Genomic DNA, 167,285 nt, shown 5'->3' with positions numbered 1-167,285 from the left:
CCGCACGGACACGGTTGCCGTCGGCGAGCACGCTGATGTCGGTCACTTCCACCAGCGGCAGAAACGAGCCGAGACGCTCCCAGTTGCTGCCGCTGTCCAGCGAGCGGTACGCGCCGAGGTGCGTTGCCGCGTAGAGCGTCGTGCGCACCGTCGGATCGACCACGATCTGGTTCACCGGAATGCCGACAGGGAAGCCTGTCCCGTCGATCGCCGCCCAGCTCGCACCGAAGTCGGTGCTGCGCCACAGGTGGGTGCGATCGGGTGACGCGGCCACCGAAGAGACGTAGAGGATGTTCCGATCCACCGGGTCGAAGGCGATCGAGCTGAGCGACTGGCCGTTGTTGGGCAGCACGCCGGCCTGCCGTGCCCAGGTCGCGCCGCCATCGGTCGTGAGATAGATGCGCCCGGCGCTGGCGACGATGCCAACGACGCTGTCGTTGTTGGGCGTGGTGCCGCTGGTCTTCGCGATGCCGAGGCCGCGGATGACGAGATCCGAGGGCAGACCGGCGGTGCCCAGTGCGGCCCAGGAGGTCGCGTAGTTCGTGCTGCGATAGACCTTGCTGTCCGAGTGGGTGTAGACGACGTCGCCAACGCTGTCCCCGGCCCAGGGCACGATCGCGGTGAAAAAGGGCGCGGTGTCGCTGTTGTTGCATTCGGCGATGCCGGCGCATGATGCGAAGACATTGGCGCCGCCATTCACGCTCTTGTGAATGCCCAGATACTGAAAGCTCATCAGCATCCTGCTGGCATTGGAGCGATTCACGTTGCAGCCGAAACCGTCGCCGCCAAGGATCTGGTTGAAGATGCCGGTGTTGGTTTCGCGCAGGCGACTGCCGTTGTCCTGCAGGCCCATCAGGATACGGTCGCTGACCGCGGGCGATGAGCAGACGGTGAAGACCAGATGCGCCGCGATGCCTTCATTGAGCGTATCGGTGAAGGTCGTACCGCCGTTGCTCGACGCGAAAATGCCGCCATCGGTGCCGAAGTAAAGCGTGCCGTTCGAAGCGATGTGGCCCGAGTGCGCATCGGCATGCACGTAGGGCAGACCGAAATCGGCAAGCCAGTCGGTCATGATCGAATAGGTCTGCCCACCGTCGGTCGTCCTGGCGATATGCAGCGCACCGCCGAAATAGGCGATGTCCGGGTTGGTGCGATCGACCACGACGGCGTGGTTGTACCAGCCCTGGCCGTTCAACAACTGTTCGATCGAAGAGGCATCCGCGTTCGGATTGGTGTAGCTCTTGTAGGCGCCGAGCGCGTCGGTCGCCATCGAAGTCCAATTCTGACCGCCATCGACCGATTTGAAGATGGTGCCGAGATCGCGGTCCGGATCGCCCGAAGGACGCGGTTTGGAGGCCAGCGCATACATGATCGAACGGTTGGACGGCGCGGAGGCCAGCGTGATCCGGTTGACGCCCTGCGGGATCGTCACGCCGCTGCTCAGCGTCCAGGTCGCACCGTTGTCGGTCGAACGCCAGATCTGGCCGTTGCGGCGGCCGGGATCGGTGAGCGAGGCCGTCGGCGTCGCCTCGAGCGACATCACGATGGTGTTGCCGCCGCCGTAGGCCAGCGACCAGGCTCCGGGAATGTCGGTCACGCCGGTATTCACCGAGACCGGCACATAGGTCTTGCCGGCGTTGGTGGAGCGGTACAAGCCCTGGTTGGTGGCGACCAGCACGATGTTGGAATTCGAAGGGGCGACCAGGATCTTGCGGATCGAGGTCGAAGAACCCAGGAACACGGGCTCTTCCCAGGCATCGCCGCCCTGGGTCATCTTCACGATGCCCAGGCCGGTACCGTCGAAGGGATCGCCCAGACCGAGGTACATCGTCTGCGGGTTGTTGGGGTCGAGCGCGAAGCTGCCCACCGACAGCGAGCCCAGCGTCTCGGTCTTGGCCTGCCAGCTCGCGCCGCCGTCGGTGGTCTTCCAGAGGCCGCCGCCGGAAAAGGCGAGATAGATCGTGTTCGGATTGGCAGGATCGGTCTCGATGGCGTTGATCCGGCCGGTGTCGGTGACGTTGAGCACCGTTCCGCCGTTGCGCAGGAAGTTGGCCTTCGTCGGCCCCAGGTTGGTCCAGCGCAGATCGCGGCTCAGCGAATCGGCCGGAGCACGCGCCGTCGGTGGTGCCGACGGGTCCAACACCGCCTTGGACGTCCCCGAAACCGGCATCTTCGCCGCGTAACGCAGGCGTTCGCGCTTGGCTGCGGCCATCATGAAGCGCTGGTAGCTCTGCGACCACACCCCACCGTGCTGTGGACCACTGCTCGACTTGCCGCCCGAGCGCGCATAGCTCTCGTTGTAACGCTCATCCATCCAGCGCGCCCGTCCGCCGGGATTGTCGGCATCCTTGATCTTCTTGACCGGGCGACCTTCGGGGCGCTCCGGCAGAGCGCCGTTCTGGGGTTTGCCCGCTGCGGACAGCGAACCCGCGATGGCCAGCGTCAGTGCGAAGCCGGCGATTGCGGTCTTGTGGATGAGGGTGTTCATGGATCGATGCCTGAATGAGTGACGTTCGAGCCGAACCGGCGGCCAGCGAGATCCTTCGCGCAAGGGATGCCGTCGATGAGGCCATGGATCGGGCGCATGTTTCCGGCCTGCGCCCCCTCAGCGGGATCGCGCGCGACTGGCGTCCGGATCGGAATCGGGCGGCACAGAGGAGACCCATTCGCCGATCGTGGACTTGCACACCGTATCGGCAGCCCCCGCCCATCCCCACCCCACGGCGGAAGGCAATGCCGGTCGGCCAAGATTAACGCGATCTGGGCGCGCTGACGTGTGCCCCTCGATGGGCCTGCGGGACGACCCGCCGGAAAAGGGATCCCGGGGCGCCCCCACAACGAAAACGCCCCCTCCGAAGAGGGGGCGTTTGGTCTTGCGATTCCGGTGCCCGGCACCGGAGCAGGCCCTGGCTTACCAGGTCAGGACGGTCCAGCCCGTGGCCGGCGTGCCGACCTCGCTCGCCTGCACACCGCCGCCCTGAGGCAACGCCCAGCGCCACATGTTCCGGCTCGGGTTCTCGTAGATCACTTCCGCGCGGCCATCGCCGTCGAAGTCGCCCGTCCGCGCAGGCACGTACGTCCCGCCCGCACCGCCCACCACCACACCGCTGGTCACCGTCGAACCGTCCATCAGCCAGTACGCCAGCAGCGTCCCGTTCCGAAGCACGTAGTCCGTCCGGCCATCGCCGTTGATGTCGTCCACCGCGAACACCGACCAACCGCTCGCCGGCGTCCCCACTTCGCTCACCGTCACGCTGCTGCCGTCCGCGCCGATCTGCCAGCGCCACATGTTCCCCGCAGCGTTCTGGTAGATCACTTCCGTCCGGCCGTCGCCGTTGAAGTCGCCCGCCCACGTCGGCTGGTAGCCCGCGATCGAACCGCCCACCACCACACCGTTCGTCACCGTCGCGCCATTCATCAGCCAATACGCCAGCAGCGTCCCGTTCCGCAGCAGCAGGTCCGTGCGGCCATCGCCGTTCACGTCCGCCGTCGCGAACACCGACCACCCACTCGGCGGCGTCCCGATCTCCGACGCCGTCACCGTCGTCCCGTTCGCCGCCAGGAACCACACCCACATGTTCCCCGTCGCGTTCTGGTACACCGCTTCCCAGCGACCGTCGCCGTTGAAGTCGCCCGTGTAGCGGATCTCGTAACCGCTCACCGAACCGCCCACCACCACGCCGTTCGTCACCGTCGAGCCGTTCATCAGCCAATACGCGAACAGGTTGCTGTTCTTCAGCACGAAGTCCGTGCGCCCGTCGCCGTTGATGTCGTTGCGGACGCTGCCGGCCAACGGCACGACGAGATTGCGGAACTGCACCACCAGCGGCATCGAGAGGTTGAGGCTGGCGGCATTGTTGGCGTTGGCCGTGCCGGTCACGCGGCCGGTGTCGGCGTAGGTGACGTTGGGGTTGCCGAAGTTGGTGATCGAGAACTGGCTCGCGTTGTCGATCTCGTACGCCATCACCGTGAAGAAACCGGTGGTGGACGTTTCGCGGTAACCGTAGGAATAAGGATGCGTGCCGGTATCGCCGCCGCTGTCTTCGACGTTGTGCTGCTGGCCCATGTTGTGGCCCAGTTCGTGCGCCAGGGTCACGTCGTAGCAGAAATAGCTGCGGCCATCGGATTCGCTGACGTCGGTGCCGTCGCTGACCACCGAATAGCCGAACGGCGCATCGGTATTGTCGATGGTGAAACCGCCACCGCCGAGCAGCCAGGCGATACCGCAGCCGCTCTGTTCCGGCGCCTTGAACTGACGGACCAGCGACACGAGATCGCCGCCGTACTGGTCGCGCGCATCGCGCAGCGGCTGCAGTTCCGCCGGCACGGTCTGGTTGGAGCAGCCGGACGTCGAGCAGCTGACGCCGGTCATCGCTTCCAGCGCGACTTCGTTGTCGTTGGTATCGGTGTAGTTGACCTGCACCGTCCGCACCAGACGCACGCGCGGCGTCACCTGGCTGTTCTGATAGGCCTGGTTGGTGATCGCGATCAGGTTGGTCAGGCGGGTGTTGGTCGCCGAAACGCTGCCGATGCGGGCGACAAGACCGTTGGTATACCCCAGCACCACGTCCACCGTGTTGGCGGCACTGGCCTTGGTGCCGATGTCGCCGGCCTTGGGGGCGTCGGCCACGGCGGCCGCCTGCTTGCGGGCCGCCGCCGAGACGGCGAGCGTCGAGGGGATCAGCACATCGGACCGTTCGTCGCCGCGGAGCAGATTGCCGTCGAACATGCGGTTGCGATCGGCCTGAACCAGCCAGGGCTGACCGGCCGACATCGTGATCTGCAGGGCCTGGTCGCCGCGCTGTTCGATCCGACCGAAGACGGCGTCTTCGCCGAAGGTGATGATGGCTTCGAGGCCGTCGCCGGTGCGGCCGATCCAGCTCCAGTTGCCGTCGAGGCCCTCTTCCATCCGCTGGTACGCGAAGCTGAGGTTTTCGCCCGACGGCGTCTGCAGCGCGATGCTGCGGCCGGGAGCGGAGGCATTGAGTGCGTGCGCCTCGCTCAACTGGACAGGATGGTAGGTCTCGGCACCGCGATTGACGGTGGCCCGGGCGCGATCGTAGGCGAGCAGCGCGCCGCGATCGGGCAGCGAGGCGAACGCGGCGCGGTCGGTCGGCCGGGCCAACGCCCAGGCGGGCATGGTCCGGGCGGTCGACGCAGCATTCTGTGAAGAAACGGTGACGTCTTCCTGTTCGGAAGCGCAGCCGGCGATGAGCACGGCAACGGTGAAACAGAGGATGAGCTTGCGCATGGGCTGATCTCGACGACGGAGCCCCGGAGGAGGAGGGGGTCCGGCTAGGATACGCCCAAGGCCGGACATGAACATCCGTCGAAGGGCAATTCGGGTGGGCAGGGTTGAGAAGGCGCCCTCACCCCGAGCGGGATGAAGCGCACACTTCGCGAATGTCCGTGTCGCCCGGTCGATTCTAGCCCTGTTCCATGGCGGGGTTCCACCACCGGCAGGCCTCGTATTTCATGCCCTCCGGAACGACGGAAGCCGGCAGATGCCGGCTTCCGGTGACGCGTGTGTTGGACCGATGGATCAGGACATCATGGATCCGGGCATCAACGCCCCGGCACCCGGCAACAGGTCCGCGAAGCACGCAGCGTGGCACTGGCGCCGGAATTGTTCTGGGCCGAGCAGGTGCCGCTCTGGAAATACACGAACGGCATCTGCCAGGTCGACGACTCGCAGTTGGTCGAGGTCTGGGTATAGCCGGTCGCGCACGCCGGTGCGACCGCGTTGCCGGTGCCGCCCGCCGGAATGGCAAGATCGGTGTTGGCGGTTTCCACGCAGTCCAGCGCCGTGGCCTGCGGCGGCATGTAATAGCCCACCACGTCGATGACGTAATGCACGGCAGTGCTGGAATAGATCGACAGCTCGATCGCGCAGCTCTGGCACGACTTGACGACCACGTCATTGGACGAACTGACCGTCGGTTCGTAGAACAGCGTGCTGCCGGCGGTGAAGGGCTGGCTGTTGTCGAAGATCTTGAAGAAGCCCTGGTTGCCCACCGTGAGCACGGTGACGCTCACCGCCAGCGCAGTCGCGAAACTGGGGATGCCGCAGATGGTCGAGCCATCGCCGGCACTGGAGCCGTTGCCACCCTGGGAGGCATAGCTGGAGATATCTTCGGTATCGATGCCGCGGGTGACGCCACCCGGCAGCGGAGACGAGATCACGCGGGAATCGGCGACGCGGCAGCGGCCATTCGCGAGCGGCGTGTAGGTGGTGTCACCGACGGTGCTGCCCAGCGCCTTGGGCGACGCGATCGACTTGAGCACGCTGTCGCTGGTGGCCGGCTGTCCCTGCAGAACGCCCATCATCGCGGGGAAGGTCGGCATCGTCGCGGCCTGCTGGACATTGCGGGCATCCGCCGTGCCGATGAAACGGCCGAGCTTGATCGCCCATTCGCCGACATTGCGACCTTCGCTTTGTACGTGCGGCGCCCATTTGCGGACGAGGTTGCGGGCGATCTCCGCACGCTGGCCCGGGGTGAGGGTCGTGGTCTGTCCCTGAGCCGAAACGCCACCCGGAATATCCCTGGGGCCGGCCACTGCGAGGCCGGTCGTCGTCGTGGTGAGAAAAATGGCGGCAGCCGCCAGGAAGCGCTTCATAAGGTGGATCCTCCGGGAAATGGATCGTGGCGCCATCGACATGACGGCGTACACATGTGAAGAACGAAGCCGGGCGTCATTTCAGGACAAGGCGTCGAACGCCGCCTTTGCGCATCGGCCCGGGCAGGATACATGGTCGAGCCCGGGCGATGGCTCATTCGGTGAGGACCAGTCGGCGGCCGAACCCGCAGACGCGTTCGCCTTCGGGCGTCGCGAACGCGAGATAGATGGCGTATTCGCCCGCGGGAATCGCCGCGACCGAGAGATCCGCATTGAAGCCGGACGCGAGGAATTCGTTGCCCTTGGCGGTCGCGATGTCGGAACGATCGCCCCACTGCGTGACCGCCTGCTCCCAGGCCTGCGCGCCATCGGCGGATTGCAGCCGCAGCTTCACTTCCGTCGGCACGATCCTCGCCGGCTCGTCGATCAGCCAGCCGACGATCGACACGGGCTCGGCCCGCGAGACCGACGGGGTGTCGCCTTCGAACATCGTGCCGTTCACGGTTTCAAGATTGCAGGTGGTCACGCTCGCCGCATCGTCGGCGACGCGGACATCGGTCGCGGACATCGAAGTCGTCGCCTCGGGCATCGCGGCGGGCGCCGCCGCGTCCGTGGACGCCACCGGAGGAGCCGCCGCGGGCGCCGACTGCTCGCCGCAGGCCGAGAGGAACAACGCCGGCATCAAGACGGCGATCGCGCAGAGTTTCGTTTTCATCCTGGTCTCCTGTGAATCAAGCATCGTGGATGTGTCCGACATCGCCGGACGAGTCGTAGTAAACGATCGAGCCGCGGGCGAAGTTGTGGGTCACCACCGAACGCCGCGAGAGCGATTTGTCGCGGCGCAGACTGCCGGCATGCATCAGGTTTTCGTGCCAGATCAGGATCTGGCCGCGGCGCGCCAGATAGGGCACCGGCTGCATGCCGTGCTCCTGCAGCAGCGATGACCAGCGACCGACGACCTTTTCGCCGAATTCGCGCCAGTCGCCGCGCACCTTCGCGCAATCGACATCGTGCATGTACACCCGCGGCAGGCGATGACTGCCCGGATAGACCGCCAGCTCTCCCGAACCTTCGCGCACGTCTTCCAGCGCGATCCAGACGCCGCACATCATCCCGGCCGGGAACGGCGTGAGGTGCACGGTATCCTGATGGGCATCCTGCTGGCTGCCGAACACGTAGACCAGCGACTGGCACGGCTGCGACTTGGCGCCGAACACCAGCGACAGGAAACGATGCACCGGCGCGTACAACCAGATATCGCGGATCGCCGGGAAATGCACGTGCATCTGTTCGAGACGCGTGCTGTCGCCGTACGTGTAGCCCTGGTATTTCTCCTCCACCGCGCGATCCAGCGCCGCGTTGGCGCGGTCGATCATGTCGTCCGGCAGCGGTTCGTCGAAGATCACGAAACCGTCGTTCAGGAAACGCCGCAGCATGCCGGCCTCGGCATCGCTGATCTCGCCGCTGGCGAGCATCGCGTCGACGCGGGCCGGGGCGTCAGGGCGATCGACCCAGGTCACGGTGTCGTTGTATGCGGGCGCGTAATGGCCGGCATCGCAATTGCCGAAGAACGCGAGCGGCAGGCGGTGGGCGATCAATGCATCGCGGGCGACGCGTCCCACTTCGCCGTCGTTGCCGACCTCGTAATGCGCGACGGCACGGTAGATCTCGCCGCCACGGGTGGCGACTACGCCGATATCGTGCGCGCCGTTCTCCACGAGATGGGTGTGGATGTTCAGGTGCACGCGCCCGTCGTCATGGGTCTGCGCCGCGCCGCGCCAGACTTCTCGGCCGTCGACCTCGAGTGCGACCTCGTCGAATGCCCCACCCTCCGGCGGCGCGAAAATCGCGCGCAGCAGACCGAAGGCGGTTCCCGTCCGGGTCCACTCGATCGGCAAATGTTTCGTCATGGTTTCAATCTCCGAATCTATCTGATGAATACATCGAGGACGCCGCGCCAGCCGGACCGGCGATGCACGTCGCGAAGATAGCGCACGCGCTCGCGGCGGCGTTCCGCGTCGAACAGGCTGAGCGTTACGGTCCTCGCGAGCCGGACGGCCCTTCGGACCATGGCACTCAGCCCGCCGCTTTTTTTGCGCCGAAGATCTCCGGGTACTCGATCGGCCCCTGCTGCTCCATCCAGGTCTTGAGGCTGCGCGGAGCCGCTTCGAACGGATCGGGATAGGCATCCTGCAGGTCGGGACGCGCGCGGTACAGCCGGCGGTGTTCCAGCGGAATGCGACTGCCGTCGGAATATGCGCCGTACTTCCAGGGCAGCTTCGAGACCGGCTCGCTTTCGTCGAAACGCGCTTCCTGCGCGTACCACTCGATCAGCGACCACACCGACGGCGACGCCGTGGCGTACTTGTCCGCCATCACCCGGTGCGCGCCGGAATCGAAACCGGTGAAGTGATAGAAGCCCAGAGGTTCGCCATCGACGCGGAAACCGTTCTGCATGTCGCCGGTGACCGAGCGCGTGGGCAGATTCCAGGTCGCGACGTTGAAACGCGGACTCTTGAGGATGCCGACGCCGTCGAAGAACGCGGGCGCCAGATCGATCCAGCGCTGGTCGGTGAACAGCCCGTTGGGAATATCGGCGACGCAGAAATGGTAGATGCGGTCCGCCCACCAGCGCGCGAAACGGCGGCCTTCGTCGGTGCGGTTCACGCCGACGAACCCGAGGTTGTAGACCCCGTGCTTCAGCGCCGAGATCTCGTTGTCGCGAATGCCTTCGAGCCCGGTCTCGGGTTTGGTGAGATGCGGCGTGAGCACCAGATTCGCGCCTTCCAGCGACGCCAGCAGATCGTCGAGACGCGAGAACAGCACCATGTCCGGATCGAAGTACAGCACCCGGTCGACCTCGGGATCGTCCAGCAGTTCCACCAGCACGAACGGCTTGATCGCGGTCGCCAGCTCCACGATCGCGTGGAAGTAGGTCCAGCGACGGCGATCGGGGATGTCGAGATCGTCGACCGCGAGCACACGATCGATCGGCTCGTCGGCGAAATCGACCGTGGACGAACGCTCGTCGGCCAGCGCCAGCACGATCTCCCACTCGGGATGGTGGGTGCGGATCGAAGCGCAGAGCTTGCGCACTTTCGGCAGATAGTTCAGTGCCGCCGACGTGAATGCGATGGTCTTTCCCATGCTGGAGCCTCTTGGATTATGCGGCGCCCGCCGCGCGGGGGCGGCCGGCGAATTCGAGAATTTCGCGCACCGCGGTCGCGGCGTCGATGCGGCTGATCACCAGGCCGTCGGCGTAGCCGGCGACCCGTTCGGAAGGCGCGCCGATCGGGAAGACCGCGACCGGCATGCGCATCGCCATGTATTCGTCGGTGACGAAGGAGAAGGTTTCCGGGCAGATCGACGGCAGCAGGCAGATCGACGCCCCGCAGGCTTCGAGCAGACCCGGCAATGCCGACGGTTCGAACCGGCCGCGCACCTCGATGCCGCTGTCGTCGCAATGACCTTCGAGCGTCCCGAAGACGACGATCCGCGCCGGCAGCGCGCCGCGCCGGATCACCTCGGCCATTTCCAGCAGCATCTCCGCACCTTTCGGCCGGCTGATGTGCCCGGCGACCGCGATCACGACCGGCCATCCGCGATTCGGCGTCACCGGGCGCAGCGCGGCGTTGTCGACGCGATGCGGGCGAATCGTGACACGCGCCGCATCCAGCGCGGGATGCCCCTTGCGCAGGATCTCCACCGATGCGTTCGAGAACGCGACGATCTCGTCGCAGGCGCCGAGGAAAGCCGACCAGCGCGCTCGCCACTGCGCGACATCGGCACCGATCGAGAATCCCAGCGTATGCGCGAGATTGTCGGGGAGACAGGCGCGGCAACGATCGAGCGACGGCACGCCGCAATAGCGACCGTCGCTGCCGATCAGCGTCCACGCCGGACACACCGCGTGATAGTCGTGCAGATGGAACACGAGCCTTTTCGCGGCGGATGCGCGCGTCGCCATGCACCAATCGAGGACGGCCAGGGGATCGTGGAAAGACACCAGTTCGTTGACGCGGATCTCCAGATCGCGACAGCGTCCGATCGCCGCGAGCGCCGCCAAAGGATCCGCGACGCGCCCCTCCTCCACCTTCGCGTCGCCCGGCGCGTGGATCGCGATGCGATAGTCGAGCGTATCCATTCGCGGCACGATCAACACCACGTGCCTGCCGTCGCGCAGAAGGTCCGCCATCGACTCGTTGCGATAGCGGTTGGCCCCGCCGCCCATGTCGTGATCGAGCACCAGGGCAACGCGCTCGCCCTCCAGCGATGACAGCCGCGCGAGGATCCTTGTCGGCACGGCGGCATCCGCAACCATCAGACGACGCCAGGCGTGCGCGATGGCCGGAAACACGCCGATCTCCGCCGCTTTCCTGCGGAAGGCCGCGAGCGCGCCGCGCACACCGGCGCGGCTGGCCGGCGGCGGTGCGACCGCCGTACCGAGCACCGACGCGGGCACTTCGCAACGCTCGCGTCGGCCATCGCGCAGCAGCACGTCGAGATGACCCGGCGCATCCGGCATCGGCGCGCCGTTCAGCGTCCCGTGGATCATGAATCCGGCGGACGCCGCGTGACCGACCGCCGGATAGGCATCGCGCAGATCTTCGCGCATGCCCGAAAACAGGCACGGCACGCGCCATTCGCCGCCGTCACGCAGCGGCACCACCAGCGCGCAGCGTTCGACCGCGCTGTCCTCGTCCAGGAACCAGCCCCAGCCGAAACAGCGGCCGTTGCGGGTCGCGAACGCATCGATGGCGTAGTGCCGGCTCATGTTCGCGCCTGCCGGTCGAGGCCGAGCCATTGGCGCAGCGCGCGTCGCACCCGGAACAGACGGGATTGCCGCAGCGCCTGCAGCTCCGCCTCGTGCTTCCGCAAATCCACGATCTCGGCCTCGCGGGACGCAAGCGCGGCACGCAACGTTCCGATCTCCGTGTCGCGGGACGCAAGCGCGGCACGCAACGTTTCGATCTCGGCGAGACAATCGCGAGACTGGCGTTCGACCTCGGTCAGGGTGGCCTGCGCGCGCTCGGACTGCGCATGCAGGCGCTGCATCTCGGCCAGGCGCTCCAGCGAGAGCGCTTCGAGCGCGACTTTCTCCGCCTCGCGGCGCTCGATCTCCGCCAATCGTTCGCGCGACAGCGCCTCCACCGCCGCGAGCGCGGTGTCCGTTTCCATCAACCGCGCATGCAGCGTCTGCAGTTCGCCCTGTCGCTCCAGCGACAGGCGCTCCGCCAACGCGAGCGCCGATTCGGTCGCATCCAGCTGACCTCGCAGGGCCTGCGCTTCCGCCATGCGCTGCAGCGACTGCGCTTCGACCGTTTCCAGTGCGGCCTGGGTACGGCCCAGGCGCAGATCCTGTTCGCCCAGCAACGCCATGCGCTCGATCGAGAGCGCTTCCGCGGCCTCCAGCGCAGCCTGGGTGTCGGCCAGTCGTCGGTCGTGGGCCTGCAGCGCTTCCAGCCGCTGCAGGGACTGCGCGGAGACTTCGTCGAACAGTGTCTGCAGCGCATCGGCGCGCGCGTGCGCGTCCAGCGCACGCGCCTGCAGGCCGCGGCGTCGCACGTCGGCGATCCGCATCGCGCTTCCCAGGGTTTCGATCCAGGTCGCATCGCGAGCGGCAAGCCGCTCGAATTCGTCTTCGATCTTTTCGATCGCGGTCGATGCGTCGCCGGCATCGACCGCTGCGCGGTATGCCGCGATGGCAAGGCGCATGAACGGCGATGCGGGCAACGCGTCGCTCCCGGCCGCTTCCACCCGGTGGTGACGATCGCGCGCATCCACGAAGGCGCGCACGTCGGCATCGCCGATCTCGAAACCGAGCCGCGCGCAGGCAGCGCCGAGCGCGGCCTGCGGGTCGCGCATCAACGCGTCGTAGGTCAAGAGCGTACGCGGTCGCGCGGCGGATGCACGCAGCGATTCCAGCACGTGCCGCAGCCAGAGCATGGCCGCGGTTTCCTCGCCCATGCCGTCGCGCGCGCGCAGCGAGGCCGCGACTTCGACCGGATGCCGCAGCACCAGCAGACAATGCGTCTCCAGGCCGCGTCCCGCCGCCGCTTCGAGCCACAGCGGCAGCGTCCGGCAGAGCCGCGGGTCCTTGAGCGCCCAGCGCGAACGCCCGTCGAATCCGTCGAAGACCGCAGCGATGGCCGGCACGACGGCGCGCGCAACGTCCGAGCGTGTCCAGTCGCCGGGCAGCGCGCGCACGTCGTCCCAACTGCGATCGAGCGCATCCAGCAACGCCTCGTTCGCGGCGACGGCGGCCGCATGCTCGAAATAGCCTTTCGGATTGTCCGGCGCCGCTTCGATCAATGTCTCGCCGAGATCGAATCCCAGGCGCTGCAGCGCCCCGGCGGTCGCGGACGTTCCGCTGCGATGCATGCCGAGCACGAACAGACCCGCGGAAGACCGCTCGCGCGACGCCGGCAGCGACGATTCATGCGGCATCGGAAGACTCCGGGCGCGAGCGCACGCAGCTCATGCGCGGGCGCTCGCGCCCGGAAGGACACCGATCGGAAGATCCGAAGTCAGCGGGACTCACGCCATCACCTCCGATGGAAGACCATCATCGGCAAGCCACGGGGATGGCCCCAGTCGCCCATCCATTCGAGGTCGAGCGGGAGACCTTCGACCGCATGCGCGAAATCTGCGAGGCGATAGTGGTAGGGATCGGCGATATCGAACGTGCGGATCGGTTGGCCATCGATGGTGCCTGCCCAGTCGTGCGGCTGGGCGACCGGCCACGCGTCGTCGACGATCCACGCGGTCGCATACAGGCGGCCGCCGGGCACGAGCCTGCCGGCCACCGCGTCCAGACATCGGCGGATGTGGTTGAACGGCAGATGGGTGAACACGGACTGCGCCAGCGCCATGTCGATCCCGGCATCGAGGAAGGACAGATCGAAGTTTGCGGTCGCATGCAGATTGCGCCGCGGCAGCCGCACGCGTTGCGCGTCGTCCAGTTCGCGCTCGTAGCCGGCCGCGATCAGGCTCTCGCTGATGTCGATGCCGTAGTAATGACCGGCATCGAGATAGTCGACCGCCTTCACGCCGAAACGCAGCGCGCCGCAGCCGACATCCAGCAGGCGATGAGCCGGCGACAGGCCCTGCGCCAGCAGGAATTCGATCTGCAGTTGGCCCATTTCCTCCCACAGGCCGCCGATCGCTTCGCGATGTCCGCCGCGGGAAACCGTGGAGCGCAGTTGCTTCTCGTCAAAATACGGGCTGACTCTCATCTCAGTGCTCCAGTGGACGGATGGCGGCGTCGAACCGCAGATCGACGATGCCGTGAGGTTCCACGGCGCGCACCCCGTATCCCGCCGATTCGATGACCGTGAATTCGAACGCATCCAGCCAGCGGTGCAGGAATTCCTCGCGGCCGTCCTTCACGCCCATCGCGCCGCACGACAGGAAATACACGCCCGGCGCCAGCAGACAGTCGAATTCGAAGACGATGCGCATGCGCTCGCCGCCTGCGAAGGTCCGCGCCAGCCCCGTCTGGGGCCGGACCAGCGCACCGGAGATCTCGATTCCGGTGCGGTTGCGCAGCATCATGCCGGCCCGCAGGTCGTCGACGATCGACTCGATGTGCAGCGAATACCCGAACCGGTAGCGGCGCCCGCGTTCGAGATAGGGCGCATGCGCGCCATGCTCGTCGACCAGCGTGGCGCCGCCGATGAACGCACCGTTGCGCGGAAATTCGACCGCCGCCGCACAGGGTTCGAGCGCGACCTCAATATCCTCGGCCGTGGTCGCCGCGGCAGGCTGCGGTGCGCCCTCGACCGGATCGGAGGCGCCGCCGAGCGTCGCGCGGTGGTACAGGGCGACCACCTCCCTCGGTACGCCATCGGCGCGGATCTCACCGTTTTCCAGCCAGATGGCGCGATGGCACAACTGCACGATCGACTGCGAGGAGTGCGACACGAACAGCACGGTCGTCCCGCGTTCGCGCAGCTGTTCGATGCGCGCGAAGCATTTGCGCTGGAACGCCTCGTCGCCGACCGACAGCGCTTCGTCGACGATCAGCACGTCGGGATCGACGCTGATCGCCACCGCGAACGCCAATCGGACATACATGCCGCTGGAATAGGTCCGTACCGGCTGTTCGATGAAATCGCCGATGTCGGCGAACGCGAGGATGTCTTCGAACCTAGCCTCGATCTCGGCCCGGGTCAGGCCGAGGACCGTCCCGTTCAGGAAGACGTTCTCGCGTCCGGTAAATTCGGGATTGAAGCCGGCGCCCAGTTCGAGCAGCGCGGCGACGCGCCCGCGGACCACGGCCTCGCCGCCGGATGGCGTCAGGGTGCCGCACAGCAATTGCAGCAGGGTCGATTTGCCCGAACCGTTGCGGCCGACGATGCCGACCGTTTCTCCGGCGGCCACATCGAAGCCGACATCGTTCAGGGCGACGTGCTCGCGCCGCCAGCGCCCCCCGCGTTCGCCGAAAAGCAGTTCCAGCAGCCGGTGGTGCGGGCGCGCATACATCGGATAGGCCTTGGTCAGCCCGCGCACGCGGATGACGGGTTCAGAGGACATCGGCGAACCCCCGGCGGAGACGGGAGAAGAGGCCGCGCGCGCCCACGCACAGCAGCAGGGATACGCCGAAATAGATCGCGAGCCCGCGCCAATCCGGCCATTCGCCCCAGACCATCACCGCACGCGCCTGATCCATGATGAACGACAGCGGATTCAGTTCGAACAGCGCCCGGTAACCTTCCGGCACAGCGGATGCGGGCAACATCGCGGTGGACAGGAACAGCATCGCCAGGGACAGCATCGGCGTGATCTGCGAGATGTCGCGCAGATACACGCCCAGGGCGGACAACAGCCAGACCAGTGCGAGGCAGGCCACGAACAACGGCAGCAGCACCAGCGGGAACAGCACCGCGGTCGCCGGGACGGACCCGTCCATCGCCCATTGCAGCAATGCGAACACCAGCAGGTTCGCCAGCGCGTGGAAGCCTGCGGACAGCAGCAGCGGCCACGGCAGAATCTCGAGCGGAAACACCACGCGCTTGACGAAATTGGGCGTTCCGACGATCAGATAAGGCGCCTTCGTCAGGCATTCCGAAAAAAAGCCGTGCACGATCAAGCCCGAGAACAGGATGATCGAGAAGCTCGCCGACCCCTGCTGCACGGCCGGCCATTTGCTGCCCATCACCGTGCCGAAGGCGAAGGTATAGATCATCAGCATCAGGAACGGGCTGATCAGCGACCACAGCAATCCGAAGCTGGCTCCGCGATAGCGGCCCAGCACATCGCGCTTGGTCAGTTCCCAGGTCAGGGAACGGTGATCCAGCAGGGCCGCGAACGGCGCCCTGAACCAGCCCAGCAGACGTCCTCGCGTCATGCCAGGGCCGTTTCCAGATCCCGCCGCAGATCCTCCAGCGTCTCCACGCCGACGCTGAGGCGCACGAGATCGTCGTGGATGCCGAGCGCGGCGCGGCGCCCCACCGGCACCGAGGCGTGCGTCATCACGGCCGGATGATTGACCAGGCTTTCGACGCCGCCCAGCGATTCGGCGAGGGTGAACAGGTGGGTGCGCTCGCAGAAACGCTTCGCGCCTTCGTAGCCGCCCTTCACCCGGATCGACACGATGCCGCCGAAGCCGTCCATCTGGCGCGCGGCCAGCGCGTGCTGCGGATGGTCCTTGAGACCGGGGTAGATCACCTGCTCGATCGCCGGATGGGTCTGCAGCCATTCGGCCAGCGCCAGCGCGTTCTCGCAGTGCGCCTTCATCCGCAGATGCAGGGTCTTCAGCCCGCGCAGGGCGAGGAAGCTGTCGAACGGACCCTGCACCGCGCCGACCGAGTTCTGCAGGAACGCCATCTTCTCGGCGAGTTCGGCGTTGTCGCCCACCACCGCCATGCCGCCGACCATGTCGGAATGGCCGTTGAGGTACTTGGTGGCCGAGTGCATGACGATGTCGGCGCCGTGTTCCAGCGGACGCTGCAGGATCGGCGAGGCGAAGGTGTTGTCGGCCACCATCAGCAGGCCGTGGCGTTTCGCGACCGCGCTCACCGCCTGCAGGTCGACGATCTTCAACATCGGGTTGGTCGGGGTTTCGACCCAGACCATGCGGGTCTCCGGCCGGATCGCGGCTTCGAACGCGGCCGGGTCGGTCAGGTCGACGAAACTGAAATCCAGGCCGGCGCTGCGCCGGCGCACGCGTTCGAACAGACGGAAGGTGCCGCCGTAGACATCGTCCATGCAGACGACGTGGCTGCCGCTGTCCAGCAGTTCGAGGATCGTCGAGGTGGCCGCCAGGCCGGAGGCGAAGGCGAAACCGCGGCTGCCGCCTTCGAGACCGGCGATGCAGCGCTCGTAGGCGAACCGGGTGGGATTGTGGGTGCGCGAGTACTCGAAGCCCTGATGCACGCCCGGGCTGCTCTGGGCATAGGTCGAGGTGGCGTAGATCGGCGGCATGACCGCCCCGGTGGTCGGATCCGGGAACTGGCCGGCGTGGATGGCCTGGGTGCCGAGGCCCCATTCGCCGGCGGCGTCTGCGTGGTCGGGACGGTCGGACTGGCGCATCGGGGACGGCTCCTTGAAAAGACCGCGGATTTTATCACCCGCCCCCGGCGCGCCGGCGGCTCCCGCCGGGCTTTACTGAACGCGCCGGCGCAGCCAGTTCAGCAAATCGATGCGGGTGATCAGGCCGAGGAAACGGTCGCCGTCCATCACGATGACCACATGGCCGCGGTCGAACACCGGCAGCAGGGCCTCGACCGGGGAGCGGACGTCCAGGATGTCGAGCTTGCTGACCATGGCCGTCGAGACCGGATCGCGGAACCGGGATTCGTCGCCGTAGACGTGCAGCAGCACGTCGCTCTCGTCGAGGATGCCGACGATGCGTTCGCCGTCCATCACCGGCAACTGCGAGATCTCGTACAGCTTCATGCGCTGGTACGCGGTGATCAGCAGGTCGTTCCGGCCCACCACCACGGTATCGCGGCGGGTGTAGGGCCGCAGGATGAGGTCGCGCAGGTCGCCATGCTGCTCGCGCTCGATGAAGCCGTTGTCGAGCATCCAGTAGTCGTTGTACTGCTTCGAGAGGTACTTGTTGCCGGTATCGCAGACGAACACCAGCACGTTCTTCGGCTCGGTCTGCTCGCGGCAATATTTCAGCGCGGTCGCCAGCAGCGTGCCGCTGGAGGAACCGCCGAGAATGCCTTCGGCGCGCAGCAGTTCGCGCGCGGCGAGGAAGCTTTCCTTGTCGGTGATGGCGTACGCCTTCTTCACCCGGGTGAAGTCGGAAATGTCGGGCAGGAAATCCTCGCCGATGCCTTCCACCATCCAACTGCCGGACTTCTCGCTGAGCGTGCCCTCGTTGATGTACTGGGTGAGGATCGAGCCCACCGGATCGGCCAATACCAGTTCGGTGTGCGGCGAATGCTCGGCGAAGCAGCGCGACAGGCCGGTCATGGTGCCCGAGCTGCCGCAGCCGAAGACGATCGCGTCGACGCCGCCGACCTCGGCCATCTGGCGCAGGATCTCCGGACCGGTGCCGAACTCGTGGGCGGCCGGATTGTCGGGATTGCCGAACTGGTTGATGAAGTAGGCGCCGGGCGTTTCGTCGGCGATGCGCCTGGCCATGTCCTGGTAGTAATCCGGATGTCCCTTGGCCACGTCGGACCGGGTCAGCACGACCTCGGCGCCCATGGCCTTGAGATTGAAGATCTTCTCGCGGCTCATCTTGTCCGGGACCACGAGGATGAGTTTGTAGCCCTTCTGCTGGGCGACCAGCGCCAGGCCGATGCCGGTGTTGCCGGCGGTGCCTTCGACGAGGGTGGCGCCGGGCCGGATGTCGCCGCGCTGTTCGGCGGCCTCGATCATGCGCAGGCCGATGCGGTCCTTGATCGACCCCCCCGGGTTCTGGCTTTCGAGCTTCAGGAACAACCGGCACACGCCGGCATCGAGACGCTGGGCGCGAACGATGGGCGTATCGGCGATCAGGTCGAGGACGGAGTCGTGGACCGAGGGGGAGTTCGACGGGGAGTTCGACATGCCGGCGCCAGCGCGAAGAGTGGAAAGGCCGGATTATCGCACTGCCGTCGCGGCGGGCGGGTACACCCTGCCCCGTGTTCGGACGTGGGTCGCGCGCCTTGCGGACGGCGGCGGGCCGGTCAGGACGCCGCCGCCGTCCGTGGACGCATTCGGAACGATGGGACCGGAAGGGTCAGTGATGCAGTTCGTCGTACATCCGGGTGAGGCGATCCTTCGCCGCCAGCTTTTCGCGCTTCATCTGGGTCAGGCGGGTGTCGTCCACCGGCAGGACGCCGAGTTCGGCATCGAGGACTTGCTTGTCCAGTTCCTTGTGGCGGTGATACAGCTGACGGAATTCGGTATTCGCCTTCAACAGCGCTTCGACTTCGGTCGGGGATTGCCCTTCGAACATGGATTCCTCCTCACAGCACGATGATCGGCCCGGCCGGGACGGACGGGCCTCGGGTTGAGACGCAGGGGGTATCACGCAACGGGAATGCGACGTGGGGATGCGACGCGGGGGTCGCGGAGCGTCGGCGATACGAACGAAAACGCCCCGGCCTGACACGGCACGGGGCGTTGCGGAGTTGGACTGCGGAACCACTGCCCTGCGGACGCCCCAGACCCGGGCGCCCGCAAGCGCTTCGCTTGCAGCGGCGTTCTCCAGGACGGAATCGTGCGACAGGGTCATCGGTTCGGCTCATCCTCCGGACGGCGAACGGGCCCTCCGGAAGTTCGACCCTACTCCTCCTCCCGGCGCTCGGCAAGGCGTCCGGTCACGATTCCGGCGAGAAAGCGGCGGGCGGCGCCGGCGGCGCACGACGCCCTTCGCCATCGCGAATCAAATCCAATATTTTCAAAGACTTGAAGAAAGCAATCAGGCGCCGGCCGGTTTGGGCTTCGACTTGGGGCGGGGTTTGGGCTTCGGTTTCGGCTTGGGTGGCGCCGAGGTGCCGCCGGCGCTCAGTTCGGCTTCCTGGCGGGCCAGCTCGGCCTCGCGCTCGCGCGCCAGTCGCAGCTTTTCGGCCTCGCCCGCGGCCATGGTGTCGAGCAGGCCCTCGGCCTCCTGGCGATTGCGGGCCTCGTCTTCGACCGCCGCGCGCAGGCGGGCGGCCTCTTCGGTCTGGATCTGGGCTTCGACCCGCAACCGCTCCGCTTCGGCGCGGGCACGTTCGGCGTCGCGCCGGCTGGCTTCCACCAGCAGTTCCCCGCGTTCGATCTCGAGCCGCCGCAATTCGGCGCCGGTGGATTCGGTGCGTGCGGCCAGTTCCGCGGTTTCGACGCGGATCCTGGCGATCTGCAGGGCCAGCGGGCGCTGCTTGCGCTTGGCGGCGAACAGGTTCTGCACTGCCTGCCGGGCCTGCAGCCGTTCGTAGGCGGCGAACGTGTTGCGCTCCGGATCGGTGTCGATGGCCTGCAGGCGCTGGGCGAAGCGGGTGGCGTCGGGATCGGGTTCCGCGGCCTGCGCAGCGACCAGCGGCATGGCCAGCGACAGCGCGAGGGCGAGCAGCGGCAAAGGCCGACGCGTCATGGCGCGGTCTCCATGCCGAGGCGCTTGCGCAGATCGTTGATCTCCGCGCGACGCTTCGACACCTGGCTGCGCTGCATGGCCTCGCGGCTGCGGGCATGCGCGTAGTCGGCTTCGGCGGCGGAGAGCTGGGCCAGGCCGAGGGCATCGGCGGTCTTGCGTGCCGCCACGGCGGCCTGGGCCTGGGTCAACGCATTCTTCGCGCGCAGAAGGGCATCGGGCGCGTACTGGTCGGCATCGGCGCTCTCCGCCCGCAGGATGGCGGCCTGCGCCGCGTCGATCTCGTGGGTCGGCGGCGGCGTGCGGGCGGCGGCGAACAAGGGAAACGTGAGCGCGATCACAAGCAACAGGTGCGCTGCGCCGGGAGACCGTCGGCGCGGGTGCTGCGGGACGCGCGGCATTTGTGCGAAGCTTGGGGGCATGGGGAGCGTGTCGGTGATTGAATCGATGGCGGGAGTATCGATCGATCCGCGCGCAGCCATTGTCATCACCCTTCGCGGCGGTTGCAACGCCGCGGCCCTATCGCCTCTCGGGGAGGTTCATCGATGGACATCGGCTATTTCCTGAAGCTGATGACGGACAAAAACGCCTCCGACATGTTCCTGACCACCGGGGCGCCGGTGCATATCAAGGTCGAAGGCAAACTGTATCCGCTCGGCAATACCGGCCTGCCCCCGGGCATGGTCAAGAAGATCGCCTATTCGCTGATGGATGAAGGCCAGGTACCGGAGTTCGAGCGCGACCTGGAGTTGAACATGGCGCTGTCGCTGGCCGATGCCGGCCGCTTCCGCGTGAACGTCTTCAAGCAGCGCGGCGAGGTCGGCATGGTGATCCGCGCGATCCGCAGCGTGATCCCCAGCATCGAGGAACTGCAACTGCCGCAGGTGCTGAAGAACGTGATCATGGCCCCGCGCGGGCTGGTGTTGATCGTGGGCTCCACCGGCTCGGGCAAGTCGACCACGCTGGCGTCGATGATCGACTTCCGCAACACCACCGCGGCCGGCCACATCCTGACCATCGAAGATCCGATCGAGTACCTGCACAAGCACAAGAAGTCGATCGTGAACCAGCGCGAGGTCGGCCTGGACACCCACGCCTTCCACAACGCGCTGAAGAACGCGATGCGCGAAGCGCCGGACGTGATCCTGATCGGCGAAATCCTGGATGCCACCACGATGGAGGCCGCCATCGCCTTCGCCGAAACCGGCCATCTGTGCCTGGCGACGCTGCATTCGAACAATGCCGACCAGACCATCGAGCGCATCCTCAACTTCTTCCCGGAAAGCGCGCACAAGAACGTGCTGATGAACCTCGCCCTGAACCTCAAGGCGGTGATCAGCCAGCGGCTCGTGGTCGGCACCGACGGCCGCCGCATTCCGGCGGTGGAAGTGCTGATCAACACGCCGATGATCCGCGACCTGCTGCGCCGCGGCCAGGTGCACGAGATCAAGGCGGCGATGGAAGAGACGCTGGAAGAAGGCATGGAGTCGTTCGACCAGTGCCTGTTCCGCCTGTGCAAGGAAGGCAAGATCGACATGGAACAGGCGCTGCGCGCCGCGGACTCCCGCGACGGCCTGGCGCTGAAATTCCGCCTCTCCGAGGGCGGCAGCAGCGAGCACGACCCCTATGCGGTGGCGTTCGAGGGCGGGGACGGCAGTTCGTCCTTCTCGCACTGACCGGCACGTCGGTCGCACCGATCAAGCGCCCCGGCATCGACCGGGGCGTTTTCGTTGCGAAGCCCGCGCGGCGCGCGTCTAGCCGGGCGCATCCGGCTGACGCTCGGGGCGCGCGGCGTCGAAGGCGGGCAGCGCGAGGCATTCGGCCTCGATCCGCCGGATCGTCGGGAAGGGTTCGAGATCGACGCCGAACCGGCGCGCGTTGTAGACCTGCGGAACCAGGCAGCAGTCGGCGATGCCAGGACTGTCGCCTTCGCAGAACGCGCCACGCGACAGATCTTCGACCAGCATCGCCTCGAAGGCCCGGAAGCCCTCGGCGATCCAGTGCCGCACCCATTCGTCGCGCTCCGGCTGCGGCGCATTCCATTCGCGTTCCAGATACTGCAGCACGCGCAGGTTGTTCAACGGATGGATGTCGCAGGCGATCAGCAGCGCCAAAGCGCGTATCCGCGCACGGTCGCGCGCCGCGAGCGGCAACAGCGGCGGGTCGGGCCAGAGTTCTTCGAGGTATTCCATGATCGCCAGCGACTGCCGCACCTTGCGCTCGCCGTGCTGCAGCACCGGCACCAGCTTCTGCGGATGGGTCGACGCGTAGTCCGGCGCGTGCTGCTCGCCGCCGTCGCGGATCAGGTGCACGGGCACCTGTTCGTAGTGCAGACCCTTCAGATTCAGGGCGATCCGCACCCGGTAGGCCGCGCTGGAGCGCCAGTAGCCATAGAGCTTGAGGTGTTCGCTCATGCCGCTTCTCCGAGAGTCTCGCGCACCAGCATCAACGCGAACCCCAACAGGTTCAGACCCAGCCAACGAGCCGGATCTTGCGCGCGCGGATCGTCCGCCGCAAGTCCGATACCCCAGATCGCATCCACGGGACTGGCTTCGACCAGCACCCGATCGCCTGTGCCCATCAGGAAAGCGCGCAACGCTGGATGCTGCGCGAACTTTGCCCGATTGCCACGGACGACGATCTCGAAGCGGTGTCGCCGCCACGTCGCTTCATCGAAACCGAGAACCCCGCGACCCGCCGCCTTGGCCGCAGCGGGGTCGTCCTTCGCCAGCACCCGTGCGAGTGCGGCCTCATCGCCGAACAGACGGGCCTTCTCCGCCATCATCCAGTGTTCGGCCGTCGCGTAGCGCAGGCCACCCAGGTAAAAAGGGGCGTCATACCACTGGCTGAAACAGGCAGCGGAGGCGACACCATCCGCGCGCGGCCGGTGCCCCCAGAAGTACAGATAGCGCAAGCGTTCGCCCGCGCTCAGGCGTTCGAGCAGGGATTCGACCGATCGCGGCGTCTCTGCCATCAGCCCGCAGGACGATCGATCCGCTGTTCGATCGCGCCGAAGATGTCGGCGCCGTCGCGGCTGCGCATTTCGATCCGGACCACATCGCCGTAGCGCATGAACGGCGTGATCGGCTTGCCGGTTTCCAGGGTTTCGACCGTGCGCTTCTCGGCGAAACAGGAGGCACCGAGCGAGGTGTCCTGGTTCGCCACCGTGCCGGACCCGACGATCGTGCCGGCCGACAGCGGCCGGGTCCTGGCCGCATGCGCGACCAGTTGGGCGAAATCGAACTGCATGTCGACGCCGGCTTCCGGCGCGCCGAACCAGGCACCGTTGATGTGCGTGACCAGCGGCAGATGCACCTTGTTGTCGCGCCAGGCATCGCCCAGTTCGTCCGGCGTGACGAACACCGGCGACAGCGCCGAACGCGGCTTGGACTGCAGGAAGCCGAAGCCCTTGGCGAGTTCGTTCGGAATCAGATTGCGCAGCGAGACGTCGTTGACCAGACCGATCAGCTGGATGTGGCCGGCGGCCTGCTCGGGACTCACGGCCATCGGCACGTCGTCGGTCACGATCACGACCTCGGCCTCCAGATCGATGCCGTAGTCCTCGCTCGGCACCCGCACCGGGTCGCGGGGGCCGTAGAAACCGGCGCTGACCGCCTGGTACATCAGCGCATCGACGTAGAAGCTCTCGGGCACCTCGGCGCCGCGGGCGCGACGGACGCGCTCGACATGCGGGAGGTAGGCGCTGCCGTCGACGAATTCGTAGGCCCGCGGCAGCGGCGACGCCAGCGCCTGCATGTCGAGCGCGAAGGCGCCTTCGGCTTCGCCGGCGTTCAACGCGTCCGAAAGCGCGTTCAGGCGCGGCGCGGCGTTCGACCAGTCTTCCAGCGCGCGCTGCAGGGTCGGCGCGATGCCGTCTGCGCGTACGGCTCGGGTCAGGTCGTGGGACACCACGATCAGCGTGCCGTCGCGGCCGCCTTCCTTGAGAGAACCCAGTTTCATCGGAACCTCGGCATTCGGATTGCGGATGGAATTGGTTTCAATTGTAACTGATCGGCCGGCACAGCCGGTCAGGCTTCCGACTGGAAGCCGCCGGCACGGTAGGTCAACACGAGCGTGTCGCGATACCCGTCCCCGGCACCCGGCTGCGGCTGGATCGGCGTGGTCTCGTGGATCACCCGGGTGTCGTCCAGCAGCAGCAGGCTCCAGGGCGCAGAGAGGGTGAATCGCTGACCGTCGGGGCCGTTGGCGTCGAACACCCGGGTCTCGCCACCGCGGATCGCATGCCGGCCGACGAGGAACACCGCGACGAAGTCGACGCCGTCGCGATGCGCGCCCTCGGGCGTGGGCCGGCCGATGCCGTCGGTGGTGTCGATCCGGAACTGGTGCGCCTCGACGTACCAGCGGTCGACCGGCCGCACCTGACGCAGGCATGCGCCGATCGCCGCCAATACTTTTCCCCAGGCCGGCGCGGCGGCGGTGTCCGGTGCGATCGGCGCGAACCAGCGCTGCAGGCCGCCGTGCAGGGCGTTGTAGTCGAGCGGCTGGTAATGCGCGCGATGCGCGACCTGCTCGATGGCATCCGGCCCGACCACGAAGCAGCCATGCCGCCGCCGCCGGTACCGCCCACCGTCGCGCAGATAGTCGTCGGGCGGCAACTGCTCCCAGGCGGATGCGAGCGCACCGAGCGCGTCCAGGCTGGCGCCGCAGAGCGTGGCGACATCCGCAGGCGCGAGTACCGCATAGCCCCGGCTTCGCAGGGTATCGGCCAGCGCCTCGCGAGTGGTGCAGGGCGCTTGGAAAGTGACGACCATGTGCGAAGTCCGGTAAGGCGGAGGCCGCTGCTCCGCAGGTTGGTTTCAATTGTAACTTCCTGCACCGCACCGTATCGTGCGTGGGCTCCACGACGCGGGGCAAGCCTGCTACTTTAGCGCTCTGACCGGGCATGACGGGGACACGCTGGCGGTCCGTCGCTGCATCGCCGCCCCCTCGTCGCGGCCCGCCTCCGCGCTCCTTCGTTCCAACCAATGGGCGGCACTGCAGGGACAGCCATGGCTAGCAGGATGCTGATCGACATCGACAGATTGCGAGCCTTCGCGGATGCGCCCAGCACCGAAGCCTTGACCGCACGCATCGAACGCATGGTCCAACCGCTCGGCGTCGACTACTGGTTCTACGCGGTGGACCTGCCGCTGGTGAACGAGCACCCGAACCAGTTGCGCATGGGCACCTATCCCGAAGCCTGGGTGGTCCATTACTTCGACATGGACTACATCAGCATCGATCCGGTGATCAGCCACTGCCACGATCATGCGATCCCGGTGTCCTGGGAAGAAGCGCAGCACCATCACCGCAGGATCGTCGATCCGCATCTGCAGAAAATCCGGCATCTGTTCGGCGAGGCCCGCGAATTCGGGCTCTGCAACGGCGTCAGCGTGCCGCTGCACGGGCCCGGCGTGTCCTGGGGACTGATGTCGTTCGCCTCGCGCAACCTCAGCGCCAGCGACTTCGAGGAATGCCTGCCGGATCTGCATCTGCTCTCGCATTTCGTGCATGAAGCCGCACGCCAGTTCCTGCGTTCCAAGACACCGACCCGGCTGCCGGCGCTGACCAAGCGCGAACGCGAATGCCTGTCCTGGGCCGCGGAAGGCAAGACCAGTTGGGAGATCGGCCAGTTGCTGAACATCAGCGAGCGCACTTCGATCTTCCATCTCCAGAACGCCACCCACAAACTCGGCGTCAGCGGCCGCCAGGCCGCCATCGCACGCGCGATCTCGCTCGGCCTGATCGTTTCCCTGCGCAACTGATTCCGCGTCTCCAAGCCCCGCTGCACGCCCGCGTCCGGCGGTCGCTTCGCGCAATGCGTTCATGCAATCAGGTTTTGCTTGTCTACGACGCTCATTTTTTCGCGTGAAAAGATACCGAAACGATGCCGAAACGAGCGTTTTCGCCCGTGATTCGTGGCGCGCACGACATCGGAATCGGTATTCGATCAACCTGTAAGGTCGGTCAGCTGCAACGACTGACAGGTGTTCTGCTCACTGATGTCTCCCACTCAACACACGAGGAGACACCATGGCTTCGATCATCATCGGACGCGCCGGCGAACACGGGCTCGGCGCCGCGCTACTGGACAGCATGTATCGACTGCGCTGCGAAGTGTTCCACGACCGTCTCCGCTGGGACGTTCGTGTCGAACACGGTCGCGAACACGACTGGTTCGATCTGATCGGTCCGCATTACCTGGTCGCACACGAAGATCATGCGACCGCGCTGGGCTGTTGCCGGCTGCTGCCGACGCTCGGGCCGAACATGCTGCGCGATATTTTCCCGTTCCTGCTGGACGGGGCCGCAATGCCTGCCGGTGCGGACGTGTGGGAGGTCAGTCGTTTCGCGATCAGTCAACGATGCGCGGGCGACGGTTTCGGATTCGGACCGGTCCCGGCATCGATGTTGGCCGACATGTTCCGCTTCGCGGATGCCTGCGGCGTGGACGAACTCGTCGGCGTGACGAGCGCACCGGTCGAGCGGATGCTGCGACACCTCGGACTGACGGTGCAGAGACTGGGAAGATTGAAGCGGATCGGCGAAGTGATGAGTCTCGCCTTCAGCCTGCCAGTGAAGGACAACCTGCGCGTGGTCGGCCCAGCGCCGGCGATCGAGGTCTCGCGCGCGGCCTGAACGCAAGGCAGGAGCGCATCCGCGCGGATCTCGCCGGGCATAGGGACAATGCCTTGGGACGACTGCAACGGCCGATCGCTGTCGGACGCTACCGCACCGCTGCGCAACTCGGCTCGAGTCCTGGGTTGCGCAGCGGCGAACCTCTGCCTGTCGGCAGGCCGGTCGATCTTCGGGCGACGATCAGACCGGTTGTTCGAACCCCATTGTCACGGGAAGCGATCAGGCGGCGACCGGAGCGAGCCGGCGCGCCGGCATCGACTGGCCGGGCGCATGACGCTCACGCAGCAGCGCGGCCGCACCGTCCCACAGCGCGCGGCGCGCCTGCAGAGCGCCGCGCGCGGCGTCGCGGGCTTCCTGAAGCGCATCCTCGCGCCGTTCGAGTTCGGCCTCGATCATGCGGCTGGCCGCAGGCCCGTGGCTGTCGCCGTCGAGCTCGATGTGACGTTGCAGGTAATACACGAACCCCGGCGCCTGCGCCTCGCTGAGCCCCCAGTGGTCGAGCAGACTCTGGAACATGTCGGGAATCACGTTCTCGCGGCCGTAGAAGAAGCTGGCCATGGTTTCGAGCGTGGTGCCGTGCAGGCATGTATGCAACGTGTGTTCGACGAAGTCGCGCACGAACTGCGGGACTTCCGCGGCCGCCAGGGCGGCGCTGAGCCCGGCACCCCCGCGCAACTCACGCATGAAGTGATCGAACTGATCGGTCGACGCACCGACATCGCGCATGGCCTTCAGGTACAGATCCAGATGGCTGGCGGGATGACCGTCGGCGTCGACATCGCTTTCCTCGGCGAGGACGATGTCGTTGATCAGCCGTGCCGCGACAGGGTTCGCCGGAGGCATCCAGGGCAGTTCCACGCAGGTGAGATCGCGTTGCAGGCGCTTGGCGAGCGACATGAAATCCCAGACTGCGAACACATGGACCTGCATGAAACTGCGCAGGGCCTCCACGTGAACGATTTCCGCGAAAACAGGGTGCGTTTCCAGCTCATGGCGCAATCGGCGCATCGCCTGGGTCAGAACGACGTCATTCTGTCGCGGGGCGTGCGTCTTGCCACCGGATTGTTGTGCGTCCGCTTCCTTTTTCATACGTTCTCCTTGATCGAGCACTCTGGTTGGGGAAAAACGGGAACGCCCGAACCAAACCGTCCCTGGCCAGTCCGGGCCTCGCGGAACCGGCGTGCGCCGGAACCGGATCCCTGCGGGCGACCGCCTAAACGGCCGCCCTGAAGCGAAACATCCTTGTGTCGCCAAACCTGTGCGTCTTCATGCGTATGCGTTGGAACCCGGGAAGCGACCCCCCAGCCGTCAGTGCGGGAGATACAGCGGGTAGAGGCTGCTTTCCTCGCGCTCGATGCGCTGCGCAAGCAACCCGTAGACCGTCTGGTAGTCGGCCATGAATTCCTCGCGCGCCTGCTGGTCGAAAGCGCTGAGCTGATATTTCTTCACGAAATCGACGACGCCGCGTGCGATCGCGTTCATCTCGCGCCGGAAGCTGCGCACCAGCGCCGTGCTTTCGGCGTCGCCCTGCATCGAGCTTTCCACGTAATTGTAGAAACGAACGTTCTCGGCGATCAGATGCCCTTCGAGATGGACCTTGAAGGCATTGAGCATCTGCGGGATCTGCTGGAAATCCCCTTGCCGGGCCAGATCGCCGATCGCGCCGTAGAGCTGCACCAGATCGGCATGGTCCCGCTTCAGCGAGGGGACCAGATTCGCGTCATAGGCGATGCCGACGCCGGCACGCCGCTGTTCCAGTGTCGGAACGCCCTGCGGCAACGCCTGCGATCTCGGTCCCTGCCCGCCCCCCAACCACTTCCTGAGAAAATCGAACACAACATCCCCTGTTGAATGATCCGTCGGCAAACGCCGACCTGATGAACATAGCCGCAGGCCCTTGGGCTCGTGTACCTGTCAGAACTGACAGGAATGACGGATGTCCGGCCACAAGCGCGAACAGGTCATGTTGCGGTTGAGGATTCGCCAAACCCGTCTCAATCGCCGATCGCGCGCCGTGCAATGCCTGCAGTCTCCGACAGGCGCAAAATCCGCTCCCGCCGGCCGCGCTGCACACCGAAACCGCCGGTGCGCGCGACAGCGCGCGCACGAGAACATACGACCCCCGAAAAGCCTACCTGCGGCCCAAGAAAAAGCCCACCTTGCGGTGGGCCATGCGCCTGTGCAGACGCTCCAATGAGAAAGCCCGCCTGACGGCGGGCTTTCGTTTGGAACTGGCAGCCCCGGATGGATTCGAACCACCGAATGCCTGAGTCAGAGTCAGGTGCCTTACCGCTTGGCGACGGGGCTGTGGAACTGCGACGCTGCAATTGTAACGCCAAAATGGCGTCGCCAGTACAGCGTCCGGAACCGGGAGCCGTGGGCTCCCGGTCCGTTCGAAGCGATCAGCGCTTCGAGAACTGGGTGGCGCGACGGGCCTTGTGCAGACCGATCTTCTTGCGCTCGACTTCGCGGGCGTCGCGGGTCATAAAACCGGCCTTGCGCAGCTCGGACTTCAGCGACTCGTCGTATTCCACCAGCGCGCGGGCGATGCCGAGACGGATGGCGCCGGCCTGGCCGGTGGTGCCGCCGCCGGTGGCGGTGACGACCACGTCGAACTTGTCGGTGGTCTTGGTCAGTTCGAGCGGCTGACGGACGATCATGCGGGCGGTTTCGCGACCGAAGAACTCGTCGAGCGGACGCTCGTTGACGGTGATGGTGCCGGTGCCCTTGCGCAGGAACACGCGGGCGACGGAGGACTTGCGACGGCCGGTGCCGTAATTCTGCTGAGTAGCCATCGTTTAGATATCCAGGACTTGCGGCTGCTGGGCGGCGTGCGGGTGTTCGGAACCCTTGTACACCTTCAGTTTCTTGTACATGGCGCGGCCGAGCGGATTCTTCGGCAGCATGCCCTTCACGGCGATCTCGATCACGCGCTCCGGGTGGCGCTCCAGCGCCTGGGCCAGGGTCTCGGTCTTCAGGTTGCCGACGTAACCGGTGAAGCGGTGATACTTCTTGTCCTGCAGCTTGTTGCCGGTCACCGCGATCTTCTCGGCGTTGATCACCACGAGGTAATCGCCGGTGTCGACGTGCGGGGTATAGACGGGCTTGTGCTTGCCGCGGAGGCGGCGGGCAAGCTCAGCGGCCAGACGGCCGAGGGTCTTGCCGGAAGCGTCGACGAGATACCAGTCGCGCTGGACGGTCTCGGACTTGGCGGTGAAAGTCTTCATAGGGAACTCTTGAGAGGGGTACCTGGTCGGGCTGGTTGCGGACGGGACCTTCGAGGAATTCCTCGAGAGAAACCGCCGGAACGTCGCCTCGCGTTGTCGTCGTGAACCCGGGGCCGGGGTCACAAAGAAGCGGAATCATAGCCTCGCGGCACCTCGATCGCAAGCCGACCCTTCCGAAGCACCTCCCATGCGGCCGGCTCGCGCATTGCTCCGCCTTGCCGGAAGATGATGCGGTGACTCCGCCCTGCCCCGCCCCCGACACCCCGTCGCTCACCGCTCTGGCCGACCAGTGCGTGCAATGCGGCCTGTGCCTGCCGGTCTGCCCGACGTACGGCATGGAAGCGCTGGAGGCCGAATCGCCGCGAGGCCGGATCGCGCTGATCAAGGCGTGGGAGACCGGAACGGCCGCCCCGACGCCGTCCGGCGAAGCTCATCTCGATGCCTGCCTGGGCTGCCGTCATTGCGAAACCGTCTGCCCGGCCGGCGTGCGCTACGGCGACCTGCTGGCCGGCGCCAGGGTCCGGCAACGCGCCAGGCGCCCGGCTTCGGCCGGCCAGCGCATGACGGAATGGCTCACGGCGCATCCCCGCGCCATGACCGCGCTTCTGACCACCTACCGGATTGTCTGGCCACTGCTCCCCGCGCGCGCGCGGCCGCTCCCGCGGCCGCCTGCCCCGCCGGAAACGCCCTGCCCTCGCGCGACAGAGGCGGACGCCACGGCCACCCTGTTCACGGGTTGCGTCGCCCGCGGCTACGACGCATCGCTCCATGCCGCATTGCATCGCCTGGGTGGGGCGATCGGGCTGCGGATCGTCGTTCCCGACGATCAGGGCTGCTGCGGCAGTCTGCATGCGCATGCCGGCGACGCGGGGCGCGCCGAGAAATTGACTGCGCGCAATCGCGCGGCGTTCGCCGGTCAGCGCACGGTGCTGAGCCTCGCCAGCGGCTGCCACGAAGCGCTCGCCGACGGCCTGCGCGGCCAGTGCGAGGTCCGGGACGCGCTCGATGTCGTCGCCGAACGCGCGGCCCGGCTCCGCTTCGCGAACCGGGCCGAACGCGTCGCGCTGCACTTGCCCTGCACCCAGCGCAACCTGGTCCGCAGCGTCGGCGCGCTGCACGCCCTGCTCGCCCGTGTGCCCGGACTCGAGATCGTGCCGCTGGACGCGGGCTTCGGCTGCTGCGGCGCCGCCGGCACGCAGATGCTGAGCGATCCCGGCCGCGCCGCACGCTTCCGCCAGCCGCTGCTCGACCAGCTCGCCGCCAGCGGCGCGACTCGTCTGCTCAGCGCCAACACCGGTTGCCGGTTGCATCTGGCCAACGGTACGGCGCTGCCGGTGCAGCACCCGCTCGAATTTCTTGCAGAATGTCTGGCATGACCCGATCCCGTCCGCTGTCGCCGCTCGACCGTCTGCTCGCCGACGCGCAGAACGCGCTGGAAACCGTGGCCGGCGCACCGCGTGCCGCGCGCCCGAACCCCGCGGCGCAGGAAGCCGACGTCGTGCTTGACGACGCCGAACGCCGGCATGCCGCCGGGCTGATGCGCATCAATCATGTCGGCGAGGTCTGCGCGCAGGCGCTGTACGTGGGGCAGGCATCGGTGGCGCGCGATCCGCAGACGCGGGCGCAGCTGCTGGACGCCGCGCAGGAGGAAACCGATCACCTCGCCTGGTGCGCCGACCGGCTGCGCGAACTGGACAGCCGTCCGAGCCTGCTTAACCCGGTCTGGTACGCCGGCAGCTATGCCATCGGTGTCCTCGCCGGCCTGCGCGGAGACGGCTGGAATCTCGGCTTCGTGGTCGAGACCGAACGCCAGGTCGAGGCGCATCTCGAAGAACATCTGCAGACGCTGCCGCCCGCCGACGGACGCAGTCGCGCGATCTTGGAAACCATGAAGGAGGATGAAGCGCGCCACGCCGATCACGCCCAGGCGGCCGGCGCGCGCGCCCTGCCGCAGCCGGTGCCCACGCTCATGGCCGCCGCGTCGAAACTCATGAAAGCCGTCGCCTACCGGGTATGAGCCGCGGACGACGGGGCCAACATCCGAAACGAAAAAAGCCGGCAAACGCCGGCTTTTTTGCTGCCCACTGCGAGAATCACTCCGCCAGGTTGCGTCCCTGGTACAGCTCTTCGATCTCGCGGCGAAGACGGGCCTCGATCTTCATGCGTTCCTTGAACGAAAGATTCTTGGCCTTCTCCTCGAACAGATAGTTGTCGAGATCGAATTCCTTGAGATGCATCTTCGTGTGGAACAGGTTTTCCTGGTACACGTTCACGTCGAGCATCTCGTAGCGCGACTTGATGTTCTTCGCCAGATAGTCCTGGATCGAATTGATCTTGTGGTCGATGTAATGCTTCCTGCCCTTGATGTCGCGGGTGAAGCCGCGCACCCGGTAGTCCATGACCACGATGTCGGACTCCAGGCTTTCGATCAGGTAATTCAGCGCCTTCAGCGGCGAGATCACGCCGCAGGTGGCGACATCGATGTCGGCGCGGAAGGTCGCGATGCCGTTGTCCGGATGGGTCTCCGGATAGGTGTGCACCGTGATGTGCGACTTGTCCATGTGGGCGACGACGGCGTCGGAGATGATCTCCTTGCCGGCGTCCTTCTTGTCGATCACCGGCTCCTCGGAAATGAGGATGGTGACCGAGGCGCCCTGCGGGTCGTAGTCCTGGCGGGCGATGTTGAGGATGTTCGCACCGATGATCTCCGCCACGTCGGTCAGGATCTGGGTCAGGCGGTCGGCGTTGTATTCCTCGTCGATGTACGCGATGTAGCGCTGGCGCTCCTCTTCCGAGACGGCGTAGCACACGTCGTAGATGTTGAAGGACAGCGCTTTGGTCAGGTTGTTGAAGCCTTGCAGCTTCAGACGCGGCAGCGGCTTGACCACGGCATCGATTCCTTGGGGGTACGGAGGTTGGGGCGCGATTATGCGGCATAGCGCCCCCGGGGGGGAGTCGGTGCCGCACCGCAGCATCGGCGACGGGCCGCCTGGGATCGGGCGTCCGCGATACGGTGCAGTTTGCCCGAATCGTGACAAAGGCCTACTCTTGCCAATTCTTCCGTTCTGGCTCGCATGAAACCATCCCCCGTGGCCACGCTGACCCCCCTCCGCCGCAACGCCAATCCGCTCGCCCCGACGGTCGCGACCATCGAGCGCTTCCTGTCGCACTGCCATCGCCGCCGCTACCCGCCACGCACCGAGGTGTTCCGCCCTGGCGACCCGGCCGGCACGCTCTATTACGTGATCTCGGGCTCGGTCAGCATCATCACGGAGGAAGAAGACGGGCGCGAACTCGTGCTGGGCTACTTCGGGCCGGGCGAATTCGTCGGCGAGATGGGCCTGTTCGTCGAAAGCGACCGCCGCGAGGTGATCCTGCGCACCCGCACCCAGTGCGAGCTGGCCGAAATCGGCTACGAGCGCCTGTACCAGTTGCTGGAAGGTCCGCTGGCCGGCGACGCCGCCCAGTTGATCTACGCGATCGGCGCCCAGCTGTCGCGCCGTCTGCTCGACACCAGCCGCAAGGCCGGTCGTCTGGCCTTCCTCGACGTCACCGACCGCATCATCCGCGCGCTGCACGATCTGACCCGCGAACCGGAAGCCATGAGCCACCCGCAGGGCACGCAGTTGCGCGTCTCCCGTCAGGAGCTGGCCCGTCTGGTCGGTTGTTCCCGGGAGATGGCCGGGCGCGTGCTGAAGAAGCTGCAGGCCGACGGCAAGCTGCACGCCCGCGGCAAGACCGTGGTGGTGTACGGCACCCGCTGAACGATGACGACGGCGCACGGCGCATCCGGGCCGCACCCGGACGGGGACGACCTCGACCTGCGCGGGGCGGTCCCGGCCGACGCCGACGATGTCGCAGCCCTGCTCGGCGCCTTGGGCTATCCCTGCGAAGCGGCCGATGCCGCCGAACGCATCGCCACGGTCCTGCACAACGACCGCCAGGCGCTGGTGGTGGCGCGGCATCGCGGCGGCGTCTGCGGGCTGCTGTCGCTCGACTTCATGTATTACCTGCCATTGGGCACCACCACCTGCCGGGTGACCGCGCTGGTGGTCCTGCCCGAGGCCCGTGGGCTCGGTCTGGGCCGCCTGTTGCTGCGAGATGCCGAGCGCCGCGCCAGGCTCGGCGGCGCCGCGCGCCTGGAAGTCACTAGCGCCGGCCACCGCACCGAAGCCCACGCGTTCTACCGCGCCTGCGGTTTCTCCGAGGGCGCGGTGCGTTTCGTCAAACTGCTCGGCGACTGAGCCGGATCGCTGCGGCAGAATAGGCGGCCACCCACCCACACACCGGTCCGCCCGCCATGCAATGTCCCAAGTGCCAAGCCACGATGCACCTGCTGCCCGACCTGCAGGAGCCCGTCCATCGCTGCGAGGGCTGCCAAGGGATGTGGTTCGAGATCATGGCCCACGAACAACTGCGCGACGAAGCCGAGCGCATCGATCCGGCCGAGCCGAAGGCGCCGGCCGCGGACGAGTATTTCGACCCGACCGCGCCGGCATCCGCGACCCTGCTCTGCCCGGCCTGCGATCACTATCCGCTGATCCACATGGTCGACCCGCACCAGCCGCACATCCGCTTCGAGAGCTGCAAGTTCTGCTACGGCCGCTTCTACGACGCCGGCGAGTTCCGCGACTTCGCGGACGACGAGGACGATTCGGGCCTGGGCGGCTTCCTCAAGCGTTTCACCGGCGAGCCGCGGGCCTGAGCGGCGCCGTCAGCGCTTCGCGCAACGCGCGCGTCTCGGGCGAGACCGAAAGCACGATCGCATCGCCCTCGCGCGCGATCCCGAGCGCTCGATAGCTCTCATCCAGCGACGGAAACGTCGTGATCTCGGCGTAGTCGCGATATCGCCGTGCGAATAGATCGATACCGGCGGAGCGATCGAGTGCGGCCACGAAGTCTTCCGGTGCGACCTGCGCAACGCCGTCAAGGCAGCAGCGGGCATGGCGGTCCAAAACTTCCTGCAAGGTCGTGCCGTGGTCCCGCCGCAACGCCAGGTCCATCTCCAGCCAATACGCCGCGCCGCCCCAGTACACGCGCATCGTGCCGTCGCGGCGGCGACCGATCGCGTCCAGGGCCGGCCCCGGTCCCGCGGCCTCGCCGCGGCGGAAACCGGCATCGAGGCGTCGCCACGCCTCATCGGGCGCCAGCAGGCCCGCGCGGGCGCGCAGCAGATTCTGGTGATAACTCGCGAGGCCTTCGGCGAGCCAGCGCCCGCGCTCGCCGAGATACGGATGGGCCAGGTGCGAAAACTCGTGCACCGCGGTCCAGTCCGCGCGCAGTGCTTCGTCGGCGGCATCTCGACGCACGTACAACAGCACCGACACCGTATCGTCGCGCGAGATCTGTCCCCACGGCACCGGACTGTCGTCGCGGCTGTCGATCTCGAGGATGCGCACGTACGCCTCTTCCAGCGGGAATCGACCCGACGGCGGCAGCGTCGCGCGAGCAGCCTCTTCGGCCCAGCGTTGCAGCATGGCGACTCGTGCCGGATCTTCGATGCCGACGACTTCGATCGTGAGCGTAGTCTCGCCGGCGCGGACGATATGCAGCTGCCGGTGATCGGGCCCGATCCAAGCCGACACGACGCCGGCGTGCGCGAGACCGGCCACGAACAGTAGAGCGCGCAGTCTCATGATGCGTTCGAGCCCGGATGGCACGTGAAGTTCCGCTCGGCCGCTCAGCGCTGCTCCAGCATCGGCGGCAACGGGCAATGCAACACACCGCAGACGGTGCGCAGCAGTTCGGCCTCGGCCACGCGCAGGCGACCGTCGTGGCTCACCGCGGCGGTCAAGGCCTCCACCAGCGCCTGTTTCGCGTCCGGCGCGAGCGCATCGAGCACCGGCCAGACCGTTTCCAGCGCGAGCACGCCCTCGGCGGGCGGCGCGTAATCGATGTGCGCGTGCGGGAGCACGCGCTGCAGACCGGCGAGATACGCCCGCAGCGCGTCTTGATCGTTGTCGTGGCTGGCCTGCGCCACCAGCGCAAGCAATGCGGCGATCGCGGATCCGGCCTGCGCGGCGCGACCGCGACCGAAAGGTCGGTGCAGCGAAGGATCCAGCGATTCGCGCACCTGCGCCTGCAACAGCGAACCGAGCGCGTAGTCGAAGAGCGATATCCGACCATCGGTGTTCACCATCGCATGCACGGTGTCGAGCACGATATTGAGATCGGGACGCGGCCGCAGGCGCAGGACCGGAAACCCGAGCGCCACCAGCGGCAGCCGCAGCATCGGATGCAGGCCGCCGAGTTGTTCGCTGCGCAGCGCGTCGGTCAGCACCGCGGTCTGTCTTCCCAGCCGCGCACCGATCTCGGCATGCTGCTTCGCCCGCACCGCTGGATCTTCGTCGAGCAGCAGCGCAAGCAGCAGCGGTACGACGTCGTCGCGACTCGCGACCAGGGTTCGCAGGGCCGCTGGAATCTCCGAGAGGAGGATGTCGGCGTATCGGTAATCGCCGCCCGACGGATGCCCGACCCGGGCCACGATCATCGGCGGACTGACGGCGAAGGTGCTCGCGAGCCCGGGCAATCGCGCACCGAGGTCGCTCCGGCCGAGACGGGCATCCTCCTCCAGACCGTTGGGCGGCTCGCTCATCCACCGCCGCTGCAGGTTCGCCAGCTGGTCGGCACGAAAGTCCGGCTCGATCGCCTGAATGCGCTGCAGCAGTGGCGGATGGGTCGCGAACAGGCCCTTGAAGCCAACGGAATCGCCGAACAGCATGTGGCTCACCTCTTCGGCATCGCCACCACGCGCCAGCGTCGCGCCCTCGCCCACGCCGCCGATCTTCTTGAGCGCGCCGGCAAGGCCCGTGGCCTGGCCAGCGGACTGCACCGCCGAAGCATTGGTCAACCGCTCGCGCGAACGGTTGACCCCGGCCTTGATCAAGCGTCCGAAGAACAGGCCGAGACAACCCGCGGCCATCGTCACCAGCGCCGCGACCAACATCGCGGCGGCGCCCTTGTCGCGTCCGCCGAAGCGGCCGTGTTCGAGCATCCTGCGGCCCGCGACCCCCAGCATCAGAATTCCGAACAGCACACCGATCATGCGGATGTTCAGCCGCATGTCTCCACTCAGGACATGGCTGAATTCATGCGCGATCACGCCCCGCAACTCGTCGCGGTTGAGTCGCTCCAGCGCGCCGCGGGTGACCGCCACCGCCGCGTCCGTGGGCGCATGGCCGGCGGTGAAGGCATCGATGCAGGCCTCGTGTTCCAGCACGTAGAGCTTCGGCATCGGCACGCCGGACGCGATCGCGATCTCCTCGACCACGTTGCGCAGGCGCCGCAGTTGCGGATCGCGGGTCTGTTCGGGCACCGGTACGCCGCCCATCTGTCGCGCGACGGTCTCTCCACCGTCGCGCAGCGTGGCGATGCGGTAGAGCGAGCCGAGCCCGATCGTCGCGATCAGGACCAGCGAGACCGCGCCGAGAATGGCCAGCGTCTGTGCCGGCGTGGCCTCGTCCCGGGCGACGATCGCGATCCAGACGCAGAAATCGACCGCCAGCACGATGCCGAGCACGGCCAGTGCGAACAGCAACAGCAAGCGGAAGGAGGCCTTGCGCGCGGCGGCCTGGCGTTCGAAGACATTCATGCGCGATGTCTGGGGTCGATGGCGGGCGACGGACGAAGCGCGCCGGCATCGCCCACGGGAGTCGGCCGCGAGATCAGAACTGCACCTTCGGCGCTTCGCGCATCCCGGCGCGGTCGCCGGGACTTGGCGTGGCCGCGGCCAGATCCGGAACCGGGTCGAATCGGCGCCGCAATCGCACATCGATCGGGGCGAGGGCATCCCGGCAACCGTTCCGCGAAATGATCAGACCGCCGTGGCCGGCCACGCCCCAGAGCAGGAACATCGTGAGAATTGCGAGCAGTATCAACAAAATACCCATCGAATCTCCCCTTGTTCATGCAAATGGCGAAACAGGCGCTATGATCGGCTGGAAATCACCGGGTCTTGCCAGTCACGTCCCGGATGCGGAGGCGGTCATGCGCGTCAACGACCGCAGCGGACACCACACCGATACTGACCTGCTGGCGAAGCATACGCAGGGGGGACTCGCGATGAAAGACAAGACGCGGCGCCATCGCTCATCGACATCCGCGCACGCCCAGGCGCGCTCCGCCACAGCGCTCGCACGACGCACCGGCCTGGTGGCGATGCTGTTGCCGCTGGCCGCAGGATTGTCCGCACAGACGCCGTTGCGCTGGGAGAATGCAGCCAGCAGCCACGGCGCGACGATCGGCAATGCCGGCCTCTACTCCAGCCGCGCGACGATGGCCCGCGTCTACCCCGGCGAAGACCTGCGCATGGCTCCGCTGGCCAGCGGATTCGAGGTGGCGGAATTCGAGGCGCTCGCGCAGAACCTCGTGAACGGGCAGAACGTTCCCGGGTTGGCGATGGCGATCGTGCAGGGCGGCCGCGTGCTCAGCGCGCGCGGCTACGGCATCACCGACGTGAATCGACCCGAGACCGTCGACGAGCACACCGTCTTCCGACTGGCATCGCTGTCCAAGTCCTTCGCCGCCACCGCGACCGGCATGCTGATCAACGAAGGTCGCCTGCGCTGGGACAGCCGCGTAATCGACTATTACCCGACCCTGCAATTCTCGGATCCGCGCGCATCGCTGCAACTGACCGTGGCCGACGTACTCAGCCATCGGGTGGGCATCGGCCACAATGCCTTCGACCGCGACCTCGAACGCAACGCGGAGTATCCCGCGCTCGTGCGCAAGATTGCCTACACCCCGATGCAGTGCGCCCCGGGCGAGTGCTACGCCTACCAGAACATCGCCTACAGCCTGATCGGTGATGTGGTGCAGGGCGCCAGCGGACAGCCCTTCGAACAATGGGTCGCGCAGCGACTGTTCAAACCGCTCGGCATGGATGACGCCAGCTACGGTCTGGAGGGCATCGCCGCGAGCGCGCGCTGGGCCAAACCGCACGTGCGTGCCGGCCGCGGATGGACCGCCGTGCAGCCGAAGCCGACCTACTACCGTGTCGCCCCGGCCGCTGGCGTCAACGCCAGCGCCAGCGACATGGCGCAGTGGTTGCTGGCGCAGGGCGGCCACCGTCCCGATGTGTTGTCCGGTGCGCTCCTCGCGACGCTGCACGCGCCGCTGATCGATACGCCATCGGAAACGCGTGGCTCGCAGTGGCGGCGCGATCGTCTCAATGCCGCCGGTTATGGCCTGGGCTGGCGCGTTTACGACTACGTCGGCCACCGCGTGGTCTTCCACGGCGGTGCAGTCCAGGGCTACCGCGGCGTGATCGCGCTGATGCCCGAACGCGACCTCGGCGTCGCCATTCTCTGGAACGCGAACAGCAGCGCCCCCTCCGGACTCCTGCCGACGATCCTGGACCGTGCGATCGGCGCGACGCCGCAGCGCTGGCTCGAGAGCGAGCCCGAACCGCTGGAGGAAGGGCTCTACGCCCAGGGCCTGCCGAAGCTGCCCGACACGCCGGCGGCGAGCGGCGGCGCCGAAGCATCGGTCTCCAACGCAAAGCCGGAGTGATATCCATGCGCCGGTATGCGGCGCTGTTCGCTCGATCCCGATCGACCTGATACGCCGGCGTCAATCAGAAACCGCGCCTGATGCGATCAATCAGGCGAATATGCTGCCTGCCGCAGTTTGCGCACGTTCCCAAAAACGCATCACTTCTCCATGCGTCGGATCCTGACCCGGTGGGCATCCCTTGACTGGTGACCGCGAGCGCGCGCCCCGCACTTCGGGACAGACATAAAAAAACTCCCTCTCCGCCTGGGCACGCGGAGAGGGAGTTTCGGATACCGCTAATCGGGATGTCGCTTACATCATCGGCGCGGGTGCTGCCGGCACGGCGGCCGGCGCAGCCTTCTTGGCGCGCTTGGCTACTTTAGCCTTTTTTTTTGCAGCTTTTTTGGCCGGCTTCTTGGCGGCCTTCTTCGTGGCCTTTTTCGCGGTCTTCTTGGCTGCCTTCTTCGCGGTCTTCTTGGCAGCCTTCTTCACGGTCTTCTTGGCCGCCTTCTTGGCGACCTTCTTGGTGGCTTTCTTGGCAGCCTTCTTCGCGGTCTTGCGGACAGCCTTCTTGGCGGCCTTCTTCACGGTTTTCTTGGTCGCCTTCTTGGCGGCCTTCTTCGCAGCTTTCTTCACAGCCATGATATGGCTCTCCTCGTCAGTGGACTTGCGTTGGGTATTACGGCCCAGACAACAACAGGATCGCGGGAGTCGGACCCGCCATCCACCGCCGGCGCACTAGGCAAGCCGGTACGGATTCTGTCGAACGCCGCAACCGCGACGCCCGGGTGATGCGCTTGTGATCGCCTTCGTTGCCTGCTCGACCGTCGCGCGCCAGCGCCGGGCAACAGAAAACCCGGGGCCGGATGGGCCGCGGGTCGAGACGATGCGAGCGATCCTGCTCGCGGACGACTTGGATTTTGGCAGAGGAGACGAAGCCTGTTTCCACCGGAACGCGGGTCCGGACGGAAGATCGGATTGGGCTTCGCGTTTTTGTCTTGAAAGGACTCACTCGCTTCTGCTGATGCAACACTTGGGGCGAAACCTAATCACGGTTTTTTCCACTGTCAACACCCCGCATGAAAAAAGTTCCCGCGACGCGCGGTCATCCACATGCGCGGAGCTCGGCACTCGCCTTGCGCATGCGACGGCGATGGCGCCTCGCCGACTGCGACCGGCACGGTTTGCCCGAAACGAAACATCTTTTTTTAAGTGCTTTTTTTCGCGGACTCCGACAGCGATCCGGTTTCCAGATCCACTTGCGACTCGACGCGCATCGACGCACCGCGTCGAGTGAACGGAAGAAATCCGACCTTCGTCGGAGTCGTCGGATTTTCGCGCCGCACAAGCCGGTTTGCGCGAAAGTGCGCGAACTTCTACCGGCCATCCGACGCCTAGATGCGGTGCGCGCGACATCCTCGTCGCGCAGTCGAAGCGCGTTCGGATCGCGGTTCGACGCGGCTGGATGGGCAGGCGAATCGCAACGCGGGCCCAATGAAAAAGCCGTCCGCAGGATGCGAACGGCTTCTTCGGGAGGCAGGACCCGGCGCGCGGCGCGCGCGCGACATCAGTGCTCGTCGTCTTCCAACAACTCGGCATAGTCGTCGGGACCGAGCAGTTCGTTGAGCTGGTCGGGCTCTTCGACCTCGACCACGAACAGCCAACCTTCGCCGTAGGCGTCCTCGTTGATGGTCTCCGGCTTGTCCGCGAGCGGCGCATTGACCGCGACGACCGTACCGCTGACCGGCGCATACACGTCGGAGGCCGCCTTCACCGATTCGACGACGGCGCAGGCGTTGCCCGCTTCGACGCGATCGCCGATGTTCGGCAGTTCGACGTACACGAGGTCGCCGAGCAGGCCCTGCGCGTGATCGGAGATGCCCACGGTGACCTTGCCGTCTCCTTCGACGCGGGCCCATTCGTGGGACTTCATGAACTTCAGGTCGCCGGGAATCTCGCTCATCTTGGGCTCCGCAGGGGTGTGGTGGCGGTGGAAGGGGCTGGGTGCGGCTAGTGTAGAAGCGCGGCGGCGGCGGTCAAATACCCGCACGCGAAATTTCGGTGCTCGACGATCCGGTCAAGACCGCATGCGGACGAGGTCGTGCCGCCGGCCGCGGTTTTCTGCGCACCGCCCGCAGTCGTGGACGAGACCGGAATCATTTTTCGGGCACCAGACTGGCGCCGTCGCGCACGAAGGGAAATTTGACGACGCGCACAGGCACCGACCTGCCGCGGATGTCGACGCGCACCTCGCCGACGAGGTCGCCGGCGGGCACGCGTGCGAATGCGATCGCCTTGCCCAGGGTCGGCGAGAAGGTGCCGGAGAGGATCTCGCCGTCGCCGGCGGCGGTGAGCACGGTCTGGCCATGTCGCAGCACGCCCTTCTCGTCCATCACCAGGCCGACCATGCACCGCGGCACGCCCGTCGCCTGCTGCGCTTCGAGCGCGGCGCGGCCGATGAAGTCGCGCGGCCCGCCATCGCCCAGGGCATCGAGGGCGACGGTCCAGGCCAGACCGGCTTCGTAGGGCGTGACGGCCTCGTCCATATCCTGCCCGTAGAGATTCATGCCGGCCTCCAGCCGCAGCGTGTCGCGCGCGCCGAGACCGGCCGGCTTCACGCCCGCGGCGAGCAGCGCCTCCCACAGCGCGACCGCCTTGTCTTCCGGCACGACGATCTCGAAACCGTCCTCGCCGGTATAGCCGGTGCGGGCGATGAACAGCGGCGTGCCATCGCGCGTGACCGCCTCGGTCGCGACGAACTTGCCGATCTTGCCGGCGGCGACGGCGGTATCGGCGGACAGCAGGCCGATCACCTTGGCGCGCGCGTTCGGGCCCTGCACCGCGATCATCGCCAGCTCGGGACGCTCGGCGACGCTCACATCGAACGCGGCGGCCTGTGCGGTGATCCATGCCAGATCCTTGTCGCGGGTGGCGGCATTGACCACGAGGCGGAAGAAATCCTCGGCGAGGAAATAGACGATCAGATCGTCGATCACGCCGCCCTGTTCGTTGAGCATGCAGGTGTACAGCGCCTTGCCGGGCTTCTGCAGCTTGTCGACGGAATTGGCGACGAGACGGCGGAGGAAGCCGCGGGTGTTCGCGCCGCGAAGATCGACCACGGTCATGTGCGAAACGTCGAACATGCCGGCGTCGCGACGGACCTGGTGGTGCTCGTCGATCTGCGAGCCGTAGCTGATCGGCATGTCCCAGCCGCCGAAGTCGACCATCTTCGCGCCGAGGGCGCGGTGGGCGTCGTTGAGGATGGTCTTCTGCGTCATCGAGGCGGCCTGCGGGGAAAGGCGCGCATTATCCCAGAGCGGCGCGCGGCCTGCGCGCCTGCGGTCATGACGTTTTCTTACCGCACGCCGGCGCATGGTGCGCCGGCGGCGGCGCGGATCAGACGCCTGCCCCGGGATTGATGCAGACCACGCGCGCGGCCTCGACCTCGACGAGCTTGCCCGCGGCCGCATCGAAACGGCGCGCCCAGCGCACATCCGCGGAACGTTCGCCGTCGCCATGACGCACGACCGCGATCAGACCGGGATCGTCGCGATCGTGCAGACGACACGCCCCCAACTGCAATTCGTAGCGCGGCTCGACCGTCGGCGCATCGATCGCGTCCAGCACTTTCCAGGCCGGCTTGTCGGCATCAGGATTCTCCCTGCGCGATGCGAGCAGATAGCGGACCATCGCCGCGCCGCCATCGGCGGCGGGCGTGCCGACCATCGCGAGGCTGTAGTCGCAGATGCGCACCGAGCCGTCGCCGGCGGGGACGCAACTGCCGGCGATCTCGTCGAGACCGTCCGGGTACGGCGGCACGGTGGTGCCGATGAGCGCGGCGGCGCCTGCATCCGTGGAAGCGGCCTGCGGAACGCCGGATGCGGCGGGCGATGTCGCGGGCGCCGATGCCGCAGGCGCGGATGCGACAGGCTCGGCGGCCGGCGTCGTCACGGTCGCAGCGTCGTCGCTGCAGGCCGACAGGGCGGCGAGGGCGACGAGAACAGCGGCGATGGGTGCGCGACGCAGCGCGGACCGTTCGGCCAGGAAAACGCGGGCGGTATCGGACATCGGTTCGTTCCCGTGGTGGAGGTTCATGGCGTCGACGGCAGTCCGCGCAGGAGCGCGCTCATTCCACCGCTTCGACGTTCAGGGTCATGCCGTCGGCACCGACGATGCGCACGCTGGCGCCAGTCGGTAGATCGGGGCCGCGGACTTCCCAGTAGGCATCGGCGATCTGCACGCGCCCCGTGCCGCGCTCGATCGCGCGCTCCAGCGGGACCACGCGGCCGATCAACTGCGCGGCGCGCCGGTTGAGCGCGGGCTGATCGGTGACCACGTCGTCGTTGCCGCGGAACCATTTGCGATAGATCAGGATCGAGACGAAGCCGAGCCCGACGAACAACACCGCCTGGAGCAGGAACGACAGACCCGGCACCAGCCAGACGATCACCATCACCGCACTCGCCGCGAAGGCCAGCCAGAGCATGAAGGCGCCCGGCGCGAGCACCTCCATCCCGAACAGCAGCAGGGCGACGATCGCCCACGCGGAGACGTCCCAGCGCAGCTCGAAGTCCATGACTCAGTCCTTGCGCGGCATGACCGGCGGCTTGCCGGCCTGCTGATGGCTCAGCGCTTCCTTCGCCAGTTCGGTGATGCCGGCGAGCGAGCCGAGGATGCCGCTGGATTCCATCGGCATCATGATGAATTTCTGGTTCGGCGCTTCGGCCAGGGCCTTGAAGGCCTCGATGTACTTCTGCGCGATGAAGTAGTTGATGGCGTTGACGTTGCCGTTGGCGATCGCGTCGGACACCATCTGCGTCGCCTTGGCCTCGGCCTCGGCCAGGCGCTCGCGCGCCTCGGCGTCGCGGAACGAGGCTTCGCGCCGACCCTCGGCTTCCAGCACCGAGGCCTGCTTCTCGCCCTCGGCGCGCAGGATCGCGGACTGGCGTACGCCCTCGGCTTCCAGCACCGCGGCGCGCTTGTTCTGCTCGGCCATCTTCTGCTGCTGCATCGAGGCGATCAGGTCGCGCGGCGGCTGGATGTCCTTCAATTCGATGCGGTTGACCTTCAGGCCCCAGGGATGGGTCGCATGGTCCACCGCGGCCAGCACGCGGCTGTTGATCTCGTCGCGCTTGGACAGCGACTCGTCGAGGTCCATCGAACCGATGGCGGTTCGGATGTTGGTCATCACCAGGTTGAGGATGGCCACTTCGAGCTGGGCGACCTCATAGGCGGCCTTCGCGGCGTCGAGCACCTGGAAGTAGACCACGCCGTCGACCTTGACCACCGCGTTGTCCTTGGTGATCACGTCCTGGCTGGGGACGTCCATCACCTGTTCCATCATGTTGATCTTGCGGCCCACGCCGTAAAAGATCGGAATCAGGAAGTGCAGACCCGGCGAGAGGGTGCGGGTGTACTTGCCGAACCGTTCGACGGTCCATTCGTAGCCCTGCGGCACCATGCGCACGGCCTTGAAGAAGATGATGACGCCGACGACGACAAGCACGAAACCGATGAACGGACCGGCCATCTGGAACCCTCCCTGTGGAATGGGGTCAGTATAGGCCGCGGGCGTCGGCGCGCGCATGCCATCCCCGATCTCCGGGCGGGACGCGCAACCGCCAGGGCCTGCGACGCTTTCGCGCCCTGGCGCATCCAGACCATGAGATGACCCCGCCGGCCTCCAGCTTCGCCATCGATGTGCCCGACGCGCTGCTCGTGCGGCTGCGCGCGGGCGAACGCACGGCGTTCGAGCAGGTGTACCGCTGGTTCGAGCGCCCGGTGTTCACCCTGGCACTGCGGATCTGCGGCGAGCGCGAGCAGGCCGCGGACGTGCTGCAGGACACCATGCTCAAGGTGTTCGACCGGATCGGCGAATTCCGCGGCGGGCGCATCGACGGCGCCGCCAGTCCGTTCTGGGGCTGGCTGCGGCAGATCGCGGTGAACGAGGCGCTGATGGCGCTGCGCCGTCGTCGCCGTGCCGACGAGGACGGCGACGGCCTCGACGATCTCGACCCGGTCGACGACCGCACCCCACCGCCGCCCGCCGCCGCCGATGCGGCGCGCCTGCAGCGGGCGCTGGAGGCGTTGCCGGCGAACACCCGCACCGTGCTCTGGCTGTACCACGCCGAAGGCTATACCCACGAAGAGATCGCGGCGCTGATGCAGCGCACGCCGAGCTTCTCGAAATCCCAGCTCGCACGCGGCGGCCGTCGCCTGCGCGAGTTGCTCGATCCCACGCCCATCGCCGTTCGCGAGGCCGTCCATGGCTGACGCATCCCGTCCACCCCCGTCGCCACCGCCCGCATGGGGCGAATGGCTCGCCGCATTGCCGCAGGAAGCGCCGCCGACATCGCGCTGGCCGCAGATCGAAGCGCAGCTCGATGCACGCGCCATCGCGCGTCCGCACACCGGCGCACCCGGTACGCAGCGCTGGCCGACACGCACCTGGCTGGCGATCGCCGCCGGACTGTGCGCGCTCGCCGTCCTGCCGTTCGCCTGGCGGACACTGGATCGCTCGGCTGAACTGCCCGCACCCGCCACTGCCGCCGCGTCGTCCACCACACATCCCACCGTCGATGCGACCACGATTGCGCCGCTGCCGACCGTCGACACCGCTTCGCCACCCTCGCCTTCCGCGGCGCGTGTCGCGATCGCCGCATCGGTCGCGCCCCCGCCGCGAGCCCGCAGCGCGCGTCCGCGGACGACGAAGGTCGCCATCGCTGCCGCCGCTGCCGTCCCGGCCGCCACGCAGGCGCCTGCCGACGAAGAGACGCTGGAATCGCTCTATTCAGCTTCCGCGCAGCTCGAAACCCTGCTGTCGATGACCCGCGACACCCGCGTGGAAAGCGGCCCCGCGGCGGCGCTGGCGGGCGGTTTCGATGCCGAACTCGCGCTGATCGACGCGCGCCTCGCCGAACCGGGTCTGGATCCGGCCGAACAGCGGACGCTGTGGCGCGCGCGGGTCGACACGCTGCAGGACGCCAGCAGTTTCGAAGCGCACCAGCGCCTGCTCTCGGCCGAAGGCCGACGTTACGAAGGCGCGCTGGTCAGCGTCGATTGAGGTTCCGTCGATGTTCCGTTTCCACGATTCCCAGACGATGAGGTCCACCATGCGATCCATTTCCCGCTCCACCGCCCGCACCGCGCTGTTCCTCGCGCTGTGCGCCTCCTGCGCGTCCGCGCAGGATCCTTCCGTCGACACGCGCAACGGCCGCGGCTCGGTCACCGATGGCCAGCGGGCCCTGGACGATGCGCGTCGCCCCGTCGACCCGAAGTTCCAGCCCGGCTGGGAGCGCTTCTGCGCCGACAACATCGACCGCGGCGGCTGCGAAGTGATCATGCAGCGCATCGGCCGCAAACCGGTGATCGGCGTGGTACTCGCGCCGGATCCGCAGGGCGGCGTGCGCATCGCGGGCGTCACCCCCGACGGCGCGGCCGCGGGTGCAGGCATCCGGACCGGCGACCGGCTGGTGCGCATCGGCGGCAAGACCATCCACGGCGCCACCCCGGAAGCGCGCGTCGATGCGGCGCGCGAACTGCTGCAGGCCGGCGACGACAAGACCGCGGTGAAACTGGTGTACGCCCGCGACGGGCTCGAAAGCGAAGTCTCGATCACGCCGAAACTCGACAACCGGATCATGGTCTTCGCCGGCGACGGGCAGATGATGCGGCCGGGCGGCAATGTGGTCGTGCGCCGCATCGGCGACCGCACCGAAATCACCGCCGACGGTGTCGACGTCGGCGATGTCGCGCCCGGCGCGCGGCAGGGCGCCGTTGGCGATGTGCGCGTCTTCGCGTTCGACGACGACGCGGCGGATGGTCAGGGGCAGATCGAACGCCGCATCGTGCGCATCGAATGCGGGCAGGGCGACGAGGCGTGCATGAAGCGCGTCGAAGCGCACGGCCCGCATGCAGGCGGCGTCCCGCGCGTGGAGGTCTTCCGCTTCGACTGCAAGCCGGGCGAAGCCTGCGCGGGACAACAGCGACTCGCCGAAGCGTTCCGCTGGAACGGGCTGAATCTGGCCTCGGTGGATGCGCAGCTCGGCCGCTATTTCGGCACCGACAAGGGCGTGCTGGTGCTCAGCGCCGGGCCCGCGCTGGGGACGCTGCAGCCGGGGGACGTGATCCAGCGCGTCGACGGCAAGGCGGTCGACACGCCGCGTGCGGTGATGGACGCGCTGCGCGACAAGCCGGCCGACAGCGCGATCGCGGTGGACTATCTGCGCGATCGCAAATCAGGCACCACGCAGGTCAAGGTACCGAAGGCGATGCCTTTCCCGCCGATGCCGCCCGCACCGCCGATGCCGCCCGGCGCGCCGAAGGCCGGCGCCGGCGCGCAGGCGCCGGCCGCAGCGGTGGTCACCCGCCGCAGCGTGGTGATGGTAGACAAGGACGGTCAGGTCAGTCGCTGGGAAGACGACGGCAACGGTCCGGCGATGCTGCCGCCCATGCCGCCGATGCCGCCCGCGCCGCCGCTGCCGCCGCCACCGCCACCGCGCGTCGACTGATCAACACAGCGACCTGCCGGTCGCATGCCAGGCGCCCCGCTCCGGCGGGGCGTTCGCGTTTCGCGCACGCCTGTCGGCGCCGACGACGCGATCAACCGTGCGACACCCCTGCCGCATGGAGATCGATCTCGCCATCGAAGCCTTCCATGCGCGCCACCCGACGGACGACCTCCATACCCAGCGAAGACGCCACCGCGGCGCTGGCCGCGAGCAGCATCGGCCCGTTCGTCTTCAACGCATGCAACCGCAGCACGCTGCACTGCCAGCGCTCGCCGGCCATGCGCGCCGAAAGCCGGCGCCACAGACGCTGCGCGATGCAGTCCCGCACCGGCTCGATCAACGGCACCCGCTGGCGCAGGCGTTCCCAGGCGAGAAAATCGCTGTCCGGCAGCAGGTACAGACGCCAGCAGCACTGGCCGGCGTGATCGCGGAACCACAGGGCTTCGCAGCAGCCATCGCTGTCGATGCCGACGCGGAATTCGACACTCATCGCCTGCGTCCAGCCGGCGAGTTCGCCGCCACCGTGCGGACGATGCACGCACAGCACCTTGCCGAGTGCCGCGAGTTGCGCGGCCGGCGGCAAGGTGCACGGGAACCGGGAGGTGGATGCGGCGATGGCGGCATCGGTGGTGTTCGGAGGCATGGCGGTCTCGTGTCGGAACAACACAAGGCGGCTGGCGTCCGGTGCACCGGTGGCTCGCGTGCCTGGGACGCGCGGCCTCTGGCCGCGCGGCGGAAGCGTTACTTGGTGAGGATGAGCTTGTCGTTGCGGGTGTGGCGCAGGCGATAGCACTCGTCGCCATGACGGATCAGGACTTCGCGCCCACCCTGCAGCAGGCGCGCACTGTCGAACACGGGCATCGCGGCCTCGGTCGCGGTCTGCGGCGGATCGGCGCGATCGACAGCGGGAGACACGGCGGCGGTGCTGGGCGTCATGGTCGGCATCCTGTGAAACGCATGCCTAGATGATAATCATTCTTATTTGCATGTCAACCGCGACGATGCCTTCCGCCTCGCTCAGGCCGTCGCCGCTTCAACCCTGCGCCAGGCCGCATCTTCGACCGACTGCGCGAGGTCCAGCGCGTCGAGGTTCTGCAGCAGTTGTTCGACCCGGCTGGCGCCGAGGATCACCGTCGACACGTGCGGATTGCGCAGGCACCAGGCGATGGCCAGCGGCGCCGGCGGCAGGCCGAGTTCGGCGGCGAGCGCGGCGAACCGGCGCGCGCGTTCGAGCCGGCGCGTGCTGTCGTCGCCCAGCACCATCCGCTGCAGCCAACCCTGCCCTTCCAGGCCGAGGCGCGCATCGTCGGGCACGCCGGCGTTGTATTTGCCGGTCAGCAGGCCCGAACCCAACGGCGACCACGTGGTGGTGCCCAGCCCGAGTTCGCCGTACAGCGGCGCGTATTCGAGTTCGACCCGCTGGCGATGCAGCAGGTTGTACTGCGGCTGTTCCATCGACGGCGCATGCAGGCCGTGATGTTTCGCGATCTTCGCCGCCTCGCGGATCTGCGCGGCCGACCATTCCGACGTGCCCCAGTACAGCACCTTGCCCTGTCGGATCAGGCCATCCATCGCCCACACGGTTTCCTCGATCGGGGTGTCCGGATCCGGGCGATGGCAGAAGTACAGATCGAGATAATCGACCCGCAGGCGCTTCAGCGCAGCGTCGCAGGCGTCGCGGACGTGCTTGCGCGACAGCCCCTTCTGCATCGGTCGCGGATCGGCGGCCGAGCCGAACATCACCTTGCTCGACACCGCGAAGCCGTCGCGCGGCAGGCGCAGATCGGCGATCACGTCGCCCATCACCCGCTCGGCCTCGCCGTTGGCGTAGCCCTCGGCGTTGTCGAAGAAATTGATGCCGTGGTCCCACGCCGCGGCGATCAGATCGCGCGCCGCGCCGCGGCCGATCTGTTGTCCGAACGTGATCCAGGCGCCGAACGACAGCGCGGAAACCTGCAGGCCGGTGGAACCGAGACGTCGATACTGCATGGGGCGATCCGGAAAGGGCGTCGGGAGTCGGTCAGTGTAGCGGCGGCTCGCTCATCGGGGTGGGCGCGGCTACAATGCGCGCACTCTTCCTCCGGGGAGTAGCCCATCGGCGCCGCCAGCGGCCGCGCCGGGTCCCGCGTCAACACACTTGGTCGGCAGACCATGGCGCGCGAGGTCCACGAACGCTTCGACGTTCCGGATCGGGCAAGACCGAAGGCAGGCGTCGCGTCACCCGGGCCGGGCTGCGCGGCGTTTGCCTTCGCGACATCCGCGAAGCCCGGCCCCGGAGTTCCAGATGGATGTATCCCTGCTTTCCACCCTCGGCGTGTCCACGCTCGCGGTCGCCATCGCCGAAATCGGCGACAAGACCCAGCTGTTGGCCCTGCTCCTCGCGGCGCGTTTCCGTCGGCCGTGGCCGATCATCGCCGGCATCTTCGTCGCCACCGTGCTCAATCACGCGCTCGCCGGCTGGCTCGGCGCGCTGATCGCAAGCCATCTGACGCCCAATGTGCTGCGCTGGATCGTCGCCGGCAGTTTCCTCGCCATCGGTCTGTGGACGCTGAAGCCCGACACGATCGACGAGGATGGCGAATCGCTGCCCGCGCGCGGCGCCTTCATCGCCACCACCATCGCGTTTTTCCTCGCCGAGATCGGCGACAAGACCCAGATCGCCACCGTGGTGCTGGCGGCGAAATCGCCGGTGCTGTGGCCGGTGGTGCTGGGTACCACCGTGGGCATGCTGCTGGCGAACGTACCGGTGGTGCTGCTGGGCAGCCGGTTCGCGGCGAAGCTGCCGCTGAAGGCCGCGCGGATGACCGCCGCCGCATTGTTCATCGCGCTCGCACTGTGGGTCGCGGTGCGCGGCATGCCGGCCGACACGGCACTCCCGCCGGCGGACACCGCGCACAACGCGGCGCAACAGGCACGGGACTGAGCCCGGACATGCGGGGCCATCCGGCCCCGCATGCCGCCGGCATCGGGTGATACGCGTCAGAACGAGGTCTGCGCCCAGTCCGGCACCGGCATCAACTCGAACCGCTGCGAGAGCGACGTGCCACAGAGTTCCGTCCGCAGCTGCAGTCCGGTCGACAGGCTGCCGCCGGGCACGGTCGCGCAGTAGGCGGTGTTGTGCCGACTGCGCAGGCGACCATCGGGCGTGAGGAACCATTTCTCCGAATCGCCGCCGTCGCAGTCCCACAGATGCATGGCCTTGCCGCTGCCGGCACTGCCGCCGGAAATGTCCATGCAACGGGTGTTGTTGCCGCGCGGGCGCAACTGGCCCTCGGCGGTGTACACGAACTGCTGGTCGCTGCCGCCGGTGCACAGTTCCTGATCGAGCTGCGAGCCGTCGGAGAAGCCGTTGTTGCGGGTGCCGACGCAACGGGTCCCTGAGGCACTCATCGGCTTCAGCGTGAAGTAGCCGGGCAGGCCGCGGCGCACGCCGACCAGCGGAATGGTCGACGTCCACGACGGCAGGAACACGCCCGGGTCGGACAGCGACTGGGTCACGTCCATGCCGACCGCGGTGACGCCGTGCGCCATCGCGATGTAGACCGCTTCGAAACCGGTGCTGTTGAAGTCGCCGGCCGCGCCCCAGAGATGCATCAACTGCCGGTATTCGGCCGAGCGGTTGGCGACGATCTGGTAGTGATCGCCGGCCTGCACATTCGCGCACAGCATCTGCCCGGACGCAGCGGCGGACATGCCGTCGACGGTGCCGGAGATCTCGCCGGGATCCGGCGCATCGACATCCGGGCACAGGAAGGCGCGGGTGGCGGCGCCGCGCAGCGCGATCATGTCGGCCATGCCCTGATTCACCGCGGCGATGCGGCCACCGGTGAAGCCGACGATGATCCGGCCGCGCAGGCCATCGGCCGCCGGCCAGCCGACCGCCCGGAGTTTTTCGCGCGCCGTGGCGCCGGGCGCGCCGGCGATCGCGTTGCGCAGATCGCTGTAGCGATACTGGCGCGCACCGAGATAAGAGGACACGAAGCTGTCGAGCGCATCGATCTTCGACACGTCCCATGCGCTCAGCGCGTTGTCCCAGCGCGTCTTCATGTCGACGAAGACCACGATGGGCAATTCGCCGGGATGCGCGTTCTGCCAGGCGATGATGTCGTCGAGACAGTCGGCCAGGCGGTCGGCGGTACCGCGGCAATTGCTGTTGGTGGGACCTCCGTCGTGGGCCACGTAGGGTCCGCGCGGATTTGTCCACCAGGCATCCTGATCCTGCACGTCGAGTTCGAGCGTGCGATAGCCGGCGTTGAGCCAGTTCGTCAGCTGGATGCTGTGTTCGTAGCTGTTGTGGGGCTGCAGCATGTACAGCTGGTCCATGCGCAGACCGGTCTGGGCGAAGACGGGGGTGGCACAGGCGACCAGGGCGCCGAACAACGCGAGCGCGGCGCCGAAGCGGCGCTTCCGATCCTTCCGGGCATGCATAGAGACTCTCCATGAATCGACAGAACGGACCCGCATCATACGGCGATGTTGCGGTGCAGGACGCGCCGCGGCCGGCGACGTTATCCTGTCGGTCCATCGACGAAGGCGGACACGGGCGGCATGAGCATCACCGGCGACTGGAAACGCGATCTGCTGCGGACGCTGTTCTCGCGCCCCGACGAAGTCATGCTCGATCTCGGGGCCGGCGGCGAACTGCTGGTCGCGCGGGTGCGCGCGGCGCTGTCCGCGCTGAGCCTGCTGCTGCCGCTGCTGGCGCTGCTCGTCAGCGGCGGCGCCGGCAGCGCGACCGAACTGGTGATCGGCCTGGGCGCCTCGATCTTCATCAACATCTGCGCGCAGATCTGGCTGGCCCTGGCCAATCAGCGCCGCCGCCACGGCTGGCTGCCCTTCGCCACCACCACCTATGACGTCACCACCACCACCCTCGTGGTCGGGCTGCTGCATTTCAGCGACCCGGTGGCGCCGTTCAACAGCATCGTGGTGTGGTGTTTCTATCTGTTCTCGATCGGCATGACCGCGTTGCGCAACGACGGTCGCCTCACCTTCTACGCCGGCGGCATGGCGATGCTGCAATACGGGCTGCTGACGGCGGCGCTGCTGGCGCAGGCCGGTTCGGCCGAGCAACTGGTCTCGGTGGATTACGGCACGGTCTCGGTCGCCGCCCAGGTGGAACGGCTGGTGCTGATGCTGCTGATGACCCTGCTCACGGCCACCATGGTCTACCGCATGCAGCGGCTGATCGAATCCTCCGGCAGCGACGGCCTGACCGGCCTGCCCAACCGCGCCTGGCTGGTGCAGCGGATGCCGCGGATCCTGGAGACGGTGCGCGAGGAGGGCGAGTCGCTGACCCTGGCCCTGCTCGACCTGGACGATTTCAAGCGGATCAACGTCGACTACGGCCATCTGGCCGGCGACCGCGCCATCCGCCACGTCGCCGGATCGATGCGCGAGATCCTGCGCCAGAAGGAGCGTCTGGTGCGGATCGGCGGCCAGGAATTCGTGCTGCTGCTGCGCTGCCCGATCGGCAACGCCTGGGAGCGCCTGGACCGCCTGCGCCATCTGATGGCGGAACGGCCGTTCGTGCCGGAACGCGGCGGCGACCCGCTGCAGATCACGTTCAGCGGCGGGCTGGCGGCCTATCCCAGCGACGGCGGCGACGTGTCGTCCCTGCTGCGCAGCGCCGACCGCCGGCTGCAGGCGGCCAAGCAGGAGGGCTGCAACCGGGTGGTCGCGCGGGACGTGTGAACCCCCGACCCGGTCGCGCGACCGGCTCCCGGACAGTTGCCCCGTCCCGCCCCGCTGGCCTACCCTGCCGGGGTTTGGCCTGTGGCCGTAGGGGAAGAAATGATGGATGCGTTGATGCGGATCGGCTTCGGCCTGTTCGGTCTGGCGGTGCTGATCGGCATCGCGTGGGCCTTCTCGAACAACAAGAAAGCGGTGGACTGGAAGCTGGTCGCCACCGGCGTCGGCCTGCAGATCGCGTTCGCGGCCTTCGTGCTGATGACCGGCTGGGGCAGCGCGATCTTCGAAGGCCTGGGCTCGGTGTTCGTCAAGCTGATCAGCTTCACCAACGAAGGCTCGAAGATGATCCTCGGCGGCTTCGCCGACCAGGACAAGTACGGCTTCATCTTCATCTTCCACGCGCTCCCGACGGTGATCTTCTTCGCCTCGTTCATGGCCGTGCTCTATCACCTCGGCGTGATGCAGTGGATCGTCAAGATGATGGCGCTGGCCATCACCAAGGTGATGAAGGTGTCCGGCGCCGAAACCACCAGCGTCTGCGCCAGCGTGTTCATCGGCCAGACCGAGGCGCCGCTGACCGTGCGCCCGTACATCAACCGCATGACCGAATCCGAACTGCTGACGATGATGATCGGCGGCATGGCGCACATCGCCGGCGGCGTGATGGCGGTCTACATCGGCATGCTTGCCGGCACCGACGTGCTGCAGCAGCAGATGTACGCCAAGCACTTCCTGGCCGCGTCGATCATGGCCGCGCCGGCCACCCTGCTGATCGCCAAGATCCTGATCCCCGAGACCGGCACGCCGCTCACCGGCGGCAAGGTCGCGCTGCACGTGGAAAAGGAAAGCAAGAACATCATCGACGCCGCGGCCGCCGGCGCCTCCGACGGCATGAAGCTGGCGATCAACATCGCCGCGATGCTGCTGGCGTTCGTCGCCCTGATCGCGATGATCAACTTCATCATCGGCTGGGTCGGCGACTGGCACATCCCGGGCTACCAGAGCCTCAACATGATGCTCAACGACGGCGCCATGGGCGAGGCGCAGACGGTCAAGCTCAACCTGGGCCTGATCCTCGGCTACGTGCTGGCGCCGATCGCCTGGGTGATCGGCATCGAATGGAACGACGCGGTCATCGCCGGCGGCCTGATCGGCCAGAAGGTGGTGCTGAACGAGTTCATCGCCTACCTGCAGCTGTCGCAGACCCCGGTCGGCACCGGCCCGGGCGCGATCAGCGAGAACTCGCGCCTGATCCTGACCTATGCGCTGTGCGGCTTCGCCAACTTCGCCTCGATCGCGATCCAGATCGGCGGCATCGGTGGCCTGGCCCCGGAACGCCGCGGCGATCTGGCCCGGTTCGGCATGCGCGCGGTGCTCGGCGGCTCCATCGCCACCCTGATGACCGCGACCATTGCCGGTGTGCTGATCCATCTGCGTTGACAGGGATGGGGCCGGCCCCCGCCGGCGCCCGTCGACAGGAAAGCCCCTGTTCCATACCTGCCCGCTCCATTCCTGCCTGCTCCATACCTGCTTGTTCCATACCTGAAGCACCTGCACCTCACGACACCTCCGGAGCGATCCGGAGGTGTCTTTTTCAGAGTCCCCCGAACATGTCCAAGCCTTCCGCCTCGCCCGACGTCGTCGTCGTCGGTTCCTTCAACGTCGACCACGTCTGGCGCAGCGACGCGCTGCCGCCGCCCGGCGCCACCCACAGCGGCGAATACGCCAGCGGGCCCGGCGGCAAGGGTTTCAACCAGGCCACCGCCTGCGCCCGCAGCGGCGCGGCCACCGCCTTCGTCTGCGCGCTGGGCGACGACCTCGGCGGCCATCACGCGCGCAGCCTCGCGACCGCGGACGGCATCGATCTGCGCGACCAGCCGGCCCCGGTACCGACCGGCAGCGCCGGCATCTTCGTCGACGCCCAAGGCCGCAACAGCATTGTCGTGGGCCCCGGCGCCAATGCCGTGCTGTCGGCGGACTTCGTCGAAGGTCATGCGGCCGCGATCGCCGGCGCCACCGCGACCCTGGTGCAGCTGGAATCGCCGCTGGAGGCGATCGCCGCCGCCCTGCGTCTGGCGCGCGAATCCGGGCGGATCGCGATGCTCAACCCGGCCCCGGCGAACGTCGCCGTGCCGCGCGAACTGCTGGCGCTGGCCGACATCCTCACCCCGAACGAAACCGAATGCGCCGCGCTGTTCGCCCGCCATCTCGGCGAACGCATCGACGGCGAGGCCATCGCCAGCCTCGATTCGCCGCGCCTGCACGCGCTGTGCCGCGACCTGCTGCCCGGCGGCACCGTGGTGGTGACGCTGGGCGCCGCCGGCTGTTTCGTCTCGCACGCCGACGGCAGCCTGCGCGGCGACGACACCGCGTGGTATCGGCTTCCGGCCGAACCGGCGACCGCGGTGGACACCACCGGCGCCGGCGACGCCTTCAACGGTGCGCTGGCCGCGGCCCTGGCGCTGCGTCCGGGCGCACCCTTCGCCACCCATCTGCGCGAGGCGCATCGTTACGCCGCGCTCTCCACCGAGCGCCCCGGCGCCGCCGCGAGCATGCCGACCCGCGAACAACTGGCGGTGCGGTTTCCGGCCTGACCGCTGATCGGAAGGCCGGTCCGGCCGCTGTTTTCGCCGCCGGCCGTTGTTAATCTCGATCCACCATCCACCAAGGAGGTTCGCATGGCCGGCAAGTTCGAGATCAGCAAGCGCAAGAACGGCGAATTCCAGTTCAACCTCAAAGCCGGCAACGGCCAGGTGATCCTGACCAGCGAGGGCTACAGCTCCCTGGACGGCTGCGAGAACGGCATCGAGTCGGTCCGCCGGCATTCGGCGTCCGAAGCGAATTTCGACAGGAAGATCGCGAAGGACGGCAGTCCGTATTTCTCGCTGATGGCGAAGAACGGCGAATCCATCGGCAAAAGCGAGATGTACAAGAGCGCAGCCTCGCGCGACAAGGGCATCCGTTCGGTGATGACCAACGCACCGTCCGCCAAGGTCCAGCCGCTGCCTGCAAAATAACCGGCCGCATCGCGAAGCCCGGCCTCCACCGGCTTCGCGCGCCGGGCCTCGCATCGACCTTACAATGCGCCGATGCAGATCGGCCCGCACACCATCGCTCCGCGCGTGATCCTGGCCCCGATGGCCGGGGTCACCGACAAACCGTTCCGGCAGCTGTGCAAGCGGCTGGGCGCGGGCCTGGCGGTGTCGGAAATGACCATCTCCGATCCGCGCTTCTGGCGCACGCGCAAATCCCTGCAGCGCATGGACCACGACGGCGAACCCGCGCCGATCAGCGTGCAGATCGCCGGGACCGAGCCGGGCGTCATGGCCGAGGCCGCGCGCTACAACGTCGACCATGGCGCGCAGATCGTCGACATCAACATGGGCTGCCCGGCGAAGAAGGTCTGCAACGCTTGGGCCGGTTCGGCGCTGATGCGCGACGAAGCGCTGGTGGCCCGGATCCTCACCGCGATGGTGCAGGCCGTCGACGTGCCGGTCACGCTGAAGATCCGCACCGGCTGGGCCGCCGACGCGCGCAACGCGCCGGCCATCGCCCGCATCGCCGAGGACTGCGGCATCGCCGCGCTCACCATCCACGGCCGCACCCGCGACCAGCAGTACACCGGCGTGGCGGAGTACGAGACCATCGCCGACATCAAGTCGCGGCTGAAGATTCCGGTGATCGCCAACGGCGACATCGATTCGCCGCGGAAGGCGAAGCACGTGCTCGACGTCACCGGCTGCGACGCGGTGATGATCGGCCGCGCCGCGCAGGGCCGGCCGTGGATCTTCCGCGAAGTCGCGCATTTCCTCGCCACCGGCGACACCCTGCCGCCGCCGACGCTGACCGAAGTGCGCGACCTCCTGCTCGGCCACCTCGACCATCTCCACAATTTCTACGGCGAACCGCAGGGCGTGCGCATCGCGCGCAAGCACCTGGGCTGGTACGCGAAGGATCGGCCGGAGAACGAAACCTTCCGCGCCGTGGTCAACCGCGCCGCAACCGCAGAGGAACAACGGCGACTCACCGGCGATTATTTCGATGCGCTGATCGCCGGCGTGGCGCCTGATCTATGCGCAGCGGCGTGAAACTTGGGGATTGAATAACACCCACATGGACCTCACGGAATTCAAGCGTCGACTTGATCTGCATCGCGTATTTTCGCAAGAGATATGCGCAGGATTCTCTCACCTGTGGGACAGGCCACTTCACGACGATGAGCGCAACCTCATCCGCGATAGCGTCTGCTTTCTGACGTTCGTGAGACTGGAAATCGTGCTGGATCGCCTCCACTCCCTGCAGAACGCCGAAGAAGCGGATATCGAATATGCCGAACTCGTCGCAATGCTCAAGGATTGCGATTTAGACAGATCGACTGGCGGCAGATTTCCAGTGGGTTTTCCGGATCCCGGCCGCTACCCGAATCTGCTTGATTGGGAAGAGGCTTGTTACGAAATCGCGGAGCGCACTTCATGAACGAACCATCGACTGGAACTTACCTCCACGGCTTCTCCAGCACCGAACAGGCGCGGCTGGTGAAGCAGGCGCGGATCGCCGAATCGACGATCTTCCGCAACATCGATTACACCGGCGCGAAGCGATTGCTGGAAGTCGGCAGCGGGGTCGGCGCGCAGACCGAGATCCTGCTGCGGCGCTTTCCGGAGCTGCACGCGACCTGCGTCGATCTCAACGAGGCGCAGCTGGCGGCGGCGAAGGAGAATCTCGGCGGCATGCCATGGCTCAAAGGCCGCTACACCCTGCAGCAGGCCGACGCCACCGATCTGCCGTTCGAGGCCCGCAGCTTCGACGCCGCGTTCCTGTGCTGGGTGCTGGAACACGTGCCTTCGCCGGCGCGGGTGCTCAACGAGGTGCGCCGCGTGCTGTCGCCCGGCGCGCCGGTCTACATCACCGAGGTGATGAACGCCTCGTTCCTGCTCGATCCGTATTCGCCGAACGTGTGGAAATACTGGATGGCGTTCAACGATTTCCAGCACGAAAGCGGCGGCGATCCGTTCGTCGGCGCCAAGCTCGGCAACCTGCTGCTGGCGGGCGGTTTCCGCGACGTCACCACCGAGATCAAGACCTTCCACTTCGACAACCGCGAGCCGGCGCGGCGCAAGACCATGATCGCATTCTGGGAGGAACTGCTGCTGTCGGCCGCCGATCAGTTGATCGCCGCCGGCTGCGTCACCACCGAAGTCGTCGACGGCATGCGCCGCGAAATGCGCGATGTGCAGAACGATCCGGACGCGGTGTTCTTCTATTCGTTCGTGCAGGCGCGGGCGGTGGTGTATTGATCCCCGGTAGAGCGGGCTGACCAGTCATTCGACTGTTGAAAACCAGACCGCTGCATCCAACGGTAGAGCGGCCTTCAGGCCGCTGCCTTTCCGTGCGGCAAGTGCAGCGGGCAGAAGCCCGCTCTACAGCCCGCTCTAGCGCGCGGGGTCGGGGGGATCGACCCAGATCCGCTCCCACATCGCGCCCTGTCGTTCCGCCGCGTTCCACGGCCAGTCGAGCTGTTCCACCGGAATCTCGCGCCACGTGGGGCTGTTGCGGCGGGCGACGACGAAATTGAAGATGTAGTCGGGCTCCGCGCCCATGCGCAGATCGCTGAGGACCAGCCGTCCGTCGCGTTCCTGGGCCTTCATGAAGCCGTGATTGAACCAGCGCAGGCGCTCGACCTTCGCGAAGCCCGACACGGCCTGCAGCGCGGCGATGTCCGACGGGTGGCGACGGAACCGCATCGGCCCGCGGTCGGCGACCAGCGAGCGCTCGCCCTCGGCGTAGCCCTCCGGGGTCATCGCCACCACGCGCCACAGCAGCGTGTTGAACGGCATCGGCACGCTGAAGCGCGGTGCGTCCTGCAGGCCCATCGCCGCCAGCGCTTCGTCGGCGGCGCGATCGACCATGGATTTGGCCGCCAGCGACCAGCCCAGATACGCCGTGCTCAGGACCAGCCCCGCGACCAGCGCGCGCTGCGCGACGATCCGTTCGCGCGCGACCCACGCGACGATGCACGCGGCCAGCAGCCACAGCGTGTACAGCGGGTCGATGATGAAGACGCTGGACCACATCGTCGGCGGCGGCGCCAGCGGCCACCACAACTGGGTGCCGTACACGGTGAAGGCGTCGAGCAGCGGATGCGTGATCAGCGCCAGTTGCATCGCCCAGAACCAGCGCACCGGCGACTGCGCCACCCGCCCGCCGCGACGGCGGAACCACCACCAGAGCAATGCGCCGATCCACGGCAGCACGAACAGCGAATGGCTGAGACTGCGATGCAGGGTCATCTGGTCGACGGCGTCGCCGCCGAGCAGCGGGATGACCAGGGCATCGAGATCCGGCAGCGTGCCGAGGGCCGCGCCCGCGAGCAGCGCGGCGCGGCGATGGCCGGGCGGTGCGATGGCGGCGGCGAGCGCGCCGCCGAGAACGATCTGGCTGAGGGAATCCATCGGCGGATGCTACGCAAGCCGATACCGCGCGCACGGTGCCGGAAGCCATGCCCCGGCGCGCGCTTCGACGCGACGTTCAGCCCTGACCCAGCACCGCCTTCGTCGCGGCGACCAGGCCCGCGGTGAAATCGGCCTGCGACTGGGTGACGCTGATGACCAGTTCCGGCGAGGCTTCGGTGGGATCGCCGGCATGCACCGGCGGCGCCGGGGCGTACTGCACGAACAACTGGCTGGTGTTCGCGGTCTCGGTGCCGGCGATCGTCTGCACCAGTTCCAAAGCGAGATCGATCGACGAGGAAATGCCGCCGCCGCTGAAGCGCTTGTTGTCGTCGTCGATGTGCCAGCGCGGATAGCCCGGCACCACTTCCAGCCGCGGGAACATCGCCAGCACCGGACGCGCGCTCCAGTAGGTGGTGACGCTGCAGCCGTCGAACAGGCCGGCCGCAGCGAGGATGAAGGCGCCGGTGCAGACCGAGCCCACCCACTGCGCATCGGCGGCGACGGCGTTCAGCCAGGTGATCAGGTCCTTGTCCTGCATCGCGGCGCCGACGCCATCGCTGCCGCCGCCGGGCACGAACACGATGTCCAAAGGCGGGTGATCGGCATACGTGGCGCTGGCGTTGACGGTGACGCTTTCGGTGGTCGGGATCGGCGTCTTCAGATCCTGTCCGATCCAGACCACCTGGAAGCCCGGGGTGTAGGCGAAGATCTGGGTGGCGCCGGCGAAGTCGAGCAGGGTGCAGCCGGGGTAAAGCACGAAGCCGACGGTGAGGGTGCGGGTGCTGGACATGAGGTGTGGTTCCGGGAATGTCCGCCGCACGGATGCGCGGCGGCGATGCGTGCGCGCCGGCGCGGTCAGTGGCGTGGATTCACCGGCTGATATTCGAAACTCGGGCCGGTGTTGGGTGCGGACGGATTCGGGATGCCGGCCATCATCGCCTTCGCCTGTCCCTTCAGCGACATCATCAGCGCGATGGCGTTGTTCATCTGGTCCTGGGTGTTCTGGCCGTTGAACAGACCGTGCAGCGTCTTCAGCAGGCTGGTGTAGGTGTAGTTGAAATTGTCGTTGGCGAAGGCCTGCGCCGAACCCGGCGGATAGTCCGAGGACTTCGGATCGTTCGGCAGCGGATACACGCCGCCGACATCGAACGCGACCGCGGGGCCGCTGAAGGACCAGGGCGGGGTCTTGCCCGGCGCGGATGCCAGCAGCGCGCCGGCGAGGATCTGCATGAAGCGGTAGTAATGCGCGGGTTCGGCGCTCTGCGCCGCTTCCTCGGGCGACGTGCTGCTGCCTTCGCCCTGCTCGATGATGGTCGCGATCGCCGCCTGCGCGCTGGCGACATCGGTGACGACGATGGCGCCCGGCATCAGATCGGGGCCGACCTGATTGCGCGGCGGATCGACGAACGCGCCGTCGCCCAGGGTCGCGATGGCGTCGGAGATCGCGGTGTAGAACTCGCCGATGGTGATGCCGTCGTCGGTCGGCGGCGGGTCGCCAGGAATCGGCAGCGGGTTCTGCGGCTGTTCGATCTGCAGATAGGTCATCAGCTGGTCCTGCGAGAACGGCAGCAGATGCACGATCAGGCTGCTTTCCACCGCGCCGGGCAACGGGCCCGGGTACGTCGGAATGAACCCGGGCGTATCGATGACCGGCGCGCCGCCGAGCGCGTTCAGCACGTTCGACGACAGCGTCATGTGCAGCATTTCCTCGACCACCACCGAACGCAGGATCGCGACGATGTCGGGATTTCGCGCCGGGTCCAGCGAGTACAGCCCGTAGAGGTACACCGGAATGGTCGCGTGTTCGAGGACGACCGCGTTCTGCAGGGCGTCGATCACCGATTGCGGGGTCGGCTGCTTGAGGCCTTCGGCCAGACTGCGCTTGAGTTGGATCATGGTCGCTCTCCTCAGTGGGCCTGCAGGATCTGGCGGCGCGCGGCGGCCATCGCCTTGCCGCCGCGCTGCGCGGGCACCGGCACGGCGGTCGCCGGCGGCGTGGGCGATGGCGTCGGCGATGTCGTCGGCGTGCGCGCGATCGCCGCCTTCGCCGGCGGCGTGCCCAACGGCATGCCGTTCTGCAGCCACTGCAGGACGGCCTGGCGTTTCGCGGGCGACAGATCGCGGGTGACCGGCATCGAATTCGGGTTGGACGGATCGAGCCCGAACGCGAGCGTGAGCAGGCGGCTATGGGTCGCGACCGAATCGTAGTTCGACAGATCCAGGAAGCGGTTCATCACCGGATAGAGATTCGCGTACTGCTGGAAGATCGGCTGCAGGTCGTCGTACCACGTCGGTTGTCCCGGCGTCTTCGGCGCGAAGCCGCTGAACACCAGCACGCTGATGAAATCCCACTGATTGATCGGCGCATCGCCGAAGGTCTGCGTGTCGACGAAGCCCGGACGCAGGCCGTAGACCTGACCGTCGATGCCGTAGTCGCCGGTCGGATTGCTCGGACCAATGTTGAAATTGCGCGGCGTCTTCGGGTCGCCGGCGGTGAGCGAGAGCAGCGCGCAGCCGTTGGCGTCGGTGGGCACGCTGGCCGCATACCCGAGCACGCCGTCGGGCGTCGCCACCGGCGGACTGGTGGTGACGAAGGGGAAACCGGACCCGACCTGCGTCTGCAGCTGCGAGGCATCGGCGACGATGCCGATCTGCGTGCCCGCGTGCACCGGCACGCCGAACCGCATCGCGTAGATCGCGATGTTCTCCGCGGGCTGGCCCGGGCTCATGCGATACACGAAGGTGTCGGCGCGGACGTAGGCGCCGCTGCTCCACTCCGAAATGGACACGCCGGCATTGCCGGTGATGAGCAGCGCCGAAGTCCGCACCATCGACAGCAGCGTCGACGGAATGGGCAGCACCACCACGCCCGCGGTGCGCGCGTACCAGTCCGGATCGGAGGCGTAACCGCCGCTGCCGCCCGCGGGCACGGTGCCGATGGCGACCGTGGTTCCGGCGGGATTGCCCGGCGTCGCCAGCGGGTCGTAGACGCCGACGGTGAGGTCGCCGAGATCCACCATCGCGCCGCCGGCGCCGGTGGGCAGCGCGTTGCCGAGGTCGAGATAGAGATGACCGCCGGCGGCATCGACCGTCGCGACGCAGTAATTCAGCTGGCCAGGCGGCATGTAGAAATTGCCGCCGGTGCTGGGGCCGGCCATGAAATGGCGGCCGAAGACCATGTGCTTCGGGTCCGTGGCCGCGGCCGGGCCGATGGTGCCGGCGATGCGCCCGGTCATGAACTGCGGCGAGGTGTAATCGAGGTTGAAGGCGTCGACGTTGAACTTGATCGACAGCACGCCGTCGGCGGCCGCGGCCTGCAGCGCGAGCAGGAACGGCGACGCCGAGACGTCGCCCCACTGCAGATTGGTGAGGATCGACTGATACATCGCGCCGGCGTCGGCGTCGCCGCCGGCCGACACCGTCGCGCGATCCCAGATGTCGATGAACGCCGCCGGGTCGTAGTCGCCGCGCAGCAGCGTATTGCCGTCGGCGTCGGCGATGCGCACCTGCAGGCCCCAGATTTCCGAGACCAGCTGCTGCTCGGGATCGAGATCCACCAGCTTGGCCGGCGCCTTCGCATCCGAATCGGCGATGAGACAGGCGAGCACCGGATCGCCGGCCGGCACCGCCGCCGAAGGCGACGTGGCGGTGGGCATCCACGCGCTGGTGATGCCGCAGCCGAGGAAGCGCCAGTCGGCGTCGCCTTCGGGATTGAACCAGCCGTTCGGCGGATTCATGTTGATGCCTTCCATCGTCTGCCACGCGGGCTGGAAGATCGCGTTGTCGAAATGCCCCGGGTCGTTGTTGACCGTGGAGACGTTGGCCTGGAAGCGTCCGGCGAAATGCAGCCGGAGCGGGTCGAGATAACTCATTGCGATCACTCCATTGAAGTCGTGCGGCTCAGGCCGCGAAGGGTTCGATCAGCCCGATCGGATTGCCCTCGGGGTCGCGGATCATCGCGAAGCGGTAGCCGTCGATCGCCACCGGCGGCACGAACCGGTGTCCGCCCGCGGCGACCGCGGCATCGATCGTGGCTTCGAGCGATTCGACCCGAAGGTAGAAGTTGTGCCCGGGCTCGAAGCCGGGCACGTCCTTCCGCGCCTGGCCGATGCCGCCGAGCAGCGGCGTCGCGTCCTCCGGAAAATGCACGTAGGCGAAGCCGCCGGTGCCGCTGTCGTAGGTCCAGCCGAAGACCTCGGCGTAGAACGCCTTGGCCTTCTCCTGGTCCTTCGCGATGATCTCGAACATCACCCCGGGATGACGGTTGCGCCGCGCGCTCATGACATCCCGCCCTGCACGCGCACGTACTCGTAGCTCGGACCGACGGTCTGTCCGGTCCCCGGATCGGCCACGATCTGCATCATCGCCACCGCCAGCACACGCAGGTCGTACATCAGTCCGATCGCGGCATCCAGCCGCTCCGGCTCGCCGTTGAAGGCCAGATGCAGCGAATTCAGCAGCGACGAATAGTTGTAGGCGAACTGCTCGATGCGGGTACGCGCCAGGGTGCCCGGCGCGAAGTCGGCGATCCGGCAGTTCGGACGCAGCGGCCACACACCGTCGGGATCGAACGGGATCGGCGCGCCGCCATAGGCGTAGCCGGTCGGGGTCGCGATCAGTTCGCGGCCGGCGACGATCGAACCGAACTTGTAGAAATGCGCGGGATCGTCGGGCGACTGGAACGGCGTGGTCGAGGTGCCCTCGCCTTCGATCTTGATCAGATCGATGGCGCGGCAGGCGGAATCGACATCGACGATCGGGTACAGCTTGTCCGGCGGAAACCAGTGCGGCGCGACCAGCTGCGGCGGTGCGGTCGGCACCACGAAGATGTCGTTGCCCAGCGCGCGGATCTGCGCCTGGATGGCATCGTAGAACTGGCCGATGGTGGCGAACTCGGGCTCCGCGCCCTCCTGCGCGGCCATCAGGCGCACCGGGATTTCGTCTTCCGGCTGCTCGATCGCCATGAACACGTTCTTCACCACCGGCATCGAGAACGCTTCGATGCCGACGATCAGGCCGTCGCCGACCTGCATCGGCAGCGGGCCCGGGTATTTCGGCACGAAACCGGGCGTGTTGATCTGCGGCCGCCCGCCGATCGCGATCAGGATGTTGGCGGCGATGCTCATGTGCAGCATCTCCTGGATCACGATGCTGCGGATCAGCTCGCCGATGCGGCGATTGACGCCCGGGCGCAGCGAGAACATCGCCGTGAGATACGGCGGGATCGTGCTGTGCTCCAGCTCGATCGCGTTCTGCAGATAGCGATGCAGCTCGGCCGGCGTATCGGCCTGGCGGATGCCTTCGATGACGGATGCGTGCAGGCGGATCATGGGGCGTCTCCCGACGGCGTCGCGCCGCGGCGGCGACGTTCGAATTGCAGAAGGAAGGCGGTCTTGCCGCCGCCCTGTTCCGGCAGCAGGCCGAGATCGGGCTGCGCGGGCGCGGACGCTGCCGGCATCTGCGGCGCAGCTTCGGACGCGCCTGCGGACGCCACGGCGGCCGATGCCATCACCGGGCGACCGAGGCGCGGCAGACCGTCGACATCGGGCGTGGACAGCCATTTCAGGATGGTGTCGCGATCGCCGCGGCCGAGATCGCGGGTCACCGGCATGTGGTTCGAATCGCGCCGCGGCAGCGAGAACGCGAGATGCAGCGCCTTCGCCCGCGTGCACACCGAGGCGTAATCGTTCAGATCGACCACGTAGCGGCTCATGATCGGATAGAGATTGCCGTACTGCGCGAACACCGGCTGGATATCGTCGTACCAGGTCGGCGAATCGGGCACGGTCTTGCCGCTGAAGGCCAGCACGCTGACGTAATTCAGCGGATTCGACAGATAGCCCGGCGGCTGGCGGTCGAGGCGATAGGCGACGCCGTACAGCTGTCCGGCGATGTAACCACGCGGCGTGCCCGGGCCGTCGTCGCGCATGCGCAGCGTCGCCGCGGCGTAACCGTCGCCGTCGGTGCGGAGGCGGCAGGGAAACGCGAACGCATCGGCCGGCGTTGCGATATCGGGGATCGCCGCGTCCGGCCGCGTCGGCGGCGACATCGTCGCGCCGCCGCCGGAACCGCCCATCAGGCCCTGGGTCGGCGTGAGCGCGATGTCGGCCTCGACCAGTGCCTGGCCGAAGCGGCTGGCGCGCAGTTCGAGCATCGCGGTTTCGCCCGGATCCAGCCGGAACACGAACTGGTCCGCGCGCAGATACAGGCCGTCGACGGTTTCCTGCAGCAAGACCTTGTACGTGCTCGACGCCGGCACCGGCGACAGCAGCACCAGCGGATGTTCCGGCAGCAGCGCCATCGCTTCGCGCTGGCCGTGCAGATCGAAGTCCTGCACGCCCGCGGTCTGTCCGTACCAGTCCGGATTGCGATACGGCACTTCGCCGACGATCGCCACCTGCGACGCGTGCACCGACGCCAGGGTCGCCTGCGGGTTGTCGCGCAGCACGCCCACCAGCACCTGGCCGATGTCCATCAGTCCGCTGTTGGCGTCCTCGATCGGGAAGGTGTTGCCGAGATCGAGCGTGAGCCGGCACGCCTCGGCATCGAAGCGCCCCTGCACGTTGTAGACGCCGCCCGCGGGCACCATCAGCGACGCGGTTGTATCGGCGACCATCTGCCGGCCGAACACGTAATGCTTGGGCTCGCCGCGGCGGTACGGACCGATGCTGCCGACCAGATGCCCCATGGTGTAGCGCGGAATGGTGGAATCGCGGCCGTAACCGTAGACGTTGAAGCAGATCGAGAGCATGCCGTCGTCGCTGCGGTCGCGCAGCGCGCGCAGCAGCGGCGAATCCAGTTCGTCGGCCCAGGCGGTCGCATCGAGTACCGACTGGTAGTTCGCCGCGAGCTGCTGGTCGCGCGGCACGCCGGTCTGCTGCCGCTTCCACAGATTGCAGAATGGGCCGGGGACGTATTCCCCGCACAGCGCCTCGCGTCGCGCCGCATCCAGCAGCCGCACCTGCATGCCCCAGATTTCCGAGACCATCTGCTGCTGCGGGTCGAGATCCACCAGCTTGCCCGGCGCGCGCCGGTCGGCGTTCTCCACCGACATGCCGATCGCCGGGTCTTGGCTGGGATCGACCAGCATCAGGCCGTCGAGCACGCCGCCGGTGACCACGCAGTCGAGGAAGCGATAGACGCCGGTGCCCTCCGGATTCCAGCTGCCGTTCTGGTTGAGCTGCTGGTACTCCGGCACGAAAGAGGCGTTCTGGAACGTGCGCACATCGTTGTTGATGGTCGAGACATCGGCCTGGAACCAGCCCGAGAAATGCAGCCTCGGTACGTCGAGATAGCTCATCGGAAACCTCCTGTTGCCTGTTTTCGTGCCTGCGTCGCGCTGCCGTGCGGCTCAGCGACGCACGTCGGGGTTCATGTCCGACCAGCTCGCGCCCGGGGGCGTGTCCGTCAGACCCTTCGCGCCGCGCTGTTTGTCGGGGCAATCGCCTTCGAACAGGCAGCACCACTCGGGCTCGGCCGGGCACATCTGCGCGACCTGATCCCAGGTGTGGCGCGGATCCGGGCGCTGCGCGCGGAAGCTGTCGTAGTTCTGGCTGACGATCGGCGCATTCGGCGGATCGGTCGGCGAGCCGGAGAAATAGAACGACTGCGGATGGCGATACGGCACCGAGGCGGGATCGACCGGATCGTCGGACGTCGGCGTACGCCAGAAGGCGTAACCGAAGAGGATCTTCTGCGGACCGACCTCACGCGCGTAGGCCTGGATCGCGCCGCCCAGATGCGCGCTGCGCGCGGCGTCGTAGGGCAGATGCTTGATGAAATCGCGCCGCGGCGGATGATTCCTCGGCGAGAACTTGCAGCACGCCGGCGTGCCCGCCGGGCGGTCGGCGTAGCGCAGGAAGTAGGCCTTGTTGCCCAGCGAGACGAAGGCGCAGCTGAAGTTGTTCGCCGACGGGAAGATCGGCAGGCAGTACTTGTCGTAGTACTCCATCATCGCGCCTTCGCCGTCGCGATCCTTCGGCACGTAGGTCGAATCGTAATAGCTCGCGCCGTACGACACCTGATAGTCCGCGGGCGTCAGCCCCGCCGGCGGCGACGCGTACGGCGGCGGATAGGTGTCGTAGTTCGCGAACACCCGATACATCGTCCAGGTGCTGACCCACCACTGCGGATACAGCGGATCGGTCGGTTCGCCGGGTTTGCGCGTGTAGATGCAGCGCTCCGGCGGCAGGCATCCGAGATCGTTGTGGACACCGCCGGTGTAATAGACGTGGCGTTCGGCGGGCGTTTCGCGCACGCCTTCCGCGGCGCTGGCGCAGCCGCAGGCCCAGACGACGAGCGACGCGACGGCGATGCGGACGAACGCATGGAACGACGACGAGCGATGCGGGATGGTCATGGCGCCTCCTGATCGGTGGAAAGAGGTGTCTCGGGCCGCGTCGACAACAGCCGGCGCACGACGATGCGATGCAGCCACCAGGTCACCGCCGGCAACAGCAGCAGGACGAGGACGGTTGCGGCGATGTGCGGGGCGTCGCGGCCGATCCAGACACTGGCGCCGTAGAGCGCGCCGAGCACGCCGGCCGCGGCGGCGGCATGGGCGAACGCACGCAGCGGCGGCACCCGCCATACGCCGGCGAGCAGCGCGCTGATTTCGGCCAGCACCGGCAGCGGCCGCGCGACCGCGATCCACCACAGCGCGCGATCCGACGCGCGATCGCGCAGTCGGTCCCACAGCAGGGGGCCGACCCAACGCCGCAGCCGCGATTCAGGCACCAGCCGGCCCAGGCCATAGCCGACGACGAACGAGAGCCAGGCACCCGCGGCCACGCACACGCCGCCCCACAGCGGACCCAGCGCGACGCAGAGCATCACCGCGACCAGACTGCTGGGCACCGGCAGCAGGACATCCACCACCAGCAGCGCGACGCCGAACGCCGCCAGCCAGGCGCGCGCATCCTGCGCGCGCAGCCACAGCGGCGCGGCGCGCTCCAGCGCATCGCCCCACAGCGCGAACGGCACCAGCACGCACACCAGCAACACGACCAGCACCACCGTCATCCGCGCCCACTCCGCACGACCGGTCGGCGGCAGCGGCGCGGAACGATTCACGGCATGCCGCCCGACGGCATGCCGCCTGATTGCATGTCCCACTGCAGCGAAAGCCGGACGCGGCGTCCGGGGGTGTCGATGCCGATCACCTCTTCGCCGCGCGCATCGGCCAAGTTGTCGACCGACAGCAGCCACTGCACCGGGCCCCAGCGCTGGCGCAGGCCGAGATCCAGCGTGGTCGTCGCGCGCAGCCAGCGGTCGCCGGTGGGAATCGAGGAATCGAAGCGGCGACCGAGATGGCGCAACATCAGCGACAGTTCGCGGCGTTCGCCCAGCGGCACGGCCAGCTGTGCGCCGAACTGCACGCGCGGACGATGGCGCAGTTCGACGCCGCCATCGGGATCGCGCACCCGCATCCAGGTGCCGTCGAGCTGCAGCCGCCAGTCGTTGCCGAAACGATGCCCGCCGCGCCACTCCAGCCCGTCGGCCTCGATCCGCGCGCGATTCACCAGCTGCGGCGGCGGGCCGGCATCGAAATCGACCAGATCGCGATAGCGCGCGCTGAACAGGGTGATGCGCGTCGGCCAGGCCGAGCCCGCATCGTTCGCGTAGTAGATCTCGCGATGCAGCGCGCGCTCGGCGCGCAGGCCCGCATTGCCCACCAGCGGATGACCCAGTGCGTAGAAACTCGGCGCCTTGGACGAACGCGCCACCGACACGCCCCACTGCCCGCGCCCTTCGCCCAGCGCATGCTGCAGCGAGAGCATCGGATGGGTGGCGCCGCGCGCGTCGTCGCGGCCGTCGTCGTACGTGCGCTCGTGACGCAGCCCGCCCTGCACGGTCCAGTCGCCGCGCTGCCAGCGCAACTCCGCGAACGCGCTGTCGGTGCGGCGGCGCAGTTCGAATTCCGCCGGCAGCGCGAAGAAGCCGAAGTCGATCAGGCTGTCGAAACGTCCACGTTCGCGCTGTTGCTGCACGCCGGCGCCGAGCAGCCACGCCTCGCCCAGCGGCATCCGCCAGGCCGCATGCAGTTCGTCGCGGCTGTAATCGGTGCGCGCGGTCAGCGCCGGCAGGCCGAAGGGATCGCGCAGCCCCGGCGCGACGCCCGGCGTGGTCTCGTCGCCATCGCGCGACAGCGTCGCCAGTTGCACTTCGAACACACTTCCCTCAAGCCGACCCGCCGCGGGCCGGAACTCGCCGCGCAGCGACAGTTGCCGGGTTTCGCTGCGGCGCACGTCCAGCGCCCGCAGCACGGCATACCGCGCGCCGCCGCTGTCGTCGGCGAAACCGCGGTTCTCGCTGTCGCTGGCGCGCAGCGCGGCGCGCAGGGTCGTGGTCTCGCCGAAGTCGTGTTCCCAGCCGGCGTTCGCGGCGCGGCTGCGATGGAAGCCTTCGCTGCCGTCGCCGTCCTCGCGTTGCGTCGCGCCGATCCGCCAACCGTCGCCGGACCATGCGGCCTGGCCACCGCGCAGGCCGTCGCCGCCGATGCTGGCGCCCGCGCCGGCACCGGCCGCCGCGCGCCGGGTGAAGATATGGATCAGCCCGGCCATCGCCTCGACATTCGCGACGCTGGCGTTGCCGCGCACGATCTCGATCCGCTCGATGTCGTCGGTCGACAGGGTGTTGAGGTCCACCGCGCTGCCGCGCGAGGACAGCGGATCGTTCTGGCGCACGTGATCGATCAGCACCACCACATGACTGGGATCGGCGCCGCGCAGATACAGCGCGCCGTAACCGCCGCTGCGCGGGCCACGGTCGATCACCACGCCGGCCTGCCGCGACAGGATTTCCGACAGGCTCTGCCCGCGCATCGCGTCGAGTTCGGCGCGGCGCAACACGGTCACGTGCTGGGTGGCCGCGGCGGCCGTCGTCGGCAGTGCGCTGGCCGTGATGCGTTCTTCGTCGAGCAGTTGCACCGGACGCGTCCGCCCGGGTGCGTCCACGGCGTCATCGGCGATGGCGGCCGCAAGCGGGGCAAGGCCCACGCTCAGCGCGAGCGGCCAAGCGAACGACGCGAGCCGTCCCGCGCACGACGCCGCAACCCCGCGCGCCGACGGCGCACGCATCCCCTGTCCCCGTCCACGCATTCCCTGTGCCTCGCTGATCCATGCAACGGACCCGCGCCCCGCACCTGCCGGGCACGCCGGTCATCCAGTCGAGAATGTAACCCACTCCAGCGCTCCGCGCGCAAACGGCGGATGCGCGGTATCCGTCATGCTGCGATGCCGCACGCATCGGGGTCGCCGCACGCGACATCGCGCCGCTGCGAATCGTGCCGCTGCGGATCGCGCGGCTGCAGATAGCGTTGGCGCTTCTTCGGCAGGATCGTCTGCAGATCGACCTCGATCAGACCGTCGATGCTGTCGCTGAAGGCCGGATCGACGCCGAAGGCGAGGAACCGCGCGCCGCCGGGTTCGCACAGTTCGGTGTATTGCTTGTAGAGCACCGGCACCGTCGCGCCGTGCGCGGCGAGATTGGCCCTGAGCACGTCGAACGCGGTCGCGGCGCTCATGTCGCCGTAGCTCGGCGGCGCGGCGAAATAGCGGAACGGCCGCAGCGATTCGGCGACGACATCTCCGCAGCCGTAATAGCGCTGGTAGTACGCGACCAGATGCTCGCGCGCCGGCTGCGGCAGCGCAGCGCTGATCGAGACCGCGCCGAACAGATAGCGGATCTGCGGATACCGGCGCAGATAAGCACCGATGCCCTGCCACAGATAGTCGAGGCTGCGGCTGCCCCAGTACGCCTGGGCCACGAAGCTGCGGCCGAGTTCCAGGCCCTGCGCCAACCGCGGCAGGGCCTCGTCGGCATAACGGAACAACGACGCGGTATAGAGCCCGGCGAGGCCGCGACGCGCGAGCATCGACGCGCCGCGCGCGACCCGATAGGCGCCGGCGATGTGCCCGGCCGCCGCGTCCCACACCAGGATGTGCTGATAGTGCGGATCGTAGTCGTCGAGATCGCGGCTGCGGCCGCTGCCCTCGCCCACCGCGCGGAACGTCTCCTCGCGCAGCCGCCCGATCTCCAGCAGCAGCGGCGCCTCGGGATCGAGGCGGTCCGCGAGCCGGATCTCCTTGCCGTCCCCGGTGCGGCCCAGCAGTTCGGTCCGCGCCATCGCCCGCGCCAGCGCGGCGCGGTCGACCGGCGGCGCCACCGGCTCCGGTCCGCGCGCAGGCGCGCGACGGCCCAGCGCACGGCCCAGCGAATACAGCGCGCGGCGCACCTCGCGCAGGCTCTGCAGCGGCGGCCGCGACGGATCGATCCGGATCGGCTGGCCCACGTGCAGGCGCAGCGGCCGGCCGCGACGGGCGAACATCTCGCGCGCCAGCAGCGCGGTGCCGGCCGGTTTGTACAGTGCCGACGCGCCGTAGAACAGCATCGAATTGCGCGCTTCGATCCGCACCGGCAGCACCGGCGCCGCGCAGCGGCGGGCGAACCGCAGGAAGCCGTGGCGCCAGCGCCGGTCGCGCACGCCGCCGAACCCGAGTCGCGACACCTCGCCGGCCGGGAACACCACCACGCACTGGTCCGCCTCCAGCGCGTCCTCGATCGCGCGCAGGCTGTCGGCGTCCGGCCGCCCGCCCAGGATCCGCACCGGCAGCAGCAGGCCCGACAGCGGTTCCAGCGCCGTCAGCACGTCGTTGGCGACGATCTTCACGTCGCGCCGCACCCGACCGAGCGCCGCCAGCAGCGCCAGCGCGTCCAGCGCCCCGGACGGGTGGTTGGCCACCACCAGCAGGCGGCCGCTGGCGGGGATCGCCGCCAGATCCGCGGCGTCCATCCGGCAGTCGGCCTGCAGGAAATCCAGCGCGGCGTCGACGAAGGCGAAGTCCCGGGCGTCCGGGATCCGGGCCAGGAACGCGGTGATCTCGTCGAACCGCGACCAGCGGCCCAAGCCGCGCAGGACGGTCCGGGTCAATCCGGCCCGGCGGCCGGAAAACCAGTGCGGGTAACGGGTCTGTAACTGTCGTTCGAGAGGCTGCATGGCGTGGGGGGCGTCGGCCGCGATGGCCGCCAGCCTGCCCCGGCCCGGCGACAGCCGGATGGCGCCCGTACGTCGATTGCGTGACACTGCCCCGGCCCGACCCGCGGTCATGCAGCGGTCGGGCGGGGGGTGTATGATGCGCGCCCATCTTTTCATCCCGATCAAGGGATGAATCCACTCAACATCTTCAAAGGAAGCCCTGTCGATGTCCAGTTACCTCTTCACTTCCGAATCGGTGTCCGAAGGCCATCCGGACAAGATCGCGGACCAGATTTCCGACGCCGTGCTCGACGCCATCCTGGCCCAGGACAAGCGCGCGCGCGTCGCCTGCGAAACCCTGGTGAAGACGGGCGCCGCGATCGTCGCCGGCGAAGTCACCACCAGCGCCTGGGTCGACATCGAGTCGCTGGCGCGCAAGGTCATCAACGACATCGGTTACGACAACTCCAACGTCGGCTTCGACGGCCACACCTGCGCCATCATCAACATGCTCGGCAAGCAGTCGCCGGACATCGCCGCCGGCGTGGACGGCACCAGCAAGAAGGCGAAGAAGCCTGAAGAACAGGGCGCGGGCGACCAGGGCCTGATGTTCGGCTACGCCTGCAACGAAGCCCCGGAATACATGCCGGCGCCGATCTACTACTCGCACCGCCTGGTCGAGCAGCAGGCCAAGGTGCGCAAGAACGGCAAGCTCAAGTGGCTGCGCCCGGACGCCAAGTCGCAGGTCACCCTGCGCTACGACGGCAACGCCATCGCCGGCCTCGACGCCGTGGTGCTGTCCACCCAGCACGACCCGGGCATCAAGCACAAGGATCTGGTCGAAGGCGTGTACGAGGCCATCCTGAAGCCGGTGCTGCCGAAGAAGTGGCTCGAGAAGCTGCCGAAGAACAAGGTCCACATCAACCCGACCGGCATCTTCGTGATCGGCGGCCCGGTGGGCGACTGCGGCCTGACCGGCCGCAAGATCATCGTCGACAGCTACGGCGGCATGGCCCGCCACGGCGGCGGCGCGTTCTCGGGCAAGGATCCGTCGAAGGTCGACCGTTCCGCCGCCTACGCCGCGCGCTACGTGGCCAAGAACATCGTCGCCGCCGGCCTGGCCGACAAGTGCGAAGTGCAGGTCAGCTACGCCATCGGCGTGGCCGAACCCACCAGCATCTCGGTCACCACCTTCGGCACCGGCAAGATTCCGGACGAGAAGATCGAGAAGCTGATCCGCGCGCACTTCGACCTGCGTCCGTACGGCATCGTGAAGATGCTCGACCTGATCCACCCGGTGTACCAGGCCACCGCCGCCTACGGCCACTTCGGCCGCAAGCCGAAGGAAGTCTCCTACGTCGACGGCGAAGGCAAGACCGTGAAGGCCACCGCCTTCTCGTGGGAAAAGACCGACAAGGCCGACGACCTGCGCAAGGCCTCGGGCCTGAAGTAAGTCGACGTCGTTCGAAGTCCCAGCGAAAGAAGGGCGCCGCGAGGCGCCCTTCTTCGTTGTGTCCGCCTCAGCGCTGCCGCCACCGGCCAGGCGGCGTGTCCGGCCTGGGCAGCGTGTCGAGGATGTCATGCAACCCCTTGCGTTCCGCCAGCCGGCGCAGCGCCGCGTACGAGACACGTGCCGACGCCTTGTCGCCACACGCGATTTGCGTGTCGTAGATGTAGTCGAGCAGCAGGAAGTCGTTGAAATCGCGCTCTTCCTCTTGCATCAGCTCCGACGAAAGCACATCCAGAAGCCTCTGCGCATCCTCGCAACGCCCCTGCGCCACCCTCACCTGCAGCAGCGACGCCCGGGCGGTCCCCAGCAACTGGCTCTTCGCGCCATAAACCCGCTCGGCCTCGGCAACGGCAGCCAGCGCATTCTTTTGCGCAGCCTCGATCTGCCCGAAATACAACTGCGCCGCAGCGTGTTTATCGCGGAAGAAAGTGGTCGTCTGCCTCTTGCGTTCGGATTCCCGGATGATCCGCGACAGCAGTGCGTCAGCCTCGCGGTAATAGGCCGCCTTCCTCTGTTCGCCGGCGCTGTAACGCCCGAGCATGATCAGCATGTTGGCGTTGTCGCCGAAACGCCGCAGCGTCTCCTGGTGGCCGGGCCCGAACACATGCTCGTAGATCGCAGTCGCCTCACGGGACTTCGCCAACGCCGCGGTCAGATCGCCCGCCAGGAAATCCAGCCCCGACTCGAACAGCATGCTCTGGCCAAGGTCGGGATGAAAACGTCCAACGCTGCTGCGGATGATCGCGGCGGAAAGACGCAGCGCGATCCTGGCCCGACGCGCATCTCCGCGGTAATACCAGGTCAGGCCGATCGTGTTCCATGCGCGTCCGGTTTCCGGATGATGCGGCCCGAAGACATCGAGACTGGTGATCAACGCCTCCGACGCATAACGATGGGCGTCCTCGGGATAACCGGAGTACTGCAATACCGTGACATATTGCCGGCCGATCCGATTGCGGATCACATGGTCTTCTTTTCCGATCAGCGAAAGCGCGCGCTCGAAATCGCGCTTTACCGCCTCGATCGGCTCCGAACCGTGATTCACGCTCCCGCGCTTGGCCAGCAATTCTGCCAGAGGAATCGCCCCCGAGACGCCAAGGGATTCGGCGTTCTTCACCGCCTCGTCGAGGATGGCGACGGCGTCCTTCGAGTCTCCGGCGGCATAACGGGCGATGGCGAGCTGCAACTGCAGATCGAGCCGGGCACGCACCACCTCCGGTCCGCCCCGCTTCGGCAAGCGTCGCAGCCCGGCGCGCGCCACTGCCTCCGATTTCCGGGTGTTGGCCCGTGCATTGAGCAGTTGCGCGAGCACGGCATCGTTGCGGGCGCGCTGCAGCGGATTGTCGGGGTCCAGCGCGCCGGACTCGGCCAGCAGGTACTGGACCTTGGCGTAATCGGCCCGCACCAGATAGGAGCGCGCCAGGACCGACAACCCTCGCGCAAGGAATTGCGGGCGACGCTCGCCTGCGGCGCGACGCAACTGCCGCTCGACATCCTCCAGCAACGCCTTCGAACTCAAGGGCGTACTGCCCAACGACGACAGCGTCGCCGCACCCAGCGACTTCTCGAACAACTGACTGAGAATCTCGGTGTTGTCCGCTTCCAGGTGCGCGCGCTGGCGCTGCTGCAGCGCCATCCCGCCACCGACGACCGCTCCGAACGCGAGCAGGGCCAGCGCGGCGACCGGTACCGCATTGCGACGCACGTAACGGACGGCGCGATAGGCCCAGCCGCCACGACTCGCGGCCACCGGCCTGCGTTCGAGCCACGCGCGCAGATCGGCGCACAGATCCGCGATCGAGGCGTAGCGCTCGACCGGATCGCGATGCACGCAGCGCAGCGCGATCGCATCCAGATCGGGACGCAGCGCGCGCGACAGCGCCTGCGTATCGCGCATGCCGCGGGCGCGGGCGATCCCGACTGAAGCATCGCGCGCCAGACGGCTGGGGCTTTGCGGCATGTCGTCGGCGCCCGGCGGCATCGCGGCCAACGATCGCGGCTTGCGCGGCCACCCATCGCACAGCATCCGGTAGAGCACCACGCCGAGCGCGTACACATCGATGGCGACGCTGGGCGGCGCGCCCTCGAAGACTTCCGGTGCGGCATAGGCGGAACTCACCCCGATCCGCACGAATCCCGCTTCGCCCTGCGGCCCCAGCAGCGCCGACAGACCGAAATCGAGCAACTTCACCTTGCCGTCGGCGGTCACCAGCAGGTTCGACGGTTTGATGTCCTGATGCAGTACGCCGTGGGCGTGGGCATGGGCGATGGCCTCGCAGGCTTCGGCCAGCATCCGCACGCGGACTTGCAGGTCGGCGCGATGCGCATCGCACCAGCGATCGATGGCTTCGCCGTAAACGCGCGGCATCGCCAGCCAGGGTTGACCGTCGTCGGCGATGCCGGCGTCGTACAGCGTCACGATCGAAGGATGGTCCAGCTTCGCGAGATGGCGGCGCTCCTTCGCGAAGGCTTCCTGCATCGCCGGCGACATCAACTCCGCGCGGATGGTCTTCAGCGCGACCTCTCGCTCGTACAGCCCGTCCGCGCGCTGCGCCGCATAGACCACGCCCATCCCGCCGAGCCCGACGATGCCCTCGACGCGCCAGGGACCGAGCCGGGTACCGTCCGGCCAGATGGTGTCGCGCCGCTCGGCGGCCTGTGGGTCGAAGCGGCCGGCAGTCGCATCGTCGGACGCAGTGAACCAACGCAACGGCCACGGAAAGGTGTAGGTCTGCTCGTCCGCAGCGAGCAGTCGCATCAATTCGGTGCAGACGCCTGGCTCCTCGATCTGCAGTCGCATCAGCGCTTCGGACAATTCCGCATGCGCCATCTCGGCGTAGCCATCGAACAACGCCAAGGCCCTTGCGACCGTTTCCTTCGTGGCCATGGCCACCTCCCTCCTGCCGACGTCGAGCGTCAGCGACGCTCACTTCCAGGATGACGGTTGTGTCGGCGATCGCATCCTGCATTTCCTGAAAAACATGTCCATGTCATCGATATGCCGCTTCGCGATCCGCTTCGGATCGAATCGAGCCGTCGACCAGCGGGCCGGAACAGCCGCCGCCGAGCTGGACCATCAGGAACGCACGCGCCTTGCGCCAATCGCGACGAATCGTGCGGTCGGTCACACCGAGCGCATCGGCGATCTCGTTTTCGTCGAGACCGCCGAAATAACGCATCTCCACCAGACGCGCCAGACGTTCGTCGATGCCCGACAACCGCGTCAGCGCCGCATCCAGCGCGACCATGTCTTCCAGCGTGTCGTCGCAGCAGCGGTCGATATCCTCGTCGAGCGAGAACACGGACTGGCCGTCCCCGCGCTTCTCCGCGAGATCGCGACGGACTTCATCCATCAGCACGAAACGCATGGCGCGCGCGACCAGCGACGTGAAATGCCTCCGGTTCTCGACGCTGAAATGCGCACCGCTCAAACGCAGCCAGCTTTCGCTGACCAGCGAGGTGGCGGACATCCTGCCGAATGCGCGTTGTCGGATCTGCCCGCGCGCGATCCGATGGAGATCCGCATACACCAGTGCGTAGATCCTGTTCCAGGCCGCCTCTTCGCCGGCCTGCGCATCCACCAACAGGCGGGTGATCGCACCCTCGGGGTCGCCAGGTCCGATGTCGACCGGCGCACCTCCGACCGGCGCGCCCGCGACAAGCCGGGTCCCGGTTGCTTTCGTGGTCATCGCACGCTCCATGTCCGGAAACCGGCTCTTCTTACGAATAACGGCCCAAGTAAACCATAGGCGATACCGCAGCGCACCCACCTCATCCCATGCCGACGGCATGGGCCGGGACGTTTCGGCCAACGAAAAGGACGTCGTGAAGGCAATGCACTCTTCCGCCGATCGCAGACCATCGAACGTCCCGGGGCGAGTCCCGTGCGTATCACGCCGGAGACATGCGGATCGGCGCACAGCGCGTGTGCGGCGCGGATGAGCCGGACGCCGCTTTATCGTCCCGAAGTGCTCGAAGCCAGGCGCAACCGCTGGCTGGGTCGACTCGTCCTGCGCCAGCCGATCTCGCACTGGGCCATGACCTGGATCGCCATCGGCACCGCCGCATTGGCGGTCGCATTCCTGTGCACCGGCGAGTACGCGCGAAAAGTCCGCATCGAAGGACGGCTGGTCGATGCCATGCCCATCGACAGCGTGGGTGGCGATGCCGCGTCGTCTTCGCCGCGCGGCGAAGACGACGGCCCCACGCTCGAAGCACAGTTGGCGGTCCCGGAAGACCTGCTGGCCTCGACCACCGTCGGCGCCGAAGTGCTGCTGCGCTATCCCGCGTTCCCGCATCAGCACTATGGCCAGTACTACGGGCGGATCGTGCGGATCGCGCGCCAACCCATCACGAACGCTGCAGCGGCCCGCGACAACGCGGATGCCGTCGCGCGGCCTGCCACCTACCGCGTCACCGTCGCGCTCGAACGCCAGCGCGTCCGCGACGACCAAGGCAAGGAACGCGACCTGCAGCCCGGCCTCGGCGTGCAGGCCGAGGTCGTCGTCGAAAAACGCCGCCTCTACGAATGGCTGTTCGAGCCTTTCGCACGGCTTCGCCAACGCTTCCAGGCATGACCGAACCCCGAACGCCCACGCCCGACCGAATTCAAGGAGAACCGCATGTCGAGCCCGCAGAAAACCGTCTTCATCCACACCATGCCCGACGACTGGCACGCGATGCTGGCGGAAAAGGCGCTGAAACGCCGCGGCCATCGCGTGCTGCGCTATTTCGGATCCGATTTTCCGGAACGCGCGGAGATCGAGTTCTCCTACAACAGGAACGGCGACGCGTGGGGAGACGACCTCCGCCTGCACACCATCGACGGCAGCTTCGCGATCGCCGATTTCGACGTGGTCTGGAACCGCCGCATGCTCGGCCCGAAAGTCCCGCCGGGCGTGGATCCACGCGATCGCGAGTACGTCGCGCAGCAGATCCGCTTCGCCGATGCATCGCTGCGCAGCCTGTTGCGCGATGCGTTCTGGATCAATCCCTACGATGCCGCGCGCAACGCCGACCACAAGCCGAAGCAGTTGCAGCTCGCGCTGAAGAACGGCCTGCGGATTCCGGAAACCCTGGTCAGCAATCGACCGGAAGCGATCCGAGCGTTCATCGACCGCCATCCGAGCGTGATCCACAAGCCGCTGATCGGCGCAGCCTGGGAAGAAAACGACAAGACCCTGTCCACCTATACCGCGCGCGTCCGCAGCGAAGACCTGCCCGGCGACGCGCTGCTGCGCGCCGCCCCCGGCATTTTCCAGGCACAGGTCAAAAAGCAGTTCGAAGTCAGGGCGCAGTTCTTCGGCGCCAGTTGCTTCGCGCTCAAGATCGACTCGTCGCGGATCGAATACGGCGAGATGGACTGGCGCCTGCACCAGAACGGCAGCATGACCGACGGCAGCGTGCAGTTGCCGGATGCGGTCTACCAGGCATGCCTGAAACAGTTGTCCAGTCTCGGCCTGGTCGCCGGCGCCTTCGATTTCATCGTCACGCCCGACGACGAATGGATCTACCTCGAAGTCAACGAAGCCGGGCAGTTCATTTTCGTCGAGCAGTGGTGCGAAGAGCTGACGCTGTTCGACGCGCTCTGCGGCTTCATCGAAAGCGGCGATCCGGGCTTCGTGTACGAACGCCCGGCCGACCCGCAGCGGCTGACCGAACTCATCGAAGCGACCGCTCCGCAGACCGTCGGCGAAGACGATCGACGTCGTCGCGGCGAATCCTGCGAACGGGACGCCGTTGCGGCGTGATCGCGGCGTCGCTTCCACGCATGCGCACCCGCAGACGTGCGGGCGGCGGTCGCTTCATCGCACATCGTCGACGGCCGCGATGAAGACCGGCCCGGATCGCGGGCACCACAGGACAGTCGACGTCAACGGAGCATCCCTCATGAAAGACAAGGAAACACGCGTACTGGGCCGGATTCTGGCGGTCGAAGAGCTGGACGACGTCGCCGGCGCGAGGCCGCCGCTGACCCTCGCGGCATTCCCGGAAACGCTGCCCACCGCCGACAGCAACACCGTGTCGGACAGCGGCACCACCGCCGATAGCGGCACGGTCTCGGACAGCGGGACCACCGCCGACAGCGGCACCACCGCGGACAGCGGGACCACCGCCGACAGCGGCACCTCGGCGGACAGCGGCGCGCTGACCGACACCAGCCCGGCGCGTCGTCCGGACATCCAGATCTGATCCGCAAGCGTTCCATCGCCACCGGATGCGCGACTTAGGTCGCGCATCCTCGATCACGCCCTCCATGCAGGACATCAAGATGAAGAACGAACAAGATCGCGTCCTCGGCCGAACGCTCGCCGTCGAGGAAACCGCCGCGGTTTGCGGGGCCGAACGCCAGGCACCCACAACGACGATGTACGACTCGGCGACGAAATCCGACAACACCGTCCCGGTCGTCGACACCACCAGTCCGATCACCGATTGAAGCAGCGCCGCGAGGGTCTGCATACCGTCCGCTGCGCACGCGCCGCCGATGCCATCGGCGGCATTGGCGACAGGAGACGACGGACGATACGGCCGAGACAGCCGAACCGCGCAGTCCGCGCTCTGCCATGAAGATCGCTTCGCGCCGGCCGGCGGTGCCGTCGACGAAACCTGATGTCACCGAAACACCGCCATGTCACACCCGACGCGATTGCGCGTCGCCATCACCCATACAAGGAACGCAAATGGACAAGATCGAAAACCGCGTGCTCGGCCGCGTACTCGCCGTCGAAGAACTGAACGACGTCTCCGGCGGCTGGACCCTCGCCAGCGCCGGCGATACCAACAAATCGCAGGACACCGGCGCCTACACCGTCGATACCAACATCCTCATCGACGTCATCATCAGCCCCGCCTCCAGCGGCTCGGGTCGCTGATCGCATCGCACTGAACCCGAGCGGTTCGTCGCCCGGTGCGGCGAACCGCCCGCATGCCATCACCCACGCCAAGGAAGCAAGACATGAACGATCACAGCAACCGCAACACCGGCCGCGTCCTCGGCCGGACGCTCGCCGTCGAAGAAACCCTCGCGGTCTCCGGCGCCAGACCTACGTCGCCCAGCGCGGACAACGGTTCGTTCCCGCCGACGGACACCGGGTATGTCTACGACATCATTCCCGCCGAAGACGCCCGGATCGAGCCGTCGCTGCATGGTGTGCAGCGCTGACCTTCCGCAATGCATTCGAACGGCTCGCCCTGCAATGCGGCGAACCGCTCGAACGCCATCACCATCGCTAAGGAATCACCACATGAACGACGAAAAGAACCGCATCCTGGGCCGCATCCTCGCCGTCGAGGAAACCCGCTCGGTGCACGGCGCGCAGGGGCGCGACATCTTCACCGGCGATCCGGAAGGCGTGCCGGAAACCGCACCGCTGAACGACACCACCGCCATCAACGACGACACCAGCAATCCGCCGGTCAACGAGACCTACCCCGAAAGCGACAGCGGCACCGTGGCGGACACCGGCGTGCAGGCCGACTGTCCGACCTCCGGAACGCGCCGCGACGTGTCTATCGCGCCGCCGGATTGCCCCTGATCCACTCGCACGACGCTGCGGCAGATCCACGCCGCAGCGCCGTGCGTCGATCGAAGCCGCAAGAACACCCGGGCCATGCGGCCCGGACGGATTTTCACCGCCACGAACCCGACCGATGCCCTCACTCAAGAGCCTGCTGCAAGCCGAAGCCGCACAATGCGGACATGCCTGTCTGGCCATGGTCCTCGATTACCACGGCTACGGCATGGACGCGATCGCGCTGCAGCGCGAATTCCCGTCCTCGATCCGCGGCACCACGCTCGCCGCGCTGATCGAGGACGCGCATGCCTACGGCCTGGAATGCCGCGCGCTGCGCATCGAACTGGAAGAAATGCCCCAGCTCGAAACGCCCTGCATCCTGCACTGGAACATGGACCATTTCGTCGTGCTCGCGAAGGCGTCCGCGAACGGCATCGTCATCCACGACCCCGCCACCGGCACGCGACGGATGTCGCTCGCGGAAGCCTCGCAACACTTCACCGGCGTCGCGCTGGAACTGTCGCCGACCACCGCGTTCGCCAAGCGCAGGACCGACGACAGCATTTCCCTGCGCCATCTCGTCGGCCAGATCACCGGCCTGAAGCGTTCCGCGGTGCAGATCCTGTCGCTGTCGCTGATCCTGCAGTTGTTCGGCCTGCTCACGCCCTTCTACATGCAGTGGATCCTCGACGATGTCGTGGTCACCCGCGACCAGGATCTGCTGTGGCTGATCAGCGTCGGCTTTCTGCTGTCAATGCTGGTGACCTCGATGATCGGCTGGCTGCGCAGCTGGTGTCTGGCGTATCTGTCCACCCGGATCGGCCTGCAGTGGTTCGGCAGCATCCTGACCCATCTTCTGAAGCTGCCGATGGACTACTTCCAGAAGCGCCATCTCGGCGATGTCGTCTCGCGCATGGAATCCGTGCATGCGATCCAGAACACGCTCAGCTCCAGCTTCATCGAGGCGCTTCTCGACGGGGTGATGGTGGTGATCGCAGCGGCGGTAATGGCGTCCTACAGCTGGAAACTGCTGCTGCTCAGCACGATCGCGGTCGGCCTCTACCTGCTGTTCCGGTGGGCGACCTTCCCCACCCTGAAGCGTCTCTCCGAACAGCAGCTGGCGGCGGCCGCCAAACAGAACACCCATCTGCTCGAATCGATCCGCGGCATCCAGGCGCTGAAGCTCAACGCCGCCGAATCCATGCGCCGGACCACCTTCAGCGCGCTGATGGCCGACACCGCGAACGTCAGCCTCGACATCCAGCGCTTCATGCTCCGCTTCGGCTTCGCCAACCAGATGCTGTTCGGCGTCGAGCGCTTGCTGGTGGTCGGCATCGCCGCATCGCTGGTGATCCACGGCCAGATGACCGCGGGCATGCTCGTCGCCTATCTGTCGTACAAGGACATGTTCACCGGCGGCATCAGCCGGCTCATCGACACCTGGATGTCGTTCCGCACCCTGCGCGTGCAGGCGGAGCGTCTGGCCGACATCGTGCTGAGCGAGCCGGAAGAAGCCGATCCTCCGCATGCGATGCCGCTGCCGCAGGATCGTCCGCTGGGCCTGGAAGTCCGCGGGCTCGTCTATCGCTTCGGCGAGTCCGATCCGCTGGTCATCGACGACTGCGCCTTCAGCGTCGCGCCCGGCGAGACCATCGCCCTGGTCGGCCCGTCCGGCTGCGGCAAGACGACGCTGATGAAACTGATGCTCGGGCTGTTCAAGCCGCAGTCCGGCTGCGTCCTCGTCGAAGGCCGCGATCTCGCCTGCATCGGACTGCGTCAATATCGCCAGGTCGTCGGCGCGGTGATGCAGGACGATCAGCTGTTCGCCGGCTCGATCGCCGACAACATCGCCTTCGGCAGCGAAGACCTCGACCTCGCGCGGATCGAGGCCGCGGCGCAATCCGCGTCCGTGCACGACGACATCATGCGCATGCCCATGGGCTACCAGACCCTGATCGGCGACATGGGCGCCGCGCTGTCCGGCGGCCAGAAGCAACGGATCATCCTCGCCCGTGCGCTCTACAAACAGCCCAGCATCCTGTTTCTGGACGAAGCCACGAGCCACCTCGATGTCGACTCCGAGCGCGCCGTGAACGACGCCGTGCGCCGGCTGAAGCTGACCAAGATCCTCATCGCGCACCGCCCCGAGACCATCGTGAGCGCCGAACGCGTGCTGGTCATGTCGAACGGGCGGATCGAGCGCGAGTACCGCCCCGGCGAACCCGCGCTGCGGCTGGTCGCCGGCGCCGAGGCAGAACCCGCGGAACCGCGTCCGCTGCGCTGCGATCTCACGGCCTGATTCGCGCGGAAGCGAGTCGAAATCGCATCCGACACGGCAACGAACGCAAGGGCGCCGCGAGGTGCCGTGCGTGATTTCCGCTCAATCGATGGCAAGCGACATCATGGCACGCGTGTGATCGAACGCGACCGATCGACGGAATCTCCTGTCCCGTCGCGAGCGGTCCCGTCGCCGTGCGCCGTCCTCCCGCCGACGAGGTCGATACGTCCCTGCAGACGGGATTCGAATCCGTATCGCTCCGCGATGTTCCGCAACCGCTGCCGTTGCGCGCGCACGGCCACCGGATCGCCACGGGACATGTCGATCTCCAGCCGCAATACCTGCCAGCGGAAATGTCTGTCGGGATCCCGTCGCTGCGGCGGGAGTCGCTCGCGCAGCGATTCGAGAAGCGCGACGGCATCCTCATGACGCTTCTGCGCGAGGCGCACGCGCAGCATGGCTTCGATGGCCTCGTCCATGTCCGCACGCGCCGTTCCCGCATCCTCGTCCTCCGCACCGGAAGCGGCCTGCAGCGCCATCCACGCCTGCCGCTCCGCTTCGGCGACATCGCCATCGAACAACAGGGGCGCCACCCGCGCGGCATGCGCGAATCCCACGCGAACGCCATGACGTTCGCCGTCCTGCAGGACCTTCGCAAGCACGTCTGCGGCGTCGGAATAGGCGGCGTCGCGCGCGGGGCCCCGGCGGCTGCGTGCCGAGGCGATCAGCGCCTGCGCCAATGCATGCCTGCGCCGCAATGTGCCCTCCACGCAACACCCGTAGCCGCGCGTCGAGATCGCCACCGCACGGCGCATCAACGCCACGCCCGCCTCGTCCGCACCGTTCTCCATCGCGAGAGATGCGCGCAAGCTGATCACTTCGTCCAGCATCGGGTGATCGGCGCCGAAGCGGCGCACGAAAATCGTTTCCGCCTGACGCAGCGCGATATCCGCCCGACGCGGATCGCGCCGGCCGCTCCGCCAGGACTTGGCGATCGTCAGCCAGGCACGCCCGGTCTCGGCATGCATCGGCCCGAACACCCGCAGACTGCTCTGCAGCGCCAATGCGGCCAGTCGATGCCCGCCGCTCGCATCGCCTCCGGCGATCGACAGAAGCGCCAGCGTCTGTCGCACCTGATTCAGCACCGTCGGGCTGCCATCATCGAGGTACGACAACGCTTCCCGCAGATCCTGTTCGGCGTCGCGTCCATGCCCCATGAAGTTCCGGATGGTCGCGCGTTGGCGCAACAGCGAAGCGAGCTTGACCTTCGCCAGCGGACCGATGCGCCGCGCCGAAACGATCGCCCGATCCAGAATCGGAAGCGCGCCGGCCGCGTCCTCGCGCAACCAGCGCGCACGCGCCAGCTGGAATTGCAGCTCGATCTTCAACAGGTCGTCGTCGATGCCATCGCGCTCGGGCAATACGTCGAGCCCTTCGCTCGCCAGACGTTCGGCTTCAGCGAGTCGCGCGCCCTTGTTGAGCAGATTGGCCAGCGCCGCATTGCAGGTCGCCGTCTGCATCGGATCGTTTTCGCCGATCCGTCTGGATTCCAGCAGCAGGCGCTCCGCCGCCACAAAGTCCGCTCGCACCGTATAGCCGTGGGCCAGCGCCACGAGTCCCCGTGCGAGGAGGCGCGGGCGCGCGTCGCCGGCCATCGATCGCAGGCGGCGCTCCGCGTCTTCGAGCAGCCCGGCGGATTCGGCCGGACCGCTGCCGAGCGAGTTCAGCGTGGCCGCGCCCAGCGACTCCGCGAAGAGCCGGCTCAGCATCTCGGTGTTCTCTTCCTCCAGCCGCGTGCGCTCCTGCTGTCGCCACGCCGACACGCCACCGGCAGTCGTCGCAACGACCAACACTGCGGCAGCGCCGACCGCCATCGCGTTCCGGCGAACGAAACGCGAGCCGCGATAGAGCCATCCGCCATCGCTCGCCGCCACCGGCCTCCGCTGCAGCCACGCCAACAGATCCGCGCGCAGATCCACGACCGATGGATAACGCGCCACCGGATCGTCCTGGACGCAGCGCCGCGCGATCGCATCGAGGTCGCCGCGCAGCGCGCGCGACAGCGCCGTGGCGTTCCGCCGGTTCCGCGCCTGCGCCACGTCGTCCGTCGTCTCCAGCGCCAACGCGCTGGGCGCCTGCTCGACATCGCCGCAGGAGACCGAAAGCGGCAGCAACGAACGTCGGGGGCGCGGCCATCGATCGCACAGCAACCGATACAACACCACGCCCAGCGCGTGCACGTCGATCGCCACGCTCGGCGGCGCGCCATCGAACACCTCTCGTGCGGCGAAGGCCGAACTGACGCCGATCCGCGTGAAACCGCCGTCGCCATACGGCGTAAGCATCGCCGACAGGCCGAAATCCAGAAGTTTGACCCGGCCCGCGTCGGTCACCAGCAGATTCGACGGCTTGATGTCCTGATGCAGAACGCCATGCGCATGCGCATAACCGATGGCGTCGCAGACATCCACCAACAGACGCACGCGCGTGCGCAGGTCCGCACGCTGCAGGTCGCACCATCGATCGATCGCCTCGCCGTGCACCCGCTGCATCGCCAACCAGGGTTGGCCGCTGTCGCTGACGCCCGCATCGTGCAGCGTCACGATCGATGGATGTTCCAGTTTCGCCAGGTGAGTGCGCTCCTTGCCGAACGCCTGCTGCAATGCGGGCGACATGACATCCGTGCGGATCGTTTTCAGCGCGACATCGCGTTCGTACAGACCATCGGCACGATGCGCGGCGTAGACGATGCCCATGCCGCCGAGACCGATGATGCCATCGATGCACCAGGGACCGAGGCGGGTGCCGTCCGGCCAGATCCGGTCCGTCGACACGCCGTCGGCTCCGGACGAATCCTGCCGGGCGAACCAGCGCAGCGGCGAGAAGAACACATGCGTCTGCTCGTCGGCAGCGAGCATGCGCATCAGCGCGGCGCAGACCGCCGCGTCTTCCGACTGCAGCGAAGCGAGCGCTTTCGACAACGTCGCATGCGGCATCTCGGCGTATTCGTCGAACAAGGCCAGGGCCCGAGCGTTCGGATCGATTCTGGCCATGGATTCGTCGGTCATGCGGGTGCTCGATCAAACGGCCGGGGGGGTGCCGCATCCCGCGGTCGGGTCTCCCGGATGTCCATATCGTCGAGGCATTCTGCCCGCCATCGCGGCGGTCGGCACTACATCTCCTGCAATCCGGCAGACGCACCGGCGTCCAACTGGGCCAGCAGAAACGCGCGCGCTTTGCGCCAGTCGCGTCGGATCGTGCGGTCCGTGACGCCCAGCACGGCAGCGATTTCCGCCTCGTCCATGCCGCCGAAATAGCGCATCTCGACCAGCCTGCCCAGGCGCGCATCGAGCTGCTCCAGGCGCGTCAGCGCCGCGTCCATCGCGATGACCTCGACCAGATCTTCCTCGCGCGCGGCGTCGACGCTCTCGTCGAGCGACACCGCGCGCGCGCCATCCGCGCGTTTGCCCGCCATGTCGCGACGGGTGGCATCGACCAGCACGAACCGCATCGCACGCGCGACCAGCGAGACGAAGTGCCGGCGGCTCTCCACATTGAACCGGCCATCCGCCAGTCGCAGCCAGCTCTCGCAGACCAGCGACGTCGCCGACATCCGATCCTCCGGACGCAGCCGGATCTGCGCCCGCGCGATGCGATGCAGATCGTCGTACAGCGCCGCATAGATCCGGTCCCAGGCATCGCTGCGCCCGGACTGCACATGGGCCAGAAGCTGGGTCACGGATTCCGGCGAATGCATCGACCTCTCCCGCATCGGCCGCCCGTCGAATTGTTCATGCTCGGTCTTCACCCGCTGCCACGCGTTCCGCCAATGCCATTCGATGCCCGGCATGCGGCCCATCGCGTCGCGGTCCCGCGTGCCGGAGCATTGCCGGCGGGCAGTATGCCATCCCCGTGCGGTTGGCGGCCGCAGGATCAGTTTCCGGCCGATCGGCGATCTCGGCACCGTGCCTCGACGCTTGCGATCCGCCCCGCACCCGGTAAAGATCAATGCATTCCCCCCGCGGTCGGCGCCATGTTCTCTCCCAGACCGGATTGGCGTCATGCACTGGCGCACGCACTGCATTCCACCGCGCGCATCGATATCGCACCGGACGATGCGCCGTATGTCCTGGACACTCTCTCCGCGCAGCGGCTACTCGCGCTCGACTCCTCGTTGCGGTCTCTCGACTGGACGGCGACGCTGCCCGGTCCGGTCTGGCCAGTCATTCCTGCGACGACCGAGGGCGAGCGCGATGCGCAGTTGTTCTGCCTCGGCACCCATGGCGACGGCCGCCTGCGCGAACGCGCGCTGCGGCTCGCGCGCGAGCGTGATAGCGGGCTGACGTTTGCGCTGGCGCTGATCCGCTGCGACGATTGGGTCGCCCCGGTTCGCGACACCGCGCTGGAGACCCTGCGCATGCGTGTTCGCGATGCGCCCGAGACGGTCTTCGCGCACGTCGACCTGATCCTGGCACTTCGCGGGCGGCAGCGCTTCGATGCCGGCGCATGGCGCGACCCGATCGAACCGGCGCTACTGCACCCCGCCCATCGCGCGCTGCGTTGGGCGCTGCTCGAACGCTGCCACGGCAGGTCCCGGCTGTTCGCGTGCAGGCTGGCGCTGCAGGCGGACACCGATCGCGCTACCGAACTCGCCCGGCGCGCCGTGCGTGACCGCGACCCGGTCATCGCGCGCTGGGCGCTGGAGGCACTGCCAGCGTCCACCGCACAGGACGGCGATGCGGTCGACAGCGACGTATTGTCGTACGCATACCTACATGCCAGCGCATCGGTCCGAGCACAGGCACTGCGCCTGCACGTTCAACGCCCCGATGCCGCATACGCCACGCGCGTCCGCGAAACGCTGCTCGATGCGTCCGCCTCGGTCCGCAGCGTTGCCCGCCACGCCGCGCGCGGGCTCGGCATCGATGCGCACGCCATCTTTCGCGATGCGCTCGACCGTGGCGAAGCGCCCGCCGACCGCCACGCCGTACTCGCTCTTGCCGAGTGCGCCGATGCGGACGATCTCGACCGTTTACGGCCGTGGCTGCATCACGTCAACGGCGAGGTGCGCTGCGCCGCCGTACGCGGTGCGCTGCGCGCAGGCATCGAAAACCCGATCGGCTTGCTGCGCGAGGCGTTGGCCGCGCCATCGGGCAAGGTCGTGAAGCTCGCGCTGGCACTGGGCACCACCCTGCCGGGCTTCATGACTCGCGAAACGCTCGCCGCCGGCTTCGCGGCGGCCACCACCGATGGCAATCGCTTGCGTCTGCTCGAAGCAACCCGGCGCATCGACCGCTGGTCCGCGCTCGAATGCTTCATGGACTGTCTCGACAGTACGCCGCACCAGGACATCGTGCTGCACGCGCTGCGCGCCTGGACAGGCGAAGTCGGCGCTCGCTTCACGCCTTTACCCGATCTCCGTCGAAACAGCCTGCTGGCGCGCGTAGATGCCATCCGGAAAACACATCCGCAGGGGCCATGGGCAGCGGTGCGGCATCTACTGGAAACGGGCTGATCTTCAACCTGGCGTTACGGCGACTCCGCACGGGTTCCGATCGCGCTAGCGAAGGCTGCTCCAGTCCCGTAGGCATCGGCCACATTGCCGTCGCGCATCGCACTGTCGCCCCGGCGAAGGCCGGGGCCCAGTTTTATGGCGCAGATTGCGGCTTCATGGCAGGCACCCACGCTGACGCTGTCTCTTTCCCTCAGCATGTGGGAGAAGATCGCCGAAGGCAGGGGGAGAGGCCGGGCGGGTCTGGTGATGATTCCGGGGGGGTGCTGGGCCGTCATTACTCGACTGATCGCGCATCGCATGAAGACCATGGCTTGAATCCCGCATTCCACTTCCCGATCTCAGCTTACACGCACCCCGAATCCCGCCTTCTGGCGCCTCCACATGAATCTGTGCTCGATGGACATTGATTGTCGATTGATTTCACGAATGGAACGCCGGGCGCGGGTGTATGCCCACTTCACCGAAACGCTTACCTGTTTCTACACAGACAGACAATAGCGGGGTCCCGACCTTCGCCGGGACGACGGGAGGATGAGAGCACGGAGCGACGGGATGCGGCTGCAACGACCAGCGAAAGCGATCTCTGCATTCCCGACATGCGTCAGGACGACGATCGTCCGCTACACCACCACCCGCGTTTCGCCCTCGAACACGCCGCCGGGGCCGAAGCGGCGTTCGACGATCAGTGCGTGGTCGTCGGCGATCAGCACGACGGAGCTGGCGCGGGTGCCGTAGTTTTCGTGGCGGATGAAGGCCGGGGACAGGAAGCGTTCGAGGTCCAGGCCGATGCCGGTGTCGGGCAGGCGCGCGTCCTGGGCGGGGGTGGTGTCGGCGAGCGCCGCGAACAGCGGTTCGAAATCGGGCTTTGCGTCCGTGGAGGCGGGCGATGCGAGCCAGTCGTCGAGACGTGCGATCAGCGTTTCGGTCTTCGGCCATGGCGCATCGAGCGCGCCGTTGGAGATGCCGTGCAGGCCGGGCGCGAGCGGGCGCATCGCGAAATCGCGGCCGTCCTCGCCGTCGGCGGGGATCGTCGGCAGATTGGTGGCGAAGCCGAGCGTGTCGCCATCGTGCGCCAGCAGATTGAAGGGACGATAACGCGGCGCTTCGGCCGCGAGCGCGGCGAGCGCTTCATGGGTGCCCGCATCGGCGCGGACGAAATCGGCGACCAGCGCGCCGCGCGAATGTCCTTCGCGCTCCGGCGGGCGGCGCACGTTGGTCACCGCCGCGAGCCGCCGGCCACGCAGCGCCAGCCAACTGCCGCCGTGCTGGCCGTCGCGACCGCCGACGACCTCGGGCGCGTCGTGCCAGGCCGCCAGCGGCAGCGTCGGACGCGCGTGGAATTCGTCGCGATTGGTGGCGAGCGCGAGGCGATAGCGCGGGTGCATCCGCCAGGCGAGCGCGATCAGGCACATCGCGGATGCGCCGACGGCGGAACGTGCGGAACCGCGTGGACCAGCAGCATCGGGGGAATCGTCATGGGCGTCGCGCGTGGCCGGGCGCGACAGCATACCCGCACGCATGCGGCGTGCGGGCATGCGTCCGCGGCGATCACGGCGGCAGGCATTCGATCAGCAGTTTCCGGTTGCCGTCGAGCCGCGCGCGCAGGTTGCGCGAGCGGTTCTTGCAGCGCGATCGCTCGGGCGTCCAGCCGTTCCACGCCGACGAACCGAGCTTGAGATCGACATCGGGCCCGCAGTCCGTGGTCGAACCGTCGGCATAGAGTTTGCATTTGCTGCCGATGTAGATTTCCTCGATCCGCCAGGTGCCGGCATCGAACTGGTTGCCGGTGGTCGAATGGCACCACCAGCGGATGAAACCGTCCTCGCTCGTGCGCACCCGGAACGGCGCGGTCCAGTTCGTCTTGCCGTTCGAGCGCTTGAGCAGGATCGCGTCGTTCGATCCGGGCTTGTCGCCGTAGGCGGAAACGATCGAGACTTCGTGGCTGCAGCGATCCACCATGATCTCGTTGCCGGCCCGGGCCGCCAGCGGCATCGCGGCGAGGCACAGCACGGTACAGGCAAGGCGGATCGCACGGGGCATGGCATGGGACATGGCATCGGTCATGACTCGGGTCACGGCACACACTCCTTCGCGTCATCGGATCCCACCCCTTCCATGCAACGCGGCGATCGCGGCGTTGCGGCCAACGGCCGCACACCCGTCGTCGACCCGACCGTGACTTTCGGCCTTGCCGGCCATGCGCCACGGGTCTACGTTGCGCAGGCTCGCCAGCCGGCGCAGGAGGACGTTCGATGTTGATTCGATTGATCTTGATGGCCGGCCTCGCCGGCCTGTCGCTGCCGACCGCCGCGATCGCGGCCGGCCCCACCTACACCGCGGACGAACTCGTCGCCAGGAATCTGGAAGCGCGCGGCGGCGCCGACAAACTGCGCGCGGTACGCAGCATGCGCGCCAGCGGGAAAATGCGCTTCGGCGGCGGCATGGAAGCGCAGGTGCGCAGTGTGACGATGGCACCCGACAAGGCGCGCTTCGAATTCTCGCTGCAGGGACTGACCGCGGTGAACGCGTGGGACGGCAGCGAAGGCTGGGCGATCGAGCCCTTCCAGGGTCGCCGCGATCCGCAGAAGACCAGCCGCGACGATTCCAAGGGCCTCATCCGCGCCGCCGACATCGGCGGACCGCTGCTGGACTGGAAAGCGAAGGGCAGCCGCCTCGAATATCTCGGCACCGAGGACATCGACGGCACCGCGGCGCACAAGCTGCGCGTGACCTTCAAGGATGGCGACAGCCAGGTGCTGTTCCTCGACCCCGACCATTTCCTCGAGATCCGGGTGGAAGATCACGTCTTCGTGCGCGGCCAGGAGCAGGTGAGCGCCACCGACCTCGGCGAATACGCGCAGGTGGACGGCGTGTACTTCCCGTTCGAACAGGGCCAGATGCAGGTGGACGCGATCGAGCTGAACACGCCGGTCGACGCCGCGATCTTCGCCTTCCCCGCCGCCAAGCCCACCGCCAACCCGTAGTCAGGAGACGACCATGCATGTTTCGATCCAACGGCCGCCTTTGGTGGCGGCCCTCCTGCTGGCCACCGGGCTCCTGACCACATCCGCGATCGCGCAGCAGGCGCCGGTGCCCGACCAGGGCGTGATCTCGGGCCTCGGCATCCGCAACATCGGTTCGGCCACCATGAGCGGCCGCATCTCCGCGCTCACCGCGGTGCGCCGCAAGGACGGCGCGCTGACCATCTGGGTCGGCGCGGCCAGCGGCGGCGTGTGGAAATCCACCGACGGCGGCACGACCTATCGCCCGAAATTCGACAAACAACCGGTGCAGTCGATCGGTGCGATCGCGCTGAATCCCAACGACCAGAACGATGTCTGGGTGGGCACCGGCGAGGCCTGGACCCGCAATTCGGTGTCGATCGGCGACGGCGTCTATCGCTCCACCGACGGCGGCGAATCGTGGAAGCACGTCGGTCTTCCGCAGTCCGAGCGCATCGTCGAACTGAGCGTGGACCCGCGCAACGGCGAGACCGTGCTGGCCTGCGTCACCGGCAAGCTGTGGAGCGATTCCGCCGAGCGCGGCGTGTATCGCACCACCGATGGCGGCAAGACCTGGGCGCAGGTGCTCAAGGGCGGCAACCTGTCGACCGGCTGCGGCGGCATGAGCGTGGATGCGAAGAATCCCGACGTGGTCTACGCATCGCTGTGGGACTTCCGCCGCAAGGGCTGGACCTTCCGCTCCGGCGGCGAAGGCCCGGATGCGCCATCCGGCAGCGGGCTGTACCGCTCCGCCGACGGCGGCCGCACCTGGAAGGAAGTCACCGGCGGCGGCCTGCCCGCGAAACCCTACGGCCGCATCGCGGTGGCGGTGGCGCCTTCCGATTCGAAGGTGGTCTACGCCTTCGTGGAAGGCGTGAAGAGCGCGCTGTACCGCTCGGCCGACGGCGGCGGCACGTGGGAGCGTCGCGACGACAGCCAGATGATGGTCTGGCGCCCGTTCTATTTCGCCAATCTCATCGTCGACCCCAACAATGCCGATCGCCTGTTCAAGACCAATCTCAACCTGATCCAGAGCACCGACGGCGGCAAGACCTTCTCCGGCACCGGCAGCACGCATGCCGACTTCCACGATGTGTGGATCGATCCGAACGACCCGAAGAACGTGATCGCCGGCGACGACGGCGGCATCTGGTACTCGAAGGACGGCGCCGAGAGCTGGTGGAAAGGCCACAACCTGCCGATCTCGCAGTTCTATCACGTCAGCATCGACGACCAGGATCCGTATCAGGTCTACGGCGGCCTGCAGGACAACAGTTCGTGGGTGGGCGATTCGTCCTATCCCGGCGGCATCACCAATGCGCGCTGGGAAAACCTCTACGGCGGCGACGGTTTCTGGGTGTTCTCCGATCCCACCGATCGCAACTACGTGTACGCCGAATACCAGGGCGGCAATCTGGCGCGGATCAATCGGCGGACGCTGGATTCGCGCGACATCCAGCCGCGCGCCAACGACGGCGAGAAGCTGCGCTGGAACTGGAACACGCCGCTGCATCTGTCGCCCAACGAAAAAGGCACGCTGTACATGGGCGCGCAGTTCCTGTTCCGCACCCGCAACCAGGGCCAGACCTGGGAGCGCATCTCGCCCGACCTGACCACCAACGATCCGAAGAAGCAGCAGCAGGAGCTGTCGGGCGGCATCACCGTGGACAATTCCGCGGCCGAGATGCACACCACCATCTACACCATCAGCGAATCGCCGAAGGACGGCCGGGTGATCTGGGTGGGCACCGACGACGGCAACGTGCAGGTCACCCGCGACGGCGGCAAGTCGTGGCGGAACGTGGTCGCCGGCGCGAAGGTGCCCGCGGGCTCCTGGGTGGCGTACATCGACGCCAGCCCGCACGAGGCCGGCACCGCCTACGTCGCGTTCGACCGCCACACCTACGGCGAGATGGACCCGCTGCTGTACAAGGTGAGCGATTACGGCGCGACCTGGACCGCCCTGGCCACGCCGAAGGACCCGAAGAGCGTGCGCGGTTACGCCCACGTGCTGCGCGAGGACCCGGTGAAGCGCGGCCTGCTGTACGCGGGCACCGAGCTGGGCCTGTGGATCTCGCTGGACGACGGCGCGCACTGGGCGCAGTTCAAGGGCGGCGACTTCCCGGCGGTGGCGGTGCGCGATCTGGTGGTGCAGCCGCGCGACCACGACCTGGTGCTGGCCACCCACGGTCGCGGCATCTGGATCGTCGATGATGTCACCCCGCTGCGCACGCTGGACGGCGCCGTGCTCACCCGCGACGCGGCGTTCCTGCCCGGACGTCCGCAGCAGCAGCGCACGCGCGCGTTCGGCGGCTGGTCCGAAGGCGACGCCGGTTACGTCGGCCAGAGCGCATCGAACGACGTGGTCATCACCTACTACCAGAAGACCCGTCACCTGTTCGGCAAGCTCAAGCTCGAAGTGCTCGATGCCGACGGCAATCTCATCGACACCCTGCCCACCAGCAAACGCCGCGGCATCAACCGCGTGTACTGGTCGATGAGCCGCAAACCGCCGACGGTGCCGCCGGCCGCATCGGTCGCCGGCAACAGCCTGCAGGGTCCGCGCGTGCCGCCCGGCACCTACACCCTGCGTCTGACCAAGGGCGATCAGGTGTTGGAGGACCGCATCACCGTTGGACTGGACCGACGCGCGCAGTTCAGCGTCGCCGATCGCCAGGCCAATTACGACGCCAGCATGCAAGTGCACGCGATGTTCGGCCGCATGAGCGATCTCGTGGCGAAGATCCAGGCCGTGCGCGGCGGCGCCGAGGGCGTCGGCGGCAAACTGCCCGCCGACGACGCCCTGCGCGCCTCGCTGACCGCGCTGTCCGCGCGCGTGGAAACCCTGCGCAAGGAGATCGTGGCGACGAAGGAAGGCGGCGCGATCACCGGCGAGGAGCGTCTGCGCGAGCACGTGGACAGCCTCTACGGCGGCCTGATCGGTTATGAAGGCAAACCGGCCGACACGCTGGTCGCCTACATCGGCGTGCTCGATCGCCGGCTCAAGGCGCTCGAAACCGACTTCGCGGCCATCTGCGACAACGATCTGGCGAAGGCCAATGCCGCGCTCAAGGCCCGCGGGCTGCCGGAAATCCAATTGCCCGAGAAGGCGCCGCTCGCCTGGCAGTCCTCCGGCACGCCGGATGCGCTGACCCAACAGGGTCGCCGCCGCCCGGGCAAACCGAAAAAGTGATGCTCGCGCCTGCGTTGCACACGGACGTGCAACGCATGGCGCCAGGCGATGCCCGGGTCAGGTTTCGACGTCGATCAACGTCCACTCGCTGCCGTTGCAGAGATACACATAGACGATCTGACTGGGTCGATCGCCGACGGCATAGCGGATGACGAAGCCGTCGAACTCCGGCGTGCATTCGTAGAAGAGATCCCGCGGCGGATCGGCGGCAGGCGCAGGACCGGGGCCGGCGACGAATGCGGCAAAGATGAACACAAGCGCTGATTTCATGGCATTTCGCATACGTTGAACTCCGAGCGTATCGTTTCGAGGAACCGGATTGCCCCCTGCACTGCGGCGAGGCCCACGTCCACCGCACATGTGCGCATCGCAATCATCGTCTGCGACGCCGCGATCACAGCATGGGTATGCGCCCTGCATTCTTCAGTGATCCTGCTGCATTTCCGCGGATGTTTTTTTCGATCGAATCCGTGCGCATCATCGACTCTCGCGATGCGCGATCGACATGATGTGATCGATGCCGCAGAACACGACGTCGCTTGCGCGAGACGACGGCACGATGACTGCCTGCAGCGGCAAGCGCATCGTCGCGACTTGCCGATGCCCGCATCGATCGAATCGGATCGCATCATCGACACGCACGATCCGCGAGCGGAACGCTGTGACCGGCGACGCAATGCGAACGGACGCATGCACGCATCGCGCGTTCGACGTCCTGTCGCCGCGATCCGCATGCCGTCGTTGTCGTGCGCCTCCGGATGATTTTTCGAATGGAGTCCGGACGCATGATCGACGTGCGCGATCGCGGCCCGGCTCGGCGACCGAAACGCCGCGACCGCGGCGATCCATCCGACCGCCTGCCCGGCTCCCCGCATCCGTCCGCTGCGGCGTCCGGCGCGGCATGCGGCCCGGGCAACATTGATGCACCGCAACATCTAGGCAAGCCGCCCGGCCCGTGCTATTGATCGGGTGAATGATCCGCACGGGGCGCTGGGACTGGATGACGGCTGACGGAACCATGGGGAAGGAAGACACCGCGAAGACCGGCGCGACGACCACCGCGGACACCGCGGCGCGCTTCGACGAAATGCACGACGGCAGCGGCGCCGCGCGCCCGCACTACCACGCGTTCGAGGACTGGCTGCACAGCGTTCCCGATCAGGCCCTGCAGGCGAAGCGCCGCGAGGCCGAAATCGCCTTCCACCGCGTGGGCATCACCTTCTCGGTCTACGGCGAAGCCGCCGGCAACGAACGCCTGATCCCCTTCGACATGGTGCCGCGCATCGTGCCCGCCGCCGAGTGGCGGATGCTCGAAGCCGGGCTGCGGCAGCGGGTGCATGCGCTCAATCTGTTCCTCGGCGACGTCTACGGCGAACAGCGCATCCTCCACGACGGCCGCGTGCCCGCCGACCTGGTGCTGGACAACCACGAATTCCGCGGGGAGATGCGCGACCTGCGCGTGCCCGGCGACATCTATTCGCACATCTCCGGCATCGACCTGGTGCGCGCGGGCGACGGCGAGTACTACGTGCTGGAAGACAATCTGCGGGTGCCGTCGGGCGTGTCCTACATGCTCGAAAACCGGCGGATGATGGCGCGATTGATGCCGGAGCTGTTCGCGCGCCAGCAGATCGCGCCGGTCGAACACTATCCCGACGCCCTGCTGCGCGCGCTGCGCGAGGCCGCGCCCGAAGGCATCGACGACCCCGTGGTCGCGGTGCTGACGCCAGGCTCGGCGAATTCGGCGTATTTCGAACATGCCTTCCTCGCCCAGCAGATGGGCGTGGAACTGGTGGAAGGCGCCGATCTGTTCGTGCGCGACGACACCGTCTACGCGCGCACCACCCGCGGGCCGCAGCGGGTGCACGTGATCTACCGCCGGATCAACGACGATTACCTGGATCCGAACGTGTTCCGCCCGGAATCGGTGCTGGGCGTGCCCGGGCTGTTCTCCGCGTATCGCGCGGGCCGGGTGACGCTGGCCAATGCGCCGGGCACCGGCGTCGCCGACGACAAGTCGGTCTACCCGTACGTGCCGGACATGATCCGCTTCTATCTCAGCGAAGAACCGATCCTGCACAACGTCCCGACCTACCAGCTGCGGCGCCAGGACGATCTGCGCTACACGCTCGATCATCTGCACGAACTGGTGGTGAAGGAAGTCCACGGCGCCGGCGGCTACGGCATGCTGGTCGGCCCGGCCTCGACGAAGGCCGAGATCGAGGATTTCCGCCAACGCATCCTCGCCGCACCCGCGAACTACATCGCACAGCCGACGCTGTCGCTGTCCACCTGCCCCACCTTCGTCGACAGCGGCCTCGCGCCGCGTCACATCGATCTGCGCCCGTACGTGCTGTCGGGCAAGCGCATCGTCGCGATGCCCGGCGGGCTGACCCGGGTGGCGCTGCGCGAAGGCTCGCTGGTGGTGAACTCGTCGCAGGGCGGCGGCACCAAGGACACCTGGGTATTGGAGGCCTGATGCTCTGCCGCACCGCCGACGATCTCTACTGGGCCTCGCGTCACATGGAACGCGCGGAGAACACCGCGCGCCTGATCGACGTGACCACGCGCATCGCCATGCTTCCCGAACGCCTGGACCGCGGCAAGGCGCAGGCCGCGCCGTGGCGGCGCGCGCTCGACGCATTGGGTGCGGCCGACACCTGCCTGCAGCGCTACGGCGCGATCGACGCCGGCACCGTGATCGATCATCTGCTGCTGTCGCCGGAGAATTCGTCGTCGATCTACAGCTGCCTGCGCGCCGCGCGCGAAGCCGCGCGCGCGCAGCGCGTCGCGATCACCTCGGAGATGTACGAAGACCTCAACACCTCGTGGCTGGAAATGCGCGGTCTCGACCGCGGCAGCATCGATCGCGACGGCCTCAGCAGCATACTCGAACGGGTCAAGAGCCGCTCGGCCTCGTTCCGCGGCGTCACCATCGGCACCCTGGGCCGCGGCGAGGGCTATCAGTTCATGCAGCTCGGCGTGTTCATCGAGCGCGCCGACTGGGCGGTCAGGCTGCTCGATGTGGTCGGCAGCGACGCCGAACCGCGCGAGGGCGGCGCCGCGCGCGACGCCGCCGATTATTTCCAGTGGAGCGCGCTGCTGCAGTCGCTGTCCGCCTTCGAGACCTACCGGCGCCTGCACCGCCAGGCGGTCAGCCCCGCCGGCGTCGCCGAACTGATGCTGCTGCACGACGCCAACCCGCGGTCGCTGCAGACCTGCGCCCACAACCTGCATCAGGTGCTGACCGCGCTGGCCGGCGGGCAGACGCTGGAAGTGGTGCGCCAGGCCGGCGCGCTCTCCGCGCACACCCGCTATGCGCGCATCGACGAAATTCTGGCCGAAGGCCTGGAGCCCTGGCTGCAGAACGCGATGGCGCGTCTTGATCGCCTGGGCAACGCCATCCATCAGGAATTCATGACCGCCGCCGATGCCACGGACACACGCCCGCAGCTCAAGGCGCCGTCCCACTCGCCGTCGCAACTCCAATTCCAGGCGCAGACACCCGCCTGATCCGCTTCACACCGCAGCGCCGTTACGGGCAAAATCGACGCTGCATTTCTGCGGGCACCGCTTCACCATGACTTACTGCATCGGGTTGAATCTCGAACACGGCCTGATCCTGGCCTCCGACTCGCGTACCAATGCCGGCGTCGACGATATCCGCCGCACCGGCAAGATGCGGCTGTTCGTCTCCGAAGGCGAATACGTGGTCGCGGCGCTCTCGGCCGGAAACCTGTCCCTGACCCAGAACGCGCTGAACCTCATCGATCAGCGCTCCACGCTGGACGGCGGGCGGCCCGGCATCGGCAAGGCCACTTCGATGTTCGACGTGGCGCAGATGGTCGGCGACGCCCTGCGCGAGATCCGCAAGCGCGACGAAGCCTATCTGCGCGACAGCGGCATCGACCCCACCGGCAGCTTCATCGTCGGCGGCCAGATCCGCGGCGAAGCGCCGCGGCTGTTCCTGGTCTACTCGGAAGGCAACTTCATCGAAAGCTCGCCGGAAATGCCGTATTTCCAGACCGGCGAAAGCAAGTTCGGCAAGCCCATCCTCGATCGCGTCATCACCCCGCAGACCTCGATGACCGAAGCCTGCAAGTGCGTGCTGGTGTCGTTCGACTCGACCATGCGCTCCAACCTCTCGGTCGGCCCGCCGCTGGACCTGCTGCTGTACCGCCGCGACAGCTTCTCGGTCGCGCTGCGCCAGCGCCTGGTCGAAGACGATCCGTACCTGCAGACGATCCGTCGCGAATGGAACGAAACCCTGCGCCGCGGCGTGCGCGAACTGCCCGGCCCGGAGTGGCTGCGCGACGCGGCCGACTGACCAAACCGACAGACCAGGCCGACTCAGCGCAGCCGGCAGGACCTGTCGAACCAGGCGGAAGCCGCGCGGATCGCGCGGCGTCCGATTCCGATACCCGCACCATCTCCCTGGCGATCGCTCACGGCGCGCAGGTGCCCGTGCTCGCCACCACCAGGCCATTGCTCATCTTCAGCGCGATGTCGTAACTGTACGCGGGCACGACGTACGAACGGCGCACGCCATCGGCGGGCACGACGAACGTGGCGCCGATGCGCGCGCCCGTCGCCGGGTTGATCCATTCGCCGGTGTAATTCACCGCCGCCGCGGCGGGCTGCAGGTCCAGCGTGGTCAGCCGGGTGATGCTGGCCGGTTTCGCATAGGCCTTGAACGCATCCGCCGACGGATTGCTGTGATGGAGATAGAGCGCATAGGTACTGCCGTTCTGCTGCATCGCGCCCCAGTAGACATTGCTGCCGCCGCGCGGCGTGCCGAACGCCGGCAGGTTCGGCGCCCAGGTCGGCGGATCGTTCGTGGCGCGGCTCATCTGACGCAGGTAGGGCCCCAGTCCGGCGAGAAAATCCGCCAGTCGGCCCAACTGCACGCGGGTCTGCTGCGGCTCGCTGCCGCCGGACGCGCTCCAGTCGGTGGTGTAGTGGTTGTAGATGCCGCCTTCGCCGAGCATGAATTCCCAGGCCTCCGCGCGCGCCTCGTCCGGCGTGATGTAGTCGAACGAACCGGAGGAGCGATACGACGGCGTCGGCCGGCCTTCGTTGAAGCCGTAGACCCGCGGAATGCCCTGCAGGCCGGGAATCAGATACGTTTTCTGCTTCTCGGTGGCGGACAGGCGCCCGGCATCGCGCACCTGGATGTAATGCCCGGTGAGGATCTTCACGTCCGGCGCATAGGTCGGGCTGACGATGCTGCGGAACGGCGCCAGTGCGGCCTGGGTGTGGTAGTTCGCGGCGATGAGATGACGCTTGGGCGAAGCCGCCGTCCCCTCGGCGTTGCGCACGATGTCGGTCATGCATTCGTGCCACTTCACGATCCGCGGCACGCTGACCGAATCGGCGACGACGGCGCCGCTGGAATTGTATCCGGCCTTGACGATCGACAGATCCGGCTCGTTCGCCAGTTCCCAGTAGAGATTGTCGTAGGCGTTCAATTCGGCGACGAGCTTTTCGACGAACGCCTTCTGGCGGCTGTAGATGTTGGTCGCGGTGTTGAACGGCGCACAGGTCGCGCCGGGCGCCGCGGTCAGCGTCCACTCGTCGGCGAGCCCCAGGTAACCGTTGCTGTTCTTGCCGGAATACCACGGGCTGGTGCGGAAATCGCCGCTGAACGCATCGAAGAGCGTCACCTCGACGATCACGCCTTTGCCCTGCGCGTACGCCACCACCTCTTCCAGCCGATCGAAGTAGGTCTGGTTCCAGCTGTAGAGATCCCAGGTGCCGTTGCCCGCGTTGTAGACGAACGGCTGCTCGTTCGGCAGCGGCCCCGCCGCACCGCCGGGGCTGTGACCGAGACCGGCCCAGACGCGCAGCACGTTGAGGTGGCGCAGCGCCAGCTCATCGATCACCCGCTGGAAATTCCGTTTGCCGCTCCCAGCATCGAGGTTGTAATTGCACAGCTGGGTCACTTCTGGCGTCCCGGAACGCTGCTCCAGATGGCAGATGTATTCGGGGCTGTAGCCGACCAGCGGCGTGGTCTTGCCGCCGTAATGGAAATACTGCGGATTGACCGCGTCGATGCACAGCGGCGCGGCCTGCGCGAGCGTGTTGGACAGCATTCCGGCGAGCGCGACCGCGGCGATGCCGCGCGCGCGACCTGTGGCGATGTTCATGAGACCTCCGATGCTTCGGCGAGCGATGACACCCTCGAACGGGGCCGATGCGCTCGCCGTCGAACGGACGACGCGCAGGTCCCGGCCATGCCGATGCGCGCGATGACGGCCGTGGATTCATCGTCGTCATCGTCGGAAGATCGCTTCGACGACGCTTTCGCGACACGCCTGCGATCGTGCATCGGCGTCATCATCGGACCATCGCAGGCCTCCGTCGCACAATGATCGACATTGGCTGCAGGTCCTGCTGGAAGTCATGCATGACCTGCCTGCGCGCGCCGCCACGGACGCGTGCGGCGACACGCATCGTCGCGGCGGGATCAGTCCATCTGCATCAGTCGATCTTCACCCGCACCTGATTGCCTTTCACGCTGGTCTTGTAGGTTTTCAGCGCCTTCTGGGCGCGCACGGCATTGAGCAACTGGATGCCCGGCGGGAAATTCGCCCAGTCGATCACCTCGCCGGTCCGGATGTCGAACCGCGCGCGATGCAAGGGACACTGCACCTTGCACCCGTCCACGATCTTGCCCTTCGCCAGCGGCCCGAACAGATGCGTGCACGACGCCTGCGTCGCGAAGAACCCGTCGTCCAGGTGATAGACCACCAGCGTCTCGCCCGCCACCGTGAAGGCCTTCATCTTGCCGACCGGCAACTCGTCCACCTCGCACACCACATGCTGTGTCATGACGCATCTCTCCCGACCGATTGAGGTCGGAGTATAGGCCTCGAACCGGCATCGCGACCGCGTCACGCATCGAACGAAACCCATGCGATTCGTAGCCCGGGTCGAGCGCAGCGATACCCGGGGCTTTTCGCGCATGGCATCCGTCGCGTTGATCTGATGCCTGCGAGCGGAAATCGATCTTGAGCTTACAATCTTGTCGCCCTGGCAAGGCCGCACCCGGGGACCGGCTGTCTGTTGTCCCGGGTGCGCTTCGCTTGCCCGGGCTACTTGCTATCGAAGAAGGGCAAACGGTCAGAGCGGTCGTCAGTCAAGGCGATAGTCCACCGGCCATTTGCGATAGCCGGTAAGGTCTTCGAAACGCTGATCTTCGAACCCGATCACGTCAATCACTTCAGAGGGGTTTAAGTCGCGCGGGATCTTCCAATCAAATGACGGCGACGGCTCAGGGTATGCGATCAGCGGAAGTATAGCGTTTGACAGCAACTGTGCCGCGCGGCATCCGTACAAATCGTCGACAGGCAGAGGAACGGCACATTTGACGATCGCTGGCAGGCCTATGCTCCTGAGCACACCCGCGACAGCCGCGTCGTCTTCGAAGCCCGCATACAACGCTTCGCCACCCCAGGAGCGAAAGAGGCGGTAGATCGCCGAGGCGTAGCGCAAGCTCGACCGATTTGGGCACAGCCACACATAGCCGGTTCGGTGGCCATGGCAATTGGCCAAGTGCGCCTGGACCATGGGGCTGTTTCGGAAAAACTGCTGCTGCGCAGGGGTCATGAGCCCAGCCTGCACAGCAGCTTCCAATCTCACATGCATCAGGCTAGGTGACAACGCACGCAATCCGTGGGTGCAGATTTCAAGCGCTTCCGAGGGTGTCAGGCGCGTGCAGTGATAGCCTATCAGTCGATGGCCGTGGAGCAACTCCTCGGTGCGCTCGACCAAGTCGTCGTACGCCGGCCGGTATGCATTTATGGGCGGGTTAACGCGCACCCGAACGTCATTCCAACTGAGGCGATCGATGCGTTGACGTTCATGATGGTAAGCCAGCAGCACGTCGCGGCCATCTTCGACCACACGACGTACACCCTCTGGCCACGACTCCGGCAATTCCAGTTCGAAGTCTTTACAATCCAACGCCTAATGCCCTCATCGAAAAGCACATCGCCAGATTATCTCCGGAATCATCTTCGAAGGCACGCGGTTCGACCCCGCTGCCCTCTCTGCCCTTAAATCAGCCAGTATTTAGGTATCCGCGGACTTCGGTGCCGGCTTCTGCGCCACTTAAACGGTGGACGAAGGCCAGTTAACACGCATGATGTCGCGACTGCATAGATCACGAATAAAGATGTGATCTTTCACCTATCGAAGCCAAAAAATGGCTTGCCCTAATTTCTACCAGCATGAAAACGATTCAGGCCCATCTCTGCAATGTCCATCCCGACTCGCATCCGGCCACTCATTCGATTTTACTGACATCACCCCCTGTCGCGGTTTCCACCGTTACCACAGGGTTTTGCGGCGATCTCTGCCTGCTCGTGTAATGCAACCTCGCGCAACGGCTCGGAGCCTGTCGCGCCTTCCGGCGCTCCTACAAAAGTCATTGCTGCATTCGTGATTTCAACCCGTGGGATTGAACTACGGCAGCGAATTGCGCTATGAGCCGCTGACGGACGATGGGTTTTCGACAGCGCAGTTGATCGTTACCTGCGGTCGTTACGGCCTGCAATGGTTGAGCGTTCGCAGCTTCGTCCGTCGCGACTTGCGTCGCTCCTACAGGGGGCTTGCGGCAGGGACTGCCTGCCGGTGAATGCGGCCCCGCAACAGCGCGGGGCCTGTCGCGCCTTCCGGCGCTCCTACAGGAAAACCGCTGCAGTCGCAGTTCCGGCGCGACTGCGAGCTGATGCTGTACGGGCGATGTCAGCGTGCGACGCCTTCACCGCCAAGCACCGCGTCCAGCGGGCCTGGACGGCCGAGGTAATAGCCCTGGCCGTATTCGATGCCGAGGCCGATGAGCGTGGCGAGTTCGTTCTCGTTTTCGACGCCTTCCACGACGATGGTCGCATTGGTGCCGCTGGCGAAGGTCTGGATCGCCGCGACCATGGTCTGGCGCCGGGCGTCGATGTCGATGCCGCGCGTCAGCGAGATGTCGAGCTTGATGATGTCGGGCGCCAGTTGCAGGATGTGGCGCAGCGACGCGAAGCCGGCGCCGGTGTCGTCGATGGCCACCAGCACGCCGCGCGACTGCATTCCGCGCAGGCTGGTGCGCAAGCGGTCGTAATCGGGCACGGTGGTGTGCTCGGTGATTTCCACGATCACGCGCGCCATGTCGTGCGCGGACAACAGCGCTTCGAAGGCACCGGTGACGATCGTCTCCGGCGAGACGTTGATCGACAGCCGGTACGGTTGCGGTACGTCGGCAAGGCGGCCGAGCGCGAGGCGCGCCGCTTCCAGTTCCAGCATCAGGCCGAGGCCGACTTCCGCGGCCTGCGCGAACCAGACATCGGGCGACGGCGTGCCTTCCGGGAAGCGCGACAGTGCTTCGAGCGCGAACATCTTGCCGTCGCTCAGCGAGACCATCGGCTGGAACACGATGTTCAGTTGGCGGCCGCGGATCAGGGATTCGATGCCGCCGACGAGATCGTCGCGGTGGCGTTCGATCCTGCGATCGATTTCGATCCGCCCGCGATAGTCGCTGAGCAGGTCCGAATATTCGATCGCGTGCCCGAGCACGGCGCCGACCAGCGTCGCCATCATGCCCATGACCTGGATGTCGGACTCGCGGTAGGCGCCGGGATACGGCGACAACACTTTCAGCACCGCGAACGGCCTGCCCTCGTACAACAGCGGCGTGACCAGCATCGAGCGCAGGCCCACGCGCCTGCAGGCGACGCGGTTCACGCGCGGATCCTCTTCGGAATCGTCGCAGCGCAGCACCTGATTGCGGGCGAGGCACAGGCCGGACAGGCTGCCGGCCGAGGGCATCCGCAGACCGGTCTGGGCATGCGCGGTGCCGCTCGCCGCCCAATACACGAATTCTTCGCCATCGAGGATCTCGACGACGGCGCCGGTGGAACGGGTGAGTTCCTGCGCGCGGCGGATGACCGCGTCGACGACCTTGTTCGGGTCGTGCGCGAGCAGGACGATTTCGTTCTGCGCCGCGATGATGCGCGCATACAGACCGGCGCTGTTGCCCGCAGGCAACGCGACGACCGTCCCGCTGCGCGAGGTCGGCATCTCGCCTTCGCGCGGAGATTCCTTGGCCATGTTCTGCCCACCCTGTCCGCTACGACCGCGCCGGCTTCGGCATCCGTGTTCGAGTGATACGCCTTGCCTGTGTCGACGTCAAGGCATCACCGGGCCGGCGTGTCCGGAGTGCGTCATCGCAGAGATATCCGCATGAAACAAGCCAAAAACGTCGTGCGCATCGGTCGAAATGAATATGTGATCGATGGGATTCCGCGTCGTCATCGATGGCACCGATGACATGTCGGTCTCGATGTGGTCTCAGTGCGATCTCAGCGCGGCCGTTGCGCGGGAATATCGATCTCGGCGCGATCGCGCACTTCGACCCGCACGCTGCGGCGGGCCTGCGCGGGATCGAGCGACCACGGCAGCGGCAGGTTGTCGGCGAGGACTTCCAGGGTGTGCGTGCCGACCGCGACGCGATCGAAGGCGAAGCGGCCCTGGTCGTCGGTGCGAAGCGTGTAGCGGCCGTCGAGCACGAGGGTGATGCCGGCGACGGGACGTTCGGCGGCGTTGCGCACGCCGTCGTCGTTGTCGTCGAGGAACACGCTGCCGGCGACGCGGCCGGTGGCGGCATCGGGCGCGCCGCCCAGCACCTGCGCGGCGCGGCCGGCGGCGTGGTCGTAGCGCAGACTGAGCTGAAGACTGCGGTCGTGCGGCAGGGTTTCGAACACCGGCTGGTTGGTCAGCGGATCGAGCGCGAACGGCGAACGCCGCGAACCACGGTTCTCGGTGAGATTGCCGAGCAGCGACCAGCGCGGCGCGATCCGCCAGCGCCAGCCGAGGCTCAGATCGAGACCGTGCGCGCCGGCATCGCCGTCGCTGCGGGTCCAGCGCGCGGTGCCGTCGATGGTGAGATCGGTGCCGATATCGAACCCGCCGTAGGCCGCGAGCGTGGTGGTGCGCGCGGGACGGAATCCGCCGTTGGCGAGCTCGCCGACGCCGGCCGACAGCGACAGCCGCCAGCCTTCGCGCAGGCGCAGCGCGTGATCGGCCAGCACCTGCCAACTGTCGCCGCCCGCGGCGTCCTGCGCCGTATCGAACTGCAGCCGGGTGTCGCCGGCGTGTGTGCGCAGATCGACGAAGGCCTGCAGCGCCTCGGCATCGGCGTCGCCGCGGCCGCGGCGCGCGGAGAGGTTGCCGCCGTAACTCAGGCGCGGGCTGGACTGATACCGCGCATGGGCGCTGCCGTACCAGCCGTCGAAACCGTCGCCGGTGATCGAGCCGATGCGATCGACGCCCGCGTTCCAGGTCCAGCGTGCGCGCTGGTAATCGACGCGGTAATAGCCGCCGCGGGCATCGTTGGCGATGGGCCACGCGCCCCAGGCCAGATCGGGCTGGAGATTGAACAGGCCGTAGCGATGGACGTACGCGCCGCGCGCGCTGCGGCCGTCGAGCCATGCGCCCGTGGCGCCGTCGATGTCGCCATCGCCGTCGCTGGCCTGCAGATTCAGGGTGATCTGATCGCGTGCGCCCTGCCAGCGCTGACCGATCAACAGCGCGCGCGTGGCGGCATTCTGGAACGCGGGCAGGCCCTGGCTGTCGGGCACGATGCGGCCGTCGGTGGCGAGCAGCGTGGCCGCACCGGTCCATTGCGGATTCCAGCGCCATTCGGCGCCGACGGTGCCGACCGCGCCATCGCCGGATTCGAAACCGCTGAGCCGAGCGCCGCTGTAGACGCCGCCGCGACCGACGGCACCGCGCAGCGAAAGACCGCGCGCGCGCTGGCGCCATTCGCTGGACACGCCGAGCATCGGCACGCTGGGCAAGAGGAAGCGGTACTGGTCGCGCAGCAGCGCGGGCATCGGCGTGTTGAGCACGCCCAGACCGTTGTCGACGCGCCAGCCGCCGGGCAGATCGAGGCCGCGCTGCCACAGCGTCGCGGTGCCGCGCCAGCGGGCGCCGTCGTCGCGCCCGTAGGTTGCGCGGTCGCGGTCGACGCGGAACGCCAGCGCGTCCAGCGACAGCGTGCCGAGATCCGCGGTGTCCCAATAGCCGCCGAACGCGGCGCCGAATTCGAGCGTGTCCTCGCCGCCGAAACGGCTGCGGTGGGCGATGGCTTCGACATGCAGCGCGCGGCGCGGGCCGTCGGCGCTGTCGTCGTCCTTATCGTCCGGCAGCGGTTCCAGCGACTCCGGCGCGATGATGCGATCGCGATAGACCTCCGCACCCGAAGTCGGCGGCGGCGGATCGAACGCGGCGAACGGGTCGTACGCGTCCTCGGCGTCCGCGGGCGATGCCGCATTCACGTGCATCGAGGCGACGCACGCCGCCAGCGCCAGCGTCAGCGCGCGCCGGGCGAAGCGTGGGGAACGTCGAACCATGGGACGGCGCGGACTCATCGCTCCAGCGCGGTGTCGATGTCCAACCGCTGCCGCTCGGCGTCGAGTCGGCCGCGGATGCGCACGGGATAGTCGATCGTCGGGGCCGTCGCGGTGCGATCGTCGGCCTGCGGATACAGCGCGATCGTGCGGGTGGCGCCGGGCAGGATCGGGCTGTTCTCGGGCACCAGCACGATGCGTTTGCCGGCGGCGTCGATCGCACCGAGATAGCCTTCGAGACGGGCATGCATGTCGCCGTCGTTGCGCACGCGCAGCGCCGGCACGCGCTGCCCCTGGACCTCGACGCCGACGGTCTCCAGCAGCGTCAGTGCAGGCGTCGCGTCGCCGATGGCGAGATAGACGATCACGCCGATGCGGCCGCTGACCGGCAGCGGCACGTTGCCGCGCGCGATCTGCGGCTCGCCTTCGATCATGATCGCGAAGCGGCATTCGCCGCGGTGCGCGTCGGCCGGCACCTTCACTTCGAAGCGGAAGCGGCGCTTGCCGCTGCCTTCGACCTGGATCGCGGCGGCTTCGATGCCGACCCACGGCCGGCAGCTGCCGGGCGCGAGCGCCTGCGTGAAGACGGGCGCGCCATGCGCGTCCAGCGTCCAGTCGGCGGTTTCGACGGTGTAGCGGCCGGGCTTCGTCGATGCGTTGGCGATCTCGATGACGTTGCGGTAGGTCGCGCCGGGCCTGGCGCGATCCTCGAACCGCGGCGGCGAGACCACCGCGGAGAATTCCTGCGCCTGCGCGACGGTCGCCGCGGCGAGTGCGGTCAGCGCGAACAGAACAGCGGCAGTGGCGTGGCGCATGCGCGAAGGCGTGTTCATCGTGCGGGCTCCAGTTCGATCTCGAATCCGAAGGCCAGCGACTGCGGCCGCAGCACGCGGTCGCCATCGGCCTGGAGCGTGAGGCGGAAGGTGTCGACCAGACGGTCGCTGTCGATCGGGCCGGTGTAGACCAACGCGCGTTCGCCGTCGCGCAGCACGCCGGACGACAGCGGACCGTCCGCGGTCCAGCGCACCGTCACCGGCCCGGTCGGACTGGGCGGCAGCGTGTGGTAGATGCGGCCGCGACGGCCGCGCCAGGGCGAGACGTCGAGCACCACGCGCACCGCGACCTGACCGGTGATCGTGGACGGCTGGCCCGGACGCGGCACCAGCGACTCCCAGCGCATCTTCACTTCGCCCGGCGACAACACCTGGCTGGCGCTGTCGTCGATGCGGAAGGTCTGCGCGACCGCGGACGCGCACGACAGCAGGCCGGCGCAGAACAGCGCGATCGCGATCGCGCGACGGCTGCGGGCGACGTTCATGGCGTGGCCAGCGTGTAGGTCACGCGGGCGTTGTAGGTGCCTGCGGCCACGATGGCATCGTTGCCATAGGAAAAGGTGTGGCAGCTTTCGGCCCAGGTATTGCGCAGCAGCGTGGCCAGCGTCTGGGTGCCGCCGGCGAACGCACCGGCCGGGAAAGGTTGTGCGCCGGCATCGCCGTTGCCGCTGCTGGTCCAGGTGATCTGGGTGATCGGAATCGTGTCGCCGCCGGCGCTGGTGAGCGCGGTGGGCGCGGTCGCGCGCAGGGTCGCGCTCTGATTGGGATTGGTCGGCAGGCGGAAAAACGCGCCGATGTAAACCTGTCCGGCGTTGCAGAACGCGAAGCCGTCCCAGTCGCTCGTGGTTCGCCCGGTGCCGGTCATCGCCTGATCGACGGTGTTGCCGACGACGTTCGCCGGCACGGTGACGCTGACGAGATTCACCGTGGTGTTGGCCGCCGGCGTGCCGCCCGCGTTGTAGTTGCCGCCGGTGATGCTGCCGTCGCCGACGCGCAGGTAAGCGGCCTTGGGGCCGGTGCCGATGGTGACGGTATAGGCGGACGCCTGTGCGGCCGCGAACAGCGACAGCAGCAGGATCGTCATTGATATCGCGATCGATGTCGGCCGCGCCATTCGGCGATGCGCCGTGAACGATGACGCGAACGATGAATGGATGGCCATGCGCAACCTCTCGGGATTGGAGCCGACATGATTCGGCTCCCGCATTCTGCCCGGGGCGGACGCGTGCGTGCGACAGCGCCCCGAAGTCCAGACCGCCGCACGGCAGGTGCCGGCGGCGGTATCGTCAAATCACTTTACGGCAACGCGGCGGTGTAGGTGACGCGGCCGTTGTTCACGTTGACGCCGCCGTAGCTGCCGGCGCCGACGAAGTTGGTGTTGCTGTACGCGAACGACCAGTTGGCGGTGCGATTGACCACGCGCGTACCGACGTTCGGCGTGACCGTGATCGCGGCGCTGGTGCCGCCGTCGATGAGGGTCGGCACGTTCAGGTTCGGATCGGAACTGGTCGAGAGGATTTCGGCGAACGAGATGTTCTCGCCGGCGCCGTTGTTCAGCTGGCCGAGCGTGGTGGCGGTGAGCGACACGTTGCCGTTGTTGCTCTGCAGCAGCACCGGAACCGCGCCGCCGTTGGTGCGGGCGATGTCGGTGCCGTCGCCGACGTTGGCCGCCGGAACCGCGAATTCGACCAGATCGACGGTGGCGCCGGCGCTGCCGACCTGGAAGCGGATGAACTTCGGAATCACCACGCGGAAGTCCAGACGCGCATTGGCGTTCAACGCACCCGCGCCGGTCTGGAAGTCGGATTCGGCGGCAGCCGGCAATGCGGCGGCCAGGCCGAGGGCGAGCGTACCGACGGAGACGAGAATGCGGGCCTTGATAGAGTCCTTCATATGTTCGATTTCCCCTGGTTGATGTTGTCGATGGAGTACTGCGACGACAGGTCAAGCAGGAAACATGCCATTTCAGAACATGAAACCCGGGGAAAACCGAGATTTTTTGTGAGAACCCCATCGCGGATCGCAACGTTTTTTCGGGAGCTTGCGCTGGACCGTCGCGAGAGTGGACGCGCAGCGTCAATGCCCGCCCGAACGACACCAACTGTGCCGTTGAAAGAATCGATCGCCGATCGATAATCGATAGCTGTCGACGATGATCGTTGTCATCGTCGTCGCACGCGCGTGCGACGACGATGCGATCGAACGCAGGGCGATCAGCGCGCCGGCGCCGCCGCCGGGGCCGCGGGCCTGGCGTTCTTCACGAACTCGTCGAGCCATGCGTCGGTTTCCGCCAGCATGTGCAGGATCGATTCGCGGGCGCGGTAACCGTGGCTCTCCTTCGGCAGCATCACCAGACGCGAGGTGCCGCCAAGACCCTTGACCGCGGCGAACATGCGCTCGCTCTGGATCGGGAAGGTGCCCGAGTTGTTGTCTTCCTCGCCATGGATCATCAGCAGCGCGTCCTTGATCTTGTCGGCGTAGTTGAACGGCGACATGGTCTGGTAGGTCTCGGGCGCGGCCCAGAAGTTGCGCTCCTCGGCCTGGAATCCGAACGGCGTGAGCGTGCGGTTGTAGGCGCCGCTGCGGGCGATGCCGGCCTTGAACAGACGCGTGTGCGCGAGCAGGTTGGCGGTCATGAACGCACCGTAGGAATGGCCGCCGATGGCGATGCGGTCGCGGTCGGCCACGCCGCGGCGGACCACTTCATCGATCGCGGCCTCGGCGCTGCTGATGAGCTGCGGCAGATAGGTGTCGTTCGGTTCCTTGTCGCCTTCGCCGATGATCGGCATCGACGGATCGTCCAGCACCGCATAGCCGCGGGCGAGGAACGGATGCGGGCCCCAATAGCTGATGGCGTTGAAACGGTACGGGGAGTCGGTGACCTGCGACGCGGCGCTGGCGGATTTGAACTCGGCCGGATAGGCCCACATCAGCAGCGGCAGCGGCTTGTCGCGGCCCGGCTCGAAGCCCGGCGGCAGATACAGCGTCGCGGTGAGTTCCACACCGTCCTTGCGCTTGTAGCGGATCTGCTCCTTCTTCACGTCCTTCAGCTGCGGCGTCGGGTGTTCGAACGCCGTCAGCGCGACCGGCGCGCCCTTGCCGGCGAGATCGAGACGGTAGAAGTTGACCGGCTCGGTCGGCGATTCGCGGGTGATCAGGACCTTCGACGCATCGCGATCGAGCACCGCGGCCACCGTCGCATAGGTCGGCGCCTCGGAGCGGAACAGGCGCTGCTTGCTGAGGTCGTCGAGATTCCAGCGGTCGAGGAACGGACGGTCGCCTTCGGACGACGCGCCGTCGCCGACCAGGTACACGCTCTTGCCGTCGGCGCTGAACATCAGTCGCGAAAAACCGTTCGCGTCGCGCTCGGTGACCGGATTGCCCGGATCGTTGTAGCGGTCTTCGCTGGAGCCGTCGAACACCAGCTTCGGCGCATTGGCCGGTGCATCGGGCGCGACCTTCCAGGTCTTCACCTTGCGCGTCTTCCACCAGTATTCGCTGAGCAGCGCGACATCGCCGCGACCCCACTCGGCACCGGCGTAGCGGGTCGCGAGTTTCGCCAGCACCACCGGCGACTGGTCGAACGGCGCCGCCTGCATGAACACGTGATCGCGGAATTCGACCTGCTTCGACGGATCGCCGCCGTCCTGCGCCTCGGCCCAGACCAGCGTGGCGGGGGCGTCGCTGCGCCAGCCGATCGAACGCACGCCGGTGGTGGTGGCGTCGTTGCCGCTGGGCAACCCTTCGAACAGCGGCAGCTTCGCGACCTCATGCAGCACCTTGCCGTCGAGATCGCGCACTTCGATGCGGCGCGGGAAGAAGTTCATCGGCACCACGTACGAGAACGGGCGCTCGATGCGCTGCGACAGCAGGTGCCTACCGTCGGGCGACGGCGCCAGGCCGACGTAGAGATCCGGCTTGCCGACGTTGCGGACCTTGCCGTCCACGCCGACCAGCGCGGGCTGCACGCGCAGATAGTGTTCGAACGTGCGCTCGTCGCCGGGGCTGCGCAGCATGTCCGGATAAGTGCGCAGCTGGCGCACGGTGCCGCCGCCGCGGACTTCCTGGGTGTTCGGCCCGCTGGGCACGATGTCGGCCTGCGGCGCGCCGCCCTGGCCCACGCGCAGGTTCACCAGCAGATGTTTGCTGTCGGGCATCCAGCGCAGGCCGCCGCTCACCGTGTTCAAGGGCTGATCCAGCAGTCTGCGCGCCTTGCGCGCGCCCACGTCCACCAGCCACAGCGCATTGCCGCCGGTGTAGGGATCCTGCTGGTTCAGCGCGAGGTATTTCTGGTCCGGCGACCACGACACCGCCGCCAGCGACAGCGGCTGCGGCAGGCCGTCGATGCGCATCTCCTTGCCGGTGGCCACGTCCATCAGCCACAGATCGGTGGCGAAGGAGAAGCGGCTGGGGGAATAGCTGCGCGGATTGAGGCGCAGGCCGGCGAGCTTCAACTCGGGCTGCGCGACCAGCGCGATCGACGGCAGCGGCGGCACCTGCTGCAACGCGATCAGATCGCGGCGCGGACTGAGCATGACCTGCGGCGCACGCGGCGCATCGACGATGGCTTTCAGCTCGGGCACGGGCTCGCGATAACCGCCGGCCGGCTGGGCCTGCGCCGGCGCGGCGGCCGGTTGCTGCGCGAACACGACGGGCGGCGTCGCCAGCGCGAGGGCCAGCAGCGCCGGCAACAGCAGCGGACGGAGAACGGGACGGCGGAGAGGCATGACGACGGTGCTCCTGCGAGGACAACCCCCATCTTCACCCCCGCCCCGCCGGCCGCCATGCGCCACAGGTCATGGGCCGGGTGGCGCGCCTGCCCGGCGCGGGCCGGCCGCATTCATCGTTCCATCGCGAGAAAGCGATATACTGCGCGCCCTCCCCGCCGAGGGGCGCTGCAAGTCCGGCGAAGGTCCGGAATCAGGCTCGGCAGGGGTTGCATCTTCACCTGCAACGGCGCTCGTTCACTGCCCCCATCGCGCGGGGCACTCAACGGAAGATCATCGCCATGAACGCACAAGTCAAAACCCACCCCGATTACAAAGTCTCCGACATGCAGCTCGGCGAAGCCGAGTGGGGCCGCAAGGAAATCGACATCGCCGAGCAGGAAATGCCGGGCCTGATGTCGATCCGCAAGAAGCACGCCGCCGCCAAGCCGCTGAAGGGCGTGCGCGTGACCGGTTCGCTGCACATGACCATCCAGACCGCGGTCCTGATCGAAACCCTCAAGGACATCGGCGCCGACGTGCGCTGGGCCTCGTGCAACATCTTCTCGACCCAGAACCACGCCGCGCAGGCGATCGCCGCCACCGGCACCCCGGTGTTCGCGTGGAAGGGCGAGACGCTGGAAGAGTATTGGGACTGCACCCTCGACGCCGTGACCTTCCCGGGCGGCAAGGGCCCGGAACTGGTCGTCGACGACGGCGGCGACGTGACCTTGCTGATCCACAAGGGCTACGAGCTGGAACAGGGCTCGAACTGGGTCAACGAGCCGGCCTCCTCGCACGAGGAAGGCGTCATCAAGAACCTGCTCAAGCGCGTCGCCAGGGAGCGTCCCGGCTTCTGGACCAACGTGGTCAAGGACTGGAAGGGCGTCTCCGAGGAAACCACCACCGGCGTGCACCGCCTGTACCAGATCGCGGAAGCGGGCAAGCTGCTGGTCCCGGCGATCAACGTCAACGACTCGGTCACCAAGTCCAAGTTCGACAATCTCTACGGCTGCCGCGAATCGCTGGCCGACGGCCTGAAGCGCGCGATGGACGTGATGCTGGCCGGCAAGGTCGCCGTGGTCTGCGGTTACGGCGATGTCGGCAAGGGTTCGGCGCACTCGCTGCGTGCCTACGGCGCCCGCGTCGTGGTCACCGAGATCGATCCGATCAACGCCCTGCAGGCGTCGATGGAAGGCTTCGAGGTCAACACCGTCGAATCCACCCTCGGCCGCGGCGACATCTACGTCACCACCACCGGCAACAAGGACGTGCTGACGCTCGAGCACATGGCGGCGATGAAGGATCAGGCCATCGTCTGCAACATCGGCCACTTCGACAACGAGATCCAGGTCGACAGGCTCAACGCGTCCGATGCCGTGCGCCTGAACATCAAGCCGCAGGTCGACAAGTACACGTTCAAGTCGGGCAACAGCATCTACCTGCTGGCCGAAGGCCGCCTGGTGAACCTGGGCTGCGCCACCGGCCACCCGAGCTTCGTGATGTCGAACTCCTTCGCCAACCAGACGCTCGCGCAGATCGACCTCTGGACCAACAAGGACAAGTACGAGGCCAAGGTCTACATCCTGCCGAAGAAGCTGGACGAGGAAGTCGCCCGCCTGCATCTGGAAAAGATCGGCGTGGTGCTGACCGAGCTGACCACCGAGCAGGCCGAGTATCTCGGCGTCTCGAAGGACGGCCCGTACAAGCCGGAGCATTACCGCTACTGATCGTCGCGGCGATGCGGGAACACGAAAACGGGCGCCTCGGCGCCCGTTTTTGCTTTTCGTAGCCCGGGTGCGCAACGCGCACCCGGGATGACGAGATGCATTCCTGTCCGAAGATTCATGGAAACAGTACTTACGAGCTGGAAAAGTTGGCGCCCAATTCGGCGCTCCCTTCAAAAGTTTTTTTATGACTGGAGCCATATTGTTAGCAACACCTCGCGACCAAACATCTAGCGAAGATGGAATTCCTCCTAGAAAATCAGGATCTGCGATGCTGCGAAGCTCGGAAAAAATAAAGTTTGAAGCGACCAACGCTGGACCATAATCAGGATATTTCGTCACGGAGGCATTGAGATCGTGATGCGCCACCATCTGATTCCGGAAGTCAACAATGGTTTTTTGATATGCCTCCCACCCGCTCTGTGTAAATCCAATTTCATTTAGCATTCTTTTGCGCACATCGTCATGCCGATTTTTCGGGACCACATTTTTCCAATGTGTGTCTTCGCAGAAGGAGCCAAAAACCTTGCACCATTCAACAGCGGCCGTGTCGAAAAGCAAATTTAAGGTCATTACCCAGAATGTTTGCTTTGGCTCGGTTGCAATTTCTCTAATTTTTCGAGACACAAGAACCGACTGAGAAAATTTCATCAGTCCATACAATGACGCTGCCACCTGATCTTGCGATTGCATTCGCCACCTCCGTTCGAATCAATCTGTAGCAGAGCCATGGACCCAGCGGCTTAAACAATCGACCACCAGGCTGAGTCGATGACCCAGCCTATGCATTACACCTCACCCCCGCCACCCCGCATGCCGTTCCCAGAACGCCACGCTGCGCAGATACGCGTCGCGATCGATCGGCACGCCGGAGCCGCCCTCCTCCACGCCCAGCGCATTGCGCAGGATCGTGATCGGCGCGAGCGGAGTTTCCTCGGGCGTCATCGTGTACAGGCAACCGACCACGCCCCAGTCCGCGTCGATGGGCGTGCCTTCCTTCGCCATCTGCTCGCGGCTGTAGAGGATCGGGATCAGATACTGCGCGACCGGCGGTTCGACGCCTTCGAACCAGCGCACCAGCACCGGCAGTTCCGCCTTCGTGCGCGCTTCGTAGCCCGAGCGCAGTTTGTGGCGGTTGTCGTCGTCGATCGCGATGGCCATGCAGCGCGTCGAAGTCCAGTTGCGATGCACGTGCAGTTTGCAGAACGGCGCGTAGCCGTCGAGTACGGCCAGCGGCGGCGTCGCATTGAGATGCCGCTCGAAGGCTTCGGGCGTGCAGTCCTGGATGGTGTTGCCGCGCGGTTCGGCGGGAAACAGGCGCGGGCGGGCGAATTCGGTGAGGACGATGGACATCGGGTGGGATCGGATCGGAACCGGCGCACAGGGTACCGTCCCGGCGGCGGACGGGAGCGCAGCGGCCAACCTATACGCATCCATCGCGATAAAGAGATATCATGCCCCGGACGCCCTGGGACGCCGGCCATGACCCACCTTTCCTTCGAGTTCTATCCGCCCAAGACCGACGAGCAACGGACGCTGCTCGATCGGACCGCCGCCAGACTGAAAGCCCATGCGCCGGATTACGTCTCCTGCACGTTCGGCGCCGGCGGCTCCACGCTGAGCTACACCTCCGAGACCGTGCGCCATCTCAAGCAGACGCATGGGCTGGACGCCGCGCCGCACATCTCCTGCATGGGCGGCAGCCGCGAGGAGATCCGCGAACTGCTGTTGCTGTATCGCGCGCTGGGCTGCAAACGCCTGGTTGCGCTGCGCGGCGATCTGCCGTCGGGCATGGCGCGCATGGGCGACCTGCGCTACGCCTCCGATCTCATCGCCTTCATCCGCGCCGAGCACGGCGACCACTTCCACATCGAAGTCGGCGCCTATCCCGAGACGCATCCGCAGGCCGACGACGCTTTCGCAGACCTGCGCAATTTCAGGACCAAGGTCGAGGCCGGGGCCAACGCCGCGATCACCCAGTATTTCTACAATCCGGACGCGTATTTCCGCTTCGTCGACGATGTACGCCGGCTCGGGGTGCAGATTCCGATCGTGCCGGGCATCATGCCGATCTCGAATTTCAGCCAGCTGAAGCGCTTCTCGGACGCCTGCGGCGCCGAGATCCCGCGCTGGATCGGCAAGCGCATGCAGGCTCTGGGCGACGATGCCGACGGCATCCGCGAATTCGCCGCGGACGTGGTCGCCGACATGTGCCGCAAACTGGTCGCCGGCGGCGCGCCGTCGCTGCACTTCTACACGCTGAATCTGGCGAAGCCGACGCAGGCGGTGCTGTCGCGGTTGTGAGACACAGGAGCCAAGAGCCCGCGAGCTTTTCGTAGGAGGGCCTTCAGGCCCGAGTTTTTTGAGGTTACGCACCGAAAAGTTCGGGCCTGAAGGCCCTCCTACAGGGCGATGCATGGCGCGTCCGCGCATCCGGCCCGGCGCAGCGCGCCGGGCGTTCGCTGAGGCCGCACGGCAGTGCCGTGCAAGCGGCCTCAGCTCACCCAACCCGCGACGACGAAGAGGGCGACGATCGCGAGCCACAGCAGCAGAATGCGCCAGACCAGACTCATCGCATCGCGCAGTTCCGGCAGTTCCCCGAGTTGCACCCAGGCGTTGCCGGGCGTCGCGCCCTCTTCGATGAATTCCTGCGTTTCCTCGGCGATTTCGCAGCGCACGCTGGCGCGGGCCGCAGCGCCGAGATAACCCTGATCCAGGCGCAGCGAGAACCCGCCGTTCTCGCGCCAGACACCCAGCACCGTGTCGAAATTGCCGACGAGCGCGAGCGAGAGCGTCATCGCCTGCGCCACCGGCCAGTTCATCGCACCGAACAGGCGGCGCGCGCCGTCGCGGGTGCCTTCGGGCAACTTGTCGGCGTATTCGCCTTCCGCCGCCAACGCCGACAGTCGGTAGAACACCGCACCGAACGCGCCCAGCGCGAGAAACCACAGCAGCACGCCGAACCAGCGACGCAGCGCGCTCGCGAACACGCCCTCGACCATCGCCGCGGATTCGCCGAGCGCATCCGACGAGGTCGGTCCCAGTCGATCGGCGGCGATACGGCGCGCGTCGGCATCCCCCGCGGCGACGACTTCGGACACGTCGGCATCGAGATCGCGCGGGCCCCAGGCCCAGAACAACGCCACGACCGCGAAGACCAGACCCAACGCACCGGCCAGCGGCGTGTGCAGCACGTACTGCAGCAGGCCGACCACCAGAAGCGGCGGCAGCAACGCGAGCACAAGGCCGTAACGGCCGCGCCAGAATCGCGAACCCGCGTTGGCGCGGGTATTCAACCACTGCAGCCAGAGATCGAAGCCGTCGTGACGGCGCACTGCCGCGGCGAAACCCGGCGCGAGGTGGCCCAGCGCCAGGGCGAAGATCACGGCGATGAGGGTCGCGGACATGACTGGAGTTTAGCAGCCCCTCCCACGGCATGCCCTGCCAGCACGCATCAGGGCCTGTCGGTTCAGGCGCTGCAGGTGACGTCCCGAGAAACGTCGTCGGCGCATGCCGAACAATAGGTCGAGCCCAGTCGGAGGTGGTAGCGCACAGTCTCGCCGCGATGGATTTCCCCGGCGCATCCGTCGCAAACCGAACCAACGTCGATCACCATCGTGCCGAAGCCTTCGAGCGGCAAGGCCACGCCGTCCATCATCCTCGGCCACGGCTCGGATTTGACGATCTCGGAGCGATAACGCTCCTGCATCGCACGCCAGCGCGCGATCATCGGCTCGGGCACGCCATGCCTGCTCACCACTGCGAAGAACATGTCTTCGCGGTAGTCGAACAGGCGGTTGGAAATCGTCATCCAGTGATGCGCGTTGCGCGGTCGATCGCCGAAATACACTTTCTTTCCCGATATCGTCTGATGCAGGAAGGAATACACCTTCTCGACGGCGCGCTGCCGGGTACTGCCGTGGAAAAACGGCGACAGCAACGGGTCGGCGAAGACCTCTGCATAGAACTCCTCCAGGATCGGCATCAGGCGCGCGCCTTCGTCCAGCGCGGCCCACAACGCCGGATCGGGTGGCGGCGACGCCATCTCCTGCGCCGGCGGCGAGGCGCGCTCGGGCAGGTGCGTGGCGATCGTCGTAGTGTCCTGACGATCGATCGGCGCGTTGAACGGATCGACGACGAGATCGGCGCCGGAAACCCCACTGGCGAGAAACAGCGCGGAGGCAGCCGCCACCATCGCCGGAGGACCGGCGACATGCACGCGCCAACCGGCGAGATCGGAGTGCCGGCTCGCGGCGACCTCGTGCGCGCGCCCCGCAAGGACGCGGTCGCGGTCGACTTCGAGCGAGGAAAGACAGGGGTGATAGTGCAGCAGCCCTGGATGCGCGGCGGACAGCGCACGCAACTCGCCGTGCAGATACAGCCCATCGGCATGACGACTACCGTGATACAGATGGATCGGACCGCAATGACCGCGTTCCAGCGCGTCGCGCACGACACCCAGCACGGGGGCCAGACCGGTGCCCGAGGCGACGAACAGCAACGGCTGCGCAGGATCGGCGGCATAGACGAAATGACCATGCGGGCCGCGGATATCGAGTTCGTCGCCGACGGCGAGTTCATCGCACAACCAAGGACTCACCGCCCCGCCCGGAATGCGCCTGACGTGCAATTCCAGCCACGCGCCGTGATCCGGATGACTGGCGATGGAAAAACTGCGCACGCGATCCGCATCGCGGCAAACTTCGAGCGATTGCCCGGGCCGGCTCTCGAAATTCGTGAACGGTTCGATCGCGATGCGGCAGACGTCGGCCGACAACCATTCGCGCGATTGCAGCACCGCGCGGACGCTGAGATCCTCGGCGCGCGGGCGCTCGAAGCGCAGATCGCCTTCGGGAATGCACACGCAGGGCAGGAAGTAGCGTTTCTCCGCCAGCTCCGGACGGATGCCGCGCTGCGCGCGTTCCGGCACCGCGCCGTCGACGCTGCGGCACAGGCAGTTGTGGCACGCACCGCCGCGACACGAAAAATGCAGGTCGACGCCCTGCCTCAGGCAGGCATCGAGCACGGTTTCGCCTGGGCGCGATTCGATACGACGGCCCTGGTATTCGAGTACAGGCATGGACGGCGCTCCGGCGTCGACGATGGAGGTACGACGGCTCAGACGCCGGCTGCACTGCCCGGTGAAGGCAGGCTGGCAGCGGTCTTGCGCGTCTGGTTGAAGATCATGCCGAGGTTGGCCCTGGGGCTGGCGGCGACCGCCAGCACCTGATCGTCCGGCGCACGCACCAGCAGCATCGCGCCCTGATCGCCCTGCACCAGCACCATCTGCAATTCTCCGCGCTGTGCCTCTTTCGATGCGCGTTCGGAAAGCGCAAGCAGGGCCGCGCACATCGCGGCGTAGCGGTCGCCATCGGTGCCGGGCCCGAGCACAGAAGCGACGATGAGACCGTCGCTGGAGATCACCGCCGAAGCCTCGATGTCGGGCTGGGCGACGTGCAGGCCGCGCAGCACGCTGCGCAGCCGACTGGCGTGGGCGGCGCCGATGTGCGGGGGAGTGTTCGGAACGGTCATGAAGACATGCAGCCTCTTGACGTGAAGGGATTCGCGGCACGGCGACGCGACCGACGCCGTGCCGCGATGCGGATCAGACCAGCGTTTCGAGCTCGGGCATCGCGGCGCGCACCTTGGTGAGCGCCATGCCTAGATTGGTGGAGCGACGACAGACAAAACAGACCACGTAATCCTGATGGACCTTGCCGCGCACGAACACGTGCACCAGGTTGTCGCTGTTGACGATGATTTCCTGGAAATAGTGATGATCGTCGGCCTTGAGGCCGCGCGCCTTCTTGAAGATCTGTTCGATCATGGTCACGTTGGTACCCTGGAATAGATCGGATGTCGCCGCCGCCAGCAGGTCCATGACCTCGGACGGATGCGAATCGACGGTTTTCACGCCCAGCAGCATGCCGGACGCCAGATCGATGAAGCCGGCGGCGATGCATTCCGGAACGCTGGTCATGGCTTTCTGAAGACCTTGATCGAGTGACATTGTGGAACTCTCCTGTGGTTGTGGTTTCGATTGGAAGGGATGGGGGAATGGACTCAGCCGGGCGACTGCCCGGTCTCGTTCGCGCGCGGGCGAATGCCCGCACGGAGATGTCTCGCGGCTTCACGCTCGCGTATGCAGACGGCACGAAACTGTTCGAGCGCTTCGATCTGCATTTCGGACTGCACCCAGCGCGGTTCGATCCGACGTACAGCCTCCAGCGCCTCCAGGCCATTGCGACCGGACCAGATCAGATGCATCGCCAGGACCGTGCCGGTACGGCCGAGTCCCGCGCGACAGTGCACGGCCACCGGTTCGCCGGCAGCGATCAGGCGATCGATCAGGATGCAGATCGCTGCTGCCTGCGTCATCGAAGGCGGCGTCATATCGATCACCGGAAACCAGTGGCTGACGATTCCGAAACGGGCAGGCCCTTCGGCTTCCATTTCGTGCTCGGTGAGATTGATCAGGTGGCGGATGCCGACGCGTTTGAGCGCGGCGAGGTCGTACTCGCGGTCGTAGAAAACGCCCGGCAGCGGCGTTCCCGCCAGTTCGCCTGGGCGCAACCACAGAAATCCGCGCGGCCCGCAGGCGCCACTCATCGCGGTACGCGCGGCGGCCGGCAACGGCGGCGGCGGCGGCACGCTCTCGTCGAGATCTTCGGGCGCGGCATCGGGCGCCGGCAGCAGGCAGGTGCCGCTGCGCACGAACTCGCGACCGGCCTGCGTCCCCGGCATTGCGAAGAAATCAGCGGTCGGCGCGCATTCCTGCACCCGCCCACCGGCCAACAGCGCCAGTCGTCCGCCAAGTTGGCGCGCATGTCCCTGGTGATGGGTGGAGACGATCAGGGCGCGCAGTTGCGCTTCGCGACGCAGATGCGCGATCAGCCGTACGGCCGCTTCGTCGCCGACATTCGCCGTCGGTTCGTCCAGGCACAACAGGCGCGGGTCAGAAGCGACCGCACGGACGATCGCGATATGGCGCTGCAGCGCGAGATCGAGCGTCACCACAGGTTCGTCGAGCCGCGACGACAGCTCGCCGAGATCGTTTTCCCACAGCCAGCGATCAATCAGTTCGCGCTGCTGCGCGCGCGTAAGCCGATCCCGCCCCGGCAGATTGCAGGCCAGATTCTCGAACACACTGGACATCATCAGCCGCGCGCTCTGCCCAACCAGTGCGGGCGGTTCGACGCCGGTGCCGAGCGCGTGCCCGAGGTAATCCGCGCGCCCCCACGTACGAAGCGACGGATTCGCCGCCGCCTGTCCACTGAGCGTGCGCAGCAGCGTCGATTTTCCGGTGCCGCACGGGCCCATCAGCACGAAGATTCCGGTAGCGGGCACGCTCAGGTCGATTTCGGCGAGTATCACCTTCTGCGCATAGGCGACGCCGAAACCGTCCAGTTCGAGCACGTTGTCAGGCATCGCGCCCATCGCAAGCGGCTCCACGCGCAGAACTCTCGATACGGACGTCACCGGAAGCGCCTCACGGCGGGATCGAGCAGGCTGAGCAACGCGAGCAGCAGTTGGCGGACGTCTTCGCGTTCGCGCGCATCGACCTCGAATACCGGCACGTTGAGACCTTTCTCGATCAGTCGTTCGCGGATCGGCTTCACCGTGGCGTCCGGCCGCAGATCCATGCGACTGACGCCCACTACCATCGCGCCGCCGGTGCGGTCGACGAAACCGCCGAACGCCTTCATGTAGTGCTCAAGATCGGCGACCGGATCCGGCCGCGCCTGATCGAGCATCAGCACCAGACCGATGCCGCCGACGGTTAGGATGTCCCACATGAAGTCGAAGCGATCCTGTCCCGGTGCACCGTAGAGATGCACCTTGCCGCCGTCGGCCAGGTGCAGCACACCGTAGTCCATCGCGACCGTGGTCCTGGCCTTGCGCAGCGCGACATCGTCGGTCGCGGCGCCCTCGGTGCCAACCACGGGGATGTCGCTGATTGCACCGATGGCCGTGGTTTTTCCGGCGCCCACCGGGCCGGCGAAAATGATCTTCCGCTCCATCCTCAGCGCCCCGTCATCTTGTTCCACAGCTGTTTGAGCATCGATCCCAGCGACGTTTCCGAGGGCGGCAGCGCATCGGCGGCCGGCTCCTCGTCGTCGTTCGCGGAAGAGATGCCGTGCGTGCGGGTCACCATCTCGATCGCGCCAGCGGCATGCGCGGCGCTGAAGAAGCGGAAGGCCTGCACCTCGTTGACGCCGAGCAGCTTGCCGGCGAGATGGATGCTGCTCGGCCGGCGCGCCAGCAGCGCGCAGAGGCGATACATGTCGGGCGTGCGCGGCAACCGCGAGAGATTCGGCCAATGCGCGAGCTTGATCACGGCATGGCGATTGGCATCTGCGGGCAGACGACCTGCGGACGCGTGGTAGCCGGCGATCCACAGCAGTTCGGACAGATCGCGCCAAGGCTCACTGGAGGGCGCTCGCACGCTCTGATGGGTGACGCGCAACCGGCCGATCGGTGCGGTACAGAAGTCCTCCCAATCACTCAGTTGCGCCGAAAACCTGCTCTCGGCGGCATCGATCGTGACTTCGCCAACGCCGTCGAGCACCGCACGGACGACGCCTCGACCGGCGTGTGCGGCCTGCAACGCCACGCCGAGGAATGTCTCGTCGACGAAAAAGGCACCGTCTTCGGCAAGCTGGCGCGCATGCGGCGTGCGCGGCGGGTTCTCGATGTCATGGCTCATGCGAACCTCTCCTTTCTTTCGCCCGGCACCGATCGGGTGCCGGACGCGTTACCCCGGATTGCATCGCCCCTCCATGGCGAAAACACGTTGAAAATCATAATCGATCGCATCGCTCCTCGAATAATCCATCACGCGGCGTCCGCTTCGGATACGACGCGAGCGACAGATGGCATCGATGCCGTCGCAAGCGTCATGCCAGGACGGAAATCACCTCCTGCCGCGGACTTCAATGAGAATCACTCGCATCGAATGGTGCGTTTGTCGCATGCTTCATTGCATTTTCGAGCGGCGTCGCTGCAGCGACAGTGTCAGCCTAGCGAGGCCTGCGCCCTGAAGAATTGATGCGGATCAGTCGCATTGCGTGTCGCATCGATTGATGGATTCAATGCGCACTCCGGGATACCGGAGCAAGGGCCGGGGCGGCGGTGTTGATTATTCGCAACGACAATCGGGCCGGGCCGGCCTGCAATCGGTTGCAGACGAAATCGACGCAGGTGTGACTGACTGCGTCAGTTAGTGTCGGGGTCAGGTCTACGACTTTGGTCGCAGTACCAGCATTCGATCAGCCAGCGCGAGATCGAGACCGACGGCGAGAGCAGCAGGCCGGCCTCCCGGGTTTCGCCGCGCAGCGCGGCCCCGACCTCGTCGCGGGAAAACCAGCGCGCGTCTTCCAGTTCCTCGTTCGCCTGCGGCGCATCGGGCTCGGCGTCGGCGATGAAACCGAGCATCAACGACGAGGGAAACGGCCACGGCTGCGAGGCGAGATAGCGGCTGGCGCGCACGCGCACGCCGGATTCCTCCATCACCTCGCGGGCGACGGTCTGTTCGAGGGTTTCGCCGGGTTCGACGAAACCGGCGAGGGTCGAATAACGGCGCGGCGGCCAGCTGGCCTGCCGGCCGAGCAGCAGACGTTCGCCATCGGTGACGGCGACGATCACGGCGGGATCGGTACGCGGGTAATGATCGAGGCCGCAGGCATCGCAATGCCCCTGCCAGCCGCCGCGCTGGAACACCAGCGCGCCGCCGCAGGCGCCGCAGTGACGATGCCGCTGGCGCCAATGCACGACCGCGCGCGCCTGGGCGAAGACGGTCGATTCCAACGCCGACCACTGTGCGGCGGCGGTGCGCAGATCGACCCGTCCGGCGACCGCGCCCGCGGTGCCGAAGGCGACTTCGACGCCGACCACGGCCTCGACCCCGGCTTCGGTGCAGGCGAACCACGCGTCGTCGCCCTGCATGCCGAGGAAGATCGCATCGCCGGGCGAAGGCGAGAGTTCGGCGCCGCGGATCATCGCCATCCTGCCCTCGGCGTCCGCGCGGGTGCGTCCGTCGGCATCGATCAGGACCACCCATGCGTTCGGCCAATACGCCTGCAACGCATCGCGGTTGTCGCGCAGCGCATCGGCGCGGTCCAGTGCGCCATCGACAAAGGCGAAGCGCGATGCGGGCAACGTCATGCGCGGAAACTCAGGCCGAGAAACTGCTGCCGCAGCCGCAGGTCGTCTTCGCGTTCGGGTTGCGGATCACGAACTGCGCACCGTGCAGGCTTTCGGTGTAATCGACCTGGGCACCGACGAGGTATTGCAGACTCAACGGGTCGACCAGCAGGGTGACATCGTCGGTGGCGACCGCGAAGTCGTCATCGTTCTGCTGTTCGTCGAATTCGAACCCGTACTGGAAGCCCGAACAACCGCCGCCCTGGATGTAGACCCGCAGCTTCAGCGCGGGATTGCCTTCCTCGCGGATCAGTTCGCGGACCTTGGCCGCGGCGGCGGGCGTGAAGTCGAGCAGCGATGCGGGCGCATCGGCCGCGGGCGCGGACGGCGTGGAGGCTTGGGTATCCATGCGTACAGGATGGGGCGCCGGCGTCGGGGGTTCAAGCGCGGCGTTCAACCGCCGGCGCTGCGCATGGTCTCGGGCCAGGGAAAGGACTGTTCCACCGCGCTGCCGCCTTCCGGTACCAGCCGCACCGTGACCCGCAGCGGCTTGAACCCCGCCGGCAGCATCACCTCGCCTTCCACCTGCTGGAAGTACTTGAACGAGTAGCCGAGCCCCGGGGCATTGGTCTGTTTGCGCAGCGTCGACCACGACAGGCGTTCGAGCTTGTCGTTGCGGGTGCCTTCCAGCGCCAGCGTGATCCGCCCGCTGTTCACCGCACCGCGGTTCACGTTCTGGGTGAGGGTGGCGACGAAATGCCAGGCATCGCCGCCCTGCAGGCGCATTTCGAGGTCGTGCACGCTGAGGCCCCGGCGCTGTCCGGTGGCGCCGACGAAGCGTTCGTAGAAGGCGATGTCCGCACGCAGGCCGGCGATTTCCTCGTCGCGCTCGGCCAGGGTGCGTTCCAGATCGCGGTTGGCATCGCGGCTGATCTGGTCGGAACGGCGGAGGGTCGACACTTCCTGGCTGAGCTTCTCTCCGCGCGCGCGCAATGCGGCGGCACTGCGGTCGTCGAGGTCCGCGCCGGCGAAGAACGCCGTCCACACGCCCCACAGCCCGAAACCGATGGCGAGCAGGAACACCGCGACCGCGAGATAAACCCAGCGATGACCGGCTGGATGCACCGCGGTGCCGTGGGTTCCGCCACCGGGAGGAGGCGGCCCCCGGCCGTCGCGCGGGTCGCCGGGCGCATCGTCCGGAGCGTGTGCGTCATGGACATCGTGCGGGCCCCAACCTTCACCCTGCGGGTTGCCGCCGGACGCCTGACCGACGACTCGCCAGCGGTCGTAGATGGACGGACCGGGTGACGGCTCCCCGGATTCGCCCTGCGATCGCGTTTCGGCGACGGGTACGTCCGCAGCGGGCACCTCGGCGGCGGGCATGTCGGGCACGGGGGGCGACGATTCCTCGGCCGTTGCCGCGGCAACGGAGGCAGTCGGGTGCGCGGCTTCACGGGCGCGGCGGCGTTTGCGATTGCGTTTGCCGGCGGTGGACGCGTTCGCAGGCGAATCACCCGTCGCGTGGTCTTCGGCGATGACGCTATCCACCGGCGCGGCCTCCGGATGCAGCGCCTGTTCGATCAGCGCCCGCACCGCGGGCTCGGAGGGCGCGCGCGCATCCTTCGCGCCCTTGCGGCCGGCGCGACGACGTCCGCGCAGAATCTCGGGGGTGTCGTTCATGACCCACATCCTAACCGGGCAGAAGCAACGCGGAAGTGACGCCCGCCGGCGGTTCGGCGACACGGCCCCGGGAGCCCGAGCTTAAGCATGCATCCAGCCGGCTTGCTGATACTCTGCGGCCGTGCGGCCCGACCGGCCGCGTCGGCGTCCGGCCTTCCGGGCGCTCCGCCGGGGAAATGTCATGTCCGAAGCCCATGTGTTCGCCATCGGCATCCTGCTGGCCTGGCTGGCCGGGGTGCGCGCGTATCTCACCGTGTTCGGGGTCGGCATCGCCGGCTATTTCGGCTGGCTGGACCTGCCGCCCGCGCTGGAAGCCACCACCTCGCCGTGGGTGCTGGGCGTCTCCGGCGCGCTGGCCGCAGCGGAGTTCTTCGCCGACAAGATTCCCGGCGTCGATTCGGGCTGGGATCTGCTGCAGACCCTGCTGCGCGTGCCCGCCGGCGCCTTCCTCGCCGCTGCGGCGATGTCGCCGGACGGCGACCTCGGCGCCGGCATGATGGCCGCCGGCGCCGGTGCCGCACTGACCAGCCATGTGCTGAAATCCGGCACCCGCGCACTGCTCAACACCTCTCCCGAACCGGTGAGCAACTGGACGGCGTCGGTCGCCGAGGACACCGCCGTCATCGGCGGACTCGCGCTGGTCTGGTCGCATCCGTGGATCGCGCTGACGGTGGTCGTCGGTACCGGCCTCAGCATCGCCCTGATCGTGTGGTGGCTGTGGCGGAAAGTCTTCCGCGGCGTGTCGCGGCTGCTGTCCAGCGGTTCGAATATCGGCGGCCCCGGCGCCGCCGCCTGACCGCGTCTTCCGGACGCGGGCCGGGTTCCGCGTCCCGCACCGCCGCCGGACGCTTCCCAACGTGAAACGAACCCGCATAATGCGGGTTCGAGTCGGGAGCCGCGATGTCCTTCGTTCCGCACGAACGCAATTCCTCCGCATCCCCCATCCGTCCGGGCGGCCCGGGCGCAGCCGTGCGCGCCGAATCCCCACCCGCCGGCTACTGGCGGCGCTGGTGCGCGGACGCGGCGCCGCCGGAAGCGCCGCCGGCCGGCGATCCGGCGACCACGGAGACCGTCGAAGCCGAAGCCACGCCGCAGGTGGTCCCGGTCGAGCAGGGCGAGCCGGCCTATCGCGTGATCATCGTCGAGGACGACCGCAGCCAGGCGCTGTTCGCGCAGGGCGTGCTCAAGGGCGCGGGCATGGACGCCGAAGTGGTGGCCGTGGCCAGCGAAACGATGGCCGCCATGGATCGCTTCCAGCCCGATCTGATGCTGATGGACCTGCACATGCCCGGCATGAGCGGGACCGAGCTCACCGCGCAGATCCGCAGCAATCCCGCCCATGCGCACATTCCGGTGGTGTTCCTCACCGGCGACACCGATCCCGAGCGCCACCTCGAAGTGCTCGACAGCGGCGCCGACGATTACCTGAGCAAACCGGTACGGCCGCGGCACCTCATCGCCGCGGTGCAGAATCGCGTCCGTCGCGCCCGCGCGCTGAAACTGCAGCGCGAACAGGAAGTGCGCCGGCATCCGGCCACCGGCCTGCTCACCCGCAATTACATGCTGCAGCAGCTGTCGCTGGCGTTCCCGCAACAGACGCTCGGCGCGGTGCATTTCGTGGTGATCGAAGGCACCTCGGCGCTGCGCGACCATTACGGGTATGCCGCGCTCGACGCCATCCTCACCGACGCGGGCAAACTGATCGCGAGCGTCGCCGGCGACCGCCCGGCATCGCGGCTCAACGACAACACCTTCATCGTCTACTGGCCTGGCCTGCCGCCGGATCGGCATGCCGTGTGGGCGCGGCAGCTGCGCGACGTTTTCATCGGCCACGCGCTGCAGGCCAACGGCGACAGCCTCCGCCTGCGCGCCTGCGTCGGCTACGTCGACCTGGCCCATGGGTTCCGGGATGCGGGCGCGGCCCTCGCCGCCGCCGAGGAAGCCCTGCGCCTGGCGCGCGCCGAACCGACGGCCATCGCCGCGTATCGCCCGCAGGCGGATGCGGTGTCGGAACAGGCCGCCCAACTGTTGGCGCAGTTGCAGGACGCATTGGCCAACGAACGCCTCGAACTGGCGTTCCAGCCGATCGTTTCGGTGGTCGGCGGCGACCAGGAGCAGTACCAGACCCTGGTCCGCCTGCGCGATGCCGCCGGCCTGCTGCATACCGCCGCCGAGGTCGTGCCGGTGGCGGAGCGCGCGGGACTCATGCACGAGATCGACCGCCGGGTGATGAGCCGCGCCCTGGCGATCCTGGGCGACCAGTTGCGGGGCAGCAAGCGCGCCCGCCTGTTCGTACCGCAGGCCGCACGCACGCTCGGCCAGGACAGCTACGGCCAATGGCTGCTGGAATCGCTGACCGATCTCGGCGTCGAGGGCAAACTGCTGGTGGTGGACGTGCGTCTCGGCGACGCGCTGGTGCATTCGGTGCTGCTGCGCGAGTTCTGCCAGCGGATGATGACCGCCGGCGTGCGCCTGTGCCTGAGCCAGTTCCAGACCAATCCGGAAGCCGATGCTCTGCTCGCGCAGTTGCCGCTGAGCTACGTGCGCCTGTCGCCGCACTACGCCGGCAAGATCGACCAGCAGGCCGTGCACGACGAGATGCGCCTGGTGATCGAACGCGCCCATCTGCTGGGCCTGCAGGTCATCGGCCAGCACGTCGAAGACCCGCAGACCGCCGCGAAGCTGTGGCTCAGCGGCATCGACTACATCCAGGGCGATCTGGTCCAGAGCGCCGCCGGCGCGATGGATTTCGACTTCCAGCACGCGCTGCTCTGACGGCGCCATACCGACGCGGCCCTGTCGCCGCGCTGGTCAAGCCGGCTCGGGCTGGGGCATCATCGGCATCAGACCCGCGGCCGGGCGGGCGCACCGTCGTCCGGCAATGGACGCGATGCGGGTCGACGTCGCCAATGCAGGTATCCCGATTTGAACGATCCCAAGCCCTCGCTCCTGACATTCCGCTGGTTGGCGCTGGCCACCGCGATCGGGGCCACCCTGGCCGCGATTCTGGAGACCGTGACCGACTCCGGCCCGTGGACCCTGATCGGCCTCGCGCTGGCCGCGATCACCGCGGCGATCGTCGCCTATCTCACCTACGCCTCGCGCAACTACGAACGCCACATGCAGGAAGCGGCCGAGATCGCCGCTCGCAGCGAGGCCGAGCGCAGCGAACTGCAGCGCGAGCTGCAGCGCCGCAGCCAACTGGAGCAGCAGTTGCGGCAGGCCAAGCAGGACGCCGAATCGGCGGTCATGGCCAAGGGCGAATTCCTGGCCACGATGAGTCACGAGATCCGCACGCCGCTCAACGGCATCGTGCCGATGCTCGACCTGCTGATGCACAACAAGCTGCCGGCCGACCAGGCGGAGATGGTGCATACCGCCTTTTTGTCCTCGCAGCAGATGCTGCGGATCGTCGACGACATCCTCGACTACTCGAAGCTGGAAGCCTCCAAGCTGCAGCTGGAATCCACCACCTTCAACCTGCGCGAAACGCTGGAATCGGTGATCCAGCTGATGGAGCGCCCCGCGCAGAGCAAGGGCCTGCGCCTGGGCCTGCAGATCGACCCGTCGGTGCGTCTGCCGGTACGCGGCGATCCGGTGCGGCTGCGCCAGGTCCTCAGCAACCTGATCAGCAACGCGGTGAAGTTCACCGAGCGCGGCAACATCGCCGTCAGCGTGCGCCGCATCGGCGAGACCAGCGCCCAGCATCAATTGCGCTTCGAAGTGCGCGATACCGGCATCGGCATTCCGCCGGCGGCGCAGGAGCGCCTGTTCCAGGCCTTCAGCCAGGCCGACGCCTCCACCACCCGGCTCTACGGCGGCACCGGTCTGGGTCTTGCGATTTCCAAGCGCATCATCGACCTGATGGGCGGCCGCATCGGGGTGGACTCCGAAACCGGCCAGGGCTCGACCTTCTGGTTCGAAATTCCGCTGCTCAAGGTGCAGGGCGACATCGTCGCCGCCAAGACCGTCGAACCCAGCAATGGCCGGGTGCTGCTGCTCACCGGCGACCAGCGGCTGCGCCTGCGGCTCAGCATGCTGCTGCCGAACTGGGGTCTGCGCATCACCGCCGTCGAAACCACGCAGGAAGCGCTGGATCGCATCCGCGGCGCGCTCAACCAGGGCGAGGGCTGGGCCTACACCACCGTGCTCGCGGACCTCGCGAGCGTGCGCAGCACCTCGGTGGCGCTGCAGCGCAATCTCGAGCGCCAGAACACCTACGGTCAGGTGCGCCTGATCTGCCTTCAGGGAGACGAAGCGGTGCCGGATGAACTCATGCAGACGGCGACCGTATTGCCGCGCCAGGCGCCGGACGCCGATCTGCGCGCGACCCTGCTCGGCGTGAGCGAAACGCCTGCCGCCCTCGGCGACTATCCGTCGTACGACAGCGACTCGCAGGCATCCCGTACCGACGGCCAGCCTGCGGCCATCGACGCCGCCGGCCCGCCGGCCGAACAGGAACCCGCGCGGCCAATGCGCGTCCTGCTGGTGGAAGACAACCCGGTCAATCTGATGGTGGGCCAGCGTCTGCTCAGCGTGCTCGGCACCCACTGCGACAGCGCCACCAACGGCGAAGCCGCGCTGCTGCGCATGTCCGCATCGCGCTACGATCTGGTGCTGATGGATTGCCAGATGCCGGTCATGGACGGCTACACCGCCACCCGCCGCTGGCGCGAACACGAGGCCGCCAGCGGCGGCCGACGCCTGCCGATCGTGGCGATGACCGCGAACGCGATGGCGGGCGACCGCCAGAAGTGCCTCGACGCCGGCATGGACGACTATCTCGCCAAACCCGTCACCCGCGGCGAACTCGAACGCTGCCTGTTCCACTGGCACCAGATTTCCTCGCAGCACCCCGGCGCCGAGCCGGCCACCACGACCGCATCGGCACCGGCCGCGCCCCGGCCCGCGAGCGCACCGCAGTCGCCCGATGCCACGCTCGAGGCCGCCGCCAACCGCCCCGCCATCACCGCCAACCCGTTCGTGCCGCAGCCACCGGGCGCCGCGAAACCCGCGCCGCCCCCCGCACCGCCGCCGGCGCCGGTCGAACCGCCACCGCCGGTGCTGGACGCTTCGGTGCTGGAGGAGTTGCGCAGCATCCTCGGCAACGAAGTCGACCGCCTGATCGAAGTCTTCCTCGACGACACGCCGCGACTGGTCGCCGCACTCGAAACCGCGGCAGTCGGCCCCGACTACGAGATGCTGCGCAACGCCTCGCACACGCTGAAATCCTCCAGCGCCAACCTCGGCGCGATGTCGCTGTCGAACGCGGCGAAGAAGGTCGAACTCGGCGCACGCACGCAGACGCTGGAACGCCCGGCCGTGGCGGTCGCGCTGATCGCCAACGAGTTCGCGCGCGCGCGGCAGGCACTGCGCGCGAACATGACCCAGGGCGCATCGCAGGCGGGTTGACGCTGTTCCCGGAACAGTACGTCAGCCGCCCGCGCCCGACGCTCCGCCAGAACGGAAAACGCCCGGGGGCTTCCGCCTCCGGGCGTTCGTTGGTGAGGGCGACGCGGATTCAGCTTTCGAGCTTGGTCAGCAGATAGTTCTGCTCGCCCAGGCGCGCGATCAGCGAAAGCTGGGTCTCGATCCAGTCGATATGCTCTTCCTCGGAATCGAGGATGTCCGCGAACAACTGCCGGCTGATGTAATCCGCGACTTTCTCGCAGTGCGCGATCGCCTCGCGCAGCAGCGGCACCGCTTCGAGTTCCAGCGCCAGATCGCATTCCAGCAACTCTTTCGGGTTCTCGCCGATGCGCAGTTTGCCCAGCGCCTGGAAGTTCGGCAGACCGTCGAGGAAGAGAATGCGCTCCGCCAGCTTGTCGGCGTGCTTCATCTCGTCGATGGACTCGTGGTACTCGTGCTCGGCCAGTTCCTTCAGCCCCCAGTTCTTCAGCATCTTGGCGTGCAGGAAATACTGGTTGATCGCGGTCAGCTCGTTGTAGAGCGCGCGATTGAGGAATTCGATGGTCTTGGGGTCGCCCTTCATGGCCGGCTCCTGCGTTGCGGTGGCGACACTCTATCCGCAGTCGCGCGATCGGGAAAGAAAACCGTCTGCAGCCCGGATGCTTGCGGGATGAATGCGGGCCTGATGCCTAGGCCCGACGCGCGCGGATCAGGCCGCGTGCGCGATCCCGTCGTCGTTGCGGTGCACGTCCTCGATGATCTCGGTGGCCATGCAGACGCAACTGCCGCAGCCGGCGCCGCACCCCGTGCGCATCGTCAGTTCGGCCATGGTCCGGCAGCCAGCGGCCGCGGTCTGGCGGATTTCGCGCTCGGTGACTCCATTGCAGAGGCAGACGTACATGGCGGCGGACAGGAGTTGGGAACCGTTCTCATTGGGCCACGGGTGAGAATGATTGTCAATTCCAACCCGAGCCCGCGAACGCCGCGGGCACGGGCCCGGCGCTAACCGGGTTCGGACCCGTCGGCCCCCTGCCCGCCATACGGTGCCGGCGGACGCCGGCGGGTCCGCGGCCGCGACCATCGCCGCGGCTCGAAGTTGGGCGCGGGGATCGCCTGAACGCCCGCCACCTGCCGCGCGAACGGCGCCAGATGGTGCAGCGCATGGGTGTAGACCATGCGCTTGAAGTTGACCACATGCTCCAGCGGATACCAGAAATCGACCCAGCGCCAATGGTCGAATTCCGGGGAATCGGTCAGATCCAGCTTGAGGTCGGTTTCGTCGCCGGTGAAGCGGAGCAGGAACCAGACCTGCTTCTGGCCGATGCAGACCAGCCGGTCGTGCCGACGGATCGCGCGCGGCGGCAACCGGTAGCGCAGCCAGCCCGGGGTACTGCCGAGCACGTCGACATGTTCGGGCAACAGCCCGGTCTCTTCCCTCAGCTCGCGGTACATCGCCTCGGTGGGCGTCTCGTCGCTGTTCATCCCGCCCTGCGGGAACTGCCAGCCGTCCCTGCGGACGCGCCGGGCCCAGAACACCCGGCCATCCGGGTGCATCAGGACAATCGCGACATTCGGTCGGTAACCGTCCGGATCGATCACGATGCGGACTCCTGAAATCTTTGGCCCATTGGCCGCTGTAACCGACTCTGCCATGGGCGGACGGCGACGACAAGCCGCCCCGCCACCGCCTCCGTGCCGTTCAGCTGTCGAGCGCGTCCGCCGGCACCCGCACCGCGCCGTCCATCAGCACGCGGGCGCTGCGGCTCATCACCGCCTTGCGCACCACCCACTGGCCGTCGACCTGCGCCGCTTCGGCGCCGACCCGCAGCGTGCCGGACGGATGGCCGAAACGCACCGCGGTCCTGGCACCACCGCCGGCGGCATCGCTGACCAGGGTGCCTGGGATCGCCGCCGCCGTGCCGATGGCGACCGCGGCGGTGCCCATCATCGCGTGATGCAGTTTGCCCATCGACAGCGCGCGCACCAGCAGGTCGATGTCGCCGGCGGTAATGCGTTTCCCGCTGGACGCGGTGTAATCGGTCGCCGGCGCAACGAACGCCACCTTCGGCGTGTGCTGCCGCTTCGCCGCGCCCGACACGTCCGCGATCAGTCCCATGCGCAGCGCGCCGTGGGCGCGGATGGTTTCGAACATCGCAAGGGCCTTCGGATCGCCATTGATCGCATCCTGCAGTTCGGCGCCGGTGTAGCCGATGTCGGCCGCACGCACGAACACGGTTGGAATGCCGGCGTTGATCATCGTCGCCTTCAGCGTGCCGACACCCGGCACGTCGAGATCGTCGACGAGGTTGCCGGTTGGAAACATGCTGCCGCCGCCCTCGCCTTCGCCCTCATCCGCGGGATCGATGAATTCCAGCACGATCTCCGCCGCAGGAAAGGTGACGCCGTCCAGCTCGAAATCGCCGGTTTCCTGCACCTCGCCGTTCGCGATCGGCACATGGACGACGATGGTCTTGCCGATGTTCGCCTGCCATACCCGCACCGCGAACACGCCGTCGCGCGGCAGCCATGCGGGATCGATGAAACCGTTGGCGATCGCGAACGGACCGACCGCCGTCGACAGATTGCCGCAGTTGCCGCTCCAGTCGACGAACGCGGTGTCGATCGACACTTGGCCGTATAGATAGTCCACATCGTGGTCCGGTCGCGAACTCTTCGCGATGATCACGCACTTGCTGGTGCTGGACGTCGCTCCGCCCATGCCGTCGGTGTGCTTGGCGTACGGGTCGGGACTGCCGATGACGCGCATCAGCAGCGCATCGCGCACCGGCCCCGGCACCTGCGCCGCAGGCGGCAGATCGTCCAGTCGGAAGAACACGCCTTTCGACGTGCCGCCGCGCATGTAGGTGGCGGGGATGCGGAGCTGTGGCTGTGCGGTCATGGCGGGCGTGTTCCGTGGATCAGGGGTTGTCCGGAATCTCCGGATCGACGAGGTGGGCCAACAGGATCAGCGACTCCTGCCAGCCGAGGAAGCAGAATTCGGGAGGAATCGCCGCGGGAATGCCTGCCTGCACGATGCTCAGGTCGGTGCCGCACAGGACCGGCGTCAGCACGATCTCGACCCGCATTTCGCCGGGCAGATTGGGGTCGTCGAAACGGTCGGTGTGGACGATGCGCGCGTTCGGCACCAGTTCGACGTAAGTCGCGGAGAAACCGTGGCTGGCGCCGGTGCCGAAGTTGGTGAACGACATGCGATAGCCACCGCCCACCCGTGCGTCCATCGCATGGACCCTGCCGGTGAAACCGTGCGGCGGCAGCCATTTTTCGAGCGCTGCCGCATCCAGGAAGGCGCGATAGACGCGCTCGGGCGGGGCGCGCAGGACGCGGTGCAGGCGAACGGTGCCGGTGCCGGGGTCGGACATGATCGATCTCCTTTCTTGTCGGATGGACACAGGAACGACGAATGGCTTACGCGGTTTTCGACATCTCCAGGAAATCCTGCGCGAAACGCTGCAGCACCCCACCGGCGTCGTAGATCGAGACTTCCTCGGCGGTATCGAGTCGGCAGGTCACAGGTACCTCGACGCGTTCGCCATTGCGACGGTGGACGACGAGGGTGAGATCCGCGCGCGGTGTGCGCGCACCGGTCACGTCGTAGGTTTCGGTGCCGTCGAGGCCCAGGGTCAGGCGTGTGGTGCCCGGTTTGAACTCCAGCGGCAACACGCCCATGCCGATCAGATTCGTGCGATGGATGCGCTCGAAACCTTCGGCGACGATGACTTCGACACCGGCGAGACGAACGCCCTTGGCCGCCCAGTCGCGCGAGCTGCCCTGGCCGTAGTCGGCACCGGCGACGATGATCAGCGGTTGGGCGCGTTCCATGTAGGTCTCGATCGCTTCCCACATGCGCATCACCTGTCCTTCTGGCTCCACGCGCGCCAGCGAGCCCTTCTTCACCGTGCCGTCGGCATTGCGCACCATTTCGTTGAGCAGGGTCGGGTTGGCGAAGGTCGCGCGCTGCGCGGTGAGGTGGTCGCCGCGATGCGTGGCATAGGAATTGAAATCCTCTTCCGGCAGGCCCATCTTCGCGAGGTAGGCACCGGCCGCGCTGTCGAGCAGGATCGCGTTCGACGGCGACAGATGATCGGTGGTGATGTTGTCGCCCAGCACCGCCAGCGGCCGCAGCCCATGCAGGGTCCGCGGCCTGGCCAGCGCACCTTCCCAGTACGGCGGACGGCGGATGTAGGTGCTCATCGGGCGCCAGTCGTACAGCGGACTGACGCGCTCGCCGTGTTCCACCGTCACCTTGAACATCGGCTCGTAAACCTTGCGGAACTGTTCCGGCTTGACGCTCGCCTTCACGATCGCATCGATCTCGGCGTCGCTCGGCCACAGGTCCTTCAGCGTGATCGGATTGCCCGCGGCATCGTGGCCCAGCGCGTCCTTCTCGATATCGAAACGAATCGTACCGGCGATGGCGTAGGCCACCACCAGCGGCGGCGAGGCGAGAAACGCCTGCTTCGCGTAGGGATGGATGCGTCCGTCGAAATTGCGGTTGCCGGAGAGCACCGCGGTCGCGTAGAGATCGCGATCGATGATTTCCTGCTGGATCTTCGGATCGAGCGCGCCGCTCATGCCATTGCAGGTGGTGCAGGCGAAGGCGACGATGCCGAAGCCGAGCGCTTCGAGATCGTCCTTCAGCCCGGCTTCTTCCAGATAAAGCGCGACCGCCTTCGAGCCGGGCGCCAGCGAGCTCTTCACCCACGGCTTGCGCACCAGGCCCGCGCGATTGGCATTGCGCGCCAGCAGACCGGCGGCGATGACGTTGCGCGGGTTCGACGTGTTGGTACAGCTGGTGATCGCGGCGATGATCACCGCGCCATCCGGCATCAGGCCTTCGGCTTCCTGCGCGCGCGCGGCGTCGAGGTTGCCGGCGATGCCCTTCGCGGCGAGATCGCTCACCGCAACGCGGGCATGCGGGTTCGACGGTCCGGCCATGTTGCGCACGACCGTGGACAGATCGAAATGCAGCGTGCGCTCGTATTCGGCGGTGACGAGCGCATCGGCCCACAGGCCGGCCGACTTCGCATAGGTCTCGACCAGCGCCACCTGTTCGTCGCTGCGACCGGTGAGGCGCAGATAATCGATGGTATTGCCGTCGATGAAGAACATCGCCGCGGTCGCGCCGTATTCCGGCGCCATGTTCGAGATCGTCGCGCGATCGCCCAGGGTGAGCGCAGCAGCGCCCTCGCCGCGGAATTCGAGGTAGGCACCGACCACCTTCTGCTTGCGCAGGAATTCGGTCAGCGCAAGCACGATGTCGGTCGCGGTGATGCCGGGCTGCGGCCTGCCGCCCAGTTCGACGCCGATGATGTCGGGGAGTCGCATCCACGAGGCCCGGCCGAGCATCACGTTTTCCGCTTCCAGACCGCCGACGCCGATGGCGATCACGCCCAGCGCGTCGACGTGCGGCGTGTGACTGTCGGTGCCGACGCAGGTGTCGGGATAGGCGATACCGTCCTGCACACCGATCACCGGCGACATCCGCTCCAGGTTGATCTGATGCATGATGCCGTTGCCCGGCGGAATCACGTCGACGTTGCGGAACGCGCGCTTCGTCCAGTCGATGAAATGGAAACGGTCTTCGTTGCGGCGATCCTCGATCGCCCGGTTCTTCGCGAACGCATCCGGGTCGTAGCCGCCGCATTCGACGGCGAGCGAGTGATCGACGATCAATTGCACCGGGACGACCGGATTGACCTGCGCCGGATCGCCGCCCTGGTCGGCGATGGCGTCGCGCAGGCCCGCCAGATCCACCAGCGCGGTCTGACCGAGGATGTCGTGACACACGACGCGCGCCGGGAACCACGGGAAGTCGAGGTCCCGCCTGCGCCCGATCAGCTGGCCGAGAAAGTCTTCGAGGCGGGCCGGATCGGCGCGGCGCACCAGATTCTCGGCGAGCACGCGCGAGGTATAGGGCAGGCGCGCCCACGCGCCGGGCTGGAGCGCATCGACGGCCTCGCGGGCATCGAACCAGTCGAGGCGGGTGCCGGGCAGCGGCTTGCGGTGTGCGGTATTCATGCGGGTCGTCCGGGGCGGAGCGATCGCGCAACCGGCCCTGTGACGGGCGAAGGAATGACGCCGGCAGGCGCAGCGCGATCAGGCGAAGGAGCCGCCATTATCCGGGAGCGGCCGCCGCAGCGTCATCCTCGGCGGCATCGTCCATTGGCCGCGGTTGACGGCGGGCGGCGCGGCGTGGACAATTCCCGCCCCTTGTGGCTATGTAGCTCAGCCGGTTAGAGCACAGCACTCATAATGCTGGGGTCGGTGGTTCGAGTCCACCCATAGCCACCATCCTTCCGACCACGGCCGTACGCAGGGCGCAAGCGCAGCCCGGCGCGATCCGGAACCCGTCGTCCCCGGAACTTCTTCCCCATGGATATCTTCAAGGTCTTCACCCTCGAAGCCGCCCACCGGCTGCCCAACGTGCCGCCGGGCCACAAATGCGCGCGCCTCCATGGCCACTCGTTCCGCATCGAGATCCATGTCTCCGGCGACCTCGACCCGCAGACCGGCTGGGTCATGGATTTCGCCGACATCAAGGCCGCGTTCAAGCCGCTGTACGACCAGTTGGATCACCACTACCTCAACGACATCGAAGGTCTGGAGAATCCGACCAGCGAGCGGCTGGCGGCCTGGATCTGGGACCGGCTGAAGCCGGCCCTGCCCCTGTTGAGCGAGATCGTGGTCCACGAGACCTGCACTTCCGGCTGCCGCCATCGGGGCTGAGCCCCGCTAAGCCCAACAAGCGATTGATTCTGGACGGGCTCGTTCCCGTGGGTGCCGTTCGTCGGCTCCATGTTGCAGTGCAACAAAAATCGAATTATGTTGCACCGCACAAACCGGCATTCCCTGCCGGCACCCCAGCCTCAGGAGTCCGCCATGTACCAGCAGTTCAACGACCAGTTCGCCAAGTCGACCCGCCAGTTCGCCGATACCACCGCGCAGGTCGGCCGCCTGACCCTCGAGAACACCGAAGCCGTCTTCGGCCTGCAGCTCGCCGCCATCGAAGAAAGCATGAACGCCACCTTCGCCTTCTGGGGCGAGCTGGCGGACGTCCGTGATTTCGACGGCCTCAAGGCCGTTTGGCCGAAGGGCGTGCAGATCGCCCGCGAGAACGTCGAGCGCAGCATCGGCACCGGTCAGGAAGTCTTCGGCCGCACGCTGAAGACCAACGAAGCCATCGCCCAGATCGCCAAGGGCCAGTTCGAAACCGTCGCCGCCACCGTGCAGGCCGACGCCGAGAAGGTGGTCAAGGCTGCCGGTCGCAAGACCGCCCGCTGAAACAGGCAAGACACCGGTCGCGCCGTCCCTCCCCGGCGCGCTCCGGCGCTCTCTCCCACCCGGCAGCCCAGCTGCCGGGTTTTTTTTGCCTGCCTCAAGGGCGATCGAGGCACGATCGCCGCCAAACGAGACATGCAATCCAACAAGAATCATTCTTGCTCAAATTTTGAATCTGGTTCAAAATTGTCTCCCGCACCCACGCCGGCCATGCGCCATGAGTACCAAGGATCGCCGCCAGCGCGAACGCGCCGAGCGCGAACAGCGCTTCCTCGACAAGGCCCAGGCGCTGATCCAGCGCGACGGGCTGCTGTCGTTGCAGATGTCGCGGATCGCCGAAGAATGCGACTACGCCATCGGTACCCTCTATCAGCACTTCGCCAGCAAGGAGGATCTGCTGGTCGCCCTCGCCACCCGCAATTGCCTGAGCCGGGTGGATCTGTTCGAACGCGCCGCGCACTGGCACGGCCCCACCCGGGAGCGGATGGTGGCGATCGCGCTGGCGGATCTGATGGTGATCCGGGCCCGTCCCGAGCACTTCAGGCTCGAGCAGTTCGTCTGGACCGACGTGATCTGGGGCGCGGCTTCGGCCGCCAGCCGGCAGCGTTCCCTGGACGCGAGCGCGCCGCTCGCCGCGCTCATCGACGGCATCTCGCAGGCGGCCATGGCCGCAGGCGATCTCCCCTCCGACCTCGGCCTGTCGGCCAAGGCCCTGACCATCGGCCCTTGGACCCTGACACTCGGCATGCATACCCTGAGCCACACCGAAGGATTGTTCGAAGCGCATGCGCTGGGCGATCCGTATCGGCTGCTGATGAAACATCTGCATTACCTGCTCAACGGCTACGGATGGCGGCCACTGTTCGACCCCTCCGACGATGAAGCTCTCGACGCGTTGAACGCGCGGCTTTGCCGCGACATCTTCGGAAGCGTTTGTCCGCAACTCGAATCTCCCCTGCCCACGTCCCGCATCGCGCGCCCTGCCCAGGTATCCGCCCATGAATGACCCCAGACCGAGCCCTGCCGTCGAGGCGCCGAAACCGATCGCACGCAAACCCTCCACCGTGCGACGCATGGTGTTCATGCTGATCGCCGCCGGCGTCGTTTTCGGCGGGGTGTTCGCGGTGAAAGCGATGATGGACAAGGGCATGAACGATTTCTTCGACAACCAGTCGCAGCCTGTGGCCGCGGTGTCGGCCTACGTGGCGAAGGCCGAACGCTGGCGCGACGACGCGGAAGCGGTCGGTACGTTCGTCGCGGTGAACGGCACCGATGTGACCACGGAGGCCGGCGGCGTGATCCGCGAGATCCTGTTCAAACCGGGTCAGCAGGTGCGCGCCGGCACCGTCCTGGTCCGCCTCAACACCACCAACGAAGAAGCCACGCTGCGCGCACTTGAAGCCGCGGCCAAGCTGGCGGTGGCGCAGCGCGATCGCTGGCGCACGCTCGGCGCGCAGAAGCTGGTCTCGCAGGATGAAGTCGAGCAGCGCGCGGCCGATGCCGCCGCGAAGCTCGCGCAGGTCGAGGCGCAACGTGCGGTGATCGCCCTGAAGACCATCCGGGCACCGTTCGACGGCGTGCTCGGCATCCGCAAGATCAACCTCGGCCAGTTCGTGAATCCGGGCGACCCGCTGGTGAACCTGCAGTCGCTCAATCCCATCCTGCTCGATTTCACACTGCCGCAGCAGCGCATGGGCGATGTGCAGGAAGGCACGGCGATCCGCGCGACCCTCGATTCGCTGTCGGGACAGGTCTTCGACGGTCGGATCACCGCGATCGAACCGCAGGTCGACGCGCAGACCCGCAACTTCACCGTCCAGGCCAGCTTCGTGAACGACGACGGCGCCCTGCGGCCGGGCGTGTTCGCCAAGGTCGCCTTCGCGCTCGGCGGCGAACGCTCGGTGGTCGTGGTGCCGCAGACCGCGGTCAGCTTCAACCCCTACGGCAACGCGGTGTACGTGATCGAGGAAGTCGAGCGTGCGGAGGGCGAGAAGGATGCCGAGGGCAAGCCGCTCACCGGCAAGAAGCTGGTCGTGCGGCAACGCTTCGTGAAGACCGGCGCCACCCGCGGCGACCTCGTCGCGGTGACCGAAGGGCTCAAGCCGGGCGAGCGCGTGGTGACCAGCGGTCTGTTGAAACTGCGCAACGATGCCGAGATCACCATCAACAACAAGGTGCAGCCGGCCGCCGAGGCCGCGCCGAAACCCGGCAACAGCTGACGCACGGACGACATCCGACCGGGATCCGGACGACATCAGGCCGATGTCCGCCGCTCCGCCCGCCCCCACCCACCCTGCGCCGTCCGCGACGCACGGGAGAACGCGATGAAATTCACCGACATCTTCATCAACAAGCCCGTGCTCGCGGTCGTCGTCAGCCTGTTCATCATGCTGTTCGGCCTGCGCGCGTTCGACTCGCTCAACGTGCGCGAGTATCCGGAACTGCAGAACGCGGTCATCAACGTCAGCACCACGTACTTCGGCGCCGACGCGGACCTGATCCAGGGCTTCATCACCACGCCGCTGGAACGCGAGATCGCGAGCGCCGAGGGCATCGAGTACCTGACCTCGTCCAGCGCGGCCGGGGTCAGCACGATCCAGGCCTACATCCGCCTGGACCAGGATCCGAACGAAGCGCTGACCCAGATCTCCGCGAAGATCAACAAACTCCGCGGCCAGCTGCCGCAGGAGTCCGAGGATCCGGTCATCGATCTGCAGCAGGGCCAGCAGATCGCGGCGATGTACGTGTCCTTCGCCAGCGAACGGCTGGACAACAACCAGATCACCGACTATCTCACCCGGGCGATCCAGCCCAAGCTGGTCACCGTGCCCGGCGTGCAGCGCGCCGACATCCTCGGCGCCGGCTCGTTCGCGATGCGGGTGTGGCTGAAGCCGGACCGGATGACCGCGCTGCAGGTCACCGCCAGCGACGTCGACGCCGCGCTGCGCAACAACAACGTGCTGTCGGCGCTGGGTTCGACCAAGGGCCAGATGGTGTCGATCGACCTCACCGCGCGCACCGATCTGCGCACGGCTGAGGAATTCCGCAAGCTCGTCATCCGCGAGCAGGACGGCGCCATCGTCCGCCTGGGCGATGTGGCCGACGTGGCGCTGGGGTCGGAGAACTACGGCACCTCGGTGCGGATCAACGGCCAGGCGGCGACGTTCATGGCCATCTACGTCTCGCCGGACGCCAACGCGCTCGACGTGATCACCGCGGTGCGCAAGGTGTGGGATGCGGAGATCATCCCGCAGTTGCCCGAAGGCATGGTCGGCACGATTCCCTACGACAGCACCGAGGCGATCCAGGACGCCATCCAGGAAGTGATCTCGACGATCATCGAAGCGGTGATCATCGTGATCGTGGTGATCTACCTGTTCCTGGGCTCGTTCCGCAGCGTGCTGATCCCGGCGGTGACCGTGCCGCTGTCGCTCGTCGGCACGCTGTTCCTGATGCTGATCATGGGTTTCACCATCAACCTGCTGACCCTGCTGGCGATGGTGCTCGCGATCGGCATCGTGGTGGACGATGCGATCATCGTGCTGGAGAACATCCATCGCCACATCGAGGAGGGCATGAAACCCCACGAAGCGGCGCTGCGCGGCGCGCGCGAACTCGCGTGGCCGGTGGTGGCGATGACCACGACCCTGGTCGCGGTGTACCTTCCGATCGGTTTCCAGGGCGGCCTCACCGGCGTGCTGTTCACCGAGTTCGCGTTCACGCTGGCCGGTTCGGTGCTGCTGTCGGGCGTGATCGCGCTGACCCTGTCGCCGATGATGAGCGCGAAGATGCTCAAGCCGCACGACGAGGGCGGCAAGGGCCGGTTCGAACGCTGGCTCGACACGCGTTTCGACCGGTTGCGTCACGGCTACCAGCGCAGGCTGCATGGCGCGCTCGATACCAAGAGCGTGATCGCGGTGTTCGGCGCCATCGTCTTCGCTTCGTGCATCTTCCTGTACATGCAGTCGCCGAAGGAACCGGCGCCGCAGGAAGACCAGGGCTTCATCTTCTCCATCGGCGTCGCGGATCCCTCGTCGACGCTGGACTATGTCGAGCGCTATACCGAGGAAGTGAACGCGATCACCAAGGCAGTCCCTGAAGTCGAGAACTACTTTCTGTTCAACGGCGGCTTCGGCGGCGGCGGCGGTTCCAATACCGCCATCGCGGGCTTCGTGCTCAAACCCTGGAGCGAGCGCGACCGTTCGACCAAGCAGGTGCTGGAACAGTCGCTGCAGCCGAAGATCTCCGAAGTCACCGGTCTCAACGTGTTCGCGCTCATTCCCCCGGCGTTGCCCACCGCCGGCGGCGGCGGCACCGGCGGCGAGTTCGTGATCGGCGGCATCGGCTCGCTGGAGCAGTTGCAGGAATTGTCCGACGCGATCCTCGCCAAAGGCTACGCGAGCAAGCGCTTCATCTTCCTCGACAAGGATCTGAAGATCGACAAGCCGCGGATCGAGGTACAGATCGACCGCGACAAGGCGGCGGCGCTCGGCATCGACATGCGCACGCTCTCGGCGGACATGTCGGCGATGCTGTCGGGCGGCTACGCGAACCGGTTCGCGATGCAGAACCGATCGTACCGGGTCGTCGCCCAGGTGCAGCGCAGCGACCGCCTCAATGCGGAACAGCTCACCAATTACTACACGCGCACGCGCACCGGCGAACTGATCCCGTTGTCCACCATCGTCACCCTCAAGGAAAGCGCGCAACCCCAAGTGTTGAACCGTTTCCAGCAGCTGAACGCGGTGTCGATCATCTTCGCCCCGCGTCCCGGCGTGAGCAAGGGCGAGGCGCTGGCGGTGCTGGAGCAGGCGGCGAAGGAAGTCCTGCCGCAGGGCTACAGCGTCGACTACGCCGGCGAATCGCGACAGTTCAAGCAGGAAGGCACGACGATGCTGGTGACTCTGCTGTTTGCGCTGATCATCATCTTCCTGGTGCTGTCGGCGCAGTTCGAGAGCTTCCGCGACGCGTTGATCATGCTGATCACCGTGCCGATGGCGATCTGCGGCGCGCTGCTGGTGTTGAACGTGCTGGCGATCGCCAGCGGCATCCTCGGCATCAGCGGCATCGAGGCCTTCCCCGGGATGAGCATCAACATCTACACCCAGGTCGGCCTGGTGACGCTGGTCGGCGTGATCTCCAAGCACGGCATCCTGATCGTGGAGTTCGCCAACAAGCTGCAGATCGAGAAGGGTCTCGGCAAGCGCGAAGCGATCGAGGAGGCCACGGCGATCCGACTGCGTCCGGTGTTGATGACGACCGCGGCATTGGTCTTCGCGATGATCCCGCTGCTGATGGCCAGCGGCCCCGGCGCGGCCGCGCGTTTCTCGATGGGCATGGTGATCGCGTCGGGCATGACCATCGGCACCGCGTTCACGCTGTTCGTGCTGCCGGCGTTCTATCTGTATCTCGCCCGCGACCATGCGCACGACAAGGCGCGCGCTGCGGCCGGCGATGCGCCAGCGCCGGAGGCCCTGCCGCAACACGGCTGATCCCTTCGTGCATGCGATCCGGACAGGCGCGCTTCGGCGCGCCTTTCTTTTTGCGACGCCGCGATCAGAATCCCTGCGGCAATCGCAAATGCCGCGCCATCGCCCGCGCGTCCGCGCCGGGCGCATGCGGCAATATGCCGAGGCAGTGCGCCGGCAATGCATCGTTCAACAGACCGGTGTAGGCATCGCGCTCGGTGAAGGCCGGATCGACGCTGCTGCCGATCCAGCCGATCATCCGCACGCCATCGGCTTCGATCGCGCGCGCGGTGAGGCGCGCGTGATTGAGACAGCCCAGGCGCAGGCCCACCACCATCACGACCGGCAGATCGAGCCTGCGGACCAGATCGACCTGATCCAGCCCGTCGTCCATCGGCGCGGCCCAACCGCCCGCGCCTTCGACGACGACCGCATCGGCCTGCGCCGCAAGACGACGATAGGCGCCGTGCAGACGTTCGAGATCCACGTGCACGCCCATCGCGCGCGCGGCCAGTTGCGGCGCCGTCGCGAGCGCCAGTGCGTACGGGTTCACGTCGTCGTAGACCGGCGAGGGATCGCTGGCGGCCTGCAGCGTCAGCGCGTCCTCGTTGCGCAAACCGTCCGGCGTGGGTTCACAGCCGCTGGCGACCGGCTTCATGCCGACCGCGCGCAGACCGGCCATGCGCAGCCGGTGCACCAGGGCGGTCGCGGCGACGGTCTTGCCGACGCCGGTATCGGTGCCGGTGACGTAGAGGCTGCGTGCGGGCTGGGACATCGTCGGGCTCCGGAACGGAAGGCGCATGGTAATGCCGGGCGGCGGCGCTGCTACACTGGCTGCATGAGTTTCGCCGCCATTCCGCTTACCGGCAGCAAGCCGGAACAGTACGCCCAGCTCGCGGCCCAGGCCGAAGCCCTGCTCGCGGGCGAGCACGACCGCATCGCCAATGCCGCAAATCTGTCGGCGCTGGTGTACCACGCGCTGCCGGAACTCAATTGGGCCGGCTTCTATTTCTTCGACGGCACCGAACTGGTGGTCGGGCCCTTCCAGGGTCTGCCGGCCTGCGTGCGCATCGCGCTGGACAAGGGCGTCTGCGGCGCCGCGGCGCGCACGCGCACGACCCAGCGCATCGCCGACGTGCATGCGTTCCCTGGGCACATCGCCTGCGACGCGGCGTCGCGTTCCGAACTTGTCGTGCCGCTGGTGCGCGACGGTGCGCTGGTGGGTGTACTCGACCTGGACAGTCCGGTCCCGGACCGTTTCGACGTTGATGATCAGGCGGGTATCGAGGCCATCGCGGCGTTGTTCGTGCGCAGTCTGCGCACGGACGGCTGATGGACCGCTCGCCCCATCCCTTCTCCGAAGACACGAACGCATGAGCGCTCCGCTGAAACTCCGCAACATCGGTCCGAAAAGCGCGGCTTGGTTGCGCCAGGTCGGGCTGCGCACGGAAGAAGATCTGCGCGCGATCGGCGCGCTCGAAGCCTTCATGCGCGTCAAGCGCGCGGGCTTCAAACCCAGTCTCAATCTGCTGTATGCGCTGGAAGGCGCGCTGATGGGCTGTCATTGGCAGGAAGTGCCGGCCGAACGCCGCAGCGAACTGCTGGTCGCCGCCGACGCCGCCATCGCACTGCTGCCGCCACCGCGCGGCCGCCCCGCCGCCGCCCCGGTGACGACCACCCACCACGCCCGCGAAGACGCGGCGCCGGTGTTCAGCCTCTTCGACGAGCCCGACAGCGGCGACTGAGCCTGCTGCGCAGCCGCGCGACGCCGGCCGTCCACGCGGATCGGGTACACTGCGCGCGCTTCATGGTGACCCGCGGGCATTCGCCCCAGGGTTGAAACGGGAAGCCGGTGCGCGTCGTTTTCGACACGACGCAAGGCCGGCGCTGCCCCCGCAACGGTAAGTGCGTCAAGCCATCGCATCCGCCACTGTGGACATTGTCCGCGGGAAGGCGCGGTGGCCCGAACGGTCTCCGACCGTTCGCGCACGAGCCCGGAGACCGGCCAGGAAGTCCATGGTTGCGATGCGGAGGGCGTCGCGGCGATCACGTCGTTCGCCATGCCCTGCATGCCCGCCGGCCGCTCGCTGCCTGTTTCCTCCGTTCGCGACTCCTCCGCACTTTCTCACCGCGCGGGTGCGCGCGATGGAGTTCCCGAATGTCTTTCCGAAAATTTCCGCTGGCGCTTGCCGTGACCGCTGCGCTCGCGACCACCGCGTCCTTCTCCGCCGCCGCACAGGCCGATGACGACGCCGATGCGCTCGACGAGATCGTCGTCACCGCGACCCGGACCGCCGTCACCACCGACGCCGCCTTGGCGCCGGTCGAGGTGATCGATCGCGATGCCATCCAGCGCAGCCAGGCCGGTTCGCTCGGCGAACTGCTGCGCGGCCGCGCCGGCATCAATCTCAGCAACCAGGGCGGCATGGGCAAGCTCAGCACGCTGTTCGTGCGCGGCGCCGAATCCGATCACGTGCTGGTGCTGGTCGACGGCGTGCGCATCGGTTCGGCCACGTCGGGCCTGGCCTCGTTCCAGGACCTGCCGATCGCGTTGATCGATCGCGTCGAAATCGTGCGCGGTCCGCGCTCCAGCCTCTACGGCTCCGACGCCATCGGCGGCGTGATCCAGATCTTCACCCGCCGCGACCGCGGCGACGCGACCTTCCGTTTCCACCTCGGCGCCGGCAGCCATGGCCGTCGCGAGGGCGGGCTGGGCGTGGGCGGCGGCAGCCGCATTTCCGATGACGTCAGCGGCTGGTTCGGCATCGACGCCGGCTTGCAGCGCACCGACGGCATCGACGCCTGCCGCGGCGCGGGCTTTCCGGTCTTCGCCGGCTGTTTCGTCGATGGTCAGACCGATCGCGACGGTTACGAACAGCATGCCTTCTCGCTGCGCGGCGGCCTGAAGATCGGCGATTCCGTCGAACTGCAGGGCAACGCGCTGCACGTCAGCGGCCACAACGACTACGACGGCAGTTTCGTCGACAATTCCGACATCGTGCAGCAGGCGATCGGCGCGCAGCTGCGCTGGAAGGCGAGCGAAGCGTTCGACCTGAAGGTCTCGGTCGGCAGCAACGAGGATGCGTCCGACAACTTCCTCGGCAGCACCGCCAACGGCGATTTCGCCAGCCGTCGCGACAGCGCCTCGGTGCAGGGCGACTGGATGCTCGCCGAAGGCCAGTTGCTCACGCTCGGCCTCGACTGGCTGCGCGACCGCATCGACAGCGACACCCCCTACGATGAGACCCGTCGCGGCAACCGCGCCGCGTTCGCGCAGTATCAGGGCCGCTTCGGTGGCCACGATTTGCAGCTCGCGCTGCGTCGCGACGACAACGACCAGTTCGGTGGCGAAACCACCGGCACCGCGGCCTGGGGCCTGAGCTTCGCCGAACGCTGGCGGATCACCGCGAGCTACGGCACCGCGTTCAAGGCGCCGACCTTCAACGAGCTGTACTACCCGTTCTTCGGCAATCCGTCGCTGCGCCCGGAATCCTCGAAGACCGTCGAAGCGGGCATCGCCTGGCGCGGAGAGCGCACCGGTGTGCGTCTGGACGCGTTCGCCACCGATGTCGACGATCTCATCGCCTACGACGCTTCGCTGTTCCTGCCGAACAACATCGAGCGCGCGCGTCTGCGCGGCGCGGAGCTGCGGGTGGACAGCGAAGTCTTCGGCTGGACCGTGGCCGGCAGCGCGAGCTGGCTGGACTCCGAGAACCGCGCGCCGGGCCCGAACCACGGCAACGACCTGCCGCGCCGCGCCCGCGAGACCGCGCGGCTGGAACTGGACCGCGGCTTCGGCGCCTTCCGCCTCGGCTTCACCGGCGTGGCCGAGGGCGACCGCTACGACGACGTCGCCAACAGCCGCCGCCTCGGCGGGTTCGCCACCCTGGACGTGCGCGGCGAATACCGATTCGCCGACGACTGGACCCTGCAGGCGCGGGTCGCCAACGTCTTCGACAAGGCCTACGAGACCGCGGCGTTCTACAACCAGCCCGGCCGCGAGTGGTCGCTGATGCTGCGGTTCGCGCCGGCGCGCTGATCCGCGCGTCACCGGCGATCGGCCATGCGCCGGTCGCCGGTGGCGTCTCGACCTGAACGAGGGCCCGGTCCCGGCAACGCGCGGCCCTGCCGGCCGCCGGAGTCGGCCCGAATCGCGCTTGTGGGCGATTCTCGCCGCGTGATAAAACAGGCCACCGATTCCATCCCGCGGGCCGCACGCCGGCCCCTGCCCGGACCCCGTTCCGGCCCAGGGGCACCCCGGCCACGGGCCGGAACACGCAGGCTCCCTCCGCTTCGCACGCCTCATGCCCACGACCAGTCCATCCGCGAACCGATCGACGCTCTTCGTCGTGAGGCCCGCTTCCGCTTCCGCACCCTCCCCGATGGCGCGCCTGTCGCGCCTGAAGGAAGAGGCGCGGCTGCTCGACGCCGCGCCGCTGAAGGGCGGCCGGCGCGGTTGGGTGGTGCGCGTGGCCGGCAATGCGAAGAACCAGCGGCGGACCTGGGAGGCCCTGAGCAAGGAACTCGGCGAGAAGTTCAGCGTGATCCCCGCGTTGGGCGACGCCGACGGCGGCTACAGCTACCCCACCGGCTACCTGTCGCTGCGCTTCGAAGACGGCGCGACGCGCGAGCAATTGCAGGATGTCGCGCGCCACCACAATCTCAAACTCGTCCGCCGCGAACAGTTCACGCAGAAACAGGCGCTGTTCAAGCCGGAAAACGCGGCCGAGGCGTTCCTGCCGTCGCTGATCGACCAGATCGCCAGGGACAAGACGGTCGACGATGTCTGGCTGGACGCGGAAAGCGTCTACCAGCGAGGATGACCCCACGCCGGCGCATCGCCCGGCATCGACACGCAGGGACGAGCGCATGAAACGACAAGGCCCCCGACGCGACGCTGCGGCGTCCGTCGCGCGCCGCGCGAAGCGAATCGGGACACCGGATGCCGCGGCGACGCGGTCATCGATCGCGAGGATCGAATCGCCGTCGGCCGTCCCCACGAGCCCCGCACTCGAACATGTCTGCGCGCAGGAACTGCGCGAGACGGGCGAGGCCGCGATCGCCGACTATGTCCGCCGGATCTTTTTCCGTCTGCCCTGCCCTGCAGCGGAAGCCGCGCCGCAGCGTGCGGCGGGTCCGCGCGAGCGCGAAAAAGCGTGGGAGAGCGTCGCAGTCACCGAAGCCGGCGCCGTCTGGACCGCTCCCGGGGCGCCTCCGGCCGCGACGAACAACGTGGCGTTGGACGGCAGCGCGATGGACGGCGTGGCGATCTATCGCGAACGCAGCAGTGGCCTGCTGCAGGTGCTGCATCACGACATCCTGCTGCAGTTCGTGCCGACGCTCGATCTCGCCGCGCGCCGGCGTTTCCTCGATCATCACGATCTGCTGCCGAAATACAACGCCCGCCTCGGCGCCGCCCAGGTCGTCGTCTCGCCGCGCGATCCCGGCTGTCGCGGCGATGCGCTGATCGCGTTCGCCGACGCATTGAACCGGGATCCGCAGCTGGTCTTCGCGGCGCCGGACTTCGTCTCGCAGTTTTCCCGCAGCGCGCGCCGCGTCGTCGCCGACCAGCCCTCCGACGCACAGTGGCACCTGGCGCTGATCGGCGCCGCGGAGGCGTGGACGCACACCCGCGGCTCGCACGACATCACCATCGCGATCCTCGACGACGGCGTCGACATCGATCATCCCGAACTGTCGCCCAACATCCGCCGCCGACCGGTGCGCGGCGACAAGCGCGACCTCTGCGGCCGCGACTTCACCCTCGGGCCGCGGGCGGCCGGCCATTACGATCCGCGTCCGAAAGCCTTCGACGACGCCAACAACGACACGCTCTGGAACGACATCCACGGCACCGCCTGCGCGGGGGTCGCCGCCGGGACCGGGCCGCGGGCCTACGGCATCGCGCCGCAGTGCCGCCTGCTGCCGGTGAAGATCTTCCGTGCGCTGCCCAGCGCCGTCGATCCGCACGGCGAGCACGCCATGGCGCGCGACAGCGATGTCGCGGCCGCGATCCGTTACGCCGCGCTCGTTGCCGGCGCCGACATCCTGTCGTGCGCGTGGGCCGGGCCCGATCGCCTCGCACGGGCGCTGGCGCCCGCCTTCCGCGACGCGCGCCGAGACGGCCGCGGCGGGCGCGGGACCATCGTGGTCTGCGCGGCGGGCAACCATGCGCAGAAGCGGGTCGCCTATCCCGCCTCCGACGACAGCGCGATCGCGGTCGGCGCCTCCACCGACGCCGATGCGCTGGCCCGCTATTCCAACACCGGGCCGGAATTGTGCGTGGTCGCGCCGTCCGACGGCGGCAAGCGCGGGATCTTCACAACCGACGTGTCCCTCCCCGGACGCGGCTACAACCCCGGCGACGACGCCAGGGGTGGCGCCGACGGATTGTTCTGCAACAACTTCAGCGGCACCTCTTCGTCGACCGCGCTGGTCGCCGGCCTCTGCGGCCTGCTGCTGTCGCTGAAGCCGGCGATGACGCCCGACGACGTGCGCGCGGTGCTGACCTCGACCGCGAAGAAGATCGGGCCGGCCTCGGCGTACAAAGCGAACGGACATTCGAACCGCTACGGCCACGGCCGCATCGACGCCGCGAAGGCCGTAGCCGCGACGCAGGCGTGGGTGCCGGCGGCGAAAACGCCGGCGAAGAAACAACCGGCGAAGCCGCGCACGGCGCCGAAAAAGACCTGACCGGCCTCAGAGATCGAACAACGCCGGCTGCGGCGGCAGCGCATCCCGGTCGCGAAAGCCGCCGAGGCCCACGCCGACCAGCCGATAACGCGTGCGCGCCGGCAAATCGACGCGGTCGCGCAGCGCGAGCGCGATGTCCGTGAACTGCTGCAGCGACGCAGGCGGCGTTTCCGGCGTGTGGCTGCGGGTGAGGATGCGGAACTGCGCGGTCTTCAGCTTCAGCACCACGGTGCGGCCCACGCGCTCGGTCTTCCGCGACGCCTCCCAGGTTTTCCCGGCGAGGCGGAGGATCGTCGGTTCGATCTCGTCGATCGGCACGTCGCGCTCGAACGTGTCCTCGGACGAGATCGACTGCACCGGCTGATCGGGTTCGACCGGACGCTCGTCGATGCCCTGGGCGCGCGCGTGCAACCGCAGCCCGAAACTCCCGAATTCGCGCTGCAGCCGCTCCGCACCGAGCATGCGCAGCTCACCGACCGTGCCGACACCCAGCGCCGCGAGCTTTTCCTGCATCACCTTGCCGACGCCGGGGATGCGGCCCACCGGCAGCGGCGTGAGGAAATCGAACGCCTGCTGCGGACGGATCACGAATTGCCCGTCGGGCTTGTTCCAGTCCGATGCGATCTTGGCGAGGAACTTGTTCGGCGCGATGCCGGCCGACGCGGTCAGCTGCGTCTCTTCGCGGATCTGCGCGCGGATGATCTCCGCGATCGCGGTCGCGCTGGGCAACGCGACCTTCGGTTCGGTGACGTCGAGGTAGGCCTCGTCCAGCGACAGCGGTTCGATCAGATCGGTATGACGCGAGAAGATCTCGCGCACCTGCCGCGACACCGCCTTGTAACGCGCGAAATCCGGCGGCACGAACACCGCCTCCGGGCACAACCGTTCAGCGCGCACCGCCGGCATCGCCGAACGCACGCCGAACCTGCGCGCCTCGTACGAGGCCGCGCAGACCACCGACCGCGCGCCGCGCCACGCCACCACCACCGGCCGTCCGCGCAGCGACGGATCGTCGCGCTGTTCCACCGACGCGTAGAACGCGTCCATGTCGATGTGGATGATCTTGCGCATCGGTCTGCGGTCGATTCCGGAATCGAAGGGTGCAAGAAACCAGCCGCCATGCGGCGCCGCTCTCAGGGCGTATCCCGACCCAGATAGTCCAACGCCACCTGCAGCATCGCCCGGCTGCCGACCTGCAACGACTGTTCGTCCAGCAGGAATTGCGGCGAATGATTGATCGGCGCCTTGGCCGGGTCGATGCCGGGGGCGGTGGAGCCGACGAAGAAGAACAGCGTCGGCGCCACCGTCGCGTACTGCGAGAAATCTTCAGCCACGGTCACCAGCGGCATTTCCAGCACGTTGTCCGCGCCCAGCGCGCGCGCCAGCGAGGCGCGACCGCGCTGCGCCAGCGCCGCGTCGTTGATCGTGGCCGGCGCGTTGTTGACGACCTGCAGCTCGGCGCTGCCGCCGCCGGCATGGGCGAAATCCTCGGCGGTGCGGCGGAAACGCGCGATCACGTCTTCGCGCACCGCGGGATCGAACGTGCGCAGCGTGCCCACCAGCTTCGCTTCGTCGGGAATGATGTTGAAACGCACGCCGCTCTGGAACTGTCCGGCGGTCAGCACCACCGGCGTGGCCGCGATGTTGACCTGGCGCGCGATGATCGACTGCGTGCCCAGCAGGATCTGCGCGCCGATGGTGATCGGATCGACGCCATCCCACGGCCGCGAGCCGTGGGTCTGCCTGCCGCGCACGATCAGCGTCCATTCGTCGGCGCTCGCCATCACCGGGCCACTGCGGATGCCGACCTTGCCCACCGGCAAACCGGCCCAGACATGCAGGCCGAACACCGCCTGCGGTTTGAATCCGGAAAAGATGCCCTGCTCCAGCATCAGCGCAGCGCCGAACGGCTGACCGGCCTCGGGCGGGCCTTCCTCGGCGGGCTGGAACACGAACATCACCTCGCCCGGAAGCTGGTCCTTGACCGCCACCAGCGCCGAGGCCACGCCCAGCAGCATCGCCACATGCGCATCGTGACCGCAGGCGTGCATCACGCCGACCTGCTGACCGCGATATTCGCCCACGACTTTGGAGGCGAACGGGAGGCCGGTCTGTTCGGTGACGGGCAATGCGTCCATATCGGCACGGATGGCGATCCGCGGGCCGGGCTTGCCGCCCTTGAGGATCGCGGTCACTCCGGTGGAGGCGATGCCGACGCGCGGCTCCAGGCCCAGCGCACGCAGCTGATCGGCGACGAGCCTCGCGGTGCGCACCTCATGCGTCCCCAACTCCGGATGCTGGTGCAGGTCGCGCCGCCATTCCACGATCTTCGGCTGAAGCTGCTGCAGCGCCCGCGCGGCGTCGGTGTCCTGCGCATGCGCGTGGGCGCCGCAGCCGAACAGCAGGGCCATGGCGAGGGGCAGGTGCGTGCGGCGGGCGAAGGTCATGCGGGCTGATCCGGGCGGGAAGACCGGATGGTAGCGCCCGGGCAAGCGCACAGGAACCGTGCATCCTGCTGCCATCGATCGGATTCCTGCTGCAGGATGTCAGCAGACTTCCGGCGCCCGCTCCAGCCAACGAACATCGAGTATCGACGCCGCATCGCCGGAAACCGCGCGGGCGATGATCGCGTCGGATCCGAGCGTGTCGATGCCCTGCTCCACGTACCAGGCCGGGTTGTAGTAGCTGTGCGAATAACGTTCGCCGCCGTCGCAGAGAATGCTGACGATGGAGCCGGTACGGCCCTCGCGGCGCATGCGTTCGGCGGCGGCGAGCACGCCGACGACATTGGTGCCGGTGGAACCGCCGACGCGGCGGTCGAGGGCGTCGCTGACGTGGCGCATCGCCGCGAGGCTGAGCGCGTCCGGCACCTTCACCATCGCGTCGATGCAGGCGGCGATGAAGCTGCGCTCGACCTTCGGCCGGCCGATGCCTTCGATGCCCGAGCCGCAGGCATGGGTGAGGTCGTGCCGCGGATGTCCGCGCAAGGCGCCGGCGAAATGATCGTAGAACACCGAATGCTCTGGGTCGGCGCAGAGCACGCGGGTGTCGTGGCGGCGATAGCGCACGTAGCGCCCCAGGGTCGCGCCGGTGCCGCCGGTGCCGGGACTGCAGACGATCCAGGTCGGCACCGGATGCGGTTCCTGCGCCATCTGCACGAAGATCGATTCGGCGATGTTGTTGTTCGCGCGCCAGTCGGTGGCGCGCTCGGCGTAGGTGAACTGATCGAGGAAATGACCGCCGGTCTCGCGCGCCAGCCGCTCGGATTCGTCGTTGATCGACGCGGGATCGTCGACGAGATGGCAGCGGCCGCCGTGGAATTCGATCGCGCGGATCTTGTCCGGGGAGGTGCAGGCCGGCATCACCGCGATGAACGGCAAACCGAGCAGACGTGCGAAATACGCTTCCGACACCGCGGTCGAACCGCTCGACGCCTCGATCACCGGCGCGCCCGCGCGCAGCCAGCCGTTGGCCAGCGCGTACAGGAACAGCGACCGCGCCAGACGATGCTTGAGGCTGCCGGTGGGATGGCTGGATTCGTCCTTGAGATACACGTCGATGCCCGGGAAACCGGGCAACGGCAGCGGGATCAGGTGGGTATCGGCCGACCGGTTGAAGTCGGCCTCGATCCTGCGGATGGCGGAAGCGGTCCAGGCGCGTTGCGGCATGTTTCTCGATTCTGATGGGAGAGTCGAATGCGACGGTCGGATGCGACGACGCGCGGTCCGCGCGAAGCGACGCGGCCGATTACTCCACCGTCACCGACTTCGCGAGGTTGCGCGGTTTGTCCACGTCGGTGCCGCGGGCCAGCGCGGCGTGATACGCGAGCAACTGCACCGGGATCGCGTGCACGATCGGCGACAGCACGCCGACGTGGCGCGGGGTTCGGATCACGTGCACGCCCTCGGATTCGCTGAAGTGGCTGTCGGCGTCGGTGAAGACGTACATTTCGCCGCCCCGCGCGCGCACTTCCTGGATGTTGGACTTCACCTTCTCCAGCAGGCTGTCGTTCGGCGCGATCACCACCACCGGCATCGCCGCGTCCACCAGCGCCAGCGGGCCGTGCTTCAGCTCGCCGGCCGGATAGGCTTCGGCGTGGATGTAGGAGATTTCCTTGAGCTTCAATGCCCCTTCAAGGGCGATGGGATAGTGGATGCCGCGGCCGAGGAACAGCGCATGCTGCTTCGGCGCGAAGCGCTCCGACCACACCGCGATCTGCGGCTCGAGATTCAGCGCGTGCTGCACGCTGCCGGGCAGATGGCGCAGGGCGTCGAGCAGTTCGGCTTCCTGTTCCGCCGACAGCCGTCCCTGCACCTTCGCGATCGTGGCGGTCAGCGCGAACAGCGCGACCAGCTGGGTGGTGAAGGCCTTGGTCGACGCGACGCCGATCTCGGCGCCGGCGCGGGTGTAGAACACCAGCCGGCTGGCGCGCGGAATCGCGCTTTCGGGCACGTTGCAGATCGACAGAGTCTTGTCGTGGCCGAGCGACTTCGCGTACTTCAGCGCTTCCATCGTGTCGAGGGTTTCGCCCGACTGCGAGATCGTCACCACCAGCTGGCGCGGATTGGCGACGACCTTGCGATAGCGGTACTCGCTGGCGATCTCGACCGTACACGGCAGACCGGTGATCGCCTCGAACCAGTAGCGCGCGGTCAGCCCGGCGTAATAGCTGGTGCCGCAGGCGAGGATCTGCAGGCCGTCGATGTCGCGCAGCAGCGCATCCGCATCCTTGCCGAACAGTTCCGGCGTGAAACCGCCGCTGTCGACGATCGCCTCGATGGTGTCGGCGATCGCGCGCGGCTGCTCGTGGATCTCCTTCTGCATGAAATGGCGGTACGGGCCGAGTTCCAGCGAGGCCAGCGACACGTCGGAGACATGCACGTCGCGCTGCACTTCGGCATCGTGGCCGTCGAACACGCGCACGCCGGCGCGGGTGACGTCGGCGGTATCGCCTTCTTCAAGAAAGATGACCCGGCGGGTCGCCTGGATGATGGCCGACACGTCGGAAGCGATGAAATTCTCGCCCTCGCCCAGACCGACCAGCAGCGGGCAGCCCATGCGCGCGCAGACCATGCGCTCCGGTTCCTTGCGGCTGATCACCGCCAGCGCGTAGGCGCCCTCCAGTTCCTTGACCACGCGCTGCAGCGCGCGCAGGAGGTCGTCGCCCCGGGTGAGGTAGTGATGGATCAGGTGGGCGATGACTTCGGTATCGGTCTGCGACTCGAACACGTAACCGAGCGCACGCAGGCGTTCGCGCTGCTGCTCGTGGTTCTCGATGATGCCGTTGTGCACCAGCGCGACGCCGTGACTGATGTGCGGATGGGCGTTGCCTTCGGTGACGCCGCCGTGGGTGGCCCAGCGGGTGTGGCCGATGCCGAGGCCGGCGGAGAAGCCTTCGCTGGCGGCGGCGCTTTCCATCTCGGCGACGCGGCCGGTGCGGCGCACGCGACGCACGTCGTGCGTGTCGTCGGCGTCATTCCCGTCGGCAGCGTTCGCATCGACGGCTTTCGAATCCACGATCGCGATGCCGGCCGAGTCGTAACCGCGATATTCGAGCCGCTTCAGGCCTTCGACCAGTACCGGTACCACATCGCGATCCGCGATCGCGCCGACAATGCCGCACATACGTTGGGAGTCCTCGTTGGGTCTGTTCGGAGCCGCGGAACGCGCGGTTCCGGGGGTGCAGCAGGGGTTGGCTAGAGCGTGTTATGCCCTTTTTCATATGCCGCGAAGGCCGTCTGCGGGCCTGAGCCAAGGCGCGCGCCGCGGCCAAGGCTGGTGGCCTTGGCAAGGTGCGCAACGCCGGATCGGGCCCGCAAACGGCCTTCCCTTCGGGTTGCGCCCCTGTGGCGCCGATCCTGCGGCCCGCGACTTGCCTTGGCCACCAGCCAAGGCTGCGTCACGGAACCTTGTCTCGGCGCCACAGGCTGCGCAACGCGGCATATGAAAAAGGGCATAACACGCTCTAGTGTAACGGCGAAACCCGGCCGGAGCGTCCGCGCGGACACGTCCGGACAGCGCGCGGACATCTTTTTGCCGCCACAAATCCCAACGAAAACAATCTGTTGCGATTGGCACGCAGCTTGCATGGAGCATGGGCAAACCCCACCAGCGTCCGCCCCATGAGCATCCGCGACACCTCCGCACAGGACCGCACCCTCGCCACGCCGGCCGCGACCGCGAAACGCCGCCGCTGGCTGGTGGCCGGCGCACTCGCGCTCGGCCTCGGCGGCGCCATCGTCGCCACCCTTTCCGCCTGGAACGCGGGCGGCCGCTCGGTCGACGCCAAGCGCCTGCGCATCGCCGAAGTCCGGCGCGGCGATCTGGTGCGCGACCTGTCGGCGGAAGGCCGGGTGATCTCCGCGAACAGTCCGACCCTCTACACCATCGCCGCCGGCACCGTGACCCTGCAGGTCGTCGCCGGCGACGTGGTGAAGAAGGATCAGGCGCTGGCCGAGATCGACAGCCCCGAACTGCGCAGCCGGCTGGCGCAGGAAGAAGCGACGCTCGCCAGCCTGGAAGCCGAAGCGGCACGCGCCGAACTCGACGGCGAACTGACCCGCGCCAACGCGCGCAAGCTGCTGGATCAGGCCACGGTCGACCGCACCGCCGCGGTGCGTGATCTGGAGCGCAACCGTCGCGCCTACGAAGGCGGCGCCGTCGCCCAGGTGGACGTGGCCCGCGCGCAGGACCAGTTGAAGAAGGCCGAGCTCGCGCTCGCGGCCGCGCAGCAGGAATTCACCCTGCAGGGGCGCGGCGCCGGCATCGACAGCCGCAACAAGCGGCTGCAGGCCGATCGCCAGCGCGCGGTGGTGGCCGAACTGCAGCGGCAGGTCGACGCGCTGACCCTGCGCGCGCCGTTCGACGGCCAGATCGGCCAGCTGATGATCGCGCAGCGCGCCAACGTCGCCGCCAACGCCCCCGTGCTGAGTCTGGTGGACCTCTCGGTGTTCGAGGTCGAGATCAAGGTGCCGGAAAGCTTCGCCCGCGATCTGGGCATCGGCATTCCCGCCGAGATCGTCGCCAACACCGGTGCCGGCGGCGGCACCTTCGCGGCCGCGATCTCGGCGGTGTCGCCGGAAGTGGTGAACGGCGAAGTGGCCGCGCGCCTGCGCTTCAAGGACACGCAGCCGCCTGGCCTGCGCCAGAACCAGCGGCTCAGCGCGCGGATCGTGATGGATACGCGGCGCGACGTGCTCAACGTCGAGCGCGGCCCGTTCCTGGAACAGGGCGGCGGGCAGTCCGCCTACGTGATGGACGGCGACATCGCCGTCAAGCGCCGGATCCGCACCGGCGTCAGCAGCCTCGGCGCCGTCGAGATCCTCGATGGCGCGAACGCCGGCGACCGCATCGTGGTCTCCGGCAGCGACCAGTTCGGCGACGCCGAACGCATCCGCATCTCCGGAGAATGATCATGCACAGCGCCCCCGACGATTTCCCCTTCCCGCCGCACTGGAACGCCGACGAACTGGCCGCCGCGGTGCGCCTGCCGCTGCCGCCGCTGCATACCTTCGATTTCGCGCCGTCGGCCAACGACGACGCACCGCACCGGCCGCGACGCGACGCGGGCTTCCTGCCCGCATCGCCGCTGCCGTCGCATTTCCGCATCGGCGGCTGAGGCGCGCTCCCGCTCCCTGGCGCCATCGCCCACAACGAACATCGCGGCCGACGCCGCGCCCACGACACTCCGGAGTTTCCCATGCTGCACATGCAAGGCGTCACCAAGGTCTATCGCACCGAACTGGTCGAAACCCACGCGCTGCGATCGCTCGACCTGCACGTCCGCGACGGCGAATTCGTCGCGGTCACCGGGCCGTCGGGTTCGGGCAAGACCACGTTCCTCAACATCGCGGGGCTACTGGAAGAATTCACCGGCGGCAGCTACCTGCTCGACGGCGAGGACGTGAGCAAGCTCGGCGACGACGCGCGCTCGAAGCTGCGCAACCGCAAGATCGGCTTCATCTTCCAGAGCTTCAATCTCATTCCGGACCTGAACCTGTTCGACAACGTCGACGCGCCGCTGCGCTATCGCGGCATGTCGTCGTCGGAACGCCGGCAGCGCATCGAGGAAGCCCTGACCCGGGTCGGGCTGGGCTCGCGCATGCGCCACTATCCGTCTGAGCTGTCCGGCGGCCAGCAGCAGCGCGCCGCGATCGCCCGCGCCCTCGCCGGCAGCCCGCGCCTGCTGCTCGCCGACGAACCCACCGGCAACCTCGACTCGCAGATGGCGCGCAGCGTCATGGAGCTGCTGGAAGAGATCAACAGCCAGGGCACCACGATCATCATGGTCACCCACGATCCCGAACTGGCCGCGCGCGCGCAGCGCAACGTGCACATCGTCGACGGCATGGTCACCGACCTGCGTTCCGAACCGGCGCTGGTGAGCGCGCGTCCGGCGACCGCCGGCGTCGCGCAGTCCGACGCCTGACCGACCGCGCGACCGCGCATCCCGAGACCGACTTCCGGAGCACGCCATGTTCGGCTATTACCTCAATCTCGCCTTCCGCAGTTTCAGGCGCAACCGCGCGCTGACCGCGCTGATGGTGCTGGCGATCGCGCTCGGCATCGGCGCCAGCATGACCACGCTGACCGTGTTCCACGTGCTGTCGGGCGATCCGATTCCGCAGAAGAGCGACAAGCTTTTCTATCCGCGCATCGACCCGCGCGGCAAGACCGGCTTCACCCCCGGCGACGAGCCCGAATGGCAGATGTCGCGCTACGACGCCGAAGCGCTGCTGCGCGACGCGAAGGGCGACCGCCAAGCGATCATGAGCGCGGGCAACGTCGCGCTGGTCCCGGACAAGGCCGGCCTGGATCCGTTCTACGTCAGCTCGCGCTTCACCACCGCGGATTTCTTCCCGATGTTCGACGTGCCGCTCGCCGAAGGCCGCGCCTGGACCGCGGCGGAAGACAAGGCGCGCGCACGGGTGGTGGTGATCTCGAAGGAACTGAAGGAAAAGCTCTTCGGCGACGCCGCCGCGATCGGCAAGACCCTGCGCCTGGAAGAGCACAGCTTCAAAGTGATCGGCGTGCTCGACACCTGGAAGCCGACACCGCGGTTCTACGACACCTCGCAGAGCCAGTTCGGCAGCGACGAACAGCTGTTCGTGCCGTTCTGGACGTCGCGCGACGTCGAGATGTCGCCCAGCGGCAACATGAACTGCTGGGGCACCAGCAGCGACCCGGACAACGACGACAAGGAAGGCAACTACGGCATCAACGCGCGCTGTTCCTGGCTGCAGTACTGGGTGGAACTCGACACGCCCGCGAAGGCCGCGGCCTATCGTGCCTATCTCGAGAACTATTCCAACCAGCAGCGCGCCGCCGGCCGGTTCGAGCGCCCGAACAACGTCCGTCTCGACGACGTGATGGCCTGGCTGGACGTCAACGGCGTCGTGCCCGCGGATGTGCGCCTGCAGAGCTGGCTGGCGTTCGGCTTCCTGTTCGTGTGCCTGCTCAACACCATCGGCCTGCTGCTGGCGAAGTTCCTGCGCCGTTCCGCCGAGATCGGCGTGCGCCGCGCGCTGGGCGCCACCCGTCGGAGCATCTTCCAGCAGTATCTGGTGGAAGCCGGGGTCATCGGTTTGGCCGGCGGCGTGCTGGGCATCGCCCTCGCCCTGCTCGGCCTGTGGGCGGTGCGCCAGCAACCGACCGATTATGCCGCGCTGGCGAGCATCGACGGCACGATGTTGTTCGCCGCGATCGGCCTGAGCCTGGCGGCGAGCCTCGTCGCCGGTCTGCTGCCCGCATGGCGCGCCTGCCAGATCGCACCGGCGATCCAGCTCAAGTCGCAGTAACCGCCCCCATCCCGGCCTTCCCCCGCGCGCGGGGGAAGGCGATATCGCCGAGGTTCCCATGGATATCCGTCCCATCCTGTCCACGCTGCGCCGGCACAAGACCGCATCCGCGCTGATCGTGCTCGAAATCGCGCTCAGCTGCGCGATCGTCTGCAACGCGATGTTCCTGATCGGTTCGCGCATCGAGCGCATGGATCGTCCGACCGGCATGGCCGAGGACGAGATCGTGCGCATCAACACCGCCGGCATCGGCAGCAGCGACGACGCCGACGCCCGCTACAAGGTCGATGTCGCCGCGCTGCGCGCGATTCCGGGCGTGAAGGCCGCCACCACCACCAATCACGTGCCGTTCGACAACTCTTCCTGGAACACCTCGGTCAGCATCAAGCCGGATCAACCCAATCCCAGCCTCAACACCGCGACCTATCTCGGCGACGAACAACTGCTGCAGACCTTCGGCGCGCGCATCGTCGCCGGTCGCAATTTCCTTCCCGGCGAGTATCTCGACTGGGGACAGATGGAAGGCGCGGACGTCGCGGTTCCCGCGGCGATCGTGACCCGCGCGATGGCGGAGAAGCTGTATCCCGGCGAGAGCGCGATCGGCAAGCTGCTGCACGACAGCTGGGGCAGCAAGCCGATTCCGATCGTGGGCGTGGTCGACACGCTGATCCGGCCGAACGACAACGAAGGTCCGGCCGGCGCCTACTACTCGATGGTGCTGCCGATCCGGCCCACCTTCGGACGTTTCGCCCTGCGCACCGAGCCGACCCGCCGCGACGAAGTGCTCAAGGCCGCGGTGGCGAGCCTGAAGCGCACCAATCCGAACCGCATCATCCTCGACGAGAACAGCTTCTCCGACGTGAAGGCGAAGTACTACCGCCAGGACAAGGCGATGGTGTGGCTGCTGGGCGCGGTGTGCGTCGCGCTGCTGGTGGTGACCGCGCTGGGCATCGTCGGCCTCGCGAGCTTCTGGGTGCAGCAGCGCACGAAGCAGATCGGCGTGCGTCGCGCGCTGGGCGCGACCCGCGGCCAGATCCTGCGCTATTTCCAGACCGAGAATTTCCTGCTCGCCACGCTCGGCATCATCCTCGGCATGCTCGGCGCCTTCGGCCTGAACCAGTTGCTGATGACCCATTACGAACTGCCGCGGCTGCCGGCGTATTACCTGCCGATCGGTGCGGTGGCGCTGTGGCTGCTCGGCCAGATCGCCGTCTTCGGTCCGGCCCGGCGCGCGGCGGCGGTGCCGCCGGCGATCGCCACGCGCAGCGTGTGACGCGCGCGGCGAACCGCCACCGCGTCAACCCCGACCGATTCGCTAGACTGCGCACATGCCGACCATCCTCGTCATCGACGACAACCCCGCGGTCGCCACCGCGCTCGAGACGCTGTTCTCGCTGCACGACATCGACACCCGCACCGCATCCAGTCCCCAGGCCGGGCTGGACGCGCTCGCGGAGGCGCCGGTGGATCTCGTGGTGCAGGACATGAATTTCGAGGCCGACACCACCTCCGGCGAAGAAGGCGAAGCGCTGTTCCGCGAGATCCGCGAGCGACATCCGGATCTGCCGGTGATCCTGCTCACCGCATGGACGCATCTGGCGTCCGCGGTGGAGCTGGTGAAGGCCGGCGCCGCCGATTACCTCGCCAAGCCGTGGGACGACCGCAAGCTGATGGCGACGGTGAACAATCTGCTGGAACTGTCGCAGACGCGCCAGCAGCTGGCGCGTCGCGATGCCGGCGATCGGCGGCGCCGCGAAGCGCTCGACGAATACGATCTGCGCGGTTTCATCCATGCCGATGCGCTCACCGGCGCGACCCTGCAACTGGCCTGCCAGATCGCACGTTCCGATCTGCCGGTGCTGATCACCGGGCCGAACGGCAGCGGCAAGGAACGGCTCGCGGAGATCGTGCACGCGAACTCGGCGGTGCGTCACGCCCCGTTCGTGGCCCTGAACTGCGGCGCGCTGCCCGCGGATCTGATCGAAGCCGAACTGTTCGGCGCCGAGGCCGGCGCCTACACCGGCGCGAACCGCGCACGCGAAGGCAAGTTCGAGGCCGCGGACGGCGGCACCCTGTTCCTCGACGAAATCGGCACGCTGCCGTTGGCCGGGCAGGTGAAACTGCTGCGCGTGCTCGAAACCGGGCAGTTCCAGCGCCTCGGCAGCAACCGCGAGCGCACGGTGAAGGTGCGCGTGGTCAGCGCGACGAACGCCGATCTGCCGGCGCTGATCGCCGCGGGCCAGTTCCGCGAGGATCTGTACTACCGGCTCAACGCGATCGAAGTGCGCCTGCCGGCGCTGGCGCAGCGCCCGGACGACATTCTGCCCCTCGCACGGCATTTCCTGCCGGCAGACAAGAGCCTCGATGCCTCGGCCGAGCGCGCGCTCCTGGCGCATCGCTGGCCCGGCAACGTGCGCGAACTGCGCAACACCATCCAGCGCGCGGCGCTGCTGGCGCGACAGCCGCGCATTGCGGCGGCCGACCTCGGCCTGCCCGCGCCCGTCGCATCGGCCCCGTCGACCACGGCCGATGCCGCGGAACCGGATCGCCCGGCGATCGAGGCCGCGCTTTCGCGCGCCGGCGGCGTACTGGCGCAGGCCGCGCATGACCTGGGGATGTCGCGGCAGGCGCTGTACCGGCGCATCGAGCGCCTCGGCATCGCCCGCGACTGACGGGCCCACGACGATGCAGATCCTCCGCGTGCTACCGCTGGCGATCCGCCTGATCGTGCTGGCCGTGCTCGGTGTCGTGCTCGCGGCGGCGGCCACCGCGCTGCTGATGCGCTGGATGCCGGACTGGGCCGCGACCCTGGTCGCCGCGACGATCGTGGGCACCCTCATCGGCAGCATCATCTGGCGCACGGTCGCGCCGATGCGTGCGCTGTTCCGCGCGCTGGCCGGCACCGTCGCCAGTTATCGCGATGGCGATTTCAGTTTCGGCATCACCTGGGACAAGTACAGCGATCTGGTGGAACTGGTCAACGCGCACAACGCGCTGGGCGATGCGCTGCGCGACCAGCGGGTGTCGCTGGTGCAGCGCGAGCTGCTGCTCGACACGATGGTGCAGAACACGCCGGTGGCGATGACCCTGGTCGACGAATCGGAGCGCATCGTGCTGGGCAATCTGGCCGCGCGCAAACTGCTGGGCGAAGGCCGCAGGCTGGAAGGCCGGAGTTTCCCGTCGATCCTCGAACGCGTGCCGCAGGCGCTGCGCGATGCGTTCGAACGCGGCGGCGACGGCATCTTCGCGGTCGGCGACGAGGACAACGAGGAGATCTTCCATCTCTCGCGCCGCGGCTTCCGCCTCAACGGCCGCCGCCACGAACTCATCCTGCTGCGCCAGCTCACCGCGGAACTGCGGCGGCAGGAAGTGCAGACCTGGAAGAAGGTGATCCGGGTGATCAGCCACGAGCTCAACAATTCGCTGGCGCCGATCGCTTCGCTCGCGCACTCCAGCGCCGAGTTGCTGAAGCGCGGGCAGTTGGAACGCCTGCCGATCGCGCTGGCCACCATTGAGGAGCGCGCGCGCCATCTCGAAGGCTTCATCCGCGACTACGCGCGCTTCGCCAAACTGCCGGCGCCGCGACTGGAACCCCTGGAATGGGAGCGATTCCTCGCGCAGTTGCGCAGCCAGGTGGAATTCGCCTGGAACGGCCAGCACGGCGACGGCGTGGTCCAGGCCGACGCCGCGCAACTGGAACAGGCGATGCTGAATCTGGTCAAGAACGCGCACGAATCCGGCTCGCCCGCGCACGAGGTGCAACTGCTGCTGCGCCGGCTGCCGGAGCAATGGCGGATCGACATCCTCGACCGCGGCACCGGCATGAGCGACGCGGTGCTGGCGCAGGCGCTGCTGCCCTTTTATTCGACCAAGCGCCACGGCACCGGACTGGGGCTGGCGCTGACCCGCGACATCGTCGAAGCCCACGGCGGCCGCATCGCGCTGCAGAACCGCGATGGCGGCGGGCTGTGGGTGAGCCTGACGCTGCCGGCGCGGTGATGTTCGGGCAACGCTCTTTGTAGGAGGGGCTTCAGCCCCGAGCGTTTGTCCCGAAACGCCGTGCTGGCTCCAGGCCGGTTCGGCGGTGTTTCACGCCACAAGCTCGGGGCTGAAGCCCCTCCTACGAACGCGGCTTATTTCGGCTTTTTCACCGGCCGCTTCCAGCCGTCCACCGTCACCTGTTTCGCGCGCGCGACGGTGAGCTTGCCCGCCGCGGCGTCCTTGTTGATCACCGAACCGGCGGCGATGGTCGCGCCCTCGCCGATCACGACCGGCGCCACCAGCGCCGCGTTCGAGCCGATGAAGGCGCCGTCGTGGATGGTGGTGGTGGATTTGTTGGCGCCGTCGTAGTTGCAGGTGATGGTGCCGGCGCCGACATTCACGCCCGCGCCGACGACGGCATCGCCGAGATAGCTGAGATGGTTGGCCTTGCTGCCGACGCCGATCTTCGCGTTCTTGGTCTCGACGAAATTGCCGACGTGCACGCCGTCGGCGAGCACGGTGCCCGGGCGCAGCCGCGCGTAGGGGCCGATGTGCGCCGCGCCTTCGCTGCGCGCGCCGTCCAGGTCGCAGTGCGCGCGGACCTCGGTGCCGGCGGCGAGCGCCACGTCCTTGAGCCGGCAGAACGGGCCGATGCGTACGCCGTCGCCGAGCACGACGCGGCCCTCGAAGATCACGTCGATGTCGATTTCGACGTCGCTGCCGACCTCGACCGTCCCGCGGACATCGACCCGGTTCACGTCGGCGAAGCGCGCGCCGGCCACGCACAGCGCGCGCACCCGTCGCAGCTGGAACGCGCGTTCCAGCTGCGCCAATTGCCACGGATCGTTGGCGCCTTCGGTTTCCTGCGCGTCCGCGGCGATCACGATCTCGGCGCCGGCGTATTCGTGCGCGGCCATCGCGAAGACGTCGGTGAGGTAGTACTCGCCCTGCGCGTTGCCGTTCGAAAGATTGGCGAGCCAGCGCTTCAGCGATGCGGCTTCGCCGGCGATGACCCCGG

General features: G+C 67.4%; 146 protein-coding genes, 2 tRNA genes and 2 riboswitches (1 of these 150 running past the window's edge). Of the genes, 58 read left to right on the top strand and 90 right to left on the bottom strand.

From position 1 onward, the window contains the following. The 16 genes from ABD974_RS05950 to ABD974_RS05875 all read right to left on the bottom strand — a co-directional run. Positions 1-2,488: WD40/YVTN/BNR-like repeat-containing protein (locus tag ABD974_RS05950; protein WP_425562633.1), on the bottom strand; the 2,488-nt coding region annotated here is incomplete at its 3' end. A 423-nt stretch (positions 2,489-2,911) separates the two neighbouring features. Further along, positions 2,912-5,251, bottom strand: coding sequence for a reprolysin-like metallopeptidase (locus ABD974_RS05945; RefSeq protein WP_345302374.1), 2,340 nt, complete (start codon positions 5,249-5,251; stop codon positions 2,912-2,914). Positions 5,252-5,565: 314 nt separating this feature from the next. After that, a complete protein-coding gene (locus ABD974_RS05940) occupies positions 5,566-6,618 on the bottom strand; it encodes a hypothetical protein (protein ID WP_345302373.1) in 1,053 nt (350 codons plus the stop codon). Between the two features lie 154 nt (positions 6,619-6,772). Next, a complete protein-coding gene (locus tag ABD974_RS05935) occupies positions 6,773-7,333 on the bottom strand; it encodes a hypothetical protein (protein WP_345302372.1) in 561 nt (186 codons plus the stop codon). 16 nt (positions 7,334-7,349) lie between these two features. Beyond that, positions 7,350-8,528, bottom strand: a complete 1,179-nt coding sequence (locus ABD974_RS05930; RefSeq protein WP_345302371.1) for a phytanoyl-CoA dioxygenase family protein — start codon at positions 8,526-8,528, stop codon at positions 7,350-7,352. Positions 8,529-8,694: 166 nt separating this feature from the next. After that, positions 8,695-9,765: a hypothetical protein gene (locus ABD974_RS05925; protein WP_345302370.1), complete on the bottom strand. Its 1,071-nt coding sequence runs from the start codon at positions 9,763-9,765 to the stop codon at positions 8,695-8,697. 16 nt (positions 9,766-9,781) lie between these two features. Then, on the bottom strand, positions 9,782-11,392 hold the full coding sequence (locus tag ABD974_RS05920) for a glycosyltransferase (RefSeq protein WP_345302369.1): 1,611 nt from the start codon (positions 11,390-11,392) through the stop codon (positions 9,782-9,784). Beyond that, positions 11,389-13,065, bottom strand: coding sequence for a hypothetical protein (locus tag ABD974_RS05915; protein WP_345302368.1), 1,677 nt, complete (start codon positions 13,063-13,065; stop codon positions 11,389-11,391). Before ABD974_RS05915 ends, ABD974_RS05920 begins: the two co-directional genes overlap by 4 nt. Positions 13,066-13,163: 98 nt before the next feature. Then, a complete protein-coding gene (locus ABD974_RS05910; protein ID WP_345302367.1) occupies positions 13,164-13,853 on the bottom strand; it encodes a class I SAM-dependent methyltransferase in 690 nt (229 codons plus the stop codon). Position 13,854: 1 nt separating this feature from the next. Next, positions 13,855-15,153 carry an ABC transporter ATP-binding protein gene (locus tag ABD974_RS05905; RefSeq protein ID WP_345302366.1) on the bottom strand — a complete coding sequence of 433 codons (1,299 nt, stop codon included), beginning with the start codon at positions 15,151-15,153 and terminating at the stop codon, positions 13,855-13,857. After that, positions 15,143-15,967, bottom strand: a complete 825-nt coding sequence (locus ABD974_RS05900; protein WP_345302365.1) for an ABC transporter permease — start codon at positions 15,965-15,967, stop codon at positions 15,143-15,145. Before ABD974_RS05900 ends, ABD974_RS05905 begins: the two co-directional genes overlap by 11 nt. Then, a complete protein-coding gene (locus ABD974_RS05895; RefSeq protein WP_345302364.1) occupies positions 15,964-17,151 on the bottom strand; it encodes a cystathionine gamma-synthase in 1,188 nt (395 codons plus the stop codon). Before ABD974_RS05895 ends, ABD974_RS05900 begins: the two co-directional genes overlap by 4 nt. Before the next feature lie 72 nt (positions 17,152-17,223). Then, complete coding sequence (locus ABD974_RS05890; RefSeq protein ID WP_345302363.1) at positions 17,224-18,624, bottom strand: pyridoxal-phosphate dependent enzyme; 1,401 nt, start codon at positions 18,622-18,624, stop codon at positions 17,224-17,226. 172 nt (positions 18,625-18,796) lie between these two features. After that, entirely contained in the window at positions 18,797-19,015 is a 219-nt protein-coding gene (locus ABD974_RS05885; RefSeq protein WP_345302362.1) for an HP1242/YdcH family protein, read from the bottom strand. Between the two features lie 465 nt (positions 19,016-19,480). Continuing rightward, positions 19,481-20,134, bottom strand: a complete 654-nt coding sequence (locus tag ABD974_RS05880) for a hypothetical protein (RefSeq protein WP_345302361.1) — start codon at positions 20,132-20,134, stop codon at positions 19,481-19,483. Further along, on the bottom strand, positions 20,131-20,451 hold the full coding sequence (locus tag ABD974_RS05875; RefSeq protein ID WP_345302360.1) for a DUF4398 domain-containing protein: 321 nt from the start codon (positions 20,449-20,451) through the stop codon (positions 20,131-20,133). The genes ABD974_RS05880 and ABD974_RS05875 overlap by 4 nt, the downstream gene beginning before the upstream one ends. A 225-nt stretch (positions 20,452-20,676) precedes the next feature. On the opposite strand from ABD974_RS05875, the gene ABD974_RS05870 reads away from it, so the two are divergent. After that, positions 20,677-21,807 carry a PilT/PilU family type 4a pilus ATPase gene (locus ABD974_RS05870; RefSeq protein ID WP_345302359.1) on the top strand — a complete coding sequence of 377 codons (1,131 nt, stop codon included), beginning with the start codon at positions 20,677-20,679 and terminating at the stop codon, positions 21,805-21,807. 78 nt (positions 21,808-21,885) lie between these two features. On the opposite strand, the gene maiA is transcribed toward ABD974_RS05870, so the two are convergent. The 4 genes from maiA to ABD974_RS05850 form a co-directional block, all read right to left on the bottom strand. Continuing rightward, positions 21,886-22,545, bottom strand: a complete 660-nt coding sequence (maiA, locus tag ABD974_RS05865) for a maleylacetoacetate isomerase (RefSeq protein WP_345302358.1) — start codon at positions 22,543-22,545, stop codon at positions 21,886-21,888. After that, positions 22,542-23,105: a riboflavin biosynthesis intermediates N-glycosidase gene (gene ybiA, locus ABD974_RS05860; RefSeq protein ID WP_345302357.1), complete on the bottom strand. Its 564-nt coding sequence runs from the start codon at positions 23,103-23,105 to the stop codon at positions 22,542-22,544. The genes maiA and ybiA overlap by 4 nt, the downstream gene beginning before the upstream one ends. After that, positions 23,105-24,091 carry a fumarylacetoacetate hydrolase family protein gene (locus ABD974_RS05855; RefSeq protein ID WP_345302356.1) on the bottom strand — a complete coding sequence of 329 codons (987 nt, stop codon included), beginning with the start codon at positions 24,089-24,091 and terminating at the stop codon, positions 23,105-23,107. Before ABD974_RS05855 ends, ybiA begins: the two co-directional genes overlap by 1 nt. Before the next feature lie 68 nt (positions 24,092-24,159). After that, a complete protein-coding gene (locus ABD974_RS05850) occupies positions 24,160-24,903 on the bottom strand; it encodes a 2OG-Fe dioxygenase family protein (protein WP_345302355.1) in 744 nt (247 codons plus the stop codon). A 237-nt stretch (positions 24,904-25,140) separates the two neighbouring features. Between ABD974_RS05850 and ABD974_RS05845 the strand changes: the two genes are divergently transcribed. Both ABD974_RS05845 and ABD974_RS05840 read left to right on the top strand, forming a co-directional pair. Beyond that, the gene (locus ABD974_RS05845; RefSeq protein ID WP_345302354.1) at positions 25,141-25,896 is read left to right on the top strand and encodes an autoinducer binding domain-containing protein; all 756 of its coding nucleotides are present in this window, start codon (positions 25,141-25,143) and stop codon (positions 25,894-25,896) included. Positions 25,897-26,164: 268 nt separating this feature from the next. Next, entirely contained in the window at positions 26,165-26,770 is a 606-nt protein-coding gene (locus ABD974_RS05840; RefSeq protein ID WP_345302353.1) for an acyl-homoserine-lactone synthase, read from the top strand. A 219-nt stretch (positions 26,771-26,989) separates the two neighbouring features. Here the strand turns inward: ABD974_RS05840 and ABD974_RS05835 are convergent, their stop codons facing one another. The 5 genes from ABD974_RS05835 to rplM form a co-directional block, all read right to left on the bottom strand. Continuing rightward, the gene (locus tag ABD974_RS05835; protein ID WP_345302352.1) at positions 26,990-28,024 is read right to left on the bottom strand and encodes a DUF3050 domain-containing protein; all 1,035 of its coding nucleotides are present in this window, start codon (positions 28,022-28,024) and stop codon (positions 26,990-26,992) included. A 54-nt stretch (positions 28,025-28,078) separates the two neighbouring features. Then, a complete protein-coding gene (locus ABD974_RS05830) occupies positions 28,079-28,549 on the bottom strand; it encodes a hemerythrin domain-containing protein (RefSeq protein ID WP_345302351.1) in 471 nt (156 codons plus the stop codon). Between the two features lie 453 nt (positions 28,550-29,002). Further along, a tRNA-Gln gene (locus tag ABD974_RS05825) sits at positions 29,003-29,077 on the bottom strand. Between the two features lie 95 nt (positions 29,078-29,172). After that, the gene (gene rpsI, locus ABD974_RS05820) at positions 29,173-29,565 is read right to left on the bottom strand and encodes a 30S ribosomal protein S9 (protein WP_345302350.1); all 393 of its coding nucleotides are present in this window, start codon (positions 29,563-29,565) and stop codon (positions 29,173-29,175) included. Between the two features lie 3 nt (positions 29,566-29,568). Continuing rightward, a complete protein-coding gene (gene rplM, locus ABD974_RS05815; RefSeq protein WP_345302349.1) occupies positions 29,569-29,997 on the bottom strand; it encodes a 50S ribosomal protein L13 in 429 nt (142 codons plus the stop codon). 101 nt (positions 29,998-30,098) lie between these two features. Here rplM and ABD974_RS05810 point away from each other — a divergent pair, with 101 nt between their 5' ends. Together ABD974_RS05810 and coq7 are read left to right on the top strand one after the other, a co-directional pair. Beyond that, on the top strand, positions 30,099-31,373 hold the full coding sequence (locus tag ABD974_RS05810) for a (Fe-S)-binding protein (RefSeq protein WP_345302348.1): 1,275 nt from the start codon (positions 30,099-30,101) through the stop codon (positions 31,371-31,373). Continuing rightward, on the top strand, positions 31,370-32,014 hold the full coding sequence (coq7, locus tag ABD974_RS05805) for a 2-polyprenyl-3-methyl-6-methoxy-1,4-benzoquinone monooxygenase (RefSeq protein ID WP_425562632.1): 645 nt from the start codon (positions 31,370-31,372) through the stop codon (positions 32,012-32,014). Before ABD974_RS05810 ends, coq7 begins: the two co-directional genes overlap by 4 nt. Before the next feature lie 76 nt (positions 32,015-32,090). Here the strand turns inward: coq7 and speD are convergent, their stop codons facing one another. Next, entirely contained in the window at positions 32,091-32,885 is a 795-nt protein-coding gene (gene speD / locus ABD974_RS05800; RefSeq protein WP_345302346.1) for an adenosylmethionine decarboxylase, read from the bottom strand. A 186-nt stretch (positions 32,886-33,071) separates the two neighbouring features. On the opposite strand from speD, the gene crp reads away from it, so the two are divergent. Genes crp through ABD974_RS05785 form a run of 3 tightly spaced genes read left to right on the top strand, consistent with a single transcriptional unit; the run spans position 33,072 to position 34,702 of the window. After that, a complete protein-coding gene (crp, locus tag ABD974_RS05795) occupies positions 33,072-33,761 on the top strand; it encodes a cAMP-activated global transcriptional regulator CRP (RefSeq protein WP_345302345.1) in 690 nt (229 codons plus the stop codon). A gap of 3 nt (positions 33,762-33,764) precedes the next feature. Continuing rightward, positions 33,765-34,241 carry a GNAT family N-acetyltransferase gene (locus tag ABD974_RS05790; RefSeq protein WP_345302344.1) on the top strand — a complete coding sequence of 159 codons (477 nt, stop codon included), beginning with the start codon at positions 33,765-33,767 and terminating at the stop codon, positions 34,239-34,241. 56 nt (positions 34,242-34,297) lie between these two features. Beyond that, complete coding sequence (locus ABD974_RS05785) at positions 34,298-34,702, top strand: zf-TFIIB domain-containing protein (RefSeq protein WP_345302343.1); 405 nt, start codon at positions 34,298-34,300, stop codon at positions 34,700-34,702. Here the strand turns inward: ABD974_RS05785 and ABD974_RS05780 are convergent. The 3 genes from ABD974_RS05780 to ABD974_RS05770 form a co-directional block, all read right to left on the bottom strand. Beyond that, positions 34,680-35,633, bottom strand: coding sequence for a M61 metallopeptidase family protein (locus tag ABD974_RS05780; RefSeq protein WP_345302342.1), 954 nt, complete (start codon positions 35,631-35,633; stop codon positions 34,680-34,682). The genes ABD974_RS05785 and ABD974_RS05780 overlap by 23 nt on opposite strands. A 44-nt stretch (positions 35,634-35,677) precedes the next feature. Then, the gene (locus ABD974_RS05775) at positions 35,678-37,588 is read right to left on the bottom strand and encodes a M48 family metalloprotease (protein ID WP_345302341.1); all 1,911 of its coding nucleotides are present in this window, start codon (positions 37,586-37,588) and stop codon (positions 35,678-35,680) included. Positions 37,589-37,661: 73 nt separating this feature from the next. Then, the gene (locus tag ABD974_RS05770; protein WP_345302340.1) at positions 37,662-37,886 is read right to left on the bottom strand and encodes a LemA family protein; all 225 of its coding nucleotides are present in this window, start codon (positions 37,884-37,886) and stop codon (positions 37,662-37,664) included. A gap of 268 nt (positions 37,887-38,154) precedes the next feature. On the opposite strand from ABD974_RS05770, the gene ABD974_RS05765 reads away from it, so the two are divergent. Continuing rightward, entirely contained in the window at positions 38,155-39,510 is a 1,356-nt protein-coding gene (locus ABD974_RS05765) for a serine hydrolase domain-containing protein (protein WP_345302385.1), read from the top strand. 294 nt (positions 39,511-39,804) lie between these two features. Here the strand turns inward: ABD974_RS05765 and ABD974_RS05760 are convergent, their stop codons facing one another. The 6 genes from ABD974_RS05760 to ABD974_RS05735 form a co-directional block, all read right to left on the bottom strand. After that, positions 39,805-40,134, bottom strand: a complete 330-nt coding sequence (locus ABD974_RS05760) for a hypothetical protein (protein WP_345302339.1) — start codon at positions 40,132-40,134, stop codon at positions 39,805-39,807. 925 nt (positions 40,135-41,059) lie between these two features. Further along, positions 41,060-41,455, bottom strand: coding sequence for a glycine cleavage system protein GcvH (gcvH, locus tag ABD974_RS05755; RefSeq protein ID WP_345302338.1), 396 nt, complete (start codon positions 41,453-41,455; stop codon positions 41,060-41,062). 193 nt (positions 41,456-41,648) lie between these two features. After that, on the bottom strand, positions 41,649-42,770 hold the full coding sequence (gcvT, locus tag ABD974_RS05750; protein WP_345302337.1) for a glycine cleavage system aminomethyltransferase GcvT: 1,122 nt from the start codon (positions 42,768-42,770) through the stop codon (positions 41,649-41,651). Between the two features lie 118 nt (positions 42,771-42,888). Next, positions 42,889-43,560, bottom strand: coding sequence for a hypothetical protein (locus ABD974_RS05745; RefSeq protein ID WP_345302336.1), 672 nt, complete (start codon positions 43,558-43,560; stop codon positions 42,889-42,891). A 58-nt stretch (positions 43,561-43,618) separates the two neighbouring features. Next, entirely contained in the window at positions 43,619-44,056 is a 438-nt protein-coding gene (locus ABD974_RS05740; protein ID WP_345302384.1) for an NfeD family protein, read from the bottom strand. Positions 44,057-44,071: 15 nt separating this feature from the next. Beyond that, positions 44,072-45,022 (bottom strand): SPFH domain-containing protein, encoded by a 951-nt coding sequence (locus ABD974_RS05735; RefSeq protein ID WP_345302335.1) that lies wholly within the window; start codon positions 45,020-45,022, stop codon positions 44,072-44,074. Between the two features lie 137 nt (positions 45,023-45,159). On the opposite strand from ABD974_RS05735, the gene ABD974_RS05730 reads away from it, so the two are divergent. From ABD974_RS05730 to ABD974_RS05720, 3 genes are read left to right on the top strand one after another with little or no spacing between them, the layout of a single operon-like run. Next, entirely contained in the window at positions 45,160-45,765 is a 606-nt protein-coding gene (locus ABD974_RS05730) for an RNA polymerase sigma factor (protein WP_345302334.1), read from the top strand. Next, positions 45,758-46,555 carry a hypothetical protein gene (locus ABD974_RS05725; RefSeq protein ID WP_345302333.1) on the top strand — a complete coding sequence of 266 codons (798 nt, stop codon included), beginning with the start codon at positions 45,758-45,760 and terminating at the stop codon, positions 46,553-46,555. Before ABD974_RS05730 ends, ABD974_RS05725 begins: the two co-directional genes overlap by 8 nt. A gap of 49 nt (positions 46,556-46,604) precedes the next feature. Then, positions 46,605-48,002 carry a PDZ domain-containing protein gene (locus ABD974_RS05720; RefSeq protein WP_345302332.1) on the top strand — a complete coding sequence of 466 codons (1,398 nt, stop codon included), beginning with the start codon at positions 46,605-46,607 and terminating at the stop codon, positions 48,000-48,002. Positions 48,003-48,093: 91 nt separating this feature from the next. Here ABD974_RS05720 and ABD974_RS05715 read toward each other — a convergent pair whose 3' ends face one another. The 3 genes from ABD974_RS05715 to ABD974_RS05705 form a co-directional block, all read right to left on the bottom strand. Next, positions 48,094-48,645 (bottom strand): Hemin transport protein, encoded by a 552-nt coding sequence (locus tag ABD974_RS05715; protein WP_345302331.1) that lies wholly within the window; start codon positions 48,643-48,645, stop codon positions 48,094-48,096. Positions 48,646-48,743: 98 nt separating this feature from the next. Then, positions 48,744-48,947, bottom strand: coding sequence for a hemin uptake protein HemP (hemP, locus tag ABD974_RS19500; RefSeq protein WP_425562631.1), 204 nt, complete (start codon positions 48,945-48,947; stop codon positions 48,744-48,746). A gap of 72 nt (positions 48,948-49,019) precedes the next feature. After that, positions 49,020-49,991 (bottom strand): aldo/keto reductase, encoded by a 972-nt coding sequence (locus ABD974_RS05705; RefSeq protein WP_345302330.1) that lies wholly within the window; start codon positions 49,989-49,991, stop codon positions 49,020-49,022. Positions 49,992-50,286: 295 nt separating this feature from the next. Here ABD974_RS05705 and ABD974_RS05700 point away from each other — a divergent pair, with 295 nt between their 5' ends. Next, positions 50,287-50,925 (top strand): TMEM165/GDT1 family protein, encoded by a 639-nt coding sequence (locus ABD974_RS05700; RefSeq protein ID WP_345302329.1) that lies wholly within the window; start codon positions 50,287-50,289, stop codon positions 50,923-50,925. Between the two features lie 56 nt (positions 50,926-50,981). Here ABD974_RS05700 and ABD974_RS05695 read toward each other — a convergent pair whose 3' ends face one another. Then, positions 50,982-52,430 carry a Ca2+-dependent phosphoinositide-specific phospholipase C gene (locus ABD974_RS05695; RefSeq protein ID WP_345302328.1) on the bottom strand — a complete coding sequence of 483 codons (1,449 nt, stop codon included), beginning with the start codon at positions 52,428-52,430 and terminating at the stop codon, positions 50,982-50,984. A gap of 120 nt (positions 52,431-52,550) precedes the next feature. Here ABD974_RS05695 and ABD974_RS05690 point away from each other — a divergent pair, with 120 nt between their 5' ends. The 7 genes from ABD974_RS05690 to ABD974_RS05660 all read left to right on the top strand — a co-directional run bounded on the left by ABD974_RS05690 (position 52,551) and on the right by ABD974_RS05660 (position 58,990). Next, positions 52,551-53,696, top strand: a complete 1,146-nt coding sequence (locus ABD974_RS05690) for a GGDEF domain-containing protein (protein ID WP_345302327.1) — start codon at positions 52,551-52,553, stop codon at positions 53,694-53,696. Between the two features lie 99 nt (positions 53,697-53,795). Continuing rightward, positions 53,796-55,133 carry a NupC/NupG family nucleoside CNT transporter gene (locus ABD974_RS05685; RefSeq protein ID WP_345302326.1) on the top strand — a complete coding sequence of 446 codons (1,338 nt, stop codon included), beginning with the start codon at positions 53,796-53,798 and terminating at the stop codon, positions 55,131-55,133. Positions 55,134-55,303: 170 nt separating this feature from the next. Continuing rightward, positions 55,304-56,287: a ribokinase gene (locus ABD974_RS05680; protein WP_345302325.1), complete on the top strand. Its 984-nt coding sequence runs from the start codon at positions 55,304-55,306 to the stop codon at positions 56,285-56,287. A gap of 84 nt (positions 56,288-56,371) precedes the next feature. Beyond that, a complete protein-coding gene (locus ABD974_RS05675) occupies positions 56,372-56,710 on the top strand; it encodes a YegP family protein (RefSeq protein WP_345302324.1) in 339 nt (112 codons plus the stop codon). 72 nt (positions 56,711-56,782) lie between these two features. Further along, on the top strand, positions 56,783-57,781 hold the full coding sequence (dusB, locus tag ABD974_RS05670) for a tRNA dihydrouridine synthase DusB (protein ID WP_345302323.1): 999 nt from the start codon (positions 56,783-56,785) through the stop codon (positions 57,779-57,781). Positions 57,782-57,806: 25 nt separating this feature from the next. After that, positions 57,807-58,169, top strand: a complete 363-nt coding sequence (locus ABD974_RS05665) for a hypothetical protein (protein ID WP_345302322.1) — start codon at positions 57,807-57,809, stop codon at positions 58,167-58,169. Next, positions 58,166-58,990, top strand: coding sequence for a class I SAM-dependent methyltransferase (locus tag ABD974_RS05660; protein WP_345302321.1), 825 nt, complete (start codon positions 58,166-58,168; stop codon positions 58,988-58,990). The genes ABD974_RS05665 and ABD974_RS05660 overlap by 4 nt, the downstream gene beginning before the upstream one ends. Before the next feature lie 135 nt (positions 58,991-59,125). Here the strand turns inward: ABD974_RS05660 and ABD974_RS05655 are convergent, their stop codons facing one another. From ABD974_RS05655 to olsF, 11 genes are all read right to left on the bottom strand, one after another. After that, positions 59,126-60,145, bottom strand: a complete 1,020-nt coding sequence (locus tag ABD974_RS05655; protein WP_345302320.1) for a metal-dependent hydrolase — start codon at positions 60,143-60,145, stop codon at positions 59,126-59,128. Between the two features lie 76 nt (positions 60,146-60,221). Then, positions 60,222-60,935 carry a DJ-1/PfpI family protein gene (locus ABD974_RS05650; protein WP_345302319.1) on the bottom strand — a complete coding sequence of 238 codons (714 nt, stop codon included), beginning with the start codon at positions 60,933-60,935 and terminating at the stop codon, positions 60,222-60,224. A gap of 65 nt (positions 60,936-61,000) precedes the next feature. Further along, positions 61,001-62,041, bottom strand: coding sequence for a ferritin-like domain-containing protein (locus ABD974_RS05645; RefSeq protein WP_345302318.1), 1,041 nt, complete (start codon positions 62,039-62,041; stop codon positions 61,001-61,003). Positions 62,042-62,052: 11 nt separating this feature from the next. Continuing rightward, complete coding sequence (locus tag ABD974_RS05640) at positions 62,053-64,017, bottom strand: hypothetical protein (RefSeq protein ID WP_345302317.1); 1,965 nt, start codon at positions 64,015-64,017, stop codon at positions 62,053-62,055. Positions 64,018-64,045: 28 nt separating this feature from the next. Further along, the gene (locus ABD974_RS05635) at positions 64,046-64,426 is read right to left on the bottom strand and encodes a VOC family protein (RefSeq protein ID WP_345302316.1); all 381 of its coding nucleotides are present in this window, start codon (positions 64,424-64,426) and stop codon (positions 64,046-64,048) included. Beyond that, positions 64,423-65,475 carry a ferritin-like domain-containing protein gene (locus tag ABD974_RS05630; protein WP_345302315.1) on the bottom strand — a complete coding sequence of 351 codons (1,053 nt, stop codon included), beginning with the start codon at positions 65,473-65,475 and terminating at the stop codon, positions 64,423-64,425. The genes ABD974_RS05635 and ABD974_RS05630 overlap by 4 nt, the downstream gene beginning before the upstream one ends. Continuing rightward, positions 65,472-67,445 (bottom strand): hypothetical protein, encoded by a 1,974-nt coding sequence (locus ABD974_RS05625; RefSeq protein WP_345302314.1) that lies wholly within the window; start codon positions 67,443-67,445, stop codon positions 65,472-65,474. Before ABD974_RS05625 ends, ABD974_RS05630 begins: the two co-directional genes overlap by 4 nt. A 51-nt stretch (positions 67,446-67,496) precedes the next feature. Next, positions 67,497-68,504, bottom strand: a complete 1,008-nt coding sequence (locus tag ABD974_RS05620; RefSeq protein ID WP_345302313.1) for a hypothetical protein — start codon at positions 68,502-68,504, stop codon at positions 67,497-67,499. Next, on the bottom strand, positions 68,501-69,217 hold the full coding sequence (locus ABD974_RS05615) for a VTT domain-containing protein (RefSeq protein ID WP_345302312.1): 717 nt from the start codon (positions 69,215-69,217) through the stop codon (positions 68,501-68,503). Before ABD974_RS05615 ends, ABD974_RS05620 begins: the two co-directional genes overlap by 4 nt. Beyond that, the gene (locus ABD974_RS05610; RefSeq protein ID WP_345302311.1) at positions 69,214-71,100 is read right to left on the bottom strand and encodes a TonB-dependent receptor plug domain-containing protein; all 1,887 of its coding nucleotides are present in this window, start codon (positions 71,098-71,100) and stop codon (positions 69,214-69,216) included. The genes ABD974_RS05615 and ABD974_RS05610 overlap by 4 nt, the downstream gene beginning before the upstream one ends. Before the next feature lie 269 nt (positions 71,101-71,369). Further along, positions 71,370-73,142 (bottom strand): bifunctional ornithine lipid synthase OlsF, encoded by a 1,773-nt coding sequence (gene olsF, locus ABD974_RS05605; protein WP_345302310.1) that lies wholly within the window; start codon positions 73,140-73,142, stop codon positions 71,370-71,372. Between the two features lie 205 nt (positions 73,143-73,347). Between olsF and metK the strand changes: the two genes are divergently transcribed. Next, positions 73,348-74,574: a methionine adenosyltransferase gene (gene metK, locus ABD974_RS05600; RefSeq protein WP_345302309.1), complete on the top strand. Its 1,227-nt coding sequence runs from the start codon at positions 73,348-73,350 to the stop codon at positions 74,572-74,574. Between the two features lie 67 nt (positions 74,575-74,641). Here metK and ABD974_RS05595 read toward each other — a convergent pair whose 3' ends face one another. Further along, positions 74,642-77,203, bottom strand: coding sequence for a serine/threonine protein kinase (locus tag ABD974_RS05595; RefSeq protein WP_345302383.1), 2,562 nt, complete (start codon positions 77,201-77,203; stop codon positions 74,642-74,644). 418 nt (positions 77,204-77,621) lie between these two features. Next, complete coding sequence (locus tag ABD974_RS05590) at positions 77,622-78,551, bottom strand: ECF-type sigma factor (protein ID WP_345302308.1); 930 nt, start codon at positions 78,549-78,551, stop codon at positions 77,622-77,624. An 18-nt stretch (positions 78,552-78,569) separates the two neighbouring features. Between ABD974_RS05590 and ABD974_RS05585 the strand changes: the two genes are divergently transcribed. From ABD974_RS05585 to ABD974_RS05550, 8 genes are all read left to right on the top strand, one after another. Continuing rightward, positions 78,570-79,208 (top strand): beta-barrel domain-containing protein, encoded by a 639-nt coding sequence (locus tag ABD974_RS05585; protein ID WP_345302307.1) that lies wholly within the window; start codon positions 78,570-78,572, stop codon positions 79,206-79,208. Between the two features lie 45 nt (positions 79,209-79,253). After that, positions 79,254-80,381 (top strand): MvdC/MvdD family ATP grasp protein, encoded by a 1,128-nt coding sequence (locus ABD974_RS05580; protein WP_345302306.1) that lies wholly within the window; start codon positions 79,254-79,256, stop codon positions 80,379-80,381. A gap of 139 nt (positions 80,382-80,520) precedes the next feature. Next, on the top strand, positions 80,521-80,823 hold the full coding sequence (locus ABD974_RS05575) for a hypothetical protein (protein WP_345302305.1): 303 nt from the start codon (positions 80,521-80,523) through the stop codon (positions 80,821-80,823). A gap of 79 nt (positions 80,824-80,902) precedes the next feature. Then, positions 80,903-81,070, top strand: coding sequence for a hypothetical protein (locus ABD974_RS05570; protein ID WP_345302304.1), 168 nt, complete (start codon positions 80,903-80,905; stop codon positions 81,068-81,070). A gap of 244 nt (positions 81,071-81,314) precedes the next feature. Continuing rightward, positions 81,315-81,506, top strand: coding sequence for a hypothetical protein (locus tag ABD974_RS05565; RefSeq protein WP_345302303.1), 192 nt, complete (start codon positions 81,315-81,317; stop codon positions 81,504-81,506). A gap of 83 nt (positions 81,507-81,589) precedes the next feature. Continuing rightward, positions 81,590-81,796 (top strand): hypothetical protein, encoded by a 207-nt coding sequence (locus tag ABD974_RS05560; RefSeq protein WP_345302302.1) that lies wholly within the window; start codon positions 81,590-81,592, stop codon positions 81,794-81,796. Positions 81,797-81,878: 82 nt separating this feature from the next. Then, positions 81,879-82,169, top strand: coding sequence for a hypothetical protein (locus ABD974_RS05555; protein WP_345302301.1), 291 nt, complete (start codon positions 81,879-81,881; stop codon positions 82,167-82,169). Between the two features lie 115 nt (positions 82,170-82,284). Continuing rightward, the gene (locus tag ABD974_RS05550) at positions 82,285-84,447 is read left to right on the top strand and encodes a peptidase domain-containing ABC transporter (protein WP_345302300.1); all 2,163 of its coding nucleotides are present in this window, start codon (positions 82,285-82,287) and stop codon (positions 84,445-84,447) included. A 101-nt stretch (positions 84,448-84,548) separates the two neighbouring features. On the opposite strand, the gene ABD974_RS05545 is transcribed toward ABD974_RS05550, so the two are convergent. After that, the gene (locus ABD974_RS05545; protein WP_345302299.1) at positions 84,549-87,494 is read right to left on the bottom strand and encodes a protein kinase domain-containing protein; all 2,946 of its coding nucleotides are present in this window, start codon (positions 87,492-87,494) and stop codon (positions 84,549-84,551) included. Between the two features lie 104 nt (positions 87,495-87,598). Further along, entirely contained in the window at positions 87,599-88,165 is a 567-nt protein-coding gene (locus ABD974_RS05540; protein ID WP_345302298.1) for an ECF-type sigma factor, read from the bottom strand. On the opposite strand from ABD974_RS05540, the gene ABD974_RS05535 reads away from it, so the two are divergent. After that, the gene (locus ABD974_RS05535) at positions 88,145-89,941 is read left to right on the top strand and encodes a hypothetical protein (RefSeq protein WP_345302297.1); all 1,797 of its coding nucleotides are present in this window, start codon (positions 88,145-88,147) and stop codon (positions 89,939-89,941) included. The genes ABD974_RS05540 and ABD974_RS05535 overlap by 21 nt on opposite strands. Before the next feature lie 620 nt (positions 89,942-90,561). Here the strand turns inward: ABD974_RS05535 and ABD974_RS05530 are convergent. Both ABD974_RS05530 and ABD974_RS05525 read right to left on the bottom strand, forming a co-directional pair. Continuing rightward, complete coding sequence (locus ABD974_RS05530; RefSeq protein ID WP_345302296.1) at positions 90,562-91,353, bottom strand: NRDE family protein; 792 nt, start codon at positions 91,351-91,353, stop codon at positions 90,562-90,564. A gap of 136 nt (positions 91,354-91,489) precedes the next feature. After that, positions 91,490-91,993 (bottom strand): hypothetical protein, encoded by a 504-nt coding sequence (locus tag ABD974_RS05525; protein ID WP_345302295.1) that lies wholly within the window; start codon positions 91,991-91,993, stop codon positions 91,490-91,492. Positions 91,994-92,193: 200 nt separating this feature from the next. Here ABD974_RS05525 and ABD974_RS05520 point away from each other — a divergent pair, with 200 nt between their 5' ends. Together ABD974_RS05520 and ABD974_RS05515 are read left to right on the top strand one after the other, a co-directional pair. Further along, positions 92,194-92,925, top strand: a complete 732-nt coding sequence (locus tag ABD974_RS05520) for a LolA family protein (RefSeq protein WP_345302294.1) — start codon at positions 92,194-92,196, stop codon at positions 92,923-92,925. 13 nt (positions 92,926-92,938) lie between these two features. Beyond that, positions 92,939-96,136 (top strand): VPS10 domain-containing protein, encoded by a 3,198-nt coding sequence (locus tag ABD974_RS05515; RefSeq protein ID WP_345302293.1) that lies wholly within the window; start codon positions 92,939-92,941, stop codon positions 96,134-96,136. 57 nt (positions 96,137-96,193) lie between these two features. Here ABD974_RS05515 and ABD974_RS05510 read toward each other — a convergent pair whose 3' ends face one another. Next, positions 96,194-96,406, bottom strand: coding sequence for a hypothetical protein (locus ABD974_RS05510; protein WP_345302292.1), 213 nt, complete (start codon positions 96,404-96,406; stop codon positions 96,194-96,196). A gap of 748 nt (positions 96,407-97,154) precedes the next feature. Here ABD974_RS05510 and ABD974_RS05505 point away from each other — a divergent pair. The 3 genes from ABD974_RS05505 (at position 97,155) to ABD974_RS05495 (ending at position 100,463) form a co-directional block, all read left to right on the top strand. Then, entirely contained in the window at positions 97,155-98,615 is a 1,461-nt protein-coding gene (locus ABD974_RS05505; RefSeq protein WP_345302291.1) for a circularly permuted type 2 ATP-grasp protein, read from the top strand. Beyond that, positions 98,615-99,649, top strand: a complete 1,035-nt coding sequence (locus ABD974_RS05500; protein ID WP_345302290.1) for an alpha-E domain-containing protein — start codon at positions 98,615-98,617, stop codon at positions 99,647-99,649. Before ABD974_RS05505 ends, ABD974_RS05500 begins: the two co-directional genes overlap by 1 nt. Positions 99,650-99,716: 67 nt before the next feature. Beyond that, positions 99,717-100,463, top strand: coding sequence for a proteasome-type protease (locus ABD974_RS05495; protein WP_345302289.1), 747 nt, complete (start codon positions 99,717-99,719; stop codon positions 100,461-100,463). A gap of 118 nt (positions 100,464-100,581) precedes the next feature. Here ABD974_RS05495 and ABD974_RS05490 read toward each other — a convergent pair whose 3' ends face one another. From ABD974_RS05490 to ABD974_RS05445, 10 genes are all read right to left on the bottom strand, one after another. Beyond that, complete coding sequence (locus ABD974_RS05490; protein WP_345302288.1) at positions 100,582-102,282, bottom strand: cellulase family glycosylhydrolase; 1,701 nt, start codon at positions 102,280-102,282, stop codon at positions 100,582-100,584. Positions 102,283-102,616: 334 nt separating this feature from the next. Further along, positions 102,617-102,967, bottom strand: a complete 351-nt coding sequence (locus tag ABD974_RS05485) for a Rieske (2Fe-2S) protein (protein WP_345302287.1) — start codon at positions 102,965-102,967, stop codon at positions 102,617-102,619. A gap of 303 nt (positions 102,968-103,270) precedes the next feature. Further along, positions 103,271-104,101 (bottom strand): hypothetical protein, encoded by an 831-nt coding sequence (locus ABD974_RS05480; RefSeq protein ID WP_345302286.1) that lies wholly within the window; start codon positions 104,099-104,101, stop codon positions 103,271-103,273. Positions 104,102-104,884: 783 nt separating this feature from the next. Continuing rightward, a complete protein-coding gene (locus ABD974_RS05475; protein WP_345302285.1) occupies positions 104,885-106,231 on the bottom strand; it encodes a sensor domain-containing phosphodiesterase in 1,347 nt (448 codons plus the stop codon). A 251-nt stretch (positions 106,232-106,482) separates the two neighbouring features. Beyond that, a complete protein-coding gene (locus ABD974_RS05470) occupies positions 106,483-108,534 on the bottom strand; it encodes a carboxypeptidase-like regulatory domain-containing protein (protein WP_345302284.1) in 2,052 nt (683 codons plus the stop codon). Positions 108,535-108,548: 14 nt separating this feature from the next. After that, positions 108,549-109,364 carry a hypothetical protein gene (locus ABD974_RS05465; RefSeq protein ID WP_345302283.1) on the bottom strand — a complete coding sequence of 272 codons (816 nt, stop codon included), beginning with the start codon at positions 109,362-109,364 and terminating at the stop codon, positions 108,549-108,551. Continuing rightward, complete coding sequence (locus tag ABD974_RS05460) at positions 109,361-109,849, bottom strand: immunoglobulin domain-containing protein (RefSeq protein WP_345302282.1); 489 nt, start codon at positions 109,847-109,849, stop codon at positions 109,361-109,363. The genes ABD974_RS05465 and ABD974_RS05460 overlap by 4 nt, the downstream gene beginning before the upstream one ends. Continuing rightward, positions 109,846-110,448 (bottom strand): hypothetical protein, encoded by a 603-nt coding sequence (locus ABD974_RS05455; RefSeq protein ID WP_345302281.1) that lies wholly within the window; start codon positions 110,446-110,448, stop codon positions 109,846-109,848. The genes ABD974_RS05460 and ABD974_RS05455 overlap by 4 nt, the downstream gene beginning before the upstream one ends. Positions 110,449-110,660: 212 nt before the next feature. Beyond that, positions 110,661-111,257, bottom strand: coding sequence for a hypothetical protein (locus tag ABD974_RS05450; RefSeq protein ID WP_345302280.1), 597 nt, complete (start codon positions 111,255-111,257; stop codon positions 110,661-110,663). Positions 111,258-111,577: 320 nt separating this feature from the next. Further along, positions 111,578-114,091 (bottom strand): S9 family peptidase, encoded by a 2,514-nt coding sequence (locus tag ABD974_RS05445; protein WP_345302279.1) that lies wholly within the window; start codon positions 114,089-114,091, stop codon positions 111,578-111,580. Positions 114,092-114,245: 154 nt separating this feature from the next. Further along, a riboswitch (S-adenosyl-L-homocysteine riboswitch) is annotated at positions 114,246-114,333 on the top strand. A gap of 39 nt (positions 114,334-114,372) precedes the next feature. Between ABD974_RS05445 and ahcY the strand changes: the two genes are divergently transcribed. Further along, positions 114,373-115,800, top strand: a complete 1,428-nt coding sequence (gene ahcY / locus ABD974_RS05440; protein WP_345302278.1) for an adenosylhomocysteinase — start codon at positions 114,373-114,375, stop codon at positions 115,798-115,800. A 792-nt stretch (positions 115,801-116,592) separates the two neighbouring features. Here ahcY and ABD974_RS05435 read toward each other — a convergent pair. Further along, entirely contained in the window at positions 116,593-117,150 is a 558-nt protein-coding gene (locus ABD974_RS05435) for a DUF3228 family protein (protein ID WP_345302277.1), read from the bottom strand. Positions 117,151-117,279: 129 nt separating this feature from the next. On the opposite strand from ABD974_RS05435, the gene metF reads away from it, so the two are divergent. Beyond that, complete coding sequence (gene metF / locus ABD974_RS05430; protein ID WP_345302276.1) at positions 117,280-118,101, top strand: methylenetetrahydrofolate reductase [NAD(P)H]; 822 nt, start codon at positions 117,280-117,282, stop codon at positions 118,099-118,101. Positions 118,102-118,292: 191 nt separating this feature from the next. On the opposite strand, the gene ABD974_RS05425 is transcribed toward metF, so the two are convergent. The 10 genes from ABD974_RS05425 to ABD974_RS05380 all read right to left on the bottom strand — a co-directional run bounded on the left by ABD974_RS05425 (position 118,293) and on the right by ABD974_RS05380 (position 127,620). Beyond that, positions 118,293-119,204, bottom strand: coding sequence for a hypothetical protein (locus ABD974_RS05425; protein WP_345302275.1), 912 nt, complete (start codon positions 119,202-119,204; stop codon positions 118,293-118,295). A gap of 62 nt (positions 119,205-119,266) precedes the next feature. Continuing rightward, positions 119,267-120,877 carry a 2Fe-2S iron-sulfur cluster-binding protein gene (locus ABD974_RS05420; RefSeq protein ID WP_345302274.1) on the bottom strand — a complete coding sequence of 537 codons (1,611 nt, stop codon included), beginning with the start codon at positions 120,875-120,877 and terminating at the stop codon, positions 119,267-119,269. Positions 120,878-120,915: 38 nt separating this feature from the next. Next, positions 120,916-121,329 carry a roadblock/LC7 domain-containing protein gene (locus tag ABD974_RS05415; protein ID WP_345302273.1) on the bottom strand — a complete coding sequence of 138 codons (414 nt, stop codon included), beginning with the start codon at positions 121,327-121,329 and terminating at the stop codon, positions 120,916-120,918. A 73-nt stretch (positions 121,330-121,402) separates the two neighbouring features. Beyond that, positions 121,403-121,777 (bottom strand): hypothetical protein, encoded by a 375-nt coding sequence (locus ABD974_RS05410; protein ID WP_345302272.1) that lies wholly within the window; start codon positions 121,775-121,777, stop codon positions 121,403-121,405. 83 nt (positions 121,778-121,860) lie between these two features. Next, positions 121,861-123,234 (bottom strand): phosphatase domain-containing putative toxin, encoded by a 1,374-nt coding sequence (locus ABD974_RS05405; protein ID WP_345302271.1) that lies wholly within the window; start codon positions 123,232-123,234, stop codon positions 121,861-121,863. Between the two features lie 38 nt (positions 123,235-123,272). Then, positions 123,273-123,740, bottom strand: coding sequence for a GTP-binding protein (locus tag ABD974_RS05400; RefSeq protein ID WP_345302270.1), 468 nt, complete (start codon positions 123,738-123,740; stop codon positions 123,273-123,275). A gap of 80 nt (positions 123,741-123,820) precedes the next feature. After that, positions 123,821-124,504, bottom strand: coding sequence for a hypothetical protein (locus ABD974_RS05395; RefSeq protein ID WP_345302269.1), 684 nt, complete (start codon positions 124,502-124,504; stop codon positions 123,821-123,823). 509 nt (positions 124,505-125,013) lie between these two features. Beyond that, on the bottom strand, positions 125,014-125,961 hold the full coding sequence (nudC, locus tag ABD974_RS05390) for an NAD(+) diphosphatase (RefSeq protein WP_345302268.1): 948 nt from the start codon (positions 125,959-125,961) through the stop codon (positions 125,014-125,016). Between the two features lie 10 nt (positions 125,962-125,971). After that, on the bottom strand, positions 125,972-126,349 hold the full coding sequence (gene erpA, locus ABD974_RS05385; RefSeq protein WP_345302267.1) for an iron-sulfur cluster insertion protein ErpA: 378 nt from the start codon (positions 126,347-126,349) through the stop codon (positions 125,972-125,974). A gap of 44 nt (positions 126,350-126,393) precedes the next feature. After that, complete coding sequence (locus ABD974_RS05380; protein ID WP_345302266.1) at positions 126,394-127,620, bottom strand: DUF6776 family protein; 1,227 nt, start codon at positions 127,618-127,620, stop codon at positions 126,394-126,396. 181 nt (positions 127,621-127,801) lie between these two features. Here ABD974_RS05380 and ABD974_RS05375 point away from each other — a divergent pair, with 181 nt between their 5' ends. The 3 genes from ABD974_RS05375 to ABD974_RS05365 all read left to right on the top strand — a co-directional run bounded on the left by ABD974_RS05375 (position 127,802) and on the right by ABD974_RS05365 (position 133,032). After that, positions 127,802-128,416, top strand: a complete 615-nt coding sequence (locus ABD974_RS05375) for a DUF4126 domain-containing protein (protein WP_345302265.1) — start codon at positions 127,802-127,804, stop codon at positions 128,414-128,416. A 104-nt stretch (positions 128,417-128,520) separates the two neighbouring features. Continuing rightward, positions 128,521-130,395 (top strand): EAL domain-containing protein, encoded by a 1,875-nt coding sequence (locus tag ABD974_RS05370; protein WP_345302264.1) that lies wholly within the window; start codon positions 128,521-128,523, stop codon positions 130,393-130,395. A gap of 150 nt (positions 130,396-130,545) precedes the next feature. Next, on the top strand, positions 130,546-133,032 hold the full coding sequence (locus ABD974_RS05365) for a hybrid sensor histidine kinase/response regulator (RefSeq protein WP_345302263.1): 2,487 nt from the start codon (positions 130,546-130,548) through the stop codon (positions 133,030-133,032). A gap of 109 nt (positions 133,033-133,141) precedes the next feature. Here ABD974_RS05365 and bfr read toward each other — a convergent pair whose 3' ends face one another. From bfr to acnD, 6 genes are all read right to left on the bottom strand, one after another. Beyond that, positions 133,142-133,612, bottom strand: a complete 471-nt coding sequence (gene bfr, locus ABD974_RS05360; RefSeq protein WP_345302262.1) for a bacterioferritin — start codon at positions 133,610-133,612, stop codon at positions 133,142-133,144. Between the two features lie 126 nt (positions 133,613-133,738). After that, positions 133,739-133,930, bottom strand: a complete 192-nt coding sequence (locus ABD974_RS05355) for a (2Fe-2S)-binding protein (protein WP_345302261.1) — start codon at positions 133,928-133,930, stop codon at positions 133,739-133,741. A gap of 101 nt (positions 133,931-134,031) precedes the next feature. Next, positions 134,032-134,628 (bottom strand): RNA pyrophosphohydrolase, encoded by a 597-nt coding sequence (locus tag ABD974_RS05350; protein WP_345302260.1) that lies wholly within the window; start codon positions 134,626-134,628, stop codon positions 134,032-134,034. A 100-nt stretch (positions 134,629-134,728) separates the two neighbouring features. Next, positions 134,729-135,928, bottom strand: coding sequence for a 2-methylaconitate cis-trans isomerase PrpF (gene prpF / locus ABD974_RS05345; protein WP_345302259.1), 1,200 nt, complete (start codon positions 135,926-135,928; stop codon positions 134,729-134,731). Positions 135,929-135,947: 19 nt separating this feature from the next. Then, complete coding sequence (locus ABD974_RS05340) at positions 135,948-136,409, bottom strand: SRPBCC family protein (protein ID WP_345302258.1); 462 nt, start codon at positions 136,407-136,409, stop codon at positions 135,948-135,950. 46 nt (positions 136,410-136,455) lie between these two features. Next, positions 136,456-139,068 carry a Fe/S-dependent 2-methylisocitrate dehydratase AcnD gene (gene acnD, locus ABD974_RS05335; protein WP_345302257.1) on the bottom strand — a complete coding sequence of 871 codons (2,613 nt, stop codon included), beginning with the start codon at positions 139,066-139,068 and terminating at the stop codon, positions 136,456-136,458. 196 nt (positions 139,069-139,264) lie between these two features. On the opposite strand from acnD, the gene ABD974_RS05330 reads away from it, so the two are divergent. From ABD974_RS05330 to ABD974_RS05305, 6 genes are all read left to right on the top strand, one after another. Then, a tRNA-Met gene (locus ABD974_RS05330) sits at positions 139,265-139,341 on the top strand. Between the two features lie 81 nt (positions 139,342-139,422). Then, the gene (gene queD, locus ABD974_RS05325) at positions 139,423-139,776 is read left to right on the top strand and encodes a 6-carboxytetrahydropterin synthase QueD (protein ID WP_345302256.1); all 354 of its coding nucleotides are present in this window, start codon (positions 139,423-139,425) and stop codon (positions 139,774-139,776) included. 153 nt (positions 139,777-139,929) lie between these two features. After that, positions 139,930-140,331 (top strand): phasin family protein, encoded by a 402-nt coding sequence (locus tag ABD974_RS05320; protein ID WP_345302255.1) that lies wholly within the window; start codon positions 139,930-139,932, stop codon positions 140,329-140,331. A 214-nt stretch (positions 140,332-140,545) separates the two neighbouring features. After that, the gene (locus ABD974_RS05315; RefSeq protein WP_345302254.1) at positions 140,546-141,334 is read left to right on the top strand and encodes a TetR/AcrR family transcriptional regulator; all 789 of its coding nucleotides are present in this window, start codon (positions 140,546-140,548) and stop codon (positions 141,332-141,334) included. Then, positions 141,327-142,547 carry an efflux RND transporter periplasmic adaptor subunit gene (locus tag ABD974_RS05310; RefSeq protein WP_345302253.1) on the top strand — a complete coding sequence of 407 codons (1,221 nt, stop codon included), beginning with the start codon at positions 141,327-141,329 and terminating at the stop codon, positions 142,545-142,547. Before ABD974_RS05315 ends, ABD974_RS05310 begins: the two co-directional genes overlap by 8 nt. A gap of 105 nt (positions 142,548-142,652) precedes the next feature. Next, a complete protein-coding gene (locus ABD974_RS05305) occupies positions 142,653-145,820 on the top strand; it encodes an efflux RND transporter permease subunit (protein ID WP_345302252.1) in 3,168 nt (1,055 codons plus the stop codon). A gap of 64 nt (positions 145,821-145,884) precedes the next feature. On the opposite strand, the gene bioD is transcribed toward ABD974_RS05305, so the two are convergent. Then, the gene (bioD, locus tag ABD974_RS05300; protein WP_345302251.1) at positions 145,885-146,571 is read right to left on the bottom strand and encodes a dethiobiotin synthase; all 687 of its coding nucleotides are present in this window, start codon (positions 146,569-146,571) and stop codon (positions 145,885-145,887) included. Positions 146,572-146,634: 63 nt separating this feature from the next. On the opposite strand from bioD, the gene ABD974_RS05295 reads away from it, so the two are divergent. From ABD974_RS05295 to ABD974_RS05275, 5 genes are all read left to right on the top strand, one after another. Beyond that, entirely contained in the window at positions 146,635-147,129 is a 495-nt protein-coding gene (locus tag ABD974_RS05295; protein ID WP_345302250.1) for a GAF domain-containing protein, read from the top strand. Between the two features lie 40 nt (positions 147,130-147,169). Next, positions 147,170-147,541 (top strand): TfoX/Sxy family protein, encoded by a 372-nt coding sequence (locus tag ABD974_RS05290; protein WP_345302249.1) that lies wholly within the window; start codon positions 147,170-147,172, stop codon positions 147,539-147,541. A 46-nt stretch (positions 147,542-147,587) separates the two neighbouring features. Further along, a riboswitch (cobalamin riboswitch) is annotated at positions 147,588-147,820 on the top strand. 134 nt (positions 147,821-147,954) lie between these two features. Beyond that, the gene (btuB, locus tag ABD974_RS05285; RefSeq protein ID WP_345302248.1) at positions 147,955-149,835 is read left to right on the top strand and encodes a TonB-dependent vitamin B12 receptor; all 1,881 of its coding nucleotides are present in this window, start codon (positions 147,955-147,957) and stop codon (positions 149,833-149,835) included. 343 nt (positions 149,836-150,178) lie between these two features. After that, positions 150,179-150,619, top strand: a complete 441-nt coding sequence (locus ABD974_RS05280) for a hypothetical protein (RefSeq protein WP_345302247.1) — start codon at positions 150,179-150,181, stop codon at positions 150,617-150,619. A 46-nt stretch (positions 150,620-150,665) separates the two neighbouring features. Next, positions 150,666-152,489 (top strand): S8 family serine peptidase, encoded by a 1,824-nt coding sequence (locus ABD974_RS05275; protein WP_345302246.1) that lies wholly within the window; start codon positions 150,666-150,668, stop codon positions 152,487-152,489. 6 nt (positions 152,490-152,495) lie between these two features. Here ABD974_RS05275 and dinB read toward each other — a convergent pair whose 3' ends face one another. The 4 genes from dinB to glmS all read right to left on the bottom strand — a co-directional run bounded on the left by dinB (position 152,496) and on the right by glmS (position 158,114). Beyond that, a complete protein-coding gene (gene dinB / locus ABD974_RS05270) occupies positions 152,496-153,560 on the bottom strand; it encodes a DNA polymerase IV (protein WP_345302245.1) in 1,065 nt (354 codons plus the stop codon). Between the two features lie 62 nt (positions 153,561-153,622). After that, positions 153,623-154,936, bottom strand: a complete 1,314-nt coding sequence (locus ABD974_RS05265; protein WP_425562630.1) for an amidohydrolase — start codon at positions 154,934-154,936, stop codon at positions 153,623-153,625. Between the two features lie 99 nt (positions 154,937-155,035). Next, on the bottom strand, positions 155,036-156,157 hold the full coding sequence (locus tag ABD974_RS05260; RefSeq protein ID WP_345302244.1) for a PLP-dependent cysteine synthase family protein: 1,122 nt from the start codon (positions 156,155-156,157) through the stop codon (positions 155,036-155,038). Positions 156,158-156,236: 79 nt separating this feature from the next. Beyond that, a complete protein-coding gene (gene glmS / locus ABD974_RS05255) occupies positions 156,237-158,114 on the bottom strand; it encodes a glutamine--fructose-6-phosphate transaminase (isomerizing) (protein WP_345302243.1) in 1,878 nt (625 codons plus the stop codon). Positions 158,115-158,611: 497 nt separating this feature from the next. Here glmS and ABD974_RS05250 point away from each other — a divergent pair, with 497 nt between their 5' ends. The 7 genes from ABD974_RS05250 (at position 158,612) to ABD974_RS05220 (ending at position 166,285) form a co-directional block, all read left to right on the top strand. After that, positions 158,612-159,901, top strand: coding sequence for an efflux RND transporter periplasmic adaptor subunit (locus ABD974_RS05250; RefSeq protein ID WP_345302242.1), 1,290 nt, complete (start codon positions 158,612-158,614; stop codon positions 159,899-159,901). A gap of 2 nt (positions 159,902-159,903) precedes the next feature. After that, complete coding sequence (locus ABD974_RS05245) at positions 159,904-160,107, top strand: hypothetical protein (protein ID WP_345302241.1); 204 nt, start codon at positions 159,904-159,906, stop codon at positions 160,105-160,107. Positions 160,108-160,188: 81 nt separating this feature from the next. Beyond that, positions 160,189-160,917, top strand: a complete 729-nt coding sequence (locus tag ABD974_RS05240; protein ID WP_345302240.1) for an ABC transporter ATP-binding protein — start codon at positions 160,189-160,191, stop codon at positions 160,915-160,917. Positions 160,918-160,963: 46 nt separating this feature from the next. Further along, a complete protein-coding gene (locus ABD974_RS05235) occupies positions 160,964-162,286 on the top strand; it encodes an ABC transporter permease (RefSeq protein WP_345302239.1) in 1,323 nt (440 codons plus the stop codon). Between the two features lie 58 nt (positions 162,287-162,344). Beyond that, a complete protein-coding gene (locus ABD974_RS05230; protein ID WP_345302238.1) occupies positions 162,345-163,559 on the top strand; it encodes an ABC transporter permease in 1,215 nt (404 codons plus the stop codon). A 55-nt stretch (positions 163,560-163,614) separates the two neighbouring features. Next, positions 163,615-164,958 (top strand): sigma-54-dependent transcriptional regulator, encoded by a 1,344-nt coding sequence (locus ABD974_RS05225; protein ID WP_345302237.1) that lies wholly within the window; start codon positions 163,615-163,617, stop codon positions 164,956-164,958. A 13-nt stretch (positions 164,959-164,971) separates the two neighbouring features. Continuing rightward, positions 164,972-166,285: a sensor histidine kinase gene (locus ABD974_RS05220; RefSeq protein WP_345302236.1), complete on the top strand. Its 1,314-nt coding sequence runs from the start codon at positions 164,972-164,974 to the stop codon at positions 166,283-166,285. 134 nt (positions 166,286-166,419) lie between these two features. Here ABD974_RS05220 and glmU read toward each other — a convergent pair whose 3' ends face one another. Beyond that, positions 166,420-167,285, bottom strand: partial view of a bifunctional UDP-N-acetylglucosamine diphosphorylase/glucosamine-1-phosphate N-acetyltransferase GlmU gene (gene glmU, locus ABD974_RS05215; protein ID WP_345302235.1) — the 3' portion only. Its footprint extends 505 nt past the window's final position; the window shows 866 of its 1,371 coding nt (coding positions 506-1,371); the start codon falls outside the window, past its right edge — the gene reads right to left on this strand; its stop codon occupies positions 166,420-166,422.

This window comes from Lysobacter hankyongensis (assembly GCF_039543145.1).
Classification (GTDB): Bacteria; Pseudomonadota; Gammaproteobacteria; order Xanthomonadales; family Xanthomonadaceae; genus Lysobacter_I; species Lysobacter_I hankyongensis.
The sequence above is the reverse complement of the archived record's forward strand: the minus strand, read 5'-3'. Positions and strand labels throughout refer to the sequence as shown.

What these genes read in the sequence shown, in the direction of transcription:
- ABD974_RS05945 (WP_345302374.1), bottom strand. Translation starts at nt 5,251, where the DNA reads ATGCGCAAGCTCATCCTCTGTTTCACCGTTGCCGTGCTCATCGCCGGC.
- ABD974_RS05940 (WP_345302373.1), bottom strand. Translation starts at nt 6,618, where the DNA reads ATGAAGCGCTTCCTGGCGGCTGCCGCCATTTTTCTCACCACGACGACG.
- ABD974_RS05935 (WP_345302372.1), bottom strand. Translation starts at nt 7,333, where the DNA reads ATGAAAACGAAACTCTGCGCGATCGCCGTCTTGATGCCGGCGTTGTTC.
- ABD974_RS05930 (WP_345302371.1), bottom strand. Translation starts at nt 8,528, where the DNA reads ATGACGAAACATTTGCCGATCGAGTGGACCCGGACGGGAACCGCCTTC.
- ABD974_RS05925 (WP_345302370.1), bottom strand. Translation starts at nt 9,765, where the DNA reads ATGGGAAAGACCATCGCATTCACGTCGGCGGCACTGAACTATCTGCCG.
- ABD974_RS05920 (WP_345302369.1), bottom strand. Translation starts at nt 11,392, where the DNA reads ATGAGCCGGCACTACGCCATCGATGCGTTCGCGACCCGCAACGGCCGC.
- ABD974_RS05915 (WP_345302368.1), bottom strand. Translation starts at nt 13,065, where the DNA reads ATGCCGCATGAATCGTCGCTGCCGGCGTCGCGCGAGCGGTCTTCCGCG.
- ABD974_RS05910 (WP_345302367.1), bottom strand. Translation starts at nt 13,853, where the DNA reads ATGAGAGTCAGCCCGTATTTTGACGAGAAGCAACTGCGCTCCACGGTT.
- ABD974_RS05905 (WP_345302366.1), bottom strand. Translation starts at nt 15,153, where the DNA reads ATGTCCTCTGAACCCGTCATCCGCGTGCGCGGGCTGACCAAGGCCTAT.
- ABD974_RS05900 (WP_345302365.1), bottom strand. Translation starts at nt 15,967, where the DNA reads ATGACGCGAGGACGTCTGCTGGGCTGGTTCAGGGCGCCGTTCGCGGCC.
- ABD974_RS05895 (WP_345302364.1), bottom strand. Translation starts at nt 17,151, where the DNA reads ATGCGCCAGTCCGACCGTCCCGACCACGCAGACGCCGCCGGCGAATGG.
- ABD974_RS05890 (WP_345302363.1), bottom strand. Translation starts at nt 18,624, where the DNA reads ATGTCGAACTCCCCGTCGAACTCCCCCTCGGTCCACGACTCCGTCCTC.
- ABD974_RS05885 (WP_345302362.1), bottom strand. Translation starts at nt 19,015, where the DNA reads ATGTTCGAAGGGCAATCCCCGACCGAAGTCGAAGCGCTGTTGAAGGCG.
- ABD974_RS05880 (WP_345302361.1), bottom strand. Translation starts at nt 20,134, where the DNA reads ATGACGCGTCGGCCTTTGCCGCTGCTCGCCCTCGCGCTGTCGCTGGCC.
- ABD974_RS05870 (WP_345302359.1), top strand. Translation starts at nt 20,677, where the DNA reads ATGGACATCGGCTATTTCCTGAAGCTGATGACGGACAAAAACGCCTCC.
- maiA (WP_345302358.1), bottom strand. Translation starts at nt 22,545, where the DNA reads ATGAGCGAACACCTCAAGCTCTATGGCTACTGGCGCTCCAGCGCGGCC.
- ybiA (WP_345302357.1), bottom strand. Translation starts at nt 23,105, where the DNA reads ATGGCAGAGACGCCGCGATCGGTCGAATCCCTGCTCGAACGCCTGAGC.
- ABD974_RS05855 (WP_345302356.1), bottom strand. Translation starts at nt 24,091, where the DNA reads ATGAAACTGGGTTCTCTCAAGGAAGGCGGCCGCGACGGCACGCTGATC.
- ABD974_RS05850 (WP_345302355.1), bottom strand. Translation starts at nt 24,903, where the DNA reads ATGGTCGTCACTTTCCAAGCGCCCTGCACCACTCGCGAGGCGCTGGCC.
- ABD974_RS05845 (WP_345302354.1), top strand. Translation starts at nt 25,141, where the DNA reads ATGGCTAGCAGGATGCTGATCGACATCGACAGATTGCGAGCCTTCGCG.
- ABD974_RS05840 (WP_345302353.1), top strand. Translation starts at nt 26,165, where the DNA reads ATGGCTTCGATCATCATCGGACGCGCCGGCGAACACGGGCTCGGCGCC.
- rpsI (WP_345302350.1), bottom strand. Translation starts at nt 29,565, where the DNA reads ATGGCTACTCAGCAGAATTACGGCACCGGCCGTCGCAAGTCCTCCGTC.
- rplM (WP_345302349.1), bottom strand. Translation starts at nt 29,997, where the DNA reads ATGAAGACTTTCACCGCCAAGTCCGAGACCGTCCAGCGCGACTGGTAT.
- coq7 (WP_425562632.1), top strand. Translation starts at nt 31,370, where the DNA reads ATGACCCGATCCCGTCCGCTGTCGCCGCTCGACCGTCTGCTCGCCGAC.
- crp (WP_345302345.1), top strand. Translation starts at nt 33,072, where the DNA reads ATGAAACCATCCCCCGTGGCCACGCTGACCCCCCTCCGCCGCAACGCC.
- ABD974_RS05790 (WP_345302344.1), top strand. Translation starts at nt 33,765, where the DNA reads ATGACGACGGCGCACGGCGCATCCGGGCCGCACCCGGACGGGGACGAC.
- ABD974_RS05785 (WP_345302343.1), top strand. Translation starts at nt 34,298, where the DNA reads ATGCAATGTCCCAAGTGCCAAGCCACGATGCACCTGCTGCCCGACCTG.
- ABD974_RS05780 (WP_345302342.1), bottom strand. Translation starts at nt 35,633, where the DNA reads ATGAGACTGCGCGCTCTACTGTTCGTGGCCGGTCTCGCGCACGCCGGC.
- ABD974_RS05775 (WP_345302341.1), bottom strand. Translation starts at nt 37,588, where the DNA reads ATGAATGTCTTCGAACGCCAGGCCGCCGCGCGCAAGGCCTCCTTCCGC.
- ABD974_RS05770 (WP_345302340.1), bottom strand. Translation starts at nt 37,886, where the DNA reads ATGGGTATTTTGTTGATACTGCTCGCAATTCTCACGATGTTCCTGCTC.
- ABD974_RS05765 (WP_345302385.1), top strand. Translation starts at nt 38,155, where the DNA reads ATGCTGTTGCCGCTGGCCGCAGGATTGTCCGCACAGACGCCGTTGCGC.
- ABD974_RS05760 (WP_345302339.1), bottom strand. Translation starts at nt 40,134, where the DNA reads ATGGCTGTGAAGAAAGCTGCGAAGAAGGCCGCCAAGAAGGCGACCAAG.
- gcvH (WP_345302338.1), bottom strand. Translation starts at nt 41,455, where the DNA reads ATGAGCGAGATTCCCGGCGACCTGAAGTTCATGAAGTCCCACGAATGG.
- gcvT (WP_345302337.1), bottom strand. Translation starts at nt 42,770, where the DNA reads ATGACGCAGAAGACCATCCTCAACGACGCCCACCGCGCCCTCGGCGCG.
- ABD974_RS05745 (WP_345302336.1), bottom strand. Translation starts at nt 43,560, where the DNA reads ATGTCCGATACCGCCCGCGTTTTCCTGGCCGAACGGTCCGCGCTGCGT.
- ABD974_RS05735 (WP_345302335.1), bottom strand. Translation starts at nt 45,022, where the DNA reads ATGGCCGGTCCGTTCATCGGTTTCGTGCTTGTCGTCGTCGGCGTCATC.
- ABD974_RS05730 (WP_345302334.1), top strand. Translation starts at nt 45,160, where the DNA reads ATGACCCCGCCGGCCTCCAGCTTCGCCATCGATGTGCCCGACGCGCTG.
- ABD974_RS05725 (WP_345302333.1), top strand. Translation starts at nt 45,758, where the DNA reads ATGGCTGACGCATCCCGTCCACCCCCGTCGCCACCGCCCGCATGGGGC.
- ABD974_RS05720 (WP_345302332.1), top strand. Translation starts at nt 46,605, where the DNA reads ATGCGATCCATTTCCCGCTCCACCGCCCGCACCGCGCTGTTCCTCGCG.
- ABD974_RS05715 (WP_345302331.1), bottom strand. Translation starts at nt 48,645, where the DNA reads ATGCCTCCGAACACCACCGATGCCGCCATCGCCGCATCCACCTCCCGG.
- hemP (WP_425562631.1), bottom strand. Translation starts at nt 48,947, where the DNA reads ATGCCGACCATGACGCCCAGCACCGCCGCCGTGTCTCCCGCTGTCGAT.
- ABD974_RS05705 (WP_345302330.1), bottom strand. Translation starts at nt 49,991, where the DNA reads ATGCAGTATCGACGTCTCGGTTCCACCGGCCTGCAGGTTTCCGCGCTG.
- ABD974_RS05700 (WP_345302329.1), top strand. Translation starts at nt 50,287, where the DNA reads ATGGATGTATCCCTGCTTTCCACCCTCGGCGTGTCCACGCTCGCGGTC.
- ABD974_RS05695 (WP_345302328.1), bottom strand. Translation starts at nt 52,430, where the DNA reads ATGCATGCCCGGAAGGATCGGAAGCGCCGCTTCGGCGCCGCGCTCGCG.
- ABD974_RS05690 (WP_345302327.1), top strand. Translation starts at nt 52,551, where the DNA reads ATGAGCATCACCGGCGACTGGAAACGCGATCTGCTGCGGACGCTGTTC.
- ABD974_RS05685 (WP_345302326.1), top strand. Translation starts at nt 53,796, where the DNA reads ATGATGGATGCGTTGATGCGGATCGGCTTCGGCCTGTTCGGTCTGGCG.
- ABD974_RS05680 (WP_345302325.1), top strand. Translation starts at nt 55,304, where the DNA reads ATGTCCAAGCCTTCCGCCTCGCCCGACGTCGTCGTCGTCGGTTCCTTC.
- ABD974_RS05675 (WP_345302324.1), top strand. Translation starts at nt 56,372, where the DNA reads ATGGCCGGCAAGTTCGAGATCAGCAAGCGCAAGAACGGCGAATTCCAG.
- dusB (WP_345302323.1), top strand. Translation starts at nt 56,783, where the DNA reads ATGCAGATCGGCCCGCACACCATCGCTCCGCGCGTGATCCTGGCCCCG.
- ABD974_RS05665 (WP_345302322.1), top strand. Translation starts at nt 57,807, where the DNA reads ATGGACCTCACGGAATTCAAGCGTCGACTTGATCTGCATCGCGTATTT.
- ABD974_RS05660 (WP_345302321.1), top strand. Translation starts at nt 58,166, where the DNA reads ATGAACGAACCATCGACTGGAACTTACCTCCACGGCTTCTCCAGCACC.
- ABD974_RS05655 (WP_345302320.1), bottom strand. Translation starts at nt 60,145, where the DNA reads ATGGATTCCCTCAGCCAGATCGTTCTCGGCGGCGCGCTCGCCGCCGCC.
- ABD974_RS05650 (WP_345302319.1), bottom strand. Translation starts at nt 60,935, where the DNA reads ATGTCCAGCACCCGCACCCTCACCGTCGGCTTCGTGCTTTACCCCGGC.
- ABD974_RS05645 (WP_345302318.1), bottom strand. Translation starts at nt 62,041, where the DNA reads ATGATCCAACTCAAGCGCAGTCTGGCCGAAGGCCTCAAGCAGCCGACC.
- ABD974_RS05640 (WP_345302317.1), bottom strand. Translation starts at nt 64,017, where the DNA reads ATGAGTTATCTCGACCCGCTCCGGCTGCATTTCGCCGGACGCTTCCAG.
- ABD974_RS05635 (WP_345302316.1), bottom strand. Translation starts at nt 64,426, where the DNA reads ATGAGCGCGCGGCGCAACCGTCATCCCGGGGTGATGTTCGAGATCATC.
- ABD974_RS05630 (WP_345302315.1), bottom strand. Translation starts at nt 65,475, where the DNA reads ATGATCCGCCTGCACGCATCCGTCATCGAAGGCATCCGCCAGGCCGAT.
- ABD974_RS05625 (WP_345302314.1), bottom strand. Translation starts at nt 67,445, where the DNA reads ATGAGCTATCTCGACGTACCGAGGCTGCATTTCTCGGGCTGGTTCCAG.
- ABD974_RS05620 (WP_345302313.1), bottom strand. Translation starts at nt 68,504, where the DNA reads ATGACCATCCCGCATCGCTCGTCGTCGTTCCATGCGTTCGTCCGCATC.
- olsF (WP_345302310.1), bottom strand. Translation starts at nt 73,142, where the DNA reads ATGCAGCCTCTCGAACGACAGTTACAGACCCGTTACCCGCACTGGTTT.
- metK (WP_345302309.1), top strand. Translation starts at nt 73,348, where the DNA reads ATGTCCAGTTACCTCTTCACTTCCGAATCGGTGTCCGAAGGCCATCCG.
- ABD974_RS05595 (WP_345302383.1), bottom strand. Translation starts at nt 77,203, where the DNA reads ATGGGCGTGGTCTATGCGGCGCAGCGCGCGGACGGGCTGTACGAGCGA.
- ABD974_RS05585 (WP_345302307.1), top strand. Translation starts at nt 78,570, where the DNA reads ATGAGCCGGACGCCGCTTTATCGTCCCGAAGTGCTCGAAGCCAGGCGC.
- ABD974_RS05580 (WP_345302306.1), top strand. Translation starts at nt 79,254, where the DNA reads ATGTCGAGCCCGCAGAAAACCGTCTTCATCCACACCATGCCCGACGAC.
- ABD974_RS05575 (WP_345302305.1), top strand. Translation starts at nt 80,521, where the DNA reads ATGAAAGACAAGGAAACACGCGTACTGGGCCGGATTCTGGCGGTCGAA.
- ABD974_RS05570 (WP_345302304.1), top strand. Translation starts at nt 80,903, where the DNA reads ATGAAGAACGAACAAGATCGCGTCCTCGGCCGAACGCTCGCCGTCGAG.
- ABD974_RS05565 (WP_345302303.1), top strand. Translation starts at nt 81,315, where the DNA reads ATGGACAAGATCGAAAACCGCGTGCTCGGCCGCGTACTCGCCGTCGAA.
- ABD974_RS05560 (WP_345302302.1), top strand. Translation starts at nt 81,590, where the DNA reads ATGAACGATCACAGCAACCGCAACACCGGCCGCGTCCTCGGCCGGACG.
- ABD974_RS05555 (WP_345302301.1), top strand. Translation starts at nt 81,879, where the DNA reads ATGAACGACGAAAAGAACCGCATCCTGGGCCGCATCCTCGCCGTCGAG.
- ABD974_RS05550 (WP_345302300.1), top strand. Translation starts at nt 82,285, where the DNA reads ATGCCCTCACTCAAGAGCCTGCTGCAAGCCGAAGCCGCACAATGCGGA.
- ABD974_RS05545 (WP_345302299.1), bottom strand. Translation starts at nt 87,494, where the DNA reads ATGACCGACGAATCCATGGCCAGAATCGATCCGAACGCTCGGGCCCTG.
- ABD974_RS05535 (WP_345302297.1), top strand. Translation starts at nt 88,145, where the DNA reads ATGGGCCAGAAGCTGGGTCACGGATTCCGGCGAATGCATCGACCTCTC.
- ABD974_RS05530 (WP_345302296.1), bottom strand. Translation starts at nt 91,353, where the DNA reads ATGTGCCTGATCGCGCTCGCCTGGCGGATGCACCCGCGCTATCGCCTC.
- ABD974_RS05525 (WP_345302295.1), bottom strand. Translation starts at nt 91,993, where the DNA reads ATGTCCCATGCCATGCCCCGTGCGATCCGCCTTGCCTGTACCGTGCTG.
- ABD974_RS05520 (WP_345302294.1), top strand. Translation starts at nt 92,194, where the DNA reads ATGTTGATTCGATTGATCTTGATGGCCGGCCTCGCCGGCCTGTCGCTG.
- ABD974_RS05515 (WP_345302293.1), top strand. Translation starts at nt 92,939, where the DNA reads ATGCATGTTTCGATCCAACGGCCGCCTTTGGTGGCGGCCCTCCTGCTG.
- ABD974_RS05510 (WP_345302292.1), bottom strand. Translation starts at nt 96,406, where the DNA reads ATGAAATCAGCGCTTGTGTTCATCTTTGCCGCATTCGTCGCCGGCCCC.
- ABD974_RS05505 (WP_345302291.1), top strand. Translation starts at nt 97,155, where the DNA reads ATGGGGAAGGAAGACACCGCGAAGACCGGCGCGACGACCACCGCGGAC.
- ABD974_RS05500 (WP_345302290.1), top strand. Translation starts at nt 98,615, where the DNA reads ATGCTCTGCCGCACCGCCGACGATCTCTACTGGGCCTCGCGTCACATG.
- ABD974_RS05495 (WP_345302289.1), top strand. Translation starts at nt 99,717, where the DNA reads ATGACTTACTGCATCGGGTTGAATCTCGAACACGGCCTGATCCTGGCC.
- ABD974_RS05490 (WP_345302288.1), bottom strand. Translation starts at nt 102,282, where the DNA reads ATGAACATCGCCACAGGTCGCGCGCGCGGCATCGCCGCGGTCGCGCTC.
- ABD974_RS05485 (WP_345302287.1), bottom strand. Translation starts at nt 102,967, where the DNA reads ATGACACAGCATGTGGTGTGCGAGGTGGACGAGTTGCCGGTCGGCAAG.
- ABD974_RS05475 (WP_345302285.1), bottom strand. Translation starts at nt 106,231, where the DNA reads ATGGCCAAGGAATCTCCGCGCGAAGGCGAGATGCCGACCTCGCGCAGC.
- ABD974_RS05470 (WP_345302284.1), bottom strand. Translation starts at nt 108,534, where the DNA reads ATGGTTCGACGTTCCCCACGCTTCGCCCGGCGCGCGCTGACGCTGGCG.
- ABD974_RS05465 (WP_345302283.1), bottom strand. Translation starts at nt 109,364, where the DNA reads ATGAACACGCCTTCGCGCATGCGCCACGCCACTGCCGCTGTTCTGTTC.
- ABD974_RS05460 (WP_345302282.1), bottom strand. Translation starts at nt 109,849, where the DNA reads ATGAACGTCGCCCGCAGCCGTCGCGCGATCGCGATCGCGCTGTTCTGC.
- ABD974_RS05455 (WP_345302281.1), bottom strand. Translation starts at nt 110,448, where the DNA reads ATGACGATCCTGCTGCTGTCGCTGTTCGCGGCCGCACAGGCGTCCGCC.
- ABD974_RS05450 (WP_345302280.1), bottom strand. Translation starts at nt 111,257, where the DNA reads ATGAAGGACTCTATCAAGGCCCGCATTCTCGTCTCCGTCGGTACGCTC.
- ABD974_RS05445 (WP_345302279.1), bottom strand. Translation starts at nt 114,091, where the DNA reads ATGCCTCTCCGCCGTCCCGTTCTCCGTCCGCTGCTGTTGCCGGCGCTG.
- ahcY (WP_345302278.1), top strand. Translation starts at nt 114,373, where the DNA reads ATGAACGCACAAGTCAAAACCCACCCCGATTACAAAGTCTCCGACATG.
- ABD974_RS05435 (WP_345302277.1), bottom strand. Translation starts at nt 117,150, where the DNA reads ATGTCCATCGTCCTCACCGAATTCGCCCGCCCGCGCCTGTTTCCCGCC.
- metF (WP_345302276.1), top strand. Translation starts at nt 117,280, where the DNA reads ATGACCCACCTTTCCTTCGAGTTCTATCCGCCCAAGACCGACGAGCAA.
- ABD974_RS05425 (WP_345302275.1), bottom strand. Translation starts at nt 119,204, where the DNA reads ATGTCCGCGACCCTCATCGCCGTGATCTTCGCCCTGGCGCTGGGCCAC.
- ABD974_RS05420 (WP_345302274.1), bottom strand. Translation starts at nt 120,877, where the DNA reads ATGCCTGTACTCGAATACCAGGGCCGTCGTATCGAATCGCGCCCAGGC.
- ABD974_RS05415 (WP_345302273.1), bottom strand. Translation starts at nt 121,329, where the DNA reads ATGACCGTTCCGAACACTCCCCCGCACATCGGCGCCGCCCACGCCAGT.
- ABD974_RS05410 (WP_345302272.1), bottom strand. Translation starts at nt 121,777, where the DNA reads ATGACCAGCGTTCCGGAATGCATCGCCGCCGGCTTCATCGATCTGGCG.
- ABD974_RS05405 (WP_345302271.1), bottom strand. Translation starts at nt 123,234, where the DNA reads ATGGGCGCGATGCCTGACAACGTGCTCGAACTGGACGGTTTCGGCGTC.
- ABD974_RS05395 (WP_345302269.1), bottom strand. Translation starts at nt 124,504, where the DNA reads ATGAGCCATGACATCGAGAACCCGCCGCGCACGCCGCATGCGCGCCAG.
- nudC (WP_345302268.1), bottom strand. Translation starts at nt 125,961, where the DNA reads ATGACGTTGCCCGCATCGCGCTTCGCCTTTGTCGATGGCGCACTGGAC.
- erpA (WP_345302267.1), bottom strand. Translation starts at nt 126,349, where the DNA reads ATGGATACCCAAGCCTCCACGCCGTCCGCGCCCGCGGCCGATGCGCCC.
- ABD974_RS05380 (WP_345302266.1), bottom strand. Translation starts at nt 127,620, where the DNA reads ATGAACGACACCCCCGAGATTCTGCGCGGACGTCGTCGCGCCGGCCGC.
- ABD974_RS05375 (WP_345302265.1), top strand. Translation starts at nt 127,802, where the DNA reads ATGTCCGAAGCCCATGTGTTCGCCATCGGCATCCTGCTGGCCTGGCTG.
- ABD974_RS05370 (WP_345302264.1), top strand. Translation starts at nt 128,521, where the DNA reads ATGTCCTTCGTTCCGCACGAACGCAATTCCTCCGCATCCCCCATCCGT.
- bfr (WP_345302262.1), bottom strand. Translation starts at nt 133,612, where the DNA reads ATGAAGGGCGACCCCAAGACCATCGAATTCCTCAATCGCGCGCTCTAC.
- ABD974_RS05355 (WP_345302261.1), bottom strand. Translation starts at nt 133,930, where the DNA reads ATGTACGTCTGCCTCTGCAATGGAGTCACCGAGCGCGAAATCCGCCAG.
- prpF (WP_345302259.1), bottom strand. Translation starts at nt 135,928, where the DNA reads ATGACCGCACAGCCACAGCTCCGCATCCCCGCCACCTACATGCGCGGC.
- ABD974_RS05340 (WP_345302258.1), bottom strand. Translation starts at nt 136,409, where the DNA reads ATGTCCGACCCCGGCACCGGCACCGTTCGCCTGCACCGCGTCCTGCGC.
- acnD (WP_345302257.1), bottom strand. Translation starts at nt 139,068, where the DNA reads ATGAATACCGCACACCGCAAGCCGCTGCCCGGCACCCGCCTCGACTGG.
- queD (WP_345302256.1), top strand. Translation starts at nt 139,423, where the DNA reads ATGGATATCTTCAAGGTCTTCACCCTCGAAGCCGCCCACCGGCTGCCC.
- ABD974_RS05320 (WP_345302255.1), top strand. Translation starts at nt 139,930, where the DNA reads ATGTACCAGCAGTTCAACGACCAGTTCGCCAAGTCGACCCGCCAGTTC.
- ABD974_RS05315 (WP_345302254.1), top strand. Translation starts at nt 140,546, where the DNA reads ATGAGTACCAAGGATCGCCGCCAGCGCGAACGCGCCGAGCGCGAACAG.
- ABD974_RS05310 (WP_345302253.1), top strand. Translation starts at nt 141,327, where the DNA reads ATGAATGACCCCAGACCGAGCCCTGCCGTCGAGGCGCCGAAACCGATC.
- ABD974_RS05305 (WP_345302252.1), top strand. Translation starts at nt 142,653, where the DNA reads ATGAAATTCACCGACATCTTCATCAACAAGCCCGTGCTCGCGGTCGTC.
- bioD (WP_345302251.1), bottom strand. Translation starts at nt 146,571, where the DNA reads ATGTCCCAGCCCGCACGCAGCCTCTACGTCACCGGCACCGATACCGGC.
- ABD974_RS05295 (WP_345302250.1), top strand. Translation starts at nt 146,635, where the DNA reads ATGAGTTTCGCCGCCATTCCGCTTACCGGCAGCAAGCCGGAACAGTAC.
- ABD974_RS05290 (WP_345302249.1), top strand. Translation starts at nt 147,170, where the DNA reads ATGAGCGCTCCGCTGAAACTCCGCAACATCGGTCCGAAAAGCGCGGCT.
- btuB (WP_345302248.1), top strand. Translation starts at nt 147,955, where the DNA reads ATGTCTTTCCGAAAATTTCCGCTGGCGCTTGCCGTGACCGCTGCGCTC.
- ABD974_RS05280 (WP_345302247.1), top strand. Translation starts at nt 150,179, where the DNA reads ATGGCGCGCCTGTCGCGCCTGAAGGAAGAGGCGCGGCTGCTCGACGCC.
- ABD974_RS05275 (WP_345302246.1), top strand. Translation starts at nt 150,666, where the DNA reads ATGAAACGACAAGGCCCCCGACGCGACGCTGCGGCGTCCGTCGCGCGC.
- dinB (WP_345302245.1), bottom strand. Translation starts at nt 153,560, where the DNA reads ATGCGCAAGATCATCCACATCGACATGGACGCGTTCTACGCGTCGGTG.
- ABD974_RS05265 (WP_425562630.1), bottom strand. Translation starts at nt 154,936, where the DNA reads ATGACCTTCGCCCGCCGCACGCACCTGCCCCTCGCCATGGCCCTGCTG.
- ABD974_RS05260 (WP_345302244.1), bottom strand. Translation starts at nt 156,157, where the DNA reads ATGCCGCAACGCGCCTGGACCGCTTCCGCCATCCGCAGGATCGAGGCC.
- glmS (WP_345302243.1), bottom strand. Translation starts at nt 158,114, where the DNA reads ATGTGCGGCATTGTCGGCGCGATCGCGGATCGCGATGTGGTACCGGTA.
- ABD974_RS05250 (WP_345302242.1), top strand. Translation starts at nt 158,612, where the DNA reads ATGAGCATCCGCGACACCTCCGCACAGGACCGCACCCTCGCCACGCCG.
- ABD974_RS05245 (WP_345302241.1), top strand. Translation starts at nt 159,904, where the DNA reads ATGCACAGCGCCCCCGACGATTTCCCCTTCCCGCCGCACTGGAACGCC.
- ABD974_RS05240 (WP_345302240.1), top strand. Translation starts at nt 160,189, where the DNA reads ATGCTGCACATGCAAGGCGTCACCAAGGTCTATCGCACCGAACTGGTC.
- ABD974_RS05235 (WP_345302239.1), top strand. Translation starts at nt 160,964, where the DNA reads ATGTTCGGCTATTACCTCAATCTCGCCTTCCGCAGTTTCAGGCGCAAC.
- ABD974_RS05230 (WP_345302238.1), top strand. Translation starts at nt 162,345, where the DNA reads ATGGATATCCGTCCCATCCTGTCCACGCTGCGCCGGCACAAGACCGCA.
- ABD974_RS05225 (WP_345302237.1), top strand. Translation starts at nt 163,615, where the DNA reads ATGCCGACCATCCTCGTCATCGACGACAACCCCGCGGTCGCCACCGCG.
- ABD974_RS05220 (WP_345302236.1), top strand. Translation starts at nt 164,972, where the DNA reads ATGCAGATCCTCCGCGTGCTACCGCTGGCGATCCGCCTGATCGTGCTG.